This is a genomic window from Paracidovorax valerianellae, from assembly GCF_900102625.1.
GTDB lineage: Bacteria > Pseudomonadota > Gammaproteobacteria > Burkholderiales > Burkholderiaceae_C > Paracidovorax > Paracidovorax valerianellae.
In genome coordinates this window covers 1-198627 of record NZ_FMZC01000011.1, presented here as the reverse complement: position 1 = coordinate 198627, position 198627 = coordinate 1, and the positions used below count along the sequence as shown (strand labels likewise).

The following is a 198627-nucleotide window of genomic DNA, read 5'->3' as shown; positions in this document are numbered from 1 at the left end:
CGAACGTGTGCTGCAGGTACAGCAGCCCCGCCACCAAGCGTGGGGGCAAGGCTGGCCGGCCGCGGCTGGAAGTGAACGACACCCCGAACGTGCGCTCGATCTCGGCCCAATCGATCAACTCGGCCAGCTTGACCAGCGGGTGTTTCATGTTGATCTGCTCGTCCAGCCGTGGACGGAACAGCTCTGCCGTTTGCGGTTGCGAAGGGTTCGGGGCCATCGGACTCCTCGGAGGAATTTGCAAGAAAACAGGTACTGACAAAACCATACCTTGCAAATCCGGCGCCCATCAATCAGCAAAACTGCGCACCAGATCAATGACTTGCGGGTTGTTCAGGGCGGACTGCTTATTCGTAAATCTTATAAATTCAGACAAACCCCACTTCCGATCATTCGACCTCACAGCAATAAACTTTATATCATTTAGCTGGAAATTAATTAATCTCCAATCTATTACGACGCCCCAGTGTCCATTAACTTTTTCAGCATGGATTTGATAGCAATTTTTTTTCTCATTACAGAGAAAAAAATCCGCCTCCCCAGTAGAAACTCCTTCAGAAAATTTAAAAGTTCTTAGCATTGGGATTGACAATTCCGCAGAAGAAATTCCGAGTTTTTTCTCCACTTCATTTTTTGCATATTCGTAGACAGGCGATGACTCAATCATTTTTCGCCCAACAAATGAAACAAGAATTGTTATGCAAATTAGGATTAGCACAGTAATTCCAAATTTTTTAATCAAATCGGATTCTCCAATTTATCGACATGTACATTTATCTTTTGAATTAGCCCGCGTTACAGCGGTGAACTGAACACCTCCAGCAGCTTCAGCCTTGACCCCCCATTTTTTTCCAAAAGAGTAATCAAACCAACTTAGCCCCCCGTAAGGTCTACCCGTTTTTACGCCAGTGCCAGCATTTGCAGTTATGACATCAAGATTGGAGCCTACTCCGCTTACCGTGGCCTTTCCAAATAGCTCTACAAAAGTTTGGTCGTCATTACATTCGACAAGTGCAGCTTGACCCGTTGGCAAACCACCATCTGGAGACCAAGTAACGCCACCCCCAACTCCATAGCCAAATTGCATACTTAAAAAGCCTCTTTGAACGCTCGTGTCATAACCGAAACTGAAATTCATACCTGCACCCCAGAATCCACCGATGTCAACTGCCCAGAGGCCCGTTGGATCAGCAAGCGATATTGGATTTCCCCCAACATACCCAAACCGGTTCCATCCGCCCTCCAGCCCAATCGGATCTGCTTGGATGTACCGCCCCGACACTTGGTCGTAGTACCGATTCAGGTTGTACGCCAGTTGGGTCTCCTCATCCCACACCTGCCCCGGATACCGCAGGTCGAACTTCACGGCCTCTGCATAGGCGGCACTGCCTTGCCCGCTCTGCGCATAGCCGGTCGCACCGGTCGTCGGGTTGGCCTCTCCAAACCCCGTGATCAGCCATTGCCAGGCCACCTGCCCCTGCGTGTTGGTGAGGCGCCTTGGCGTGTTCAGGTGGTCCGCATCGATGGCGTACAGCCGTCCGTCGATCTGCGCCGCAACGGGCATCGGTCCTGCTGCCGTGGGCAGGTAGATGATCTCGGTGCTGTCCATCTCGCCCGCCGGTGCTGCACTGTCTGCGCTCCTTCGGCTGCCGTATTGGCCCAGCACGGTGCTGCCGATGCCGTCTTCGGCATAGACGGTCTGTTGCGTGATCGCCGGGTTGTTCGACCCCGACAGCCTTGCGTCGCTCTTGAACACCCGCTGGCCCAGGGCGTTGTAGGTGTAGCTCACCGCCAGCGGGTTCGCTGCGTCGGGGTTGGGCCCTGCCTTGGCGATGCGCCCATCCACGCCGTAGTGCAGGTAGCTGTCGCCCTTCCTGGTGATCGATCCGGTGGCGTCGTGGTTGTAGCTGACGTTGGTCGTCTGCGCGCTGCCGCCCGCGGACGTGAAGGTCTGCGTGTAGCCGCCCAGCCGGTTGCTGCCGCTGGTGGCGCTGTAGTCGCGCTGCAGCGTGGCGGTGCCCGCTGCCGTGCTGCTGCTGTAGTAGCTCTGGCTGCGGTTGCCGTTGGCATCCCACGCGTAGCCGCTGGCGTTGGCTCCGATGGTGTCGCTCAAGGCGCTACCGCTGGGCAGCGTGAGGCCAGCCGGGGCGCTGTGCGCGCTGGCGGTGAGCCGCCCGCTGGCGTCGTAGCTGTACGCGCTGGTGAGCGGCACCTGCTGGGCCACGGTGCCGCTTTGCGTGGGCAGCATGTGCTGCTGGGTGATCTGCGCGATGCGCCCGGCGCTGTCCCAGGTGAGCTGCAGCAGGGCGCTGGCGGCCAGTTGGCCTGCGCTGGTGTAGCTGCGCTGCTCGGCCAGGGGCACAGGATTGCCGGGGGTCTGCGCAAAGCCCGGCCATTGCCAGCCGGTGGCCTGGCCCAGCGGGCTCCAGGTGATGGCGCTGACCAGCGGCTGGCCGTTCCACTGCAGCCCGTTGAGCTGGCCGGTGGCGTCGTACTGGTGCACCAGCTGGCGACCGCTGGCGTAGGTGATGCGGGCGATCTGCCCGGCGCCTGCGCTGCCGGCGGGCACGTACTCGTAGCCCACGGTAGTGCTGGTGCTGCTGCCCCCGTTTGCATTGGACAGGACCTGGGTGCGCGCGGTGATGCGCCCTTGCGCGTCGCGCTGGTAGCGCGTGGTGACATCCGCGTCCTGGATCTCGCTCAAGGACCCCACGCTGGCGCTCGCGCTGCCGCTGGCGTTGTACTGGGGCCCGGGCAGGTCGTAGCGCAGCACGGTGGTGCGGTTGGGTGCTTTAAAAGAATTTCTTAAGATTCAGATGGATATGGCAGCGCAACCTGCTTTTCCTCACATATTTTTTCAAAATAATCTAGAACTTCTTTCAAGTGATCCCGCATATCATTTAACTCTACCATTGCATTTTCAACCTGTCCTGATTGCAAAATTTCAGAAGTCTCCTTAATTTGAATAAATAATGAATGAAGACTATCACCTTGAAAAACAACTCCAGGGAATTTTCTATCCGGCAGCTGTACCACAGCATAATTAATTGGCGCTCCAAGGAGCTCTACATGCTTATTCATAATTCACCTATTTGGGAAAAAATTAATATAGGGCAAATTTACATCCACCCCGCCTCTATGAAAATCCTGATTTCTAGGCTCACCAATTCCCCTGGGACCTTCTGGCAAAGAACCACTTAGACTATGCACAGTACGTCTTGTAGTGGAAGCGGGCACAACGTAATCCCAGTCAGACAAAGCCCCAGCATTGCCGCTAGCACGACTACCAACAACAGAAATGCCGACCCCGGTTCTATTCGCAGCATTTTGTATTCTTAATATTTCTTGAGGCGTTAAGTTAGAAATACTTGCGCCCCCTCCTGCTATAGGAGAGTAGCTTGAGGAACAGGCGCCTGCATTTTGCAAGCGCTGCAAAGTTCCCTGCAACTGACCAACATTCGCAGCGGTAAACCCCTGTCCCGGCATCGACGCATAGCTATAGGAATAGTTGGGCTGATACTGCCGTATTTGGCTGGTGAGGCTTGCTCCTTGAAAATTCAATTGCGCTTGCCCCCAACTCACGGCTGGAGTGCTTGAGCGCCTTTGAAGGCCCTCATCATCCGCAAAGTTCAGTGGATCGCCACCCACATACCCGAAGCGATTCCACCCCCCATCCAGCCCGATCGGGTCGGCCTGGATGTACCGCCCCGACACTTGGTCGTAGTACCGGTTCAGGTTGTACGCCAGTTGGGTTTCCTCATCGAACACCTGCCCCGGATACCGCAGGTCGAACTTCACGGCCTCTGCATAGGCAGCATTGCCCTGCCCGCTTTGTGAGTAATTGGTAGCTCCCGTCGTCGGGTTGGCCTCCCCGAACCCCGTGATCAGCCACTGCCACGCCACTTGGCCCTGCGTGTTCGTCAGGCGCCTTGGCGTGTTCAGGTGGTCCGCGTCAATGGCGTACAGCCGTCCGTTGATCTGCGCCGCAACGGGCATCGGTCCTGCTGCCGTGGGCAGGTAGATGATCTCGGTGCTGTCCATCTCGCCCGCCGGTGCCGCACTGTCCGCACTCCTTCGGCTGCCGTACTGGCCCAGCACAGTGCTGCCGATGCCGTCTTCCGCATAGACGGTCTGTTGCGTGATCGCCGGGTTGTTCGACCCCGACAGCCTTGCGTCGCTCTTGAACACGCGCTGGCCCAGGGCGTTGTAGGTGTAGCTCACGGCCAGCGGGTTCGCTGCGTCGGGGTTGGGCCCGGCCTTGGCGATGCGCCCATCCACGCCGTAGTGCAGGTAGCTGTCACCCTTTCTTGTGATCGAGCCGCTGGCGTCGTAGTTGTAGGCCACCGTGCTGGTGTGTGCGCTGGCGCCCGCTGGGGTGAAGGTCTGCGTGTAGCCGCTCAACCGGTTACTGCCGCTGGTGGCGCTGTAGTCGCGCTGCAGCGTGGCGGTGCCCGCTGCCGTGCTGCTGCTGTAGTAGCTCTGGCTGCGGTTGCCGTTGGCATCCCACGCGTAGCCGCTGGCGTTGGCTCCGATGGTGTCGCTCAAGGCGCTACCGCTGGGCAGCGTGAGGCCAGCCGGGGCGCTGTGCGCGCTGGCGGTGAGCCGCCCGCTGGCGTCGTAGCTGTAGGCGCTGGTGAGCGGCACTTGCTGGGCCACGGTGGCGCTTGGCGTGGGCAGCATGTGCTGCTGGGTGATCTGCGCGATGCGCCCGGCGCTGTCCCAGGTGAGCTGCAGCAGGGCGCTGGCGGCCAGCTGGCCTGCGCTGGTGTAGCTGCGCTGCTCGGCCAGGGGCACGGGGTTGCCGGGGGTTTGCGCAAAGCCCGGCCATTGCCAGCCGGTGGCCTGGCCCAGCGGGCTCCAGGTGATGGCGCTGACCAGCGGCTGGCCGTTCCACTGCAGCCCGGTGAGCTGGCCGGTGGCGTCGTACTGGTGCACCAGCTGGCGACCGCTGGCGTAGGTGATGCGGGCGATCTGCCCGGCGCCTGCGCTTGCGGCGGGCACGTACTCGTAGCCCACGGTAGTGCTGGTGCTGCTGCCCCCGTTTGCATTGGACAGGACCTGGGTGCGCGCGGTGATGCGCCCTTGCGCGTCGCGCTGGTAGCGCGTGGTGACATCCGCGTCCTGGATCTCGCTCAAGGACCCCACGCTGGCGCTCGCGCTGCCGCTGGCGTTGTACTGGGGCCCGGGCAGGTCGTAGCGCAGCACGGTGGTGCGGCTCACCCCGCCCAGGCTGCTCACGATCTGCGTGGGCCGGCCCAGCGCGTCGCGCGTGATGCCGGTGGCTCGCCCCAGCGCGTCGGTGATGCTTTGCGGCAGGCCCAGGCTGTCGTAGGTGCTGCTGGCCGTGCCGCTGTCGGCGCTGGCTTCCTGCCGGGCGTTGCCCAGCGCATCCCGCGTGTAGCTGGTGGCCACGCCTTTGAAGTCGCTGGCCTGCGTGATGGCGTCCTGGGCGTTGTAGACCAGCGCAGCACTGGCGTTCTGGGCGTTGGTGATGGTCTTCACGCGCCGCAGGGCGTCCAGCGCGAGCGTGGTGCTGCGGCTGGCGCCGCCCACGGTCTCGGTGCTGCGGATGAGGTCGCCGTTGGCATCGTAGCCATAGCCGGTGGTGCTGAGCGTGCCCGTGGCGGCCGAGCCGATGGTGATGCTTTCCACGCGATTGAGGCTGTTGATGGTGCGCGCCACCGTCCAGGCGGCCTGGCCTTGCGCATCGGTGATGCTCTCGGCCACGCGGTTGCCCATGCCGTCCAGGGTGTAGCTGGCGCTCGCTCCCCGGTTGTCGCTCCACCCGGTCAGGCGCTGGGCGGCGTCGTAGGTGTAGCTGGTGGCGTAGCCGCTGGCCAGGCTGGCACTGGCCAGTTGGCCGCTGGCGGTGTAGGTGAACGTGGTGGCTTCGCCGCCGCGCTGGGCACGGGTCAGCCGCCCGCGCGGGTCGTATTGGTAGGTGTTGACCAGGCCCGTGGGCTCGGTGTGGGTGAGCACCCGGCCATCCTTGTCATAGGCATTGAAAATTGCGGTTTGGCCTAATGCATTGGTAATGGACTTTAAATCACCTGACGTACGACTATCACTGGACTCCGAATAATACGCATAGGTGGTAATAGCCCCACCCGGTGAAGTTTCAGTGAGAATCTGCCCGAATTGGTTATAGGTATAACTCCACTCTCGAGCAATCGAATCCAAAACAATGGAGGCATTGAAACCAGAAACACCATTACCGTCGGACGTTTCACGTTCAGTGCGTTTGCAAAGCACAGCAATCGGTTTTCCACCTGGCAAAGTGGCAGAACCAGGTGCGCATGAAACCACGCCTCCAGAAATCGGATCTGGCTGTCCATTAAAAGATAGATACGTAATACGCAGAGGCTCAGCAACGGCGATTGGCAAGGCCCAGTCTGGGTGCCAGCGAACCGATGTTTTTGCAACATTAGCAGGAAGGTAATCTTGAGAATTTAGAAAATAATAGCAATTGCTGCCTGAAGTCAGTCCACGAATGCTAACGGTTCTTAACTTTCTAGAATTCTCATATGCGAAGCAGCTTCTATTACCAGAATAATCGGTTTCACTAACAATATTTGCCGCGCCATCATATTGAACTTCAGAAGTCGCTGAAGTGTTTGGTGATGCCGGATTAGGTTGCGAGGTTGCAGCCGGCCAAGGCGTTGCCCCGACAGTTTGATAATAAATTGAGCGCTTCGTCCCTAGAGGATCTTTTACCTCCCTACGATCGCCGTCATAACTAATGTCGTACCTCAGTACATTGCCTGCGTGCGACGTACTGAGAGCCTTGCCAGAACAATCGTAAGAATAACTAGCAAATTGCTGTCCAGATTCATCTATAACCGCTGTCAACAAATTGGTCACGGGGTTCCCCGGAGCGCCCGCAGCGCAATTACCCCCTGAGTTTACAGAAGCTAAATCATATTTATATTGCTTGGCATGACCATCAGGAAACTCGACACGCTCCAAATTTCCAAGAGTATCGTAGAAGTATTTAAGCGACTTTCCCCCAGGCGTTTCAATTGCGGAAAGCCGCCCTTCGGCATAGGTAAAACTAAGCTTTCTCCCAAAAGCATCGGAGACAACAGATGGGCCAGGAACGCTGGCAGACTGAGATCCGTAGGAAAAACTTTGACTTTGTGTGCCATCAATATTTACGGTGCGAACGAGGCGTCCATCCGCATCGAAAACGCTGATTTTGCTGCCACCTGAATAAACAGACAGTTGCTGATCGGGGATTAAAACAACCCTCTCCGGCATGTCTGTGCTAGAGGGCGCAATACCGCTACCCGATTTATCGAATGTTTTAACTCTTCCCTCGGCGGTTTTCCATATACTCGCTTGGCGATTGCCTATATCAGGATTCTTGGTTATATTAAAACACTTTTCGCGAAGAGCCCCCAACGCGTCATAGGCATACCCAACAAAACACCTGGTAGATTCCGGCTTAATAGAGCTATCAATCCAGCGCTCATTGATTACAGACGAAAAATAACCAACGTCGCTTCTGTAGGTCCGCTGGAAAGCAAGACCAGATGGTCCTCCCACATAGTCCGATTCAACTTGGAACTTCTGACCAGTTCCGGGGTGTATGGGGTTTCCAACGGAATGGCAATCCGAACACGACTGAGTGTCGGGAACAATAACTTCACAATAGCTAATTGGCCCTTCACTTGAGGAAGAACTTCTCAACAATGCCTCTCCAAAACCTTGTGCCGGCCCCCTATAGATAATAGGACACCTCATTCCTACTTCAGCAATCGCTGCAAAGGTGTTTTCTCGTTGTGGCTCATTTATCGCCAAACTATAATACCGCTGGAAAAATCCATTAATCTTATAACCGTCCGCCTGAACAGGACCAGCTGAATAACACTCGGTGGACCCGTCATCTTTCACTCTGCAGGCGCTGGCTTGATATCGAGTGATTGCAGCGCTCATCGCAGGCCCAGGAGTTTTAAACTCGCCATCAATCTTTGTGAGGCCAATTCCCCATCGCGCTACCCAGAAAATTTCAGGTTCGATTGCCAAGGTGTAGGACCTGACCATTGGAGAAGTAACCACGGAAAAAAACATAACCAATGCTTTAATCCATCGATCAAACCTGAATCTCTTCATTTCAATTCCTGTATAAGTACTACGCTATTAGTACAGAAGAAACCATTACCGGGCACCGACGACCTTGCTGAATGCCTATTCCACCTAGGTCCGCGCGCTGGCGAATTAGTTTGCCAACGCTTTGAGTGAGCCACTGCCGCGTTAACAATGGCGATAGTAACTGAAAATCAATGAGAATAGTAACTGGGTTCGAGTATCAAAACTCCGCATGCACCCGCACCGAAACCACATCCACCGGCCCCCGATCCCGGTTGTACCCAGGGTGCACGATGTGCTGCGCCCCCAGCGACACCGCTGACTGCAGCGGCCCGCCCGGCATCGGCACCGGTACGAAAGTCAGCCGGTAATACGCTTCCCACACGCGCTCGCTGCCGTAGCGCAGGGCGCCGTCGCCCAGGAACGCCCCAAGCCCGCCGGCTGCCAGATAGTTGCGGTGGTCGGCAGACAACCCGTTGACCGCCACAGCGGCGCCCACGCGGTCGGCAGCACGGCCCCAGGCGCCACCGCCGATCTGACCGCCGAAGGACAGCTGGCGGTCGATTTCGGCGAAGGCATACGTTTCCTGGCGGCCGCTGCTGCGGCTGGCGCGCACGAAGACGCCGGCGTCTTCGGCCAGCGGGGCTTCCAGCGTCAGGGCCCAGCCGGTCTTGGTCTGCAGGCGGCGCACTGCGCCGACGTCGGGCGTGCCGCCGCTGATCTGCGACGCGCCCAGCGCATCGGCAAATGTCCCCATGACGGCGCGGTTGCGGAACAGCAAGGCCCGGCCACGCAGCGGGCCGGCGGGCAGGGCCACGGGCAGGTCGGTTTCGGCCTCGATCTGGTCGCCGTAGTGCTTGGTCCACGAGCGGTCGAGCGGCTGGCCGTTGGATTCGCGCGGCTGCAGGGCGCGGCCACCGCGCACGGCCCATTGCGGCGTGCGGTATTCGAGGATGCCGGCCCAGGTGTAGCCGCGGGCATCGGCCGCATAGTCCCACGCGCCAGGGGTCAGGAACGACCAGTTGAAGAACTGCTCACGCGGATCTTTGGCGTAGGGGTTGTTGTCGAAATAGTCCAGCAGCGAGATGTTGCCGGCCACCAGGGTCCAGCGGCGCGCGCTGGCGGTGCCGCCCAGTTCGTTGAAATCGGACTCGATGCGCTCGGTCTCGCCGCCCGCGTCCCAGCGCTGCAGCAAGAACAGTCGCGCGCGATAGGCCTTGATCCGCGCGCCCGAAGTGCGGGCCAGCTCACCGTTGGACAGGCCGCCCGCGCCCGACAGGTGCGACAGCGGAACGCCCTGCCCGGCCTCGGGGTTGAAGTGGATCTGCCCACCGGCCCAGGGCCGCAGCCCGAGGTCGGCGGTGGCGGTGAAGGAATACGAGCGCTCGGCCGTGGGCACCAGGCTGTTGGGGCCGGTATAGGGGGCGTCGAACGAGGGCTTGTGCTGCCACACGTAGGTGGTCTGTGCGTGCAGGGCCCAGCGCGGCGGATCGTCATCGGGCCGTTCGTCGGCCGCCGCAGAACCGGCGGGCGCGGGCGCAGCGCAGGCTGGGCCGGCAAAGAACAACAACACCATGGCGGCACTGCCGAGCGCGGCGTGCAGCACGCGCGTCGGGGCCGGGCCACGGACGAGAAGAGGGAAGAAGGACGTCAGCATGCGGCGGCATTCTGGCAGTCCAACATGGCCGTCGCGTGTACGCGCGGCCGACGCACGAATCAGCGTGGTTTTTTGCGCACAGGCAGGGTGGCGGCGGCGCTGCCGGAGACCTTGCCGCCCAGAGAGGGAGGCAGATGGGGCAGCGGACTGGGGGCGGAGTCGACCACGGGCGCCGCGTCTTGATTGTTGTCGTGCGAACCGACGGAGGGATCGGCAGGCCCGGAAGTGGGGGCCGCCGCATCTGAGGACCCCGAGGGCGACACCGGTGCGACAGCAGCCACTGGCGTCTGCGCTCTGCCCAGTGCCGAAGGCATCGAGCGGCGCCAGGCCTGGATCACCACTTCATTGACGAACTGCCGGTCCAGCCACAGCCACAGCACCATCGGGGCGAGCGTGGGCAGCACCAGCACGCCCACCTGGTAGCCGTACACCAGAGCCTCCAGCTGCCACTGGGCGACCCGGAGCACCCGCACGTCGAGCTGCGCCGTGAGAACGACCTGCATGAGCAGGTGCATCACCAGGCTGAAGGCTTGCAGAGGCACAAGCAGCGCAAAACCCGCCAGCGCGCGCCAGGTGCGGCCCGGACCACGCGCGGACAGCAACAGGGCCAGAAAGATAGGCAGGCCATAGGCATAGCGGCCAGGATCGGATTCGACGGTGATCTCGACCAGGCGGTTGCCGGTCTGCGGTGTGGCGACGGCCACCGAGGTATCGACCTCGATCGCGCCGGGACGCAGCCGCACCTCGCGCACCCAGCCCGGCGCGCCGTGCTCCAGCGCCGCCGAGGCGACCATGCCCACGGGGTACGAGGTCCAGGGCGACACCCGGATCCACAGCAGCGTGAGCAGCACGACCCCGGCGAACAGGCCGAGGATGAAGATTTTCAGGCTGGCGGCGCGGCGCATGCGGGGCCGCGGATCAGGCTGGAACGGCAGCGGAGGAGGACGGTGCAACGGCCGGCGGCGCGGACGGCGGCTCGTTGGGCGGCGAACCCGCCGAACCCTGGCGGCTGCCCGCACGCACCCACAGCAGCCAGACGATGAGCACGTCCACCATGATGAGCGCCTGCCAGAGGTATTCGTGGGCGAAGTTGAAGACGGCGGTGTTCCATTGCCCCAGGTAGAACAGGCTGATCACGCGCACGATGTTCATCGCCTGCACGGCCACGAACCCGGCGACCAGCCCCATCAGCTTGTGGCGCCAAGTGGCCGGAAACGCCAGCACGGCCGCAAAGAGCACGATGCACGCCTCGATGCCGTTGCAGCCCGCTTCGATCGACACGCCGAAACCCGTGGACTGGTTCCAGAGCACCTTGCCCGACGCAGCGGCAGAGCTGTCGAACCATGTCACCAGCGTGGCACAGATGCGCGCCAGCAGCGCCGTCCACGGCAGCACCAGGTGCTGCTGCACCCAGCCCAGCATGTTGATGCCGAACATCGAAAGCTGCAGGGTCAGGAAGATCAGGAAAAAGCGCAACATGCCGGGAAGGCTCCGCAGAGTGGGAAAAGGATCGGACGGTGACCGGGACCGCCGCACATTATCCAGGCAGCCCGCCCTGGGATGCCAGTGGAAAAGCCTGTGGATGTGCCGCTACCTCCGGTAGCCCAGCGGCTTTTGTGCTGCCGCATGAGCAGAGGCAGCGCTGCACGCCCATCAGCGAGTTACCGCGCTCACAACAATTAGTCACCAACTCTGTGATATTCCCAGTTGATTAATGACTATGCTGCGTTGCTTCTGGCGCGGGGAGGCCACATGCCAGAGCACCTTCAAATCACACAAATTAATAATGCTTCAAATTGATCCACAGGGAATGGTTGCCGCATCTCGAGTACAGCCACGGAGGTTCACCATCATCGAACGCTCACCAATGAGTTCTATTACCGGGATTGTTGTTCATCAAACTGGCTCTTCAAACGAAGAAAGCGTTTTCGCGAGCTACAAGCTGGGCGGAAATGGTGCCCATTTCCTAATAGCCAAGAATGGCACTCTCTACCAGACGGCATCTGTTAATTACCGGACGAACCATGTCGGTCCGCTGAAAGCCCGATGCCTTGTAGAGCACCGTTGCACAGCTGCTGCATTTAAAAAATCCAACACATTTCCGCAAAATAGTGCCGTGGAACGCATGAACAAAATTGAAATGTCAAAATCCGTGCCAATACGGTATCCCAGCAATACCGACTCCATCGGCATAGAAATAGTTGGAATTTCTTCCCTACCCCCTGGGGTCAAAATGCCTTCGGGGTTAAGCAAGGTTCAGCAGGATGCCTTCATGGGAGAAAAAGCCGTTTATGAACCAATTACCACAGCACAAAACAATTCTCTGCGGTGGCTCGTTGACGAACTGATCAGCACGCTCCAATTGAACGCCGAAGAGGTTCATCGACATCCAGACGTGAGCCGAAAAAACGCGACGGAAGCGAGTACCGCAATATGGCGCTGAAAACCCCTGCCATCGCGGCGTTGTGCATCGCTGCACATCTTTGCCCGTCCCATGCCCAGCAGCCGCAGCCTCACGCAGCTGCGCGCAAGCCTTCGTCCATCGCCGCGGTCGCATCCGTCGAAATCACGCGGGCCACGGCACAAAGCGCGGCGGGGGAAACCGCCCCGTGCACAGGCACCCGGCCGCTGGCGGAGCACGACGTCCGCCGATTCCTCGCCCATGCGCGGCCCATCGACCGGCGGGCCTATCTGCACGACCATTTCCTCACGGGCGATTGCTACACGGAAGCCCGGGTCCGCTTCAAGGACGGCCGCATGGCCACGCTGGGCATCGCCAACGATGCGGGCACCGCCCTGCTCACGCCGGTTCTGCGGGGCAAGGAACAGGAGCACGGGCGCACTCTGCGCTGTGAGGAGTGCATCGGCCTGCTGGACCTGCCGGACCGCGAGCTACCGAAGTAACGAAGTAACGAAGAACCTGCTGCACCGGCGCTGCAGCGGCCCGCATCGTTGCCGCCGGACGAAAAAAAGCCCGGCTTTTCAAAAAAGCCGGGCTTTCGCTGGCGATCTGATCCCGTTCGATTGCTATTTATTTAATAGCAATACACCCTAGTGAATCATGCGCTGGAGGCCTCTCAGACCAACAGTGCATTCACCCGCTTCACATACGCTGCCGGGTCTTCCGGCAGGCCGCCTTCGGCCAGCAGGGCCTGGTCGAAGAGGATGTGCGCCAGGTCGTGGAAATGCACGCTGCCGTCCAGCTTCTTGACCAGCGCGTGCTCGGGGTTCACTTCCAGCACGGGCTTGGATTCAGGCGCCTGCTGGCCGGCCTGCTTGAGCATGCGCGCCAGTTGGGTGCTCATGCCGTCGTCCTGCACGACCAGGCAGGCGGGCGAATCCACCAGGCGGGTCGTGGCGCGCACGTCGTCGGCCTTGTCCTTCAAGGCTTCCTTGAGCTTGGCCAGCAGCGGCTTGAAGGCTTCGGCGGCTTCCTCGGCGGCTTTCTTCTCGGCCTCGTCCTGCAGCTTGCCGAGATCGACCGCACCCTTGGCCACGGACTGCAGCGGCGTGCCGTCGAAGTCCTGCAGGTAGTTCAGCGCCCACTCGTCCACGCGGTCGGTCATCAAGAGCACTTCGATGCCCTTTTTCTTGAAGACTTCGAGCTGCGGGCTGTTCTTGGCGGCGGCCAGCGTGTCGGCGGTGATGTAGTAGATGGCGTCCTGGCCTTCTTTCATGCGCGCCTTGTAGTCGGCGAACGAGACGGTGACGGCATCGCTTTGCGTGGAGGCGAAGCGCAGCAGCTTGGCCAGGCGCTCGCGGTTGCCGAAGTCCTCGCCCAAACCTTCCTTGAGCACGGCGCCGAACTCGGCGTAGAAAGCGGTGTACTTGCCCTCCTTGGCCTTGTCTTCGTCGCTGACCACATCGGTCACGCCGTCAGCGCCTTCGCCGGCGGTGTGCTTGTCGTGCTTGGCCAGGTCTTCCAGCATGGAGAGCACGCGCTTGGTGGAGCCTTCGCGGATCGCGCGCACGTCGCGGCTTTCCTGCAGCAGCTCGCGGCTTACGTTGAGCGGCAGGTCGCTGGAGTCGATCACGCCCTTCACGAAGCGCAGGTAGGTGGGCATGAGCGCCTCGGCGTCGTCCATGATGAAGACGCGCTTGACGTACAGCTTCACGCCGGCCTTCTTGTCGCGGTTCCACAGGTCGAACGGCGCCTTGGCGGGCACGTACAGCAACTGGGTGTACTCGGTGTTGCCCTCCACGCGGTTGTGGCTCCAGGTGAGCGGGTTCTCGTGGTCGTGGCTGATCGCCTTGTAGAAGTCCTGGTACTGCTCTTCGGTGATGTCCTTCTTGGGGCGGGTCCACAGGGCGCTGGCCTTGTTGACGGTTTCCCATTCGCCGGTCTTGACCATGCCGCCGGGCTGGCGGCCGCCGTTTTCATCGCCCGGGGTGATCAGCTCGCCCTCTTTCCACTCTTCCTTTTCCATCAGGATGGGCAGGCTGATGTGGTCTGAATACTTGCCGATGATCGACTTGATCTTCCAGGCGTTCAGGAACTCTTCGGCATCGTCGCGCAGGTGCAGGATGATGCTGGTGCCGCGCTGGGGGCGGGTGATGGCCTCGACCTCGAACGCGCCCGTGCCGCCGCTGATCCAGCGCACGCCTTCTTCGGCCGGCAGGCCGGCGCGGCGCGATTCCACGGTGATCTTGTCGGCCACGATGAAGCCGGAATAAAAGCCCACGCCGAACTGCCCGATCAGCTGGCCCTGCTCGGACGCGGTGGCCTTCTGGTCGCCCGAGAGCTTGCCCATGAAGTCCTTGGTGCCGCTCTTGGCGATGGTGCCCAGATGGTCGATGGCCTCTTGCTGGCTCATGCCGATGCCGTTGTCGGTGATGGTCAGCGTCTTGGCGTCCTTGTCGAAGGCCACGCGCACTTCGAGGTTGGGCGCGTCCTCGTACAGCGCATTGTTGTTGAGGGCCTCGAAACGCAGCTTGTCGCAGGCGTCGGACGCATTGGAGATCAGCTCGCGCAGGAAGATTTCCTGGTTGGAGTACAGCGAATGCGTGACCAGGTGCAGCAGCTGCGCCACTTCGGCCTGAAAGGAATGGGTCTGTTTGCTCATGGTGTGGATTCGGAGGTCTGGGTCATTCACAAAAAGAGGGATGCCCCGCCAATTAGGGGCAGGCGCCGCATTATCAAGGCTCAGGGATTCGCCCCGGACAGGCGCCGGGACCATGGCAGTGAACTCAAGCGTTGCGCTGCGTTCCAACCGGCAACTCCCCGTCAACCGCCGGCCAACCGCCGGTCACACGGAACTGGACCCATGCGCAAATTCCGAAGGCTTCTGCTCCGCCCCCTGCTCAGGCTCCTGCTCCCTGCGGTGCTGGGCGTGCTGCTCTGGCCCGCCTCGCCCTCCTGGGCACAAGTCGCCGGCCGTCCCGAAGGGTTCGCGGCGCAGGTCACGGGCGGCGGCCAGGCCGAGGCCGTCCGGCCCCCATCGCTGCAAGCGTTGGAACGCGCCTTGTGCGATCGCTTCGAGGGCGGCCGATGCATCGACCAGGCCCCGCGCGTGATCGTGCTGGACCATCTCTTCGACTTCAGGGGCTCCATGCCCGCCAACGGCGCGCCGCGCACCACCGAGACGGGTTGTATGGCCTTCGCCTGCAAGGACGGCGCGCCGAGCCAGGGCCAGCAGGCCTTGAACGTGGCCCACTTCTGCGACGGCCGCCCGGCAGCGCAGGTGAGCTATGACAACGCGGGCCGGGTGCCGCTGCAGGTGGGCTCCAACAAGACCATCGTCGGCGTGGGCGGCAACGCGGGCATCGCAGGCCGCGGCCTGCGCATCGGCGATGGCAACCACAACGTGATCGTCCAGAACCTGCGCATCACCGACATCAACCCGGACGTGATCTGGGGCGGCGATGCGCTGACCCTGGACGGCGCCGACGGTGTCTGGGTGGACCACAACCTGTTCGCCCGCATCGGGCGCCAGATGGTGGTGACGGGATTCGGCAGCGCCACGCACATCATGCTGTCCCGCAACGAGTTCGACGGGCGCACCGCCCATTCGGCCACCTGCGATGGGCGCCACTACTGGCTGTGGCTGTTTTTGGGCGCGCAGGACACGATCACCGTGGCCCGCAACTACGTTCACGACACGTCGGGCCGCGGCCCGCATGCGGGGGGCATGAAGAACGCCACCGTGGCCGCGCACCTGGTCAACAACTATTTCGAAAACATCGGCGGCGAAGGCGCGGCCATGCCCCTGACCGCCACGGCCCGCCTGCTGATGGAGGGCAACTATTTCGACCATGTGAGCCAGCCCGTGTACCGCTACCCGCGCGCGCCGGGCCCGGGGCTGGCCTTCGCCCCGTTCGCCGCCGGACCAGGCGATGCGGATGGCGGCCTGTGCCGGCGGACCATCGGGCGGGACTGCGTGCCCAACGGTCAAACCGCCAGCGGCACGGCCTATCAACCGCTGGATGCCCAGGCGATCGACGCCTTCAGCGCCTGGCGCGAGTCGCTCGTGGTGCCGGACTCGTTCGCCGAGACCGCCCGGACGGTGCGCAGCCAAGCGGGCGTGGGCGTGGTGGGAGCCGCCCCCGGCACCCGTCCGGCGCCAGCGCTGCGTTGAGGCATGGCGCCGATCATGGGAGCGGACGAGAGATGCTATCAATTACATAGCATCCACCGCATGATTCCCTAGGGCGCAAGGGCAAAAACGCTCAAACCCCGCGCGCTTTTTTAGAACTTCTCGTTCGCGCCCAGATAGCGCCACTGCCCCACGGGCAGGTTGCCCAGCGTCACCCGGCCGATGCGGATGCGCTTCAAGCCCACCACCTTCAGGCCGACCAGTTCGCACATGCGGCGGATCTGGCGCTTCTTGCCTTCGTTGAGCACGAAACGCAGTTGCTCGGGGTTCTGCCAGTCCACGCGGGCGGGCTTGAGCGGCTGGCCGTCCAGCGACAGGCCGTGGCACAGGCGGGCCAGTTGCTCGGCGGGGAAGGCCTCCTGCACGTTCAGCGCCACGTCGCCGTACTGCACGCGCACCAGGTATTCCTTGTCCACCTCGGAGTCTTCGCCGATCAGGTGGCGCGCCACGCGGCCGTCCTGCGTGAGCACGAGCAGGCCGACCGAGTCGATGTCCAGCCGCCCGCAAGGCGCCAGGCCGCGCAGTTGCGGCGGCGAAAAGCGCATGCGGCTCGGGTCCTCGCGCCAATGGGTGCGCGGGTTGATGAGGGCGACGGCGGGCGTGTGGCCGTCTTCGGCCTGGCCGCTCACGTAGCCCATGGGTTTGTGCATGAGGATGGTGACCTTCTGCTCCTGAAAACCCTGCGCCACGCGCTCGACCTCGATGCGGTCGGTGGGCAGCACTTGCAAGCCCATGGGCGCCACTTCGCCGTTGACCTTGACCCAGCCCTGCGCGATCCAGTCGTCGGCCTCGCGGCGCGAGCACAGGCCCAGTTCGGCCATGCGCTTGTTCAGGCGCGAGGTGCCGCCCTCCCCTGCGCGCCCTGGTCCGGATCTCGGTGGCGCGCCTGTTCCCGTGCGGCTGGCGGCAGGCCGGCCCGGTGCCGACGCCGCGCGCTGCGGACCTGCGGCGGGCAATGGCGGGCGCGACCACTCGGGTGACCGTGGCGTGGACGGGGGTGCGGAACGGGGAGCGGAGCGGGAGCCCGGCGGCGAGCCGGGTTGGTACGCAGGCGACGATCCGGCAGGCCGTGCCCCGGCAGCCGGCTTGCCGCGGTAACCCTGCTGCGCGGGTGCGCCGCGTGGGGCAGGCGCTGCCCCTGGCCGGGCGGCGGGCGGGGCGGCTGCAGAGGGTGCGGCGGGGGGAAGGGAGAGGCGTCGGCGGGGCGGCAATTCGGGCATGGGCGCTATTTTCCCTCGGCGGCGGCCGCATGCCACGCGAGAAAGTCGTCCATGGGCAACGGCCGGCTGATGTAGTAGCCCTGCGCGTCGTCGCAATGCAGCGCGCGCAGGCGCTCCAGGATGGCCACGGTTTCCACGCCCTCGGCCACCACGCTCAGGCCCAGGTTGTGGGCCAGGTCGATGGTGGAGCGCACGATCTGCTCGTCCCCGTCGTCGGCGGCCATGCCGATGACGAAGGACTTGTCGATCTTCAGCTCGTCCACCGGCAGCCGCTTGAGGTAGGCCAGCGACGAATAGCCGGTGCCGAAGTCGTCGATGGACAGCTTGAAGCCCTGCTCCGACAGCCGGTTGAGCATGGCCTCGGCGCGCAGGGGCTCGTCCATGATCGCGCTCTCGGTGATCTCCAGGCAGAAGGCCGAGGCGCTCACGCCATGGCGCTCCAGCAGGGCGCCGAAGCGATTGCTGAGCTCCGGGTCGAGCAGGTCGCGCGTGGACAGGTTGATCGAGATCTGCAGCGACATCGCCCGCACCTGCGGCTGCGCGAGAAAGACCACGGCCTGCTCGAACATCCACAGCGTGAGCTGCCGCACGAAGCCGGTCTGTTCGGCGAACGGAATGAACTGCAGCGGCGGCACCATGCCGCGCTCGGGGTGCTGCCAGCGCACCAGGGCTTCGGCGGCATTGCCGGGCTGGCCGGTCAGCGTCACCTTGGGCTGCAGGAACAGCCGCAGTTCGTTGCGGTCCACCGCGCGGCGCAGCTCGGTCAGCAGCGAGAGCGATCCCGCGCTGGACGAATCCATGGACGGCTCGTACACCAGCGCGCCGCTGAGCCGCTGCTTGGCTGCGTACATGGCGATTTCTGCGTGGCTGAGCAAGGTGTCGGCGTCCTGCGCGGTGCCGGGCCAACAGGCGATGCCCATGCCTGCGCTGAGGTCCACCGTCTGGTCGCCGAAGGCCACCGGCATCTCGAAGGCGCGAATGATGCGCTGGGCCATTTCGCGCGCCGAGGTGGCGTCGCCGCCGGGCAGCATCATGGCGAACTGGTTGCCGCCCAGGCGCGCGATCATGTCCTGCGAGGAGCGGGCCTGCATGCCCAGGCGCTCGGCCACGGCCTGCAGCAGGCGGTCGCCCAAGGCATAGCCGAGCACGCCGTTCACGTGCTTGAAGCGGTCCAGGTCCAGCGCGATCACGGCCACCGGGCGCCCGCCGCCGCCGGGCCCGATGGCGTCCATCAGCGCGCTGCGAAAGCGCTCCCGGTTGGGCACGCCGGTCAGCCGGTCGATGTCGGCCAGGCGCCGAATCTGGTCCTGCTGGCCGGCGATGTCCAACCGCATGCGGTCGAACGACCGGGCGAGGTTGCCGATCTCGTCGTGGCGCGTGGTGTGCTCGATGGGCGCACCGTAGTCGCCCTGCGACAGGCGGTGGGTCGCATCGACCAGCGAGCGCAGCGGCATGGTCACGCGGCGCGCCATGAAGGCGCTGCCGAGCGCGAACAGCACCAGGCCGACGACGGTGATCACGCCCAGCAGAATCTGCAATTGGCGGTAGGGCTCCACCACGTCGTCGAGCGAGCGCAGCAGCAGCGCGCGAGCACTCGTGGCGCCGCTGTCCAGCCGCACGGCGCGCACCAGCAGCGTCTCGCCGCCGATCTCGCGCTCGCCCCCCATGCGGAAATCGCGCAGGTCGGCGAAAGCCCGGGGGGGCAGCGAACTCACCGGCACCGAGACGGCCCCGGCAGCGTCGCGGATCTGGATGGCCACGTCCACCGACAGCAACTGCTGCATTTCGGACACCAGCGTCTCGTTGACCGGAAAACCCATCAGCACCCAGCCGATCAGCAGTGGCGCGCGCAGGGGCACCATCACGAACTGATAGGGAATGCCATTCACCACGGCGATCTGGCTGCCCTGCGGCTGCGCCACCAGCGCGGGCACGGCCTGATCGACCGCACTCTGGTATTCCGCAGCGGTGCGCGAAGGGCTGGCCGCCTGCAGTTGCATGCGGGGGTCCAGCAGCGCGGTCATGGCCGCGCCGATGCGCGCGCCGTGGTTTTCCAGCACCGACTGGATCGTGTCGGCATCGCCCGAGTTCACGGCGGAGCGAAAGCCGTAATCGGACGCCAGCAGGGTCGAGGCCTCTTTCAGCCGCACGGCGTTCTGGTCGAGCAGCCAGCGCCAGACACGTTCGTCCACGTCCAGGCTGCGCTCGATCTGCGCGCGGGCATTGCGCACGATGAAGGTCTGCACCACGACGAAGCCCGCCGCCTGCACGATGAGCAGCAACAGCAGCGAAATGCCGACAAGCCGCAGGATCAGGCTGCGGCGCAGCGCGCGCAGGTTCAAGGGGTCACTCCCGCCAGCCGCACGACCACGGGCGCGGCGCCCTCGGCCACTGTGAGCGGCTGCGAATAGGCCGGCGCGCCCACCGGCAGGCCGGCGTGCCATACGCGCAGGGTGTAGGCCCCGGCCGGCACCTTGTCGATGCGGGCATTGCCGAACGGCGAACCGCCTTGCGCGAAGAAAGGGGTTTCCAGCACCAGGATCCAGGCCACCATCTGGTCGTGGATGTTGCAGCCCAGCACCACGACGCCGGGCCGGTCGAAGAGGACCGGGTTGGCGGGGGTTCCTGAATAGAGCTGCAACTCGAACTTCTTGGCGGGCGAAAACGAATACACATGGTGGCGCACTGTGTCGCGGTTGGGAAACTGCACTTCGGTGCCCGCCGTCACCACTAGCACTTCAGGCACGAAACGGCGTTTTTGCTGCGCCATGTCCTGCAGCGTCATGGGGCGCGCCAGCTTGCGCGCCTCGGCCGAATCGAGGAACACGACCGCGCCGGGCAACGGTTTGCCGGCGCCGTCCTGCACGGTCACCTGGACCTCCACGGCGGCCGCCTGCACAGCCCATGCCCAGAGCATGGCGGTCATGCCCCAGCACATTGGCGAGCGAAGTCGGTTCATGGTGGCGGTTCCTTCCAAAAATGTAACAACGCGCCGGTATCTCGGGCCGGTGCGCACTGGAATGCGCAAAAATAGACCAGCCTCGACGCTACCAAATAAATAGCAGGAGATCGATGCATTTAATAAGACATTGGCCATTAGATCAATTTATTCCTGCATGGCCACTGTTTGGACCTTTAGGGAGAGACAATCAATAATGCCTCGTTAATATGTAACATCAGCGGCGTTACCGGACACCGCAGGGGCGATCCGCTTACCGATCATTGGCATTCCTTTTGCTGTGCAGTTCGTCAAGGGCCATCGGCCACGGAAAACACCATGCAGACCCCTTCGTTCTTCAAGACCCTCTCCATCTCCCACCGGCTCTTCCTGGGATTCGGTTGCATGCTGGCCCTGCTGATCGCGGTCGCCGCCGTAGCGCATGCCTCGCTGGGCGAAGTGAACCGCCAGATGCAGCAGATGACCGGCGCCAGCGCCACCAAGATGCGGCTGGTGAACGCCATGCTGGAGAACGTGAGCGCCATCGGCATCCAGGGCCGGTCGGCTGCCATGCTCGGCGAGATCGACCCCAAGAGCGCCGAGGAACAGATCCGCCGGGTCGGCCAGGCCCTGCAGCGCTACGCAGCGCAAGAATCCGAACTCGCCACGCTGCTGGACGCCGGTGCCACGCCGGCCGAACGCCAGCTGCAGACCGATATCCAGGCGCTGGCCCGCAAGAACCGGCCCGAGCTGGACACTGCGCTCAAAGCCATTGCCGATGGCGACACCGTGAGCGCCACCCTTTCGCTCATGACCCGTGTGGCCCCCGTCGAATCGGCCTGGCGCGAAAAGCTGGCCGAGCTGGTGCAGCTGCAAAACACCCTCAATACCGAAGCGGCCGCTGAAACCACGCGCATGGAGAACCGGGCCCGCGCCATCGGCGGCAGCCTGGTGGTGCTGGCCATCGTGCTCGGTGCGCTGATCGCCTGGCGCACCACGGCCAGCATCACCCAGCCGATCGGGCGGGCCGTGGTGGTGGCCGAGCGCATCGCCAACGGCGACCTCACCTCGCGCGTGGAAGTGCGCATCCAGGACGAAACCGGCCGGCTGCTGGACGCCATCGCCGCCATGCAGGAGCAACTGCGCTCGCTGGTGGGCAACATCGGCACCACGGCGGATTCCATCCTGCTGGCCAGCTCGGAGGTCGCCTCGGGCAACCTCGACCTGAGCCAGCGCACCGAGCAGACCTCGGGCAACCTGCAGCAGGCCGCCTCGGCCCTGGAAGACCTGACCCACACCGTGCAGCAAAGCGCCGACGCCGCGCGCCAGGCCAACCAGATGACGGCGGCGGCCTCGCAAGTGGCCGAACGCGGCGGCGAAGTCGTCTCGCAGGTGGTGCGCACCATGGACGTGATCAGCGCCAGTTCGCGCAAGATCGCCGACATCATCAGCGTGATCGACGGCATTGCGTTCCAGACCAACATCCTCGCGCTGAATGCCGCGGTGGAAGCGGCCCGCGCGGGCGAACAGGGCCGCGGCTTCGCCGTGGTGGCCGGCGAGGTGCGTGCGCTGGCCGGGCGATCGGCCGATGCCGCGCGCGAGATCAAGGCGCTGATCCTGGCCAGCGCCAATCAGGTGCAGGAAGGCACCACGCTGGTGGGCCACGCGGGCGCCACCATCGGCGAACTGGTGCAGTCGGTGCAGCAGGTGTCGGGCATCATGGCCGAGATCACCGCCGCCGCGCGCGAGCAGAGCGACCGCATCGGCGAAGTGAGCCAGTCGGTGGGTGCGCTGGAAACCATGACGCAGCAGAACGCCGCGCTGGTGGAAGAAAGCAGTGCCGCCGCCGGCAGCCTGAAAGACCAGGCCGGCCGCCTGACGCACATGGTGGGCGCCTTCCGCCTCACCCGCACGCCGGAGCTGGCGGCGCCCGTCAACCGCGCATGACGGCCTGCGCACCGGGGGCTTCCGCCGCCGCGGGCCGGGAGCGCCTGGGGGGCGCTTCGGCCTGGGCGATAAACACGCTCTCGCGCAGCGCGGTCAGGTCCAGCACCCGTAGCCCGCCGTATTCCACGCAGATCGCGCCCTGGGCCTGCAATTCGGCCAGCGCCTCGTTCACGCGCTGGCGCGACAGCCCCACGAGGTAGGCCAGTTCCTGCTGCGTGATGCGCAGCACCTCGCCCACGCCGGGGTAGAGCACCGGGTTGAACAGCGACGCCAGGCTGCGCGCCACGCGCACATCGGGGTTGCCCAGCCGATCGATCTCGCGCGCGGCGATGAATTGGCCCAGCCGCTCGTTGAGCTGGTTCATCACGAACCGGTTGAAGCCGATGGAGTGGTCCAGCAGCCAGTGGAAGGTGTCGATCGGCAGGCCGGCCACCACGCTCCTGCGCAGCGCCTGGATGTTGTAGCGGTAGGGCTCGCGCTTGACCGCCGTGCCCTCGCCGAACCAGCCGCCCGGGGGCACGCCGGTGAAAGTCATCGTCTGGCCCTGGGCGTTGTCGGTGCTCATCTTGAGCAGCCCTTCGACCACGCCGAACCAGTAGGTCACCGGCCGGCCCACCCGGCACACGTAGTCGCCCACCTTGGCATCGCCCACCAGCAGGGCGGCCACGGCGCGCTCGCGCTCGGGCGGCGACAGCAGCGGCAGCCAGGGAATGCCGTCCAGCTCCACCTGGGACGGCAGGCGGCGGCGCTGGTGCAGCGAAAGATCGTCGTTCATGGCCCGAGCATGGCGCAGGACGGCGGTGTCTCAATTGCGGGAATACCACGATGCGGATTGCTGCCCGGGCGACAAAGAATCGGCCCGCGCACATCCATGATCCGCACCACCAGGCCACGGAGACACCATGCCTCAGACATTCCCAACGGCCCCCCTCGCGCACGAACGCGCCCTCGCCCTTTCGCCGGATCGCGCTTTACTCCCGTTATCGCTGCGGCGCCGCGGCCTGCTGGCAGGCGCTGCCGCCCTGGCCCTGCCGTGGGCCGCCACACGCTCGGCCCGGGCGCAGGGCACGGTGCTGCGCATCGCCCAGTCCACCGCGCTCACCGGCCCGCTGGGCGATCTCGGCTCGGCGATGAATATGGGCGCGAAAGCCGCTTTCGCGTCCATCAATGCGCAGGGCGGCGTCCAGGGCCAGACGATCGAGCTGACGACGGTGGACGACGGCTACGACATCGCCCGCGCCGTCGCCAACGTGGACAAGTTCCTGGCCGACCGGGAGCAATTCGCGCTCTTCAACTGCATGGGCACGCCGATGGTGGAAGCCATGCTGCCCAAGGTGCTGCCGTCGGGCATGCCGTTCTTCGCCCCGTTCACCGGCGCCATGCTGAGCCGGGTGAAAGGTGCGCGCAGCGTGTTCAACGTGCGCGCCACCTATGCGGACGAGGCCGAAAAGCTGGTCCAGCATTTCTCGACGCTGGGCATTCGCCGCATCGGCGTGATCTACCAGAACAACACCTTCGGCAAGGAGGTGTTCACCGCCGCCCGCGACGCCATGGCCCGGCTCAAATTGGGCGACCCACTGTCCGGTACGGTGGAGAGCGACGCGTCGGACGCCGGCACCGCAGCGCGCAAGCTGGCCGATGCCAATCCCGAAGCAGTGCTGATCGGCCTGGCGGGCAAACCTGCGCTGGAGTTCGTCAAAGCGTTCCGGCCGCTGCGGCGCGGCGTCACGCTGTACGCCACCTCCGTCATGGGCACCTCGGCCGCGGTCAAGGCGCTGGGGCCGGACGGGGTCGGCATCACGATTTCGCAAGTGGTGCCGCTGCCCACCAATGCCGTCGTGCCGATCGTGCGCGAGTTCCAGGCCGCCTGGAAAGCCGTGGGCGCCACGGCCGAGCCCTCGCACCTGGCGCTGGAGGGCTACATCAATGCCCGCGTGTTCGCGCAGGCGCTGCAGCGCGCCGGCCGCAATCCGTCGCGCGCCGCGTTCGTGGACGCGACCTGGAGCCTGAAGAACGTGGACCTGGGCGGTTTCGAAGTGAACGCCACCGGGCCGGAGCGCAGTGCGTCACGGTTCGTCGAGCTGACGCTGGTGGGGCGGGACGGGCGGTTCATCCGCTGAGCCGACGCCGAGGGCGGAGCACCGTCATTCGCAGCCCTATCGCGAGCTGCCATCGCCGCCATCAAACGCCATCAATAGCTATCAAAACAATAGCAACGGAACCATTAAACACTCCGGCAGTGGCCTGTTTCATTCAAAACCGCTTATCGACCCCCGTCCTGCTGACACTGGCCAGCCTTCACTGCGAAGGCACGGCGTAGCGGTAGCCCCGGAACGCCCACACGGTGCGGCTCGGCTCGATCTTCTCCAGCACCACGCCCGGCGCGGCCTGGTCGCCCTCGTGCAGAACCTGTCCGTTGACGATGGCCATGCGGTAGGCCGGGTTGGCCGAATACGTCGCGCCGCTGAACTGCATGCCCGGCAACTGCTCGCGCACGCTCGGCGGCAGATCACGCTGGGCCACGACAGGCTGCTGCGCTGCGGCCTCGGCAGGCGCGGCCGCCGCAGGGTTGGCCGCAGCACCATTGGTTGAAGGCAGCAGGCGCGCCGTCGCGGCGGCCGCGGCCGAAGCGCGTGACTGCGGCGTGGCGGCGGCCCGCTCGGCCGGCTTTTCCACCACCGTTGCCGAAGGCGGGGCAACCTGCGCTGCCGGGGCGGACGGCGCAGGCGCCGCAGCCGGAGAGGAACTGGCCCGCGGCACCGCGACCGGGGCCACACGCTCCGGCCGCACGGCAGGCGCCGGGGCTGGTGCCGGCAAAGGGGCCAGTGCGCTTCGGGGCGCCTCGGTCACTGCGGGTGCAGGTGCGGGCGTTGGGACCGGTGCAGGAACAGGGGCAGGCGTCATGGCCGCAGCGGGCGCCGTGGCGGGAGCGCTGGCCGGGGCCGCCGCCAGGCGCACGGACTCGGCAGGCACGGCCGTCCGGTGTGCCAACCACCAGGCCGCCCCGGCCGCAGCGCCAGCCACGGCCACGCCGGCCACCAGCACGGGCAACCACGGCACCGCGCCGAAACGAGCCGGCTCTGCGGGCAAGGCCGCACCCGGCGCGGGCACGGCTGGCGTATGCAGGCCGGGCACGGCGCCACGGCCCCGTTCGGCTTCGGCGCGCCGCAAGGCGTCAAGGATGTAAGACATAGGATGGAAAAATGGGCGTGGAACCTGCGCAGGCACCACGGCAGGAACAGAAGGCACCGGACGAACCGCTGTGCAGGCGCTTGAGAAGATCGGGCATGGGCTGCATTCAGGCCCCGGTGCGCAGGCGCGGCTCGTTCACGCCCGCAGCGCGGTTGAGCAGCATGAGGGTCAGTGGCCCGGCACGCCCGTCGGGCGCCAGACCCTGGGCCAACTGAAAGCGATGAATGCGGGCGCGAAGCTGCGCAGCCGCCGCGGGCCGTTGGTTGGCAGTGCGCGCGGCGCCAGCCGCTTCGGGGGCGGCGGGCAACTGCGCATCGAGCCATGCCAGCGTGGCGGGCTGGTCGGCCAGATCGCTGCCCTCCTGCAAACCCGGCGGCGCGCGCCACAGCGTGGCGAACTCACCGCGCCAAGCCTGGCCCAGGTCGGCGACGGGCACTTTCAGCGTGCGGCCGCCGCCCTCCAGCGTGGCCACGCCGCCCTCCAGCCGCGACAGCACCACGGGCACCGGGCGCTCGTCGGCGGTGAACAGCGTCATCACACCGGGGCGGTCGAGCTGGCGCAGCAGGCTCAGGCCCGCGCGCCGCTGCCGAAAGCAGCGCAACCCCTGGCGAACCAGTGCCGCGCAGGCATCGCCATCGCCAGGCGGCGTGGCGCCCCAGGCGGTGGCCAGCGTGCGCCACGCGGCCTCGTCGCCCTCGGGCTGGGCGGCCAGAAAACTTTGCAGTGTCGTGACGGCTGCGGGGACTGAAGCGGCGGCGGAAGCAGGCGCCGCCGCGGCCGATGCCCCCTGGGCTGGCGCCGAAGCGGATGCCGATGCGGGCGCAGCAGAGAGCCCTGTGCCGGCAACGGCCCCGGCTGGCGGCCACCAGCCCAGCGCCCACCCCGCGCACGCCACGGCGGCGGCACCGGCGAGCGCACCCGCGCCAGCAACAGCCCAGCGCGGTGCGCGGCCGCTGCCGGGGTTGGCAGACGCGGATGGCGCGGCATCGAACACCTCGCGCGCGGCCTGGTCCACGATGGCTTCGGTCACCTCGCGCACGCCGCCCGCATAGGCGCCCAGCAGGGCCCGGTCGCACAACAGGTTGATGCGCCGCGGCACGCCGCGCGCCAGCGCATGCACGCGCTGCAGCGCGCGCGCCGTGAACGGCAAGGCACCCTGCAGACCGGCCACGGCCATGCGATGGGCGATGTATTGGCGGGTTTCCTCGGCGCTCAGGGCATCGAGGTGAAAGCGGGCGATCACGCGCTGGGCCAGTTGCTCCAGCGATGGGCCGGCGATCATCCCGCGCAGTTCGGGCTGCCCGATCAGGATGATCTGCAGCAGCTTGCGCTCGCTGGTTTCCAGGTTGGTGAGCAGGCGCAATTGCTCCAGCACGTCGGCCGAAAGGTTTTGCGCCTCGTCGATGATCAGCACGTTGTTGCGCCCTGCCGCATGGGCCTGCAGCAAAAAGGCGTTGAGCGGGTCGAGGCAGTCCTTGACCGTCTCGGAGCCCGGCACGGCCGGCGTGTGCGCCACGCCGAACTCGTCGCAGATGGATCGCAGCAGCTCGCCCACCGTGAGCCGCGGATTGAAGATATAGGCCACGTTGCAGTGCGCGGGAATCTGCTCCAGAAAGCAGCGGCACACCGTGGTCTTGCCGGTGCCGATCTCGCCGGTCAGCAGCACGAAGCCGCCGCCGGCATCCAGGCCATACAGCAGATGCGCCAGCGCCTCGCGGTGGCGGTCGCTCATGAACAGATAGCGGGGATCAGGGGCAATGGAAAACGGCGCGTGCTCCAGGCCGAAAAACGGGGCGTACATGGCGGCAAGGATACCGCCCTGCCGTGGCGTCTTAGCGGCGGCGCCCTTTAGCACTTCGCGCGCATCAGGCAGGGTTACACCCGTCAGGAGTTTCCCGCAAATTGTCGTCGGCAAGACAAGATGGCGTCAAAGCGGTTCCTACCATTCGTTGCATCTCCATTGCATGGCTGCGCGCCCCGCCAGCAGCCTCGGCGGAAACCACCGGTAGGAACAGGCATGACGACCACCTTCCCCCAACTGCTGCTGCGGCACGCCGCCGAACGGCCCACCGCCGCGGCGCTGCGCGAAAAGGAATACGGCATCTGGCAGACCCACACGTGGGCGGGCCTGGCCGCGCTGGTGGAGACGCTGTGCGCCGGCCTGCACCAGGCCGGTCTGCAAGCGGGAGAGCACTTGGTGGTGGTGGGCGCCAACCGCCCGCGGCTTTACGCCACGATGCTGGCCGCGCAGTCGCTGGGCGCCATTCCCGTGCCGCTGTACCAGGATGCGGTGGCCGCCGAATGCGTGTACCCGCTCAACAACGCCGAGGTGCGCTTTTGCGTGGTGGAAGACCAGGAGCAGGTCGACAAGCTGCTGGAGATCCGCACTCAGTGCCCCGCCCTTTCGCACCTGTACTTCGACGATCCGCGTGGCCTGCGCAACTACAGCGAGCCGGGCCTGGCGTCGCTCGATGCGCTGGCCGAGGCTGGCGCCGCCTTCCTGGCGCAGAACGCAGGATGGTTCCGCGCGCAGGTCGCCAAGGTGCAGCCGGGCGACGTGGCCGCCATGTTCTTCACCTCGGGCACCACGGGCAACCCCAAGGGCGTGGTGCACACGCACGCCACCTTGCTCGACCGCGCGCAGGCCGGCGCAGAGTTCGACCGTCTCACCCATTCCGAGGAAGTGCTGGCCTACCTGCCACCCGCATGGATCGGCCAGAACATCTTCAGCTATTCGCAGTGGCTGGCCTGCGGCTACGTGGTGAACTGCCCCGAGTCGGCGAGCACCGTGTCGATCGATTTGAAGGAAGTGGGGCCGACCTATTACTTCGCACCGCCGCGCATCTTCGAAGGCCTGCTCACCAGCGTGATGATCCGCATGGAAGACGCGGGCGCGCTCAAGCGCAAGATGTTCCACGCCTGCATGGCCGTGGCCCGCCGCGTGGGCCCGGCGCGCATGGACGGGCAGCCCGTGGGGCTGCTGGACCGCATCAAGTACGCGCTCGGTGACCTGCTGGTGTACGGCCCGCTGCGCAACAACCTGGGCTTTTCGCGCGTGCGGGTGGCCTACACGGCCGGCGAGGCGATCGGGCCCGACCTGTTCACGTTCTACCGCTCGATCGGCATCAACCTGAAGCAGCTGTACGGCTCCACCGAGACCGCCGTGTTCGTGTGCCTGCAACCCGACCACCAGGCCCGCGCCGACACGGTGGGCGTGCCGATCCGGGGCGTGCAGATCCAGGTGGCCGACAACGGCGAGATTTTGGTCAAGTCGGCCGGCCTGCTCAAGGAGTACTACAAGAACCCCACCGCCACGGCCGAGGTGCTGACGGCCGACGGCTGGTACCGCACGAGCGATGCCGGCTTTCTGGATGCGCAAGGGCACCTCAAGATCATCGACCGCGTGAAGGACGTGGGCCGCATCCAGGGCGGCGCCAACGACGGCGCCATGTTCGCGCCCAAGTACGTGGAGAACAAGCTCAAGTTCTTTCCGTACATCAAGGAGGCCGTGGCCCTGGGCGACCGGCGCGAGAAGGTGTGCGCCATGGTCAACATCGACTTCGACGCGGTGGGCAACTGGGCCGAGCGGCGCAATCTGCCCTACGCGGGCTACACCGATCTGGCGCAAAAGCCCGAGGTGTACGAGCTGATCCGCGACTGCGTGGAAAAGGTCAACGCCGACCTGGCAAGCGATGCCCTGCTGGCCGGCAGCCAGGTCAGCCGCTTCCTCGTGCTGCACAAGGAACTCGATGCCGACGACGGCGAGCTCACGCGCACCAACAAGGTCCGCCGCGGCTTCATCGCCGACAAGTACGGTGCGCTGGTGGAGGCGCTGTACACCGGCCGCACCGAGCAATACATCGAGACGCAGGTCAAGTTCGAGGACGGCCGCACCGGCAGCGTGAGCGCCACCCTGAAGCTGGCCGACGCCAAGACGTTCGCCCCGACGAAGCAGGCCGCCTGAGCGCGCTGCCGGAAGACCCCCAATGACCACCAAGAAGATCGGCGACGTCATCCTGGACGTCCAGAACATCAGCCTGCGGTTCGGCGGCGTGAAGGCGCTCACCGACATCTCGTTCAATGTGCGCGAGCACGAGATCCGCTCCATCATCGGCCCCAACGGCGCGGGCAAGAGCTCCATGCTCAACTGCATCAACGGCGTGTATGCGCCGCAGGACGGCTCCATCACGTTCCGGGGCAAGACGTTCTCGCACATGAACTCGCGCCAGGTGGCCGAGATGGGCGTGGCGCGCACCTTCCAGAACCTGGCGCTCTTCAAGGGCATGAGCGTGATCGACAACATCATGTCGGGGCGCAACCTGAAGATCAAAAGCAACCTCTTCCTGCAGGCGCTGCGCATCGGCCCGGCCGAGCGCGAGGAGATGCGCCACCGCGCATTCGTCGAACGCATCATCGACTTCCTGGAGATCCAGGCCTACCGCAAGACACCCGTGGGCCAGCTGCCCTACGGCCTGCAAAAGCGCGTGGACCTGGGCCGCGCCCTGGCAATGGAGCCGCAGGTGCTGCTGCTGGACGAGCCCATGGCCGGCATGAACGTGGAGGAAAAGCAGGACATGTGCCGCTTCATCCTCGACGTGAACGACGAGTTCGGCACCACCATCGTGCTCATCGAGCACGACATGGGCGTGGTGATGGACATCTCCGACCGCGTGGTCGTGCTCGACTACGGCAAGAAGATCGGGGACGGCACGCCTGACGAAGTGCGCAACAACGACGACGTGATCAGTGCCTATCTCGGCACATCGCACTGAGGACCCACCCATGGCATTCTTTCTGGAAACCCTCATCGGCGGCCTCATGGCCGGCATGCTGTATTCGCTGGTGGCGCTGGGCTTCGTGCTGATCTACAAGGCCTCGGGTGTCTTCAATTTTGCGCAGGGCGCGATGGTGCTGTTCGCGGCGCTCGCGATGGCGCGGCTGTCCGAATGGATTCCGAAGTGGACGGGCATCGAGAGCGCGCTGTTCGCCGGCGTCGTGGCCTTCATCCTGGCAGGCGCGCTGATGTTCGTGGTGGCCTGGTGCATCGAGCGCCTGGTGCTGCGCCACCTGGTGAATCAGGAAGGCGCCACGCTGCTGATGGCCACGCTGGGCATCACGTACTTCCTCGAAGGCCTGGGCCAGACGATGTTCGGCAGCGACATCTACAAGATAGACATCGGCATGCCGAAGGAGCCCATCTTCGCGTTCGAATCGATGTTCGAGGGCGGCGTGCTGATCAACAAGGAAGACGTCATCGCCGCCGCCATCGCCGCGGGCCTGGTGATCCTGCTGAGCGTTTTCTTTCAGAAGACTTCCACGGGGCGCGCGCTGCGCGCCGTGGCCGACGACCACCAAGCCGCGCAGTCCATTGGCATTCCACTGAACCGCATCTGGGTGATCGTGTGGTGCGTGGCGGGCGTGGTGGCGCTGGTGGCCGGAATGATCTGGGGCAGCAAGCTGGGCGTGCAGTTCTCCCTCACCACGGTGGCGCTGCGCGCGCTGCCGGTGGTGATTCTGGGTGGCCTCACCTCGGTGCCGGGCGCCATCCTGGGCGGGCTGATCATTGGCGTGGGCGAGAAGCTCTCCGAGGTGTACCTGGGCCCGTTCGTGGGCGGGGGCATCGAGATCTGGTTCGCGTATGTGCTGGCCTTGGTGTTTCTTCTGTTCCGGCCGCAAGGTCTGTTCGGCGAAAAGATCATCGATCGCGTATGAAACACGCGATCAACCCGGAGGGTTCTTCGCCGCAGGCGAAGGATGAGCTTTCAGCGACGACTGACTTTGCAAAGCAAAGTTAAGCGAAGCGTGTCGTAGCTAAAAAATCATTGAGAGACCACACCCATGCTCTACCGCGAAAACGGCCAGTTCAAGACCACTTACCGCGCCGACCAGCAGATCTTTCCGATCGCGCAGGACCGCATCGCCATTGCGCTGCTGCTGGCCGTGGCCTTCATCGCGGTGCCGATGCTGGCGAGCGACTACTTTTTTCGGGCCATCCTGATTCCTCTCGTCATCATGTCGATGGCCGCTCTGGGCGTGAACATCCTCGTGGGCTACTGCGGGCAGATCTCGCTGGGCTCGGGGGCGTTCATGGCGGTGGGCGCCTACGGGGCCTACAACTTCTTCGTGCGGCTGCCGGGCCTGCCGCTGATTCCGGCCATCGTGCTGGGCGGGCTGTGCGCCACGTTCTTCGGCATCCTCTTCGGGCTGCCCAGCCTGCGCGTGAAGGGGCTGTACCTGGCGGTGGCCACGCTGGCCGCGCAGTTCTTCAGCGACTGGATGTTCCTGCGCATCAAGTGGTTCACCAACAACTCCGACTCGGGCTCGGTGTCGGTCAACGGGCTGCAAGTGTTCGGCATGCCCATCGAAAGCGCGCAGTCCAAATACCTGTTCTGCCTGGGCCTGCTGGTGGTGGTCGCGCTCCTGGCCAAGAACCTGGTGCGTGGGGCCATCGGCCGCGAATGGATGGCCATCCGCGACATGGACGTGGCTGCCGCCGTGATCGGCATCCGGCCCATGTACGCAAAACTCAGCGCGTTCGCCGTCAGCTCGTTCATCGTGGGCATGGCCGGCGCGCTGTGGGCCTTCGTGCACCTGGGTGCGTGGGAGCCAGCCGCGTTCTCGGTGGAGGTGTCGTTCCGGCTGCTGTTCATGGTGATCATCGGCGGGCTGGGCTCGATCATGGGCGGCTTCTTCGGCGCGGCCTTCATCGTGGTGCTGCCCATCGTGCTCAACCAGTTCCTGCCCGCTCTGCTGGGGCTGTTCGGCATCGGCATCTCCACGGCCGGCGTGTCGCATGCCGAGCTGATGATCTTCGGCGCGCTCATCGTGTGGTTCCTCATCGTCGAGCCGCACGGGCTGGCCAAGCTGTGGTCCACCGCCAAGCAAAAGCTGCGGCTGTGGCCCTTCCCTCACTAGGGCGCGCGCACCGCTTCGCCCCGTCCTTTTTCCGGTTTCCCCCCGCGCTTCAATCCATTCAATTTCCAAGGAGAGACAAATGAAGCTTTCGAAACTCGTGATCGCTGCCCTCGTGGCGGCAGGCAGTGCGTCCGTGGCGACCAGCGCCTTCGCGCAGGCCAAGGAGCAGTTCTTTCCGCTGCTGTCGTACCGCACGGGCCCGTATGCGCCCAACGGCGTGCCGTGGGCCAACGGCAAGCAGGACTACATCAAGATGATCAACGCGCGCGACGGCGGCGTGAACGGCGTCAAGCTCACCTTCGAGGAATGCGAAACCGGCTACGCCACCGACCGCGGCGTGGAGTGCTATGAACGCCTGAAGGGCCGCCCCGGCGTGGCGCTGTTCGATCCGCAGGCCACCGGCATCACGTTCGCGCTGACCGAAAAAGCCCCTGTGGACAAGATCCCGCTGATGACGCTGGGCTACGGCCTGTCGGTCGCGCAGGACGGCATGGCCTTCAAGTGGAACTTCCCCTTCATGGGCAGCTACTGGACGGGTGCCGACATCCTGATCCAGCACATCGGCAAGCAGGCCGGCGGGCTGGACAAGCTCAAGGGCAAGAAGATCGCCCTGGTCTACCACGACAGCCCGTTCGGCAAGGAGCCCATTCCCGTGCTGCAGGAGCGCGCCAAGATGCACGGCTTCGAGCTGCAGATGCTGCCCGTGACCGCCCCCGGCGTGGAGCAGAAGGCCACCTGGCTGCAGGTGCGCCAGAGCCGGCCCGACTACGTGCTGCTGTGGGGCTGGGGCGTGATGAACTCCACCGCGCTGAAAGAAGCGCAGGCCACGGGCTTCCCGCGCGACAAGCTCTATGGCGTGTGGTGGGCCGGCGCCGAGCCGGACGTGCGCGACGTGGGCGAAGGCGCGAAGGGCTACCACGCACTGGCGCTGAACGGCTACGGCACGCAGTCCAAGGTGATCCAGGACATCCTGAAGAACGTGCACGAAAAGGGCCAGGGCACGGGACCGAAGGAAGAAGTGGGCTCGGTGCTGTACACGCGCGGCGTGATCATCCAGATGCTCGCCGTCGAGGCCGTGCGCCGCGCGCAGGAGCGCTTCGGCAAGGGCAAGGTCATGACCGGCGAGCAGGTGCGCTGGGGCATGGAGAACCTGGCGCTCGACCAGAAGAAGCTCGACGCGCTGGGCTTCAACGGCATCATGCGGCCGCTGTCCACGAGCTGCTCCGACCACATGGGATCGACCTGGTCGCGAGTGCACACGTGGGACGGCAAGAAGTGGGACTTCTCCTCCGACTGGTACCAGGCCGACGAGCAGATCCTGAAGCCCATGATCAAGGCCGGCTCGGACAAGTACCTGGCCGACAAGAAGATGACCCGGCGCGAGGCTGCGGACTGCCAGTCTTGAGGACATCCCCCTGAGGCGCTGCGCGCCTTCCCCCTTCTCTCCCGGCGCTGCGCGCCGCGGGAAGGGGGACGACACCAGTGGCCGGGCAAAGCCCGTTCCACGGTGTCCCTGGCGATGTCGCGGCGCCAGTATCAACGGCTGTTTTGCAGCCGCCATCCGAGAGGGCTGCACCCGCAGCCCTGCCGATTGGCACAGCGAAGGCAACACCATGGAACCCAAGAACATCGTCCTGAACGTCAACGGCATCGAGGTGATCTACAACCACGTGATCCTCGTGCTCAAGGGCGTTTCGCTGCAGGTGCCCGAGGGCGGCATCGTCGCCATTCTGGGCGGCAACGGCGCGGGCAAGACCACCACGCTGCGGGCCATCTCCAACCTGCTGCAGGGCGAGCGGGGCGAGGTCACCAAGGGAAGCATCGAGCTGCGCGGGGAGCGCATCGAGAACCTCTCGCCCGCCGATCTGGTGCAGCGCGGCGTGGTGCAGGTGATGGAGGGGCGGCATTGCTTCGCCCACCTGACCATCGAGGAAAACCTGATGACGGGCTCGTACACGCGCACCAGCCGCGCCGAGATCGCGGCCAACCTGGAGAAGGTGTACGCGTACTTTCCGCGCCTGAAGACGCGCCGCACCTCGCAGGCGGCCTACACCTCGGGCGGCGAGCAGCAGATGTGCGCCATCGGCCGCGCGCTGATGGCCAACCCCAGCATGGTGCTGCTGGACGAGCCCTCGATGGGCCTGGCGCCGCAGATCGTGGAGGAGGTCTTCAACATCGTGAAAGACCTCAACACCAAGGAAAAGGTCACCTTCCTGCTGGCCGAGCAGAACACCAACATGGCCCTGAAGTATTCGGACTACGGCTACATCATGGAAAGCGGCCGCGTGGTGATGGACGGCGCCGCGAGCGACCTGGCCAACAACGAAGACGTGAAGGAGTTCTACCTCGGCGTCGGCGGCGGCGAGCGCAAAAGCTTCAAGGACGTGAAGAGCTACAAGCGCCGCAAGCGCTGGCTCGCATGACGGATATGGCCTCCACGCTCCGCCACTGCGTGTGGTCGCCGCCCTCCAAGGAGGCGCAGCCCGCCTTGGGGCGGCCCGGCGTCGGGCTGATCATGGCCCCCACGCTCCGCCACTGCGTTGGCCCGGCACACCTCGAACACGACCGGTCTTCTCACATCAACAGCACGCCCAGAACGTGCACCCCGGAGGCATTGGCATGAGTCTTTTCTACGACGACCTCGAAACCCGCCCGGCCGATTCGCGCGAGAGCGCGCTGATGGCGGCGCTGCCCGCGCAGGTGGCGCATGCGCAGCGCGCCTCGCCAGCGTTCGCCGGCATCCTGCAGGGCATCGATGCCGCCGGCATTACCTCGCGCCAGGCGCTGGCCACGCTGCCGGTCACGCGCAAGCACGAGTTGCTGGCGCGCCAGCAGGCCGGCCGCGCCACCAATGTGTTCGGCGGATTCAGCGCACTGTCGTTCGGCGCGGCCATGCCGCGGGTGTTCGCCAGCCCCGGCACGCTGTACGAGCCCGAGGGCACGCGGCGCGACTACTGGCGCATGGCCCGGGCGATCCACGCTGCGGGCTTTCGGCCGGGCGAGCTGATCCACAACAGCTTCAGCTACCACTTCGTGCCGGCGGGCTCGATGATGGAATCGGGCGCGCATGCGCTGGGCTGCACCGTGTTCCCGGGCGGCACCGGCCAGACCGAGCAGCAGGTGCAGGCCATGGCGGAGCTCAAGCCCGCGGGCTACATCGGCACGCCAAGCTTTCTCAAGATCGTGCTGGACAAGGCGGCCGAGCTGGGCACGCCGCTGCCCAGCGTGACCAAGGCGCTCGTCTCGGGCGAAGCGTTTCCACCCTCGCTGCGCGACTGGCTGGCCGAGCGCGGCGTGGCCGGATACCAGTGCTACGCCACGGCCGACCTCGGCCTGATCGCTTATGAAACCACCGCGCGCGAAGGCCTGGTGCTGGACGAAGGCGTGATCGTGGAGATCGTGCGGCCCGGCACCGGCGATCCGGTGCCCGACGGCGAAGTGGGCGAACTGGTGGTGACCACGCTCAACCCCGACTACCCGCTGGTGCGCTTCGGCACGGGCGACCTCTCGGCCGTGCTGCCCGGCGACTGCCCCACCGGCCGCACCAACACCCGCATCAAGGGCTGGATGGGCCGGGCCGACCAGACCACCAAGGTGCGCGGCATGTTCGTGCACCCCGGCCAGGTGGCCGACATCGTGCGGCGCTTTCCGCAGGTGCTGCGCGCGCGCCTGGTGGTGAGCGGCGAGATGGCCAACGACCAGATGCTGCTGCGCGTGGAGACCACCGAAACCGCCGCCGGCCTGGCCATGCAACTGGCCGAGGCGATGCGCGACCAGACCAAGCTGCGCGGCGAGGTCGAAATGGTGGCCCCCGGCACACTGCCCAACGACGGCCGCGTGATCGAAGACGCCCGCAGCTACCGATGAGCAGCGCTTGGCGGCGCTGGCTGGGCTGCCGGTGAGCAGCCGCTCAGCAGGTGCCCGGCGCACGTCGCTACTTAATTAATAGCAAACAAACCAATGCAGATAAGCGCTGCAGGCCCATAAACCTTTAAGCCCCTACACGTTACTGCTAAGTAATTACCTTGATGCTGGTGTAAAAGCCCGTGGCTATCATGGCGCGTCTTTTCAAAGGAACCTCATGAAAACCATATTCAAGACCGCATTGGTGGCCGCTGCCGTGGCTGTTGCTTTCGGCGCGCAGGCGCAGGGCTATCCCTCCAAGGACAAGACGGTCACGATCGTCGTGCCGTTCGCGGCCGGCGGCCCGACCGACCGCGTGGCGCGCGATCTGGCCGAGGCGCTGCGCAAGCCCCTGGGCGGGGTGAGCGTGGTGATCGATAACGCCGCGGGTGCGGGGAGCACCATCGGCACCGCCAAGGTGGCGCGCGCCAACCCCGACGGCTACACCCTGCTGCTCAACCACATCGGCATGGCCACCATGCCAGCGCTGTACCGCAAGCTGCCGTTCAGCGTGCCCAACGACTTCGAATACCTGGGCATGGTGAACGACGTTCCGATGACGCTCATCGCACGCCCCACGATGCCCGCCAACAACTACAAAGAACTGGCGACCTGGATCGACCAGAACAAGGGCAAGATCAACCTCGGCCACGCCGGCCTGGGCGCGGCATCGCACCTGTGCGGCCTGCTGTTCCAGAGCGCGCTGAAGGTCGAGATGACCCCCGTGCCTTACAAGGGCACGGCGCCCGCCATCACCGACCTGATCGGCGGCCAGATCGATCTGCTGTGCGACCAGACGACCAACACCACCTCGCAGATCGAGGCCAAGAAGGTCAAGGCCTACGCCGTCACCACCGACAAGCGCCTGACGACGCCATCGCTGAAAGACCTGCCCACCCTGGCCGAATCCGGCCTGAAGGACTTCCAGGTCACGATCTGGCACGGCCTGTACGCGCCCAAGGGTACGCCGGCCGACGTGCTCAAGAAGATCAACGACGCCCTCAAGGTCGCGCTGAAAGACCCCGACTTCATCAAGAAGCAGGAAGGCCTGGGCGCCGTGGTCGCCGCCGACCAGCGCATCGAACCCGCCGAACACAAGAAGTTCGTGCAGGCCGAGATCGACAAGTGGGGCCCGATCATCAAGGCCGCCGGCACCTACGCCGACTGAGCCTGCGCCCCCAACGCAGCGCACCGCGCTGCTCCGACCGCCCCGTGGCCCACTGGCCGCCGGGCGGTTTTTTCTTGCGCGCCTTCTTTGCGCGGCGTGGAACTCGCAGCGGCCTACGGGTCATCCCTCTGCCCTGCCGGCGCTGCGCGGCCTAAAACGGGGGATTGACCGCAAGTTCCAAGGACCGACCCCCATGCGCTTTTCCGCTTCCTCGCCCGCCCGCTCCACCGGCTCCATAGCCTCCACCGCATTCACGCCGCGCCGCCGCGCACTGGCCTTGGCCTCCGTGCTGCTGGCCGCAGGCCTGTGGAACGCGCTGCCCAGCGCCCATGCCCAGTCCGGCGCGTGGCCGAACAAGCCGGTGCGCATCGTGGTGCCGTTCGCTCCCGGCGGCACCACCGACATCCTGGCGCGCGCCGTGGCGCCCGAACTGGGCCGCGTGTTCGGACAGCAGTTCATCGTGGACAACCGGGGCGGCGCGGGCGGCAACATCGGCGCCGAGATCGTCGCCAAATCGCCGGCCGACGGCTACACGCTGCTCATGGGCACCGTGGGCACGCACGGCATCAACCGCGCGCTGTACAACAAGCTGCCGTACGACCCCATCAAGGACTTCGTGCCGATCACGCTCGTGGCGGCCGTGCCCAACGTGATGGAGATCAACGCCGACAAGGCCCGCTCGCTGGGCATCAATTCGGTGACCGACTTCATCCGCTACGCCAAGGCCCACCCGGGCCAGCTCAACATGGCGTCGAGCGGCAACGGCACCTCGATCCACCTGGCGGGCGAACTCTTCAAGAGCATGACCGGCACCTTCATGCTGCACATGCCCTACCGCGGCTCCGGACCGGCGCTGCTGGACATGGTGGGCGGCAACATGGACGTGATGTTCGACAACCTGCCGTCGTCCATGGCGCAGATCAAGGCCGGCAAGCTCAAGGCACTGGCCGTGACCAGTGCCCACCGCTCGCCCGCCCTGCCCGACGTGCCCACGGTGGAAGAGGTCGGCGGCCCCGAGTTGAAGGGCTACGAGGCCAGTTCGTGGTTCGGGCTGCTGGCACCCGCCGGCACCCCGCCCGACATCGTGGCCCGCATCCAGCAGGAAACCGCCAAGGCCCTGGCCACCCCCGCCGTGAAGGAGCGCATGCTCGCGCAGGGTGCGATTCCCGGTGGCAACTCCCCCGCCGACTTCGCCAAGCACATCGACAGCGAACACAAGAAGTGGGCGCAGGTGGTGAAGGCGTCGGGCGCCAAGGTCGATTGAATCGCCGCTGGGGGCGTGGCAACCACAGGGCGCGCGGGCGTCAGAACACGCTCACGGCGCGGGTGATCAGCGCATCGGGATACGGCTGCATGCCGTTTTCCCGGCCCACGATCGTGCGCATGACCTGCGGCAGGGTCACGGCGTCAAGGCAGACGAATGCGTGCTGGCTGATGCCCAGGCCATCGGCCACTTCCCGCACGTAGTCGCACGCATCGCCTTCGCGGGACTCCGCCCAGCGGCGGATGATGCCGTCGATGGTGCACAGCTGGTGTTTGGCCTGGTAATTGCGCAGCAGCAATGCCATGGCCCGCAAGCCCCAGTACGGCTCGGTGAACACCACGAAATGCGGGTCGGCCGACTGGTCGTCGGCCATGCCGCGCCAGCCGATGTGGCTGCGAACGATGTTGCCAGGGTTGTGGTTTCGGATTCCCCGGGGGACGAGTGTCAGCATGGAGGGCGGTTAAGACGCAGGGAGGATGGGCGGGGCCAGCGGCGGGACGGGCGATGTTCCTGGGTCGATCGTCATGCCGTGCTCGCCCTGCCGCTTGGAGACCGTGAACTTTAGGGGCGCTGGCGCTTGAAATCACGGTTTCACCGGCGTTTTGAAGCAGGATTCAGAACTTTTAAGGCGGGTGGCTCCACGGCTCGCCACCCCATCTCCGCGCGTTCATTCAAGAAAACCCGGGCATGCGTTGCCGGACCTTGGCCATGGCCTGCGCCACCACGCTGGCCGCAGCAACCACAGCAGCAGCCCTGCTGGCCCTGCCCTCCGCAACCAGCGCGCCGACCCCGCCAATGCTTGCAGCGCCTCGGGGCTCCGACCGAGACGGCGTTGCGCGATGCATGCAGCCTGGCCGGCGCGCAGGCCGGCAGGCGCGCCGGCCTGCAGCGCCAGCACAGGCGGTGTTCAGTAGCGCCTGCGCACCATGAACATGCCCAAACCTGCCGCCATCAGAGACAGCAGGATCACACCCCACTCGCTGAGCGTAGGAATGGATGCCACGCCGCCAGGCCCAGGCACTGCTGCGGCCAATACCAGTGCGAAGGGGTCTTTGATTTGCCCTGCGACCGGATCGCTGTCACCCACACCGTTGTCCTGCACCGTATAGGTCACCGAGTTACCGGTGACCGTGCCGTGCGCGAACCAGGTGGGCGCAGCGTTGGCCGCGCTGGGGCCGTACTTGCGCGGCTGCAAGCCGTCGAGCGAGCCTGCCGGGAAATCGATCTTCACCGTCAGCATGCCGCCACTGCATCCCGCGCCGCTGGCCGTGAAACTGAACACGCCCATGGGAAAGCTCACGTTCTGCGGTGTCGGTGTGCCAGTCGGTGGCGTTGCGCTGAACGCGGGCGTCTGGACCAGGCACCCTGCCGGGCCTTGCACGTCCACCGTAGCCTGGCCTGCTGTGCCGGGCAAGGGCAAAGACGCTGCTGACACCACCAACGTGGCGCTGCCATTGGCTGCAGCATGGCTCGCATCACCAACGTAACTAGCCATCACAGTGTACGAACCCACGGCCAGGCCGCTGGCCTCGCAAGTCGCAGTGTTGGCAGGGCTGGCCGCCACCGCTGCCGTGCACAGCGTCGTGCCGCCCGAGGAGAACACCACATTGCCCGTGGCGTTCACCGCACCGGTCAACGCAACCATCAGCGCTACCGGCATGCCAAAGGCTGCCGGGCTTGCCGGGCTGGTGGTGACTGCCAAGTTCGGGGTCGCCTTGGCAATGGCCAGTGGGGCGGTGCCATTGGCCGCAGCATTGTTCGCATCGCCAACGTAACTTGCCGTCACGGTGTACGAACCCGCACCAAGACCGCTGGTCTGGCAGGTTGCCGTGTTGGCAGGGCTCGCCACCACCGCTGCCGTGCACAGCGTTGTGCCGCCCGAGGAGAACACCACATTGCCTGTGGCGCTTGCCGCCCCGGTCAAAGTAGCCGTCAGGGTCACCGGTACGCCAAAGTTTGCCGGGCTTGCCGGGCTGGTGGTGACTGCCAAGGTGGGCACAGCTTTGGCCAGCAGCAGCACACGGGCTTGCGCGGGGGCGGCTGCCAGGCTGGCAGCACTGCTGTGCTCACCCGCGCGCGATGCGACCACCCCGCACAGATGGCCGGCTTGGGCGGTAGGCGTTGGGGTGACTGTGGTGCCGCTCACGGTGCAGGTGCCGGGCGTCCAACTGGTGTAGGTCACAGGCTGGCTGCCGCTGCTGGCCGAAGACGTGGCTGCCAAGTTGAGATTGCCGCCCAGCGCCCATCCCCGAAGCGGGGCACCACCGGCAGTCGTGCCCGGCGCAAAGGACAAGGCCTGCGTGGCGCGTGCCACGCTGGGTGCCTGGGCGCTGGTGTTGAGACCCCAGCACTGGACGGCGCCGCCATTGGTCACCGCGCAGGTGTGGTAGTGGCCCGCAGCCACCAACACCGCCCCGCCGCTTTGCAGCGCCACCGGTACGTTGGTCTGCCCGCTACCGTTAGAGCCCCAGCACTGGACGGCACCGACCGTGGTCACCGCGCACGTGTACGAGCCGCCTGGAGCCACAGACACCGGACCGGCGCTTTGCAGCGCTGCAGGTACGTTGGTCTGCCCACTGTCGCTATCGCCCCAGCACTGGACGGTACTGACCGCAGTCATCGCGCAGGTGTGTCGGCGGCCTGCAGCCACGGACACCGCCCCGCCGCTTTGCAGCGCCGCCGGTACATTGATCTGCCCGTCGATGTTGTTGCCCCAGCACTGGACGGCACCGACCGTGGTCACCGCGCAGGTGTGAAAGTCTCCTGCAGCCACAGACACCGCCCCACCGCTTTGCAGCGCGGCCGGTACGTCAATCTGCCCGTAATTTTTGTAGCCCCAGCACTGGACGGCACCGACCGTGGTCAACGCGCAGGTGTGATATGAGCTTGAAGCCAAAGACACCGCCCCGCCGCTTTGCAGCGCCACAGGTACAGTGGTCGCCTCGTAGCCGTTGCTGCCCCAGCACTGGACGGCACCGACCGTTGTCACCACGCAGGTGTAATCCAGGCCTGCAGCGACAGATACTGCCCCCCCGTTTTGCAGCGCCATCGGTACGGCGGTCTGCCCGTGACCATTGCCGCCCCAGCACTGGACGGCGCCGCCCTTGGTCACTGCGCAGGTGTGATTGGCGCCTGCAGCCACGGACACCGCCGCGCCGCTCAGCGCCGTCGGTACGGTGGTCTGCTCGAAACCGTTGCTGCCCCAGCACTGGACGGCACCGCCCGTGGTCACGGCGCAGGTGTGAGTGAAACCCGCAGCCACAGACATCGCCCCGCCGCTTTGCAGCGCTGCCGGTACGTTGCTCTCCCCGCCACCGATATCGCCCCAGCACTGGACGGCACCTCCCGTAGTCACCACGCAGGTGTGATAGCCGCCTGCAGCCAGGGACACCGCTCCGCCGGTTTGCAACGCCACCGGTACGTTGGTCTGCCCGTGAACGGTGTCGCCCCAGCACTGGACGGCACCGTCCGTGGTCAACGCGCAGGTGTGTAACTCGGCTGCAGCCACGGACACCACCCCGCCGCTTTGCAGCGCCACAGGTACGTTGGTCTGCCCGCGACTGTTTCTCCCCCAGCATTGGACGGCGCCGCCCGTGGTCACCGCGCAGGTGTGAGATTCGCCAGCAGCCACAGACACCGCCCCGCCGCTTTGCAGCGCTGCCGGTACGTTGGTCTGCTCGTCGCTGTTTTTGCCCCAGCACTGGACGGCGCCGCCCGTGGTCACCGCGCAGGTGTGAGCGTTGCCAGCAGCCACAGACACTACCCCGCCGCTTTGCAGCGCCACAGGTACGTTGGTCTGCCCATTTCCGTTCCAGCCCCAGCACTGGACGGCACCGCCCGTAGTCACCGCGCAGGTGTGAGAGTTGCCGGCTGAGACCTGGCTGGCAATGGCACCGAGCGATGCGCCGGGCAAAAGGGAGTTGCCTTGCGCATGGGCCCCAGAGGCTGCCAGGGCCATCCACAGAAGGGTGGCCAGGGCCCACCATCCGCTGCGCATGCACCTTTGCCAAACGGCACGCGAGTATCTGAGGCCGTCGGTCAGGCGGTGTTGGGTCATGTTCGATGGCATCGGGACGGTTGCCCCGGGGGTGGTTTTACCCATGCTCCAGGAACGCATGAGTGGGTGGTGGCTGCAGGCAAGGGGGCGATGCTAGCCCGCAAGGCGCACGCCGTCTGTACCTGAAATCAGTGAATTTGCAGCCCGATCACCCGTTAAGCAACACGCACACCACGCGCGGCCGGGCGCGGACCGTCGATGATGCAATGGCGCGGGTGCTTGGCCCGGTAGTTGCGCGGCAGCCATGCCATGGCCTGCAGCCCCAGTACGGCTCGGTGAACACAACGAAGCACAATTCAGAACTTTCAAGGCGGGGCTGCTTCTCGCTCGCCGGCCCATCCCAGTTCGTTCATCAAGAAAGACCCCGCATGCGTTCCTTGACCTGTGCCATGGCAGCAGCCGCCACCCTGACCGCCGCAGCCCTGCTGGCACTGCCCTCAGCCGCCAGCGCAGCCGGCGGCCCGGCCAGGGCCCCCCACGCGCCGACCGAGACGGCGTTGCGCGACGAATGCAGCCTGGAAGGCTCGCAGGCCGACATGCGTGCGTGCCTGCAGCGAAAGAACCGCGAGAGCGAAAAAGACCTGAAATTGGCCCAGGCCGCAGTCCTGCGCGCAGTTGCCGGCTGGGATGAAGACGCCCGGTACACGCAGCTCACCAAGGACCGGCTGGCGGCCGCCAGCCGGTCGTTCGTGCACTACCGGGCGGCGGAGTGCGCCTTCATGAAGTCGATCGGCGGCGGCGCGATCGGTGCCGCGCTGGACCTGCGGCACCTGGCCTGCACGGCAGCATTGAACTGGCAGCGCACCCGGTCGCTGCACAGCAGCGCGCAAGATCTGGCGCAGCGCGCAAGGTAGCTCGGCGCAGCCGCTGCGCCAAAGCAGGAACAGGAATGGGAACAGGCCAGCGCCGCAGAGCGCCCCCGCGTTACCAGACCACGTCGTGGCCTTCGGCCGCGCTGCGCTTGAGCATGTCGATGATCGGGGCCGCGCGCTGGCGAAGGCGCACGGTGTCGGGGCGCTCGCCCGCGCTGTCGTCCTCACCGGCCGCGTCATCGTCGGCCGCATCGGGCCGGCCCTTGGCTTCGTCGGCTGCGATGGCCGCTTCCAGCGCCTGCAGCGCCGCCGGGATCTGCGCGACGGTGACGATGCCGTGCGGGTCGGTGGATTTGCCCATGATCTGCAGCAACTGCCGGCCATTGGGCTCCAGCATGATGACGTCGGCCGTGGCGCGGGATTTGAATTTGTAGAGCATGGGCAGTCAGGGTTTCCGTAAGAGGGTGGCCGCAGTCAAGTGGCGGCCGGGTCGGTGCGGCCATACATGTAGCCGCGGGTGAAAGGATAGTCCGACTGCGCGCCGGTGAGGGCGCCGGTGGCGAGATCGCCGTCGGGGCGTGTGGCGAGCATCTGGTGCAGCGCCATCCAGCCGCGCTCGAAACCCATGGCGCTGCCCGCCAGGTAGAGCCGATACGCCCGCAGCGCCCGCTCGCCCTGCTCCGCGCCCGCGCCGGCCGAGAGCACGCGCAGCGCTTCGTCCAGGCGCGACTCCAGCGCATCGGACCAGGCCCACAGCGTGCGCGCGTAGTGCGGCCGCAGGTTTTCGGTGTCCACCATTTCGAGGCCGCTGGCGGCCAGGTCGTGCAGCACGGCGCTCACGTGCAGCAGTTCGCCCCCCGGAAAGATGTACCTTTCGATGAAGTCGCCCAGGCCCGCGCCCAGTTGCGCGTTGTCCACGCCGCCCGCGGTGATGCCGTGGTTGAGCAGCAGGCCGCCCGGGCGCAGCAGACGGCGCACGGTGGTGAAGTAGTCGGGCATGTGCGCGCGGCCCACGTGCTCGAACATGCCGACGGAGGCAATGCGGTCGAACGGCTGGGCCTCGGGGTGCGGCAGCTCGCGGTAGTCGCGCAGCTCCATGCGCACGCGGCCCGCCAGGCCCCGCTCCGCGATCAGGCGCGACACATGCGCGTGCTGGTTGCGCGACAGGGTGACGCCGGTGGCGTCCACGCCGTAATGCTCGGCCGCCCACAGCAGCAGCCCGCCCCAGCCCGCGCCGATGTCCAGAAAGCGCTGCCCGGGCGCAAGGAGCAGCTTGCGGCAGATGTGGTCGAGCTTGGCCTCCTGCGCCTGGGCCAGGTCCATGCCACGCTCGCGGTAATAGGCACACGAATACACGCGGCGCGGGTCGAGCCACAGCGCGTAGAAGTCGTCGGACAGGTCGTAGTGGAACTGCACCTGCTGCGCGTCGCGCGCGATGGTGTGCACAGCGCGCGACCGGGCGCGGGCCATCATGCGCGTCCACCAGCCGGCCTGCTCGCGTGCCGGGTCGCCGTGCAGCAGCGCGGCGGCGGCCGCCACCAGGTCGCGCATGCGGCCCTCGAAGCGCACGCGCCCTTCCACGATGGCCGCGCCCACGTCGCCGACCTCGCCCGCCACCAGCGCCGCCAGCGAGCGGCTGTCGCGAAACTGCAGCGCCACGGGCGCCTGCGCATGGCCCAGCCGCTGTCCGCCGGGCAGCTCGAGCGAAAGATCCACCGGCAGGCTCTCCAGCCGGGCTTGCAGGGCGTGCAGCAGCGATTTCATGGTTTTGATTCTTCGGCCGGTCTTTGGCAGCGTCAATGGGCTGTTGTCTGACACGGCGGCAAAACCCCGTTGACAGCATTTTGTTTAAGCCTAAACTGTTCTCGCATGAACATCCTGTGCATCGGTGGCGGTCCCGCCGGCCTTTATTTCGCCCTGCTGATGAAACGGCAGAACCCGGCGCACCGCATCGTGGTGGTGGAGCGCAACCGCCCGTTCGACACCTTCGGGTGGGGCGTGGTGCTGTCGGACCAGACGCTGGCCAACCTGCAGGCGGCAGACCCGGACACCGCCGCGCAGATCGGCGATGCGTTCAACCACTGGGACGACGTGGAGGTGTTCTTGCGCGGTCGCAGCGTGCGCTCCAGCGGCCACGGCTTTTGCGGCATCGGGCGCAAGCGGCTGCTGAACATCCTGCAAGAGCGCTGCCTCGCGCTGGGCGTGGAGCTGCAGTTCGAAACCGACGTGGCCGACGATCAAGCTCTGGCCGCCCGCTACGGCGCCGATCTGGTGATCGCCAGCGATGGCCTGAACAGCCGCATCCGCACGCGCTACGCCGAAGTCTTTCAGCCCGACATCGATCTGCGCCTGTGCCGCTTCGTGTGGCTGGGCACGCACCAGAAGTTCGACGCTTTCACCTTCGCCTTCGAAGAAACCGAGCACGGCTGGTTCCAGGCCCATGCCTACCAGTTCGATGCCGACACCTCCACCTTCATCGTCGAGACGCCCGAGGCCGTGTGGCAGGCCCATGGCCTGGACCGCATGGAGCAGCCCGAGGCGATTGCTTTCTGCGAAAAGCTCTTCGCGCCGTACCTGGGCGGGCACACGCTGATCAGCAACGCCACGCACCTGCGGGGCTCGGCCAACTGGATTCGTTTTCCGCGCGTGATCTGCCGCACCTGGGTGCACCGCGAAACCATCGCCGGCAAGGCCGTGCCCATCGTGCTGATGGGCGACGCCGCGCACACGGCGCATTTCTCGATCGGCAGCGGCACCAAGCTGGCGCTGGAAGACGCCATCGACCTGGCGCAGGCGCTGGCCACCGGCGCAACGCTGGATGACGCGCTGCACGACTACGAGGCACGCCGCAGCGTCGAGGTGCTCAAGATCCAGAACGCCGCGCGCAACTCCACCGAGTGGTTCGAGAACGTGGCGCGCTACAGCCGCCTGCCGCTCGAACAGTTCGCGTATTCGCTGCTCACGCGCAGCCAGCGCATCAGCCACGAAAACCTGCGCCTGCGCGATGCGCCGTGGCTGGAGGGCTACGAGGCCTGGCTGGCCGAGGCGCGCCCCACCGTGGGCGGCGCCGCTGGCGAATCCCTCCGCACGCCAGCCGCTGGCAACAAAGCTGGCAAGGGCGACAAGGGCAACAGGGTCGGCGCTGTGCCGCCCATGCTCACGCCGTTCACGCTGCGCGGGCTCACGTTGGACAACCGCATCGTGGTCTCGCCCATGGCCACCTACAGCGCGGTCGATGGCATGCCGCAGGACTTTCACCTGGTGCACCTGGGCGCGCGCGCGCTCGGCGGCGCAGCGCTGGTGATGGTGGAAATGACCAGCCCCACGTCCGATGGCCGCATCACCCCCGCGTGCACGGGCCTGTGGAACGATGCCCAGCAAGCCGCCTTCGCACGCATCGCCGACTTCGTGCACGGCAGCAGCCGCGCGAAGATCGGCATGCAGCTCGGCCACAGCGGCCCCAAGGGCTCCACGCGCGTGGGCTGGGAGGGCACGGACGAGCCCCTGCCCGACGACGATCCGCACGGCAACTGGCCGCTGCGCGCCGCCAGCGCGTTGCCCTACGGCCCGCAGAACCAGACGCCCGCCGCCCTGACGCGCGCCGACATGGAAGCGCTCACCGCCGCCTTCGTGGCCAGCACCGAACGCGCTGCGGCCTGCGGTTTCGACTGGCTGGAACTGCACTGCGCGCACGGCTACCTGCTGGCGAGCTTCATCAGCCCGCTCACCAACCAGCGCACCGACGAATACGGCGGCAGCCTGGAAAACCGCTGCCGCTACCCGCTGGAAGTGTTCGCCGCCGTGCGCGCCGCGTGGCCGGCGGACCGGCCCATGAGCGTGCGCATCTCGGCCCACGACTGGGCGCCCGGCGGCACCACGCCCGACGATGCGGTGGCCATCGCGCGGTGGTTCAAGGCCGCAGGCTGCGACCTGATCGACGTGTCGTCCGGCCAGACCACGCGCGCGGCCCGGCCCGTGTACGGCCGCATGTACCAGACGCCGTTCGCCGACCGCATCCGCAACGAGGTGGAGATCGCCACCATGGCCGTGGGCGCCATCAGCGAGGCCGACCATGCCAACAGCATCATCGCCGCCGGCCGCGCCGACCTGTGCGCCATCGCCCGCCCGCACCTGGCCGACCCCGCCTGGACGCTGCACGCCGCCGCGCAACTGGGCGAGGCGGCCAGCCGGCAGGTGCACTGGCCGCGCCCCTACTGGGCCGGCCGCGACCAGATGCTGCGCGAGGCATCCAAGCAAAAACAGGCCCTGGCGCAATCACCACTAGGGAGCATAGCTATCAAAAAAATAGCAAACGAAGCGGCGGACTGACAGCAATGGACCTCGAAGCCCGCCTGCACGACGCCGCGCCCAGCGAGCACCCTGAGGCCCTGCGCCTGTGGCTGCGCCTGCTCACCTGCACGCAACTGGTGGAAAAGCAGGTGCGCACCCGGCTGCGCGACCAGTTCGGCACCACGCTGCCGCGATTCGACCTGATGGCGCAGCTGGAGCGCGCGCCCGAGGGCCTGAAGATGAAAGACCTCTCGCGCCGCATGATGGTCACGAGCGGCAACGTCACCGGCATCACCGATCAGCTCGTCGCCGAAGGCCTGGTCGAGCGCGTGGACGTGGCGGGCGACCGCCGCGTGTTCCTCGTGCGGCTCACGCCCCACGGGCGCGAACAGTTCGACGCGATGGCCCACGCGCACGCGCAGTGGATCGTCGATGCGTTCGGCCCGCTGGGCGAGCGCGACATCGCCACCCTGCACCGGCTGCTCGGCAAAGTGAAAGCGCACGCGCAGCCCGCCCAACCCCTCCAGGAAACCACTGCATGAAGCACTACATCTCCGCAGGCAACCCCATGCGCCCGCAGTTCGAGCCCCGGGAGCCCTACACGGCGCAGCATTTTGCGTGGCACTTCGACCGCGGAGTGGGCACCATCACGCTGGACCGGCCCGAGCGCAAGAACCCGCTCACCTTCCAAAGCTATGCCGAGCTGCGCGACTTCTTCGGCGCGCTGCGCACCGCCACCGACGTGAAGGCCGTGGTGGTGACCGGCGCGGGCGGCAACTTCTGCTCGGGCGGCGACGTGCATGAAATCATCGGCCCGCTCACCGGCATGTCCATGCCCGAGCTGCTGGAGTTCACGCGCATGACGGGCGACCTGGTGAAGGCCATCCGCGCCTGCCCGCAGCCTGTGCTGGGCGCCATCGACGGCATCTGCGCCGGCGCGGGCGCCATGGTGGCGCTGGCCTGCGACCTGCGCTACGGCACGCCTGCCGCGCGCACCGCGTTCCTGTTCACCCGCGTGGGGCTGGCCGGCGCCGACATGGGCGCCTGCGCGCTGCTGCCGCGCATGATCGGCCAGGGCCGCGCGTCCGAACTGCTGTTCACCGGCCGCGCGATGACCGCGCAGGAAGGGCTGGCCTGGGGCTTTTTCAACGGCCTGCACGAATCGGCCGATCTGCTGGCGCAGGTGCAGGGCCTGGCCCGCACGCTGGCCGAAGGCCCCACGTTCGCGCACGGCATGACCAAGACGATGCTGGGCCAGGAGTGGAGCATGACGATCGACCAGGCCATCGAGGCCGAGGCCCAGGCCCAGGCGATCTGCATGCAGACGCAGGATTTCCGCCGCGCCTACGAAGCGTTCGCGGCCAAGCAAAAACCCGTCTTCGCAGGGGATTGAGGCCATGCACATCGCCACGCCCCCCGCACCCAGCGCCCCCTCCACGGCGCACCTGGCGCTGCCGTTCTTCGGCGAAGAGCACCGCGCGCTGATCGATGGCCTCGTCGCCTGGGCCGCCGCGCAGGCGGTGGACGAAACGGACGACCGCGCCGCCTGCCGCGAGTGGGTGCGCCGCCTGGGCGACGGCGGCTGGCTGCGCTACTGCGTGCCGGCCGCGCACGGCGGCGTGCTCGGCGAACTGGATTCGCGCGCGCTGGTACTGCTGCGCGAAACGCTGGCCTACCACTCGCCCCTGGCCGACTTCGCTTTTGCCATGCAGGGCCTGGGCAGCGGCGCCATCACGCTGGCCGGCAGCGCGGCCCAGCAGGCGCGCTACCTGCCCGCCGTGGCGCGCGGCGAGAAGATCGCCGCCTTCGCGCTCAGCGAGCCCGAAGCCGGCTCCGACGTGGGTGCTATGCAAACCATAGCAACACAGGCAAGCAATGCGGCGGCAGGAGGCCAATATGGCTCCAACACGGCGGGCGAGGCCCTGGGCCCCTACGCACTGAACGGCACCAAGACCTGGATCAGCAACGGCGGCATCGCCGACTTCTATTGCGTGTTCGCCAAGACCGATCCGGCCGGCGGCACGCGCGGCATCAGCGCCTTCATCGTCGATGCGCCCACGCCCGGCCTGGACGATTCGCAGCACATCCACGTGATGGCGCCGCACCCTCTGGCCACGCTCGCGTTCGACGGCTGCACCGTGCCGGCCGATGCCCTGCTGGGCGAGCTGCACGGCGGCTTCAAGCTGGCCATGCGCACGCTGGACATCTTTCGCGCTTCGGTGGCCGGCGCCGCGCTGGGCATGGCGCGCCGCGCGCTCGCCGAGGCCGTGCACCACGCGCGCACGCGCCGCATGTTCGGGCAGACGCTGGGCGACTTCCAGCTCACGCAGGCCCGGTTGGGCGAGATGGCGGCGCTGGTCGATGGCGCGGCGCTGCTCACGTACCGGGCCGCCTGGATGCGTGACGAATCGCTGTCCGCAGGCAACACATCCAGCCCCGCCGAGGCCCGGAATCGCAGCGTCGCCGCCGAGGCACGAAATCGCAGCGTCGCCGCTGCGATGGCCAAGATGACCGCCACCGAGAACGCCCAGCGCGTGATCGACATGGCGCTGCAGATGCACGGCGGGCGCGGCGTGGAAGTCGGCGCCAAGGTCGAGGCGCTGTACCGCGACATTCGCTCGCTGCGCATCTACGAAGGTGCCACCGAAGTACAGCAACTCATCATCGGCAAAGCCGTCTTGCAGGAGTAGCAGGCCATGACCCCCAGCGCACAGACCGACACGTTCGTCCACGACCGCCTGCCGCCGCGCGAGCAGTGGCCCACGCTGCTCTACGACCTGCCCCCGCTGCAGGTGCCGCCGCAGGCCAACCTGGTGCAGGTGCTGTTCGAGCGTGCCGCGCAGGCTGGCCACAGCGGCCGCCCGCTGCTGCGCTCGCCCGCCCGCACCTGGACCTATGCCCAGGCGCAGGACGAGGTGGCGCGCATCGCCAGCGTGCTGGTGAACGACCTGGGCCTGGTGCCCGGTAACCGCGTGCTGCTGCGCGGCGGCAACACGCCCGAGATGTCGCTCGCCTGGCTGGCCGTGGTGCACGCCGGCTTGATCGCCGTGGCCACCATGCCGCTGCTGCGCGCGCGGGAGCTGTCCGACGTGATCGAACGCGCCCAACCCGCTGCCGCGCTGTGCGACGGCCGCCTGCTGGAGGAACTCCAGGCCGCGCAGGCCCAGCACCCGGTGCTGCGCACCATCGTGCCCTTTCACACCGCGCCCGCGGCCGACGACCTGCTGGTGCGGGCAGCGGCCTGCGCACCGCTGCCCGCCTGCCCCACCGCGGCGGACGACATCGCGCTCATGGCCTTCACCTCGGGCACCACGGGGCACCCGAAAGCGCCCGTGCACAGCCACCGCGACGTGCTCGCCGCCTGCGGGGCCTGGCCGCACCACGTGCTGCGCTCCACGCCCGAGGACATCGTGGTCGGTTCGCCGCCGCTGGCCTTCACCTTCGGGCTGGGCGGGCTGCTGCTCTTTCCGATGGCCGCGTGCGCGAGCGTGTACTTTCCCGACGTGCCCTACACCCCCGAGGTGATGGTGCGGCTGATGCGCGAGGTGGGCGCCACCGTCTGCTACACCGCGCCCACGTTCTACCGGCAGATGGCGCCCTTCGCCAAGGCCCTGGGCCTGCCGGCGCTGCGTACCTGCGTGAGCGCGGGCGAGGCCCTGCCGGACGCCACGCGCCAGTTGTGGAAGGACGCCACCGGCATCGAAATGACCGACGGCATTGGCGCCACCGAGATGTTCCACATCTTCATTTCATCGGCCGGCAGCGACGTGCGGCGCGGCGCCATCGGGCGCGTGGTGCCGGGCTACCAGGCCAAGGTGGTGGACGGGCGCGGGCGCGAACTGCCGCGCGGCACGGTGGGCAAGCTCGCCGTGATCGGGCCTACGGGCTGCCGCTACCTGGACGATGCACGCCAGGCCAACTACGTGAAGAACGGCTGGAACCACCCGGGCGATGCCTTCGTGCAGGACGCCGACGGCTACTTCTTCTACCAGGCGCGCGACGACGACATGATCATCACGGCCGGCTACAACGTGGGCGGCCCCGAGGTGGAAGACGCCCTGCTGCGCCACCCCGCCGTGGCCGAATGCGCCGTGATCGGCGTGCCCGACGAAGAGCGCGGCATGGTCGTGAAGGCCATCTGCGTGCTGCGCGCCGGCCACACCGGCGACGACGCCATGGCCAAGGCCCTGCAGGACCACGTGAAGGCCAGCATCGCCCCATTCAAATACCCGCGCCTCGTGGAGTTCGCCACCGCTTTGCCGCGCACCGAAACCGGCAAGCTGCAGCGCTTCAAGCTGCGCCAGGCCGCCGCGCTGGCCCGCGACAGCGCTGCCGCAGCGGCAGCGGCAGCCACCACCGCACCCACCGAATCCTCCACCAAGCCATGACCCTGCACACCCGACTCCAACCGCCCGACTGGGCGCCTCCCAAGGGCTACGCCAACGGCGTGGCTGCCCGCGGCACGCTGCTTTTCGTGGGCGGCCAGATCGGCTGGAACGCCCGCCAGGAATTCGAGAGCGACGACTTCATCGCCCAGGCGCGCCAGACCTTCCTGAACGTGCGCGCCGTGCTCGAAGCCGGCGGCGCCGGCCCCGAGCACCTGGTGCGCATGACGTGGTACGTGGTGGACCGCGAGGAATACAACGCGCGCCTGAAAGAGTTGGGCGCGGCCTACCGCGAGGTGCTGGGCAAGCACTTTCCGGCCATGGCCTGCGTGCAGGTCGCCGGGCTGATGGAAGCGCGCGCGCGCATCGAGATCGAAGCCACCGCCGTGCTGCCCGACTAGGCCCCGCGAGCCGCCCTCGCAAGCCCCCGGCACCGGCCGGGACAAAGGGCGGCCGCACTATGGCCTAATAGCGTGTTTTTCACTTTTCTCTCCAGGAGCCTCCCAAATGGGCAACAAGATCGTTACCGAAGCCGACCGCAAGCGCACCCCCCGTCCCCAGCCACTGCCCGGCGTGAGCCTGGCCACTCCTGGCCGCGGCCAGCGCGTGAGCCTGGAGCGTGGCGTCGCCACCCGCAGCAAGAAGAACCCCGGCAAGCGCTCCAAGAAGGGCGGCTGAAACGCCCCCTTCGCGCCCAGCGCGATGCCAAAGCCCTCTCCGGAGGGCTTTTTTCATGGGGATGCCACTTCGGCAAGACATGGCGGCGGGCACAATCCGGCTCATCCCTTCCAACCCGCCTGGACTGCACCATGCCTTCCAACCTTTCACCGAACGATGCCGGCACCCTGTACCAGGCGTTGCAAGCAGGCCCGCTGGCCGGAAGCCCGATCACGGCACTGCGCATCGGGGCGGGCCACTCGTCCATTGCCAGCGGTACGCAACCGCAAGCCCGGGTGCTGCGCACGCTGGATGTCGGCTATTACGCCACGGCGGCCGCGTGTTTCCGGCACGATCCACCGGCCGAGAGCGAACTGGAGCATGCCATCCAGGTGGTGGAAGACGCGGTGATGCCCGTGCATGCCGTGCTGCTGCCCGGCACCACGCTCTACACGGCCGATTCGGGAATCCGGCAGGTGGCCCTGGCCGCGGGCATCGAAGCCCAACCCGAAATGGCCCTGCCGCTCGATGCCGTGGAGCGCACGTTCCAGCGGCTGGCCGCCGTGTCCCTGGGCCGCCCACCGGCGCAGGAAGGGCTGCCCGAGGGCACGGCCTTCGCCGCGACGCTGCTCATCCTGCGCGAATGCATGCAGCACCTGGGTTTCGACCGCATCGTGATCCGGTCCGATACGGTGGTGTAGCCCCGGTCCCCGGAGCGATCAGCCCGGCCCGGGCACGGTGAATGCCTCGCGCGCCGCCTGCGCCGGGCCGCGCGCGCTGCAGCCCTCGAAATGGTCGTTGACCAGCCCCATGGCCTGCATGAAGGCATACATGGTGGTGGGGCCGACGAAGCTGAAGCCACGCTTTTTCAGGTCTTTCGACAGCGCGACCGAGGCCGGCGTGGTGGGCATGGCCCGCACGGTCTCCAGCGTGATGTGCTCGGGCCGTCCCTCGGCAGCGGCCGGGGCGAAGCGCCACACATAGTGCGCCAGCGACCCGAATTCGCGCCGCAACTCCAGCACGCGCTGCGCGTTGTGAATGGCCGATTCGATCTTGCCGCGATGGCGCACGATGCCGGCATCGGCCAGCAGGCGCTGCACATCGGCCGCATCGAACCGCGCGACCCGTTCGGCATCGAAGTTGGCGAATCCCGCGCGGAATGCCTCGCGTTTGTTCAGGATGGTGAGCCAGCTGAGGCCGGCCTGAAAGCCCTCCAGGCACAGCTTTTCGAACAGGCGCCGGTCATCCGCCACCGGAAAGCCCCATTCGTTGTCGTGGTAGTGGCGGTACAGCGGCGTCGCGCTGCACCACTGGCAGCGGGGGCAGCCGGCCTCGTCGGTGAACAGGCCGGTGCCGGCGTGCAGCGGTGTCGGGACAGGCGCCGGGACGGACGCCGCAATGGGCTGGGGAGCCGCAGGAACGGGGGCTTTGGCAGGCATGGCGGGATTCTGCCCGCTGCTGGGCCGGCGGTAGCCCGAGAACGGGCGCGTCGATGCGCGGCCCATCACCGCAAGGGGCTGCTGCGGCTTCGCTATCCTCGGGGAACCCACTGCCGGACCGCGACCGCATGCCTCTGACCCCCTCTTCGACGCCGCTTGCCCGGCTGCCACAACGCCTGCTGCTGGCCTGCTCGCTGCTGCTCTCCGGCTGCGCGAGCACCGGGCAATCGCTGGCCTACTACTGGCAATCGGTGCGCGGGCACCTGCAGCTCATGCATGCGGCCGAGCCCATCGATGCGTGGCTGGCGCGCGGCGATACCTCGCAGGCGCTGCGCGACCGCCTCGCGCTGGCGCAGGAAGCCCGCCGCTTCGCCGTGGCCGAACTGGGCCTGCCCGACAACGCCAGCTACCGCCGCTATGCCGACCTGGGCCGCCGCGCTGCGGTGTGGAACGTGGTCGCCGCCAAGCCCTATTCGCTCACGCTGCACCGCTGGTGCTTTCCGATCACGGGGTGCATCGGCTACCGCGGCTATTTCAACGAGGCCGATGCCCGGGCCGAAGCCGCCCGACTGGCGGCCGAAGGGCTGGAGGTGGGCGTATACGGCGTGCCCGCCTATTCCACGCTCGGCTACATGAACTGGGCGGGTGGCGACCCGCTGCTCAACACCTTCATCGGCTGGCCCGAAGGCGAATTCGTGCGGCTGCTGTTCCATGAACTGGCGCACCAGGTGGTGTATGCGAACGGCGACACGCTGTTCAACGAGTCGTTCGCCACCGCCGTCGAGCGCCTGGGGGTGGAGCGCTGGCTGGCCGAGCGCGCCACGCCGCAGGCCCGCGCCGACTATGCGCACGGCGACGACCGCCGCAACGCGTTCCGGGCGCTCACGCGGGCCGCCCGCGAACGGCTGGCGGCCCTCTATGCCGCGCATGGGTCCGATGCGCCCGAAGGCACGGCGTCCGCCCCGCCAGATGCACAGGTCGAAACCCTGAAAAAAGACGCCATGCAGGCGTTTCGTGCCGATTACGCCGCGCTGCGCGCCCGCTGGATCGCCGAAGACGGCGCAACGCCCGCACAACTGGCCGGCTACGACCGCTGGGTGGCCGAGGCCAACAATGCCGCTTTCGGCGCGCAGGCAGCCTATGACGAATGGGTGCCGGCCTTCGAAGCCCTGTTCCAGCGCGAAGGCCGTGACTGGCCGCGCTTTTATGATGCGGTCAAACATCTCGCGGCACAGCTGCCAGAGCAACGCCAGGCCGCCATGCGCGCCCTGCTGCCCGCCAAGACTCCGGAGAAACCCATTGCCTGACATCCACATCCAACGTCCCCACCAGCTGGGTCTGCCAGAAGCCCGCAAGATCGCCGGCCTGTGGGCCCAGAAAGCCCAGGCCAAGTTCGAAATGGAATGCGCCTACGAAGAGGGCGCGGCCCAGGACACGCTGCGCTTTCAGCGCCCCGGCATCGAAGGCACACTGCAGGTGCATGCCGACCGGTTCGAACTGCAGGCGGAACTGGGCTTTCTGTTCGGCGCCTTCAAGGACCGCATCGCCGCCGAGATCGATGCGCAGTTCGACAAGCTGCTGAGCCGCCCGTCACCCACGGCGGCCTGAGCCTTTCAGAGCCGCCTGCGGCGTGGCCGCAGGGGTATTGGCCCGACGATGGCCTTGAGCATCGCTGCGCACAGCGGTGCGGGTGCACAGCACCTCGAAGGGGAATGCGGGAAGAACCAGCGATCAGAAACCGCAGGCCGCCGGGTGCACTGGCCCGTGTGGAGCCGATCAGCTCAGCGATTCGATGAGATCGATGTACTGCTGCTTGGCCGCGTCCGCCTGCGTGCCCTTGACCTTTTCCCACGCATCCCACTTGGCACGGCCGACCACGTCGGAAAAACTGGGCTTTTTCTCGGCGTTGTCACCGGCCGTGGCCTGCTTGTACAGCGCGTAGATCTTGAGCAGCGTCGGGTTGTCGGGGCGCTCGCTGAGGTTCTTGGACTGGGCGACGGCGGCTTCGAAGGCCGTGTTCAGATCGGACATGGAAAGGGTCTCCGTTGATGGTCGATCTGCCATCTTAGGGCCTCCCGCGTAGGCCGTGCCGTGGCGTCGCCTGCACGGTTCAAGCGGCTGGTATTGGTAAACGGGCGGGGTGGCGCAATAGTGCGCCGTCTCCTTTTAAGCCCCGCGCAAGAATCTCCGTGAGCGTTCAAAACGTTTCCCAGTCGTCATCCGCACTGGACTTGCGGGCAGGCTGTTGCGCTGGCTGGGCCGCTGCCACCGTGGGCTTGCCTTGCGGAGCAGGCTTGGCCTTCTCGGCCTGATGCGATGACGAGGATGCGGCGGACGCAGGCACGGCCGCGGCTTTTGGCACCGAGCCCATTCCCACCCGCTTTGCCGCCACGGCCGGCTTGGCTGGCGACGGGGAGGCGAAGCGTGGCGCAGGTGGTGCTGGCACTGGCTTGGGGCGGTCCAGGGCCGCAGCCCGCCCTGCTTGCAACATGCCGTCATCCTTCAGGTGAAACACTGCAGTGGCACGCACCAGTTCGTTGGCCTGGGCGCTCAGGCTGCTGGCGGCGGCGGCCATCTCTTCGACCAAGGCAGCGTTCTGTTGCGTGGACTGGTCCACGTGGGTGATGGCTTCACTGATCTGATCGACCCCACTGCTTTGCTCGGCGCTGGCGGCGCTGATCTCGCCCATCAGGTCGGTGGCGCGGCGAATCGATGCCACCACTTCGGCCATGGTGTGGCCGGCCTTGTCCACCAATGCACTGCCGCGTTCCACGCGGTCCACGCTGGCAGTGATGAGGCCCTTGATTTCCTTGGCGGCGTCTGCACTGCGCTGCGCCAAGCTGCGCACCTCGCTGGCGACCACGGCGAAGCCCCGGCCTTGCTCGCCCGCGCGCGCCGCTTCCACGGCGGCATTCAGCGCCAGGATGTTGGTCTGAAAGGCAATGCCGTCGATCACGCCGATGATCTCGCCGATCTTGCTGCTGCTGTCCTGAATGCCGCGCATGGTGTCGACCACCTCGGCCACGACCGCACCGCCTTGTTCGGCCACGGACGATGCCGTTTGCGCGAGTTCGTTGGCCATGCGTGCACTGTCGGCGTTTTGGCGCACGGTGGAACCGAGTTGCTCGGTCGACGCAGCCGTCTGCTGCAGCGCCGAGGCTTGGCGCTCGGTGCGAGCGGACAGGTCGTGATTGCCCGCATCGATCTCGCTGCTGGCGCCGGACACGCTCTCCGCGCTGGTTCGCACGGTCTGGACGACAGCGGCCAGCCGATCACTCATGCTGGCCATGGCGGCCATGATGCTGCTCGTATCGCCCGCTCGCACCGGAATGTGGGACGCGAGATCGCCCCCCGCCACGGCGTCCGCAACCCGCTTGAGTTCGGACGGATCGGCGCCGAGCTGCCGGACCACCGACCGCAGATAAAAGCTCAAGCCGGCCAGGCAGCCCACCACGATCAGCACGGCCAGCACGGCAACGTCTCGGGCGGTGGTGGCGTATTCCTTCACTTCATTGATGCGAAAAGAGAGCCGATCACCCTGGCGGTCCTTTTCCTGGCCGAGGGGCGCCAGCAGGCGATTGCGGGCAGGAATGGTCTGGTCCACCAGAAACGCGAAGGCTTCTTCCTTGCGCCCCGCCTGGATCAGCGCGAGATTCTGCTCGCCCACGGTCCAGAAGGCCGCCATGAGCGCGGGCAAGGGTGCATAGGCCTTGCGCCCCTCATCGGAGGTCATGCTGATGCCGAGTTCGTCGAGGGTCTTTTGCAGCAGGACGCGCTTTTCCGAGATGTCTGCCAGCGTTGTGCGCAGCTCTTCGGGGGAGCGGGCCAGAATCGAATGCCGCAGTTGCAGCGACACCCGCGTCACGTTCAGTTCGAGGGCTGCGATCCGCTGCAGTTGCGACACGTTGCTGGATCGCACCGCCTCCGCATCGGTGCTGAGCTGCCCCATCATGGTCCAGATCGCCACCGCCAGCGCAACGAGCAGTACCAAGATGCTCCCGTTGATGAGCATCAGCCGGCGTGCAAGCGCACCCCGTCCTTGTACAACCTCCATAGCGATCCCCTCTGCATTGGTTTTTCAACGGGTCCGCCGGACAGCAGGCCCTGCATGGCGCTGTGGATTGGCGCTCTGGGGAACCATTGTTCGCGTTATTGGCCAAAAATGCCAGCCCGGGTTGTCACGGACCGGGCCAGAGGGTGCGTGGACGCTTCAGGACGTGCCGGAAAGCCCGTCCACCGCCTGGAACATCGACTGCCGCGCCTGGCTCACCACCTGGCCCTTCCAGACATCGGTGTCGGTGTAGAACGCGGCCAGCATCTGCGTGCGGATCTGGGCCGCCAGTTCAGCGGGCGCCTCGGGGTGCAGGTTGAGCCAGTGCTCGGCACGCAGGGCCTGCATGACCTGCAGCACGGGCACGGTGCCGTATTCCATCGCAATGCCGGTGATCTCGGCCTGCGGGCATTCCTCGTACACGCTGTTCCACATCAGGCCCGTGAGAAAAGCGGAGGTCGACGAACCATCGTAGATCGACGTGACCGGCGTCGCGCCGCCACCCGCCCACCAGTCGCGCGCGCGCTGCACCGAGGCCGCATCGTCCCGCCCGGCATAGATGCGCTCGCCATGGCCGCTAGGCCCCAGGCCCGTGTGCAGGTCGATCCAGGCGATGCGCTGCGCGTGCTCGCCTTGCTCGCGCAGTACCTGGCGCAGCGTGCGGTTGCTCCAGGTGGGCGCCGTGCCGCCGAAGAACAGGCCGCCCGGAAATTCATGCTGGCCCCTGGTGATGGCAGCCTGCCAGGCAGCTTCGCCGCGGGTTTCGATGAAGCGCTGCACGGCCTCGCGGTTGTCGGCGGTGGGCGGCCACTGGTCGGGCAGGAGCAGCGGCTGGATCTCGCGGTAGGCCTCGTTCACCGGCAGGGGTCGGGTGAAATCATGGAAGTTGCGGTTCAGGTCGACGTTCTCGTGCGTGGCCCGGCGGATGTGCGAGAAGCCATACGGGTTGAGCCCGTGCACGTACAGCACCGCCACGCCCTGCTCGCGCGCCTTGGCTCGCCACGCCGCGTCATGCAGCGCGTAGACCTGCACGCCGCTGCCGCAGTAGCCTTCCACGCCATGACAGGCACTGGTCAGCAACAGCAGGTGCTTAGCGTTGGCAGGGCCATCACGCACCACGTCCATCGCGAGCGTCTCTCCGTCCCGCCCCTTGAGGGGATGCGTGTGCGACTCCACCAGCAGCCCGGCCTGCGCTGCGGCCTCCAGAAACTGGGTGCGGGCGCGCGCATAGCTGGGGGAAAACGCCGGGACGATATCGATCATGAAGATCTCCGTTCGAGAGGGGGGCCGATGGGCTGGAGGCAAAAAGGAAAGCGAAAACGCCCCGCCGTCGCCGGCAGGGCCAAGGGGTGCGCCAGGCACCGGATGCGGGAAAGAAACTCACGGCCTGCGCGCCAAAGCGCTGCAGGCGTGCATCGCCAGAAAAATCGGCCTGCCGGATCAGCCCGCCGGCCGCGACAGCCAGGTCTGCGCCAGCTGCACCCAGTAGGTCGCGCCGAGCGGAATCAGGTCGTCGTTGAAGTCATAGCTCGGGTTGTGCAGCGTGCAGGGCCCGCCGCCGTGGCCCATGGCGCGGTGGTCGCCGTCGCCGTTGGCGATGAAGCAGTAGGCGCCCGGCTTGGCCTGCAGCATGAAGGCGAAATCTTCGGCGCCCATGGTGGGCTCCTGCCGCACCACGTTGGCCTCGCCCACGATGCCGGCCATGACCTTGCGCGCGAACTCGGCTTCGTCCGGCGAATTGACGGTGGGCGGGTAATTGCGCACGAACTCGAACTCGCACGTGGCCTCGTGCGCGGCGCAGGTGTGCTCGGCCACCTGCCGCATGCGGCGCTCGATCATGTCGAGCACTTCGATGCTGAAGGTGCGCACCGTGCCCTGCAGCTCGCAGCTGTCGGGCACCACGTTGGTGGCCTCGCCGGTGTGGATCATGGTGACCGAGATCACGCCTGCGTCCACCGGCTTCTTGTTGCGGCTGATGATGTTCTGGAAGGCCTGCACCATCAGGCACGCCACCGGCACGGGATCGGTGCCCATGTGCGGCATGGCGGCGTGGCTGCCCTTGCCGCGAATGACGATCTTGAACTCGTTGCTGGAGGCCATCACCGGGCCGGGGCTCACGGCGAACTGGCCAGCCTTCATGCCGGGCCAGTTGTGCATGCCGAACACGGCCTGCATGGGGAACTGCTCGAAGAGGCCGTCTTCGATCATCACGCGGGCACCGCCGCCGCCTTCTTCGGCCGGCTGGAAGATCAGGTACACGGTGCCGTCGAAGTCGCGGTGCTTGGCGAAGTGCTGGGCCGCGGCCAGCAGCATGGCCGTGTGCCCGTCATGGCCGCAGGCGTGCATCTTGCCGGGGTGCGTGCTGGCATGCGCGAAGGTGTTGAACTCGGTGATCGGCAGCGCGTCGATGTCGGCGCGCAGCCCGATGGCACGGCCAGAGGCCCCGCCGTCGCGCCCGTGCACGATGCCGACCACGCCGGTCTTGCCCAGGCCGCGGTGGATGGGGATGCCCCATTCGGTGAGTTTGCCGGCCACCACGTCAGCGGTGCGCACTTCTTCGAAGCACAGTTCGGGATGGGCATGGATGTCGCGGCGCACGGAGGCGATCGAGGCCGCTTCGGTCACGATGGAATCGATGAGTTTCATAATGTCTGTCTGTTCCTTGCGATCTCACAGTCTAGCCCCGGTGCACAAAGCCCGACAACCGGGATTGGAAACTCCACCCATGATCTCCGACCACGCCCTCTCGCTCGCCCAAACCCTGGTCCGCATGAACACGGTCAGCCACAACCCCAACCTGGCGCTGATCGACTTCGTCCAGCAGGAGCTGGTCCGCCTCGGGGTGAAGTGCCGGGTGACCCACAACGCAAGCAAGACCAAGGCCAACCTGTTCGCGACGCTGGGCGAAGGCAAGCCTGCCGGCGTCATCCTGTCTGGCCACACCGACACCGTGCCGTGGGACGGGCAGGACTGGACCTTCGATCCGCTGGGCGCCACCGTGCAGGACGGGCGCCTGTACGGGCGGGGCAGCGCTGACATGAAGGCGTTCATCGCCATCGCGCTGGCCCACGCCGAAGCCTTCCTCAATAGCGATGCCCCCTTCGCCATTCACTATGCCTTCAGCTATGACGAAGAGGTGGGCTGCTTCGGCGTGAAAGAACTCATCGCCGACATGAAGGACGCCGGCATCCGCCCGCTGGCCTGCATCGTGGGCGAACCCACCAGCATGGTGCCCGCCATCGCGCACAAGGGCGTGTACCGCTACAAGTGCTGCGTCCGCGGCAAGGAGGCGCACTCCTCGCTCACACCGCATTCGGTGAACGCCATCGAGATGGCGGCCCGCGTGGTGGGTCGCGTGCGCGACATGGCCGAGGGCTTCGAGCGGGACGAGCCCCGCTTCGAAGGCTTCGACGTGCCGTTTTCGACCGCGAGCGTGGGCCAGTTCCACGGCGGCATCGCCGACAACGTGGTGCCGCGCGACGCCGAGTTCCGCTACGAATTCCGCGACCTGCCCACGGCCGACGCCGCGCGCATGCAGGCCGAGGTGCGCGACTATGCCAAGTCGCTTGAACCCGCCATGCAGAAGGTCGCGCCGAACACCGGCATCACGTTCGAGACGATCTGCGAAATCCCGAGCTTTCTCGGCAACCAGGACGACCCCGTCACGCGGCTCGCGCAGCGCCTGGCGGGCGAGCAGGGCACCACGCTGGTGGCCTTCGGTACCGAAGCAGGGCTGTTCAAGAACGCCGGCATTCCCACCGTCGTGTGCGGGCCGGGCAGCATCCAGCAGGCGCACCAGCCGGATGAATATGTCTCGCTGGACCAGCTGGCCCGCTGCGAGGCCTTCATGCAGGGGCTGGCGGCGACGCGCCAGCTTTAAGCAGCAGCAGCGCGCCGGGTCAGACGCGCACGCGGCCGTCGCCGGTCAACATCGACATTTCCACGAACCGCGAAGCGGCATGGTTGCCGGGGCCGAACGCCACCTGGAAACCCGAGATCTGGTGCGAGCCAAGGCCCTCCAATGCCGACACCAGCGATTCGCGCGTGGGCCGGGCGCCGGCCTGGCGCAGCCCCTCGGCGAACACGCGCGCGGCCACGTAGCCTTCCAGGCTGGAATAGTTGGCCTGCACCTTGTTGCCGCTCTTCTTGATGGCTTCCTGGAACTCCCGCGTGAGCGGGCGTGCGGACTGGTAGGGCGAAGGCATCACCTGCGACACCACCACGCCCGCGCCATCAGCCTTCAGCTCGTCCATGAGCGCCTGCGTTCCCACGAACGACAGGTTGTAGAACGTGCCGCCGTAGCCGGCCTTGCGCGCGGCGCGCACGAAAGCGGCGCTGGCGGCATAGGTGCCAACCTGCACGATTGCTTCGGGCTTGGCCGCGATCAGCGTGCGCACGGCCGCAGTCACATCCACCGAATTGCGTTCCACCGTGGCCTGGGCCACCGGCGCAAGCTTGTGGGTGCCCAGGGCCAGCACGGTGCCTTCCAGGCCCGCCTTGCCGAAGGCATCGTTTTGGTAGAACACGCCGATCCTGCTCAACCCCAGAAGGGCGAGCTTGTTCACGATGGCGGCCGTCTCGTCGTTGTACGAGGCCCGCACGTGGAACACCAGCTTGTTCACGGGCTGGCGCAGCGCCTCGGCACCCGTGAACGGAGCGAAGAACGGCACTTTCGCCTGCGTCAGCAGCGGCAGCGCCGCCAGGCTGGTGGGCGTGCCCACGTAGCCGAAAAGCGCGAACACATCGTCGGCGATGAACTTGCGTGTGTTGGCGGCGCAACGGTCGGGCTCGTAGCCATCGTCCATCGTGCGCAATTCCACGGTGCGCCGGCCCGAGCCGGCCTGGGCATTCCATTGCTCGAAATACAGCTGCGCACCCTGGTGGAATTGCACCCCGAGTTGCGCGGAGGGCCCGCTGAACGGTGCGGATTGGCCCAGAACCAGGGGAGTGTCTGCCTGCGCGCGCGCCAGCCCGAAACCGCCGAGCGCTACAGCGCCCAGCCCGATGGAAAAACGTCGGCGCCCCAACGCAAGTTGCTTCATGGTGAAATCCCCTCTTCGATCCAAAAACGTCGATGTCTCGCGGGATTACCACCCCCGCCATCGCGGCTGCGGCGAGTGTAAGTTAGTAGAAACCCTATGTCCACGACTGAAAACATCCCCCATTCCGAGCCGGTCCAGCAAGTTCGGGGGGCTTGTCCCCACGATTGCCCGGACACTTGCGCCCTGCTGACCACCGTGGACAAGGGCGTCGCCACGCGGGTGCAGGGCAATCCCGCGCATGGACACACCGGCGGCGTGCTGTGCGCCAAGGTGTCGCGCTACGCCGAACGCACCAACCACCCGGAGCGCCTGCTCCAGCCGCTCAAGCGGGTCGGGCCCAAGGGCCCAGGGGCGCAGTTCGTGCCCGTGGGCTGGGACGAAGCGCTGGCCGACATCGCTGCGCGCCTGGGCGGTATCGCAGCACGCGATCCGCAGGCCATCCTCCCCTACAGCTACGCAGGCACCATGGGCCTGGTGCAGGGCGAAAGCATGGACCGGCGCTTTTTCAACCGCCTGGGCGCATCGCACCTGGGCCGCACGATCTGCTCCACGGCCGGCGGCGAGGGCCTCAACTACACGCTGGGCGGCAAGCTGGGCATGAAGGTGGAGTTCTTCACCGAGTCGCGCCTCATCATCATCTGGGGCAGCAACTCCATCGGCAGCAACCTGCACTTCTGGCGCTATGCGCAGCAGGCCAAGCGCGACGGCGCCCGGCTGGTGTGCATCGACCCGCGCAAGACCGAGACCGCTGAAAAGTGCCACGAGCACCTGCAGCTGCGCCCCGGCACCGATGCGGCGCTGGCCCTGGCGCTCATGCACGAACTGATCGCGAACGACTGGCTCGACCACGACTACATCGCGCAATACACCGTGGGCTGGGACGCGCTGCGCGAAAGCGCCCTGCAGTGGCCTCCCGAGCGCGCGGCCGAGGTGTGCGGCCTGCCCGTGGAGCAGATCCGCCAGCTGGCGCGCGAGTACGGCACCACGCGGCCTGCCGCCATCCGGCTGAACTACGGCATGCAGCGCGTGCGCGGCGGCGGCAACGCCACGCGCGCCGTGGCGTGCCTGCCTGCGCTCACCGGCGCTTGGCGGCACCGCGCGGGCGGGCTGCTGCTGTCCAGCTCCGGCCACTACCCCGTGCAGCGCGCCGTGCTGCAGCGCCCCGACCTGCACACCGGCCCGGCGCCGCGCACCATCAACATGGTGACCATCGGCGACGACCTGCTGCGTGAATCCTCGGCCGCTTTCGGCCCGAAGGTCGAAGCGCTCGTGGTCTACAACAGCAACCCGGTGGCCGTGGCGCCCGACTCCGCGCAAGTGGCCAAGGGCTTCGCACGGGATGATCTTTTCACCGTGGTGCTGGAGCACTTTCGCACCGACACGGCCGACTACGCCGACTATCTGCTGCCCGCCACCACCCAGCTAGAACACTGGGACGTGCACCTGTCCTACGGCCACACCGACGTGCTGCTCAATCGCCCAGCCATCGAACCGATGGGCGAAGCGCGCTCCAACACACGCATCTTTCGCGACCTGGCCGCGCACATGGGCTACACCGACGCCTGCTTTGCCGACAGCGACGAAGCCCTGTGCCGGCAGGCCTTCGGCGACCGGATCGACTTCGCCCAGCTGTTGGAAATCGGCTTCGCCCCCCTGCCCCTGCCCGACGCGCCGTTTGCCGAAGGCGGCTTTCACACGCCGTCGGGCAAGTGCGAGTTCTACAGCGAACGCCTGGCGGCGCAAGGGCTCGCGCCCGTGCCCGAGCACGTGCCCAACCATGAACTGCCGCAGCCCGGCGGCCGCTACCCGCTGGCCATGATCTCGCCGCCCGCGCGCAACTTCCTCAACTCCACCTTCGTGAACGTGCAGAGCCTGCGCAACATCGAAACGCAGCCGGTTCTGGAGATCCACCCCGACGACGCCGCTCCGCGCGGCATCGCAGACGGCAGCCTGGTGCGCGTGTTCAACGACCGCGGCAGCTACGAATGCCACGCCGCCGTGAACGACCGCGCCCGCCCCGGCGTGGTCAACGGCCTGGGCATCTGGTGGCGCAAGTTCGGCGTCAACGGCACCAACGTGAACGAGCTGACCAGCCAGGCGCTGACCGACATCGGCGGTGCGCCGACGTTCTATGACTGCGTGGTGGAAGTGGCGGCACTGCCCGCGCAGGCAACGGCAGCCAGCGCTGTGCCCGAGGCCTGATGGCCCGCGCAGATTTTCTGCGCCACCCCCCTCTTGAAAACCCGAAGCCCGCTGCTAGTTCATGAACCGGAAGCGCCGGAGCTTCGCCGGCGTTCCGTTCTTTCCATCAACGACACGTCATCCATGGAGGTTTCGCCATGTACCGATCCCTGTTTCCGCGCGACATGTTCGCCGAGATGGATCGCCTGCAGCGCGAGATGCAGCAGGCCTTCGATCTGTCGCCCACCATTCGCGGTTTCGCCCGCAACGGGTTTCCTGCCCTGAACGTCGGCGGGACGCCCCAGTCCATCGAGGTCTATGCGTTCGCCCCGGGCGTCGATCCGGCCACGCTGGAAGTACACCTGGAGCGCGGCCTGCTGAGCATTGCCGGCGAGCGCAAGAGCGCTATCGGCGAGGCCGATGCCAAGGCCACGGCGCACATCAACGAGCGCTTCGATGGCAAGTTCCGCCGCGTGATCACGCTGCCCGACGATGCCGATCCGGACGCCGTCAACGCCCAGTTGCGGGACGGCGTGCTGCGCATCACCGTGCAGCGCCGGGCCTCGGCACAGCCGCGGCGCATCACGATCCAGTAACCCGGAGGTTTCCGAAGACGACAGGAGAGACAGCCATGCGCAACGATATCCAGACTTCGAACAACAACACCAACAGCAGCAACCCCACTGGCAGTGCCCAGCCCGATACCACCCGCCGCAACGGCTCCGCGGCGCAGGACCGCTCGCGCTATGCCGACGCCGCGCTCACGCCGCCGGTCGATGTGATCGAGGACTCGGGCGGCATCACGCTATATGCGGACCTGCCGGGCGTGAGCCGCGACAAGCTCAATCTGCAGGTCGAGTCGGAGACGCTGACGATCGAGGCCGAATCCGACCTGGCCGTGCCCGAGGGCCTGACCTCCAGCCACACGGAAGTGGGCCTGGGGCGGTTCCGCCGGGTGTTCACCCTGAGCAAGGAACTGGACACCGAACGGGTGTCGGCCGAGCTGGCGAACGGGGTGCTGAAGCTGCGCATTCCGAAGGCGCAGCACGCACAGCCGCGGCGCATCGAGGTGCAGATGGCGTAACGGCTTGCGGAGCCGCCAGGGATCAGCGCACCGGCATTGCTATTATTTATATAGCAGCACTCCCTAGTGAATATTGCGCTGGAGCCCTTTTTTACTCAAAGTCGGCTCGCACAAAAGGATTGCCCCCGCCTCAGCATCGCGGCCCCTGCAGCTAATACGACTGCAGGGGCCGCGATGCGCTGAGCCCAGTTGAGCGCTGTCGGGCTCACCCTGCGGCAGAGGGCGATGCGGCGACGCTCTGCGCATCCAGCGCCAGGTAGTGGTGCACCACGGGACGGCCCGGGCCGACGTGGTAGCGCAGCGCCTCGGCCTGCAGATCGGCATCGGCCTTGGAAACACGGCCGTGCTGGCGCAGGTGCTCGGCCCACGATTCGACCAGGAACCACTCGATCACGCGGCCCGGCTCGGCCGTGTGCTCGGCCACGCCCCAGGCGTAGGCGCCGTCGCGGCGGCGTTCGCGCGCCACGTGCTGCATGGCCTGCAGGAAGGCGGGCAGGTCGGGCTGGCGGATCTGGTATTCGATCTGCACCATGACCGGGCCGCGATCGTGCGCGACGGGCTCGGCCAGCAAAGGCTCGGGCCAGTGGTTGGAGGGCTGCAGGTCGGCTTCGCCGGTGGGCAGCTTCACGCGGTGAAAGAGCACGGCCGCCAGCACCAGCCCGCCCGCACCGACCAGCAGCGTGAGCGGCAGGCCCGCCTGCCCTGCCACCAGGCCCCACCCCAGGCTGCCGGCGGCCATGGCGCCGTTGAACACCATGAGGTAGATCGCCAGGCCGCGGCCACGCACCCAGTTGGGCAGCACGGCCTGGGCCACGCCGTTGAGCGTGGTGAGCGCAATGATCCACCCCAGGCCCAGCACCAGCATGAGCGCCACGGCGGCCTCGCGCGGTGGCGCCAGGGTGAGCACGGCCATCACGCCGGCAGTGAGCAGCGAGGCCAGCAGCACCAGCCCGTCGGCATCGAGCCGCTTGCGCAGGCGGGGCAGCAGCACGGCACCCAGGATGGCACCGGCCCCGACGGCCCCCAGCAGCACGCCGTAAAAGCCTGCCGTGCCGCCCAGCATGCGCCGCGCCACCAGCGGCAGCAGCGCCCAGACCGAACTGGCGAAGAGAAAGAACACCGCCGCGCGCAGCAGCACCACATGAAGTTCGTGGCTGGCGCGGGCGTAGCGCAGGCCGGCGCGGAAGGCGCCGAAGAACTGCTCGTTCAGTCCCGTCGATTCGGCCTTGGGGCGCTTCCACCACAGCAGCGCGGCGATCACGAAGACATAGCTCAGCACGTCCAGGCCATAGGCCGCCGCCGCGCCGAAGCTGGCCAGCAGCAGGCCGCCGGCCGCGGGGCCGATGGCGCGGGCGATGTTGATGCCCAGCGAGTTGAGCGCCACGGCGCTCTTCAGCTCGCTGCGGGGCACCAGCTCGGGCACGATGGACTGCCACGTGGGGCCCATGAGCGCCGCGCCGATGCCGCCCACGAACGTGAGCGCGATGAGCGATTCGACGGTGAGCGTGTTCGTGCGGGCCATTACCAGCAGCGTGCCGCTCACGCCGGCCAGCAGGATCTGCACGGCGATCAGAAAGCGCCGGCGATCGAGGATGTCCGACAGCACGCCCGCCGGAATCGCGAGCAGAAAGATCGGCAGCGTCGCCGCCGTCTGCACCAGCGCCACGGCGGTGGGGCTGGTGGACAGCTCGGTCACCATCCACGAGCTGGCCACGTCGCGCATGAAGCTGCCGATGTTGCCCATCACGGTGGCGGCCCACAGCACGGCGAACAGCGGCAGGCGCAGCGGCGCGAAGCTGCCCGAGGGCGTGGCGGGTGTGGAGGCCGTGGCTACGGCCGCGCCGGGAGTGGCCGGCGCCGAAGAAGAATGTGGGTGATCGTCATGCGCCATGGTGGCCTCCCAGGTCGTGCCAGGCGACGAGCAGCATGCCGCCCACCAGGCCCCAATGTTCGAAGAATGCGTTGGCGCTGCGCTGCCGCTCGGCGGGCGCCGCCTGCCAGAAACGGTCGGCCAGGAACGCCGCCAGCACGGTGAAGCCCGCGAGCGCCAAGGCGCCCAGCCAGCGGTACCAGCCCGAGACGATCAGCAGCGAGGCGCCCAGTTGCAGCGCGATGATTGCGGCCGCCACGGGCGCGGCGGGCGCCAGGCCGAAGCCCCGCATCTCGGCCACCGCGCCGGCGAAGTTCCGCGCCTTGTCGAAGCCGCCTTGCAGGTAAGCGGCGCACAGGCACAGCAGCGCGAGCGACTGCACCCAGGGCGCCGTGAAGGCGGTGCGCAGCGCGTTCATGGAGTCCGCCACAGTCACACCGCCCAGCAGGCGCAGCCCAGAGCGCCCCAGAAGCCCTTCAGGTCGGCGATGGGCAATTGGCTGCTCCAGGCCGTGGCGTGCTGGTGGCCGTGCACGTTGCAGTCGTTGGCGCAGGCGCACGCCGCGGCGGCGCGGCGCATAACGGCCTGCAGCGGCGCACCCTCCTGCGCGCCCCAGCCGGCATAGCCGCCGAACGTGCGCACGGGCGACCAGTCGGGCATGGCGGGCGGTGGCGCCGCATCGTCGAAACGGGCGAATTCGCCCACGCCGTAGACCACCTTGCCGCCCACCACCGTCAGCAGCGCCGTGGTGTCGGCGATGTCGGATTCAGGGCAGCCGAAGAAGTCGCGGTCGGGCACGGTCAGGTCGGCCAGTTGCCCGGCCTGGATGCGGCCCTTCTTGCCTTCTTCGTTGCTGAACCAGGTGACGTTCTCGGTCCACAGGCGCAGCGCGGCCTCGCGGGTCAGGCAGTTGCGCTGCGGCGTGATCTGCAGGCCGCCCACGGTCTTGCCGGTGATGAGCCACGACAGCGACACCCACGGGTTGTAGCTGGCGACGCGGGTGGCATCGGTGCCGGCGGAAACCTTCACGCCCTTTTCCAGCATGCGCTTGACGGGGGGCGTGGCCTCGGCCGCGCCGGCGCCGTAGCGCTCGACGAAATACTCGCCCTGGTAGGCCATGCGGTGCTGCACGGCCACGCCGCCGCCCAAAGCGGCGATGCGGTCGATGGATTTTTCGGAGATGGTTTCAGCGTGGTCGAAGAACCAGTTCAGGCCGGCCAGGGGCGTGTCGCGGTTAACCTTCTCGAACACGTCGAGCGCACGGTCGATGGTCTCGTCGTACGTGGCATGCATGCGCCAGGGCCAGCGGTTCTGCGCCAGGATGCGGACCACGCCTTCCAGGTCGTCTTCCATCTCGGGCGCCATGTCGGGGCGCGGCTGGCGGAAATCTTCGAAGTCGGCCGCCGAGAACACCAGCATCTCGCCCGCGCCGTTGTGGCGGAAGTAATCGGTGCCCTGCTTGTATTGCGACGTGGCCGTCCAGTTCAGGAAGTCTTCCTTTTCCTGCTTGGGCTTTTGCGTGAACAGGTTGTAGGCCAAGCGAATGGTGAGCTGGTCGGCATCGGCCAGTTCCTGGATCACCTGGTAGTCGTCGGGGTAGCTTTGAAAGCCGCCGCCCGCGTCGATGGCGCCCGTCACGCCCAGGCGGTTCAGCTCGCGCATGAAGTGGCGCGTGGAGTTGACCTGGTACTCGTGCGGCAGCTTGGGCCCCTTTGCCAGCGTGGCGTAGAGGATGGCGGCATTGGGCTTGGCCAGCAGCAGGCCGGTGGGATTGCCGACGCTGTCGCGCACGATCTCACCGCCGGGCGGCGCGGGCGTGTCGCGGCCGTAGCCCACGGCGCGCAGCGCGGCGGCGTTGAGCAGCGCCCGGTCGTACAGGTGCAGGATGAACACCGGCGTGTCGGGCGCCACGGCGTTCAGCTCGGCGATGGTGGGCAGGCGCTTTTCAGCGAACTGGTGCTCGGTGAAGCCGCCCACCACGCGCACCCACTGCGGCGCGGGCGTGATGGCGACCTGGCGCTTGAGCATGCCCATCGCATCGGCCAGGCTCTTCACGCCGTCCCAGCGCAGTTCCATGTTGAAGTTGAGCCCGCCGCGAATGATGTGCAGGTGGTTGTCGATCAGCCCTGGCAGCGCAGCGCGGCCGCCCAGGTCGATCACCCGCGTGCCCGGCCCTGCCAGCGCCAGCACCTCGCGGTCGGTGCCGACCTGGGTGAAGCGCCCGTTGGCGACGGCCACGGCGCTGGCCGTGGGGTTGGCACGGTCCAGCGTGGTGAAGCGGCCGTTGTGCAGGATCAGGTCGGGGGTGGTGGGCTGGGTCATGGAAGAGGCCTTCGGGTCAGGGGTTCCGCCGGAACGAAGAAAAAGGGAATGTTTTACAACGCAAGAAAGGTGCAAGGGCCTGCCGCGCCGCCCTGCACCCCTTCTTTTTCTACTTACCCTTCATGGGCGTTGAACATGCTTTTCGCGTAGGTGATGCCCAGGCCGTAGCCGCCGCCGAACTTCTTGGCGATGCCGGTCGTCATGTCGTAGGTGTCACCGCGGGCCCAGTCGCGCTGCAGCTCCAGCAGGTATTGCAGCGACGTGATGGGGCGGGCGCCGGCCTGCACCATGCGCTCCATGGCGCGGTTGTGCGCTTCGGCGGAAATGTCGCCACTGGCGTCGGCGATCACGTACACCTCGAAGCCCTGGTCGATGGCCGACAGCGCTGGCCCGACGATGCAAACGCTGGTCCACAGGCCCGCCAGCACGATGCGCGGCTTGCCGATCTCGTTGATGCGGCGGATCACGGCCTCGTCTTCCCAGGTGTTCATCGACGTGCGGTCCAGCAGCGCCTGGCCGGGAAACGGTGCGGTCACCTCGTCGAACATCGGACCGCTGAAGCTCTTTTCCGCCACCGTGGTCAGGATGGTCGAGACCCCGAAGCCGGCCGCCGCGCTGGCCACCAGGCCGGCGTTGGAGCGCAGCGTGATCGCATCGATGGAGTGCGTGGCGAAGGCCATCTGCGACTGAAAGTCGATCATCACCAGCGTGTGGTCCTGCGGGTTGAGCAGCGTGGCGCCAGGGGTGGCGGTGGCGACAGGCTTGGCGGCGGCGTTGGTGCTGGTGTGGATGGCGGTCATGGCAAAACTCCTGGATGAATGAAGAGGAAGAGACAACAAAAAATGGGAAGCGGAATCGGAAGACGAAGGGCCGTGCGGAGGCTGCGGCGGGGCGGCGGTGTTGCCGCCCCTCACCGATCAATGCGGCATCACGGGCAGTTCGTTGGGGCGCAGGTCGAACACCAGCACTTCGGCGTCGTCGCCGTTGGCAAAGCGCAGAGCGCCAGCGTCGCGGATGCGGGCGCCGTCGCCTTCGTCCAGCAGTTCGCCGTTCACTTCCACGCTGCCGCGGGCCACGTGCACATACACGTTGCGGCCGGGGCCCACGTCGAGTTCGGCGGTTTCGTTGCCGTCGAACAGGCCGGCATAGACCCGGGCGTCCTGGTGCACGGCCAAAGAGCCGTCGGTGCCTTCTGGCGAGATGATCTGGCGCAGCCGGCCGCGCTTTTCAGCCTCGCTGAAATGCACCTGCTGGTAGCGGGGCGCGGCGCCGATCACGCCGGGCACGATCCAGATCTGCAGGAAGTGCACGGGCTCGTCGGCCGAGTGGTTGAACTCGCTGTGGCGCACGCCGGTGCCGGCGCTCATCATCTGCACGTCGCCAGGGCGGATGACCGAGCCGGTGCCCATCGAGTCCTTGTGCTCCAGCGCGCCTTCCAGCACGTAGGAGAAGATTTCCATGTCGCGGTGGGGGTGAGCGCCGAAGCCCTTGCCCGGAGCCACACGGTCGTCGTTGATGACCAGCAGGTCCGAGAAACCCTGCTGCTTGGCATCGCGGTAGTGACCGAACGAGAAGGTGTGGTGCGAATGCAGCCAGCCGTGGTTGGCGTTGCCGCGTTGGTGGGCTTTGCGAATGTCGAGCATGGTGCGTTTCCTTTCGGTGTCTTCGATGAAATTCACACTGTGGGCATCTCGCCGAAATCGCCTTGATTTCATTGGGCTTCAGTGCTGCGGTGAAGAAAGTATCTCGCGGCAGGCAGGGTCGCAGGTTGAAAGGTTTCACCATTCATCATCGATAATTTCGATGATTCAATTCCTCGCCTGCAAGCCATGCTGAAACTCACCCTTGAAGCCATCGAATTGGTGGACGCCATCGCCCGCCACGGCTCCTTCGCCGGCGCCTCCGAGCGGCTGCACAAGGTGCCCTCCACCATCTCGTACGCCATCGGCAAGCTGGAAGAGCAACTGGGCATCGCCCTCTTCACGCGCAACGGCCCGCGCGTGGCGCTCACGCCCGCGGGGCAGGAAATGCTGAAGGAAGGCCGCTGGCTGCTCACCGCCGCGCACCAGCTGGAATCGCGCATGCGGCAGATCGCCACGGGGTTCGAATCGGAGTTGCGGCTGGTGCACGACTCGCTCATCCCCACGAGCGCGTTCAACCAGGACATCTGCGCCTTCGAAGACCTGCACTGCGGCACGCGCCTGCGTATCGGCTGCGAGGCGCTCACCGGAACGTGGGAAGCACTGCGGGACGGCCGCGCCGACATCGTGGTGGCGGCGGGCGAAGGGCCGGCCGGCGGCGGCTACAAGGCAGTGGCCGTGGGGAGCCTGGCCTTCGTGTTCTGCGTGACCGCCACGCACCCGCTGGCGCAGCTGCAGCGCCCGCTGACCCGGGCCGACCTGCTGGACCACACGGCCGTGGTCGTGGGCGACGGCGCGCGGTCGCTCACCGACCGCACGGTGGGGCTGCAATCGGGCCAGCGCCGCATCACCGTGCCCTCCATGCAGGCCAAGATCGCCTGCCAGGCCGCGGGCCTGGGCCACGGCTTTCTGCCGCGCGCGTGCATTCGCGTGGAACTGGAGACAGGGGTGCTGGTGGAGCTGCCGGTGGAGGAACCGCGCCCCGACGAAACCTTCTGGCTCGCCTGGAAGCCCGAGCACATGGGCGAGGCGCTCAAGTGGTGGCGCCAGCGGCTGGACCGGCCGCTGTTGCCGGGCATCCTGCCGCAGTGAGGGAGGGGGGATAGCCCCGGTCGGCGCGGCAATTGCTATTTAATCAATAGCAATACACCCTAGAAGAATATGCGCTGGAGGCCGTTTTGACCTAAAACCCCTCCAGCATCCAAACGTTCGAGCGCCCGTTCAGTCCAGCAGCTTCAGCAGCGCATGCGCCGCAGGCTCGGACGACGCGGGGTTCTGCCCCGTCACCAGCAGGCCGTCGGTCAGCACGAACGGCGCCCAGTCGGGGCCCTTGGCGTATTGGCCGCCGCGCTCCTTGAGCATGTCTTCCACCAGGAAAGGCACGATCTTGGTGAGCTGCACGCCCTCTTCCTCGGTGTTGGTGAAGCCGGTCACCTTGCGGCCCTGCACCAGCGGCAGGCCGCCCACCGTCTTGGTGTGGCGCAGCACGCCGGGGGCGTGGCACACCAGCGCCAGGGGCTTGCGGTCGGCGAAGGTGTTTTCGATCAGCGCGATCGATTGGGCATCTTCCGCCAGGTCCCACAGCGGGCCGTGGCCGCCGGGGTAGAACACGGCGTCGAAGTCATCCGGGTTCATGCCGGACAGCGGCAGCGTGCTGGCCAGGTGCTTTTGCGCATCGGTATCGGCCTTGAAGCGGCGCGTGGCATCGGTCTGCGCATCGGGCTCGTCGCTCTTGGGGTCCAGGGGCGGCTGGCCGCCCTTGGGCGAAGCCAGCGTGATCTCGGCGCCCGCATCCTTGAACACGTAGTAGGGCGCGGCGAACTCTTCGAGCCAGAAGCCCGTCTTCTTGCCGGTGTCGCCCAGCTGGTCGTGGGAGGTGAGGACCATCAGGATTTTCTTTGCCATGGCTGTGCTTTCGTAAAGGGGTCGGACGACGAATGGGAATGGGAGGGGTAGCGCTGACACGATCGCCAGCCCGCAGTGGAGGCAGTTGGGGACGGCGCGCGCAAAAGGAAGAGACGCACCCTGCGAAAGAGGTGACGGAACGTCTCCGCCCCCAACTCACAGCGCGCCGCGCCGCGCCGGGCCACGCGGCCTTACAGCGCGGCTTCCAGCACGCGGCGGCTGACCTCGGGCGTGATGTCGCGGTGCTCGCCCAGCTTCACCATGCCGTGCGCCTCCAGCTGCGCCACCAGCGTGTTCACGCTCTCCGCTCCCACGCCGTAGGCCGACAGGCGGGTAGGAATGCCCATGCGCTCGAAGAAATCGCGGGTTGCGGCAATGGTGGCGTCGATGCGCTCGTCCTCAGAGCCAGTGCGAATGCCCCACACCCGCTCGCCGTACTGCAGCAGCTTGGCACGCTTGGGGCCGCGCTGTGCATCGAGCAGCGAAGGCAGCACCACGGCCAGCGTGCGCGCATGGTCGATGCCATGCAGCGCGGTGAGTTCGTGGCCGATCATGTGAGTGGCCCAGTCCTGCGGCACGCCGGCGCCGATCAGGCCGTTGAGCGCGAGTGTGGCCGTCCACATCAGGTTGGCGCGGTCTTCATACACCGGCTCGGGTGCGGCCAGGATGCGCGGGCCCACTTCGATCAGCGTCTGCAGAATGCCTTCGGCGAAGCGGTCCTGCACTGCGCCGTCCACGGGGTAGGTCAGGTACTGCTCTACCGTGTGCACGAAGGCGTCGACCACGCCGTTGGCCAGCTGCTGCGTCGGCAAGGTGTAGGTCTTGGTGGGGTCGAGCACCGAGAACACCGGATAGGTGTGCGCGCTGCCGAATGCCAGCTTGGCGCCCTTGGCGCGGTGCGTGATCACGCCGCCGTTGTTCATCTCGGAACCCGTGGCGGGCAAGGTGAGCACGGAGCCGAACGGCAGCGCGCGGGCGATGTTGGCGCCGCGCTTTTCCAGAATGGCCCACGGGTCGCCCGCTTCGAACGGCACGGCCGCGGCGATGAACTTGACCGCATCGATCACCGAACCGCCACCCACCGCGAGCAGAAAGTCGAAACCGCCTTCACGGATCTGCGCCACGGCATTCATCGACGTCTCGTAGCTCGGATTGGGCTCGATGCCCGCGAACGTCGCATGCTGGCGATCGCCCAGCGCCGCCCGCACCTCGGCCAGCGTGCCGGTCTTTTCGGCGCTGGCGCCACCGACCAGGATCAGCACCTTGGCCTGCGCCGGCACCAGCCGGTCCAGGTCGGCGATGCGGCCTTTGCCGAAGGCGATGTGGGTGGGGTTGTGGAAGTCGAAGTTCAGCATGGGGCTTTCCTTGAAGGTTTTATGAGGCAGCGCTGCGCGGTTGCCTGAACGCAGGCATACGGCTGAGTTGGGGACGAGTGCCAGTTTCTAAAGGCTCGCCCCGAATACAGGGTCCGGCAGACGCCCGGCCGGCAGCGACCCGACGCTAGGGAGCCGCTCGCTTGAAGGGAGCCACCCGAACGGAAATGCCCGCGCGCTGGCACTGATGGATGATCCGGTCCACCCAGGCCCGGTGCACGAGGAAAGTGCTCCCGCCCACTTGGTCCTGCGTGGCGACCACGTCGGTCTTCAAATTGACCGGGTTGGAATGGACAAGCCCTGCACCTTCGCTGGCGGGATCGTCCCGTGGCCCGCCGGGCAAGTTGGTGTAGGTGTAGATCCGGGCGCCCGTGGTCCACACCATCCAGATCGTGTCCTGCTCCTGCGGTTGTACCGCGTCGGCGGGCATTCGCTCCTGCACGAAGCAAAACCGGTTGGCGCGCTGGTTCTTGTGCTGCTTTCCCAGAAACGCCTTGAGGGTGTCCGTAGACGCGATGTGGTCGGCCTCAGGCTTTGAAAAAGCCGGGTCAACAGTGGCCGGCGAAGGACGCGGGGCCGAAACCTGGACCTGGGCGGTAGCGCCCAGGCTGACCAGGAGCAGCGCGATGGCGAAAACCTGTCGTCTTGCGCTGGGTCGGGCCATGCACGACACGGCGCCGGGAGCCCACTGCGATGGAGATTGCATGGGAATCTGTCGAGGAAATCAGGCTTTTCAGTTTAAAGCCGACAGCCGCCACACAGCCGGCCGCGAAAAAAGGGCTGCCGACGCCGATCTCCGGCGGTGACAGCCCTTTGCGGCGGATGCGGGGCCATCGGAGCCCCGGCAAAGAAAGGTCAATCCAGCTTTACGCCCGCCGTCTTGATGATCTCGCCCCACCGTTTGGCCTCAGAGCGAGCCATGGCGCGGAACTGCTCGGGCGTGCCGGCCAGGGGTTCCATGCCGAAATCCTGCATGCGCTTGACGACCGGGGGGCTGGCCAGGGCCTTGTTGACCTCGGCGTTCAGCCGGGCGACCAGCGCGGGGGGCAGGCCGGCGGGGCCGAGCACACCCTGGAAGGCATAGACCTCCGTGTTGGGCACGCCCGCTTCGGCCAGCGTGGGCACGTCGGGCAGGCCGGGAACGCGCTTGGCGGAGCCGATGGCCAGCGCGCGGACCTTGCCGGCCTGGATCACCGGCAGGCCGGCGGCCAGGTCGAGGAACATGCAGGGCACCTGCCCGCCCATCACGTCCTGCAGCGCGGGCGCGGCGCCGCGGTAGGGGATGTGCGTGAGGAAGGTCTGCGTGCGGTTCTTGAACATCTCCATCGCCAGGTGGTGCGGCGAGCCGTTGCCGGGCGAGGCGTAGTTGAGCTTGCCGGGGTTGGCGCGGGCGTAGGCGAGCAGGTCCTTGACGGTCTTGGCCTCGAAGGCCGGGTGCACCACCAGGGCGAGCGGGAACCGGCTCAGGCCGCCGATGTAGGTGAAGTCTTTTTCCGGGCTGAACGGCAGCTTGCTGAACAGGTGCTCGTTGTAGGCCAGCAGGGCGTTGTCGGCCGACATGAGCGTGTAGCCGTCGGGCTTGGCGGTGGCGACCAGTTGCGCGCCGATGTTGGTGGACGCGCCGGGGCGGTTGTCCACCACGATCTGCTGGCCCAGCGGGCCGCGCAGGGCCTCGGCCACGGTGCGGGCCAGCACGTCGGTGCCGCCACCGGCCGGGTACGGCACGACCCAGCGGATGGGCTGGCTGGGGTAGTCGGACTGGGCATAGGCAGCAGCCCAGGGCATGGCGGCGCCGGCGGTGGCGCCCGCTGCGGCAAGGGCGTTCTTGAGCAGGGTTCTGCGGTGCATGGTTTGTCTCCTCTTTGGGATGGGTCGGGAATCGTGTGGAAGTGGTGAACGAGGAAAAAAGAAAAGGGCCGCAAAGTGCCCAGACCTTTTTCAGAGATGCTATTAAATATATAGCGCAATACCGTGGATTTCATTGCGCTGGAGCCTCTTTTGGCTTGGAATCGTTGGCAGCCGGCCGAGTGCGGCGCGCATCGTCCGGGGGCGCGGCGAACTCCACGCGCTGCACCCGAAAGCCCTGCTTTGCCATCAATGCCGGCAGCCCCTGCGGGCCGACCAGGTGCAGCGCGCCCACGGCAGCGAACACCGTGTGCCCGGCGGCATGCTCGGCGGCGATGCCACGCGCCATGGCGGGGTTGCGGGCGTCCACCAGTTGCCGGTATTCGGCCTGCTCGGCCTCGGTGGCAAGGCATTCGCACCACTGCGGATAGGTCTGCAGGGTGTTCAGCCGCCCATCGGCCCAGGCACGGGTGAGCGTGGCGATGGAGCGCTGGGCTTGTCCGCCATCGAGCTGGTCGAGCGCGGATTCCACGGCGGCGGCAGTGCGGGCCGGGTCGTCGGAGGTCAGCAGGCGGATCTGCTGCTCGGGCGTTTCCAGCGCCACGATGGGTTTGCCGCCAGCCTTGGCCATGCCGGCGATGACGGCGTCGATGCCGTAAGCCATGTCCACGCCCGAGGTGCGCGCCGACTGCCCCACCAGCGTGGCCACCTGCAGTTCAGGCCGCAGCCGCGCCAGCGTGGGCGCCATGCAGGCCGCCTCGGCATGCGCGGCCAGCCGCTGGGCCAGCGCGGGCGGCAGCGGTGCCGCACCGGGCGGCGCCACCATGGCGGCCTGCAGCGCTTGCATGACTTTCGGGTCGAGCAGGTCGAGCTCCAGCGCCACGCGGTCGGAGGCCATCACGGCTTCGCGCACCTTGGTGCCGGGGAACATCCAGCCACGTTCGGCCGCGTGCACGGTGCCGTAGAGCCAGCTGGTGCGCCCATTTTTTTCGATGCGCCACAGCAGGCCGCGGTCGCGCGCATTGCGCGCCGCCTGGTGCAGCTCGGCCGGATCGAACGGGGCCGCCTCCGGCGGACAGGATCGAACGGCCGAAACTGCAGGCGATGCGGCAGAAGGCGCAGGCGCGGAAGCGGGCTGCGCCAACCCCTGCGCCGTCACCGCCAGGGGCAGCGCCAGCCATGCCGCCAACGCCAGCCGGGCCAGCCCTGCACGGGTCGTCATTGCGGGGCCGCGATGTTCTGGTCGATGGCACCGAACAGGCTCTGGCCCGCCTTGTTCTTCATTTCGATGCGGATGGTGTCGCCGAACTTCATGAACTCGGTGGAAGGCTTGCCGTCCTGAATGGTTTCGATGCAGCGCTTTTCGGCGATGCAGCTGTAGCCCTTGGGCCATTCGGTGCGGCCGTTCTGTTCCACACCGCGGTTGCTGACCGTGCCGCTGCCGATGATCGAACCCGCCCGCACGTTGCGCGTCTTGGCCACGTGGGCGATGAGCTGGCCGAAGTGGAAGGTCATCTCCGGGCCGGCATCGCACATGCCGACCTTGCGGCCGTTCCAGGTCGATTGCAGCGTGAGGTGCACGCGGCCCTGGTCCCAGGCGTCGCCCAGTTCGTCGAGCGTGATGGCGACCGGGCTGAACGCGGTGGCGGGCTTGGACTGGAAGAACCCGAAGCCCTTCGCCAACTCGGCTGGAATGAGGTTGCGCAGCGAGACGTCGTTGGCCAGCATGACCAGACGGATGCCTTCCAGCGCCTGATCGGGCGTGGCGCCCATCTTCACGTCGCCGGTGACGACCGCGATCTCGGCCTCGAAGTCGATGCCCATGGCCTCGCTGGGCACGATCACGTCTTCGCGCGGGCCGATGAAGTCGTCGCTGCCGCCCTGGTACATGAGCGGGTCGCTATAGAAGCTGTCCGGCACCTCGGAGTTGCGCGCTTTTCGCACCAGTTCGACGTGGTTGATGTATGCGGAGCCATCCGCCCACTGGTAAGCGCGCGGCAGCGGGGCCATGCACTGGGCCGGATCGAAGGGAAAGGCGTGGGGGGCGCGGCCGGCGTTCAACTGGTCGTACAGGTCTTGCAGTTGGGGCGACAGGAAGCCCCAATCGTCCAGGACCTGCTGCAGGTGGCTCGCGATGCCGGTCGCATAATGGGCCGTGCCCAGGTCGCGGGAGACGACGACCAGCTGGCCGTCGCGGGAGCCATCTTTGTAGGTGGCGAGTTTCATAGGGCTCAGACCTCTTGTCTTCCACCGCGCACCGCGCCATTGCCCGGCACGAATTACGAATGGTTAAATTGATTTAACTAAACAAAACTCTGGAAATTCTAGTGCAGATGGACAAGGAACGGGCAGGCATACAGTCGGTGGAAGTCGGCTTCGCCCTGCTGGAGGGGCTGACCCGCTCGCGCGGGCCGCTCATGCTCAAAGACCTCGCCGCCACGGCCGGCATGAGCGCCGCCAAGGCGCACCGCTACCTCGTGAGCTTCCAGCGCCTGGGCCTGGTGGCGCAAGACCCTGGCACGGCGCGCTACGACCTGGGGCCGGCGGCCCTCAAACTGGGACTGGCCTCGCTCGCACGGCTCGACGCGATGCGCCTGGCGCGCGAACGCATGCCCGCGCTGATGGACACCATCGGCCACACCCTGGCCCTGGCCGTGTGGGGCAACCGGGGACCGACCATCGTCCACTGGGAAGAATCGCCCCAGGCCGTGACCGCCAACCTGCGCCTGGGCGACGTGATGCCGCTGCTGGCCTCCGCCACGGGGCGCTGCTTTTGCGCCCATCTGCCCCGCGAGACCACAGCCGCGCTGCTGAAGGAAGAGCTGGCCCATGCCGCCAAGCTCGGCCGCACCGACCTGCCCGCCGATGCAGCAGCCGTCGATGCCCTGCTGCACGAAGTGCGCGAGCGCGGCTCGGCCCGCGTGGTGGACACGCTGCTGCCGGGCATCGTCGCGTTCTGCGCGCCGGTGTTCGACGCCGACGGCCACCTGGCGCTGGGCATCACCACGCTGGGCTCGATCGCCACCTTCGATCCCGCCTGGGGCGGCGCCATCGATGCGCCGCTGCGCGCCGCAGCCCGGGCCCTGTCGAGCGACCTGGGCCACGGCTGCGCATGACCGGCACCGGACTCCAGCCACTCTGTCCTCGAGAGCCGGCGCTGCCGGCCACCCACTGCGGGCGCCGCTGAAGCCATGCCGCGCCGCGTTCTCGCCCTGTTGACCCTGGTGGTGCTGGCCGTGCACGCCTGGGTGCTGCAAGGCCTGCCCCTGGGCGGCGGTCGGGAGCGCGGGGCGCCGGTGCGCATGGCGTTCCACACCCGCACCCTGCCTCCACCGCCCACGCCGGTACCCGCACCCGAAGCGCCGGCAGACGCTGCGGCGGCCCCAGCGCAGCCGCCGGCTGCCGCTGCCAAACCGAAGCCCCGGCCAGTCCCTGCGCGCAAGCCGGCCGCCCCTAAAACCCAGACGCCGCCCCAGACACCCGAACCGTCGCCGGCCGCCGACGACACCGCCCCCGCCGACACGTCCCAGACCGCGCCCACCGCCATGGCGCAGGCGGCAACGCCGGGGCCGGAGGGCACCGATTCGGGGTCACCTGACACGCCCATCGCAGCGGCCGCACCTCCGGCGGTGGCAGCCTCTGCCGCTTCCGCCCCCCAGGAAGCGCCCGCGGCCCCGCTCGCCAGCGCCTCGGCATCCGCCGATCCCGCGCAGGACAGCAGCGCCGGCGTGGATATCCGGCCTCCCGGCGCCGGCAGCAACACCGCCAGCACCACGCCACCGCCCGCGCGCCTGCCCGACCCGGTCCGCCTGGAGTTCGAAGTGAACGGCCAGGCCAAGAAGTTCAACTACCGCGCCAGCGCCGAATTGCTGTGGCGCCACGACGATACGCGCTACGAGGCGCGACAGGAGATCAAGGCGTTCCTGATCGGCGCACGCTCGCAGACCAGCACAGGCCAGGTAACGGCTTCGGGGCTGCAGCCCGAGCGCTTCGGCGACAAGGCCCGCAGCGAGCAGGCGGCGCACTTCAACTTCGGCCAGGGGCGCGTCACCTTCAGCGCCAACACGCCCCAGGCCGCCATCGGCGCGGGCGCGCAAGACCGGCTCAGCGTATTCATCCAGCTGGGCGCCCTGCTGGCGGCGGCCCCGGAGCGCTATCCCGATGGCACCCAGATCACCCTGACCACGGTGGGCGCGCGCTACGCCGACCGCTGGACCTTCACCGTGGAAGGCACCGAGATGCTGGACCTGCCCCGCGGCGCCACCCCGGCACTCAAGCTCCAGCGACTGCCGCGCAAGGAATACGATCAGAAGGCCGAACTGTGGCTCGCGCCCTCCCTGGGCTTTCTGCCGGCGCGCATCCGCATCACCCAATCCAACGGCGACTTCGCCGATCTGCGCCTGAGTGCCAACTCACCGCCCTGATCGATTCCCTCACCGCGCGCGGCGCAGGGCGCGAAAGCCTGTGCGGTTTCGCCCACATGTGCGTGGGACAGTGCGGTCACTTCGTACTCAGGGCCGTCTGAAGCAGGGTTTCATGAAATACTGTTCTCACGCACCCAGCGGGTTTTTACCGACCCACGGATGCGCCAGGGCTTGAACTTCCCGACCTGGGTGGCCATCTGACAGAAACGAACCGACAGAGGAACACCATGCACATGCTCTATGACTCCGAAACCTTTGTGGTGGTCCACATGCAGCCGGATGCCAACGCAAACGGCGCCCCCAAAGGCTGGCCCACCCCGCCCCAGCTCTCGCGCCACGGATTCGAAATCGTGGACAAGCGCTCCGGCAAAGAGGTGTACCTGGACGGCTCCTGGGCTGAAATGTTCCAGCAGCAGATCCTGGCCTGGCAGCGCGACACCCCGACGCAGGAAGAAGTGGAAGACACGCTCGATGGCTATGTCGGGTTGGCGCAGAACCCGGTCGTGGTGCACTGACCGAGCCACCCATCGAAACGCACCGACACCGCGTGCGCTATTTACGGGCGCCTGGGATCGCTGCGCTGAACCCAGTCGGCACCCGAGCGAGTGAGCCGATATCGCTGGTTTCTGCTGTTCGGTTTGTCCGGCATCGTCATTTCCACCAGGCCACCAGCCAGCGCAGGCGACAGATACGCCTTGCGAAAATGCTCCGCATGCTTGAGGCCCACGGCCTCCATCAACGAGGCGCGGGGCATTTCCCCTTCGAGCACACCAAGGAGCCGCGCGACTTCCGCGGTGACTTCCGCGGTGACTTCCGCGGCCCGGGATTTGGCCGAAGGATGAATGGGCAGCCTCACCACGAATGACAACCGCTCTTCGTCGGTTTCGAAGACTGGCAGCGGCGACCCGTTGGTGCGCATCGCCTTGAGAATTTTCGGGATGCCCGTCGCGCGCCCCTCCGTGAGTCGGAGCTCCTTCAGAAACTCACCGATGCGCCGGTTGCGGTAGCGGCGACTGACGGCGCGTACCGCCTGCAAATCCTCCATGCGCACCGAACGATCGGGTCCGGGATAACTCAGGATCACCAACTCCTGCGGACTGATACGGACCTCCACCGGATCGCGGCTCTCGTAGGTGCGGTGATATACCGCGTTCACCAGGGCTTCCTCTACCGCCGCGAATGGAAAATTCCAGGCCCTCGTTGCCTCGGCGCGCTGTGAGTGCTTGGTCACCGTTTCATACAGGTAATTGCGCCGCAGGTATTCGAGCGCCTCCCGGGTCATTTGCGACAACGGGCCTTTGAAAGACTTTTCGACGATGACATCACCATCGGAACCTTGGGGGAACGCCACCACATCCACCTGCGCTCCGGGAACGAAGTGAGTGGGCTGATCGCTGAAGAAAAGCAATCCCACGTTCCTGGGCCACGGCGATTCATCGGGCCCACCCACCACATTCATCTGCCGCCCGAGCGCTTCGACCGACAAGTCTGCCGCATCGGCAGCCAAGGCACTGTCCACCTCCTGCAAAAAGGCCTGCATCAGCGGTTTGGACAGCACACTGACCGAAGCGGCCTGATGAAACCGATCATCCCAAGGCACCTTTGCCGCCAGGCTCAACAACTCCTGCTCCACCTCGCCCTTGGCTTGCACGGTGCTGCTGTAGCGGCGAATGTAGTGGTGCCAGACCTTGTGCCTGGACGTCACAGCCTCTGGCGCTTTGTAGGGCCGATTCTGTCCGCCAGGGGCCCAGAGCACGATGAGATGGCGGTCCTGCACCACCTCAACGCTCAACACCGGAAAGTACAGCGGCTGTATCAACTGGCATGCGGCCAGCAGTTCCTGCTGGATCTTGTCGAGCTGATTTTCAGCCAACCCTTTGGGCGGAAAGACGGGCTGGCCGTTGGCATCGCAGTCCTGCCCGATCACCACATAGCCGCCGCCCAGGTTCTCGAAATCATTGGCAAAGGCGCACAGCGTGCGAACGATGGCATCCGGGTTCCAGCCCTCTTTGTATTCAATGCGTTCGCCCTCCACCGTGCGCTGCAGCAGCAGATCGTTCAGGTTGATGGGCGTGGGCTGGAGCATGGTCCGGTCAATCTAGCATGCCGTCTGCAGCGCCTCGGCACCGCCCTATCCGGCCGGTGAATGCCTTGCATAAATCCACCGGTACAGCGGCGCTACCAGCAGCAGCACGGCGATCAGCCGGCACACCTGGAAGGCCGTCACCACCGGCACGCCCAGTTGCAGCACCTTCGCGGTGATCGACATCTCGGCGATGCCGCCCGGTGCCGACGCCAGCACCATCGTCACCCAGTGCAGCCCGGTGGTCCACGAAAGGCCCACGGCGAACAAGGCACACACGCCCAGCAGCACCAGCGTGCCGATCGCGACCGAGCCCAGCCAGCGCGGCGCGGTCTGCAGGAAGCCGGGACGAAACCGCACGCCCAGGCTGACGCCGATCACCAGTTGCGCCGCGTTGACCAGCGCCTGCGGTACGGCCGACAGCACGATGCCCGCCATGGCCAGGCCCATCGACACCACCAGAGCGCCCATGAACCAGGGATTGGCACGGCCCAGCCGCTCCATGACCAGTGCACCCACGCCGGTAAGCCCGGCGAACAGCGCCAGGCCCTGCACATCGACTGCACGCACGGAAGGCGGCAGCGTATCCAGCCCCTGCAATCCGCTGAACTGCAGCGCGAACGGAATGGTCACCGTCACGATTACCAGCCGCAGGCTGTGGCTGGCAGCGACGAGGTCGGTGCGCGCGTGTTCGCGCTCGGCCAGGAGCGTCATCTCCGACGCCGCGCCGATGGCGCCCGAAAAATAGCTGGTGGCGCGCAGCAGCGGCGTCGGCACGCCCTGCAAATGCGGTGCGTGCACGCGATACAGCCATGCGCCGAACAGCCATCCGCAAAACAGTGCCCAGGCCACTCCCAACACAATCGCCCACCACAGCCCCGCGACGAGTGCCGTCACCTGCGGCGTGAAATACAGCCCCAGCGCCGCGCCGAGCGTCCACTGCCCCGCATTGCGCAGCCGACGCGAACTGTCCGTGGGTGCGCCCGCGATGGACAGCAAGGCGGTGGCGATCAGCGGGCCAAGCATCCAGGGCAATGGCGTCTTGAGGGCCAGGCACAGCGCAGCGGCGGTGGTGGCGAGAGCGAGAGTAAAAAGGATGCGGACGGGCGAAGAAAAAAGCATCGACGATGAAGAGTGCGAAGGCGGGAAAACCTGGGAGCGGACAGTATCGCCCCGCAAGGCGCCATCGGTTAAGACACTTGCAGCCACAAGGGTGGAATGACCAATGCCACCGTCTTTATTGCCTCTTATGCTATTTATTTAATAGCAAATGATTCATGGCAGCACCTCCACCCCCTGCTCAGGGGCGAGGCGCATTGGGCCGGAGAAGCCCTCCATAGGTGCCAGGTCTCGCTCCCGCCAGAGCCTCCAAGGCGCTTTCCAGAGAAGCATGCAGGAACACGTACCCCTCAGAAACCGCACGCCGGGGCACAGCATGCTGCCCGCACAGCAAAAGCTCGGACATTTCACCCAATGCCGAGCGCAAGGGCCCAGCGGGCACTCGCAGAAACACCCGCCTTCCGAAAGACGCAGAAATGGCCTCGGTGAATCGCCGTTGACAAGGCACATCCGGCGCCACGGCATTGACAGGGCCAGACACGCCAGGATGCGTCATGGCGTGATGGATCATGCCCACCGCATCGGCCCGATGGATCCATGGCACGCTTTGCTGGCCATCGCCGAGCACAGCCCCCAGCCCCATCCGGGCCGCCCAGGCCAGCGGCGGATACGCCCCACCCTGCTGCCCCAAGACAATGCCGAACCGCAGGCACACCGTTCGGATGCCCAAGGCCTGGGCATAGCCTGCTTCGCTTTCAACCTGGGCGCACAAGTCCGACTGAAACCGCCCTGGCTGCGGTGGGCTGCGTTCATCCAAGGGGGAGCTATCGGCCGGCACGCCATAGAAGCCCACCGCAGACGCGCTGACCAGTACTTCGGGCCGATGGTGCAGGCGCTGCACCAAGGCGAGCACCTGCCGTGCAGTTGCCACACGGCTCATCACCAGTTGCCTGCGCCGTCCATTGGCCCATGGCATGCCCAGCACCGGGGTTCCGGCCAGGTGAACCACTGCACCGATGCAGGTTTCGCTCGGAATGTCGTCCAAGCGATCCAGGGCCCATACCTGGGGGCCGAAGGTCGCGCGGGCCTGAAGAGGATCCCGGGTATAGACGATCACCCGACGCCCCTGCGCTTGCAGGCGGCGCACCAGAGCCGTCCCGATGAATCCCGTTCCCCCGGTCACCAGGACCGCAGGACCGTGTGCCGCAGGCAAAGGCCCGTCCGATTGCACGGCAGCCCTGAGCCGGGCCACTGCGATCACGTTGCGCAGGCTCCAGACCAGCACGACCGCACCCGCCACGGTGAAAAGCCAGGACCACATTCCATGCTCGACGCCCACCACGGCACTGGGCAGGGCGGCATGCGCCGCAAAAAGCGGAGCGATCACGCCCACCAACACCCCATAGCTCACTGCGAGCAGCGTATGGAGCACGCGCTCGACGGGGGGCAGGCGGCGACTGCGGTCTTCTTCCAGAAAATCTGCCGCCGTGATCACGATCTCCACAGCCAGCAACACCGTTGGCAGCAGCACCCACCAACCCTGCCACTGCACCCATGCGAATCCCAGGAAAAGAAAACCATAGATGGCCTCGCGTGCGGCATGCAAGGCCAGTTCGTGGCGCGCCGAAGTGCGCTGGGGAAGGCGTGCGGCCAACTCGTGGTGCCAGAAGTTGTCGAACGCGCCCATCAGGGCCTGCACAGTCAATACGATGAAAACGACAGTCATGAAAGCGACTCCTCGGGATCGGTGAACACACCGGTTTGAAAGAAGGTGCAACCCCAGAACGGATGGACCATTTCCAGGGTGAAGCGGAAAGTCCCCCGCCCTTCGTCGCGGTGCTCGACACGGCACCGGCCAGGGGTGAGCCATGCGGGAATGGGGCAGCAGAAGGGACCCAGCGCCAAGAAATAGCGCCGGCTGTAGAACACCAGAGCTCCCTCTTCCACGGCCACATCGAGGTCCATGGAAAGGCCGCTGCTCGTACGCTCTTGCAACCCGCCCTGGGGGCCGCGCATCTTGGTGGACCGCACGACACTGCTGTCGCGATCGCCGGGCAAGCACAAATGCCGCTCCCACACCACGCCGCCTTGTGCGTTGCAGAACACGCGCACTTGTGCGGGCACGCTGTCCTCATCGACATTCAACAGCGGTCCGCCGAAGCGTTGCGACGCCCACGCAAACCACCGGCCCATGCCGGATCGCCGCAGCGCCAAAGTGCCGTGATAGCACGCGTCGGCATGGTTCGCCGCGAAGCGGCGCCGAATGGCAGGAGACAGCTGGAGCCATTGCGATGGGCTAACGAAGCTCGCCAGATCCAGAGGTTCTGCGGTGTCTTTGGCAAGCGGTAGCGGGAGGTGAGCGACAGTCTTCATGCGTACTAAACCGCACGTTGCATGCCAACCTGTAAGTCATTGATTTAAAAAGCTTTTAAAGCCAACCTGTCAACGCCGTATACAGCCTTTTCAGCCGTACTGTCGACAGCGTTTACAGTCCCGCATGGCCATCCACATCGCACTCGCCCTGGCACTCGTCCAGACCTTGGCACTGTCCGGCGTCCTGTGGCGTTGGGCCCAGCACGTGGCGGGAGCAAAGCTGCTGATCGTGTTCCTGCTGGGCGTCGGTGTGTGGATCGTGGGCAATGAATTACCGAACTGGGCAGGGATCGGCACCGCGTCCCTGGCAATGGCCTTGCTGGCGACAGTGCCCGTCACATCGGCCGCGTTCTTCCACTTCTGCGCCATCTTCACCGGGCAGCGGCTAAAGGCCTGGGTGTTCCGGCTGGCCTATGGCGCGGCAGGGCTTGCCACGGCACTGTCTCTGTGGATCTCGCCAGGGGCGTTCGAGCATTTCGAGCCCTTCACCGGCGTTCAGTGGGTGGTCGTGCCGAATGCCGCGGGATGGACCACCAGCCTGGTGTGGACCGCTTGCGCGGGCGCGGGGCTGATCGTGCTGGCGAAGGCCTTCTGGCAAACGCAGGTGCCCACCGAGCGACGGCAGATTGCCGCGGTGGCCATCTCCTGCGGCTGGGGTTTGATGTGCATCTCGGGATACGCCTTCGCTGCCTTGCGCATTCCTCAGTATCCGTGGCAGGTTCTGGCTTTTCCTGCCTACCCGCTGATTCTGGTCTACGGCATCTTGCGCTATCGGGTCTTCATGGCCAACGCCTGGGCTCGACGCGCCTTGGCATGGGCGATCTTGCTGTTCCTGGGCTTGCTGGCGGTGCCCCTGACATTGCTGCTGCCGGTGGAATCCCGGTGGCTGACGTCCGCCGTGGTGGCGGCTACTTGCCTGGCATGGAGCGGCCCCGTGCGCCGGTTGGCGGAGCGGCTGGTCTATCCGGGGGGTACCCCCACCGCCCAGGACTTGGGCTCCTGGCGCAGCACGTTGTGTACCGCGCAGTCGCTGGACCATCTCTCGTCCATCGCTGCGTCACTCCTTTCCCAACGCATGGGCGTCACCGTGCGGGTGGTGGTCGGCCCCCTTCTGTCCGACGATCCGCACACGCCCTCGGTCCACTGCCGCAAAGAAGGCGCGCATTGGCAAGTGCAACTGCAGGGCTTCGAGCAAGCCCCACCCGGTCAGCGGCACCTTGCCGAGCTGTTCGGCACCGTCCTCGTCCACGCTGCGGAGCAGGTTGAAACCGCCGCCGCAGCGGAGCAGCGCGAGCGGGAGCGGCAACTTCAGGCCCGGCTGGCGGAACTGGGCTCGCTGGCGGCCACCGTGGCGCATGACCTTCGCAATCCCTTGAACGTGATCGCCATGGCAACCGCCTTTTCTCCGGTCGAGGTTCGCAAGGACGTTCAAGAGCAGATCGCCCGCATCTCCCGCTTGGCCGAAGACCTGCTGGACTACGCCAAGCCCTGGCAGATCCAGCCAAAGGAAATCGATCTTTCACAGCACATATGGCAAGCCGTGCGCCATGCTCCTTACATCGAGTTAGGGCCGGGGCTGAACGCGCCGTGCACCTTGTATGCCGACCCAGCGCGCCTGGACCAGGTGCTGACCAACCTCATCACCAATGCCCACGCCGCTGCAGGGCAGCGACGCGTGCAGGTAGATACCGAGCCGGGACAGGATGGCCGGCTACGGATTCATGTCTGCGACGACGGACCGGGCATTCCAGCCGATCTTCGCGAGCGGCTTTTTCAACCTTTTGCGTCTCGAAGCCCGGGCGGTACGGGCTTGGGCCTCGCCATCGCCGCACGCATCATGGCCGCGCACGGGGGCAAGGTCGAATTGACAGAGCGCCCGCCCTGGCGCACCTGCTTTACCCTGACCTTTCCTTCCGGACCAAGACCATGACGCCTTCTTCCCCCCTGGGCCACATTCTTCTGGTGGACGACGAGCCCGCCTATCAGCGGCTGGGCAGCTCTTTCCTGCGCGAACTGGGACACCGGGTGACCGTGGCGGGCAGCGGCGAAGAAGCCGCCGCGGCGTTTGCCGAAGACCGGGCCCATGTGGTGCTGTTGGACCTTGCCATGCCCCCCAGCATGGACCCCGAAGCAGGACTGGATTTCATCGAACGTTTTGCGGGCTCGGTCGTCGTGGTTCTGAGCGGTCATGGCGACCGGGAGTTCGCCTTGCGTGCTGCGGAAAAGGGAGCCTGGGATTTTTTGACGAAGCCCATCGACCCCGACATGCTTCGCTTCGTCGTCTCGCGCGCCATGCACAAGGCTCGGCTGGATGCCGAACTGCGCGAGCTGCGCTCACGTGACGAGGGCGAAGACCTGGGCATCGTCGGCCAGTCCACCGCTGCGCAGCAACTGCGCGCCATGGTCCGTCGCGTGGCAGGCACCTCGGTCAACGTCATGGTTCTGGGGCCGACCGGCACCGGCAAGGAACTGGTGGCCCGCGCACTTCACCACTGCAGCGCGCGAAAACACGGGCCTTTCGCGGTCATCCACTGCGGCGCCCTGTCCAGCGAACTGCTGGAGAGCGAGCTGTTCGGGCACCTCAAAGGCAGCTTCACTGGAGCCCATCGCGACCAGCAAGGCCTGGTGGAGACCGCGCACGGAGGCACGCTCTTTCTCGACGAAGTGGGTGAAATGCCGCCTGCGATGCAGGTCAAGCTGTTGCGCTTTCTCCAGGAAGGCACCTTCCTTCCGGTCGGGGGACGAACCATGAAAAAGGCCGATGTACGGGTGGTGTCGGCAACCCACCGCAACCTGGAAGCCATGATTCAGGAAGGCAGCTTTCGAGAGGATCTCTTTTATCGGCTTAAGGGCGTGGTGATGCGCATCCCGCCGCTCACGGAGAGGGGTACGGACGTCCCGCTGCTGGCCGCTCACTTCCTGCGCCGCGTGGCGCCGGATGCCGTGTTTGCACAAGATGCACAGGTTTGGTTGGCCGCGCAGAACTGGCCGGGCAATGTGCGCCAACTCCGAGCCCTGGTGGAATCGGCCGGAGCACTCATCGCCCCCGGTAGCCACCGTGTCGATATGGATGTCCTGCGGTTCGCCAGCGGCGATGTAGCCCATCTGCCCGAGCCCGGCAATTCCGAGGCCATGCCGGTGCCGCCCGCAGGTGCGCTGGATTCAGCCATCGCCGAACTGGAAAACCGCATGATCCGTGAAGCGATGGACACGGCCGGGGGCAACCAGTCCGAAGCCGCACGCCGGCTGGGAATCTCGCGCGCAGGACTGATCAAAAAACTCACCCGGCTGGGCCTTCGATAAAAACGCACTCATGCCACTCAGGCCAGCTTTCCGCCAATCATCCGCACTTCCCAAAGTGCCCTACTGCGTGCGAGGCGCCATTGGACGCCGTGAGGTTCAAAATCAGCAATCAGCCACGCGGCAGTGCTGCATAGATGCAGCGAAAACCGACATAAACCACGGAGAAATCCGCGGGCTTCCATTGCATGGACTCCGCCCGCATCTGGTGAGCGCCATACCACCAGGAGCCGCCAGCGGTGAGTGCCGTGTCGCCTTGCCTGTCTGCCAGCCATTCCCAGGCATTGCCGCCCATGTCATGCAAACCGTTGACGCCACGGCGGGTGGCCCCGGCAGGCGCCAGCTGCGGCTATGGATCGGAGGCGTTGGTATTGGCACCGTCCTCGCTGCGCCCCGTTGGATAGGGATAGGTCTGGCCCTTGACGAAGCCTGAACGCACCCCCTCGCCTTGCTCCGTATAAGCGGCGCGAGTCCACTCGACGCGGCTGGGAAGACGACCACCGGCCCATGCGCAGAAGTCGCGGGCTTCGTACCAGTTGACATGCACGGCAGGCCATTGCAGGCTCTGTGGCGGCACGCCGAACGGGCGGTGGACATTCCAGCCAGCGCGGCGCTCCCAGCCATTTCCCCATTCATGTCCGCCACCGTCGAGTTCGGCCGCGGTGGTGCGGCCCGTCGCCAACGCGAAATCGGCGAAGCGGGCAATGCTGATTTCGTACCGCTCCATGAAAGAACCGTCGATGGAGACCCTGTCCTGGCCGTGGGCAGTCAGTGGACCACCGGCCAGCACCATGGCCAAGGCCAAGGCTTTCGAACCGATCCGCTGTGTTTTCATCCGTCCGTCCGTTTCCTGGAATGGGTCGTCAGCCTGGAACAGGCGCCTCGGCCGAGATGAGTCTTTCGCGGCGCAGCGATTCCCAGAACGATGCTGGGATGGCCACCCGCATCGATGCTGCGTTGGCCTGCACCTGACCGGGTACGCGGGCGCCGGGGATGATCGCAGCAACGACCGCCGGCGCAGCGGCGAATTGCAGCGCGGCGGTACGAATGTCGATGCCATGCTGATCGGCGATGGCGGCCAGGCGTGCACGCTTGTCCGTGGCGCCGGGGGGAATCTGGTCGCTGAAGTGATACCGGTTGCGCCCACCCAGGAACCCGTCGTTCAGCGGCGTGCCGACCACGACGGAAATGCCTTTTCGCTGCAATGCGGGAAAGGTGCGGGCCAGCGCGTTCGCGTGGTCCAGGATGGAGTACTGGCAGGCCAGCAGCACGATGTCCGGCGTCGGCACTTCGGACTCGGCCGCCAGCACGGCGGCATCAGGGGTGTTGATGCCGAAGCCCCATCCGCCGATCAGCCCCTGATCGCGCATGTGCGCCAGCTCTGCCATCGCCCCGCCCTTTCCAGCAGCAATGCCGAAGTGATCGCGCCAATCGCCAGAGAGTTCGGCATTGTCAGGCGACAGATCATGGATGTAGACGATATCGATCTTCGGCAAACCCAGCCGCTGCAGGCTGTCTTCCACCGACCGGCGAGCACCGGCCGCCGTGAAGTCGTAGCGGTACCCCATCGGTGCGGGCTGCACCCACAGCGCGGGGTTGGGCAGCGCACCGCGCCGAGCTTCCAGAACGCGCCCCACCTTAGTGGACACGACATAGTCGTCCGGGTTCTTGTCCCGCAGGAAGTGCCCCAGCCGGTATTCGCTGAGCCCGTAACCGTAGAAAGGCGAGGTATCGAAATGCCGCACGCCCGCATCCCACGCGGCCTGCAATACCGCCTGGGCCTGCGCATCGCTGATGGTGGCAAAGATGTTTCCCATCTGTGTTCCGCCCATGCCGAATCGGAACGCCGGCCGGTAACGTGCGCCCGACGGGGGATTGCGGGGCAATGCCCGATCGCTGAGCACGCCGCGCGTGGGGAGGATGCTGCCGCGCTCCCTGAGCGCCGGCGAGAGGCCGGGCGCCTGTGCGAACGCCAGGGGCGCAACGGCGAAACCGGCCAGCGTGCTGGCAGTGGCGGTGGCGGTATGCAGGAAAGATCGGCGGTCCATGGTGGTTAAAAGCCTCGGTGGGTCAACGGAAGGCCGTTCGCAAGCAGGTGCGAACCGGCCGAGAAAGGAAGGAACGAAAAGGGTCATCTGGCTACGGTTGCTGCGCGCACATTGCCATCCGGGCGCGGCGGATCAGGCCTTGATCCGTTGACCCATCTTGCGCATCCACCTGACCGAATCCGCTCGGCCGGATTACGGATTCGTAATCCAGCGCTCATGCCGGCCATGCACAATCCAACGGGAGGTGCAGCCAATGCACAAAGTGCTGGTGATTGAAGATGACCGCGGTGTGGCCGATTACCTTTGTCAGGGGCTTTCCGAGTGCGGCTACCGGGTGGACATCGCGCACGACGGACCGAGCGGACGCGCCATGGCGCTCGCCGGCGACCACGCGCTGGTGCTGCTGGACGTCATGCTCCCTGGGTGCGATGGCTTCGAAGTCCTGCGCGCTATCCGTGGCAAGGGCAACTTGCCCGTTCTGATGCTGACCGCGCGCGATCGCCTCGACGACAAAGTGCACGGTCTGAATGCGGGCGCAGACGACTACCTCGTCAAACCATTCGCTTTCTCGGAATTGCAAGCGCGGGTCGAAGCGCTGATCCGGCGTGGGCAGGCCAGTTTCCAGGAACATACGCAGTTGCGCATCGCGGACCTGGAGCTCGACCTGGGGGCGCACAAGGTGAGCAGGGCTGGCCGCCGGATTGAATTGTCGACCAAGGAATTCCAGTTGCTGTCGCTCCTGATGCGCCGCAAGGGCCAGGTTCTGACCCGCACCACGCTCGCCGAACGCGTCTGGAACATCCACTTCGACTCCGATACCAACATGGTGGAGGTAGCGGTGCGGCGCCTGCGCGCGAAGGTGGATGACGCATTCCGCCACAAACTGATCCATACGGTGCGAGGCGTCGGCTACATCATGGAGCACCGCGGTGGCAACGACGGCGACGCGTAACGGCGGCGTGATCGCATGTTGATGGCGACGCATTCGGTCGTCCGCCGGATCGCGCTGCAACTGGGCGCGGGCGTGGCACTGCTGCTTGGCGCGATCTCAATCATCGTGTACCTGGGAGTTCAGACGCTGCACGAGCGGGCCCAGTCGCAACTGCTCGCCATCAAGGTACAAAAGCTGGTGGAGACTTCCAGCGCATTGCTACGCCCGGGGACCCAGGATTTTCTGGACCTGTTGCAGACCAACGCGGTCAAACGCCAAGGCTCGCGGCTGGAGCTGCGCCGTGCGGACGGCACCGCCTTCTATCAGGATTCGAACGACGAGGCTCATACGCTGTCGGCGCAGGTACGCTCGCGCCGGTTCGAGTTGCGATCGGCAGATGGGCAGATCGCCCTGACCGGCCGCTTCGATATCGACATCGCGCAGGACGAGCAGCGCCAGCAGGCACTTGCACACCTGCTGGCATTGGCGACGGCCATCGGCGCGCTGCTGAGTGCAGGCCTCGCCATCGTGGTCGTGCGGCGTGACCTGCATCCGTTGCGCCATCTGGCAGCGCAAACCCAGGCGATGTCAGCCAGTGGACAACTCACGCACCTGCAGCTGTCTCGACACAGCACCGAGTTGGCGCCCCTGGTCGAACAGTTCAATGAGTTGATCGACCGGCTCGAAACGGGTCGAACCCAGCTGGAGGCGTTCAATGCCGACGTTGCGCACGAGCTGCGAACGCCACTGACCGCCCTCATCGGGAAAACCGAACTGGCGCTGTCGCGGCCCCGCGCGGCGCCCGAACTGGCAAGAACGCTGGAGTCCAATCTGGAGGAGCTGGGGCGCATGGCCTCTGTGGTGAACGACATGCTGTTCCTGGCGCGTGCCGACGGTGGCCAGCGTGCCCGGGTGGACGCCCCGCACAGCCTGGGCAGGCTGATCTCCGAACTTTTCGAGTACCACGAAGCGCACGCTGCGCAAAGCGGTCTCCGGCTGGCGCTGGAGGGCGAACTCTTCTTGCCGGTCGATGACCGGCTGGTACAGCGGGGGGTATCCAACCTGCTCAGCAATGCATGCCGTTACGCAAAGCCCGGCACCACCGTTCGGGTGGTGCTGACCGCGCAGGGCGCGGCCGGCCCGAGCGTTTCCGTGGTCAACCAGGGGACACCGATTCCCGAGGCAGTGCTGCCGCGCCTGTTCGATCGGTTCTACCGCGCCGACTCGGCACGGCAACGCGAAGGCATGCACGCCGGACTGGGCCTTGCCATCGTGGCCGCCATCGCGCGCATGCACGGTGGCGGCGTCTGGGCGCACTCCACGTCAGAGGGAACCGAAGTAGGAATTCGCTTTGGCAGCTGGACGGGCGCTGGCGCAGTGGCTCAACCACAGCTCCCCAGGTGACCGCACTGCGTGCAGTAATCGCACCCATCCTTGCGGATCACCGCATGCGCGCCGCACTCGGGGCACTTCTTGCCGGCCATGGCCGGGGGCATGCCCATGGGTGCCTCGGGCTCGTCCAGCGGCAGCACCTGCTGCACGGGGTCGGGCACGCGGCTGGCGAGGATGTTCTGGATGGCGTAGGCCATGGCGGCGACTTCGGAGTCGTGCCACAGCGGCACGCGGGTGCCGTCCTCGCGCTGGCGCGTGCCCAGGCGGACGGGGCCTCGGTCCCACGCCACCTTGCGCATGTCGCTCAGGGCGCGCTCCAGGAAGCCGCCGCGCGCGGCCAGCGAGAGCATGCGCATGCTGGAGGTGATCCATTGCTGCGATTCACCGCTCTGGCCCACGGGCATGAAGAACTCGATGGCGCGGTCCACCGTGCCGGTGCCGTTGGCATTGGGCATGGGCAAGAAGGACACGACCAGGTACAGCGTCTTGTGGCCCTCCTGCGTCCAGTACTCCACCTTTTCCGCCACGGCGGGCAGCGCGCCTTTGGGGCGGCTTTCGATCACGGTGCGCATCGGGTCATGGACCACCGCAGCCGCCGATGAAGCGGCGGGCATGGCGGCAGGCGCAGCGGAAGGCGCAGCTTCGGGCGCATGGGTCTCCAGCACAGCACCCAGGATGGTGTTGGGCCGATAGGTCGCCAGCCCTTTCAGGCGCGCGCGCCAGGCCTTGAGGTACAGGTCCTTGAAGTCTTCGTAGGGGTAGTCGGCCGGCACGTTCACCGTCTTGGAGATGGCCGTGTCGACGAAGGGCTGCACCGCTTCCATCATCGCGATATGGTCCGCGGCGGGCATGGACAGCGCGCTCACGAAGTACTCGGGCAGCGCGTTCACATCGCCGCCCAGTTCGCGGTACAGGCGCCAGGCATGGTCTTCCACGGCGTATTCGCTCATGCGGCCGTCGCCCTCGCGCTTCCTGCGCTTGTAGGTCCACGAGAACGGCGGCTCGATGCCGTTGGAGGCGTTGTCAGCAAAGGCCAGGCTCACCGTGCCCGTGGGCGCGATCGACAGCAGATGGCTGTTGCGGATGCCGTGCTCGCGGATCTGCGCCTGCAGGTCCTGCGGCAGCCGGCTGGCGAAGGTGCCGGGCGCCAAGTACCCCGCGGCGTCGAACTTCGGAAACGCGCCCTTCTCGCGCGCCAGCGCCACCGAAGCGGCATAAGCCGCATCGCGCAGCCGCTCGGCGATGCGCGCAGCCATGGCGCGGCCCTCGGCACGGTCGTAGCGCAGGCACAGCATGGCCAGCGTGTTGCCCATGCCCGTGAAGCCCACGCCGATGCGGCGCTTGGCGGCCGATTCGGCGCGCTGCGCTTCCAGCGGCCAGAAGGTCACGTCCAGCACGTTGTCGAGCGCGCGCACTTGCGTCACAACGCTCTGCTCGAAGGCCTCGAAATCGAAGGCTGGCGCGCCAGCCAGGCCGAACGGGTTGCGCACGAAGCGCGTGAGGATGATGGGCCCCAGGTCGCAGCAGCCGTAGGGCGGCAATGGCTGCTCGCCGCAGTTGTGCACGTACAGGCCATTCGCATCGAAGGCATGGCAGTCCGCTACGGTGACGTCGTACACGTCCTCGGTGCCAACCGGCGCGATGGACTCCACGGTGGCGGTGAAGCGCTCGCGGTTCAGGCGGCGCTGGTAGCCCGCCAGGGCTGCCTCCAGCCGCCCGGCCTTGGCGGTGTCGGCAAAACCGATGCGATCGGCATACACCGGCAGGTTGTCGCCCGCCACCACCAACTCGTGCTGGACCCGCGTGGAATACGCTTGTTGGCCGCCGCGGCCATCGGGCAGCAGACGCTGCTGCGCGGGGCGCCGACCGGTGTACAGCGTGGAAGCGATGCCGAAGCGCAGCAGCATGCGCTGCACGATGCGCAGCAGCGTTGCATCGCTTTGCGACAGGCGCACGCTCACGCCCTTGTCCTGCGCGCCCTGCACCGAGCCATTGGCGTCGAACAGTCCGCGTAGCAGGCCTGCGGCGAAGTGCGAGGAGCACCGTTCCATGGCGGGCGTGATCGTCTTGTGGCCCGGCCGCATGCCCAGGGCATGCGCCAGGCGCCACAGCGCGCCGCTGGCCATGCGGGCCTCGCCCCGCGCGCCGATGGGGCGTTGGAAACCGCCGAAATCCGCACGGTGGGGCAGCGTGGCAGCAGCGGCCTCCGCCGCCTGGACAATGCCGGCCGCGCCGGTGGCGGCATAGGCGACGGTGCCGTTGCCCACCTGCCGCAGCTCGGGCGCCCACACCGAAATCACGGCCTTGTCGGCCTTCAAGATGCCGTCGGCCACGAGCAGCCCAAGCAGGTAGCCCTCGGCCTCGGTCCCTGCGCCGTCCCAGCCGCCCAGCGCGCGGTGGTCGTGCAGCACGATCTGGTCGCCGGGCTGCAGTTCTGCGGCCGGCGTCCATTCCAGGGCCTGGGCGTAGCGGGTCTGGCGCGCCACGCGCCGCACGCGGTGGTCAGCCGTAAGGCGCAGTGCGTGCCCTTCGCGCGTGCGCAGCTCCACCACCGGCTTGTGGCCGGTCTTGAAGAAGCCATCGCTCTCCGTCGCGAAGATCTTGCCGTCCACCACCGCGCCGAACTGCCGGCCGACGAGGTCGGCTACCTGCGCGGGGCCGTCCGCCGTCATGACCCAGGTGTCGGCCGTGACGCAGGGATTGGTCGCCGCGATCGCTTCGCAGTAATGCAGGTTGTTGTCGCGGTTGATTGCATCCAGGAACAGAATGCCCGGCTCGGCGAAGTCGTAGGCCGACCGCATGATGGTGTCCCACAGGTCGCGGGCCTGCACGGTGCGGTACACCCACTGGCCGTCGGTGCGCTGCACCGCGCCTTGCTCCAGCAGCGCGGCGCCGGGGCGGGCCGCGTGCACCAGGTCCCACGGCTGGCCATCGACCACGGCCTTGACGAAGGCGTCGGGCACGCCCACCGACACGTTGAAGTTGTTCCACCGCCCGGGCGTGCGCTTGGCGGTGATGAATTCGAGGACGTCGGGATGGTCGATGCGCAGCACGCCCATCTGCGCGCCGCGCCGCGCGCCCGCGCTCTCGACCGTGGAGCACGACTGGTCGAACACGTTGATGTAGCTGCACGGCCCCGACGCGAGCGAGGCCGTGCCCTTGACCTGCGCGCCCTTGGGCCGGATGCGCGAGAAGTCGTAGCCCACGCCGCCACCGCGCCGCATGGTCTCGGCGGCCTCGCGCAGAGCTTCGTAGATGCCGGGGTAGCCACCGTCGTCCACGCCCTGGATGCAGTCGCCCACGGGCTGCACGAAGCAATTGATGAGCGTGGCCTGGATGTCGGTGCCGGCGGCGCTCATGATGCGCCCGGCGCCGATCGCCCCCGCTCGCAGGTTGGCGAGAAAGCGTGCCTCGTGCGCCGCGCGCTCGGCAGCGGGCTCCACCGAGGCGAGGGCCCGGGCCACGCGGCGGTAGAGGTCCTCCACGTCCGTCTCGCCGGGCTTGAGGTACTTCTCGCGCAGCACGTCCAGGCTGATGGGCTGCACGGGGGTGGCGTCGGACGCCATGGGGGTGAAGGGGTCGCGTTGCATGTCGCTGGCGCTTTCCAAAAACACTGCCAAACCGCTGTTTTACTCCTGCGCGCGCCCCTGCGGGTTGCCCAATGTCAACGCGAACGGCGAGGATTTGCCGATGGCGCCGAAGGGGTGTCAGAGGCACGGCGGTGGCGGCCAATGTTGCGTTTTGTTTCCTGGATCGAAACGCTGCGATTCCCCGGCAGGGGGTTATTCCCCCCGGCCGGAAGCCCCATAGTCCAGGCGACGCGCCTGGTTCGCGCCCGACCACCCCATCGCTCTTGCCCCTCAAGGAAAAATCCCATGTCCCCCACTGCCGAACTGGCCGCCGAACTCGAAACCGTGACTTCCGGCCCCGATGCGACCCCGCTGATCGAACGCCTGCAATGGCGCTATGCGGCCAAGAAGATGGACCCCGCCCGTGCCGTGCCGGCCGAGAAGGTCGAGCGCATCCTCGAAGCGGCGCGGCTGGCGCCCACCTCCAGCGGGCTGCAGCCGTTTCAGATCATCGTGGTCACCAACACCGAGGTGCGCCAGCGCATCCAGGCCATCGCGTGGAACCAGGCCCAGATCACGGACGGATCGCACCTGCTGGTGTTCGCCGCCTGGGACGACTACACCCCCGAGCGCATCAACGCCATGTTCGACTACACCAACGCGGTGCGCGGCTTCAAGAACGAGGGCTGGGAGAACTACCGCAACATGCTGCTGAACACCTACCCGCAGCGCGGCGCCGAGGTGAACTTCCAGCACGCGGCGCGGCAGGCCTACATCGCCCTGTCCGCAGCCCTGATGGCCGCTGCGTACGAAGCGGTGGACAGCACGCCCATGGAAGGGTTCGATCCCGAGGCGCTCGACGGCATCCTGGACCTGCGCGCCCGCGGCCTGCGCAGCGTCGCGATTCTGCCCCTGGGCTACCGGCAGGCCGAGCAGGACTGGCTGGCCCCGCTGGCCAAGGTGCGGCGCCCGCGCGAGCAGTTCGTCACCGAGGTGTGAGTCCGGCGCGCGTTCGCCTGAGCGGCAACGACTTCGCGCGCATTCGGCGTTTCCACGCGGGAGAGCGGCAGGATCACTCCGTTTAAGGGAGTGAAAAATGATTTCATCGGACGCAGGGCGCAGCCGCGCAACTCGACCAGGCAGCGCGGCACCCACACCGCAGCCCCCCCGAGGTCCCTCGCCTGCCAGCCAATCATCCAGCCTGGAATCCGCTGAAGGCATGCCCCTGGCCCGCCAAAGGTCGACGGGCACTTCGGCGGCCGGCAGGAACGCGCGGCTTTCCTCCCACCCTTCGCGCTCGCCAGCGCAGGGCGCGCAGCCTGCGGATTCGCAGCGCAATGCGCCAGCGTCCCGCGTGGCGGCCCCGTTCATCGCTCCGACCGAGGGGGCCGCCGGCCCGGACACGGGCGAGACCCACCACCCGCGGCCGGCAGTGGGCGCGCCGCCGGGCCAGTTCACAGACGGCCTTCATGCGGAACTGATCGCCGCCGGGAAAGCGGCCTACTGCCATCGGGACGACCACGCGTTCGTGCTGACCCTGGCCCCGACCAGCGAAGACCGGCAAAAGAAGCTCATCCGGATGACCATCGACTCGGCCGAGAAGTTCGCCATCATCACGTCGTTCAACGTCAATCCGGCCAAGGACCACGACCCCGAAAAGATCTCCGGGACGATGTTCGCGATCCTGGAATCGCTCGCCAGGAAGCAGCACGACAAGGACTTTTCGTTCGTCCTTTTCTACAACGACAACAAGCTGCAGACCAACGCGGCCATCTCCGCGGTCGTGGGCCAGAACGTCACGACCAACATGAGCCTGCGCTCGAGCAGCCGAACGAATGCCACCACCACGTGGCCCGCGGTCGTCAAGGCCTACAACCGGCAGCAGACCGACGCGAGCCTGAAGATCACCCGGCCCCTGTGCAACCTCTACTTCGTCGCCGCCAAGGCCAAGGGCGTGGCCGGATCGCACCACAACAAGTTCTGCATCAATGACAGGGGGGTCGCAGCCACCCTCGGAGCGAGCCTGGCCAACAAGACCAAGGACAGCTGGATGGACGGCGGATGCGTCACGCTGAGCCAGCCTTTGGCAGCACGGCAGCGGGACTATTTCCTCGACGAACTGATCGGCAGGCACACCGTGCACGGCGGGCAGCTCCAGGTGAACGGCGAAGGCGAACTGGTCATGGAGAAGATGAAGGACCTGTCACGCATCCACGCCCTGGGAGCGGTCGACATCGAATCGCCACTCGATCAGGCCGGACCGCACAAGGAACAGGCCGTCGCGCGCCTGCGCGACTCCCTGGCCCAGGCAGGGGTGGAATTCGATGGCGCAGCGCACAAGGTGCTCTGGGTGCAGAACACGTCGAGCGGCTACAAGAACATGTTCTCCACGCGCGGCCACATCGAAGGCAAGCCCATCGGACAGGTCATGTCCCGGTTCTTTTCCGGAGCCCAGCCAGGGGAAACGATCAACATCGTGAACAAGACCATCGGCAGCGAAGGCATGGCGCTCATCACCGACGCGCTCGCCAGGGGCTGCAACGTCAATGTGCTGATCAACGAGGACAACCGGACGGCGCTGGAACGGGCGGCACGCAAGTTCTTCGCCCATCCGGCGTCTTCCTCCGTGGGCACCCTCAACCTGCGGCATTTCGCGCCGAGCGAAACCCTGGCAGCAGCGCAGAACTTCAACACCGCGGAACAAGCCGTGGGCCATGCCAAGAACTACATCCTGGAGCGCCAGGACGGCTCCAGCATCGTCATGACGGGCTCCTACAACCTGGACGGCCAGTCCCACTACCGCTCGAACGAGAACCTCATGCTGTTCGAGACCCAGGGCCACGCGGTGAAAGAGGCGCTGTTCGACGACCTCTACAACGGCTGCACCAGCCCGATCAGCACGTTCTCGGCCACGGCCCCCCGCCACCGCTGACGGCGGCCTCGCCCACGGGCCGCGCTGCGGGAGGGCGCGGGTCGGCAGGGCATGGCCTTAGCATGCGCCCATGCACGGCACCCTGCTTCCCTCCCGATCGCCCTCCCGGCATGCAGCCCATCGACTCGGCCCCGCGCCGTGGCCGAGAGGCCCCCGCCTCGCTGCCGCCCTGCTGCTGGCCCTGCTCACCGGCTGCGCGCATGCGCCCCCGGACCCTGCTGCCCCCACCCCCTGGCTCGCCCAGGTCCAATCCCTGCTGCCCGCCGATGTGCTGCTGATCGGCGAGCAGCACGACGCCCCCGAACACCAGGCGCTGGAGCGCGAGGCCGTGCAGTGGCTGGCCGCGCGCGGGCAGTTGGCGGCGCTGGTGATGGAGATGGCCGACAGCGGCCGCGCCACCGACGGCCTGCCCCGCGATGCGACGGAAGGCCAGGTGCAGCAGGCGCTCGGCTGGAACGCGGCGGCCTGGCCGTGGGCGCAGTACGGCCCGGTGGCGATGGCGGCGGTGCGTGCGGGCGTGCCCGTGCGCGGCGGCAACCTGCCGCGCAGCGAAATGGGCGAGGCGATGCGGGACGAGCGCTGGGACCGCCACCTTGGCCCCGCCGCGCTGGAGCGCCAGTACACGGCCCTGCGCGACGGGCACTGCGGCCTGCTGCCCGAGGCGCAGATTCCCGGCATGGCCCGCATTCAGATTGCCCGCGATGCGCGCATGGCGGCCGTGGCCGCTGCGGCGCGGCGGCCTGGGCAGGCGGTGGTGCTGGTGGCCGGCGGCGGCCACGTGCTGCGCAGCGTGGGCGTTCCGACGCACTGGTTTCCCGGCCTCGTTGCCAAGGTGGCGCTGGCGCAGGCCGAGGGCGCGCCGGCGGCTCTGCCGGGCGAGGCGGACGCGGTACACGCCACCCCGGCCCTGCCGCAGCGCGACCATTGCGCCGAGCTGCGAGGCTCACAAGCTGGGCAAGGTGCACGGGGTACGAAGGGCGCCGCACCATGAGTTGACGGCCTAGCATCAAAAAAGCCTCCAGCGCAATAAACACTAGGGAGTACAGCTATGATTTTCATAGCAAAAAGTTCACTGACCCCACGGCGCTCCAGCCCCGAGCGCGCCCGTTTCGCTACGCGCCCGCCGGCCCAGGCACCTGCGCACGCAGCAGCGCCGTGAACTCGGCCGCCGGCAGCGGGCGCTGGCACAGGTAGCCCTGGTAGCGGTCGCACCCGCGCTCGCGCAGGAAGGCCAGTTGCTCGGGCGTCTCCACGCCTTCGGCCAGCACGGCCAGCCCCAGGCTGTGGCCCATGGCGATGATGGCCGTGCAGATGGCCATGTCGTCGGTGTTCTGCGGCAGGTCGCGGATGAAGCCCTGGTCGATCTTGAGCACGTCGATCGGAAAGCGCTTGAGGTGCGCCAGCGATGAATAGCCCGTGCCGAAGTCGTCGATCGCCATGCGCAGGCCCAGGCCGCGCAGGCGCAGCAGCACCTGGCGGGCCTCTTCGGGGCGCTCGGCCAGGGCGCCTTCGGTGATCTCCAGCTCCAGCAGGGTCGGCGGGTAGCCCGAGGCGGACAGGGCGGAGGCCGCGCAGCCGGCCAGGTCGGTCAGGTGGAACTGGCGCGGCGACACGTTCACCGCCAGGGTGAGGCCGGGCAGCCCGGCCTCGCGCCACGCCTGGCCCTGGCGGCAGGCCTCGTGCATGACCCATTCGCCCAGCGGGCCGATGATGCCGGAGCGCTCAGCCACGGGAATGAAGCGCGCGGGCGAAATCAGGCCCTCCTGCGGGTCCATCCAGCGTACGAGCGCCTCGGCGCCGATCACGCGGCCCGAGGCAATGTCCACCTGCGGCTGGTAGTGCAGCTGCAGATGGCCCAGCGCCAGCGCGGCGCGCAGGCGCGATTCGAGCGCCAGGCGCTCGCGCGCGGCCCGGGTCATGGCTTCGCTGAAAAAGCACCAGGCGCCGCGCCCGCGCTCCTTGGCGCCGTACACGGCCGCGTGCGCGCCCTGCAGCAACGCCTGCGCGCTGTCGCCATGGCGCGGAAACAGGCTGATGCCCACGCTCGCCCCGGCCACCACCTCAAAGCCCTCGGGCGAGCGCCAGGGCTCGGCCACAGCGGCGATCAGCGTGCGGGCGATCGCGGCGGCCTCGTCTTCGCTGTGGGCTTGGCGCACGAGCACGCCGATTTCGTCGCCCGCCAGGCGCCCGGCCAGGTCACCGGGGCGCAGGGCCGATTCCAGCCGGCGCGCGATGTGCCGCAGCACTTCGTCGCCGGCGGCGTGGCCGTAGCTATCGTTCACGTCCTTGAACCGGTCCAGGTTGAGCAGCAGCACGGCCATGGGCTCGCCGGTTTCGCGGGCCTGGGCGGTGGCCTCTTGCAGCCGCTGGGCGAACCAGGTGCGGTTGGGCAGCCCGGTCAGCGGGTCGTTGTGGGCCAGGAACGCCAGGCGCTGGCGCTGGGCGTGCTCCTGCGACACGTCGGTGAAAAGGCACACGTAGTGCGTGATCGCGCCCGCGCCGTCGCGCACGGTGCTGAGCGACATGCGCTCGGGGAACACCTCGCCGTTCTTGCGCCGGTTCCAGATCTCGCCCTGCCAGCGGCCGGTGCGCGACAGCTCGGCCCACAGGGCTTCGTAGAAGGCGCGGTCGTGCCGGCCCGACTTGAACAGGCGGGGCGTCTCGCCCAGCAGCTCCGCCTCGGTGTAGCCCATCAGCCGGGTGAAGGCCGCGTTCACCGACAGGATGCGGTTGTGCGCATCGGTCACCACCATGCCCTCGATGGCGTTGTCCACCACGGTGGTGGCCAGGCGCTGGCGCTCTTCGGCGCCGCGCGCCCTCTGCGCCATCTGCGCGAACTCGCGGCCCTGATCGGCGCTCGCGGCGGCATCGGAGGCGCGCAGCCAGCGCAACCCGACCGCCGCCAGCGCGGCGGAGCCGAACACGAAGGCGATGTCCTTGGCACTGCCGTACAGGCCGGCGCCACCCGGCAGCGACGCCAGCAGCGCATCGCCGCCCGCCAGCCAGGCCACGCCCGCCGCGACGTACCCGGCCCATGCCCAGCCGGGCACCCGCTTCGGGGCGGGCCCCTCCTCTTCTTCCATGAATGTCCTTGTCGTGCTTGCCACCGGTGGCGCCGTGCTGCCGCCCGCGCTCCGTGAGATGAGCGCGTATTTTCGCGCCCGGCCGAGGCCCCGCCGGACAAACGCCGGGTGCTGCGACAATCGCCCCGCTATGAACCAAGCCTATATCCTTACCCTGTCCTGTCCCGACAAGCTCGGGCTGGTGCATGCGGTGTCCGGCTTCCTGCTGGAGCATGGCGGCAACATCGAAGAGGCCGCCCAATACAACGACCACGCCACGGGGCTGTTTTTCATGCGCGTGCAGTTCGCCTGCGGGGAGCACGACCATGCGGCGCTGAAGACGCAGCTGGCCGCCTTCGCCAGCCCGCACGGCATGCACTGGCAGCTGCACGCCGCCTCGGAGCCGATGAAGACGGTGATCATGGTCAGCCGCGAGGGCCACTGCCTGAACGACCTGCTGTTCCGCTGGAAGTCGGGCCTGCTGCCCGTGAACATCGCCGCCATCATCAGCAACCACCGCGATTTCTACCAACTGGCGGCCAGCTACAACGTGCCGTTCCACCACATTCCGGTGACGGCCGCCACCAAGGCGCAGGCCGAGGCCCGGCAGTTCGAGATCATCGAATCCGAAGGCGCCGAACTGGTGGTACTGGCGCGCTACATGCAGGTGCTGTCGGACGATCTGTGCCGCAAGCTGCAGGGCCGGGCCATCAACATCCACCACAGCTTCCTGCCCAGCTTCAAGGGCGCCAAGCCCTACTACCAGGCGCACGACCGCGGCGTGAAGCTGATCGGCGCGACCGCCCACTACGTGACGGCGGACCTGGACGAAGGCCCCATCATCGAACAGGACGTGGCCCGCGCGGACCACAGCAAGACGGTGGAGGACCTGACCGCCATGGGCCGCGACACCGAAAGCCAGGTGCTCGCCCGCGCCGTGAAGTGGCACACCGAGCACCGCGTGCTGCTCAACGGCCACAAGACCGTCATCTTCCGCTGAAGACCGCCCGATGAGCGCCCCCCGGCCGCCCGAACCCGCGCGCAGCAACGCGCGCGCGGCCGATGCCGGCACCGCCGGCTGGGACGGGCCGGCCGGGAGCCGCCGCATCCCGCCCATCCAGTGCCTGCTGACCTTCGAGGCCCTGGCCCGCCTGCGCAGCGTGACGCAGACCGCCGACGAGCTGTGCGTGACCCCCAGCGCCGTGAGCCACCGCGTGCGGCAGCTGGAGCAGACCCTGGGCGTGCGGCTGTTCGGTCGCGCCGATTTTTCGCTCACCACCGAAGGCAGCGCCTACCTGGCCCATGTGCGCGAGGGCCTGAGCGCGCTGCAGCGCTTTCCAGGCGCGGCTGCGGCGCCGGGCAAACGGCGGCTCAAGCTGGCCGTGACGCCCACCTTCGCCCGGGCCATCCTGATCCCGCGACTGCGCCAGTTCACCGAGGCCTATCCAGAAATCGACCTGGCGCTGCAGGTGTCCATTCCCCTCCTGGACGTGGTGGCCGAAGATGCCGACTTGGTGGTGCGCTTCGGCCCCGGCCATTACGCCGACCTGGAACACGTGGAGCTGGCCCGCGACCGGGTCACCCCGCTGGCCTCGCCCGCTTTCGTGCGCGAGCACGGCCCCTTCGAGCGCCCGGAAGACCTGGAAAGCGTGCCGCTGCTGCGCAGCCCGCTGGAACCCTGGCGCACCTGGTTCGGCGCCAGCGGCCTCGATTGGGCCGAGCCCACCGAAGGCTCGCAGTTCAACGACATCGGCCTGATGTGCGACGCCGCCGCGGCCGGCATGGGCGTGGCGCTGGTGCGGCTCAAGCTGGGCGCGCCCTGGCTCGAAAACGGCACGCTGGTGCGCCTGTACCCGGGCGAGGCCCCCAGCCCCCACGCGCACTACCTGTGCTGGCGTACCGGCACCATGGACCGCTGGGAGTGCGCTGCCTTCACGGACTGGCTGCGCCGCACCATGGGCTGAGCGGCGGCAAGGCGACCTGCCCTGCCTTGTTCCCTATCCGTTCCAAGGGTCTTTGCGGCGGCAAACCGATGGCTTCTGCCCGGCAAGCCGCGCGGGGCCACGAAATGTCGCTTTTTGTAAAAAACACGCTTGCGCAGCAGGCCGAGCCCCGTCAAGATTCCCAAAGCCCTGCGTTGGCACAGGTTGATTTCAAAAGGGAGGCGTGGGCGGCCCATAGCACGGACAGTACGCGCCTTGTCGGTCCTCCTGCAGGCGCTGCATTCAAGCCGGCCGCAGCAATGGCCGATAACGCATTGACCCCGCCCACCAGGACCTCGCCGCCATGAACGCTTCCCTCGTCCCCCTTGCCGCCTCCGAGTTCGAGCGCGCCCGCACCACCGGGCTGCTGGCTGCACTGGAACGCGTCCAATGCACCATCGAATTCGACCTGGACGGCCGGGTCCAGCATGCCAACCCGCTGTTCCTGGACCGCATGGGCTACACGCTGGAGGAGATCGTTGGGCAGCACCACCGCATCTTCTGCCCGCCGGAGCTGGCCGCCAGCGCGGCCTACCGCACGATGTGGGAGCGCCTGGCCGCCGGCGAAGTCGTCGAGGATGTCTTCCTGCGGCTCACCAAGCAGGCCGAGCCGGTGTGGCTGCAGGCCTCGTACAACCCGATCTTCGACAGCGCCGGGCGCCCGGTGGGCGTGGTCAAGCTGGCCACCGACGTGACCCATGCGCGCAACAGCCAGGCCGATTTCGAAGGCAAGATCGCCGCGGTGAACCGGGTGCAGGCGTTGATCGAGTTCGATCTGAGCGGCAAGGTGCTGCACGCCAACGGCAATTTCCTGAAAGTCTTCGGCTACACCGAGGACGAGATCGTGGGCCAGCACCACAGCCTTTTCTGCGCGCCCGAAGTGGTGCGCTCGGCCGAATACGCGCGCCTGTGGGAGCGGCTGGGCCGGGGCGAAGTCGACGCCGGGCGCTACCGCCGCGTGGCCAAGGACGGTGCGGACGTCTGGATTCAGGCGTCGTACAACCCGGTGCTCGACTCCTCGGGCAAGCCGTACAAGGTGGTCAAGTTCGCCACCGACATCACCGAAGAGACGCGCCAGGCGGCGGAAACCAAGGGCAAGCTCGACGCCATCGGCCTGTCGCAGGCGGTGGTCGAATTCAGCGTGGACGGCAGCATCCTGACCGCCAACCCGAACTTCCTGCGCACCATGGGCTACACGCTGGACGAAATCCGCGGCAAGCACCACAGCATGTTCTGCGACCCCGCCTTCGTCAAAACGCAGGTCTACCGCGATTTCTGGGCCGACCTGGGCGAGGGCAAGTTCCAGAGCGCCCGCTACCGCCGCATCGGCAAGCACGACGCCGGCATCTGGATCCAGGCCACCTACAACCCGATCCTCGACCCGGACGGCCGCGTCTACAAGGTGGTGAAGTTCGCCGTGAACGTGACCGAGCAGGTCGAGCGCGAAGAGGCCGTGGCGCAGAAGGTGAAGGACATCGGTGCCGTGCTGCATGAAATCTCGGCGTCGATCGAGCACGTGGCGCGCAGCTCCGAGCGGTCGGCCGCTCTGGCCACCCAGACGCAGCGCGAAGCCGGCGAAGGCAACCAGTTGCTGGCCCGCTCGCGCGAAGCCATCGCAGCCATCGAGCAATCGTCCACCGACATCCGCGACATCGTGGCCACCATCGGCGAAATCTCCGGGCAGACGCACCTGCTGGCGTTCAACGCCGCCATCGAGGCCGCGCGCGCCGGGCCGCACGGCATCGGGTTTTCCGTCGTGGCCGACGAGGTGCGCAAGCTGGCGGAAAAGTCGGCGCTCGCCGCGCAGGAAATCTCCAAACTGGTGGGCAGCAGTGTTTCGCGCGTGGCCGAAGGCGGCCGGCTGTCCGAAGACGTGAGCGCGGCCTTCAACCGCATCCTGAGCGCGGTCGACAGCACCACGCAGTCCATCAGCGACATCCGCAACGCCATGCTCGAACAGGAAACCTCCACGCAGAACGTCGTGGCGCTGCTGGACAAGCTGCAGGACGCCAGTTCCGGGCGCAAAACCGCATGAGCCTGCCTGCCAGCGCCGTGCCCCATGCGGCCGCGCCCGCCCTGGCCGAGGTGCCGGAGGCGACTGCGCAGTCCCTCGAAGCGCCGCAGCCGGCCGCGCACGTTCGGGTACGCGTGGGCGACTGCCACATCGCGATCGCGGCCACGCAGGTCGAGCGGGCGTTGGCGATGCCTGCACAAGGCCTGTCCCCCCTGCCCCGCCGGCAAGGCGCGCTGGCCGGGTTGATCGACCTGGCTGGCCGGCCGGTGCCGGTCGTTTCGCTGGAGCGCTGGCTGCCCATGGGCGAGGCGTCCATGCCGGCTGCGCAGCAGCGGGTGCTGGTGCTGCACACGCCGCAGGCCCGGATCGGGCTGCGGGTCGATGAGGTCATGGGCGTGAAAGCCGTCGCCCCACAAGACATCGTGCGCGTGCACCACGATGGCGGCAGCGATGAAGAATTGTTCGAATCGGTCGTGCCGGCCTCCGCCGGCGCGCCCATCCTGTCGGTGCTGGAGGTCGATCGCCTCATGGCGCTGTGCCAGGTCTGGTGCGAAGACGCGGCCTGGGCCGGCGGAGCCGCCGCGACTGCGGCCACTTTGCCGACTGCCGCCGGCAACGCAGTGGCTGCCATCCGGCATGCCGTCTTCGCGGTGGGCGACGAGCTGTGGGCCGTGCCCGCCAGCGGTATCAACACCGTGGTGCCCACGCCGTCCGTGGAACTGAGCCTGCCCGGCGGCGGCCTGACGGTGGCGATCAGCGAACTGCGCGGCCGCAAGCTGCCGCTGGTGGGCATTGCCGCCCCGCCGGCCCAGGCCGGCACAGCCCTGCCGCCCTGGGTGGCCGTGCTGGAGCGACAGGGCCAGTGGATCGGCCTGCTCGCGGACACCTGCCGGCAACTGGCCGACCTGGTGGAGGACGACCTGGCGCGCACCCCGGGCGAACCCTTCCTGAAGGGCATCGTCTCGGTGCCGGACGTAGGCACGCTGCGGGTGCTGGACATCGACCAACTCTTCGATGCCGTGCCCGAGGCCGCCATGAGCCAGGTGCGGCCGGGCGCGGCCGGCGATGAGAATTCGGACGATGACGATGACGATGACGATGGCGATGGCGATGGCGGTGGCGGTGGCAATAACCCGGCCGACTCGCACTTTCTGGTGTTCGAAGCCGGCGCGCTGTATGCCTCGCCGGTGGACAGCGTGGTCGGCGTCGTCGAGCTGCCGCAGCCGACCATCGACGAGCTGGTGCTCGGCCGTCCAGCCGTGATGCCGTGGCGCGGCAAGACGCTCAAGGTGGTGTCGCTGCCCTCGTTCGACGGGCAGCCGAGCCCCATGGTGCCGCGCATGGCGATCCTGCTGGAGCCCCACCCCCGGGGCCACGCGACGGTGGGCATCGCGATTTCACGGCTGTGCAACTGGCTGCCGGCCCACCGTGCCGACCACCGCGAAATGCGGCTGGGCTCGCTGGGCGATTTCCGCATGATCACGCACGAGCACGAGGGCAACAGCGCCAGCATGGTCGTGGTCGACCTGGGCGAAATGGCCTACCTGCTCGGCTGATCCGGGCGCTGCCTCCCACCTACCTTCCAGGACCTCTTCCAAAATGATCCCAGCCAGGCTCCCCGACAACGAAACGCAGCGGCTGCGCGCGCTGCAAGACCTGATGCTGCTCGACACGGCGCCGGAAGAGCGGTTCGACCGGTTCGTGCGCTTCGCGGCCGAGCAGCTGGACGCCCCCATCGCACTGATGAGCCTGATCGACGACGAGCGGCAGTGGTTCAAGTCGCGCGTGGGCCTGGCCCTGCCGCAGACCGGCCGCGACGTTTCGTTTTGCGCGCACGCCATCCTGCAGCCGGAACTCTTCGTGGTGGAGGACGCCAACCTCGATGCGCGCTTTGCGGGCAACCCGCTGGTGACGCAGGCGCCGCACATCCGTTTCTATGCCGGCGCCCCTTTGAGCGCACCGACCGGCGAGCGCCTTGGCACACTCTGCATCATCGACACCAAGCCCCGCAGCCTGAACCCGACCGAAAGGGCGGTGCTGCGGGCGCTGGGCCAGCTGGCCAATGAAACCATTGCCGGAAAAAAAGAAACCGAAGCATGACCCGCTTGCCGCATTTGCCCCTCCTTTTGCTGGTGGAGCCCCAATTCGTATTGCGCCGCACGATCGTCTCGGTGGCGCGAGACCTCGGCCTCGTGGAGTTCCATGAGGCCACCAGCGTGGCGCGCGCGCTGCCCGTGCTGGCCGCCCGGCCGTTTTTCGGCCTGGTGCTCGACTGCGACGATGTCTCGGCCTCGACCGACCTGCTCTCGCGCCTGCGCAGCGGCGCCTTCGCCTGCCCGGCCGACATGCCGGTGCTGGCGCTGTCCTCGCAAGTGGACCCGGAGCGCGACGCATGGCGCGAGGCCATCGGCGTGCAGGACACGCTGCGCAAGCCGTTCAAGATCCGCACGCTGCTCGAATCGGTGCAGGCGATGGCGGAGCACAAACGATGACCCGGCCACAACGCGCGGCGGCCAACCGCCGCCCCATGAACCATTCCACCGACGCCTTGGGAGAAAGCAGGCCGTGCAAGCGCTGACACCGACGACGACACCGCATTCCGATCCCGCCTCCGCCCGCGAAGCTGCCCTGGAACAAGAAGCGCACCACCAGAAGGAACAGCAGCGCCTGTTCGCCCTGCGGGCGAGCGGCCTGATGGACACGCCGCCCAGCGATGGTTTCGACCGCATCACCCGCCTGGCGAGCACGCTGTTCGACACCCCCATTGCACTGGTGACCCTGCTGGAGGCCGACCGCCAATGGCACAAGTCGCGCATTGGCCTGGCCGCCTGCGAACTGCCGCGGTCGATCGCTTTCTGCCACCACACCATCGAAGGGGCCGACCTGCTGGTCGTGAACGACACGCTGCTGGACGACCGCTTTGCCCGCAATCCGCTGGTGACGGGGGACGTGGGCGTGCGCTTTTACGCCGGTGCTCCGCTGGTGCTGCCCGGTGGCCACGCGCTCGGCGCGCTGTGCATCCTGGACCAGCGGCCACGCACTTTCGATGCCACGCAGCGCCAGCAGTTGAAGGACCTGGCCGCGCTGGTGATGAATGAGATCGCGCTGCTGCGCACGGCCGGGCGCATCAACGAGATCACGGGCCTGTACAACCGGGCCCAGCTCGTGCACGACCTGATGGACCGCTGCGCGCAAACGCCCGGCGAGCCCCGCACGCTCGTGCTGCTGGACGTGATCCGCGACCGCGACCTGCAGCAGGCCGTGCGCGCCATCGGCATCGCGCCGCTGGAGGCGGGCCTGCGCGACGTGGCACGGCACCTGAGCCAGGCGCTGGGGCCCGAGGTCCAGCTCTACCACGCCTCTGAAACGCGCTTCGCGTACCTGCTGCCGGAAGACAGCCCCGCGGCGCAGGAGCAGGCCGTGCAGGCCGTGCAGCGCCACCTGCAGGAAGCCTTTCGCAGCAGCCGCGTGGTGCTGGAGCTGCACCTGGTGGCCGGGCTGTCGCGGTTCACGCTCGATGAAGAGTCCGCCAACGACGTGCTGCGCCGCGCGACCTCGGCCCTGCACCAGGCCGACGAACTGCAACGCCCCTTCGTCTGGTACGCCCCCGAATCCGACACCGCCCACCGCCGCGCCTTCGCGCTGCTGCGCGGCTTGCCGCAGGGCCTGGCGGAAGGCGATTTCCGGCTCGTGTACCAGCCGCAGTTCGAGGTGCGCCAGAACCGCTTTTCCGGCGTCGAGGCGCTGATCCGATGGCGCCACCCGCGCCACGGCAACGTGTCGCCCGCCGAGTTCATTCCCCAGGTGGAGCAGACCGCGCTGATCCACCTGCTCACCGAATGGGTGCTGCACACGGCGCTGGCCCAGCTGGCGGAGTGGAACCTGCAGGGCTTGTCGCTGACGATGGCGATCAACGTCTCGGCCCGCAATCTGGAGCACCCGGATTTCGTCACCATCCTGCGCAACGCGCTGGCGCTGCACGGCGTGGCCGCGCGGCAGTTGCACATCGAGTGCACCGAGAACGTGGCCCTCAACGGACGCGCCACGCAAGGCGTGCTGGAGGAAATCCGGGCCATGGGCCTGAAGGTGTCGCTGGACGACTTCGGCATCGGGTACTGCAACCTGTCGTGCCTGCGCGCGCTGCCAGCGGAAATGCTCAAGCTCGACCAGTCGCTCGTCAAGCCGATCGCCCACGACATGCAGGCGTGGACGTTGCTGCGCACCATCATTGCGCTCGGGCAACGCCTGGGCTACCAGCTGGTGGCCGAGGGCGTGGAGAGCCGGGAGATCCTGGAGATGGTGTCCGACGCCGGCTGCGACCTCGCGCAGGGCTACTTCCTGGCCTATCCGATGGAAGCGGAAGCCGTGGCGCCCTTCTTTGCGGCGCAGCATGAAAAGCTTTTCACGGCCGGCGCGAAAGAACTTCACGCCCCGATGGTCTCGGCCGGTAGCGGTTTCGGCAGCGGAATGGCTTAGAGTGCCCACAGCGCGGCCCGCACCGGGCCGCGGCCGTGCCCGCACACCATGACGCCTGCCACCGCCCCCGATACGCCTTTCACGCCCCAGGCCATCCAGGCCATCAAGGCCCGCCTGATCCCTGCGCTGCAGGCCGTGCTGCCCGCGCACGCGCTGCTCTGGCACGCCGAGGACACCACACCGTACGAATGCGACGGGCTCACCGCCTACCGCCAGCGCCCGCTGGCCGTGGCGCTGCCCGAAACCTATGCACAGGTGCAGGCCGTGCTGCGCGCCTGCCATGCGCTGTCGGTGCCGGTGGTGGCGCGCGGCGCGGGCACGGGCCTGTCCGGCGGGGCCATGCCGCATGCGCTGGGCGTGACGCTGTCGCTGGCCAAGTTCAACCGCATCCTGCGCATGGACCCAATCTCCCGCACGGCGGTCGTGCAGTGCGGCGTGCGCAACCTGGCCATCAGCGAGGCCGCGGCGCCCCACGGGCTGTACTACGCACCCGACCCGAGCAGCCAGATCGCCTGCACCATCGGCGGCAACATCGCCGAGAACTCGGGCGGCGTGCACTGCCTGAAATACGGCCTCACGGTGCACAACGTGCTGCGCATCGAAGGCTTCACGATGGAGGGCGAGCCCGTCACCTTCGGCAGCGAAGCGCTGGACGCCCCCGGCTACGACCTGCTGGCCGCCGTGATCGGCAGCGAGGGCATGCTGGCGGTGGCCACCGAAGTGACCGTGCGCCTCATCCCCAAGCCGCAACTGGCGCGCTGCATCATGGCCAGCTTCGACGACGTGCGGCGCGCGGGCGATGCGGTGGCGGCGATCATCGCGGCCGGCATCATCCCCGCGGGCCTGGAAATGATGGACAAGCCCATGACCGCCGCGGTGGAGGATTTCGTCTGCGCTGGCTACGACCTCACCGCCGAAGCCATCCTGCTGTGCGAGTCGGACGGCACGCCCGAAGAGGTGCAGGAGGAGATCGGCCGCATGAGCGAGGTGCTGCGCGCCGCCGGCGCCACGGCCATCACGGTGAGCCAGGACGAGGCCGAGCGCCTGCGCTTTTGGAGCGGCCGCAAGAACGCCTTTCCGGCCAGCGGGCGCATCAGCCCCGACTACATGTGCATGGATTCGACCATTCCACGCAAGCGCCTGGCCGACATCCTGCTCGCCATCCAGGAGATGGAAAAGAAATACGCGCTGCGCTGCGCCAACGTGTTCCATGCCGGCGACGGCAACCTGCACCCGCTGATCCTGTTCGATGCCAACGACCCCGACCAGCTGCACCGCTGCGAACTCTTCGGCGCCGACATTCTGGAAACCAGCGTGGCCATGGGCGGCACGGTGACTGGCGAGCACGGCGTGGGGGTGGAAAAGCTCAACTCGATGTGCACGCAGTTCACCACCGAAGAGAACGCGCAGATGTTCGCGCTCAAGGCCGCGTTCGACCCTGCCGGCCTGCTCAACCCGGGCAAGGTGATTCCGACCCTCAACCGCTGCGCCGAATACGGAAAGATGCTGGTGCGCGGCGGACAGATCGCTCACCCCGACCTGCCGCGGTTCTAGGGCGGCGGCTCGGCCGCCAGGCATGGCCCCGGCAGCCTCACGCTGCAGCGGTCGGCCTCAGAGCATCAGCACCACCAGCAGGCAGGCCACCCAGGCCGCCAGCGGCCCCAGGTTCTGGCCCAGCCGCCGGGCGCGCCGGTACAGGTACACGGGCGCGAGCCACACCCAGCCGCGAAAGCCTGCGGTGTCGTGCCCGGCGCGCCACAGCCAGCGTTCGTCCACGAAGGCGATCAGCACGTTGAACGCCACGGTCAGAAAGAAGAACGCGCCCGACTGCACCGCGCGCTGCGACACATAGGGGTCGCGGTACACCAGGTAGGCGACGAACCCCTCCAGCGACACGCCCATGACCGGGGCGCAGGCCAGCAGCCACGCCAGCGTGTTGTCCGCACGGGCATCGGCGGCGGCGGCGGCAGCGCAGGCGCTCATCGCCTCCAGCGCATCGCGGTCCAGATGGGCCCGGAATTCCGAATGCTCCACCGGCACCCAGCACGGCAGGCCGGGCCGCCAGATGCGCTGGCCCGGCGGCAGGCGCTGCAGGCCGATCAACCGCACGATCTCGTCGTCCGGCACGGGGCCCCGGCACTGGCCCGGGGTCTCGTAATACCAGCGGGGGCCTTCGGCCAATGGGAGGTCCATGTCAATCCCCACGTCCACGTCCCTCCCGCTCATCGCACGCCCTCCAGGCGGCGCAGCACCGTGGCGGAAGTGCCTGCGGGCGCAGGCGCAGCGCCAGGGGGCTGGCGCCCCTGCGTGGAAGGCGGTGCGGCCCGGAGCGATTCGCCCGGTGGGGCCGGCCAGAGGGGCGAGGAGTTTGCGCCTGCCCCGGGCACTGCCAGCACGGGCGGCGCGGCGGCCAGCTTGCGGTGCACCACGCCAGAGGCCGGCAGCGGCCGGTAGCCGCGCCAGGCGCGCTCCAGCAGGCGCTGGTAGTTGGCGGACAGCGCCGGGCCGTCGTGCGCCGCCTCGCCGAACACGAAGTCGGCCGAGACCGATTCGCGCGCCGTGTGGCTGGCGTATTCGGTGTCCACCCGCGAGCCGATCCACACCGGCGCGGCCCCATCCATGCGCCATTCGGTCACCTCGCGCACGCGGCGGAAATCCACCGAGCGCTGGTGCAGCAGGTACACCACCTCGGCCCCGCCCGGCTCGCGCGACTGCCCCGGCACCAGGGCCGCCAGCGCATCGCGGGTGAGCCGCGCATAGTGCGCCGTGGCCTGCCGGTGTTCGCACGCGTATTCGACGAGGCGGCGCCCCTGCGCGTCCTGAAACGACCGCCACTGCACGGCGGCGCAGGCTTGACGCTGGTCGAGCGCCGCCCCCACTGCCCGGCCCGGCACATCGCCGCGCTCCAGGTGCTTGACCTGCCGCACGGCACCATCCCCGCAGCCCGCCACCAGCGCCGCCACGGCGCAGCCGAGCCCCATCCATCCCTTGTGCATTCACGCTCCCTGCCGAGCTTCGCAGCGGCGGCCGGCAAGGGGCTGCGCTCGAATTCGGAAAGTTGATTTTTAATTAATTCTGCGGCGTGACTTTAGCTGAAAATCAATGCTTCGTCATCTCTGCTGCCTACGGTGCCGCCATGAATGATCCCAAGCAGCGGTTTGCCGAGAAATTACGAGAAGCCATGACAGCTGCGGGCTACGCGCCCAAGCCTTCCGTCCTGGAGCGGGAGTTCAACACCCGGCACTGGGGCAAGCCCATGACCCTGCACGGCGTGCGCCGCTGGCTGCTGGGCGAGACCATGCCCGATGCGCGCAAGCTCATCGTCCTGGCCGAGTGGCTGCGCATGCCGGTGCAGGAACTGGCCTTCGGCGTGTCCGACGCCGTCGAGGTGCGCGAAGAGGCCGCCCGCTGGCACGTCGCGCTGGGCTACGAAGACCGCGAGTTGTTCGACACCTACCTGAAGCTCCCCATGCCCAAGCGGCGACTGGCGCGCGACGTCATCCTGGCCATCGCGAAAGCCCATGCGCCCGCCCCCGCCGAGCCGCCGGACGGGCCGGCCGATTGACCCCACCGCCACGGCCTTCACCCGCAATCACGGGTCCTGCGTAACTCAACGACAGAGTCAATCCGAGGTCGGTGGGCATCCCTAGCGTGCCGGCCATGCACGATCCCAAGCAACTGTTTGCAGAAAAATTACGCCAAGCCATGGTGGCCGCTGGCTACGAGCCCAAGCCCTCGGTGCTGGAACGGGAGTTCAACACCCGCCACTGGGGCAAGCCCATGACACTGCACGGCGTGCGCCGCTGGCTGCTCGGCGAAACCATGCCCGATGCACGCAAACTCATCACCCTTGCCGAATGGCTGCGCATGCCGGTGCAGGAACTGGCCTTCGGCACGCCGGACAGCACGCCCCAGGCGCGCGAAGAGGCCGCGCGCTGGCACGTGGGCCTGGGCTACGAAGACCGCGAACTGTTCGAAACCTATCTGCGCCTGCCCGTGCCACAGCGCCGCCTGGCGCGCGAGGTGATCCTGGCCATCGCCAAGGCGCAGGCCGTGGATCAGACGCCGCGAAAGCGCTGAAGCAACACCCGCGCAGGGCGTCAGTCGGCCACCAGGGTCGCAGGCCGTGCGCCAGATCGTCGGCGTGCGGCAGCACGGACTCGCGAAAGCCCATGCGCCGACCCCACCGAGCCACTGGACGGGCCGGCCGATTGAGGCCTGACATTGCCTTCACCCGCAATCACGGATCCGACGTAACTCGACAACGGAGTCAATCCGGGGCCGGCGGGCATCCCTAGCGTGCCGCCCATGCACGATCCCAAGCAACTGTTTGCAGAAAAATTACGCCAAGCCATGGTGGCCGCTGGCTACGAACCCAAGCCCTCGGTTCTGGAACGGGAGTTCAACACCCGCCACTGGGGCAAGCCCATGACCCTGCACGGTGTGCGCCGCTGGCTGCTCGGCGAAACCATGCCCGATGCACGCAAGCTCATCACCCTCGCCGAATGGCTGCGCATGCCGGTGCAGGAGCTGGCCTTCGGCACGCCGGACAGCACGCCCCAGGCGCGTGAAGAGGCCGCGCGCTGGCACGTGGGCCTGGGCTACGAAGACCGCGAACTGTTCGAAACCTATCTGCGCCTGCCCGTGCCGCAGCGCCGCCTGGCGCGCGAGGTGATCCTGGCCATCGCCAAGGCGCAGGCCGTGGACCAGACGCCGCGCAAGCGCTGAAGCCCCAACCCTTGCACGCCTTCGTCCTGCCGCCCCGCGCGCAGGGCGTCCTCAGTCGGCCATCAAGGTGCGCAGGCCCTGCGCCAGATCGTCCGCGTGCGACAGCACGAACAGCAGCAGCCCGATGAAGCCGCCCACCACGGTGCCGTTGATGCGGATGTACTGCAGGTCGCTGCCGATGTGCAGCTCCACCAAGCGCGCGAGTTCCTTGGCGTCCCAGCGGTCCACCGTGTTGCGGATGTGCTCGGCCACGAACTGAGACAGGTCGGGCGCCCACTGCGCCGCCCACAGCTCCAGCCGCACGTTCAGCCGCAGCCGCAGCGCCGGATCGCCGGCCAGCGACAGCCCCAGCCACTGGCCCATCGCCGCCACCTTGCGCGAAACCTCCGACTCTTCGTCGGCCAGGTCGCGCTGCAGGCGCTCGCGCAGGCTGGTCCACAGCGTCTGCACGTAGCGCCCCAGCGTCGCGTCGTTCTGCAGGTAGTTGCGGATCGCCATGCCGCGCTCGGCCCATTCGGGATCGGACTGCAGACGCTCCACCAGCCGCTCGACCGCGCCGTCCAGCGTGCCGCGCAACTGGTGCGCGGGGTTGCCGGCCACCTCGGCCAGCAGGTTCTCGATGGCCTGGGCGATGGCGCTAGCGCCCTTGTCGCTCAGCCAGTCGGTGGGCAGCACCTTCTCCTTGAGCGGGTGCTCGCGCTTGATCCACTGCACGATGGTTTCGGCGATGAAGGTGCGCGTCTGCGGCTCGCGCACCATCGCGGCCAGGCGGTTGAGCAGGTCGTCCAGCAGCGCCTGGTGGCGGCCGTTGTGGGTCAGCGCCTCCAGTGCCATGGCCATGGTGCGGGACAGGTCGATCTGCCCGATGAGCGTGCGCGCGGCGTCGTTCATGAAGCGCTGGATGCGCTCGTCTTCCACCGTATCGAGCGCCGACAGCGCCAGCCGCGACATCTGCCGCGCCAGCAGCTGCGCGTTGCCCGGCGAAGTGAGCCACTGGCCCAGCAGGTGGGCCGGGTCGTGCCGGCGGATCATGGTGACGAGCGAGGGCGCATCCAGGAATTCGTCGCGCACGAACGAGGCCAGGTTGCCGCCGATGCGCACTTTGTTGCGCGCGATGATGTCCGTGTGCCGCTGCACGAACGGCAGCGGAATGCGGCGAAACAGCGCCGATACGGCGAACCAGTCGGCCAGCGCGCCGACCATGGCCGCCTCGGCCACGGCGCGCACGCATTCCACGGCCAGGCTGCGGGGCACCGCGTACGTCGCGGCGAACACGGCGGCCACCGCCAGCAACAGGCCGGTGGCCAGCCACTTGGCCCGTGTCAGCGCGCGGGCCTGGTCTTCGTGGTTGCTATCCATCGTGCAAGGATAGCCCGAGACGCCTGTCGGACAGGGCCGCTAGCGTGGCGCGACCCGGTCCAGGGCGGCCTCCAGGTGGCCCACGGTGCGGTCCACGTTGTGCCACTTTTCCAGGCCGAACAGGCCGATGCGGAAGGTCTGGAAGTCCGGGCCCTCGCCGCATTGCAGCGGCACGCCGGCCGCGGTCTGCAGGCCGGCCTCGATGAACTTCTTGCCGTTCTGGATGCCGGGGTCGGTCGTGTAGCTCACCACCACGCCGGGGGCCTGGTAGCCCTCGGCCGCCACGCTCGGAAAGCCCCGCGACTGCAGCAGCGCCCGCACCCGGGCGCCCAGCGCGATCTGCTCGGCGCGCACCTTCTCGAAGCCGTAGTCGCGCGTTTCGGCCATCACGTCGCGCAACTGCACCAGCGCATCGGTGGGCAGCGTCGTGTGATAGGCGTGCTGGCCTTTTTCGTAGCCCTCGGCGATCTGCATCCACTTCTTGAGGTCGCACGCGAAACTGCTGCTCGTGGTGCCGTCGATGGCCTGGCGCGCCCGCTCGCTGAGCATCACCATGGCGCAGCAGGGCGAGCCGCTCCAGCCCTTTTGCGGCGCCGAGATCAGCACGTCCACGCCCGTGGCTTGCATGTCCACCCACATCGCGCCCGAAGCCACGCAGTCGAGCACGAAGAGCGCGCCCACGGCGTGCGCCGCCTCGCTCAGGGTGCGCAGGTAATCGTCGGGCAGCAGGATGCCGCTGGCAGTCTCGACATGGGGCGCGAACACCACCTTCGGCGATTCGGCGCGAATGGCGGCGGCCACCTCATCGGCCGGGCACGGCGCCCAGGGCGCCTGCGGGCCCTCTCCCTGGCGGCGGGCCTGGCACACCACGGCGCCACCGCCCAGTCCGCCCGCATCGAAGATCTGGCTCCAGCGGTAGCTGAACCAGCCGTTGCGCACGATGAGCACCTTCTCGCGGTTGGCGAACTGGCGCGCCACGGCCTCCATGCCGAAAGTGCCGCTTCCGGGCACCAGCACCGCCGTGTGGGCGTGATAAACGCTCTTGAGCGTGGCCAGGATGTCCTGCATCACGCCGGTGAAACGCAGGGACATGTGATTGAGCGCGCGGTCGGTGTAGACCACCGAAAACTCGAGCAGACCGTCGGGATCGATATCGGGCAGAAGGCCGGGCATGGGGTGTCTCCGTGAAGGCGGGGCCCGCGCGCCGCCGAGGGCCGCCTTCACGCACGCGGCCGGCAAACACGGCGTCATGGGCCTCTATAAAAGGCCGAAAAAACTGAGCGGGCCAGCTTAGCACGCGCACTTTCCGCAGGCCGGCCACCCCGGCCGCCCACGCAATGGACGCAGCGCGCCCAACGCCGCTAGGATGCCGGACCGACCCGTTTTTTGACTTCACCGCCCCCACCAGGAGCCCCGATGCCCGACTTTCGCAGCGACACCGTCACCCAACCCACGCCGGCCATGCGCGACGCCATGTTCCAGGCCCCCCTTGGCGACGACGTGTTCGGCGACGACCCCACCGTGAACGCGCTGCAGGACCATGCGGCGCAACTGCTCGGCTTCGAAGCCGCCCTGTTCGCCTGCTCCGGCACGCAGACCAACCTGATCGCGCTCATGGGCCACTGCCAGCGCGGCGACGAAGCCATCGTGGGCCAGAGCTGGCACACCTACCGCTGGGAAGCCGGCGGCATGGCCGTGCTGGGCTCGATCCAGCCGCAGCCGGTCGAAACCCAGCACGACGGCACGCTGCGGGTGGCCGACATCGCCGCCGCCATCAAGCCCGACGACCCGCATTTCGCCCGCACCCGCCTCGTGGTGCTGGAAAACACCACCGGCGGCCAGCCGCTGCCCGCCGGGTACCTGGGCGAAGTGGCCGAACTCGCCCGCTCGCGCGGCCTGGCGATGCACCTGGACGGCGCGCGCATGTTCAACGCCGCCACGGCCTACGCCGAGAACAGCGGCACCGACGTGTACGACGAAGCCCGCGCGATCTGCTCGCACTTCGACTCGGTGTCGCTGTGCCTGAGCAAGGGGCTGGGCGCGCCCGTGGGCTCGCTGCTGCTGGGCTCGCACGACTTCATCCGCAACGCGCGGCGCACCCGCAAGATCCTGGGCGGCGGCATGCGCCAGGCCGGCTTCCTGGCAGCCGCCGGGTTGCACGCGCTGCAGCACCACGTGCGCCGCCTGGCGGACGACCATGCCCTCGCCCGCCAACTGGCCGAGGGCCTGGCCGAAGCCGGCCGCAGCCATCCCGTGCTGCAAGGGCGCCTGACGGTGGCCTCCGCCCACACGAACATCCTCTTCACCGACGTCGACGCCGAAGTGGCCCCGGCCTTCACCGCCTGGCTGGCGCAGCACGGCGTGCGCGTGACGAGCGGGCTCTACGGCCGCGGCGCGCGTTTACGCTGGGTGGCGCACCTGAACGTGGGCCCCGAGGACGTGGCGAACACGCTGGACTGCGTGCGGCGGTTCACCGGACAGCCGGCCTGATCCTTCGGTCCCCTGGCGTCTGCTGTGCCGCCAGGGCATCGCGCAGTGGTTTGCTATTTAATTTATAGCAACACACCCTAGTGATACCTGCGCTGGAGCCGTTTTTCATGCCCAATGCCGAATGCTGCACTGGAAGCGGCACAGGCCGGCGAGCAAGCAGCCAGCGGTGGACAGAGCAGGCGCGCGGGGGGCGGCACCTGCCGGCCTCGACCGCTCAGGCCGCTACCTGCCGCCCGCCGAAGATGCCGGTGCCGACGCGCACCAGCGTGCTGCCGGCGTGGATGGCGGCCTCCAGGTCGGCGGTCATGCCCAGGGAGAGCGTGTCGAACGCTTCGAAACCCTCACCGCCCTCGCGCCGTATCTGATCGAACAACGCCTTCGCCGCCGAGTGAACCGCGTGCTGGGCGGCGAAATCCGGGGCGACATCCGGAATGCTCATGAGGCCCCGCAGGCGCAACCGTGGCAGGCGCGCAACAGCCTGGGCCAGCGCCAGCGCTTCGCCGGGCGGCACGCCTGCCTTGGTCGCGCCGCCGTCCACGTTGACCTGAATGCAGATGTCGAGCGGTGCCAGCGCAGCGGGGCGCTGGTCGGACAGGCGCTGTGCCGTTTTTTCCCGGTCCACGGTGTGGACCCAGTCGAAGTGCTCGGCCACCTGCCGCGTCTTGTTGCTCTGCACCGGGCCGATGCAATGCCACTGCAGGGGCGGTGCCCACGGCGGCGCGTCGTCTTGCAGCGCGGCGATCTTCGCCACGCCTTCCTGGATGTAGTTCTCGCCGAAAGCCCGGTGCCCGGCGTGGGCGGCCTGCCGCACGGCGTCGGCATCGAAGGTCTTGGAAACGGCCAGAAGCTGCACGCTGGCAGGGTCGCGCCCGGCTGCGTCGCAGGCCTGCGCGATGCGTCCAAGAACCTGTTGGAGGTTGTTACCAATCGTCGTCATAATGATTCCTCTGAGCGTACCAAACGACCGAGGGACTCCGTGGACATCACCCAATTGCTGGCTTTCAGCGTGAAGAACAAGGCTTCCGACCTGCACCTGTCGGCCGGCCTTCCACCCATGATCCGGGTCCACGGCGATGTGCGGCGCATCAACGTCGATGCGCTGGATCACAAGACCGTGCACGCCATGGTCTACGACATCATGAGCGACGCCCAGCGCAAGGCGTACGAAGAATTCCTGGAAGTCGACTTTTCCTTCGAGATCGAAGGCCTGGCGCGCTTTCGGGTCAATGCCTTCAACCAGAACCGCGGCGCGGCCGCCGTGTTCCGGACCATTCCCAGCAAGATCCTGACCCTGGAGCAGCTCAACGCGCCCAAGATCTTCGGCGAACTGGCCCTCAAGCCGCGCGGCCTGGTGCTGGTCACCGGCCCCACCGGCTCGGGCAAATCGACCACGCTGGCGGCGATGGTCAACTTCCTGAACGAAAGCGAATACGGGCACATCCTCACGGTGGAAGACCCGATCGAATTCGTGCACGAATCCAAGAAGTGCCTGATCAACCAGCGCGAAGTCGGACCGATGACGCTGTCGTTCGCGGCCGCTCTCAAGTCGGCGCTGCGCGAAGATCCGGACGCCATCCTGGTGGGCGAAATGCGCGACCTGGAAACCATCCGCCTGGCCATGACGGCCGCGGAAACGGGCCACCTGGTGTTCGGCACGCTGCACACTTCGAGCGCCGCCAAGACCATCGACCGGATCATCGACGTGTTCCCCGCCGAAGAAAAGGAAATGGTCCGGGCCATGCTGTCCGAATCGCTCCAGGCGGTGATCTCGCAGACGCTGTGCAAGACCAAGGACGGCCAGGGCCGGGTCGCGGCGCACGAGATCATGCTGGGCACCAGCGCCATCCGCAACCTGATCCGCGAGGCCAAGGTGGCGCAGATGTACTCCACCATCCAGACCAGCAGCAGCGCAGGCATGCAGACCCTGGACCAGAACCTGACCGACCTCGTGCGGCGCAACGTCATCAGCCCCGCGGAAGCGCGCGGCAAGGCGAAGATCCCCGACAACTTCCCGGGCTGAGTCGCAGCGCGCGCACTCCGCCCACCCACCCAGAGATTCGCGGCCTTTTCAGGCGGCACACCGGAGCATTCCCTATGAAAGGCATCCTCGGCCTGTTGAAGGCCAAGACCCGCGGCGGCAAAGCGGCGGAAGAAGGCGGCGACTCCGTCTTTTTCACGACCGCTTTCGCCGGACAAGGCGTGGACGACGCGATGCTGGTGCCCTGGGAGGCCCGCGCCGTCGAGGTGGGCGCCAAGCGGATGGCCGCGAGCCGCGGCGGCAAGCTGCTGCAGGCGCTGTGGGCCAAGGACAAGTACATGGCGCACCTGGACAAGGACGCTGTGGAGCGCATGGAGCGCTTCTTCGAATTCGCCGCCGTGGCGCCGAACCGCGACGTGATCCGCCAGGACGAATATGGCAACTTCATGGTGGTGCTGCTCACCGGCACGATCGCCGTGGACCGCGTGCAGCCCTGGGGCGAGCATCTGCGCTTGGCGGAAACCCGCCCGGGGGATATCCTGGGTGAAATGTCGCTGCTGGACAGCGGTATCCGCTTCTCGGCCTGCACCACGCTGACCGACTGCGAGATCGCGGTGCTCAGCGCAGAGGCCATGGACGACATGATGACCAAGGACCCGCAGCTCGCCGCCAGCCTGGTGGCCCTTTTGGCGCGCAAGCTCTCGCTGCGCCTTCGCGTGGTGAGCGCACGACTGTCCGACAGCCAGAAATGACGCACCGCACTGCAACCACCCCAGGGAGAGCTTGCTGATGGAACGCGATCAGGCCAGTAAATTCATCAACGACCTGCTCAAGCTCATGGTGAGCCGCGGCGGCAGCGATCTGTTCATCACCGCCGAATTTCCGCCCGCGATCAAGGTGGACGGCAAGGTGACCAAGGTGTCGCCCCAGCCGCTGACGCCGGCCCACACGCTGACGCTGGCGCGCGCCATCATGAGCGACAAGCAGGTGGCCGACTTCGAACGCACGAAGGAGTGCAACTTCGCCATCTCGCCCGCAGGCATCGGGCGCTTTCGTGTGAACGCCTTCATCCAGCAAAGCCGTGTCGGCATGGTGCTGCGGACCATTCCGCTCACGCTGCCCACCATCGACGGACTGGGCGTGCCGCAGGTGCTCAAGGAAGTCACGATGACCAAGCGGGGCCTGTGCATCCTGGTGGGCGCCACGGGCTCGGGCAAATCGACCACGCTGGCTGCGATGGTGGACTGGCGCAACGAGAATTCGTTCGGCCACATCATCACGGTGGAAGACCCGATCGAGTTCGTGCACCCGCACAAGAACTGCGTCGTCACCCAGCGCGAAGTCGGCCTCGATACCGACAGCTGGGAGGCCGCCCTCAAGAACACGCTGCGGCAGGCGCCGGACGTCATCCTGATGGGCGAAATCCGCGACCGCGAAACCATGGAACATGCGGTGGCCTTCGCTGAAACCGGCCACCTGTGCCTGGCCACGCTGCATGCCAACAGTGCCAACCAGGCGCTGGACCGCATCATCAACTTCTTCCCCGAAGAGCGGCGCACGCAACTGCTCATGGACCTGTCGCTCAACCTGCGCGGCATGATCTCGCAACGCCTCATTCCCAAGCAGGATGGCAAGGGCCGCGCGGCCGCGGTGGAAGTGATGCTGAACACCCCTTTGATTGCCGACCTGATCTTCAAGGGCGAGGTAGCCGAGATCAAGGAGATCATGAAAAAGAGCCGCAACCTCGGCATGCAGACGTTCGACCAATCGCTGTTCGACCTGTTCGAAGCCAACGTCATCACCTACGAAGACGCGCTGCGCAACGCCGACTCGCTCAACGACCTGCGCCTGCAGATCAAGCTGGGCAGCCAGCGCGCCAAGACCACCGATCTGGCCTCGGGCACCGAGCACTTCGCCATCGTCTGACGCCTGCCGCCCCGTCACCCGCCCTGGTCCGGCGGGTTTTCTTTTTTCTGAAATGGAGACACGTCCCATGCCCAGCACGAACCCCCGCAGCTACGACGCCGCCCCCGCCCGCAAGGTCGCCTTCATCGGCCTGGGCGTCATGGGCTACCCCATGGCCGGCCACCTCGCTCTCGCGGGCCACGCCGTGACCGTCTACAACCGCACCGCCGCCAAATCGGCGGCCTGGTGCGAAGAGTTCGCTGGCACGTCAGCACCACGCCATGCACCCACGCCCCGCGAAGCCGCCCAGGGCGCGGACATCGTCTTTTGCTGCGTGGGCAACGACGACGATCTGCGCTCGGTCACGCTGGGGGCCGACGGGGCATTCGCCGGCATGCAACCCGGCGCGGTGTTCGTCGACCACACGACGGCATCGGCGGAAGTCGCGCGCGAGCTGTACGGCGCGGCGCGCACGCTGGGCCTTCAGTTCATCGATGCGCCCGTGTCGGGCGGCCAGGCAGGCGCGCAAAACGGCCAGCTCACGGTGATGTGCGGCGGCGATGCGGCCACCTTCGACAGCGTCAAACCCACGGCGCTGGCGTTCTCGCGGGCGTTTACGCGCGTGGGCGAGAGCGGATCGGGCCAACTGGCCAAGATGGTCAACCAGATCTGCATCGCCGGCATCGTCCAGGGCCTGTCGGAGGCCATTGCGTTCGGCCAGCATGCCGGGCTGGACATGCCTTTGGTGCTGGACGTGATCGGCAAGGGCGCCGCACAAAGCTGGCAAATGGACAACCGGGGCAAGACGATGGTCGAAGGCCGCTTCGATTTCGGCTTCGCGGTCGACTGGATGCGCAAAGACCTGGGCCTGGTGCTGGACGAATCGCGTCGCAACGGCGCGCGGGTGCCGGTCACCGCGCTGGTGGACCAGTTCTATGCGGACGTGCAGCAGCACGGTGGCAGCCGCTGGGACACCTCCAGCCTGATCACCCGCCTGGGCCGCAAGAAGTCGGGTTAACGCGCGCCGGGGGAGCCGTCAGGAAGCAGCGCGGCAGCCCTCGGGGCGTCTGGGTCCTGGAAGGCTCTTGGAAGACCATGGGCCGCGCCGAGCGCGCCCCATGTTCCCAGTGCCTCGTCAGGTCTATCGGACCGGCTTATCGGGCGATGCGTCAGTCGTGACCGGTGCCGGCCGCTGCTGGGCAAAGCCCCGCTCCAGTTCCTGCTGCGTGATGATTTCGAACACGCGCACCACCTTGCGCACACCGTTCACACCGCGGGCAATGTCGGAGGCGCGGTCCGCCTCGCGCTGCGTGACGCGGCCCATGAGGTACACCGTCTCGCGCTCGGTGACCACTTTGTAGGCACTGGCGAACAGGTCCTTGGCATCGACGAAACTCGCGCGCACCTTGCCGGTGATGAGTGTGTCGTTGGACCGCTGCGTGAGCGAGCTGGAGGCCATCACGCCCAGATCGTTGACGACCGAGCGCACGTTCTCGACCGCCAGAACGGCCTGCTCGATCTTCTCCTTGTCCTGCGCGCTGGGCACTTCGCCAGTGAGCAGCACCTGGCGGTTATAGCTGGTGACGTTGACGTGAACGCGGTCTCCAAACGTATCGCGGATGCGGTTGGCGGCGCGCAGTTCGATGCCTTCATCTTCCACCTGGATACCGGTCGTGCGGCGGTCCGAAGCCATCATGCTGCCCATGACGGCAGCGCCCCCCACCACGAGCGGCGCGCACGCGGACAGGCCTGCGCTCAAGGCCCCGAGGGCCAGCAAAGTGCACGTCAGGCGCGTTAGGCGCGTCAATCGCGTCATCGGGAATGTCATAGTGGTATCTCCTGTTCACCAAGTAATTGGGCATCCACGCCGTCGCACAGGCAGTGCAGGATGAGCGAATGCACCTCCCGCACGCGTGCCGCGCGGTCATGGGGCACGGCGATCAAGACGTCGGTTTCGCGCAGCATGCCCGCCAGCCGGCCACCGCTGCGCCCTGTCAGCGCCACCACGGTCATGTCCCGCTCATGGGCCGCGTCGCAAGCAGCCAGCAGCGGCAGATCGTTGCCGGTTTCGGTCAATGCCAGCAGGACATCGCCGGCCTGCCCCAGCGCGCGGATCTGGCGCGCCAGCCCGTCGATGTCGGGACCGTCGAGACCACCCGGGGTCCAGATCGCGTCGGGGGCCAGCGCCATGGCGGCCAGTTCGGGGCGCTCGCGCTCGAAACCGGCCACGCACAGCGCGGCGAACTGCTGCGCCTGGGCCGCCGCCGGGCCGCTGCCGCAGGCGAGTACCTTGCCACCGCTGGTGACGCAAGCCAGGACGGCCTGCACAGCGGAAGCGATGGGATGGCTCAGGGTCTGCGCGGACTGGTATTTGAGGTCGGCGCTGTCGATGAAATGCTGTTGGATGCGTTGCTCGAGCATGAGGCGCCGATGATAACTGCGGGGTCGTCGTCCTTTCGCTCAAGCATTGAAGGCATGCGTAAAACACTGCATCCTCATCGACGCCATTGCTGACTACTGAGCGTCGAAGGCGCCGCGCAACCATTGCACGGAATCGCCCTCGACAAGGACGGCATCGAAGCGGCACGGTGGCGGCGCCGGCAGACGCATCAGGTAGCTGCGCGCCGCGAAAACGATCCTTTGCTGCTTGGTCCGTCCGATGCTGGCGCCCGCGCCGCCGAAGGCTTTGCTCCCCCGGCTGCGCACCTCCACGAACACCAGCGTGCCGTCGCGATCCCGGACGATCAGGTCGATCTCCCCGCCCCCACGCCCCGGCGTTCGATAATTGCGCTCGATCAGCCGCAGTCCAGCGGCTTGCAAGTGGGCCAGGGCACGGTCTTCGGCGGCATTGCCGACCGCGAGCGTCGTGGCCGCCGCCGGTTTTTTTCCAAGGAATCCCATTGAGCGCCTCTTTCGCATCAGCCCTGAACGCCGCACGCGACGCGGCGGCTGCGCAGCATTATCCGCAAGGGGCCCTGTACATCGTGGCGACCCCCATCGGCAACCTGGCCGACATCACGCTGCGGGCGCTGCATGTGCTGCAGCTCGCGGACACGATAGCTTGCGAAGACACCCGTCACACCCAATCGCTGCTGCGCGCCTACGGTGTGGAGAAAGCCGGCAGCCAGTTGCTGGCGGTCCATCAGCACAACGAGGCTGAAGCTTCGCAAACGGTCATCGAGCGATTGCGAGCGGGGCAGCGCGTGGCCTATGCCAGCGATGCGGGGACGCCCGGCGTGAGCGATCCTGGGGCCCGCCTCGTGGCGGCCGTGCACGCAGCCGGATTGCGCGCCGTGCCGCTGCCCGGCGCCAGCAGCGTGACCGCGGCTTTGAGCGCAGCAGGCGCGGTATCCATCGACGTTGATGGCTTTTTGTTTGCCGGATTTCTCCCGACGAAAAGCGGGGAGCGTTCTGTGGCGGTGCAGAAACTGGCGGCAGAAAACCGCTGCGTCATTTTGCTGGAGGCACCGCATCGCATCGCTGAATTGGCCCAGGCCCTCGCTGTGCTCGGGGATCGCCCAGTCACTCTCGCCCGTGAAATCACAAAGCAGTTCGAGGAAATCGCCACCGTTGCCGCGCATGCACTGCCTGCTTGGCTGGCCGAAGGACCACAGCGAAGCCGTGGCGAGTTTGTCGTTCTGCTGCACCCTCAGGCCAACAAGCAGGATGACGGCGACAGCCTTCGGATCTTGAAACTGCTGATGCAGGAACTGCCGCTCAAAACGGCTGTGAAGTTGGCAGCAGAGATCACCGGCGCATCCCGCAATACTCTGTACGAATCTGCGCTGGCGTTGAAAGAACAAAGCGACTCGGCGAATTAGCGCTGATGGACCAAAAAGCGTCAGTCAATCGAAAGCGAAACCCTTCGGTTTCTCATCCGCCAACGGTGTAGGCCAATCCGGAGGCCACACCACCGAACAGATCTCCCTCGATTTGGGGCACGTCGGGAAAAGCGCTTTTCAGCGCTGCGCGCAGTGGACGCAGCGCGGAAGAACCACCCGTGAGATAGATGGCATCCACCCCACTCGACTTCAGCCCGGCAGTGGCCAAGCATTCGCGGGCGCAATCCACGATCTGCTGCAGCGGTCCGTCCAGCTGCACCTCCAGCACATCCGGAGACAGAGAAGCTTGCAGATCCGACTCGATCCAATTCAGCACGATGGGCTCCGCCACATCATTTTGAGAGACGGCAATCTTCGCCTGCTCGACCGCATTCGCCAGGCGGTGGCCCCAGCGCTCGTTGAGAACCTCCATCAAGCGGTCATGCAGCCTCACATCCACGTAGTCGTTGCGCAAAGCTTGGGCCTCGCGCAACGCTTTAGCGCTGTAAAGCCACTGAATCAAATGCCACGTCGACAGATCGAAGAACACGCGGCTGGGCACTTCGCGTCCGCTCGGACCGATGTGCCGCAATCCCAGGAGAGGCATCACCTGGGCTCGGCTCAGCCTTTGATCAAAGTCGGTGCCTCCGAGGTGCACCCCTGACGTCGCCAGAATGTCCGAACTTCGATCGGCGTTTAGAGCACGCTCCGGGCTCAGGCGCACGACGGTGAAGTCCGAAGTTCCCCCGCCAATGTCCACCACGAGCACCAACGACTCACGCGTGATCCGTTGCTCATGGTCGAGTGCTGCTGCGATGGGTTCCAGTTGAAAAGAGATGTTGGTGAAGCCGGCATCCAAGGCCGCTTGGCGCAAAGCATCTTCCGCTTGGGCATCGCGGGCCTCGTCGCCATCCACAAAATGCACCGGCCGACCCAGGACGACCCGGTCAGGCATGGCACCAAGCGCATGCCTGGCCTGCCCCGCCAAGGTCCGCAAGAACAACGCAATGATGTCCTGGTAGCTCACCATGCTCTGATGAACAGCCGTCTTGTCCTGAAGCAATGCGCTGCCCAGCAAACTTTTCAAAGAGCGCATCAAACGGCCCTCTGTTCCTGAAAGGTACTGGGCTATGGCATCTCGGCCGATATGGGTTCGATGGTCTTCTGCATTGAAGAACAGAGCCGTCGGCAATGTGGTCGCATCCCCTTCCAGCGGCAACAGGTCAACAGCATCACGGCCTCGCCGCAGCGCCATCGCAGAATTGGACGTACCAAAATCAATGCCTAAAGTGGTCTCGGCGGAGGATGCCATCATGTACAGAAGTAGGGACGCATCCAGTCACCCGTGTCAGGTGAAAAGCAAGCGTGAATTGAACAAATGTGCGGTCAATGAGCCGATGAGGCCTGTTCAGCAATGGACTGATCTGCGGGTCAAAGTCAAAGGACTCACTCAATAAATGCCTGACGACAGAACATTCGCCACAACAGCAAGAACCTAGCAATTAACCCGCGCCGCAAAAACAAAAAAGCCCACTGTTCAGTGGGCTTTTTCGACGGCGTAAACGCCATGTTGGTTGCGCGAGGAGGATTTGAACCTCCGACCTTTGGGTTATGAGCCCAACGAGCTACCAGACTGCTCCATCGCGCGGCAAGAGATGAATTATAAACTACTTTTAAGCTTCTGCGGAAACATTTGCGGTTTCTGCAGATTCTTCTGCACGCTCCACCAGCTCGACAAACGCCATAGGAGCGTTGTCGCCCACGCGGAAGCCCATCTTCAGAATACGGGTGTAACCACCTGGACGTGCCTTGAAACGGGGGCCGAGCACGTTGAAGAGCTTGGTAACGCTATCGCGGTCACGCAAACGATCGAAGGCCAGACGGCGGTTCGCCAGGGTATCTTCCTTGGCCAACGTGATCATCGGTTCCACCACACGGCGCAGTTCTTTGGCCTTGGGCAAAGTGGTCTTGATGGCCTCGTGCTCGATGAGCGAGTTCATCATGTTCTGCAGCATCGCAAGACGGTGCGAGCTGGTGCGATTGAGTTTACGAAGTCCGTGTCCGTGACGCATGGTGCTTTCCTTATGAGTAATTAAATCGGGCAGCCGTATCAGGTACTGCCCAAGGCACTGTTCCCCCAGGGAACCGAAAATTATAACTTAACGCTTGTCGAGGCCGGCTGGCGGCCAGTTCTCAAGCTTCATTCCCAGAGTCAGACCGCGAGACGCCAGAACTTCCTTGATCTCGTTGAGCGACTTGCGACCGAGGTTCGGAGTCTTTAGCAACTCGTTTTCCGTCCGCTGGATCAGATCACCGATGTAATAGATGTTCTCAGCCTTCAAGCAATTGGCAGAGCGTACCGTCAATTCCAGTTCGTCCACAGGACGCAACAAGATTGGATCAAAAGTAGCATTACCACGTGGCCCCGCTGGCGCATCGAACGCGGCAAGCTCGCCACCTTCCAACTGCGCAAACACAGCCAATTGCTCAACCAAGATCTTGGCCGAGGCGCGAACTGCATCTTCCGCCGTGATGGCACCGTTGGTCTCGATTTCGACCACCAACTTATCCAGATCGGTACGCTGCTCAACGCGAGCGCTTTCAACCGTATAGCTCACACGCTTCACAGGAGAAAACGATGCATCCAAAACGATACGGCCGATGGATTTCGTCGACTCGTCCGCATAACGGCGGAGATTGCCTGGCACATAGCCGCGACCTTTTTCGACCTTGATCTGCATGTCCAGCTTGCCGCCTTGCGACAGGTGCGCAATAACGTGGTCCGGATTGACGATCTCCACATCATGTGGCGTCTGGATGTCGCGGGCAGTCACTACGCCTTCGCCATCTTTGCGCAGACTCAGTGTGACTTCATCCCGGTTGTGGAGCTTGAACACCACACCCTTGAGATTCAACAGAATATTGACGACGTCCTCTTGCACGCCATCAATCGACGAGTACTCGTGCAACACGCCTGCGATCGTGACTTCCGTTGCTGCGTAACCCACCATGGACGAAAGCAGAACACGGCGAATGGCGTTGCCAAGCGTATGGCCGTAGCCCCGCTCAAACGGCTCCAACGCCACCTTGGCACGATTGTGTCCAAGCTGTTCGACATTGATTGCCTTGGGTTTCAGCAAATTGGTTTGCATTCAGACTTCCTCTCAATACCCCCAGCTCGTTACACCGGTAAGGCTGGTGAAGCGCCTATACCGCGATGCCTCGCGGTATAGGAACAATTTTCTCGAACGTGCGCTAAGAATTAGCGCGAATAGAGTTCAACGATCAGGGATTCGTTGATGTCAGCACCGAATTCGTCACGGTCCGGCACCTTCTTGAACACGCCTTCTGCCTTGTCGGCATTGACTTCAACCCAAGCTGGCATACCAACTTGTTGAGCCAATTGCAGCGCTTCAACCACACGGCCTTGCTTTTTGGACTTTTCACGCACAGCAACCACATCACCCGTCTTGACGAGGTACGAAGCGATGTTGACCGAATGGCCGTTCACCGTGATTGCCTTGTGCGAAACCAGCTGGCGCGCTTCTGCCCGGGTAGAGCCGAAGCCCATGCGGTACACCACATTGTCCAGACGAGATTCCAGCAGAAACAGCAGATTGGCGCCGGTGTTGCCCTTGCGGCGGTCGGCAGCTTCAAAGTAACGGCGGAATTGCTTTTCCAACACGCCGTACATGCGTTTGACCTTCTGCTTTTCGCGCAGTTGCAGGCCGTAGTCGGACGTGCGGGCACCGGAGGTGCGGCCGTGCTGACCAGGCTTGGAATCGAACTTGGACTTGTCAGCTATAGAACGACGTGCGCTCTTCAGGAACAGGTCAGTGCCTTCACGGCGGGAAAGTTTGGCCTTGGGGCCTAGGTAACGTGCCACTTGAGTTTCCTTATGTCATCTGCCGCAACAAAAATTGCGGGAGCCATCAATGCGCAAGGCTATCGATGGCGGTGGGCTTCAACAAAAAATTAGATACGACGGCGCTTTTGAGGGCGGCAACCGTTGTGGGGAACCGGAGTCACATCGGAGATCGACGTAATACGAATGCCCAGTGCGCCCAAAGCGCGCACCGAAGATTCGCGGCCAGGACCAGGGCCCTTGATTTCCACATCCAGGTTCTTGATGCCTTGTTCGATGGCAGCACGGCCAGCGACTTCGGAAGCCACCTGTGCGGCAAAGGGGGTCGACTTGCGCGAACCCTTGAAGCCTTGACCACCCGAAGAAGCCCATGACAACGCATTGCCTTGGCGGTCCGTGATGGTAATGATCGTGTTATTGAAGGATGCATGCACGTGTGCAATGCCATCCGACACATTCTTACGAACCTTTTTGCGAACACGCTGCGAGGCGTTATTGGCAGGAGATTTAGCCATAGTGATCTCTCAATCTCTTTATTTCTTCAGAGCCGCTGCGCCCTTGCGCGGACCCTTGCGGGTGCGGGCATTGGTGCGCGTACGCTGACCGCGCATAGGCAACCCACGACGGTGACGGAAACCGCGATAGCACCCGATGTCCATCAATCGCTTGATGTTCATCGTGGTTTCGCGACGCAGGTCACCCTCGATGGTGAACTGTGCGATTTGATCGCGAATCTTTTCCAGATCGGCGTCCGTCAGATCCTTGATCTTCTTGGAATACTCGATACCGGTTGCTTCGCAGATCTTGCGAGCGCGAGTGCGACCAATGCCAAAAATGGCGGTCAAGCCGATTTCAGCATGCTGATGCGGCGGAATGTTGATGCCAGCGATACGTGCCATATGCGTCCTCTAATACTTTCAATCAACCTTGGCGCTGCTTATGGCGCATGTCCGTGCAGATCACGCGCACCACACCCTTGCGGCGGATGATCTTGCAGTTGCGGCAGATTTTTTTGACCGAAGCCGAAACTCTCATTTCATTCTCCTAAAACTCGTCTGTTCGTCCCGGCCACTGCGCGGAACACAAATTGCGCCCGCGATAAATCGAAGGGCATCAATAAACCGTCTTCACCCAGGCCAACCCGCAACTATAGCGCATTCGCCAGGATTCCACTTATCGAAGTTCAGCTTCCAGGTGTTGCCTTGAAGTTGGCCTTCTTGAGCAACGACTCATACTGTTGTGACATCATGTAGTTCTGCACTTGGGCCATGAAGTCCATGGTGACCACCACGATGATCAACAAAGAGGTACCGCCAAAATAAAATGGCACGTTGTACTTCAAGATCATGAACTCTGGCAGCAAACACACAAAAGTGATGTACACAGCTCCCGCAAGCGTCAAGCGAACCAAGATCTTGTCGATGTAGCGAGCCGTTTGCTCTCCAGGACGAATCCCGGGGATGAAGGCACCGCTTTTCTTCAGATTGTCTGCAGTCTCCCGGCTGTTAAACACGAGAGCTGTGTAGAAAAAACAGAAGAAAACGATCGCAGCCGCATAGAACATCACATAGATAGGCTGTCCTGGCGTCAAAGCACCGGAGATGTCTCGCAACCACCGCATCGACTCGCCTGCACTGAACCAGTTCACTACCGTTGCAGGCAGCAAAATGATCGATGAGGCAAAAATTGGCGGGATGACACCTGCCATGTTGAGCTTCAAAGGCAGATGGGACGACTGACCACCATATACCTTGTTGCCAACTTGGCGCCTCGCGTAATTCACAAGGATCTTGCGCTGCCCACGTTCGACGAACACCACAAAGTAGGTCACTGCGGCCACGACCAGCACGATAAAAATCGCTGCCAGAATGCTCATCGCACCTGTACGAACCAACTCAAGCAATCCACCGATCGAACTGGGCAGACCTGCAGCGATGCCGGCAAAGATCAGAATGGAAATCCCATTGCCCAAGCCACGTTCAGTGATCTGCTCACCCAGCCACATCAGGAACATCGTGCCAGCAGTGAGACTCACCACAGCTGTCATTCGAAAGCCAAAACCTGGACTCAGCACCAGACCTGCAGAACTCTCCAATGCCACGGCAATGCCCAACGATTGGAAAAGTGCCAGTCCAAGCGTTCCATAACGTGTGTATTGCGTGATCTTGCGCCGCCCTGCTTCGCCTTCCTTCTTCAACTGCTCGAACGTCGGGATGACATACGTCATCAGCTGCATGATGATCGATGCCGAAATGTACGGCATGATCCCCAACGCAAAGACCGTGAAACGCGACAGCGCTCCACCCGAGAACATATTGAACAGATTCAGAATGCCGCCTTGCTGGCCACTGAACAACTGTTGCAGTTGCGCTGGGTCGATGCCCGGCACGGGAATGTGCGCTCCAATGCGGTACACGACCAACGCAAGCAGCAGAAAAACCAGCCGGCGACGCAAATCGCCGAACTTCCCGGTCTTTGCAATTTGAGCTGCGTTAGTAGCCACGAATGCGTTCCTTCAGAACCGAATCAGGCCAGACTACCGCCGGCAGCTTCGATGGCCGCCTTAGCGCCCGCCGTTGCACCGATGCCGGTCAATTTGACCGACTTGCTCAGCTCTCCGCTCTTGATGATCTTCACGACCTTCACGAGTTGGCCCACCAGGCCGGCGCTCTTCAGCGTCAGCAGGTCGACTTCAGCGAGATCCAGCTGGTTCAGCGCCGTCAACGTCACCTCTGCATTGAACTTCAGCAGATGGGACTTGAAGCCACGCTTAGGCAGACGACGTTGCAGAGGCATTTGACCGCCTTCGAAGCCCACCTTGTGGTAGCCACCCGAACGCGATTTTTGACCCTTGTGACCGCGGCCTGCGGTCTTGCCCAAGCCAGAACCAATGCCGCGACCGACACGGCGCTTGGCGTGCTTGGCTCCGTCTGCGGGCTTGATGCTATTGAGTTCCATCATCAATCTCTCAGAGGACTTTGACCAGATAACTGATCTTGTTAATCATGCCGCGCACTTCGGGGCTGTCCTGCAGTTCGCTGATGCTGTTCAGCTTGCGCAGGCCCAGACCGCGAACGGTCGCGCGATGCGATTCCTTGGTGCCGATAGGGCTGCGCACCAGTTGAATCTTGACGGTTTGTTGCGTAGTCATTTGATCAACTCCGTTCAGGCGAAGATGTCTTCGACCGACTTGCCGCGCTTGGCCGCCACGTCCGAAGGGGTCGTGGAATGAACCAATGCGTCGAAGGTGGCGCGAACCATGTTGTAGGGGTTCGAAGAACCATGGCTCTTAGCCACGATGTCCGTGATTCCCAACACTTCGAACACAGCGCGCATCGGACCGCCGGCGATGATGCCGGTACCCTTGGGGGCGGGCGCCATCATCACGTGGGCTGCACCATGGTGACCCGTCACTTGATGGTGGATGGTGCCGTTCTTGAGCGACACCTTCACCAGATTGCGACGAGCTTCTTCCATGGCCTTCTGCACGGCTGCTGGCACTTCTTTCGACTTGCCTTTGCCCATGCCGACGCGGCCATCACCATCGCCGACCACAGTCAGTGCAGCGAAACCGAGAATACGGCCACCCTTCACGACTTTGGTCACGCGGTTCACCGCGATCATTTTTTCGCGCAGACCGTCGTCTTGACCTTCGCTCTGCACTTTGGGTTGAAATTTAGCCATTTTGTATTTCGCTCCGCTTAGAACTGCAGACCTGCTTCACGTGCAGCGTCGGCCAAAGCCTTGACGCGGCCGTGATAGGCAAAGCCTGCACGATCGAATGCAACCTTTTCAACGCCAGCAGCCTTCGCCTTTTCAGCGATGCGCTTGCCGATGGCTTGAGCGGCGGCAGCATTGCCACCCTTGCCCGAACCGCCGAGCGTCTTGCGCACTTCGGCTTCTGCCGTGGATGCACTGGCCAGCACCTTGCTGCCGTCGCCGGAAATCACGCTGGCATAGATATGAAGGTTCGTGCGATTCACCGTCAAACGTGCCACGCCTTGCTGCGCAATGCGAATGCGGGTTTGGCGCGAACGACGAAGACGCTGCTCTTTCTTGGTCAACATGTTGCAGCTCCTTATTTCTTCTTGGTCTCTTTGATCGTGACTTTTTCGTCCGAATAACGGATGCCCTTGCCCTTGTAGGGCTCTGGCGGACGAACGGCACGGATCTCAGCGGCCAATTGGCCGACGCGCTGGCGGTCGGCACCCTTGATCACGATTTCGGTCGGGGTCGGAGTTGCAACCGTGATGCCTGCAGGCATTTCGAAATTCACGGGGTGCGAGTAACCGACGTTCAGGTTGAGCTTGGCACCTGCAGCCTGGGCCTTGTAACCCACGCCAATCAGGTTCAGCTTCTTCTCGAAGCCCTTGCTAACGCCCACCACCATGTTGTTGACCAACTGGCGGATCGTGCCACTCATGGCGTTCGCTTCGCGGGACTCGTTGACAGGCTCAAAACTGAGCTTGCCATCCTTGTTGGTAACCTTCACCAGTGCGCTTTGGGTCAAGAACAGCGTGCCGCCCGTACCCTTTACACTGATTTGGTCGTCCTTGATGGACACATCCACACCTGCGGGGATGGTCACCGGCATTTTTCCTACGCGGGACATTCAGTTTCTCCTCAATGCCACGTTTAAGCGACGTAGCAAAGCACTTCGCCGCCGACACCGGTAGCGCGCGCTTTGCGATCGGTCATCACGCCCTTGGGAGTCGTGACAATTGCCACACCCAGACCGTTCATGACTTGCGGGATGGAATCACGGCCCTTGTACACGCGCAGGCCTGGACGGCTGACACGCTCGATACGCTCGATCACCGGACGGCCGGCGTAGTACTTCAGTGCGATTTCAAGTTCGGACTTGCCGGCTTCGGTCTTGACCTGGAAGCCGTCGATATAACCCTCGTCCTTCAGCACTTGTGCGATGGCGATCTTCACTTTGGAAGATGGAACCAGCACGGTAGCCTTGGACACCATTTGCGCGTTGCGAATGCGGGTCAGCAAGTCAGCGATGGGATCACTCATGCTCATGTTGTATCTCTCCTGCCTGCTTACCAGCTGGCCTTGGTGACACCGGGGATGTCGCCAGCGAAAGCCAGTTCACGGATCTTTGCGCGAGCCAGACCGAATTGACGGAACGTGCCACGTGGGCGGCCGGTGATTTCGCAACGGTTGCGCTGACGCGTCGGGTTGGCATTGCGCGGGAGCTTCTGCAGACCCAGGCGGGCTGCTTCACGCTCTTCATCGCTGCGCTTCATGTCGCTGGCGATCGCCTTAAATTCCGCATACTTCGCTGCGTACTTGGCGGCCAATTTTTCGCGCTTCAGTTCGCGCTGGATCAAAGCTACTTTAGCCATACGCTGCCTCAGTTCTTGAACGGGAAACGGAAACCAGCGAGAAGCGCCTTGGCCTCTTCGTCGCTCTTTGCCGTCGTGGTGATGCTGATGTTGAGACCGCGCAAGGCATCCACCTTGTCGTACTCGATTTCAGGGAAAATGATCTGTTCCTTGACACCGATGTTGTAGTTGCCACGGCCGTCGAAGGCGCGGCCAGAAATACCACGGAAGTCACGAACGCGAGGCAGAGCCACGGTCACGAAACGGTCCAGGAATTCATACATTTGAACGCCGCGCAGCGTGACCATGCAGCCGATGGCCTGGCCTTCGCGGATCTTGAAACCGGCGATTGCCTTCTTGGCTTTCGTTACCACTGGCTTCTGGCCGGCGATCTTGGTCAGGTCAGCGACGGCGTTGTCCATCACTTTCTTGTCCGACACAGCTTCGCTCACGCCCATGTTCAGGGTGATCTTCGTCAGACGCGGAACTTGCATCGGCGAGGTGTAGCCGAACTGCTTGGCGAGTTCGGGTGCGATTTTTTCGCGGTAGTGTTGTTGCAGTCGTGCCATGTTGACTCCTTAGGCCGCCTTGATTTCCGAGCCGCTGGACTTGAACACGCGAACGCGCGAACCATCCGCTTGCACCTTGATGCCTACGCGATCAGCCTTGCCGGTAGCGGCATTGAAGATGGCTACGTTGGACTGATGGATCGGCATGGCCTTCTCAACGATGCCGCCCGTCGTACCCTTCATTGGGTTCGGCTTGACGTGCTTCTTGACGAGGTTGATACCGTCGATGACGAGATAGGAGTCATCCTTGCGCAGCGACACCGTGCCGCGCTTGCCCTTGTCGCGCCCGGTGAGCACAACGATTTCATCGCCCTTGCGAATCTTGTTCATGGCGCGTCCTCAGAGAACTTCAGGAGCCAGGGACACGATCTTCATGAACTTCTCGGTACGCAGTTCACGCGTCACGGGTCCAAAGATGCGAGTGCCGATAGGCTCCAGCTTTGCATTGAGCAACACTGCTGCGTTGCCATCGAATTTGACGAGCGAACCGTCGCCACGGCGAATACCCTTCGCCGTACGAACGACCACTGCGCTATAGACCTCGCCTTTTTTGACGCGGCCACGCGGAGCGGCTTCTTTGATGCTCACCTTGATGATGTCGCCGACACTGGCGTAGCGACGCTTGGAACCACCCAGCACCTTGATGCACAGGACGGACTTCGCGCCGGTGTTGTCGGCAACGTCTAACCGAGATTCTGTCTGGATCATTTCAATATTCCCAACTTGCACCAGCAGGATTGACAGCCCCAGAGAACTTCTCAAGGGCTGAAGATCAGCCAGTCAGTCTTGGGCCCGTCGTCCATGCCGCAAACCATTTGCAGCACTTCCCGTTGGGCAGAAACCTCGCGCTTGAAACGCGAAGCCCTCGATTTTGTCAAAAAAGGAAACGTGCGTCAAGCGCCTCACAACGGGACAGCCAAATACTGTGCTGCGAGCGCTTGAAATACCGCGAGTTGGGGATCGATGCCCAACTCTTCCTGAAGGATCTCGGCCACGCGGGGTGCCAGACGAGCTGCCAGTGCGGCGTCGAGGAAAAGCAACCGGCTGCGTCGGGCCAGCACATCTTCGACGGTGCGCGCGTACTCGTAGCGGGCCGCGAATCGCACCATCCCCTCTGTGAGCCCCTCTGCGAGGAACACATCGCTACCCGGCAGGCTGCCAATGAAAGAGGCTTCGCTGCCATAAGAATGAACCCCCTGGGCAGCACTGATGCGATGCTTTACTGCCGCCGCCTCTGGCGACCCGACCAACGGGAGCCGGCGCGTCACTCCGCTCGGACGCTCTGGCAACAGCCCGGCGGTGAAGCATTTTTGCAACACATCCTCGGCCATGGCCCGGTAAGTCGTCCATTTTCCGCCGGTGACCGTGACCAGTCCGCTCGCGCTGGCGATCACGGTGTGCTCGCGGCTGATGCTCTTCGTGTTGTCGCCGTCGTCGTCCTGCGGCTTGACCAGCGGGCGAAGCCCCACCCAGATGCTACGCACGTCCGATGGACCCGGGGCACGGGTGAGGTACCGGGCAGATTCGCTGAGGATGAACGCCACCTCTTCCTTGAAGGGAAGCGGCTCGCGCGCCAGGTCCTGGCGGGGGCTGTCGGTCGTGCCGAGGATGACTTTGCCCAGCCACGGCACGGCAAACAGCACCCGTCCATCCGCGGTCTTGGGCACCATCAGGGCGTGGTCGGAGGGCAGAAACTCCCGGTCGACCACGATGTGCACGCCCTGGCTCGGGGCCACGATGGCTTTCGCGGGGCGGCCGAGCGCCGCAGCGTCCTGCTGGCGGAAAGTGTCGACCCAGACACCTGTGGCATTGACCACGCATTTCGCCTGCACGGTGTAAGTGTTGCCGGTTTCGCGGTCCTCGCAGACGAGGCCGGAGACCTTGCCCGCCGCGTGCACCAGTTCACGGGCGGAGCAGTAGTTGACGAGCAAAGCGCCGCGCTGCGCGGCCGTGCGGGCCAGGGCAAGCGCCAGCCGGGCATCGTCGAACTGCCCGTCCCAATACTTGACCCCGCCTTTGAGCCCTTCCTTGCGGGCCGTGGGCAGCAACCGCAAGGTGCTTTCGCGGCCCAGGAATTCGGTGGCGCCCAGGCCGGCTTTGCCAGCCAGGACGTCGTAGGCCTTCAGCCCCATGCCGTAGAACGGTGTCTCCCAGTAGCGGTAAGACGGCATGACGAACGGCAGCGGCTGCGCCAGGTGGGGCGCGTTGTTCAGCAGCGTGGTGCGCTCGTGCAGTGCTTCGCGCACCAGGGAAATGTTGCCTTGGGCCAGATAGCGCACGCCGCCATGCACGAGCTTGGTCGCGCGGGAAGACGTGCCCTTTGCAAAATCGTGTGACTCCACCAGGACCACGTTGAATCCCCGTGCGGCAGCATCCAGCGCCACGCCCAGGCCCGTTGCGCCGCCCCCGATGACCGCGAGGTCGTAGAGGCGGGGTTCGGCCAGCCGTGCCAGCAGTTCGGAGCGCTTGGTGTACAGGGGAGGGGTCACGGTATTCATGGGATCGATTGTCCATGCGTCGCGGAAGAAACCGAGGGTTAACCCTTGATTGACCGCAAAAAACAAATCCGCCCAAGCCCTTGCAGGCAAGGACGAGGGCGGGAGGTGGGCGAATCAGGCCGGCGGTGCGTGGGCGCCGGCCCGTTTTGCCGCTTTAGCGGACCTTGCCGTCCTTCCAGGCCTGCAGCAGGCGGTCGTAGGCGATGGTTTCACCCTTCGGCTTTTCGTTGGCCAGCTTGGCCCACGGGGCGGCCTTGTCGCTCAGCCACTTGGCAGGATCGCCCTTGGGGTTGAGCTTCGGAGCGCAATGGGCCATGCCGGCACGCTCCAGGCGGGCCATGACCTGGTCCATCTCGTCGGCCAGCGTGTCCATGGCGCCCTGCGGGGTCTTTTCGCCCGTGACGGCCTGGGCCACGTTCTTCCACCACAGCTGCGCGAGCTTGGGGTAGTCGGGCACATTGGTGCCGGTGGGCGACCAGGCCACGCGGGCCGGGCTGCGGTAGAACTCGACCAGGCCGCCCAGCTTGGGCGCCATGTCGGTCATGGCCTTGGACTGGATGTCGCTCTCGCGGATCGGGGTCAGGCCCACGATGGTCTTCTTGAGCGAGACGGTCTTGGCGGTCACGAACTGGGCATAGAGCCAGGCAGCGGCCGTCTTGTTGGCGTCATGGCCGCTGAAGAACGACCACGAGCCCACGTCCTGGTAGCCGTTCTGCATGCCGGGCTTCCAGTAAGGGCCGTTGGGGCCGGGCGCCATGCGCCACTTGGGCGTGCCGTCGGCGTTCACCACGGGCAGGCCGGGCTTGACCATGTCGGCCGTGAAGGCGGTGTACCAGAAGATCTGCTGGGCGATCTGGCCTTGGGCGGGCACGGGGCCGGATTCGCCGAAGGTCATGCCCATGGCTTCCTTGGGCGCGTACTTCTTCATCCAGTCGACGTACTTGGTCAGAGCATAGACCGCAGCGGGCGAGTTGGTCGCGCCGCCACGGGAGACCGATGCGCCCACGGGCGTGCACTTGTCGGCCGCCACGCGGATGCCCCATTCGTCGATCGGCAGGCCGTTGGGCGTGCCGATGTCGGCGGAGCCGGCCATGGACAGCCATGCGTCGGTGAAGCGCCAGCCCAGCGATGGGTCCTTCTTGCCGTAGTCCATGTGGCCGTAGATGGCCTTGCCGTCGATGGTCTTCACGTCGTTGCTGAAGAACTCGGCGATGTCTTCATAGGCGCTCCAGTTGAGCGGCACGCCCAGGTCGTAGCCGTACTTGGCTTTGAACTTGTCTTTCAGGTCCTTGCGCTCGAACAGGTCGGCGCGGAACCAGTACAGGTTGGCGAACTGCTGGTCGGGCAGTTGGTAGAGCTTGCCGTCGGGCGCCGTGGTGAACTTGGTGCCGATGAAGTCCTTGAGGTCCAGCCCAGGGTTGGTGAACTCTTTGCCTGCGCCCGACATGTAGTCGGTCAGGTTCATCATCTTGCCGTAGCGGTAGTGGGTGCCGATCAGGTCGGAGTCGCTGATCCAGCCGTCATAGATCGACTTGCCGGACTGCATCGAGGTCTGCAGCTTCTCGACCACGTCGCCTTCCTGGATGAGGTCGTGCTTGACCTTGATGCCCGTGATTTCCTCGAAAGCCTTGGCCAGGGTCTTGGATTCGTACTCGTGGGTGGTCAGCGTTTCCGACACCACCGAGATTTCCTTCACGCCCTTGCCCTGGAGCTTCTTGGCTGCTTCGATGAACCACTTCATCTCTTCCAGCTGCTTGTCCTTTGCCAGAGTGGACGGCTGGAATTCGCTGTCCACCCACTTCTTGGCTTCCGCCTCGCCGGCCATGGCGTTGCCCGCCAGAACCGCAACGGCCAACGCCAGCGCCGAATACCGCATCTTCATAGTGCTTGTCTCCTGATAGTCAGTTGAATCGACTCCCCTATGCATTCCAGCGACTGCCGGGCCCGGGGGATGAGTCGGGCCGGCAGCAGAGAAAAACCGTGGGCTGGCGCGTCGCCCTTTTCGGGCGCCGTCAGCCCTTGCGCAGGATCAGAACCAGCAGCGCCATCGACAGCACGAAGCTGATCCAGACGGAGGGCTCGGCTGCCAGCGAGAACCATTGCACCAGGTGCCCGCTGATGCCCACGAAGATCAGGTTCACGTAGGCGGCGGTCAGCAGCCCGATGAAAAGGCGGTCGCCGCGCGTCGTGGCCAGCGGCAGAAAACCCTTGCGCATGACCGTGGGGGACTTCACCTCCCACACGGCCATGCCGGCCAGCATCAGCACGATGCAGACGAAAAACACGGCCACCGGCGTGGTCCAGGCCATCCACTCAAACATGGCCCCCCCCCTGAGCGCCTGCGGCGCCTTTCCCCAGGCCTCGGAAGATCTGCGCACTCTGCAGCGAATGGTGGTAGTTCATGGTTCTTTCCCTCTTCACGCTAGACGCGCCCCATGGCAAAGCCTTTGGCGATGTAGTGCCGCACGAACCAGATCACGATGGCGCCCGGCACGATGGTGAGCACGCCGGCCGCGGCCAGCGTCGCCCAGTCCATGCCCGAGGCGCTCACCGTACGCGTCATCGTCGCCACGATGGGCTTGGCGTTCACGCTGGTCAGCGTGCGCGCCAGCAGCAGCTCGACCCAGCTGAACATGAAGCAGAAGAACGCCGCCACGCCCACGCCGGCCTTGATCAGCGGCAGGAAGATGGTGAGGAAGAACCGCGGAAAGCTGTAGCCGTCGATGTACGCCGTCTCGTCGATCTCGCGCGGGATGCCGCTCATGAAGCCTTCCAGAATCCACACCGCCAGCGGCACGTTGAACAGCAGGTGGGCCAGCGCCACGGCGATGTGCGTGTCCATCAGCCCCACGGTGGTGTAGAGCTGGAAGAACGGCAGCAGGAACACCGCGGGCGGCGTCATGCGGTTGGTCAGCAGCCAGAAGAACACGTGCTTGTCGCCCATGAACTGGTAGCGCGAGAACGCATAGGCCGCCGGCAGCGCCACGGTGAGCGAGATCACCGTGTTCATCGCGACGTAGATCAGGCTGTTGATGTAGCCCGAGTACCAGGACTCGTCGGTGAAGATCGTGCGGTAGTTGGCCCAGGTGAATTCCTGCGGCCAGAAGGTGAACGTGGACAGGATCTCGGCGTTGGTCTTGAAGCTCATGTTGACCATCCAGTAGATGGGCAACAGCGCGAAAACCAGATAGGCCAGCAGGAAGATCGTCCGCTTGCGGAAACGGCGCTCATGCATGATTGCTATCCTTTTTATAGCTATCCACCCTAGTGATACCTGCGCTGGAGGCAGATTTGATCATCAATGCTTTCATGGTCAATGCTCCACCTCGGGCTGCTGGGTGCCCACGCGCTGCATCCAGTTGTAGAGGATGAAGCACAGCAGCAGGATGATGAAGAAGTAGATCAGCGAGAACGCCGCCGCCGGCCCCAGGTCGAACTGGCCCACGGCCTTGGTCGTGAGGTACTGGCTCAGGAACGTGGTCGCATTGCCGGGGCCGCCGCCGGTCAGCACGAAGGGTTCCGTGTAGATCATGAAGCTGTCCATGAAGCGCAGCAGCACGGCGATCATCAGCACGCCGCGCATCTTGGGCAGCTGGATGTAGCGGAACACGGCGAACTTGCTCGCGCCGTCGATGCGCGCGGCCTGGTAGTACGCATCGGGAATGGAGCGCAGCCCCGCGAAGGCCAGCAGCGCGACCAGCGGCGTCCAGTGCCACACGTCCATCAGCAGCACGGTGAGCCAGGCATGCGTGGCGTTGCCGGTGTAGCTGTATTCGATGCCCAGCTGCTGCAGCACGCGGCCCATCAGCCCGATGTCCGCCCGGCCGTAGATCTGCCAGATCGTGCCGACCACGTTCCACGGGATCAGCAGCGACAGCGCTACCACCACCAGCACGGCGGACGACCGCCAGCCCTGCGCGGGCATGGACAGCGCCAGCGCGATGCCAAGCGGAATCTCCACCAGCAGCACGGCCAGCGAGAAGGTGATCTGCCGCAGCAGCGCCGCGTGCAGCTCTTCGTCGCGCATCACGGCCGCGAACCATTCGGTGCCGACGAACACGCGCCGCTCGGGCGAGATGATGTCTTGCACCGAGTAGTTCACTACCGTCATCAGCGGCAGGATGGCCGAGAAGGCCACGCACAGGATCACCGGGAGGATGAGGAACCAGGCTTTCTGGTTCACTGGTTTGGTGGTGGTACTCATTGAAAACCTTCGTGCTGCGCACTGCGGTGCTGAACGCCTTCGGGCGGCCGTACGCCGCTCATGGCAGCAATGCCTCGTTTTGGTAATAGCAGGTGTGGTCGCCCACCACCTGCAGCCACACGGTGTCGCCCGGCGCGGGCAGTTGCGCTTCGGGCACGAACCGCGCCTTCAGCGTGTGGTCGCCCACGCGGGCGGTGAGCATCTGGTAGGTGCCGATGTCCTGCACCTGTGTGACGGCGACCGGCACGGCGCCGGGCTGGCCGGCCGGGGCCAGGCCCAGGTATTCGGGGCGGATGCCGATCTGCAGCGCGCCTTCGGGCAGGGGCCGGGGCAGTGCGCCGAGCGCATGGCCCGCCACCTGCAACTGCCCGCCGGCGGCTTGCGCGGGCAGAAAGTTCATGCCGGGCGAGCCGATGAAGTGGCCGACGAAGACATGCTCGGGCCGCTCGAACAGCGCATCGGCCGAGCCGACCTGCACGGCGCGGCCGCGCGTCATGACCACCACCTGCTCCGCGAAGGTCAGTGCCTCCACCTGGTCGTGCGTGACGTAGATCAGCGTGAGCTTCAGCTCGTGGTGGATCTGCTTGAGCTTGCGCCGCAGCTGCCATTTCAGGTGCGGATCGATCACGGTCAACGGCTCGTCGAACAGCACGGCCGCCACGTCGGAGCGCACCAGCCCGCGGCCGAGCGAGATCTTCTGCTTGGCATCGGCCGACAGGCCGGCGGCGCGCTGGTCGAGCTGGCCGCTCATTTCCAGCATTTCGGCGATCACGCCCACGCGCTGCTTGATCTGCGCTGCGGGCACCTTGCGGTTCTTGAGCGGAAACGCCAGGTTCTCGGCGACGGTCATGGTGTCGTAGATCACCGGGAACTGGAACACCTGGGCGATGTTGCGTTCCTGCGGCGTGGCGCGCGTCACGTCGCGGCCGTCGAACAGCACAGTGCCGTGCGACGGCACGAGCAGGCCCGACATGATGTTGAGCATGGTGGTCTTGCCGCAGCCCGAGGGGCCGAGCAGCGCATAGGCGCCGCCGTCCTCGAACTCCATCTTCAGCGGCAGCAGCGCGTAGTCGCTGTCCTGCTGCGGATGGGGCTTGTACGAATGCGCGAGGTCCAGGCTGATGCGTGCCATCTCAACGCCCTCCCTGGCGCACGGGCGCGCGGGCCAGCAGGCTGTCGGCACCGAAAACATAGATCTGCTGCGGGTCCAGGTGCAGCGTGATCGGCGTGCCCAACTCGAAGTGGTGCACACCGGTGAGCTGCGCCACCAGGCTGCCGACCGGCGTGGCGGCATGCACAAAGGTGTCGGAGCCCGAAATTTCGGCCAGCTCCACCGTGCCGGCCAGCGCCAGGTCGCCCGGCCGCGCTTGCACGCGCAGGGCGCTGGCGCGCACGCCCACGGTCAGCCCGGCAGCAGGAAGGCCCGGCGGCAGCGGCACAGCCAGCAACGGGCCGCCCGGCACCTGTACGCCCTGCACACCGCCGGCCGACGCCGCACTGGCGGGCAGCAGATTCATCGGCGGGTCGCTGAACGCACGGGCGACCTCCAGCGAGCACGGCGCATGGAACACCTGTGCGGTCGGGCCGTACTGCAGCAGCCGCCCTTCGGACAGCACGGCGGTGTAGCCGCCCAGCAGCAGCGCCTCGGCCGGCTCGGTCGTGGCGTACACCACGGTGGACTGGCCGGCGGCGAAGAGCTGGGTCAGCTCGTCGCGCAGTTCTTCGCGCAGCTTGTAGTCGAGGTTGACCAGGGGTTCGTCCAGCAGCATCAGCGGCGCGCCTTTGGCCAGCGCCCGGGCCAGCGCCACGCGCTGCTGCTGGCCGCCCGACAGCTCTGCCGGGTAGCGGTCCAGGAACATCTCGATGTGCAGCCGCGTCGCCAGTTCGCGCACGCGGGTATCGACGTTCTTTTCGCCCCGCAGCTTGAGCGGCGAGGCGATGTTGGCGGCCACGCGCATCGACGGGTAGTTGATGAACTGCTGGTACACCATCGCCACGTTGCGGTCGCGCACGGGCATGCCGGTCACGTCCACGCCATCCACCCGCACGCGGCCGGACGTGGGCTTGTCCAGCCCGGCCATGATGCGCATCAGGCTGGTCTTGCCGGCCTGGGTGGCGCCCAGCAGCACGGTGACCGCGCCGCTTTGCAGCGCCAAGTCCATGTCATGCAGCCAGGTCTGAGCCCCTACCCGCTTGTTGATGCTCTCAAGTGCCAGCTGCATGCAGCTACCCCATTTCTGCGACCCAAGCTGCGGCGCAGAGCGCGCGCGGCCAGATCTTCGTTGTTCGATTGCGATCATTCTTGTTGTTTTGTGATCGTTTTGAATCAAGGTTTACCCTCGATTGATTCGTTTTCGTTCGCTTGGGAACGCCGGTGGCCTCCATCGCGCCGCGACATCTCCGTCGAACGAAAGACCGGAAGCCGCAGGGGTGATTGCTGAAAAAAGAGCGCTGCCGCCCCAGCCCGCCGCTCTGCGGTTCGGGGTTTTCCCCTGTGTCGCAAACGCCCTGCTCGGTATTCACACCCTTTACCGCTTGAAACATTGCCCCTAGTCTCGGCCTTCATTCACGGGCGTCGGCGGTGTCGGCGGCGCTCCTATCCAACTTCGCAAATGGGAGATGTCATGAAGAAAATGCGTGTGCTGTCGGTGGCGGTTCTTGCCTGTATCTCGTCGGTCGCCATGGCACAAAGCGCGTCCGGCACGTCGGGCATGGCTGGCAGCAGCAGCCTCAACATGTACGGCATCGTGGACCTGGGCGTGAGCCACGTGACCGGCGGCCCCGGCGGCAACCAGACCCGGCTGATCAGCGGCAACATGGAAGGCTCGCGCCTGGGCTTCAAGGGCAACGAAGACCTGGGCGGCGGCTACCGCGCGATCTTCACGATGGAAGCGCGGATCGAAGCCGACACCGGCGACACCAGCAACCGCCCCGTGTCGCTGGGCCAGTTGCCCGACCGGCTGAGCACGGCGACCTCGCTGGGCCTGCCCGCCGCCCTGCAGCCCGCAGTGACCGCCGTGGCCAACCAGATCGGCTCCAACATCGGCGTCAACCTGAACAAAACCTTCTTCGACCGCCAGATCTTCAGCGGCCTGGTGACCCCGTTCGGCGCCTTCACGTTCGGCCGCCAGTACACGCCCGGTTACCTGGCCACCGGCAACTTCGACGTGATGAAGACCGAGTCCAGCCTGTCCCTGGGCCAGCTGGTGGCGATCCCGAATTCGTTCGACATCCGCGTCAGCAACTCGATCCAGTACGCCCTGCAAAAGGACGGCCTCACCGCTACCGCCATGTACGCCGCCGGCGAAGTGGCCGGCAAGCCGAGCGCACGGCGCCTGCTGGGCATCATGGCCATCTACAAGGGCAACGGCTACTCGTTCGGTGGCGGCTACAACACCCGCAACAACGAGCTCGGCGAAAAGTCGCTCACGACCGGCATCGTGGGTGCGACGGTGGACATCGGCCCCGGCACGCTGTCCGGCCAGTACGCCGTCATCAAGGACGACCACCCGAGCGACCTGTCGACCATCGCCGCGAGCCTGTCGGCCAACCCGGCCACGGCGCCGGTGGCGGGCCTGGTGCAGAACGCCTTCATCCAGGGCTTCAAGCAGGACGCCCGGCTGTTCCAGGTCGGCTACCGCATCACCAGCGGCGTGCACACCATGACCGTGGCCTACAACAGCATGAACGACAAGCGTCCGTTCAATGCCGACCGCTACTCCTACGGTGCGGCCTACACCTATGCGCTGTCCAAGCGCACCGACGTCAGCGCCGTGCTGACGCACCTGGAAAACAAGAACACCTCGCAGGACCTGCTGGGTGGCAACGGCTTCCTCGGTGGCGTGTCTGCCGCTCCGGGCAAGGACGTGAACAGCATCGCCGTGTCGATCCGCCACCGGTTCTGACGCGCTGCGCAGTCTTCCGAGACTGCGCGCCCCGAACCCGAATCCCCCGCCAGGGGGATTTTTTTCGCCTGGGCTTTGTCCGCACACACGAGGCACTCAGCCGCCCAGCATCTGCGGTCGCCCGCGACGAACCCAGGGACGCAGCTCTACCGCGCCGCACACCGGAATGGTTCGATCCAGATCGAGCTTGTTGCTTTCTGATCGTTTCCCATCAAGGTTTACCCTGGAACCGTTCGTTTTGGTTCGCTTTAAAGTGGGGCCAGTCCCGACGCACGCCTTGCGCTGCCATTTCCTTTCGCTTCGCTTCTCCGCCAGACCCCTCCGTGAACACCAACCCCCGCCAACTGCGCCTGCTCGAAGAGGTGCGCGCCCGCCAGTCCGCCACGGTCGAACAACTGGCCGACACGCTGGGCGTGACGCTGCAGACCGTGCGGCGGGACGTGCAGCGGCTGGCCGAACTGGGGCTGGTGCGGCGGTTCCACGGCGGCGTGCGCGTGCCGACCTCCACCGTCGAGAACCTGGGGCACACGCAGCGCGAAACGCTGAATGCCGACGGCAAGGCCCGCATCGCGCGGGCCGTGGCCGCCCAGGTGCCCAACGACTGCTCGCTGATCCTGAACATCGGCACCACGACGGAAGCCATCGCCCGCGCGCTGATGCACCACAGCGGCCTGCGCGTCATCACCAACAACCTGAACGTGGCCGCCATCCTGAGCGGCAAGCCCGACTTCGAAGTCATCGTGGCCGGCGGCGTGGTGCGCTCGCGCGACCGCGGCATCGTGGGCGAGGCGGCGGTGGACTTCATCCGCCAGTTCCGCGTGGACATCGCCCTCATCGGCATTTCGGGCATCGAGTCGGACGGCACGCTGCGCGACTTCGACTACCGCGAGGTGAAGGTGGCGCAGACCATCGTTGCCCAGGCCCGCGAGGTCTGGCTGGCCGCCGACCACAGCAAGTTCAGCCGCGCGGCGATGGTGCAGGCGGCCACGCTGTCGCAGATCGGCCGGCTGTTCACCGACGCGCCGCCGCCCGAGCCCTTTCCCGCGCTGCTGCGCGATGCCGGCGTGGAATGCACCGTGGCCGCCTGACGCGTCCAAGACGCCTCATACGCCTGACTTATCCTCGTTTCCTATGACCTATCTGCTCGCCCTCGACCAAGGCACCTCCAGTTCCCGCAGCATCGTGTTCGACGAGCGCGGCCACATCGTCGCCCAGGCGCAGCTGGAGCTGCCGCAGATCTACCCGCAGCCCGGCTGGGTGGAGCACGATCCGCGCGAAATCTGGCGCACCCAGCTGGCCACCGCCCGGCAGGCGCTGACCCAGGCGAACCTGAAGGCCAGCGACGTGCGGGCGCTGGGCATCACCAACCAGCGCGAAACCACGGTGCTGTGGAACCGGCGCACCGGCGAGCCCGTGCACCACGCCATCGTCTGGCAGGACCGACGGGCCGAGCCGCTGTGCGCCGAGCTGCGCGAGCGCGGCCTGGCCGACACCATCCAGGCCAAGACCGGGCTGCTGATCGACGCCTATTTCTCGGGCACCAAGCTGCGCTGGCTGCTGGACAACGTGCCCGGCGCGCGCGCCCAGGCCGAGCGCGGAGAACTGGCCTTCGGCACGGTGGACAGCTGGCTCATCTGGCAGCTCACGCAAGGCAAGGTGCACGTGACCGACGTCAGCAACGCCGCGCGCACCATGCTCTTCAATGTGCGCACCAACCTGTGGGACGATGACCTGCTGGAGCTGCTGCAGATTCCGCGCGCGCTCATGCCCGAAGTGCGCCCGTCCAGCGCCCACTTCGGCGACACGCATCCCGACCTGCTGGGCAGCGCGCTGCCCATCGGCGGCGTGGCCGGCGACCAGCAGAGCGCGCTGTTCGGCCAGGCCTGCTTCAAGGCCGGCATGGCCAAGAACACCTATGGCACGGGCTGCTTCATGCTCATGCACACGGGGCAGAAGTTCCAGACCTCCACCAACGGCCTGCTCACCACCAGCGCGGCCCAGATCGGCGCCGCGGCGGCCCACGGCGCACCCGGCGGCTTCGCCGACAAACCTCCCGAGTTCGCCATGGAAGGCAGCGTGTTCGTCGGCGGTGCCGTGGTGCAGTGGCTGCGCGACGGACTGCGCGCCATCTCGGCCAGCAACGAAGTGCAGTCGCTCGCCGAAAGCGTGCCCGATTCGGGCGGCGTGATGATGGTGCCGGCCTTCACCGGCCTGGGTGCGCCCTATTGGAAGCCCGATGCGCGCGGCACCATCACCGGCCTGACCCGCGGCACCACGCTCGCCCACATCGCGCGGGCGGCGCTGGAAAGCATCGCCTACCAGAGCGCCGCGCTGCTGCAGGCCATGAGCCGCGACGCCGTGGCGGCCGGCGGTGCGCCGGTGAGCGAGCTGCGCGTGGACGGCGGCGCCTGCGTGAACGACCTGCTCATGCAGTTCCAGGCCGATCTGCTGGGCATTCCCGTGGTGCGGCCCGCGGTGATCGAAACCACCGCCCTGGGCGCCGCCTACCTGGCCGGCCTGTCGAGCGGCGTGTACCGCAGCACCGACGAACTCTCCGACCTGTGGCGGGCCGAGCGCCGCTTCATGCCCACCCTGGGCGCACCGCGCGCCCGCGAACTCATGGCGCGCTGGGAACACGCCGTGCGCCAGGCGTCGCTCGACTGAAGGCTGCGCGGCACCTGCCGACCAGCCACGCTAGCCGCGCTCTCAGCGACTGCCGCGTTCGCGGCATGCCGCCGGTGTGTTGCCCCCTGCGTGCACCCGGCTGAAGGCACCGCGCCAGCCGGCACAGGCCGTCCGCGTCAATTTCGGCCAGGGCTCCAATGCTTCGCATGCGCCCGGATGCCCGGCCACCCCTCTTCCTAGGATCGAGTCCGATAGCGAAGGCTATCCATGCTCGCGCCGCGTTATCCGATGCGGCTCGTTTCTCTACGCCGGGCTCATCCGGCACAACACCCTCTCGGGCTAGGAGCCACCAATGGGCGCCATCAAACACCTGCAAGCCAAACCCACCAACCTGACGGGCGGAGTCAGCTCCCTGCCCGCGAACCGCAGCCAGGCCGGGCGCGAAGCCAGCGCCACGCTGGTCGGCCACATGCGCTCCAGCGGTCAGGACACGGTGAACATGAACGACCTGATGAAGCTGGCCCGCAACGAGGACGGCAAGACGCCTACCAATGTCTCGGATGCCGCCAGCTTCATGGTGTCGAACCCCAAGCTGTTCTCTGCGCTGGAGTCGCGCGACGACGCGGCGGGCACGCGCGACGGCATCGCCAGCGTGGACAGCTTCGATCGCGCCGCCAACGGCGCCTTCGACGACATGCTGAACGCGCAACCCTCGATGTCTCCCCTGCTGGCGAAGCTCGGCCACCCCACCATGCCGGACCACGAGGTCAAGGACGTCTTGAACACGTTCCGCGCCGGCAGCCCCGACAAGCAACTCACTGCGCAGAACTTGTACGAGCTGTCGCAAAGCCCCGCGCCCGACGCGCCGCCCGCTCTGGCGCAGGCAGCCCAACGCGCACTGAAGGACCCCAAACTGCTGCAGGAACTGGGCTTGAACGATGGCCCCGGCGCCCCGCGCAAAACGCCGGAGGTCTCCTCGGCCGCGTTCGACATCAGCAAGGCCGCAGCCAACGTGGCCACCGCCGCCTGAGCCAGGCCGCGAGGCCACGGCACGCTAACATCCTGGTGACCCAGGCCGCGAAGCTCCCACAGGGAGCTTTCTTCGTTGTGCGGCCGGCTTTCCAACCAACGCACGCCATGACCTCAGACACCTACGCCGTCACCCCTTCCGAGCAGTCCGCCATCGCCTTCATCGGCGGAGGCAACATGGCCAGCGCCATCATCGGCGGGCTGATCCGCCAGGGCATGCAGCCCGGGCAGATCGAAGTGGTCGAACCCTGGGCCGAGGCGCGCGCCGCGCTGCTGTCGGACCACGGAATCACCGCGCACGAAGCGGCAGGCCCGGCGCTTTCGCGCGCCGGCATCGTCGTGTGGGCCGTCAAGCCCCAGACCTTCAAGCAGGCCGCCGAGCCCGTGCGCGCCCACACCGGCAACGCCTTGCACCTGAGCGTGGCGGCCGGCATCCGGTCGGACAGCATCGCGCAGTGGCTGGGCAGCGAACGCATCGTGCGCGCCATGCCCAATACGCCCGCGCTGATCGGCAAGGGCATGACGGCGCTCTACGCCCGCCCGCAGGTGACCGAGGCCGAGCGCGCCGAGGTCGAGCGGGTGATCGCAACGACCGGTGAATTCCTCTGGGTGCAGGAGGAGCCGCAGCTCGATGCCGTCACCGCCCTGTCGGGCTCGGGCCCGGCCTATGTGTTTCGGTTCCTGGAGGCGATGACCGAAGCCGGCGCCACCATGGGCCTGAGCCGCGCCCAGGCGCACCAGTTGGCCGTGGCCACCTTTGCCGGCGCCTCCGAACTGGCCCGCCGCTCGGACGAGCCGCCCGAAGTGCTGCGCCAGCGCGTGACCTCCAAGGGCGGCACCACCTACGCCGCGCTGCAGTCGATGGAGCAGGACGAGGTGCCCCAGCGCTTCATGCGCGCCCTGGAAGCGGCGCGTTCGCGGGCGCGGGAGCTCGGTGACGAGTTCGGCGCCTGAGCGGCGGAAGAAAAAGCAGGGGTCTGGAAGCGCTGGAGAGGTTTTAAGCCAAAAAGGCCTCCAGCGCAATAAACACTAGGGAGTATTGCTATTTAATTGATAGCAACACCCCTGTTTTAGTCAACGCAGCGCATAGCTCGCGGCGATGCCCGCGAACAGCGTGAACCCGATCCAGTGGTTCTCGCGGAAGGCGCGAAAGCACCCTTCGCGCGTGCGGTGGCGGATCAGCGCGAAGTGCCAGGCCACCTGGGCCAGCACCGCTCCGATCGCGAGGTAGAACGGCGCGCCCAGCCCCAGCGGCGCCAGCGCCACGCCCCAGAAGGCCACCAGCAGCAGATAGAACGCGAGGATGGCCGCCACGTCGAAACGGCCCAGGGTGATGGCCGAGGTCTTCATGCCGATCTTCAGGTCGTCGTCGCGGTCCACCATGGCGTATTCGGTGTCGTAGGCCAGCACCCAGAACAGGTTGCCCAGCACCAGCCACAGCGTCAGCCAGGACACCTCGCCGCGCACGGCGGTGAACGCCATCGGAATGCCCATGCTGAACGCCACGCCCAGCACCGCCTGCGGCATGGAAAGGAACCGCTTGGTGAACGGATACAGCACCGTCACCGCCAGCGCGGGCACCGACCACGCGATGGTGACGGCGTTGGTGGTGAGCACCAGCGCGAAGGACACGAGCGCCAGCACCGCGCCCACGGCCAGCGCTTCGCGCGGGGACACGGCGCCGCTCGTCACCGGCCGCTGCGCCGTGCGCTTGACGTGCCGGTCGAACCGGCGGTCGGCCACGTCGTTCACGCAGCAGCCCGCGCTGCGCATGAGGACCGTGCCCAGCGTGAAAACAATCAGCAGGTGCCAGCCGGGAAACCCGCCCGCCGCAACCCACAGCGCCGACAGCGTGGGCCACAGCAGCAGCAGCCAGCCGGCCGGCCGGCTCCAGCGGATCAGATCGAGGTAGAGCGACAGGCGCGACGGCGTCGGGGCGGAGAGCTGCATGGCGCTGAAAAATTGAAGGAAGAACAGGGAAAGAAGGCCAGGGAAACGAAAACGCCCGCACGGGTGGGCGGGCGCTGGGCGGACCGGGCCGTGCGGGGCCCGTCCGGCTTACTCTTCCAGGAGCGAGCGCAGCATCCAGGCGGTCTGCTCGTGCACCGTGAGGCGCTGGGTCAGCAGGTCGGCCGTGGGCTCGTCGCTGGCCTTGTCGGCCACCGGGAACAGTTCGCGTGCCGTGCGGGCGACGGCCTCGTGGCCTTCGACCAGGATGCGCACCATTTCGAGCGCTGGCGGCGGCTCGGTGGGCGCGTCGGGCAGCGAGGTGAGCTTGCCGAACTGGGCATACGAGCCCGGTGCCGAATGGCCCAGCGAACGGATGCGCTCGGCCACCGGATCCACGGCGTTCCACAGTTCGGTGTACTGCCCCATGAACATGGTGTGCAGCGTGTTGAACATCGGGCCCGTCACGTTCCAGTGGAAGTTGTGGGTGGTGAGGTACAGCGTGTAGGTGTCGGCCAGCAGTCGCGACAGGCCTTGCGCGATGGCCGCGCGGTCCTTGTCGCTGATGCCGATGTTGATGCGCGGTGCGCCACCGGCGCTGGCGCGGGCGAGAGGGGTCTTGGGGGTTTTGGCCATGGAGAACTCCTTCGGGTGCTGAACTGAACAATGCGTTGCCGCTGTGTTTGCCGGCCCGGGCGCCGCCCCGCTGCGAGAGCGGAGCGTGGCGTCCGGGCGCCCGAAACACTTTAGCGCATGCGCTGCGGCTGGGCGCCGCTCGGGGTCACTGCATCTGCGGCAGGTTGCCGATGCGCACCAGCATCTCGGTGAACATCTGCATGTCGGCGTCCAGGTCGGCCACTTCCTTGAATTCCTTCGCGTTGTGGGCCGTGTACTTCTTGCCGGGCATGGCGGGGCCGAAGTTGATGGCGTTGGGCATCAGCTTGGCCGTGGTGCTGCCGGCCGTGGGCACGGGCTTGGCTTCGAGGCCGGTGGTGTCGCCGAAGGTGTTGAGCAGCGTGGAGAGCCAGGCGCCCTTGGGATCGCGCGCCATCCACTCACCTTGGCTGTGATCCACCTCGACCGCCACGCCTGCCTGCGCGCCCCAGGACTGGATGCGTGCCGCCGTGGCCTTGGAGAGCACATCGGCCGTGCTGCCGCGCGGCATGCGCACGTTCACCAGCACATCGACCTTGCCGTCCTTCTCGCGCACCAGGTTGGGCGACATCGTGAGCGGGCCCATGAAGTCGTCGCTGTACGCCAGGCCCATCGTGCGGCCCAGGTAGTCGGTGCCGTACAGGTCGGCGATGTAGCGCACGGCGCTGGCGTAGCCGTTGGCGGCCAGCGGCACGCCCGATTCCTGCAGGAACAGCGCCAGGCGCGGCAGCGGGTTCACGCCCTCTTCGGGGCGCGAGCCGTGGGCCGACGTGCCGGTCACCTTCACGTTCACCGCAGCGGTGTCCTGCACGATGTCGATGGTGAACGGGCCGCCCTGGGCCGCGTACTTGGCGATGAAGGCCTCACGGGCCGCGCCCAGGCGCTGCGCTGCAGCCGCCAGATCGCCGCCTTGCAGGCGCGCGGTGGCGGTCTGCGGCACGGCGTTGGCCGAGGCGGCACCCGTCATCGCGGCGATGGTCACGGCACCGGCCGGCGCAGCGGCGGTGGCGGCCAGTGGGAACGAAGCGCGCAGCGCGCCGGAGCCCTTTTCGGCGACCACGGCGGGGTACTTGCTGTCCAGCACGATGTTGTAGTCGGGCAGCTTCGTCTTGGCGCGGTAGTACTTCATCGCGTCGCCACCCGTTTCCTCGGTCGTCTCGACCATCAGGCGAATCGTGCGGGCCATCGGCAGGCCGCTGTCCTTGACCGCCTTCATGGCGTACAGCACGGCGGCGATGGAACCCTTGTCGTCGATGGAGCCGCGGCCGTACAGGTTGCCGCCCACGCGCGTCAGCTTGAACGGGTCCAGGCGCGTGCCATCGTCCAGCACCCATTCGTCGGCCACCACGGGCACCACGTCGGCATGCGTGAGGATGCCGAATTCTTCGGTGCCCGTGCCGGGCAGCTTCACTTCGAAGATGCGGTTGTCCACGTTGCGGTATTGCAGGCCGAAGTCCTTGGCCATGCCTTCGACCAGCGTGCCGAAGGCGATGATGGCCTTGTCCTCGTGCGGCGGCACCTTGTCCGAGCGCACCGTGGGAATCGCCACCATCTTCGCCGTCGTGTCGATCACCGCCGTGTGGTGGTGCAGGCGGTTGTACAGGCCCAGCAGCCGGCTGATGTTCACCAGGTCGTCGCCCGCCAGCGCGGCCTTGGATTCGTACGCCTTCACGCTGGGCTCCAGCGACGGGTAGATGCGCACGGCGCGCTCCAGGAACGCGCTGAAATCACCGCTGGGCGCACCCGTCTCGGCGACCACCAGGCGGTCCAGGTCGGGTTTCTTGAGCGTGCCGGCCAGCGGCGCGGCGTCGGGCGGCGCCATCACGGTGGAACAGGCCGACAGGCCCAGGGCCAAGCCGGCCGCCATCAAAAGCTTCTTCATGGAATGTCCTTGGATTGTGGAGAGCGCGGCGCCGCGCACGGGCAGCATGTGGCGCAGCCTGGGCACGGAACGGGTGGAGGATGCCCACCGGCCGCGCGCGGGGCGAGTGTAGCCCTGCGCCGGGGCATTTTGGTGAAGGCGGGCGCAGCAGTCCGCTGGCCGGCCCCCGGCGGCTTTCTTTAGGAAAGCCGCTGCGTCAGGACAGACGCGTCACGCCCGGCAGTTCGCAGGCATAGATCGCGTTGCGCAGCGCGGCGATGGCTTCGTAGCGCGTGAAGCTGCGGCGCCAGGCGAGCACCACACGGCGCATCGGTGGCGGGCTGCCGTCGTCTTCCTGGATGGGCAGGTAGCGGATGTGCGTGTCGTCGCTCTTCCTGCGGCGCGAGCCGGTGTGCAGCGCATCGCGCGGCACCGACAGGCGGGGCACCAGCGTCACGCCCATGCCGGCCGACACCATGTGCTTGATCGTCTCCAGCGACGAACCTTCGAACGTGCGCCGGATGCCCTCGGCATTGCTCGCATAGCGCGCGAACTCGGGGCAGACCTCCAGCACGTGGTCGCGAAAGCAGTGGCCCGCGCCCAGCAACAGCATGGTTTCGCTCTTGAGCTGCGCGGCGGAGATGGATTTCTGTTCGGCCAGCGGGTGGCTGCTGGGCACGGCGGCCATGAAGGGCTCGTCGTACAGCGGGGCCATCGCCAGGCCCGTGTCGGGAAACGGCTCGGCCATGATCGCGCAATCGATCTCGCCGGTGCGCAGCATCTCCAGCAGCTTGACGGTGAAGTTCTCCTGCAGCATCAGCGGCATCTGCGGCGTGCGCGCGATGGCATGGCGCACCAGCTCGGGCAGCAGGTAAGGCCCGATCGTGTAGATCACCCCCAGCGTGAGGGCGCCGGCCAGCGGGTCCTTGCCGCGCTTGGCGATCTCCTTGATGGCGGCGGCCTGCTCCAGCACGCTCTGCGCCTGGCGCACGATCTCGTCGCCCAGCGAGGTCACCGACACCTCGCCCGCGCTGCGCTCGAAGAGCTTGACCTCCAGCTCGTCTTCCAGCTTCTTGATGGCCACCGACAGCGTGGGCTGCGATACGTAGCAAGCATCGGCCGCCCGGCCGAAGTGCTTTTCGCGGGCCACAGCGACGATGTATTTGAGTTCCGTGAGGGTCATTTTTGGGTGCGGATTGGCGAACGCGACATTGTGCGCCGAGATGAAACCCCTAATGGCGGCCCGCGGCCGACGAGTTCCATCGGGTGGAAGAAACTTTACGCAGGGTTCACATTGGCCAGTGACGTTGGCGCGCAGTCATTTCGTCATCCTGGTGTCTACGCTTTTGGCTGACTGATGCTGTGGCTTATAGGTTGTTGATGGGGACGCTCAGTCAGCGTCACCCGCCACCTCTTCGATGGCATACAGCCGACCATTGATCTGCGCCGCCACCGGCATGGGGCCACTGGCCGGGGGCAGGTAGATGACATCGTGCTGTCCATCTCCCCAGCCGGCGCGGCGCTGTTGCTACGGCTGCCGTACTGGTCCAGCACGGTGCTGCAGATGACATTAATTGACGACTGAACGCCAATCTTTAAGGTTGCGAACAAAGATCAAGCCTTGACTCATATCTTGCATCCCCACCAATTTAAAAAAGCTTGCCACCTCCGATTTTGATTCATCATTATGGTACGTGGTACTTACATTTAAAAAACCACAATCCTCCACTACCTTATCGATTAAATCATGAACGATTTCTGAACTTTCACCATAGCAAACAAAGTAATTGCAGCCAGCATTCAAAAAATCGCGCACCGTTTGTTTCAACCAAAAAACATTTTGCCACTCTAAATCTCCAGCATCTAGAAGTGTGGCAAATTCCCCCGTCATCTCACCAAAGGACAAGGGTTGACAAGTATCTTTAAAATAAATATTAGTAGAGCTCATCAAAAACCTCCATTTCGCAACTTCTCGATATTGTTCCTGAAGGTATCAATCTCAGTTCGCAAGTGCTCTATGCGTATCATTTGCTGCCTTCTATTACCTCAAGAGGCTGATTCTCCATCCCTGGACGAACGGTTGGATTATTCATAAATTCCAGCAACTTCTTTTCATGTTGCGCAATTTGTTTTTCCAAAGAACCGATACCCTTTAAGACCTCTTTACTCAAATTCCCCACTGACTTTATAGACCCTGGGCCAATGCAAATACCAGGCCCGCCATTCGTAGAAATACAACCACTATCGTCCACACGCGGCTGCTGAAACATCGGTGAGCAGCTTGACCCGTTGTCCACCAACATGTAATTAAAAATATCCATGAAAAGAGTGACTCATCCAATCTGATCTGAAGGCGTCAAATCATTACCGTTCGATTTCAAATTAATTACACATCCTTCGTAGCCATAAACAATCAGCCCACCTTCAACCTGCTCAAACTCCAGAACTCCTTCTGTCGCCTCATCGGGCGTGTACACAAGAATTTCAATGCCTTCGCCAGGAGCAATTTGGAATTGCTCCGCCCACGGCTCCAAAAATATACGAATACATTTACCAGAGCTATTTAAATAGATTAATTTTTGCACCAACCTCATAAAGTCGCCTCATTAGCTCAACGATTCTATCCATGAGCTGCACTCTATTTTGGGCAGCAACATTATTTGCATTGCGAGAAAATTCATTAGCATAAAAATTACGCCATTGAATAGCCATATCCTTGGTCAATCCTTGTATCTGCATTTTATTAACAACTCCGCCATTAAGAGATTCGATTCGAGCTAAGGCGCCCTGTGGACTGCTCTCCCATCCAATCAATGCGCTGCCAAACTGTGACTTGGTTATACCACTCGGCATTGCAGGCACGATTGTCCAGCTAATCAATTTGCCGCTATCAATTCTTATTGTTAGCCATTTCCGCATTCGCGTGAATTGGGCATAAAACTTTCCCCTTACGATCAGAGCCCCAACCGGCAGCACGAGCCAAGCCGGACATCTTTGCAGACCACTTTTCCACAGGATCGGTTGCTGGTTCCTCCAAGCTTTTCTGAAATATATTCAAACACCCATCCATTTGGCAAGATATTATTAATTCGGCAAATGCCAAATTTTCAATTGGATCATTTAATTCACTCATGGCCTGAATGCCCCATTGATAATTTCTCGAAGTTGCTGCCTAGCAGCCGGTGTAAGCGCATCAAATCTATCCAACCGATCGATAGCACCCAGACCTACATCCCTAATATGAGTTGCCTGCGCAGCTGTACCGGCATTACGTATTTTCCCAGCAAAAGACTCCGCGACCGCTCGAAGTTGAGCGCCAGCTTCGAGCGGAAACGCAGAACCTCCTGATCTCACAATTTGTTCAATTTCTCGAATTACGACTGGGTCAATTTTTGCAGCTGATCTAGGCAATACTCCCCTAATACTTCCAGGGCCAATACAAATGTTGGTCCCTCCACCCGTAGAAATACAACCTCCATCATCCACTCGCGGCTGCTGAAAAATCGGTGAGCAGCTTGACCCGTTGTCCACCAACGGAGAATCGCCAAATCCTCCGCCCGGCATAAAGCTCGCCAATCCAGAAGGATCGATCAGATTCGTCGGCGTGCCGTCCGCATAGAGGTACCGGTTCCACCCCCCATCCAGCCCAATCGGATCAGCCTGGATGTACCGCCCTCCCTCCCGGTCGTAGTACCTATTCAGGTTGTAGGCCAGTTGGGTTTCCTCATCCCACACCTGCCCGGGATACCGCAGATCGAATTTGATGGCTTCGCTGTAGTTGGCGCTGCCTTGCCCGCTTTGGGAATAGCCCGTCGCCCCCGTCGTCGGATTGGCTTCTCCGAACCCCGTGATGAGCCATTGCCACGCGACCTGGCCCTGCGTGTTGGTAAGGCGCCGTGGCGTGTTCAGGTGGTCCGCATCGATGGCATACAGCCGGCCATTAATCTGCGCCGCCACCGGCATCGGCCCGCTGGCCGTGGGCAGGTAGATCACCTCCGTGCTGTCCATCTCCCCAGCCGGCGCCGCGCTGTTGCTGCTCCTGCGGTTGCCGTATTGGCCCAGCACGGTGCTGTCGATGCCGTCTTCCGCGTACACCGTCTGCGTGGTGATGGCGGGATTGCTCGACCCGGACAGCCGTGCATCGCTCTTGAACACGCGCTGGCTCAGCGCGTTGTAGGTGCAGCTCACCGCCAGGGCGTTCTTGGGGTCGGCGTTCAGGCCTGCCTTGGCGATGCGGCCGTCGCTGCCGTAGTGCAGGTAGTTGTCGCCCTTCCTGGTGAGCGAGCCAGTGGCGTCGTGGCTTTCGCGCGGTTAATTAGCGATTTATTATCCGATGACCATTTTGCCGCACAATAATAAATTTCCTTTAATACTCACCAATCACCCTACCAGCCTCTCTCAATATACCATCTTCAAATAATTTTTTATCCTCAGGTCGATCATCCATTTCACTAGCAGCATATATAAACCCATCTAATTCGTGAAAATCTTCTATCTTTGAATTTATTTGCGCACGCCATAATATATTTGCCCCATCGCGAGGGGATAGCCCTCCAGACAGAATCAAACCCGAAACTTCTTTTGAATAAAAACGAAGAGCATCAACAACAGTCATCGCGGTCAACCCACACTGCTTTTCGATTTCATCCAATTGATAATTTATCTCATCCTCACTAGACTCACACATTGAGAGCCGAATAATCAAAGGATTATCACAACCTTGAGCAACAGCAACTTCCGCCATATTGAAAAGCTCATCACTCGACAAAACCCCTAATTTTTTCAGCGCCACAGCACGTTTTGAATCGAAAAATTTGATCATTTGAACTTAAAGCCTTCTCGAGCACCGGTAACTAAATTTTGCCAATAGTGAACAACGACATTTTTCCCGTTGGCAGAGTAGTTCACAACCTCCATTTTCGCCCAAACGTTTTCTGGATATTTAGGATCATTGATCAAGCCCTGCATAATTCTGCGACCTAATCCTTCTTTGGCTGCCTGTATCGCTATCTGTTCAGCGAGATTTGTTGCCACCGACCGAATCGCGCCTGGCCCGAGACAGAGGCTTGGCCCTCCACCTGTAGAAATACAGCCCCCATCATCCACCCGTGGCTGCTGAAACATCGGTGAGCAGCTTGACCCGTTGTCCACCAACGGAGAATCGCCAAATCCTCCGCCCGGCATAAAGCTCGCCAATCCAGAAGGATCGATCAGATTCGTCGGCGTGCCGTCCGCATAGAGGTACCGGTTCCACCCCCCATCCAGCCCAATCGGATCAGCCTGGATGTACCGCCCTCCCTCCCGGTCGTAGTACCTATTCAGGTTGTAGGCCAGTTGGGTTTCCTCATCCCACACCTGCCCGGGATACCGCAGATCGAATTTGATGGCTTCGCTGTAGTTGGCGCTGCCTTGCCCGCTTTGGGAATAGCCCGTCGCCCCCGTCGTCGGATTGGCTTCTCCGAACCCCGTGATGAGCCATTGCCAAGCGACCTGGCCCTGCGTGTTGGTCAAGCGCCGTGGCGTGTTCAGGTGGTCCGCATCGATGGCATACAGCCTGCCGTTGATCTGCGCCGCCACCGGCATGGGCCCGCTGGCCGTGGGCAGGTAGATGACCTCTGTGCTGTCCATCTCCCCAGCCGGCGCCGCGCTGTTGCTGCTCCTGCGGTTGCCGTACTGGCCCAGCACGGTGCTGTCGATGCCGTCTTCCGCGTACACCGTCTGCGTGGTGATGGCGGGGTTGCTCGACCCGGACAGCCGTGCATCGCTCTTGAACACGCGTTGGCCTAGGGCGTTGTACGTGTAGCTCACGCCCAGGGCGTTCGCCGGGTCGGCATTCAGGCCTGCCTTGGCGATGCGGCCGTCGCTGCCGTAGTGCAGGTAGTTGTCGCCCTTCCTGGTGAGCGAGCCAGTGGCGTCGTGGCTATAGGCAACGGTGCTGGTTTGTGCACTGCCGCTGGTGGGCTGGAACGTCTGCGTATAGGTCTGCAGACGGTTGCTGCCGCTGACGGCGACGTAGTTGCGCTTGAGCGTGGCCGTGCCCGCCGCCGTGACGCTGCTGTAGTAGCTTTGGCTGCGGTTGCCGTTGGCGTCCCACGCGTAGCCGCTGGTGTTGGCGCCCAGGGTGTCGCTCAACGCCGCACCGCTGGGCAATACCAGGGTGTTGGGCGCGCTGTGCGCGCTGGCGGTGAGCCGGCCCGTGGCGTCGTAAGTGTGTGCGCTGGTGATGACGGCCTGCTGCGCCCCTGTGGCGCCCCGCAGGGCGTGCCGCTGCTGCACCTGGGCCAGGCGCCCGGCGCTGTCCCAGGCCAGTTGCGGCAGCAGCCGGCTGGTGGCCAACTGGCCCGCGAGGGTGTAGCTGCGCTGCTCGGCCAGGCCTGGCGCGGGCCCGAATGCCGGCCACTTCCAACCGGTGGGCTGGCCCAGCGGGTTCCAGGTGATGGCGGTGAGCAGCGGCTGGCCGTTCCATTGCAGGCCGGTGAGCTGGCCCGTGGCGTCGTACTGGTATTGCAGCTTTTTGCCGCTGGGGTACGTGAGCGTGGCGATCTGCCCGGCGCCTGCGTTGCCTGCGGACACATAGGCCTGCGCCAGGGTGCGGCTGTCGCCGTTGGCCAGCACCTGGGTGCGGGCGGTGACCCGGCCCAGCGGGTCGCGCTGCCAGCGCGTGGTGACGCCAGCGTCCTGGATTTCGCTCAAGGACCCGATGCTGGCCTGCGGCGTGCCGGGGGCGTTGTAGCTGGCACCGGTGAGGTCGTACCGCCACACGCTTTGCTTGCCGTCCTTGAAGAGGATGCGCGTCAAGCGCCCCGCCGCGTCCCGCGTGAGCCCGGTGGTGCGGCCCAGCGCATCGCTCACCTGCGTGGGGCGGCCCAGTGCGTCGTATTGCACGTTGGCCGCGCCGCTGTCGCCCGAGGTCTCCCGCGTGGCGTTGCCCCGGATGTCGTTGGCATACGTGGTGGCCACGCCCGCGAAGTCCTTGGCGCCCTGCACGGCGCCCAGGGCGTCATAGGACAGCGAGGCCACCTTGCCCAGGGGGTCGGTGATTTCCGCGAGTCGGCCCAGGGGGTCGGTGGCGTAGCGGTAGCGCTGGCCCAGGGCGTTCTCGGCGGTAAGGCGCTCACCGTTGGGGCCGTAGGCGTAGCGGTCCACCTGGTTGCCTGCCTTGACGCTCTCAAGCTGGTTGGCGGCGTTGATGCCCCGCTCCTGGCGCCACACGGTCTGGCCCGCGGCGTCTTTGACTTCCTGCAGGACGACGTTGTTGAACAGGTCGTACCCATAACTGCCCGAGGCGCCCCGGTTGTCCTTCCATGAGGCCAGCCGGTGCGCGCTGTCGTAGGCGTAGTCGATCTGGTAGCCGTCCGGCTGCGTCGTGCGCGACCGCTTGCCGATGGCGTTGTACTGGTAGGACCATTCGAGCCCCAGCACCCAGGCATAGTTGAGCAGGCCCCGGGGGTCGCCATGGGCGTACTCGGTGAGCAGGCCGTTGGGCAGGAGCTTGGCCACCAGGCGGCCATCGCTGTAGGCGTGGCTGGTGCGCCGCCCGAACGGGTCGGTGGATTCGAACAACAGCGGCGTGTTGCTGTGGTACGTGTTTTCGCGCCGCACGCCCAGGGCATCGATTTCTGCGCTGACCAGGCCGCCCTGGTATTCCCATCGGCGGACGGCGGCTTTGGCTGCGCCGTCGGGCAGGCTGGCGTCGTACACCCGCTCGGTGAGGACGTTGCCGTCCGCATCGTAGGTGTATTCGGTGACGCGGTTGCCATCGGTGACCTTGACGGGCAATCGGTAGGTGGGGTGCCACTGCGTGGCGACCCGGCGCTCCTGCGCGGTGCCCTTGGCGTGGATGGCCAGCAAGGGCAGCTGGCGGTCGTTGTCCCATTCGTAGGTGGTCTGGCGGCCCAGGAAGTCAGTTTCCGCCGTGACGAGGCCGGCGGCGTTCTGCACCCGGCGGTTGACCGGACGGTAAGCCAGCCCCGGCGCCGACGAGGCACTGGTGACGGCCAGCGCCTTGTTCTGCACGGTGTAGCCGTACTGGCGGCTCTGGCCGAGCGGGTCCTTCACGCCGACCTGGCCCGAGGCGATGTCGGTGTAGTCGAACTGGTGCGCCAGGGCGTCGCCCGCATGCGCGGCCTTGAGCGTGCGGCCCAGCGCGTCGTAGCTGAACTGGGCGAAACGGCTGCCGTTCTCATCGACGATGGCGGTCAGCAGGAACGGGTTGCCGGTGTCTTCGTACAGGTAGGTCTTCTGGTACTGATCTCGCAGGCTGGAGGACACCAGCCGGTCGCCCACGCCGTCCTGGTAGCTGTACCGGTAGGTGGTGGTTTTGTAGTCCGGCGTGGTGATCTTCTCGATCAGCCGCTCGCCCCAGACGAGGGTGAGGGTCTGGCCGAAGGCGTTGGTGATGGTGGTCAGGCGCCCGTAGGTGTAGCCGTAGGTGGTGACCCAGCCGTTGCGCGCCCTGCGGCTCAGGAGCTTGCCCGCGCTGTCGAACGTGAGCACGGAGTCGTCGTTGGCATTCCGGAAGCGCCACAGGCCATCGGCCTGGGCCAGGGTGTCGCTGCGGTGTTCGCCCACCCAATCCTGCTGCGCGCCGGTGCGCTGAAAGCCCCGCTCCTCGCCATTGCCGAAGGTGACGGTCGCAACGCCCTCGGACACCCGCAGGGTGATGGCGTGGTTGTGGCCCCACTGGCGGCCAAAGCCCCGGCTGGTGCGAGCGGAGTCCAGCGCCCAGTGGCTGCGGTAGATGCGCACGAAGTCCAGGCTGCCGCCCCATGGGTCCTGATGGTCCACGATCTCCTGGAAGTTCTCGCCGGTGGCAGGAATGACGGGGTCGCCCACGCACATGCCGTCCTGCCCGCCCGGGAACATGGAGACGCCACGGTAGCCGTCGCCGGGCGGCGGCACCGGGGGCGGCGGCGGCGGCAGGGGCGGAGGGGGTGGGGGAGGAGGAGGTGGCGGCGGTGGTGGGGGCGGCGGCGGTGGTGGATCGGGGTCGATCAGTTGCTTGGGGCCGCACCAGCCGCTGGTTTCCGAGTCGCGGACATCCCCGCGGTATGCGGTCAGGCAGACACAGGAGAATTTGTCGGTGGCGTAATCGTATTTGGGCCGGCTTTCGGTCCAGCCCGCCGGGTTGTAGAGGTATTCGGGGTGCTCGTTGGTGGGCCGGTTGCAGATGGGCGCGATGTCCTCGCCCAGTCCATCCGAACCCTCGCACGGGGTGCCCAGCGAAGGCAGTAGCTGGCACCGGTTGTACCCCCAGATGGACTGCGCGCAGAACCGATGCGGCCCATTGGGCAACGCACCGCACACGCCTGCCACCGTGCCGGACAGCACCGTGTAGCGCATGTCGGGCCCTCCCGTGGACTCGACTCCATAGCCAAACGGCTTGCTTCTGTCGATTTCCCCTGCCTCCGCCACGCCCCAATAACCCATGGCCTGCAATGCGATGCAGGCTGCCCATACGACCTTCATGAATCCCCCTCCCATTTGATCTTGAGTTACGGATTCTATCGACGCCGCAGCAACTCCAACATCAAGATACGGAGGGTTACATCATCCAAAGTGGTAGCGAAGTCAAGAAAACTGCAGCCATCACGCCTTCAAATAATCCGACTTCCCCCCCAGCCACCGCATCACATGCCGCTCGGCCAGGGCCGGGAACCGGTCCAGCATCTGCGGCGCCAGTTCCCGCGCCCAATCGAGCAGCACCGTATCGGTCGCCAGGTCGGCAAAGCGCAGCAACGGTGCGCCGGACTGGCGGGCGCCCAGGAATTCGCCGGGGCCGCGGATGTCCAGGTCGCGGCGGGCGATCTCGAAGCCGTCATTGGTCTCGGCCATGGCCTTGAGGCGTTCGCGGGCGGTTTCGCCCAGGCGGCCGCTGTCGTTGGTGGAGTACAGCAGCACGCACGCCGAAGCGGCGGCGCCGCGGCCCACGCGACCGCGCAACTGGTGTAGTTGCGAAAGGCCGAACCGCTCGGAATGTTCGATGACCATGAGCGACGCGTTGGGCACGTCCACGCCCACTTCGATCACGGTGGTGCTCACCAGCACGCCCATCTCGCCGCTGGTGAACTGGGCCATGACGGCCTTCTTTTCGGCGCTGGGCATGCGCGAATGCAGCAGGCCGACCTTGACCGGCGCCTGGCCCGTGCCGCCACCGCCCTGCAGCGCTTCGCTGAGGTCGGCATGGGTGGCGGTGGCGTTGGAGAGGTCCAGCGCCTCGCTCTCTTCGATCAGCGGGCACACCCAGTACACCTGCCGGCCCGAGGCGACCTGGGCCGCGATGCGCTCGATGACTTCGTCCTTGCGGCTGTCGGCGATGAGCTTGGTGACGATGGGCGTGCGCCCCGGGGGCAGTTCGTCGATGGTGGAGACGTCCAGGTCGGCGTAGTAGCTCATGGCCAGGGTGCGGGGGATGGGCGTGGCGCTCATCATCAGCATGTGCGGCTCCATGCCCTGCCCTTCGAGCTTTTGCCGCAGCGCCAGGCGCTGCGCGACGCCGAAGCGGTGCTGCTCGTCGATCACGGCCAGGGCCAGGCACTGAAAGCGCACTTGCTCCTGAATCACCGCATGGGTGCCCACCACCAGCGCGGCCTCGCCGCTTTCCACCAGGGCGAGCATGGCGGCGCGCTCTTTCTTCTTTTGCCCGCCGACGAGCCAGGCCACGCGCTTGCCGAGCGCGGCCAGCAGCGGCTCCAGCCAGCCGACGAGCTTGGCGAAGTGCTGCTCGGCCAGGATTTCGGTGGGCGCCATGAGCGCGCACTGCCAGCCGGCATCGATGCACACGGCAGCGGCCAGGGCCGCCACCACGGTCTTGCCCGAGCCCACATCGCCCTGCAGCAGCCGGTGCATGGGCACGGGCCGGCCCAGGTCGCGCGCGATTTCCTCGCCCACGCGGCGCTGGGCGCCCGTGAGCCCGAAAGGCAGCACGGCCAGCAGCTGCTCGGCCAGGGTGAGCCCGCCGCCCTCGGGCGCCGGCGCCCGCAGCACCGGCGCGCGCAGCCGGGCCCGCTCGCGCTTGGACTGCTGCTGCGACAGTTGCTGGGCCAGCAACTCCTCGGCCTTGAGCCGCTGCCAGGCGGGGTGGCTGTGGTCTTCCAGCGTGGCGATGGCGACGTCGGGCGTGGGATGGTGCAAAAAAGTGAGCGCCTGCCGCAGATTCCACAACGGTTCCAGGCCGTTTTGACCATAAACGCGGCCCACGGGCGGCTCCACGCCGGGCGGCAGCGTCTCGGACAGTTCCACGCGCTGCAGGGCGCTCACGACGGCACGGCGCAGGTAGGCCTGGGGCAGTTGCGCCACGGTCGGGTACACCGGGGTGAGTGCAGCCGGCAGGTCGCCAGTGGCGGTGCGAAAGGCCGGGTGCAGCATCTGCCGGCCCCAGAAGCCGCCCTTGATCTCGCCGCGAATGCGCAGCCGTGCGCCCACGGCCAGGGTTTTCTGGTGCGAGGGGTAAAAGCTGAAGAACCGCAGCTCACACGTGCCCGTGCCGTCGTCCACCTGCACCAGCAACTGGCGGCGGGGCCGCAGCTGGACTTCGCTGGTGACGACGGTGGCCTCGATCTGCACGGTGTCGCCGTCCCGGGCGTTGCGCAGGGGGGTGATGCGGGTTTCGTCCTCGTAGCGCAGCGGCAGGTGCAGGGCCAGGTCGATGTCTCGCACCAGTCCCATTTTCTGCAGGGCCTTTTGCGCGGGGCTGGGGGCCGGGCGCGTGGCCGGCGCGCCGGCACCGCCGCGTGCGGGCGCAGGCGCGCCAGCGGAAGCGGCGCGGGCAGTGGCGGCGGCGCTACGGTCGGTCATGGCGAAGGGGAGCGGGCGCGAACATTGCGCAACAAGGAGGGACCGGCATGGGCAGAAAAGGCTAACATGCCAGCGCCACCGTTCGGCGGTTTTTGCGGACGCCCCAGCGTTACCCACCGGTCCCATGCTCAAGCGAATCAGCGTCCAACATCTTGCCCTGGGCATGTACCTGCACCAGTTCTGCGGTTCCTGGATGGATCACCCGTTCTGGCGCACCGGCTTCGTGCTGCAGGACCCTGCCGACCTGGCGCGCATCCACAGCACCACCATCGCCGAGGTCTGGATCGACGTTTCCAAGGGGCTGGACGTGGCCTCCGACGTGGCCACCACGTCGCCCGAAGAGGCGCAGGCCCGCCTCGATACCGACTTCAGCGAACTGCAGGAGATGCCGGACCTGAAGATTCCGTCCGCGCCCTCGCCCGCACCATCTCCCCGCATCCGCTCGCTGGCCCCCGCCACCATGGCCGAAGAGCTGGGCCACGCGGCATCGATCTGCGACCACGCCCGCCAGGCCGTGTCCTCGATGTTCCACGAGGCGCGCATGGGCCGCGCGGTGGATTCGAGCGATGCGCGCAGCCTGGTGCAGGAGATTTCCGATTCGATCACGCGCCACCCGTCGGCGCTCATCAGCCTGGCGCGGCTCAAAACGGCGGACGACTACACCTACATGCACTCGGTGGCGGTGTGCGCGCTCATGGTGGCCCTGGCGCGCCAGATCGGCCTCGACAGCGCGCGCATCCGCACCTCGGGCATGGCCGGGCTGATGCACGACATCGGCAAGGCAGCGATCCCGCTGGCCGTGCTGAACAAGCCGGGCAAGCTCACCGACGAAGAGTTCGACATCGTGCGCGGCCATTCCGAGCACGGTTACCGCATGCTGCTGGAGTGCGGCGGCGGGGTGGAGGACGAGGTGCTCGACGCCTGCCTGCACCACCACGAAAAGATGGATGGCTCGGGCTACCCGCACCGCCTGCCGGCCGAGCAGATCAGCCTGACCGCCCGCATGACATCGATCTGCGACGTGTACGACGCCGTCACGTCCGACCGGCCGTACAAGCGGGGCTGGGACCCGGCCGAGTCGCTGCGGCGCATGGCCGAGTGGACCAACGGGCACTTCGACCCCCGGCTGTTCCAGGCTTTCGTGAAAAGCATCGGCATCTACCCGGTGGGCTCGCTCGTGCGGCTCACCTCGGGGCGCATCGGCGTGGTGATGGAGCAGGCCGCCTCGCTCGTGTCGCCGCGCGTGAAGGTGTTCTTCTCCACCAAATCGGACCTGCGCATCCCGCCCGAGATCGTCGATCTGGCCCAGCCCGGCTGCCCGGAGAAGATCGTGGGCCGCGAAGACCCCGACAAGTGGCGCTTTCCGGACCTGAACGAGCTGTGGACCGGCATGGCGTCGCTGCCGCGCTGACGCCGCATCGCCCATGCCGAAGAAGCACCCGGCCAGCAACGACGCTGCCGGCGCCGTGCGCACCTACGCGATGGTGGAGCGCTCCAGCCACCTTGACTTCGACATCCGCGACCAAAGCGGCCGCGCCCCGCTCACGCAGCCGCACAAGCATGAGTATTTCCAGATCCAGGTGAACTTGGAAGGCCACACCCAGCACCAGATCGGCGGCGTGGCCCGGCCCTTCACGGCGCGCACGCTGAGCTTCGTGCTGCCGCACCGCATGCACTGGGTGCCGCACCCGCCGGGCACGCAATGGCTGGTGGTGAACTTCAGCCAGCGCTTCCTGTGGCCCGGGCTGGCCGTGGACCCGCTCGACCTCGAAGACGTGCCGCTGGCGCTGGCGCCCGAGCTGGCGCCGTTCCAGTTCCAGGAGCACCTGGATTTCACCTTCGACGTGGCCGGCTTCGCCGAGGTGCGGGCGCTGCTGGACACGCTGCAGCGCGAGAACGCGGCGCGCCGCCTGGCCTCGTTGGCATGCATTCGCGGCTGCCTGCTGCAATTGCTGGCCCTGACCTGCCAGCGCTGGGAGGGCGAACTGCGCGCGCTGGCCGCAGCCCAGGCGCAGCGGGGCAGCCGCCGCGCGGCCATGGCCCGGCTGCTGCGCTACCTGCGCGGCGAGCTGGCCGGCGACCCGACGCTGGCCGACGCGGCCGACGCCGCCTGCCTATCGCCCAATTACCTGGCCCACCTCATCAAGAAGGAAACGGGCAAGACCTTCACCGAACTGCTGACCGAGCGGCGCCTGGCCCTGGCGCAGGAACTGCTGCTGGCCACCGGCGACCGCATCGGCGAGATCGCACGCCGCTGCGGCTTTGCCGACGAGGCGTATTTCGCGCGGCGCTTTCGGCAGTGGCACGGCCAGAGCCCGAGCGCATGGCGCGCGCAGCGGCTGCAGGAACTGCAGGGCACGGCGGCGGTGCCCGGTTCCGTCCAAGTCTTGCGCTGAATCGTCCGGGTGCGCCGTGGCGGCGGCGCCTAAGCTCGAAGGCCACCAGAACAACGGAGACGCTTTCATGGACCTGAACCGCCGAGACCTCTTGATGACCTCTACCGCCACCGTGGGCGGCGCCCTGGCCGCAGGCTGCGCCAGCGTGACCGCCAGCCCCTCGCGCCCCGCGCCGTTTTCCCTGACCGTGCCCGCAGTGCCGATTGCCGGCAGCAACGAAGTCTTTCCCGTGCACCGCATCTATTGCATCGGCCGCAACTACGCAGCCCATGCGCGCGAGATGGGGTCCGACCCCACGCGCGAGCCGCCCTTCTTCTTCCAGAAACCGAACGACGCCATGCAGTTCGTGCCGCCGGGAACCACGGTGGACCACCCCTACCCTGCCCTCACCCGCAATTACCACTACGAGGTGGAACTGGTGGCGGCCCTGCACAGCGGCGGACGCAACCTGTCGCCGGAGCAGGCCCTGCAGCACGTGTACGGCTACGCCGTGGGGCTGGACATGACACGCCGCGACCTGCAAAGCGACATGAAGGACCAGAAGAAACCCTGGGAGATCGGCAAGAGCTTCGACCTGTCGGCGCCCATCGGCCCGATCCACCGCGTGGCGCAGACGGGCCATTTCCCGAAAGGCGCCATCACGCTGTCGGTGAACGGCACGGTCAAGCAGCGCGCCGACCTGGCGCAGATGATCTGGAGCGTGGCCGAGCAGATCAGCAACCTGTCGCAGGCGTTCGAGTTGAAAGCCGGCGACCTGATCTACAGCGGCACGCCAGAGAACGTGGGCCCGGTGGTGCGCGGCGACCTCATGGTGGCGCACATCGACGGGCTGCCGGACCTCTCGCTGCGCGTGGTGTAGCGCAGGGCGCGGGGGCGCCGCAGCGTGGGACAATCGCCCCCTTTTCCCAGCCTTGCGGGCTTGCGGCCTTCAGGCCTTTCAGCCATCCAGCGCGGACTGAACCGCGCTTTTTCTTTTCTTGGAACGGGCCTGTCCGGCCCTCAAGCACATGTCTCCCAGCCCCCGCGCTTTCACGCTCAGCGATTTCGACTTCACGCTGCCCCCGCAGCTCATCGCCCAACACCCCGCCCCGGAACGCAGCGCCTCGCGCCTGCTCGACGGCCGCAGCACCGAGCCGGCCGACCGCGTCTTCCGCGACCTGCCCGGCCTGCTGCGTGCGGGCGACCTGCTGGTGTTCAACGACACCCGCGTGGTGAAAGCCCGCGTGTTCGGCGAGAAGGCCAGCGGCGGCAAGCTGGAACTGCTGATCGAGCGCGTGCTGACCGGCAACGAAGTGGTGGCCCACATGAAGGTGAGCAAGAAGCCCCTGCCTGGCGCCGTGGTGCACTTGGCCGGCGGATTGACCGGCGGCGGCTTCGACGCCACGCTGCTGTCGCGCTGGCCCGAGGACGGCGGCCCGCTGTTCCGCTTCGCGCTGCGCGGCCCCGCGGGCGAGACGCCCTACGACCTGATGGAGCGCCACGGCCACCTGCCGCTGCCGCCCTACATCGAACGCCAGCAGCAAGAGGGCAACGACCCCGACGCCGCAGAGGACGCACAGCGCTACCAGACCGTCTTCGCCCGAGCGCCCGGCGCCGTGGCCGCGCCCACGGCCGCGCTGCACTTCGATGCAGGGGTGTTGGCCGACCTGGAGGCGCGCGGCGTGGAGCGCGCGAGCGTCACGCTGCACGTAGGCGCAGGCACCTTCCAGCCCGTCAAGACCGAAAACCTGGCCGAGCACCAGATGCACAGCGAGTGGTACGAGGTGCCGCTGGCCACGCTGGCGGCCCTGGAGCGCTGCCGCCAGCGCGGCGGCCGCGTGGTGGCCGTGGGCACGACCACCGTGCGCACGCTCGAGTCGTGGGCGCTGAGCGGCCAGGCCACGGGCGACACGCAGATCTTCATCACGCCGGGGTTCGGCTTTCGTGTGGTGGACGTGCTGGTCACCAACTTCCACCTGCCCAAGAGCACGCTGATGATGCTGGTGAGCGCCTTCGCGGGCTACGAGCACGTGATGGGCCTGTACCGCCATGCCATCGCGCAGGGCTACCGCTTCTTCAGCTACGGCGACGCCATGCTGCTGCAGCGGCCGCAGCCCGTGCAGTGAGCACGCGCGGTCTCTTCTAGTCCTTCTCTTCACCCTGCGCTGGTGGTCCCTGAACGCGCCGGGAATGAAGCCCCAGCGCAACCCCCACGGCCCCCGACGCGATGAACGACGCTCCACCCGACGCGAACGCCCCCAGCCTGCACGCCCTGCGCAGCCGACGCGCCGCGCTGGCGGGCATCGGGCTGACGGTGGCAGCATGCGCATGTTTCGCGGTGCTCGACGCCACCACCAAATGGGTCAGCACCGCGGTGCCGCTTTTCATGGCGCTGTGGCTGCGCTACCTGTTCCAGGCCGTGCTGACGACGGCTTTCGTGCTGCAGCGAGAGGGTGTGGCGGTGCTGCGCACCCGGCAGCCGCGCTTTCAGGCGCTGCGGGCGGTGCTGTTCGCGGCCACGAGCCTGTTCGGCTTCATCAGCATCCAGCACTTTCCGCTGGCGGAGTTCACGGCCATCGTGGCGACCACGCCGCTGTGCGTCACCCTCGTGGCCGCGCTGTGGCTGCACCAGCGGGTGAGCGCGCCGCGCTGGGTGCTGGTGGCGCTGGGGTTGACGGGTACGCTGGCCATCATCCGCCCGGGCGGCGAGGCCTTCACCTGGGCCATGCTGTGGCCGCTGTGCCTGCTGGCCACCGGCACGGGCTACCAGGTCATCAGCAGCAAGATGGCCGGGCAGGAAAGTCCCGCCACCACGCAGCTCTACACCGGTTGGCTGGCCGCGGCGCTGGTGTCCGCGGGCGTGCCGTTCGTGTGGACCTCCATCTCGGACCCATGGCTGTGGGCCGGCATGTTCGCCATGGGCCTGTCCAGCGCGGTGGGGCACATGCTGTTGCTGCAGGCGTATGCCCGCACCACGCCCGTCACCATCGCGCCGTTTCTCTACAGCCAGATCGGCTTCGCCATGCTGGCGGGATGGCTGGTGTACCGGCACGTGCCGGACCTGTGGTCGCTGGCCGGCATCGCGGCCATCGTGCTCAGCGGGGCGGCGAGCGCGTGGCTCACCGTGCGCGAAACCCGCTGAACCGGGTCAAAGCGCATTGAATCGGCGGTTTAAAGCCTGTCGTGCCACTGCCGCCGTATTCATTGCCTCCATTGCTATTAATTAAATAGCAAATCAGAAGGCGACCGCGTGCCCGTCCTTGCGCGAGTCCGAGCCGGCGACATAAATGCCGCCTTCGCGCAGCACGAGCTGCGCGCCACCGAAGGCGAACACGCCCTGGCCCGTTTCCACGGTGACCTCGTGCCCGCGTGCGCGCAGCTCGGCCAGCACGGCGGGATCGAACCCCGGCTCCACGGCCACCCCCTTGCCGCCCGTGACGCGCCAGCGCGGCGCATCGGCGGCGGCCTGGGGGTTCTGGCCGTAGCGCAGCACGCGCAGCGCCATCTGCACGTGGCCCTGCGACTGCATGGGGCCGCCCATCACGCCAAAGGCCATGCGCGGCGTGCCGTCGGCATGCATGGCAAAGGCCGGAATGATGGTGTGCGACGGGCGCTTGCGCGGAGCCACTTCGTTGGCATGGCCCGGCACGATGCTGAAGCCGTGTCCCCGGTTCTGCAGGCTGATCCCGGTGCCCGGCACCACCACGCCCGAGCCGAAGCCCATGTAGTTGGACTGGATGAACGAGACCATCATTCCCGAGGCGTCGGCCGCAGCCAGGTACACCGTGCCCCCGCGCCGCGGCGCGCCATGGCCGGGGTCGCCCGCGCGCGCGGGGTCGATGCTGCGGGCGCGTTCATGCAGGTAGGCCGGGTCCAGCAGATCCTTGGGCGCCATGCGCATGGCGTCGATGTCGGCGTTGTGCTCGTACAGGTCGGCCAGCGCCAGCTTCATGGCCTCGATGCTGGCGTGCACCGTCTCCACGTCGTCCACGGGCCGCGCGCCGATGTTCACGGCGTCGAGCATGCCGAGCGCGATCAGCGCGGCAATGCCCTGGCCGTTGGGCGGAATTTCATGGATGACCGCGTCGCCGAACGGCTGGCTCACCGTGCCCACCCAGTCGGCCTGGTGCGCGGCCAGGTCGTCTTCGGTCATGGCGCCGCCGTGGGCTTTCGAATGGGCGGCCATCTGCTGGGCCAGCGTGCCGCGGTAGAAGGCTTCGCCTTCGGTCTCGGCGATCAGCTCCAGGGTGTTGGCATGCGCGTCGCTGCGAAAGATCTCGCCCGCCCGCGGCGCCTGGCCGCCGGGCATGAAGCACTCGGCGAAGCCGGGCTGCGCGCCCAGCTTGGCCGCGCCCAGGCCCCACAGCCTGGCGATGATGGGCGAGACGGGAAACCCGCCCCGCGCGTACTCGATGGCAGGCTGGGCCAACTGCGCGAACGGCAGCTTGCCCAGGCGCCGCGACAGCGCGACCCAGGCCGACACCGCGCCGGGCACGGTCACGGCGTTCCAGCCCATTTCGGGAATGCCGCCGCGCTGGGCGAAATAGTCCGGCGTCCACGCGGCGGGCGAGCGGCCCGAGGCATTGAGGCCATGCAGTTCCTTGCCGTCCCACACGATGGCGAAGCCGTCGCTGCCGATGCCGCAGCCGGTGGGCTCGACCACCGTCAGCGCCATGGCCGTGGCGATGGCAGCATCGACCGCGTTGCCGCCGGCCATCAGCATGCGCAGGCCGGCCTGGGCGGCCAGCGGCTGCGAGGCCGAGACCATGTTGCGGCCCATGACCGGGCTGCGCTGGGAAGCATACGGCTGGCCCCAGTCGAGGGTGCGGGCGTTCGGTGGGGTGGCGGTGGTGCTAGGGCCGGTCATGGTGTGTCTCCTTGTGGCTTGATCGTTCAAAAGGCTTGAAAGCGAAGGCCGCTCATTGTTCCAGGGTGATCTTGCGCTGGCGGATCACGGCGGCCCAGCGGGCGCTGTCGGCCTGCACCATGGCGGCGAACTGCGCGGGCGTGCTGGGCGCAGCGGGCTCCACGCCCAGCTTGGCCAGGCTGGCGATCACGTCCGGGGCCTGCATGGCCTTCGCGAAAGCCTGGTGGATGCGTTCCACCAGCGCGGCCGGCGCGCCGGCAGGCGCGTACACACCGAACCAGGTCACCGACGAATAGCCTGGCAGGCCCGATTCCGCCAGCGTGGGCAGCTCGGGCGCAAGCGCGCTGCGCTGCTCGCTGGTCACGGCCAGGGCCCGCAGGCGGCCGCTCTTCACGTGGGGCATGCCGGTGGGAATCGAATCGAACAGCACATGCACCTGCCCCGTCGCCAGGTCGGCGATCGACTGCGCCGTGCCCTTGTAGGGCACGTGCGTCATCTCGATGCCGGCCTGCGAACTGAAGGCCGCGGCGTTCAAATGCACGATGGTGCCGTTGCCGCTGCTGGCGTAGTTGAGCTGGCCCGGGTGGGCCTTGGCGTAGGCGATCAGATCCGCCACCGACTTCACCGGCAGCGAGGGCGTGACCAGCAGCACGCTGGCCGCGTCCGCCACATGGGCGACGGGCGTGAAGTCCTTGCGCGCGTCATAGGCCAGGCGCGGCATCAGGTGGGGCGAGATCGCGTGGGTGCTGCTCGTGGTCAGCAGCAGCGTGTAGCCGTCGGCCGGGGCCTTGGCGGCTTCGGCCGCTCCGATGGTGCCGCCGGCGCCCGGGCGGTTGTCCACCACCATCTGCTGGCCGAGGTCCTGCGACACCCGCTGGGTGACCACCCGCGCCACCAGATCGGTGGCCCCGCTGGCCGGAAACGGCACGATCACGCGCACCGGGTGGTTGGGCCAGGCCTGCGCCCTCGCCCCTGCGGCCAGGGCCACCAACGACAAGCCCACGAGCAGGCAGCGGCTGAAATTCACCAATCGCATGGAAACCCTCCGGTTCAGTGGCGCAAACCGCCATAAAACGGTCATCTTAGAAACGCACGCCCCGGCTGACCACCAGCAAATTGGCAAACCCCTTTGCCATGACGGCAAAGCAGACCATACTTTGCAGCCCGTCCGGCAAACCGCCTTACGTCACCAACCCCGTCATTCCATCCCATCGCCCATGCGCGCACACCTGCTGCAAGACACCGCGCTGCGCTACTTTCTCGAAGTGGCCCAGTGCGGATCGCTGACCGAAGCCTCCGCGCGGCTGCACGTGGCCGCCTCGGCCTTGAGCCGGCAGATCGCCGGGCTGGAGGCACAACTGGGCACACCGCTGTTCGAGCGCCACCCACGCGGCATGGTGCCGACAGCGGCGGGCGAGATTCTGGCCACGCACGCGCGGCGCACCGGGCTGGACGCGGAGCGCGCCCTGGGTGAGATCGGCGCGCTGCTCGGGCTGCGCGCCGGCCAGGTGCGGCTCGCCACCTCGGACGCCTTCGCCAACGAACTCGTTCCCCGGCTGTGCGTGGCGTTCCAGAAGGAGCACGCGGGCATCCGGTTCAGTGTGACGGCCCTGCCCACCGCCCAGGTGCCCGAAGCGGTTCGCACGGGCGTGGCGGACATCGGCCTGTGCTTCAGCCGCGCGCCGCAACCGGGCATTCAGGTCGCGTACCGCCAGAGCGCGCCGGTGCTGGCGCTGCTGCCACAAGGCCACCCGCTGGCCAGCAGCGCCCGCGTGAGCCTGGCGCACATGGCCCAGTACCCGCTCGCCCTGCCCCCGCCCGAAACCATCGTGCGGCAGATGATCGACATCGTGTGCAGCCGCCAGGGCCTGCAGCTGGAGCCCGTGCTGGTCAGCAACCATGCCTGCACGGTGCTGGAGTTCGTGGCGCACGGCGGCGGCCTCTCGGTATCGAGCGAGATCGCCATGCGCCACAGCGCAGCCGCAGGCGCCATCGTGGCCCGGCCCCTGGGCGACCCGGGCATGGATCTGCGCGACATCGAAGTGCAGACCCTCGCCGGCCGCGCGCTGCCCGTGGCCGCGCAGGCTTTTTTGGAGCGGCTGAAGCAAGAGTTGCCCGGGCTGTGACGGCCGCAGCGCAGGCCCAAGGCTCAGCCGCGGGCCATGCGGTGCTGCAGCGCTTTCAGCACCTCGGTGTCCAGCACGCCCCGGTGCACGCTGTGCAGGGCGTCGTTGAGCAGTTCCCAGGTGGCGCCCTTGCCTCGCTGATCGGCGGTCTTCACATGAAAAGCGTCCAGGGCTTCGAAAGGCACAGTGCGGCACGCCTCGGCCGTGATCGGCGACTTGGCGTGCAAATGCACGTACAGCGCAGGCGCAGGCCGGCCATCCGCCAGCTTGCCGGTATCGAGCTTCACTTCGAACAGCGTGCCATGGCGGTCGTCGGGATCGCCCGGCGAAGGCAGCTTGCGGGGCGCGCCGACCCGCACGCCAGGTCCGGATGCTTTCGCATCCGTCGCCGTGGCCAACAGGTGAGAGACATGCTTGAGATCCGGGTACGGAAAGGTCTTGACCCGATCGGCCCCGATGGCATCCACAGACCGGTGCAGGCCATCGATCGCCGCAATGCGCTCATCCAGCGCCACGAGCGCCTGCGCCACTGATGGCGTTCCCACGATGCCTGCCGCCTCCAATTGCTCGCGCCGGGCACGCCACTGGCCTGGCGCGCCGAACCATCCATCGAGCGTCCGCCGCATCTGCCGCGCGGCACTCAGCGGCTCGCTGCGCTGCTCCATCGCGGCGCTGATCACGGAAATGTCCTTTTGCAGCGACTCGCCCAGCGTCAGCAGGTCGCCGGGCCCGCGCAGCCTGGCAAGCTTTGGTGCGGGGAATGCCTTCAGCCGCTCTTGCGCCAGTTCCAGCACGGCGGCCTGCCGCAGGGACAGCGCCGGGGCGGAAGGAACCGAACCTGCGTCCTGCGCCGCCTGGCGCCCAGCGGTTTTGCGGGCCTTGCCAGCACTGGAGCGCCTGGGCGACGGCGCAGAGGCCGAAGCCTCCGGCGCCTGCGGGACCAGGGAGTCTTCCACGTCGTCCAGGGACAGGGCCGGGACGTCGTGCCCTGTCGGCTGCCCCAGCAAAGTGGTGCCTTCCAGCAGCTTGGCGTTAGCGCGGGAGAGCTTGGGGGCTTCAAGCACCGCATCGCACTGCTGGGCCAGCGCGCCGATGGCCACTGCCAGTTGCCTGGCGAATTCGAGAATGTCGGGCTGTGCAGCACCGGCTTCGGCATCGAAGTGGCGGCTCGCAAGCCCGATGAAGGCTTCGGCGTGCTCCCGCAAAAGCAGAGCGCCGTTTTCCATGCGGCTCGCCAACGTCTGCTGCCGGGGGATGCGGGCATCCTGCAGCAGGTCGATCGCAACGCTGTCCGACAGGTTGACCGCGCAGGTCAGCATCGCGACGGTCTCCCGCAGAATCTCGGTGCCGCGCATCCCCTCGGCCACCACCATGCGATTGCCCAGCGTGCAGATCTGCTCCTTGTGCAGATCGAAGGCCCGCATCCGCAGCTTTGTGAGCGTGAGCACCGCGCTCTTCAAGACCTCGATCAGACCCGCGTAGGCCTTGAGATGCGCCGTATTGCCCAGCTTCTCCATCACCTCGGACGAGGCTCGGATGTAGGGCTCGATCGCCTTGGCTGCCAGGTCCACTTGGCCGAGGTAGGCATGCAGGTCGCTATCCAGGGCCGGCAGGTCCACCGGCTCTGATCGCGCCTTCAGCATGCGCGCCGACAACGCGTAGGCCTCCTCGGCCGGCAATGGGGGAAGGCTGCGCGCCAAGGCGGTGGCGATCGCAGCGCGCTTTTGGTAGAGGGTCACGAAGGACTTCTGGCCATCGTCGCCGTTCCGTTGCAATTCGGTGAGAGACCCGAAGGCCGCAATGCCACGCTCCGCCCATCGAAACGCCGTGGACAACGTGCGCTGCTCGTTCTCGGCGGTGATGAGTCCGCGCGCGCACAACGCGTCGAACCCCTCGAAGTACGCCATGGCATCGTCCACGGTCTGGCCCGCGGCAATGGCTGCCTGCTTTTTCGCGCGTTTTTCGATCTGCTGCTGTTGCGCCGGTGTCGGTGGTCGCGGCACAGGCAGCGATGCACGGGGCGCAGGCAGCGCCGTGCCCACGGCGGTACTGCGGGACCGCGGCACCAGATGCTCCGCCAATCGGCTGGAGGCACCCGCCGAAACGCTGCCGCGCCGCGCTGCACCGGCAGACGCGTCGCCGACGGGCACGGCGACCTGGTCCTGCGGCTCTGCCGCGCGGTGAGCGCCAGGGTTGCGATACGCCCTTGCGGACGGCACACGTTCGCCGGACATGGGCCTACCCCTCCAATGCGGTGGGAACGGGCGGCAACGATCAGCCCTTCAGGCGCTTTTGCAGATCCATCAGCACTTGGTCCGTCAGTGCGCCACGGTGCACCGGCCCCAGCAGTGCGGCATTGAGCGCTTCCCATTTGGGCCCGAGCGCGCGCTGATCCGCGGTTTTGACATGCACCGCCGCCAATTGGTCGGGAGAGATGCTGGCGATGGCGTCGGTCCCCACCACGCTCTGGGTGTGAAAGTGCACGTAGAGCGGCGCCGCAGGCTGTCCGTTCGACAAAGGCTTCACGGCAAGGCGCACCTCGAACAGGGTGCCGTGGTCCCCATCCGGATCGCCGCTGGACGGCAGCTTGCGGACCGTACCGTCCGGCATGGCCTCGCCAGAGTTCAGCAGCATCGACACATGGTTCGCCTTCGGCAGCGTGTATTGCTTCACGAGATCGATCTCGAACGTGCTGACCTGGTCGTGCAAGGCCTGCACCTGTTCGGCGCGCTGGGCCACCTCTTTTTTCAACTCGACCGTTTTCGGATCCAGATCGACGCCGGTCAAACCCTCAAGTTGTTGGCTTCGCTGGGCCCATATGCCGGGCTGGCCGAACCATTGCGCCAATGCGCGACGCATCATCTGGCCGGCATTGACGGGATCGGTGCCAGCGTCGAGCGCGGCCCGGATGTCCTTCGTGTCCTGCTTCATCGACGCCGCCAGGGCGAAGAAGTCGAAGCGAGCTCCAGAAGGCGTCGGGGGCGGTTTGCGAAATTGACTGACGCGTGCTTGCGCCAGTTCGATGTGGACCTGCTGCTGCACCGACAAGCCGGGCTTGGAAGCCGCGGCAGCCGATGACCCCGGCGCGGAGTGCGTGGCTTTTGCATTGCGGCGGGATCTGCGGCCGGGCCTGGACGACTGCGCCTGGGCAGCCTGCTCGGAGGCAGCGGCTTCCTGCGCTGCGGCAGCGGGCTCTTCCGACTCGACCGAAGCCTCGCGTGCAGTCGTTGACTGCCCCTCCGTAGTGAGGTCATGAACACGCTCTGCGATCTGTGGCGAAAGCTTGTAGGCGTTGAGCACCTCGCCGATCTCGGTGGTCAGCAGCCGGATGCTCGCCGCCATTTCCAGCGCGGCCCGGCCGACCAGCGATGAGGAAAGGTCCTGGTGCGGCGGCAGATCCCGGGTCGCGGCCCTGAGGTGATCATGCGCATGGCGCTCCAGCACCTTCACGTAGTTTTGAAGCCACGCCTCCTTGGCAGGCTGGGGCCCGACGCGCGCGTCCTGCAGCAAATCCACCATGCTGCGCATGCGCACGACGTCGCCGACGAGTTCCTTCTGCATTTCCCGCGTCTTCTCGCTCACGCTTTCCGCCTCGTCGGCCAGGGTGAGCATCATGACGCTCACCAGCACCCGATCGACGTGCGAGTTGATGGCGATGAGCCGGCTCTTGGCAACGCCCATGACCGCAGCCTTGAGCGTTGTGGCGGAGTCAGGGGTCGATTCGAACGCTTCCCGCTTTCCCAGCGACTTCACGGTTTCCGCCAAGGCGGCAGCACAGGGCTCCAGCTCTTTGAGTTGCGCATCCGCCCGCTCGACATAGCCGGCCCACAAGGCCTGGGTGCTTGCCGCGTCCGGAGAGAGCATCATCTTCGGCGCCAGCGAGCTGGCATCGATTTTGGACGTGGTCATGACCATGCGGTAGGCCGCCATCGTCCGCTGCTGCTCGAAGAACATCGGGATGCGCGGGCCTACGTCATGCGCCTGCGCCATCGTCAGTTTCCCCAGCGCCTCCATGGCGCCCTTGGCTTTTACGAATGCGATGGATGATGTCTTGCGCATCGCCGGCGCATGCGTTTCCAGCGACATGATGTTTGCGAGACCGTGATATTGCCCGAGATCGTGAACCGCCCCATTCACGGTCGCAAGCGCAGCCTGGGCCGCGGGCGACGGGCTCGACAGCGCCGTCGCCGCGACACCGGGCCGCCCAGGCGCATTGGCACGAGGGGGCCGCGCTGCGGCGCTTGAAGAGCTACCGGCCGCAGCCCCGCCACGCGGGCGCAACGTCTCCGACGGCCCGCCTTGATGGGCTGCGGAGCCGCGCTGCCGCCCTGTCGATGCGGTGGAGGAGGAAGACGCGCCTTGTGAAGGTGGCGTGGAGGCAGGACCGGACGGTGCCCTGGCGGCCGGGCCGCGACGGTTCACATTTCCTGAGGACATGGAAAACCTTGACGAAGTAAATCTACAGCCTGAAGAATGGCTGCGTTACTGCGGAAAGGCGCTCAAGACCCGAAGCGGCTCAAGGGCTGGCGAAGCCCCCGTTTGCAAAGCGTGGGCGCCAGCCGCCCGGCCCTCATGCTGCAGCTACTTCTCGGCGTGCTGCTGCCGAAACTCCCGCGCCTTGCCGAAGTGCCCGCACCCGATGAAAGGCACCGGCGGGCGCAGCGCGGACAGCGGCGAAGGGTGGTTGGCCGTGAGCACCAGATGGCCTCGGTCGCCCGGAATCCACACCCGCTTGGATTGGGCGTGCGAGCCCCACAACATGAAGACCACGGGCCGGTCGCCCTCGGCCACATGGCGGATCACGGCGTCGGTCAGTTCCTCCCAGCCTTTGCCGGAGTGGCTGGCGGCCTGGCCTTCTTCGACGGTCAGGCAGGTGTTGAGCAGCAGCACGCCGCTCTTGGCCCACTTGACCAGGCTGCCGCCCGGCTCCGGCCAGGCTGGAAACGGCGTATCCAGGTCGCGCTGCATCTCCTTGAAGATGTTGCGCAGCGACGGCGGCAGCTGCACGCCGGGCGCCACGGAAAACGCCAGCCCCTCGGCCTGCCCCCGGCCGTGGTACGGGTCCTGCCCGAGGATGACCACGCGCACCTGGTCGGGCGGGGTCAGCTCCAGCGCGCGCAGCGGCCGGGGCGGGAAGATGGCCGCGCCCGCATCGAGCCGTGCCTGCAGAAAGGCCAGCAGTGCCTGCCCGCGTGCGCCGGCGAAGAAGGCATCCACCAGCGGCTGCCAGCCGGCGGCCACGGGCCAGTCGGCAGGGTCTGCGCTCTGCAGCTGGGTGGGTTGCGTTGCGGAATCATTCATGGTCAAAACAGCCTCCAGCGCAATATTATCTAGGGCACATAGCTATTAATTTAATAGCAAACCAACCAATCAACCAAACAGCTTGGCCAGTGCCTCGCCCGGTTCCGGCGCGCGCATGAAGGCTTCGCCGACGAGAAAGGCATTCACGCCCGCCTCGCGCATCTGCTGCACATCGGCGGGCGACAAAATGCCCGACTCGGTGACCAGCAAGCGATCGGCCGGCACGTTCTTTTGCAGCGCGAGCGTGGTGGACAGTGACACCTCGAAGGTGCGCAGGTTGCGGTTGTTGATGCCCACCAGCGGCGTCTTCAGGCGCAGCGCCCGGTCCAGCTCGGCACCGTCGTGCACTTCCACCAGCACGGCCATGTCCAGGCTGTGCGCGATGGCCTCGAACTCGGCCATCTGCGCGTCGTCCAGGCAGGCGGCGATCAGCAGGATGGCGTCGGCGCCCATGGCCCGCGATTCGTAGATCTGGTAGGCATCCACCATGAAGTCCTTGCGCAGCACCGGCAACTGGCAGCTGGCACGCGCCTGCTTGAGGTAGTCGGGCTGGCCCTGGAAGAACTGCCGGTCGGTCAGCACCGACAGGCACGCGGCGCTGACCTTGCCGTCGCCTTCGGCATAGCTTTGCGCGATGTCGGCGGGAATGAAGTCCTCCCGCAGCACGCCCTTGGACGGGCTGGCCTTCTTGACCTCGGCGATCACGGCCGCATGGCCCTTGGCGATCTTGCCGCGCAAGGCCGCTTCGAAATCACGCGTCAGCACACGGCTTTCCGCGTCTGTGCGCATGGCGGCCAGCGGCGTCTTCTTTTGCGCCGCGGCGATTTCCTCGCGCTTGACGGCAATGATCTTGTTCAGGATGTCGGACATGGATGGGAGCCTTTTTTCCAGGGGCTGTCGGAGCCCTGTTTTCTGACGTTAACTTAACAAATGGGGGGCAGCTACCGCCTCTGGCAACGCAGTGCCCGCGGCGACTGCACGGCTTTGCCTTCAACCGCCCGCCGCCAGCGCATGCGTGCGCGCGACCAATTGCTCCAGCTTGGCCAGTGCTGCGCCGCTGGCAATCGCGGCCCGCGCTCGGACAATGCCGTCGGCGATGGAGTCGGCCACGTTGGCCGCATAAAGGGCTGCGCCGGCGTTCAGGCAGACGATGTCCTGCGCGGGGCCCGGCTGGCCGCGCAGCACGCCGAGCAGCACGTCGCGCGACTGTTCGGGGGTTTCGACCTTCAAGGTGCGGTTGCTGGCCATGGCCAGGCCGAAGTCTTCGGGGTGGATTTCGTACTCGGTGATCTCGCCGCGCTTGAGCTCGCCCACCAGTGTGGCGGCACCCAGGCTGACTTCGTCCATGCCGTCGCGCCCGTAGACGACCACCGCATGCTCGGCGCCCAGGCGCTGCAGCGCGCGCACCTGGATGCCCACCAGGTCCGGATGGAACACGCCCATGAGGATGTTGGGCGCGCCCGCCGGATTGGTGAGCGGGCCGAGGATGTTGAAGATCGTGCGCACGCCCATTTCCTTGCGCACCGGCGCCACGTTCTTCATGGCGGGGTGGTGGTTGGGCGCGAACATGAAGCCAATGCCCACGTCGGCGATGCAGCGCGCGATGGCCTCGGGCGGCAGGTTGATGTGCACGCCCAGCGACTCCATCACGTCGGCGCTGCCGCTCTTGCTGGAAACGCCGCGCCCGCCGTGCTTGGCCGTCTTGGCGCCGGCCGCAGCGGCCACGAACATGGCACAGGTGGAGATGTTGAAGGTGTTGGCGCCGTCGCCGCCGGTGCCCACGATGTCCACCATGTGCGTGGTGTCCGGCACATGGACCTTGTTGGAGAACTCGCGCATGACCTGCGCGGCGGCGGCGATCTCGCCAATGGTTTCTTTCTTGACGCGCAAGCCGGTCACGATGGCGGCGGTCATCACGGGCGAGAGTTCGCCGCGCATGATGAGGCGCATCAGGTGCAGCATCTCGTCATGGAAGATTTCGCGGTGCTCGATGGTGCGCTGCAGCGCTTCCTGGGGGGTGATGGTCATGCCGTGGTCTCGAATGAAGGGCTCGAAGAATTAGGTGCGAGTGCAGGAGCGAGGCGCTTTCGCGCCGCCTCAGGCGCCGGGCCGCTCGGAGAGCGCGAGGCGGATGCCGAAGCCGATGAACATGGCACCCGCCACACGGTCGAGCCAGTGCATGCTTTTGTGGACCATGCCGCCGCGGCGCGCCATCCAGCCGGCCGCCAGCGCCCAGCCGGCGTTGACGGGAATGGCATTGACGTTGAACAGCACGCCCAGCAGCACGAAGGCCAGCGCCTTGTTCTGCAGGTCCGGCGCGATGAACTGGGGCACGAACGCCAGAAAGAAGATCGCGACCTTGGGGTTGAGCACGTTGGTCCAGAAACCGCCGAGGAAAACCTTCTTCAGCGACGCCTGCACTGCCGGCGCGGCGCGTGCGGCCGCCAGGGCGGCACCGCTGCTGGTGTCGCCGGACGCCTTGGCGAACAGCATGCGCACGCCCATCCACACCAGGTAAGCCGCGCCCAGCCCCTTGAGTGCGGTGAACGCCGTGGCCGATGCAGCCAGCAACGCGCCCACGCCCACGGCCGTCGCGGCGATGTGTACGAAGCACCCCGCCGTGATCCCCAAGCCCGCCACGATGCCGGCGCGCACGCCGGACTTCAGGGCGTTCGTGACGATGTAGAGCACATCCGGCCCGGGCGTGAGGTTGAGCAGCCAGCCGGCCGCGACGAACACGAGGAGCTGGTGCGTATCCATCATGGCCGTGCCTGCAGGAAGTTGCGCAGCATGGCGTGGCCGTGCTCGGTGAGGATGCTTTCGGGGTGAAACTGCACGCCCTCGATGTCCAGCGTCTTGTGGCGCACGCCCATGATTTCGCCGTCGTCGGTCCAGGCCGTCACCTCCAGCACGTCGGGGCAGGTGGCCCGCTCGATCGACAGCGAGTGGTAGCGGTTCACGGTGAACTGCTCGGGCAGGCCGGCGAACACGCCCTTTTGTGTGGTGGTGATGACGCTGGTCTTGCCGTGCATCAGTTCCTGCGCCCGCACGATGGTGCCGCCGAACGCCGCGCCGATGGCCTGGTGGCCCAGGCACACGCCCAGGATGGGCAGCTTGCCGGCGAAATGGCGGATGGCCGCCACAGAGATGCCGGCTTCGGCCGGCGAACACGGGCCGGGCGAAATCACGAGCCGGTCGGGGGCACGCTCGGCAATGCCCTCCAGCGTGATCTCGTCGTTGCGGAACACCTCGACCTCGGCGCCCAGCTCTCCGAAGTACTGGACGATGTTGTAGGTGAAGCTGTCGTAGTTGTCGACCATCAGCAGCATGGCTTGAACCTCTTGAATGCATGGGGTGCCGGCCCGGCCCCCGTTGGGGAATGTCCGCCTCGTTGCGCGGTCCGCCTGTCCGGGCGGTCTCGCGGCTGCCGGGGGCAGCGAGGAAAAACTGGGTGGGATGCGCGCCCGCCAGGGCGCAGCAGGGGTGTCAGTTCGCAGGCTTGCGCCAACGAAGGTCGAGGAGTGCCGCCAGGCAGGGACGCGGATGAGGCATGGCGGCGATTATCACCTGACCGCATCCCCTGCCCGACCATGGCGTGTGCGCGCCGGAATTGCCCCTGCACATCACCGGCATGCCGGGCCATGGCGCCGGCCGAAGCGGCATCAAGAGCGCTTCGGCCCGAGCGACCTGCGCCACTTCGCATGGCCGCAATCCGCATCGCATGACAAACCTTTACACGGGGTTCACACGCGGAAAGTCGGAATCTCCGCGTTGGGTCCTGCAACCGCCCCCTTTTTCCGAGAAGGCCGTTTGCCGCCCAGTGCTTTTTTTCATCAACTGCAAAGGGGTCAATCCATGGGTGCGATCAAAAATGCCTTCAAGTCAATCGCGAAGGGCATCGAAAAGGCGGTCCAGGGCGTCGGACAGTTGGCCAAGGGCCTTGTCACGCTCGATCTGAAAGGGGCCGCGGCAGGCCTCAAGAAAATCGGGGAGGCGGGCGGCGACCTTGCCCGCGGGGTCATCAACCTCACGCCGGCGGCGTTGGCGGCCAACACGCTACTGGACGGGGCGCTCGACAAAGTGCTCAAGAAAGCGCAGAGCGTCGTTCAGAAGGTGGTGGACACCGCGGTGGACAGCGTGGAGGGCGGCCTCACCAACATCAAGAAGGGCGCCATCGGCTTTGCCAAGGGCATCGCCAAGGGCAACCTGACGCAAGCGCTCAACGGCATCAAGGACCTGGCCCTCGGCGCGATGGAAACCGCATCGAATTTCGGGCCAGGCGGCATCGCCAAGAACGTGGCGCGGCTGGCGGTGGACGCCACCATCGATCTGGCCACGCAGGAAGTCACCAAGGTGGCCTCCAAGGCACTGGACCCCAATGGCACGTCCCTGCTGGGCGGCCTTGCGGTGGACACCATCGGCGCCGCAACCAGCGGCGGCCTGGGCGCTTCGCGAGCCGGTCGCTTTGCAGACGGCGAAAGCTTTCGCAAGATCCCCAGCGACATGCCGAACGCTCCCCGAGGCGCAACGCGCCAGAACGGCGACGACCTGTTAGGCCCGCAATCGACGACCACGCGCCAAGGCTCCGACGGTGTGTCCGACACGGGCCTGACAGGCACGCGCCGGGATGTGGACGATCTGGCAGAAAACCGGCCAACCGGCTTCCGCCAGGGCGCGCGTGATGCGGCCGAATCTGCGGCCCGCGATGCCGTGGACACGGTCATTCAGAGCGCCATCGACAAGCTGATCCAGAGCATCCAGCAAGCACTGGATCCCAACGGCAACTCGGCCCTGGTGGGCACCGGCACGAACCTGCTCGGCGACGCCGCGAGCGACGCCGCCAGCACCGCCGTGCACACCCGCGGACGCCGCGGCTCGGAGGTTACCGGCCCGACCACCCATGGCCCGCAAGGCAGCAACGGCCCGCAGGAAGTGCAGCCGGTGCAATCGCGCCGCGAAGCCGTCAAGGAATCGGTGCAGAACTCGGTGCACAACGCCATCGACATGGCGATCCAGGCAGCGGTGCAGGCCGCTCTGTTCACACTGATCCCCAAGCTGGGGCTCGACCAGAACAACGCGCTGGCGGCACTCGGCCAAGGCGTGCTGGAAGACACGCTGTCCAACGTGAGCAGCCCGCGCAACGCGACCGGCGTGCGCTCGGGCAGCAAGCAGATCGCCATGGACCTCAAGCAGGGCCTGCAAAGCTCGATCCAGGACAAGCTGATGGGCGTGGCCGACCAGGCCATCCAGAACATCGTCGGCCAGGTGCTGGGCAAGGCGCTGCAGCCATTGGGCAGCTCGCCCCTGACACAAGGCCAGGGCGGCAACGGCTTCGGGTCTGGCTCAGGCTCCGGCAACTCGCTGGGCGGCCTGCGCGAGGGCATCCAGAACACCATGCAATCGGTCGTCAATGACGTGATCAGCGGAGTGATGCAGTCGGTCGTGGACACCGCCACCAAGGGCGCTGCGGCGGGCCTGAGCCTGGACAAGAGCGCGATCAAGCTGCCATCGCTGCAAAACAGCCTGCCGATCGATGCATCGGGCCTCGGCCTGGACAAGGTCGCGGGCAAGTTGCCGACGACCGCCGGCGGCGGCAGCGTGTCGATCGACATGCACATGCACATCCGCGCCTGACGCGGTTTCTCCACCTCTCACTCTTATGAAAAGGCAATGACCATGGACGACTCCAATGTTCACGAAGATCCCATCGCAGCCTTGGCCGTCTCCCTGGTCAACGCCATTCGCGAGAACCAGCTGGACGAGGCGGAAACGATGCTGGAAGAGCTGAACGCGCTGAGCCCGGACACCGAGGAGTACCTGATCTTTCCGGTGCTCATCGCGATCCAGCGCGGCTACACGCAAGAAGCCCTGCAGTACCTCAACTCGCTGGGGGAGGACGCCGCCCCGGAGCTGAAGGCCCTGTGCCTGAACATCATGGGCGACCCCACCTGGCACTACCACGCGCAAAGCTGCCTGGAAAGCGAGGACGAGCATGTGCGCAAGTCCATGCGGGAACTGCTGCAGCTGGAGCCCGAGCTGGCTGGCGAGCACGCCTGAAAGCCCACGCCATGCTGAGGCTCTCCCCACAAGCCGACCTGGGCGTTTTCTACGACGCGGATTCGGACCGCTACCGGTCCGGATCCGCCCAGGATTACACGCAGACGGTCACGCGCGATGCCTTCGTCGCGTTCTATGCCGACTGCCCCTCCATCGGTTTCGAAGCCGATGGCGCGCCGATCGGCGGCATCCTGTTCGACGGCGAACAGGCCCACATCGCGGTGCTGCCGCGCTACCACGGCCTCTGGGCGCTGCTGCTCAAACCGGCGCTGCAGTGGCTGTTTTCGCTGAAACCCGAGATTCTGGTCGCGGTCGAAAGCGACAACCACCGCTGCCTGCGCTTCATGGAGCGGCACGGCTGGCCCCGCGTCGAAGAGCAGGGCGACGACATCATCTACCGGATCACGGCGCAGGGTGGCCTGCGCAAGACCGCCTACCCGATCCCGGGCCATCGCAGCGCGCCGGTCGCGGGACTGAACGGCCCATCCTTCAACGGAGCATCGCCATGCCTTCACCCTCACTGAGAGTCGCCACACCGCCACCCCAGGCGTGGGGTGCCGGCGCGCACCGGATCGTGCCTCACGGCGGCGTGGGCGTCCGCCTTCGCCTCGTGTCCATGGTGCAGCCGCCCATTTTTCTGGACGACGGATTTCCCCGGTCCTCCGGCCTGTGGGTTTCGAGCAACCTGCTGTTGCCCGGCTGCGAAAGCGCATTGACCCAGCGCCACATGGCGTTGCAGGGCCTGCTGGTGCGGCTGGAGACCCTGGCGGGCGAGGAGGGCCGCTCGCTGAACCGTGCGCTGCGCCTGCTGTCGGACAACCAACTTTCGCAGGTGCATGCCAACAGCGCCGACTTCGAACGCCTGCGGCTGCCGTGTGCCACCGCAGGCGGTGGCGCCGGCGATGCCGCCCACGCCGACGCGGCGATTGCCTGTATCGACGAGGAGCGTGAATGGCTGCTGGTCGATGCGCAGCAGGGCTTTCAGCCCGGCAGCGTCGCCCCTTCGCCGGCTTTGATCGCCTCGCTGGTGCGGCTGGCCGAAGTGCCTGCGCATGCCCGCCGCAAACTGGTGGACGCGGGCGACCCGGCCGGAAACATCGAGTCCGCCAAGCCCCTGGTGCTCGAAGCCGCACGCGCCTTGGCGCAGCAAGGGTTGGGCGATACGAAGGTGCAGCTCTCAGCGCAAGCCATCGCGCTGGCGGACCAGTTGAGCCCGGCCCACCTGATCCAGTGGCTGCTCACCGACGCGGCGCTGCCGTTTCGCGACAAGGCATTGCCGATTTGACGCCATCGTCAGTGGCTGCATATTGCGCTGGCAGACAAAAGGGCGCTGGAGGAAAGGGCACGGAAATGATTCCGGTGCCCTTTTTTCATGTCTGAGCAGGGCCTGCTTTCGCGCCGTTGAGCGCATAAAAAAAAGGGCCGGCAGGCATTGCACGGCCCTTGAGGAAAATACAGTGGATCAGCGGACGGCGGGGTAGCGGTCGAGTACCTTGCGCACGTAGTCCTGCGTTTCCCGGTAGGGCGGAATCTTGTACCCATGCTTCACGACGGCGCCCTCCCCTGCGTTGTAGGCGGCCAGGACCAGATCGGTCTGGCCGCTGAACTTGTCGGCCAGGAATCGCAGGTAGCGCACACCGGTCTCGACATTCACGGCGGGCGTGTAGAGGTCTGCGCTGGACGGCGCGCCGAAGCGGGCGGCGGTGGCAGGCATCAACTGCATGAGGCCCAGCGCCCCCTTGGGAGACCGCGCATTGGGCGAGTAGGCCGACTCCACCTCGATCACGGCCTGCACCAGGTGCGGGTCGATGGCATGGCGCGTGGCCGCTGACTCGATCACCGGCCACAGCGCTTCGTGGCGCCACCGCGGCGTCACCATGGCCGTGGGCCACAGGGCGCCTGAAGCGCGTGAGGAACCCGCGACGGCAGCGCGTGGCGCGCGGATCACCCGCACGCCAGAGACCGCAGCCACGTCGCCTGCAGAATCGTCCGGGTCGGCCAGGTCGGCTGGGGGATCGGGCAGCTCCACGGCCCGGCACTGGCCGACGATCGCCGGATAGCGCTTGGCGATGTCGAACGCCACGCGCACCGGATCGGCATCGTTACCCTTCACCCAGCAGTCGTAGGCGATGAGCGCCTGCGCACCGCACGCGTGCAGGGCCGCGGCCGCCACCAAAGCGTGGCGCTGCCAGCGGGCCATCACAGCAAGCCCAGGTTGCGCAGTACCGGGCCGCGGCCTGCGAAGAAGCAGCGGGCGCTGTGCTCCAGCCGTTCGGCCGGCATCTGCCCTTCGCCATCGCCCTGGAAGCGTGCACGCATGGCATCGGCCATCTCCAGCGGCGTCTGGGCGCCCTGGCAGGCGCTGCGGATCTGCGCCATGGCCATCGCCGACCAGCCCATGGCCTGGCCGCTGGCGCTGCAGGACAGGTAATGCAGACCGTCGTCTTCCGGGCGTTGCATGATCGCCGCGTTGAATCGCAGCACCGATTCCCGCGCGCTTTCCCGCAGGGCCGCTGGCAACGCAGGGTGCACCTGCGCCTCGTTTTCCAGCAGCATCAACGCTTCGACGATGAACTCCGCGCCCAGCGAAGCCAGTTCTGGCCGCTCCGCCAGTTCGCGAGCGGTGGCCGGGCCCTGGGCCAGCGCATCGAGCAAGCGCGCCACGGTCGCACCGTCCACATGTTCGGCGGCGCTGTCGGACAAGGGGCTTTCCTTGGTTTCGCTGCGCGCCGTGGCCAGTATCCAGGCGCGGTCCAGACGGAACTGCTCTTGTTGCGCCGCGCTGGCACGGGGCGCGCCACGGGTATAGAGGTCCCACCGGAAGGAAGTGTTCAGCGCGAAGTCGCGCAGGGTCTCGCGCATCAACGGGTCATCGACACCGCTCAGCAGCTCCCGCGTGGCGTCGGAAAGGATGGCTGCGTCGACCTGCTGGGCCAGCACGGCCGGCGCGGCAAATTCAAGCCCTGCCTCGGCCATCTCGCTGGCCACCTGGTGAAAGTGCATGGGGTGCCAGTCGGGGTTGAAATACTCGTGCGCGGCGTAATGCGGGTCGAGGCGGCGCAGGCTGTACAAGCGTGCCTGCACCGATACGTCCCCCCCGAAATAGGCCGGATTCACCTTGGCGAAATCGTCAAGGAAATCCAGCGTTTGCGACAGCCGCTCGATGGGCGTGGCGCTGACGGGAACCTGGCGCAGCCCATGCAGGTTCACGAGCTCCCGCAGTGGCATTTGCGCAGCCCAGCCAGGCAGCGCGTTGTGGCTGACGAACACCACGCCGCCGGGGCGCAGCCGCTCGGCGATGAAGCGCATGACCACCTTGCGCAGTGCCGGTGAGATCCAAGAGTAAACGCCGTGCATGGAGATGATGTCCATGGGCGGCAGATCGCGTTCCAGCAGGGTTTCGAAGGCGTCTTCGAACACCTCCACATTCGTGAGGCCCGCGTCACGCGCCAATTGGTCGGCATAAGCTACATGGTGCGGGTTGAAGTCGTTGCCATAAAACCGCATGTGCGGAAAGCACGCCGCATGCGCCACGAGCGGCAGGCCGAAACCCATTCCTAGCTCGAAGCAGTTCAAGGGCGCCGACAGGTCCGGTCCGCAAACGCCGCGGGATTCCAGGGCCACGCTCATCTGCGCCGGCGACAGGGCTCGGTAGTAGCCGCGCGTATAGGGTTCGCTGCGCACGTCGAGCACTGCAGGCTGGGGTGATTTCATCGGTCTTCCTTCAAGCGTTGGGACAGTGATGGGCAGGTGCGCCTGCGCTTTCGCGAGGGGCACGAACGGCTTTCCCCATTGCAGCCGCAATGCGCCCGAGCGCATGCCCCGCAGTCGAAACGATGGCCGGAAAGGCGAAGCAGAGGCATCGCTGCACTGGGCGCAAGGGCCGGCCGGGAGCCCCTTTTCTCCGCGACGCTGGCGGCCTTCGCGCCGCCATCCGCGGCTTCGCCTGCCATACCGCTGCGGCAGAGGTCGCGCCCTACTCTTCGTTTGCCAGCCCAACGAACCGGAGTCCGCGTTGAAGTCCACCGCCCCCATCCCACGCAAGCCATCCGCCTTCCCGGCCTGCGGCATGGGAGCCGTTCACCGCGACTCCCTCGCCGCGGTGCTGCTCGCGCTGTCCCTGACCGGCCCTGCATTGGCGCAATCCTCTGCGGGCTATATGCAGATGTCGCAACGGCTGGGCAGCCTGTCCGGCCTGCCCGCCGCAGCCAGCCCCTTCATCCCCACCGCGGTCGCAGAAACTGACAAGGCCGCAGCATCCGCCGCCACGCGGCCGGTGGCAACGCCCTCGGCCCGGGCCACATCGCTGTCGGCCGGCAAAGCACTGCCCCTGCCGATGACCACCACCGAGCAGGCGCCTTGGGAAAAGGGGCGCTTCGTCTACCGGGCCGAGAACAAACGCATCTCGGACGTGCTGCAGGATTTCGCCGCCAGCCGGGGTACCCCTGCCATCGTGGCGGACGGGGTCGAGGGCGTGGTGAACGCGAACTTCGACCTGAAGCCCCGCGAGTTCCTCGACAGCATCTCGCGCGCCTACAACCTGCTGTGGTACCACGACGGCACCGCCCTGTATTTCTATCCGGGCCGCGCGATGCAAAGCCGCATGTTCCGGCTCAAGGGGTTCGACCGGGACCAGGTGGCCGAGCTGCTGCAGTCGTTCGACCTGGGCGACAAGCGCTATCCGATCCGGTTTAACGAAACGAGCAGCACGCTGTACGCGTCCGGCCCGCCACGGCATCTGGAGCTGGTCAGCTCCGCCCTGGAAGCCCTCGACGCCGGCGTGAGCGAAAACAATTCCAGAACGGTGCGCGTGTTCACGCTGCAGTTCGCCTCGGCGGGCGACCGCCCCGTCGGCAACACGACGGCGCCAGGCGTCACCACCATGCTGCGCAAGCTGTATGGCGAGCAGGAGAAGGAGAGCTCCAGCAACGCCTCTTTGCTCAAGATGATGGACAAGGACAGCGACATCAAGCGCAAGAAGCTGGGCGGATATGTCCCGCTGCCTGCAGCCAACCAGTTTTTGCCCCCCCTGCCCCGCGCCACCAACCAGGATGCCAGCACGCCCGCTTCAGACCTTCGGCCACTGACCGCACCCGAGAAGAACGGCGACGACGAAGCGAAGCCCCCCCGTTTCGAGGCTGATGAGGGAACCAATTCCGTCGTGGTCTACGGAAAAGCGGACTTGATGCCCGAGATCGAGAAACTGATCCGGCGGCTCGACCAAAAGCCCCAGCTGGTGGAACTGGAAGCCACCATCATCGAGGTGAACTCCGACAGCGTGGATGCGCTGGGCGTGAACTGGACGCTGCGGGGCAGCGACACGAACGTCAGCATGAACCTGTCCAACAGCCTCATGCCGGCTGCGGCCCTGGGCACCATCGTGGCCGACGCCGGCCGGCATCTGCTGGCCCGGGTCAACGCGCTGCAGGGCGAGGGCAAGGCCCGCATCCTGTCCAAGCCTTCCGTGATGGGGGTGGCGAACCGCACCGCCGTCATGCGCGAAAAGCGCGTGGCTACCGTGCGTGTGGCTGGCAATCTGGAAGCGAACCTCTTTCAGATCGAGGCCGGAACGCTGCTGGAGATGACTCCGCAGGTCACGCGCATCGATGGCGGCAACAGCGTGAAGCTGACCCTTTATATCGAAGACGGCGCCTTCGAGACCAATCTGGTGGACCAGGTACCCATCGTCAAGAAGACCGAGATCCGTACCGAAGCCCATGTCCGTGAAGGCGAAAGCCTGCTCATCGGTGGCATCACGGTGGAGTCGGAGCAGTCCCAGATCAACGCCGTGCCTGGCCTCTCCAAGCTGCCGCTGGTGGGTGGAGCCTTTCGCAACACCGACCGCCAGACGCAGCGCACCGAACGGCTTTTTCTCATCACGCCTCGGCTTCTTTCCGGCGCTTCTCCCTCGCCCGTCGCTCTTTTGAATGAGGTTCGCAAGCCATGAAGCAGCTTCGCATACTGACCGGCCAGCATGCCGGCGCACAGATAAATTTGACTTCAACGCGCTACCTGGTCAGCGCGGAAGACGCAGCAGATATCCAGCTCACGGACTGGACTTCGGAAGCGATGTTGATCGAAGCGGGAGAGGACGGAATGATTCAGTTCGCGTTGTCACCACACGGCGAGGCCAAAGCCTCCCTGCCCATGGAGGACTTCGTTCCCCATCGCATGGGCGACATCGTGCTGTGCACCGGCCCCGGCGATGCCGCCTGGCCCGCCAGCGTCGATCTGATCGCACGCCTGGGCCAAGTCACCATGGCCGCCGCGCCCAAAGGCCGCAAGGTCTCGCCGATGGTGCTCTCTGCCGTCGTCGGAACCGCCCTCATGACCGCAGCCCTGAGTGCCGCCGTCGCGCCGCTGAGCCCACCGAGCCGCGACCGCGCTGCGACCGGTGCCGCGAACCAGGAACAACCACCGCAGGAACCGCTTCTGGTGCGGGTACAGCGTGCGCTGGCCGCCGCACCGATCTCGGGACTGGAAGTCATTCCGCAGGCCGACGGCGTGACGGTGCGCGGCCTGCTGGCCGACTCTTCGGATGCGGACACGGTGCGCCAGTTGCTGGCTCCCTTCAAACGAGAACGCGTCGTGCACGCCTATGCCACCGCCACGGAAGTGGAGCAGAGCATTGCCGACGCCATCGCCCGCCCCGGCGTTCGTATCCACCACCTGGGCGAAGGCCGCTTCAACGTCACGGGCGATACGCAGAACCTAGCGGCGCTCAAGGACAGCGCCACCCGCATCGCCGCCGACCTGGCTCCGCTGGTCAAACGGATCGAAGTGAGCGCATCGGAACTGCCACCGGCAGGCGTGAAGCGCATGAGCGCGCTGATGAACACCGGAGACCTGCAGTACGTGCAGACGCGCGACGGTGTGAAGCACCTGTCGCCACCGAATGCCGAGGCACTGGCTGCCAATGACTGGTCGATTTCCCGTTAACCCTCACCCAACGAACGCCAACACCATGACTGCTTCCAACGAAACCATCATCTTCAGCGACCTCGCCAACCTGGATCAGGCGCTCACCGAGGACAAGAGCGGCGACCGTGCGCGGGCAATGATCCGCTACTTCGCCGAGATCGCGGATGAAAGCAGCGCGATGCTGAAGTCCACCCAGGTCGACGCCGAGCGCCAGTTGGTGACCCAGCTGATCCAGGCGTTCTATGCATCGCAGCGGGTGATCCAGCGGATCTGGGAAACCCTGCACGGCACCACCCTCGTCGTTTGAGACACAAGGAGCCCGCCATGCTGGTCCCCGAAGCAAAAACTGCGGCCAAGAGCGCATATCCGGTGATCTACCGCAACCTCATGACCGTGGGTTTGCTGGGAACGATCTACCGGGTGGGCGACGACGCGCAAACCATTCATTCCACCGTCGAGATGACGCTGGAGGACTCCCACAGCTACTCGCTGTACCGGACCGTTGCATTGGCGATGGCCGGCCAGGTGGGCGATGCACGGGAAGCCCTTGCATCGCGCATCGAGGAAGACCCGCAGAACGGCGAAAACAAAGTGGCCATGGCCATCGCCATGCTGTTCGGCGGCGACCGGGGGTGGCGCTACTGGATCGACAACGTGCTGGCCACACACGCAGACCAGGAAGTGCGCGAAGCCGCCTTCGGGGTGCTGAAGTATGTGGGCCAGCAAAGCCGAAGGGTTTCCCTTCACTGAACCGAATCGGCATGGCGGCACCAGCCGACATGCCTCACCGAATGGGGGCCGCGCGGTGCGGCTTTCAGCAACGCGGAATGTTCCGCACTTCACAAAGGAAATCAACATGTCTACGACCAGGCCGGACGGCGATACGCGAGCACTGATGAATCGCATGCAGCAACAGCAAAACAACCAGAA

Annotated in this window: 177 protein-coding genes, 1 tRNA gene and 1 pseudogene; 77 read left to right on the top strand and 102 right to left on the bottom strand. The window is 66.2% G+C overall.

Annotated features, from left to right (window positions below; genetic code table 11):
* From BLT03_RS16970 to xrtH, 8 genes are all read right to left on the bottom strand, one after another.
* The coding region (locus BLT03_RS16970; protein ID WP_491907768.1) for a transposase at positions 1–217 on the bottom strand (217 nt) is incomplete at its 3' end.
* Between the two features lie 69 nt (positions 218–286).
* On the bottom strand, positions 287–739 hold the full coding sequence (locus tag BLT03_RS24040) for a hypothetical protein (RefSeq protein WP_139160431.1): 453 nt from the start codon (positions 737–739) through the stop codon (positions 287–289).
* A 15-nt stretch (positions 740–754) separates the two neighbouring features.
* Positions 755–2770 (bottom strand): RHS repeat-associated core domain-containing protein, encoded by a 2016-nt coding sequence (locus BLT03_RS16965; RefSeq protein WP_092744939.1) that lies wholly within the window; start codon positions 2768–2770, stop codon positions 755–757.
* A 32-nt stretch (positions 2771–2802) separates the two neighbouring features.
* On the bottom strand, positions 2803–3078 hold the full coding sequence (locus BLT03_RS16960) for a DUF6959 family protein (RefSeq protein WP_092744938.1): 276 nt from the start codon (positions 3076–3078) through the stop codon (positions 2803–2805).
* Between the two features lie 3 nt (positions 3079–3081).
* The gene (locus BLT03_RS25025) at positions 3082–7254 is read right to left on the bottom strand and encodes an RHS repeat-associated core domain-containing protein (RefSeq protein WP_281243308.1); all 4173 of its coding nucleotides are present in this window, start codon (positions 7252–7254) and stop codon (positions 3082–3084) included.
* Positions 7255–8305: 1051 nt separating this feature from the next.
* On the bottom strand, positions 8306–9742 hold the full coding sequence (locus BLT03_RS16950; RefSeq protein ID WP_092744936.1) for a carbohydrate porin: 1437 nt from the start codon (positions 9740–9742) through the stop codon (positions 8306–8308).
* Between the two features lie 59 nt (positions 9743–9801).
* Positions 9802–10647 (bottom strand): exosortase H-associated membrane protein, encoded by an 846-nt coding sequence (locus BLT03_RS16945; RefSeq protein ID WP_092744935.1) that lies wholly within the window; start codon positions 10645–10647, stop codon positions 9802–9804.
* A 13-nt stretch (positions 10648–10660) separates the two neighbouring features.
* Positions 10661–11221: an exosortase H gene (xrtH, locus tag BLT03_RS16940; RefSeq protein ID WP_092744934.1), complete on the bottom strand. Its 561-nt coding sequence runs from the start codon at positions 11219–11221 to the stop codon at positions 10661–10663.
* A gap of 388 nt (positions 11222–11609) precedes the next feature.
* On the opposite strand from xrtH, the gene BLT03_RS16935 reads away from it, so the two are divergent.
* Positions 11610–12185 (top strand): peptidoglycan recognition protein family protein, encoded by a 576-nt coding sequence (locus BLT03_RS16935; protein WP_245711433.1) that lies wholly within the window; start codon positions 11610–11612, stop codon positions 12183–12185.
* Positions 12176–12646: a hypothetical protein gene (locus tag BLT03_RS16930; RefSeq protein WP_092744932.1), complete on the top strand. Its 471-nt coding sequence runs from the start codon at positions 12176–12178 to the stop codon at positions 12644–12646. The genes BLT03_RS16935 and BLT03_RS16930 overlap by 10 nt, the downstream gene beginning before the upstream one ends.
* A gap of 173 nt (positions 12647–12819) precedes the next feature.
* Here the strand turns inward: BLT03_RS16930 and htpG are convergent, their stop codons facing one another.
* Positions 12820–14805, bottom strand: coding sequence for a molecular chaperone HtpG (gene htpG, locus BLT03_RS16925; protein WP_092744931.1), 1986 nt, complete (start codon positions 14803–14805; stop codon positions 12820–12822).
* Between the two features lie 201 nt (positions 14806–15006).
* On the opposite strand from htpG, the gene BLT03_RS16920 reads away from it, so the two are divergent.
* Positions 15007–16317: a polysaccharide lyase family 1 protein gene (locus BLT03_RS16920; protein WP_092744930.1), complete on the top strand. Its 1311-nt coding sequence runs from the start codon at positions 15007–15009 to the stop codon at positions 16315–16317.
* 110 nt (positions 16318–16427) lie between these two features.
* On the opposite strand, the gene BLT03_RS16915 is transcribed toward BLT03_RS16920, so the two are convergent.
* On the bottom strand, positions 16428–17156 hold the full coding sequence (locus BLT03_RS16915; RefSeq protein WP_092744929.1) for a pseudouridine synthase: 729 nt from the start codon (positions 17154–17156) through the stop codon (positions 16428–16430).
* Here BLT03_RS16915 and BLT03_RS24035 point away from each other — a divergent pair.
* Positions 17155–17433, top strand: a complete 279-nt coding sequence (locus BLT03_RS24035) for a hypothetical protein (protein WP_139160430.1) — start codon at positions 17155–17157, stop codon at positions 17431–17433. The genes BLT03_RS16915 and BLT03_RS24035 overlap by 2 nt on opposite strands.
* 127 nt (positions 17434–17560) lie before the next feature.
* On the opposite strand, the gene BLT03_RS16910 is transcribed toward BLT03_RS24035, so the two are convergent.
* Positions 17561–19897, bottom strand: coding sequence for a putative bifunctional diguanylate cyclase/phosphodiesterase (locus BLT03_RS16910; protein WP_092744928.1), 2337 nt, complete (start codon positions 19895–19897; stop codon positions 17561–17563).
* Positions 19894–20493: a methylamine utilization protein gene (locus BLT03_RS16905; protein ID WP_245711436.1), complete on the bottom strand. Its 600-nt coding sequence runs from the start codon at positions 20491–20493 to the stop codon at positions 19894–19896. The genes BLT03_RS16910 and BLT03_RS16905 overlap by 4 nt, the downstream gene beginning before the upstream one ends.
* A gap of 339 nt (positions 20494–20832) precedes the next feature.
* Between BLT03_RS16905 and BLT03_RS16900 the strand changes: the two genes are divergently transcribed.
* A complete protein-coding gene (locus tag BLT03_RS16900) occupies positions 20833–22440 on the top strand; it encodes a methyl-accepting chemotaxis protein (protein WP_092744926.1) in 1608 nt (535 codons plus the stop codon).
* On the opposite strand, the gene BLT03_RS16895 is transcribed toward BLT03_RS16900, so the two are convergent.
* Positions 22427–23215: a Crp/Fnr family transcriptional regulator gene (locus BLT03_RS16895; protein ID WP_092744925.1), complete on the bottom strand. Its 789-nt coding sequence runs from the start codon at positions 23213–23215 to the stop codon at positions 22427–22429. The genes BLT03_RS16900 and BLT03_RS16895 overlap by 14 nt on opposite strands.
* 127 nt (positions 23216–23342) lie before the next feature.
* Here BLT03_RS16895 and BLT03_RS16890 point away from each other — a divergent pair, with 127 nt between their 5' ends.
* On the top strand, positions 23343–24560 hold the full coding sequence (locus BLT03_RS16890) for an ABC transporter substrate-binding protein (RefSeq protein WP_092744924.1): 1218 nt from the start codon (positions 23343–23345) through the stop codon (positions 24558–24560).
* Between the two features lie 178 nt (positions 24561–24738).
* On the opposite strand, the gene BLT03_RS16885 is transcribed toward BLT03_RS16890, so the two are convergent.
* Positions 24739–25632: a general secretion pathway protein GspB gene (locus BLT03_RS16885; protein WP_092744923.1), complete on the bottom strand. Its 894-nt coding sequence runs from the start codon at positions 25630–25632 to the stop codon at positions 24739–24741.
* 106 nt (positions 25633–25738) lie between these two features.
* Complete coding sequence (locus BLT03_RS16880; protein WP_092744922.1) at positions 25739–27433, bottom strand: ExeA family protein; 1695 nt, start codon at positions 27431–27433, stop codon at positions 25739–25741.
* A 216-nt stretch (positions 27434–27649) separates the two neighbouring features.
* Here BLT03_RS16880 and BLT03_RS16875 point away from each other — a divergent pair, with 216 nt between their 5' ends.
* The 9 genes from BLT03_RS16875 to BLT03_RS16835 all read left to right on the top strand — a co-directional run bounded on the left by BLT03_RS16875 (position 27650) and on the right by BLT03_RS16835 (position 38882).
* Positions 27650–29596: an AMP-dependent synthetase/ligase gene (locus BLT03_RS16875; protein WP_092744921.1), complete on the top strand. Its 1947-nt coding sequence runs from the start codon at positions 27650–27652 to the stop codon at positions 29594–29596.
* A 22-nt stretch (positions 29597–29618) separates the two neighbouring features.
* On the top strand, positions 29619–30404 hold the full coding sequence (locus tag BLT03_RS16870) for an ABC transporter ATP-binding protein (RefSeq protein ID WP_092744920.1): 786 nt from the start codon (positions 29619–29621) through the stop codon (positions 30402–30404).
* Between the two features lie 10 nt (positions 30405–30414).
* Complete coding sequence (locus tag BLT03_RS16865; protein WP_092744919.1) at positions 30415–31344, top strand: branched-chain amino acid ABC transporter permease; 930 nt, start codon at positions 30415–30417, stop codon at positions 31342–31344.
* 126 nt (positions 31345–31470) lie between these two features.
* The gene (locus tag BLT03_RS16860) at positions 31471–32547 is read left to right on the top strand and encodes a branched-chain amino acid ABC transporter permease (protein ID WP_092744918.1); all 1077 of its coding nucleotides are present in this window, start codon (positions 31471–31473) and stop codon (positions 32545–32547) included.
* A gap of 79 nt (positions 32548–32626) precedes the next feature.
* Positions 32627–33952: an ABC transporter substrate-binding protein gene (locus tag BLT03_RS16855; protein WP_092744917.1), complete on the top strand. Its 1326-nt coding sequence runs from the start codon at positions 32627–32629 to the stop codon at positions 33950–33952.
* Positions 33953–34160: 208 nt separating this feature from the next.
* A complete protein-coding gene (locus tag BLT03_RS16850; RefSeq protein ID WP_092744916.1) occupies positions 34161–34970 on the top strand; it encodes an ABC transporter ATP-binding protein in 810 nt (269 codons plus the stop codon).
* A 196-nt stretch (positions 34971–35166) separates the two neighbouring features.
* Positions 35167–36414 (top strand): phenylacetate--CoA ligase family protein, encoded by a 1248-nt coding sequence (locus BLT03_RS16845; RefSeq protein WP_092744915.1) that lies wholly within the window; start codon positions 35167–35169, stop codon positions 36412–36414.
* Positions 36415–36628: 214 nt separating this feature from the next.
* Entirely contained in the window at positions 36629–37618 is a 990-nt protein-coding gene (locus BLT03_RS16840) for a tripartite tricarboxylate transporter substrate-binding protein (RefSeq protein ID WP_092744914.1), read from the top strand.
* Positions 37619–37811: 193 nt separating this feature from the next.
* A complete protein-coding gene (locus BLT03_RS16835; RefSeq protein WP_245711432.1) occupies positions 37812–38882 on the top strand; it encodes a Bug family tripartite tricarboxylate transporter substrate binding protein in 1071 nt (356 codons plus the stop codon).
* 40 nt (positions 38883–38922) lie between these two features.
* Here BLT03_RS16835 and BLT03_RS16830 read toward each other — a convergent pair whose 3' ends face one another.
* A complete protein-coding gene (locus BLT03_RS16830) occupies positions 38923–39333 on the bottom strand; it encodes a hypothetical protein (protein ID WP_092744913.1) in 411 nt (136 codons plus the stop codon).
* Between the two features lie 456 nt (positions 39334–39789).
* Positions 39790–42879 carry an IPTL-CTERM sorting domain-containing protein gene (locus BLT03_RS16825; RefSeq protein WP_175537784.1) on the bottom strand — a complete coding sequence of 1030 codons (3090 nt, stop codon included), beginning with the start codon at positions 42877–42879 and terminating at the stop codon, positions 39790–39792.
* 428 nt (positions 42880–43307) lie between these two features.
* Between BLT03_RS16825 and BLT03_RS16820 the strand changes: the two genes are divergently transcribed.
* Positions 43308–43793: a lysozyme inhibitor LprI family protein gene (locus tag BLT03_RS16820; RefSeq protein WP_175537783.1), complete on the top strand. Its 486-nt coding sequence runs from the start codon at positions 43308–43310 to the stop codon at positions 43791–43793.
* A gap of 70 nt (positions 43794–43863) precedes the next feature.
* On the opposite strand, the gene BLT03_RS16815 is transcribed toward BLT03_RS16820, so the two are convergent.
* On the bottom strand, positions 43864–44190 hold the full coding sequence (locus tag BLT03_RS16815; RefSeq protein WP_092744910.1) for a DUF1840 domain-containing protein: 327 nt from the start codon (positions 44188–44190) through the stop codon (positions 43864–43866).
* Positions 44191–44225: 35 nt separating this feature from the next.
* Positions 44226–45515: an SAM-dependent methyltransferase gene (locus tag BLT03_RS16810; protein ID WP_092744909.1), complete on the bottom strand. Its 1290-nt coding sequence runs from the start codon at positions 45513–45515 to the stop codon at positions 44226–44228.
* Between the two features lie 105 nt (positions 45516–45620).
* On the opposite strand from BLT03_RS16810, the gene BLT03_RS16805 reads away from it, so the two are divergent.
* The 8 genes from BLT03_RS16805 to BLT03_RS16775 all read left to right on the top strand — a co-directional run bounded on the left by BLT03_RS16805 (position 45621) and on the right by BLT03_RS16775 (position 53784).
* On the top strand, positions 45621–48080 hold the full coding sequence (locus BLT03_RS16805; RefSeq protein ID WP_092744908.1) for a bifunctional salicylyl-CoA 5-hydroxylase/oxidoreductase: 2460 nt from the start codon (positions 45621–45623) through the stop codon (positions 48078–48080).
* A 5-nt stretch (positions 48081–48085) separates the two neighbouring features.
* The gene (locus BLT03_RS16800) at positions 48086–48583 is read left to right on the top strand and encodes a MarR family winged helix-turn-helix transcriptional regulator (RefSeq protein ID WP_092744907.1); all 498 of its coding nucleotides are present in this window, start codon (positions 48086–48088) and stop codon (positions 48581–48583) included.
* Positions 48580–49434: an enoyl-CoA hydratase family protein gene (locus BLT03_RS16795; RefSeq protein ID WP_092744906.1), complete on the top strand. Its 855-nt coding sequence runs from the start codon at positions 48580–48582 to the stop codon at positions 49432–49434. The genes BLT03_RS16800 and BLT03_RS16795 overlap by 4 nt, the downstream gene beginning before the upstream one ends.
* 4 nt (positions 49435–49438) lie before the next feature.
* The gene (locus BLT03_RS16790; RefSeq protein ID WP_092744905.1) at positions 49439–50731 is read left to right on the top strand and encodes an acyl-CoA dehydrogenase family protein; all 1293 of its coding nucleotides are present in this window, start codon (positions 49439–49441) and stop codon (positions 50729–50731) included.
* A gap of 6 nt (positions 50732–50737) precedes the next feature.
* On the top strand, positions 50738–52429 hold the full coding sequence (locus BLT03_RS16785) for an AMP-binding protein (RefSeq protein WP_092744904.1): 1692 nt from the start codon (positions 50738–50740) through the stop codon (positions 52427–52429).
* Between the two features lie 2 nt (positions 52430–52431).
* Entirely contained in the window at positions 52432–52827 is a 396-nt protein-coding gene (locus tag BLT03_RS16780) for a RidA family protein (protein WP_434802409.1), read from the top strand.
* 106 nt (positions 52828–52933) lie between these two features.
* Complete coding sequence (locus BLT03_RS24525; RefSeq protein ID WP_175537782.1) at positions 52934–53104, top strand: hypothetical protein; 171 nt, start codon at positions 52934–52936, stop codon at positions 53102–53104.
* A gap of 131 nt (positions 53105–53235) precedes the next feature.
* Positions 53236–53784 (top strand): hypothetical protein, encoded by a 549-nt coding sequence (locus tag BLT03_RS16775; RefSeq protein WP_092744902.1) that lies wholly within the window; start codon positions 53236–53238, stop codon positions 53782–53784.
* Between the two features lie 18 nt (positions 53785–53802).
* On the opposite strand, the gene BLT03_RS16770 is transcribed toward BLT03_RS16775, so the two are convergent.
* Positions 53803–54522, bottom strand: a complete 720-nt coding sequence (locus tag BLT03_RS16770; protein ID WP_092744949.1) for a DNA-3-methyladenine glycosylase I — start codon at positions 54520–54522, stop codon at positions 53803–53805.
* A 128-nt stretch (positions 54523–54650) separates the two neighbouring features.
* Between BLT03_RS16770 and BLT03_RS16765 the strand changes: the two genes are divergently transcribed.
* Complete coding sequence (locus BLT03_RS16765) at positions 54651–55829, top strand: aminopeptidase (protein WP_092744901.1); 1179 nt, start codon at positions 54651–54653, stop codon at positions 55827–55829.
* Positions 55822–56130, top strand: coding sequence for a polyhydroxyalkanoic acid system family protein (locus BLT03_RS16760; RefSeq protein WP_092744900.1), 309 nt, complete (start codon positions 55822–55824; stop codon positions 56128–56130). The genes BLT03_RS16765 and BLT03_RS16760 overlap by 8 nt, the downstream gene beginning before the upstream one ends.
* Positions 56131–56298: 168 nt before the next feature.
* Here BLT03_RS16760 and BLT03_RS16755 read toward each other — a convergent pair whose 3' ends face one another.
* The 4 genes from BLT03_RS16755 to BLT03_RS16740 form a co-directional block, all read right to left on the bottom strand.
* Entirely contained in the window at positions 56299–56553 is a 255-nt protein-coding gene (locus BLT03_RS16755) for an acyl-CoA-binding protein (RefSeq protein ID WP_092744899.1), read from the bottom strand.
* Positions 56554–56719: 166 nt separating this feature from the next.
* Positions 56720–58576: a methyl-accepting chemotaxis protein gene (locus BLT03_RS16750; RefSeq protein ID WP_092744898.1), complete on the bottom strand. Its 1857-nt coding sequence runs from the start codon at positions 58574–58576 to the stop codon at positions 56720–56722.
* Positions 58577–58732: 156 nt separating this feature from the next.
* The gene (locus tag BLT03_RS16745; protein ID WP_092744897.1) at positions 58733–59836 is read right to left on the bottom strand and encodes a M14 family metallopeptidase; all 1104 of its coding nucleotides are present in this window, start codon (positions 59834–59836) and stop codon (positions 58733–58735) included.
* 177 nt (positions 59837–60013) lie between these two features.
* Entirely contained in the window at positions 60014–61219 is a 1206-nt protein-coding gene (locus BLT03_RS16740) for a M20 aminoacylase family protein (RefSeq protein WP_092744896.1), read from the bottom strand.
* A 79-nt stretch (positions 61220–61298) separates the two neighbouring features.
* Between BLT03_RS16740 and argE the strand changes: the two genes are divergently transcribed.
* Entirely contained in the window at positions 61299–62453 is a 1155-nt protein-coding gene (argE, locus tag BLT03_RS16735; protein WP_092744895.1) for an acetylornithine deacetylase, read from the top strand.
* A 19-nt stretch (positions 62454–62472) separates the two neighbouring features.
* Here the strand turns inward: argE and BLT03_RS16730 are convergent, their stop codons facing one another.
* Positions 62473–63615: an ABC transporter substrate-binding protein gene (locus BLT03_RS16730; protein WP_092744894.1), complete on the bottom strand. Its 1143-nt coding sequence runs from the start codon at positions 63613–63615 to the stop codon at positions 62473–62475.
* A 96-nt stretch (positions 63616–63711) separates the two neighbouring features.
* On the opposite strand from BLT03_RS16730, the gene BLT03_RS16725 reads away from it, so the two are divergent.
* From BLT03_RS16725 to BLT03_RS16715, 3 genes are all read left to right on the top strand, one after another.
* A complete protein-coding gene (locus BLT03_RS16725) occupies positions 63712–65817 on the top strand; it encodes a molybdopterin-containing oxidoreductase family protein (protein WP_092744893.1) in 2106 nt (701 codons plus the stop codon).
* 137 nt (positions 65818–65954) lie between these two features.
* A complete protein-coding gene (locus BLT03_RS16720) occupies positions 65955–66392 on the top strand; it encodes an Hsp20/alpha crystallin family protein (protein ID WP_092744892.1) in 438 nt (145 codons plus the stop codon).
* Between the two features lie 35 nt (positions 66393–66427).
* A complete protein-coding gene (locus BLT03_RS16715) occupies positions 66428–66880 on the top strand; it encodes an Hsp20/alpha crystallin family protein (RefSeq protein WP_092744891.1) in 453 nt (150 codons plus the stop codon).
* A gap of 205 nt (positions 66881–67085) precedes the next feature.
* On the opposite strand, the gene BLT03_RS16710 is transcribed toward BLT03_RS16715, so the two are convergent.
* The 5 genes from BLT03_RS16710 to BLT03_RS16690 all read right to left on the bottom strand — a co-directional run bounded on the left by BLT03_RS16710 (position 67086) and on the right by BLT03_RS16690 (position 72715).
* Positions 67086–68771 carry an MFS transporter gene (locus BLT03_RS16710; RefSeq protein ID WP_092744890.1) on the bottom strand — a complete coding sequence of 562 codons (1686 nt, stop codon included), beginning with the start codon at positions 68769–68771 and terminating at the stop codon, positions 67086–67088.
* Complete coding sequence (locus BLT03_RS16705) at positions 68761–69168, bottom strand: DoxX family protein (RefSeq protein WP_092744948.1); 408 nt, start codon at positions 69166–69168, stop codon at positions 68761–68763. The genes BLT03_RS16710 and BLT03_RS16705 overlap by 11 nt, the downstream gene beginning before the upstream one ends.
* A 14-nt stretch (positions 69169–69182) precedes the next feature.
* Positions 69183–71072, bottom strand: coding sequence for an amidohydrolase (locus tag BLT03_RS16700; RefSeq protein WP_092744889.1), 1890 nt, complete (start codon positions 71070–71072; stop codon positions 69183–69185).
* Between the two features lie 113 nt (positions 71073–71185).
* Entirely contained in the window at positions 71186–71872 is a 687-nt protein-coding gene (locus BLT03_RS16695) for a hydrolase (protein ID WP_092744888.1), read from the bottom strand.
* A gap of 117 nt (positions 71873–71989) precedes the next feature.
* Entirely contained in the window at positions 71990–72715 is a 726-nt protein-coding gene (locus BLT03_RS16690; protein WP_092744947.1) for a pirin family protein, read from the bottom strand.
* 186 nt (positions 72716–72901) lie between these two features.
* On the opposite strand from BLT03_RS16690, the gene BLT03_RS16685 reads away from it, so the two are divergent.
* Positions 72902–73804: a LysR family transcriptional regulator gene (locus tag BLT03_RS16685; protein ID WP_092744887.1), complete on the top strand. Its 903-nt coding sequence runs from the start codon at positions 72902–72904 to the stop codon at positions 73802–73804.
* Between the two features lie 129 nt (positions 73805–73933).
* Here BLT03_RS16685 and BLT03_RS16680 read toward each other — a convergent pair whose 3' ends face one another.
* From BLT03_RS16680 to BLT03_RS16655, 6 genes are all read right to left on the bottom strand, one after another.
* Positions 73934–74617, bottom strand: a complete 684-nt coding sequence (locus BLT03_RS16680) for a type 1 glutamine amidotransferase domain-containing protein (protein WP_092744886.1) — start codon at positions 74615–74617, stop codon at positions 73934–73936.
* A 191-nt stretch (positions 74618–74808) separates the two neighbouring features.
* Positions 74809–75972, bottom strand: a complete 1164-nt coding sequence (locus BLT03_RS16675) for an iron-containing alcohol dehydrogenase (protein ID WP_092744885.1) — start codon at positions 75970–75972, stop codon at positions 74809–74811.
* Between the two features lie 145 nt (positions 75973–76117).
* On the bottom strand, positions 76118–76696 hold the full coding sequence (locus BLT03_RS16670; protein WP_139160428.1) for a hypothetical protein: 579 nt from the start codon (positions 76694–76696) through the stop codon (positions 76118–76120).
* A 149-nt stretch (positions 76697–76845) separates the two neighbouring features.
* Complete coding sequence (locus BLT03_RS16665; protein WP_092744883.1) at positions 76846–77838, bottom strand: Bug family tripartite tricarboxylate transporter substrate binding protein; 993 nt, start codon at positions 77836–77838, stop codon at positions 76846–76848.
* Between the two features lie 130 nt (positions 77839–77968).
* Positions 77969–79057, bottom strand: coding sequence for a TraB/GumN family protein (locus BLT03_RS16660; RefSeq protein WP_092744882.1), 1089 nt, complete (start codon positions 79055–79057; stop codon positions 77969–77971).
* Complete coding sequence (locus BLT03_RS16655; RefSeq protein ID WP_092744881.1) at positions 79054–80061, bottom strand: fumarylacetoacetate hydrolase family protein; 1008 nt, start codon at positions 80059–80061, stop codon at positions 79054–79056. Before BLT03_RS16655 ends, BLT03_RS16660 begins: the two co-directional genes overlap by 4 nt.
* Positions 80062–80168: 107 nt before the next feature.
* Between BLT03_RS16655 and BLT03_RS16650 the strand changes: the two genes are divergently transcribed.
* From BLT03_RS16650 to BLT03_RS16640, 3 genes are all read left to right on the top strand, one after another.
* Positions 80169–80951 (top strand): IclR family transcriptional regulator, encoded by a 783-nt coding sequence (locus tag BLT03_RS16650; RefSeq protein ID WP_092744880.1) that lies wholly within the window; start codon positions 80169–80171, stop codon positions 80949–80951.
* Between the two features lie 75 nt (positions 80952–81026).
* A complete protein-coding gene (locus BLT03_RS16645) occupies positions 81027–82259 on the top strand; it encodes a DUF3108 domain-containing protein (protein ID WP_092744879.1) in 1233 nt (410 codons plus the stop codon).
* 227 nt (positions 82260–82486) lie between these two features.
* Positions 82487–82774 (top strand): BTH_I0359 family protein, encoded by a 288-nt coding sequence (locus BLT03_RS16640; protein ID WP_092744878.1) that lies wholly within the window; start codon positions 82487–82489, stop codon positions 82772–82774.
* Positions 82775–82815: 41 nt separating this feature from the next.
* Here BLT03_RS16640 and BLT03_RS16635 read toward each other — a convergent pair whose 3' ends face one another.
* From BLT03_RS16635 to BLT03_RS16620, 4 genes are all read right to left on the bottom strand, one after another.
* The gene (locus BLT03_RS16635; RefSeq protein WP_092744877.1) at positions 82816–84345 is read right to left on the bottom strand and encodes an RNA/DNA-binding domain-containing protein; all 1530 of its coding nucleotides are present in this window, start codon (positions 84343–84345) and stop codon (positions 82816–82818) included.
* 45 nt (positions 84346–84390) lie between these two features.
* Entirely contained in the window at positions 84391–85464 is a 1074-nt protein-coding gene (locus BLT03_RS16630) for an AbrB family transcriptional regulator (protein WP_092744876.1), read from the bottom strand.
* Positions 85465–85642: 178 nt separating this feature from the next.
* The gene (locus BLT03_RS16625) at positions 85643–87127 is read right to left on the bottom strand and encodes a TIGR01777 family oxidoreductase (RefSeq protein ID WP_092744875.1); all 1485 of its coding nucleotides are present in this window, start codon (positions 87125–87127) and stop codon (positions 85643–85645) included.
* Positions 87124–87774 (bottom strand): DUF4166 domain-containing protein, encoded by a 651-nt coding sequence (locus BLT03_RS16620; protein WP_092744874.1) that lies wholly within the window; start codon positions 87772–87774, stop codon positions 87124–87126. Before BLT03_RS16620 ends, BLT03_RS16625 begins: the two co-directional genes overlap by 4 nt.
* Before the next feature lie 124 nt (positions 87775–87898).
* Between BLT03_RS16620 and BLT03_RS16615 the strand changes: the two genes are divergently transcribed.
* Both BLT03_RS16615 and BLT03_RS16610 read left to right on the top strand, forming a co-directional pair.
* Positions 87899–89704, top strand: coding sequence for a sensor histidine kinase (locus BLT03_RS16615; RefSeq protein WP_092744873.1), 1806 nt, complete (start codon positions 87899–87901; stop codon positions 89702–89704).
* Entirely contained in the window at positions 89701–91077 is a 1377-nt protein-coding gene (locus tag BLT03_RS16610) for a sigma-54-dependent transcriptional regulator (RefSeq protein WP_092744872.1), read from the top strand. The genes BLT03_RS16615 and BLT03_RS16610 overlap by 4 nt, the downstream gene beginning before the upstream one ends.
* Before the next feature lie 109 nt (positions 91078–91186).
* Here the strand turns inward: BLT03_RS16610 and BLT03_RS24880 are convergent.
* Positions 91187–91867: pseudogene (locus BLT03_RS24880) on the bottom strand (formylglycine-generating enzyme family protein).
* Between the two features lie 70 nt (positions 91868–91937).
* Positions 91938–93122 carry an aldo/keto reductase gene (locus tag BLT03_RS16600; RefSeq protein ID WP_092744871.1) on the bottom strand — a complete coding sequence of 395 codons (1185 nt, stop codon included), beginning with the start codon at positions 93120–93122 and terminating at the stop codon, positions 91938–91940.
* A gap of 253 nt (positions 93123–93375) precedes the next feature.
* On the opposite strand from BLT03_RS16600, the gene BLT03_RS16595 reads away from it, so the two are divergent.
* Positions 93376–94074: a heavy metal response regulator transcription factor gene (locus BLT03_RS16595; RefSeq protein ID WP_092744870.1), complete on the top strand. Its 699-nt coding sequence runs from the start codon at positions 93376–93378 to the stop codon at positions 94072–94074.
* 15 nt (positions 94075–94089) lie between these two features.
* Entirely contained in the window at positions 94090–95457 is a 1368-nt protein-coding gene (locus BLT03_RS16590; protein ID WP_092744869.1) for a heavy metal sensor histidine kinase, read from the top strand.
* Here BLT03_RS16590 and BLT03_RS16585 read toward each other — a convergent pair.
* Positions 95436–99035, bottom strand: a complete 3600-nt coding sequence (locus tag BLT03_RS16585; protein ID WP_092744946.1) for a ribonucleotide reductase barrel domain-containing protein — start codon at positions 99033–99035, stop codon at positions 95436–95438. The two genes, BLT03_RS16590 and BLT03_RS16585, sit on opposite strands and share 22 nt — an antisense overlap.
* Positions 99036–99320: 285 nt before the next feature.
* On the opposite strand from BLT03_RS16585, the gene BLT03_RS16580 reads away from it, so the two are divergent.
* The 3 genes from BLT03_RS16580 to BLT03_RS16570 all read left to right on the top strand — a co-directional run bounded on the left by BLT03_RS16580 (position 99321) and on the right by BLT03_RS16570 (position 102937).
* On the top strand, positions 99321–100013 hold the full coding sequence (locus tag BLT03_RS16580) for a nitroreductase family protein (protein ID WP_092744868.1): 693 nt from the start codon (positions 99321–99323) through the stop codon (positions 100011–100013).
* A 220-nt stretch (positions 100014–100233) separates the two neighbouring features.
* A complete protein-coding gene (locus BLT03_RS16575; protein ID WP_245711431.1) occupies positions 100234–101946 on the top strand; it encodes a phospholipase D-like domain-containing protein in 1713 nt (570 codons plus the stop codon).
* Positions 101947–102016: 70 nt separating this feature from the next.
* Entirely contained in the window at positions 102017–102937 is a 921-nt protein-coding gene (locus tag BLT03_RS16570) for a ChaN family lipoprotein (RefSeq protein WP_092744867.1), read from the top strand.
* Between the two features lie 121 nt (positions 102938–103058).
* Here the strand turns inward: BLT03_RS16570 and BLT03_RS16565 are convergent, their stop codons facing one another.
* Entirely contained in the window at positions 103059–105029 is a 1971-nt protein-coding gene (locus BLT03_RS16565) for a putative bifunctional diguanylate cyclase/phosphodiesterase (protein WP_092744866.1), read from the bottom strand.
* 130 nt (positions 105030–105159) lie between these two features.
* Here BLT03_RS16565 and purU point away from each other — a divergent pair, with 130 nt between their 5' ends.
* The 8 genes from purU to BLT03_RS16525 all read left to right on the top strand — a co-directional run bounded on the left by purU (position 105160) and on the right by BLT03_RS16525 (position 115034).
* The gene (purU, locus tag BLT03_RS16560; protein WP_092744865.1) at positions 105160–106008 is read left to right on the top strand and encodes a formyltetrahydrofolate deformylase; all 849 of its coding nucleotides are present in this window, start codon (positions 105160–105162) and stop codon (positions 106006–106008) included.
* A 10-nt stretch (positions 106009–106018) separates the two neighbouring features.
* Positions 106019–106972 (top strand): LysR substrate-binding domain-containing protein, encoded by a 954-nt coding sequence (locus BLT03_RS16555; RefSeq protein WP_245711430.1) that lies wholly within the window; start codon positions 106019–106021, stop codon positions 106970–106972.
* Between the two features lie 322 nt (positions 106973–107294).
* Positions 107295–109025, top strand: a complete 1731-nt coding sequence (locus BLT03_RS16550) for a methyl-accepting chemotaxis protein (RefSeq protein ID WP_092744864.1) — start codon at positions 107295–107297, stop codon at positions 109023–109025.
* The gene (locus BLT03_RS16545; RefSeq protein ID WP_092744863.1) at positions 109022–110560 is read left to right on the top strand and encodes a chemotaxis protein CheW; all 1539 of its coding nucleotides are present in this window, start codon (positions 109022–109024) and stop codon (positions 110558–110560) included. Before BLT03_RS16550 ends, BLT03_RS16545 begins: the two co-directional genes overlap by 4 nt.
* A 43-nt stretch (positions 110561–110603) precedes the next feature.
* Positions 110604–111104 (top strand): GAF domain-containing protein, encoded by a 501-nt coding sequence (locus BLT03_RS16540; protein WP_092744862.1) that lies wholly within the window; start codon positions 110604–110606, stop codon positions 111102–111104.
* Positions 111101–111496 (top strand): response regulator, encoded by a 396-nt coding sequence (locus BLT03_RS16535; RefSeq protein WP_092744861.1) that lies wholly within the window; start codon positions 111101–111103, stop codon positions 111494–111496. The genes BLT03_RS16540 and BLT03_RS16535 overlap by 4 nt, the downstream gene beginning before the upstream one ends.
* A gap of 73 nt (positions 111497–111569) precedes the next feature.
* On the top strand, positions 111570–113480 hold the full coding sequence (locus BLT03_RS16530) for a sensor domain-containing phosphodiesterase (RefSeq protein ID WP_245711429.1): 1911 nt from the start codon (positions 111570–111572) through the stop codon (positions 113478–113480).
* 48 nt (positions 113481–113528) lie between these two features.
* Positions 113529–115034, top strand: a complete 1506-nt coding sequence (locus tag BLT03_RS16525) for an FAD-linked oxidase C-terminal domain-containing protein (protein WP_092744860.1) — start codon at positions 113529–113531, stop codon at positions 115032–115034.
* A 57-nt stretch (positions 115035–115091) separates the two neighbouring features.
* On the opposite strand, the gene BLT03_RS24520 is transcribed toward BLT03_RS16525, so the two are convergent.
* Both BLT03_RS24520 and BLT03_RS24515 read right to left on the bottom strand, forming a co-directional pair.
* Positions 115092–115673 carry a GYF domain-containing protein gene (locus tag BLT03_RS24520; RefSeq protein WP_092744859.1) on the bottom strand — a complete coding sequence of 194 codons (582 nt, stop codon included), beginning with the start codon at positions 115671–115673 and terminating at the stop codon, positions 115092–115094.
* Positions 115674–115702: 29 nt separating this feature from the next.
* A complete protein-coding gene (locus BLT03_RS24515) occupies positions 115703–116476 on the bottom strand; it encodes a hypothetical protein (RefSeq protein ID WP_092744858.1) in 774 nt (257 codons plus the stop codon).
* A 140-nt stretch (positions 116477–116616) separates the two neighbouring features.
* Between BLT03_RS24515 and BLT03_RS16510 the strand changes: the two genes are divergently transcribed.
* The 3 genes from BLT03_RS16510 (at position 116617) to BLT03_RS16500 (ending at position 118208) form a co-directional block, all read left to right on the top strand.
* Positions 116617–117045: a DNA-binding protein gene (locus BLT03_RS16510; RefSeq protein WP_092744857.1), complete on the top strand. Its 429-nt coding sequence runs from the start codon at positions 116617–116619 to the stop codon at positions 117043–117045.
* Positions 117046–117140: 95 nt separating this feature from the next.
* Positions 117141–117560, top strand: coding sequence for a DNA-binding protein (locus tag BLT03_RS16505; RefSeq protein ID WP_092744856.1), 420 nt, complete (start codon positions 117141–117143; stop codon positions 117558–117560).
* A 228-nt stretch (positions 117561–117788) separates the two neighbouring features.
* Positions 117789–118208 carry a DNA-binding protein gene (locus BLT03_RS16500; protein ID WP_092744856.1) on the top strand — a complete coding sequence of 140 codons (420 nt, stop codon included), beginning with the start codon at positions 117789–117791 and terminating at the stop codon, positions 118206–118208.
* A 51-nt stretch (positions 118209–118259) separates the two neighbouring features.
* On the opposite strand, the gene BLT03_RS16495 is transcribed toward BLT03_RS16500, so the two are convergent.
* Together BLT03_RS16495 and BLT03_RS16490 are read right to left on the bottom strand one after the other, a co-directional pair.
* Complete coding sequence (locus BLT03_RS16495; RefSeq protein WP_092744855.1) at positions 118260–119567, bottom strand: DUF445 domain-containing protein; 1308 nt, start codon at positions 119565–119567, stop codon at positions 118260–118262.
* 39 nt (positions 119568–119606) lie between these two features.
* Positions 119607–120740, bottom strand: coding sequence for an aminotransferase class V-fold PLP-dependent enzyme (locus BLT03_RS16490; protein ID WP_092744854.1), 1134 nt, complete (start codon positions 120738–120740; stop codon positions 119607–119609).
* A 243-nt stretch (positions 120741–120983) separates the two neighbouring features.
* Between BLT03_RS16490 and ltaE the strand changes: the two genes are divergently transcribed.
* Positions 120984–122057 carry a low-specificity L-threonine aldolase gene (gene ltaE / locus BLT03_RS16485; RefSeq protein ID WP_092744853.1) on the top strand — a complete coding sequence of 358 codons (1074 nt, stop codon included), beginning with the start codon at positions 120984–120986 and terminating at the stop codon, positions 122055–122057.
* Between the two features lie 214 nt (positions 122058–122271).
* Here the strand turns inward: ltaE and BLT03_RS16480 are convergent, their stop codons facing one another.
* Positions 122272–122994: a YggS family pyridoxal phosphate-dependent enzyme gene (locus BLT03_RS16480; protein WP_092744852.1), complete on the bottom strand. Its 723-nt coding sequence runs from the start codon at positions 122992–122994 to the stop codon at positions 122272–122274.
* 39 nt (positions 122995–123033) lie between these two features.
* Here BLT03_RS16480 and BLT03_RS16475 point away from each other — a divergent pair, with 39 nt between their 5' ends.
* The 4 genes from BLT03_RS16475 to BLT03_RS16460 all read left to right on the top strand — a co-directional run bounded on the left by BLT03_RS16475 (position 123034) and on the right by BLT03_RS16460 (position 126958).
* A complete protein-coding gene (locus BLT03_RS16475; RefSeq protein ID WP_092744851.1) occupies positions 123034–124077 on the top strand; it encodes a type IV pilus twitching motility protein PilT in 1044 nt (347 codons plus the stop codon).
* Between the two features lie 74 nt (positions 124078–124151).
* On the top strand, positions 124152–124787 hold the full coding sequence (locus BLT03_RS16470; RefSeq protein WP_092744850.1) for a cyclic nucleotide-binding domain-containing protein: 636 nt from the start codon (positions 124152–124154) through the stop codon (positions 124785–124787).
* 37 nt (positions 124788–124824) lie between these two features.
* The gene (locus tag BLT03_RS16465; protein WP_092744849.1) at positions 124825–125961 is read left to right on the top strand and encodes a PilT/PilU family type 4a pilus ATPase; all 1137 of its coding nucleotides are present in this window, start codon (positions 124825–124827) and stop codon (positions 125959–125961) included.
* 67 nt (positions 125962–126028) lie between these two features.
* Positions 126029–126958 (top strand): NAD(P)-dependent oxidoreductase, encoded by a 930-nt coding sequence (locus BLT03_RS16460; protein ID WP_092744848.1) that lies wholly within the window; start codon positions 126029–126031, stop codon positions 126956–126958.
* A 123-nt stretch (positions 126959–127081) separates the two neighbouring features.
* On the opposite strand, the gene BLT03_RS16455 is transcribed toward BLT03_RS16460, so the two are convergent.
* The 3 genes from BLT03_RS16455 to BLT03_RS16445 form a co-directional block, all read right to left on the bottom strand.
* On the bottom strand, positions 127082–127768 hold the full coding sequence (locus BLT03_RS16455) for a BON domain-containing protein (protein WP_434802407.1): 687 nt from the start codon (positions 127766–127768) through the stop codon (positions 127082–127084).
* Complete coding sequence (locus BLT03_RS16450; RefSeq protein WP_092744846.1) at positions 127765–128361, bottom strand: SIS domain-containing protein; 597 nt, start codon at positions 128359–128361, stop codon at positions 127765–127767. The genes BLT03_RS16455 and BLT03_RS16450 overlap by 4 nt, the downstream gene beginning before the upstream one ends.
* A gap of 93 nt (positions 128362–128454) precedes the next feature.
* Entirely contained in the window at positions 128455–128841 is a 387-nt protein-coding gene (locus tag BLT03_RS16445) for a YraN family protein (protein WP_092744845.1), read from the bottom strand.
* Here BLT03_RS16445 and rsmI point away from each other — a divergent pair.
* Positions 128841–129761, top strand: a complete 921-nt coding sequence (gene rsmI / locus BLT03_RS16440; protein ID WP_092744844.1) for a 16S rRNA (cytidine(1402)-2'-O)-methyltransferase — start codon at positions 128841–128843, stop codon at positions 129759–129761. The two genes, BLT03_RS16445 and rsmI, sit on opposite strands and share 1 nt — an antisense overlap.
* Positions 129762–129813: 52 nt before the next feature.
* On the opposite strand, the gene BLT03_RS16435 is transcribed toward rsmI, so the two are convergent.
* The 26 genes from BLT03_RS16435 to BLT03_RS16310 all read right to left on the bottom strand — a co-directional run bounded on the left by BLT03_RS16435 (position 129814) and on the right by BLT03_RS16310 (position 148455).
* Complete coding sequence (locus BLT03_RS16435; RefSeq protein ID WP_092744843.1) at positions 129814–131076, bottom strand: Hsp70 family protein; 1263 nt, start codon at positions 131074–131076, stop codon at positions 129814–129816.
* A gap of 256 nt (positions 131077–131332) precedes the next feature.
* Positions 131333–131409: transfer RNA gene (locus BLT03_RS16430), tRNA-Met, on the bottom strand.
* A 25-nt stretch (positions 131410–131434) separates the two neighbouring features.
* Complete coding sequence (gene rplQ, locus BLT03_RS16425) at positions 131435–131833, bottom strand: 50S ribosomal protein L17 (RefSeq protein ID WP_092744842.1); 399 nt, start codon at positions 131831–131833, stop codon at positions 131435–131437.
* 87 nt (positions 131834–131920) lie between these two features.
* Complete coding sequence (locus tag BLT03_RS16420; RefSeq protein WP_092744841.1) at positions 131921–132913, bottom strand: DNA-directed RNA polymerase subunit alpha; 993 nt, start codon at positions 132911–132913, stop codon at positions 131921–131923.
* 110 nt (positions 132914–133023) lie between these two features.
* Positions 133024–133647 (bottom strand): 30S ribosomal protein S4, encoded by a 624-nt coding sequence (gene rpsD / locus BLT03_RS16415; RefSeq protein WP_092744840.1) that lies wholly within the window; start codon positions 133645–133647, stop codon positions 133024–133026.
* A gap of 89 nt (positions 133648–133736) precedes the next feature.
* Positions 133737–134141 (bottom strand): 30S ribosomal protein S11, encoded by a 405-nt coding sequence (gene rpsK / locus BLT03_RS16410; RefSeq protein WP_092744839.1) that lies wholly within the window; start codon positions 134139–134141, stop codon positions 133737–133739.
* 18 nt (positions 134142–134159) lie between these two features.
* The gene (gene rpsM / locus BLT03_RS16405; RefSeq protein WP_092744838.1) at positions 134160–134525 is read right to left on the bottom strand and encodes a 30S ribosomal protein S13; all 366 of its coding nucleotides are present in this window, start codon (positions 134523–134525) and stop codon (positions 134160–134162) included.
* A gap of 22 nt (positions 134526–134547) precedes the next feature.
* Positions 134548–134661 carry a 50S ribosomal protein L36 gene (gene rpmJ, locus BLT03_RS16400; RefSeq protein ID WP_011793797.1) on the bottom strand — a complete coding sequence of 38 codons (114 nt, stop codon included), beginning with the start codon at positions 134659–134661 and terminating at the stop codon, positions 134548–134550.
* A 148-nt stretch (positions 134662–134809) separates the two neighbouring features.
* Positions 134810–136129 carry a preprotein translocase subunit SecY gene (secY, locus tag BLT03_RS16395; RefSeq protein WP_092744837.1) on the bottom strand — a complete coding sequence of 440 codons (1320 nt, stop codon included), beginning with the start codon at positions 136127–136129 and terminating at the stop codon, positions 134810–134812.
* Between the two features lie 23 nt (positions 136130–136152).
* Complete coding sequence (rplO, locus tag BLT03_RS16390) at positions 136153–136584, bottom strand: 50S ribosomal protein L15 (protein WP_092744942.1); 432 nt, start codon at positions 136582–136584, stop codon at positions 136153–136155.
* A 10-nt stretch (positions 136585–136594) separates the two neighbouring features.
* The gene (gene rpmD, locus BLT03_RS16385; RefSeq protein ID WP_056670941.1) at positions 136595–136777 is read right to left on the bottom strand and encodes a 50S ribosomal protein L30; all 183 of its coding nucleotides are present in this window, start codon (positions 136775–136777) and stop codon (positions 136595–136597) included.
* Positions 136778–136791: 14 nt separating this feature from the next.
* On the bottom strand, positions 136792–137310 hold the full coding sequence (rpsE, locus tag BLT03_RS16380) for a 30S ribosomal protein S5 (RefSeq protein WP_092744836.1): 519 nt from the start codon (positions 137308–137310) through the stop codon (positions 136792–136794).
* Positions 137311–137327: 17 nt separating this feature from the next.
* Positions 137328–137693 carry a 50S ribosomal protein L18 gene (gene rplR / locus BLT03_RS16375; RefSeq protein WP_092744835.1) on the bottom strand — a complete coding sequence of 122 codons (366 nt, stop codon included), beginning with the start codon at positions 137691–137693 and terminating at the stop codon, positions 137328–137330.
* 11 nt (positions 137694–137704) lie between these two features.
* The gene (gene rplF / locus BLT03_RS16370) at positions 137705–138238 is read right to left on the bottom strand and encodes a 50S ribosomal protein L6 (protein WP_092744834.1); all 534 of its coding nucleotides are present in this window, start codon (positions 138236–138238) and stop codon (positions 137705–137707) included.
* 23 nt (positions 138239–138261) lie between these two features.
* Positions 138262–138657 (bottom strand): 30S ribosomal protein S8, encoded by a 396-nt coding sequence (gene rpsH / locus BLT03_RS16365; protein ID WP_005793636.1) that lies wholly within the window; start codon positions 138655–138657, stop codon positions 138262–138264.
* Positions 138658–138677: 20 nt separating this feature from the next.
* Positions 138678–138983: a 30S ribosomal protein S14 gene (gene rpsN / locus BLT03_RS16360; protein WP_092744833.1), complete on the bottom strand. Its 306-nt coding sequence runs from the start codon at positions 138981–138983 to the stop codon at positions 138678–138680.
* Positions 138984–138991: 8 nt separating this feature from the next.
* A complete protein-coding gene (gene rplE, locus BLT03_RS16355; protein ID WP_092744832.1) occupies positions 138992–139531 on the bottom strand; it encodes a 50S ribosomal protein L5 in 540 nt (179 codons plus the stop codon).
* A 9-nt stretch (positions 139532–139540) separates the two neighbouring features.
* The gene (gene rplX, locus BLT03_RS16350) at positions 139541–139861 is read right to left on the bottom strand and encodes a 50S ribosomal protein L24 (RefSeq protein WP_092744831.1); all 321 of its coding nucleotides are present in this window, start codon (positions 139859–139861) and stop codon (positions 139541–139543) included.
* A gap of 9 nt (positions 139862–139870) precedes the next feature.
* Complete coding sequence (gene rplN / locus BLT03_RS16345) at positions 139871–140239, bottom strand: 50S ribosomal protein L14 (protein WP_025596343.1); 369 nt, start codon at positions 140237–140239, stop codon at positions 139871–139873.
* Positions 140240–140433: 194 nt separating this feature from the next.
* Positions 140434–142029: a glycerol-3-phosphate dehydrogenase/oxidase gene (locus BLT03_RS16340; RefSeq protein WP_092744830.1), complete on the bottom strand. Its 1596-nt coding sequence runs from the start codon at positions 142027–142029 to the stop codon at positions 140434–140436.
* Positions 142030–142183: 154 nt separating this feature from the next.
* On the bottom strand, positions 142184–143911 hold the full coding sequence (locus BLT03_RS16335; protein WP_092744829.1) for an ABC transporter substrate-binding protein: 1728 nt from the start codon (positions 143909–143911) through the stop codon (positions 142184–142186).
* 130 nt (positions 143912–144041) lie between these two features.
* On the bottom strand, positions 144042–144350 hold the full coding sequence (locus BLT03_RS16330; RefSeq protein WP_092744828.1) for a DUF2160 domain-containing protein: 309 nt from the start codon (positions 144348–144350) through the stop codon (positions 144042–144044).
* Positions 144351–144451: 101 nt separating this feature from the next.
* A complete protein-coding gene (locus BLT03_RS16325; protein WP_092744827.1) occupies positions 144452–145264 on the bottom strand; it encodes a carbohydrate ABC transporter permease in 813 nt (270 codons plus the stop codon).
* A 78-nt stretch (positions 145265–145342) separates the two neighbouring features.
* A complete protein-coding gene (locus BLT03_RS16320) occupies positions 145343–146233 on the bottom strand; it encodes a carbohydrate ABC transporter permease (protein WP_092744826.1) in 891 nt (296 codons plus the stop codon).
* Positions 146234–146291: 58 nt separating this feature from the next.
* Positions 146292–147365, bottom strand: coding sequence for an ABC transporter ATP-binding protein (locus BLT03_RS16315; protein WP_092744825.1), 1074 nt, complete (start codon positions 147363–147365; stop codon positions 146292–146294).
* A 1-nt stretch (position 147366) separates the two neighbouring features.
* Complete coding sequence (locus tag BLT03_RS16310; protein ID WP_092744824.1) at positions 147367–148455, bottom strand: ABC transporter ATP-binding protein; 1089 nt, start codon at positions 148453–148455, stop codon at positions 147367–147369.
* A gap of 402 nt (positions 148456–148857) precedes the next feature.
* Here BLT03_RS16310 and BLT03_RS16305 point away from each other — a divergent pair, with 402 nt between their 5' ends.
* The 5 genes from BLT03_RS16305 (at position 148858) to proC (ending at position 154746) form a co-directional block, all read left to right on the top strand.
* On the top strand, positions 148858–150138 hold the full coding sequence (locus BLT03_RS16305) for a porin (RefSeq protein ID WP_092744823.1): 1281 nt from the start codon (positions 148858–148860) through the stop codon (positions 150136–150138).
* 323 nt (positions 150139–150461) lie between these two features.
* Positions 150462–151226, top strand: a complete 765-nt coding sequence (locus tag BLT03_RS16300; RefSeq protein ID WP_092744822.1) for a DeoR/GlpR family DNA-binding transcription regulator — start codon at positions 150462–150464, stop codon at positions 151224–151226.
* Between the two features lie 43 nt (positions 151227–151269).
* On the top strand, positions 151270–152802 hold the full coding sequence (gene glpK / locus BLT03_RS16295) for a glycerol kinase GlpK (RefSeq protein WP_092744821.1): 1533 nt from the start codon (positions 151270–151272) through the stop codon (positions 152800–152802).
* A 313-nt stretch (positions 152803–153115) separates the two neighbouring features.
* Positions 153116–153793, top strand: a complete 678-nt coding sequence (locus BLT03_RS16290; protein WP_092744820.1) for a hypothetical protein — start codon at positions 153116–153118, stop codon at positions 153791–153793.
* A gap of 107 nt (positions 153794–153900) precedes the next feature.
* On the top strand, positions 153901–154746 hold the full coding sequence (gene proC, locus BLT03_RS16285) for a pyrroline-5-carboxylate reductase (RefSeq protein ID WP_092744819.1): 846 nt from the start codon (positions 153901–153903) through the stop codon (positions 154744–154746).
* Positions 154747–154866: 120 nt separating this feature from the next.
* Here proC and ubiA read toward each other — a convergent pair whose 3' ends face one another.
* The 13 genes from ubiA to recG form a co-directional block, all read right to left on the bottom strand.
* The gene (gene ubiA, locus BLT03_RS16280) at positions 154867–155742 is read right to left on the bottom strand and encodes a 4-hydroxybenzoate octaprenyltransferase (protein WP_092744818.1); all 876 of its coding nucleotides are present in this window, start codon (positions 155740–155742) and stop codon (positions 154867–154869) included.
* Between the two features lie 108 nt (positions 155743–155850).
* Positions 155851–156375: a Dps family protein gene (locus BLT03_RS16275; RefSeq protein ID WP_092744817.1), complete on the bottom strand. Its 525-nt coding sequence runs from the start codon at positions 156373–156375 to the stop codon at positions 155851–155853.
* A 145-nt stretch (positions 156376–156520) separates the two neighbouring features.
* Positions 156521–158275, bottom strand: coding sequence for a dipeptidase (locus tag BLT03_RS16270; protein WP_092744816.1), 1755 nt, complete (start codon positions 158273–158275; stop codon positions 156521–156523).
* Positions 158276–158471: 196 nt separating this feature from the next.
* On the bottom strand, positions 158472–159437 hold the full coding sequence (locus BLT03_RS16265) for a LysR substrate-binding domain-containing protein (protein WP_092744815.1): 966 nt from the start codon (positions 159435–159437) through the stop codon (positions 158472–158474).
* Between the two features lie 387 nt (positions 159438–159824).
* Entirely contained in the window at positions 159825–160202 is a 378-nt protein-coding gene (locus BLT03_RS24025; protein WP_139160426.1) for a DUF7684 family protein, read from the bottom strand.
* A gap of 76 nt (positions 160203–160278) precedes the next feature.
* Positions 160279–160575 carry a hypothetical protein gene (locus BLT03_RS24020; protein ID WP_139160425.1) on the bottom strand — a complete coding sequence of 99 codons (297 nt, stop codon included), beginning with the start codon at positions 160573–160575 and terminating at the stop codon, positions 160279–160281.
* Between the two features lie 12 nt (positions 160576–160587).
* Entirely contained in the window at positions 160588–160848 is a 261-nt protein-coding gene (locus BLT03_RS24015) for a hypothetical protein (RefSeq protein WP_139160424.1), read from the bottom strand.
* The gene (locus BLT03_RS25110) at positions 160814–161107 is read right to left on the bottom strand and encodes a DUF4951 domain-containing protein (RefSeq protein ID WP_353615283.1); all 294 of its coding nucleotides are present in this window, start codon (positions 161105–161107) and stop codon (positions 160814–160816) included. Before BLT03_RS25110 ends, BLT03_RS24015 begins: the two co-directional genes overlap by 35 nt.
* Positions 161108–161144: 37 nt before the next feature.
* On the bottom strand, positions 161145–161387 hold the full coding sequence (locus tag BLT03_RS24010; RefSeq protein ID WP_139160423.1) for a hypothetical protein: 243 nt from the start codon (positions 161385–161387) through the stop codon (positions 161145–161147).
* Entirely contained in the window at positions 161384–162442 is a 1059-nt protein-coding gene (locus BLT03_RS16260) for an RHS repeat-associated core domain-containing protein (protein ID WP_092744814.1), read from the bottom strand. Before BLT03_RS16260 ends, BLT03_RS24010 begins: the two co-directional genes overlap by 4 nt.
* Before the next feature lie 178 nt (positions 162443–162620).
* Entirely contained in the window at positions 162621–163076 is a 456-nt protein-coding gene (locus tag BLT03_RS24005) for a hypothetical protein (RefSeq protein ID WP_139160422.1), read from the bottom strand.
* Positions 163073–167722 (bottom strand): RHS repeat-associated core domain-containing protein, encoded by a 4650-nt coding sequence (locus BLT03_RS16255; protein WP_092744813.1) that lies wholly within the window; start codon positions 167720–167722, stop codon positions 163073–163075. The genes BLT03_RS24005 and BLT03_RS16255 overlap by 4 nt, the downstream gene beginning before the upstream one ends.
* Before the next feature lie 120 nt (positions 167723–167842).
* On the bottom strand, positions 167843–169921 hold the full coding sequence (gene recG, locus BLT03_RS16250) for an ATP-dependent DNA helicase RecG (protein WP_245711434.1): 2079 nt from the start codon (positions 169919–169921) through the stop codon (positions 167843–167845).
* Between the two features lie 253 nt (positions 169922–170174).
* Here recG and BLT03_RS16245 point away from each other — a divergent pair, with 253 nt between their 5' ends.
* The 5 genes from BLT03_RS16245 to BLT03_RS16225 all read left to right on the top strand — a co-directional run bounded on the left by BLT03_RS16245 (position 170175) and on the right by BLT03_RS16225 (position 175567).
* Positions 170175–171461 carry a cyclic di-GMP phosphodiesterase gene (locus tag BLT03_RS16245; RefSeq protein ID WP_092744811.1) on the top strand — a complete coding sequence of 429 codons (1287 nt, stop codon included), beginning with the start codon at positions 170175–170177 and terminating at the stop codon, positions 171459–171461.
* A gap of 13 nt (positions 171462–171474) precedes the next feature.
* Positions 171475–172446, top strand: coding sequence for a helix-turn-helix transcriptional regulator (locus BLT03_RS16240; RefSeq protein WP_092744810.1), 972 nt, complete (start codon positions 171475–171477; stop codon positions 172444–172446).
* 67 nt (positions 172447–172513) lie between these two features.
* A complete protein-coding gene (locus BLT03_RS16235) occupies positions 172514–173305 on the top strand; it encodes a fumarylacetoacetate hydrolase family protein (RefSeq protein ID WP_092744941.1) in 792 nt (263 codons plus the stop codon).
* A gap of 148 nt (positions 173306–173453) precedes the next feature.
* Positions 173454–174551: a tRNA preQ1(34) S-adenosylmethionine ribosyltransferase-isomerase QueA gene (queA, locus tag BLT03_RS16230; protein ID WP_092744809.1), complete on the top strand. Its 1098-nt coding sequence runs from the start codon at positions 173454–173456 to the stop codon at positions 174549–174551.
* Positions 174552–174652: 101 nt separating this feature from the next.
* A complete protein-coding gene (locus BLT03_RS16225) occupies positions 174653–175567 on the top strand; it encodes a DMT family transporter (protein WP_092744808.1) in 915 nt (304 codons plus the stop codon).
* Between the two features lie 93 nt (positions 175568–175660).
* On the opposite strand, the gene BLT03_RS16220 is transcribed toward BLT03_RS16225, so the two are convergent.
* Both BLT03_RS16220 and BLT03_RS16215 read right to left on the bottom strand, forming a co-directional pair.
* On the bottom strand, positions 175661–177292 hold the full coding sequence (locus tag BLT03_RS16220) for a gamma-glutamyltransferase family protein (protein WP_092744807.1): 1632 nt from the start codon (positions 177290–177292) through the stop codon (positions 175661–175663).
* Positions 177293–177344: 52 nt separating this feature from the next.
* Entirely contained in the window at positions 177345–178328 is a 984-nt protein-coding gene (locus BLT03_RS16215) for a Bug family tripartite tricarboxylate transporter substrate binding protein (RefSeq protein ID WP_092744806.1), read from the bottom strand.
* 181 nt (positions 178329–178509) lie between these two features.
* Between BLT03_RS16215 and BLT03_RS16210 the strand changes: the two genes are divergently transcribed.
* Positions 178510–179418 carry a LysR family transcriptional regulator gene (locus tag BLT03_RS16210; protein WP_092744805.1) on the top strand — a complete coding sequence of 303 codons (909 nt, stop codon included), beginning with the start codon at positions 178510–178512 and terminating at the stop codon, positions 179416–179418.
* Positions 179419–179441: 23 nt separating this feature from the next.
* Here BLT03_RS16210 and BLT03_RS16205 read toward each other — a convergent pair whose 3' ends face one another.
* From BLT03_RS16205 to BLT03_RS16175, 7 genes are all read right to left on the bottom strand, one after another.
* A complete protein-coding gene (locus BLT03_RS16205; protein ID WP_139160421.1) occupies positions 179442–181652 on the bottom strand; it encodes a T3SS effector XopP-like protein in 2211 nt (736 codons plus the stop codon).
* A 40-nt stretch (positions 181653–181692) separates the two neighbouring features.
* Positions 181693–183855, bottom strand: a complete 2163-nt coding sequence (locus BLT03_RS16200; protein WP_491899761.1) for a T3SS effector XopP-like protein — start codon at positions 183853–183855, stop codon at positions 181693–181695.
* Between the two features lie 144 nt (positions 183856–183999).
* Positions 184000–184719 carry a uracil-DNA glycosylase gene (locus BLT03_RS16195; protein WP_092744802.1) on the bottom strand — a complete coding sequence of 240 codons (720 nt, stop codon included), beginning with the start codon at positions 184717–184719 and terminating at the stop codon, positions 184000–184002.
* Between the two features lie 69 nt (positions 184720–184788).
* On the bottom strand, positions 184789–185589 hold the full coding sequence (trpC, locus tag BLT03_RS16190) for an indole-3-glycerol phosphate synthase TrpC (protein WP_092744801.1): 801 nt from the start codon (positions 185587–185589) through the stop codon (positions 184789–184791).
* 120 nt (positions 185590–185709) lie between these two features.
* Positions 185710–186747, bottom strand: a complete 1038-nt coding sequence (gene trpD, locus BLT03_RS16185) for an anthranilate phosphoribosyltransferase (RefSeq protein WP_092744800.1) — start codon at positions 186745–186747, stop codon at positions 185710–185712.
* 69 nt (positions 186748–186816) lie between these two features.
* Positions 186817–187482, bottom strand: a complete 666-nt coding sequence (locus BLT03_RS16180; RefSeq protein WP_092744799.1) for a LysE family translocator — start codon at positions 187480–187482, stop codon at positions 186817–186819.
* Positions 187479–188048: an aminodeoxychorismate/anthranilate synthase component II gene (locus BLT03_RS16175; RefSeq protein WP_092744798.1), complete on the bottom strand. Its 570-nt coding sequence runs from the start codon at positions 188046–188048 to the stop codon at positions 187479–187481. Before BLT03_RS16175 ends, BLT03_RS16180 begins: the two co-directional genes overlap by 4 nt.
* Positions 188049–188574: 526 nt before the next feature.
* On the opposite strand from BLT03_RS16175, the gene BLT03_RS16170 reads away from it, so the two are divergent.
* From BLT03_RS16170 to BLT03_RS16155, 4 genes are read left to right on the top strand one after another with little or no spacing between them, the layout of a single operon-like run.
* Positions 188575–190353: a hypothetical protein gene (locus tag BLT03_RS16170; RefSeq protein ID WP_092744797.1), complete on the top strand. Its 1779-nt coding sequence runs from the start codon at positions 188575–188577 to the stop codon at positions 190351–190353.
* 42 nt (positions 190354–190395) lie between these two features.
* Positions 190396–190776, top strand: coding sequence for an HrpB1 family type III secretion system apparatus protein (locus BLT03_RS16165; RefSeq protein ID WP_092744940.1), 381 nt, complete (start codon positions 190396–190398; stop codon positions 190774–190776).
* A gap of 11 nt (positions 190777–190787) precedes the next feature.
* Positions 190788–191300, top strand: coding sequence for a GNAT family N-acetyltransferase (locus BLT03_RS16160; protein WP_245711428.1), 513 nt, complete (start codon positions 190788–190790; stop codon positions 191298–191300).
* Positions 191282–192061, top strand: a complete 780-nt coding sequence (locus tag BLT03_RS16155; protein ID WP_139160419.1) for a hypothetical protein — start codon at positions 191282–191284, stop codon at positions 192059–192061. The genes BLT03_RS16160 and BLT03_RS16155 overlap by 19 nt, the downstream gene beginning before the upstream one ends.
* A gap of 177 nt (positions 192062–192238) precedes the next feature.
* Here the strand turns inward: BLT03_RS16155 and BLT03_RS16150 are convergent, their stop codons facing one another.
* Positions 192239–192976, bottom strand: coding sequence for a lytic transglycosylase domain-containing protein (locus BLT03_RS16150; protein ID WP_092744795.1), 738 nt, complete (start codon positions 192974–192976; stop codon positions 192239–192241).
* The gene (locus tag BLT03_RS16145) at positions 192976–194490 is read right to left on the bottom strand and encodes a class I SAM-dependent methyltransferase (protein WP_175537781.1); all 1515 of its coding nucleotides are present in this window, start codon (positions 194488–194490) and stop codon (positions 192976–192978) included. The genes BLT03_RS16150 and BLT03_RS16145 overlap by 1 nt, the downstream gene beginning before the upstream one ends.
* A 355-nt stretch (positions 194491–194845) precedes the next feature.
* On the opposite strand from BLT03_RS16145, the gene sctC reads away from it, so the two are divergent.
* Genes sctC through BLT03_RS16125 form a run of 4 tightly spaced genes read left to right on the top strand, consistent with a single transcriptional unit; the run spans position 194846 to position 198447 of the window.
* Positions 194846–196723, top strand: coding sequence for a type III secretion system outer membrane ring subunit SctC (gene sctC, locus BLT03_RS16140; protein ID WP_092744793.1), 1878 nt, complete (start codon positions 194846–194848; stop codon positions 196721–196723).
* Positions 196720–197715, top strand: coding sequence for an HrpD5 family protein (gene hrpD5, locus BLT03_RS16135; RefSeq protein WP_092744792.1), 996 nt, complete (start codon positions 196720–196722; stop codon positions 197713–197715). Before sctC ends, hrpD5 begins: the two co-directional genes overlap by 4 nt.
* A gap of 25 nt (positions 197716–197740) precedes the next feature.
* The gene (locus tag BLT03_RS16130) at positions 197741–198004 is read left to right on the top strand and encodes a hypothetical protein (RefSeq protein ID WP_092744791.1); all 264 of its coding nucleotides are present in this window, start codon (positions 197741–197743) and stop codon (positions 198002–198004) included.
* A gap of 17 nt (positions 198005–198021) precedes the next feature.
* A complete protein-coding gene (locus tag BLT03_RS16125; RefSeq protein WP_092744790.1) occupies positions 198022–198447 on the top strand; it encodes a hypothetical protein in 426 nt (141 codons plus the stop codon).
* Positions 198448–198627: the final 180 nt, after the last annotated feature.

Excerpts from the sequence above, each read along its gene's own strand:
- BLT03_RS16960 (WP_092744938.1), bottom strand. The coding sequence starts at position 3,078 with ATGAATAAGCATGTAGAGCTCCTTGGAGCGCCAATTAATTATGCTGTG.
- BLT03_RS25025 (WP_281243308.1), bottom strand. The coding sequence starts at position 7,254 with ATGCCGGAGAGGGTTGTTTTAATCCCCGATCAGCAACTGTCTGTTTAT.
- BLT03_RS16950 (WP_092744936.1), bottom strand. The coding sequence starts at position 9,742 with ATGCTGACGTCCTTCTTCCCTCTTCTCGTCCGTGGCCCGGCCCCGACG.
- BLT03_RS16945 (WP_092744935.1), bottom strand. The coding sequence starts at position 10,647 with ATGCGCCGCGCCGCCAGCCTGAAAATCTTCATCCTCGGCCTGTTCGCC.
- xrtH (WP_092744934.1), bottom strand. The coding sequence starts at position 11,221 with ATGTTGCGCTTTTTCCTGATCTTCCTGACCCTGCAGCTTTCGATGTTC.
- BLT03_RS16935 (WP_245711433.1), top strand. The coding sequence starts at position 11,610 with ATGAGTTCTATTACCGGGATTGTTGTTCATCAAACTGGCTCTTCAAAC.
- BLT03_RS16930 (WP_092744932.1), top strand. The coding sequence starts at position 12,176 with ATGGCGCTGAAAACCCCTGCCATCGCGGCGTTGTGCATCGCTGCACAT.
- htpG (WP_092744931.1), bottom strand. The coding sequence starts at position 14,805 with ATGAGCAAACAGACCCATTCCTTTCAGGCCGAAGTGGCGCAGCTGCTG.
- BLT03_RS16920 (WP_092744930.1), top strand. The coding sequence starts at position 15,007 with ATGCGCAAATTCCGAAGGCTTCTGCTCCGCCCCCTGCTCAGGCTCCTG.
- BLT03_RS24035 (WP_139160430.1), top strand. The coding sequence starts at position 17,155 with ATGCGCTTGTTCAGGCGCGAGGTGCCGCCCTCCCCTGCGCGCCCTGGT.
- BLT03_RS16915 (WP_092744929.1), bottom strand. The coding sequence starts at position 17,156 with ATGGCCGAACTGGGCCTGTGCTCGCGCCGCGAGGCCGACGACTGGATC.
- BLT03_RS16905 (WP_245711436.1), bottom strand. The coding sequence starts at position 20,493 with ATGTGCTGGGGCATGACCGCCATGCTCTGGGCATGGGCTGTGCAGGCG.
- BLT03_RS16900 (WP_092744926.1), top strand. The coding sequence starts at position 20,833 with ATGCAGACCCCTTCGTTCTTCAAGACCCTCTCCATCTCCCACCGGCTC.
- BLT03_RS16895 (WP_092744925.1), bottom strand. The coding sequence starts at position 23,215 with ATGAACGACGATCTTTCGCTGCACCAGCGCCGCCGCCTGCCGTCCCAG.
- BLT03_RS16890 (WP_092744924.1), top strand. The coding sequence starts at position 23,343 with ATGCCTCAGACATTCCCAACGGCCCCCCTCGCGCACGAACGCGCCCTC.
- BLT03_RS16885 (WP_092744923.1), bottom strand. The coding sequence starts at position 25,632 with ATGTCTTACATCCTTGACGCCTTGCGGCGCGCCGAAGCCGAACGGGGC.
- BLT03_RS16880 (WP_092744922.1), bottom strand. The coding sequence starts at position 27,433 with ATGTACGCCCCGTTTTTCGGCCTGGAGCACGCGCCGTTTTCCATTGCC.
- BLT03_RS16875 (WP_092744921.1), top strand. The coding sequence starts at position 27,650 with ATGACGACCACCTTCCCCCAACTGCTGCTGCGGCACGCCGCCGAACGG.
- BLT03_RS16870 (WP_092744920.1), top strand. The coding sequence starts at position 29,619 with ATGACCACCAAGAAGATCGGCGACGTCATCCTGGACGTCCAGAACATC.
- BLT03_RS16865 (WP_092744919.1), top strand. The coding sequence starts at position 30,415 with ATGGCATTCTTTCTGGAAACCCTCATCGGCGGCCTCATGGCCGGCATG.
- BLT03_RS16860 (WP_092744918.1), top strand. The coding sequence starts at position 31,471 with ATGCTCTACCGCGAAAACGGCCAGTTCAAGACCACTTACCGCGCCGAC.
- BLT03_RS16855 (WP_092744917.1), top strand. The coding sequence starts at position 32,627 with ATGAAGCTTTCGAAACTCGTGATCGCTGCCCTCGTGGCGGCAGGCAGT.
- BLT03_RS16850 (WP_092744916.1), top strand. The coding sequence starts at position 34,161 with ATGGAACCCAAGAACATCGTCCTGAACGTCAACGGCATCGAGGTGATC.
- BLT03_RS16845 (WP_092744915.1), top strand. The coding sequence starts at position 35,167 with ATGAGTCTTTTCTACGACGACCTCGAAACCCGCCCGGCCGATTCGCGC.
- BLT03_RS16840 (WP_092744914.1), top strand. The coding sequence starts at position 36,629 with ATGAAAACCATATTCAAGACCGCATTGGTGGCCGCTGCCGTGGCTGTT.
- BLT03_RS16835 (WP_245711432.1), top strand. The coding sequence starts at position 37,812 with ATGCGCTTTTCCGCTTCCTCGCCCGCCCGCTCCACCGGCTCCATAGCC.
- BLT03_RS16830 (WP_092744913.1), bottom strand. The coding sequence starts at position 39,333 with ATGCTGACACTCGTCCCCCGGGGAATCCGAAACCACAACCCTGGCAAC.
- BLT03_RS16825 (WP_175537784.1), bottom strand. The coding sequence starts at position 42,879 with ATGCGCAGCGGATGGTGGGCCCTGGCCACCCTTCTGTGGATGGCCCTG.
- BLT03_RS16820 (WP_175537783.1), top strand. The coding sequence starts at position 43,308 with ATGCGTTCCTTGACCTGTGCCATGGCAGCAGCCGCCACCCTGACCGCC.
- BLT03_RS16815 (WP_092744910.1), bottom strand. The coding sequence starts at position 44,190 with ATGCTCTACAAATTCAAATCCCGCGCCACGGCCGACGTCATCATGCTG.
- BLT03_RS16810 (WP_092744909.1), bottom strand. The coding sequence starts at position 45,515 with ATGAAATCGCTGCTGCACGCCCTGCAAGCCCGGCTGGAGAGCCTGCCG.
- BLT03_RS16805 (WP_092744908.1), top strand. The coding sequence starts at position 45,621 with ATGAACATCCTGTGCATCGGTGGCGGTCCCGCCGGCCTTTATTTCGCC.
- BLT03_RS16800 (WP_092744907.1), top strand. The coding sequence starts at position 48,086 with ATGGACCTCGAAGCCCGCCTGCACGACGCCGCGCCCAGCGAGCACCCT.
- BLT03_RS16795 (WP_092744906.1), top strand. The coding sequence starts at position 48,580 with ATGAAGCACTACATCTCCGCAGGCAACCCCATGCGCCCGCAGTTCGAG.
- BLT03_RS16790 (WP_092744905.1), top strand. The coding sequence starts at position 49,439 with ATGCACATCGCCACGCCCCCCGCACCCAGCGCCCCCTCCACGGCGCAC.
- BLT03_RS16785 (WP_092744904.1), top strand. The coding sequence starts at position 50,738 with ATGACCCCCAGCGCACAGACCGACACGTTCGTCCACGACCGCCTGCCG.
- BLT03_RS24525 (WP_175537782.1), top strand. The coding sequence starts at position 52,934 with ATGGGCAACAAGATCGTTACCGAAGCCGACCGCAAGCGCACCCCCCGT.
- BLT03_RS16775 (WP_092744902.1), top strand. The coding sequence starts at position 53,236 with ATGCCTTCCAACCTTTCACCGAACGATGCCGGCACCCTGTACCAGGCG.
- BLT03_RS16770 (WP_092744949.1), bottom strand. The coding sequence starts at position 54,522 with ATGCCTGCCAAAGCCCCCGTTCCTGCGGCTCCCCAGCCCATTGCGGCG.
- BLT03_RS16765 (WP_092744901.1), top strand. The coding sequence starts at position 54,651 with ATGCCTCTGACCCCCTCTTCGACGCCGCTTGCCCGGCTGCCACAACGC.
- BLT03_RS16755 (WP_092744899.1), bottom strand. The coding sequence starts at position 56,553 with ATGTCCGATCTGAACACGGCCTTCGAAGCCGCCGTCGCCCAGTCCAAG.
- BLT03_RS16750 (WP_092744898.1), bottom strand. The coding sequence starts at position 58,576 with ATGGAGGTTGTACAAGGACGGGGTGCGCTTGCACGCCGGCTGATGCTC.
- BLT03_RS16745 (WP_092744897.1), bottom strand. The coding sequence starts at position 59,836 with ATGATCGATATCGTCCCGGCGTTTTCCCCCAGCTATGCGCGCGCCCGC.
- BLT03_RS16740 (WP_092744896.1), bottom strand. The coding sequence starts at position 61,219 with ATGAAACTCATCGATTCCATCGTGACCGAAGCGGCCTCGATCGCCTCC.
- argE (WP_092744895.1), top strand. The coding sequence starts at position 61,299 with ATGATCTCCGACCACGCCCTCTCGCTCGCCCAAACCCTGGTCCGCATG.
- BLT03_RS16730 (WP_092744894.1), bottom strand. The coding sequence starts at position 63,615 with ATGAAGCAACTTGCGTTGGGGCGCCGACGTTTTTCCATCGGGCTGGGC.
- BLT03_RS16725 (WP_092744893.1), top strand. The coding sequence starts at position 63,712 with ATGTCCACGACTGAAAACATCCCCCATTCCGAGCCGGTCCAGCAAGTT.
- BLT03_RS16720 (WP_092744892.1), top strand. The coding sequence starts at position 65,955 with ATGTACCGATCCCTGTTTCCGCGCGACATGTTCGCCGAGATGGATCGC.
- BLT03_RS16715 (WP_092744891.1), top strand. The coding sequence starts at position 66,428 with ATGCGCAACGATATCCAGACTTCGAACAACAACACCAACAGCAGCAAC.
- BLT03_RS16710 (WP_092744890.1), bottom strand. The coding sequence starts at position 68,771 with ATGGCGCATGACGATCACCCACATTCTTCTTCGGCGCCGGCCACTCCC.
- BLT03_RS16705 (WP_092744948.1), bottom strand. The coding sequence starts at position 69,168 with ATGAACGCGCTGCGCACCGCCTTCACGGCGCCCTGGGTGCAGTCGCTC.
- BLT03_RS16700 (WP_092744889.1), bottom strand. The coding sequence starts at position 71,072 with ATGACCCAGCCCACCACCCCCGACCTGATCCTGCACAACGGCCGCTTC.
- BLT03_RS16695 (WP_092744888.1), bottom strand. The coding sequence starts at position 71,872 with ATGACCGCCATCCACACCAGCACCAACGCCGCCGCCAAGCCTGTCGCC.
- BLT03_RS16690 (WP_092744947.1), bottom strand. The coding sequence starts at position 72,715 with ATGCTCGACATTCGCAAAGCCCACCAACGCGGCAACGCCAACCACGGC.
- BLT03_RS16685 (WP_092744887.1), top strand. The coding sequence starts at position 72,902 with ATGCTGAAACTCACCCTTGAAGCCATCGAATTGGTGGACGCCATCGCC.
- BLT03_RS16680 (WP_092744886.1), bottom strand. The coding sequence starts at position 74,617 with ATGGCAAAGAAAATCCTGATGGTCCTCACCTCCCACGACCAGCTGGGC.
- BLT03_RS16675 (WP_092744885.1), bottom strand. The coding sequence starts at position 75,972 with ATGCTGAACTTCGACTTCCACAACCCCACCCACATCGCCTTCGGCAAA.
- BLT03_RS16670 (WP_139160428.1), bottom strand. The coding sequence starts at position 76,696 with ATGCAATCTCCATCGCAGTGGGCTCCCGGCGCCGTGTCGTGCATGGCC.
- BLT03_RS16665 (WP_092744883.1), bottom strand. The coding sequence starts at position 77,838 with ATGCACCGCAGAACCCTGCTCAAGAACGCCCTTGCCGCAGCGGGCGCC.
- BLT03_RS16660 (WP_092744882.1), bottom strand. The coding sequence starts at position 79,057 with ATGACGACCCGTGCAGGGCTGGCCCGGCTGGCGTTGGCGGCATGGCTG.
- BLT03_RS16655 (WP_092744881.1), bottom strand. The coding sequence starts at position 80,061 with ATGAAACTCGCCACCTACAAAGATGGCTCCCGCGACGGCCAGCTGGTC.
- BLT03_RS16650 (WP_092744880.1), top strand. The coding sequence starts at position 80,169 with ATGGACAAGGAACGGGCAGGCATACAGTCGGTGGAAGTCGGCTTCGCC.
- BLT03_RS16645 (WP_092744879.1), top strand. The coding sequence starts at position 81,027 with ATGCCGCGCCGCGTTCTCGCCCTGTTGACCCTGGTGGTGCTGGCCGTG.
- BLT03_RS16640 (WP_092744878.1), top strand. The coding sequence starts at position 82,487 with ATGCACATGCTCTATGACTCCGAAACCTTTGTGGTGGTCCACATGCAG.
- BLT03_RS16635 (WP_092744877.1), bottom strand. The coding sequence starts at position 84,345 with ATGCTCCAGCCCACGCCCATCAACCTGAACGATCTGCTGCTGCAGCGC.
- BLT03_RS16630 (WP_092744876.1), bottom strand. The coding sequence starts at position 85,464 with ATGCTTTTTTCTTCGCCCGTCCGCATCCTTTTTACTCTCGCTCTCGCC.
- BLT03_RS16625 (WP_092744875.1), bottom strand. The coding sequence starts at position 87,127 with ATGACTGTCGTTTTCATCGTATTGACTGTGCAGGCCCTGATGGGCGCG.
- BLT03_RS16620 (WP_092744874.1), bottom strand. The coding sequence starts at position 87,774 with ATGAAGACTGTCGCTCACCTCCCGCTACCGCTTGCCAAAGACACCGCA.
- BLT03_RS16615 (WP_092744873.1), top strand. The coding sequence starts at position 87,899 with ATGGCCATCCACATCGCACTCGCCCTGGCACTCGTCCAGACCTTGGCA.
- BLT03_RS16610 (WP_092744872.1), top strand. The coding sequence starts at position 89,701 with ATGACGCCTTCTTCCCCCCTGGGCCACATTCTTCTGGTGGACGACGAG.
- BLT03_RS16600 (WP_092744871.1), bottom strand. The coding sequence starts at position 93,122 with ATGGACCGCCGATCTTTCCTGCATACCGCCACCGCCACTGCCAGCACG.
- BLT03_RS16595 (WP_092744870.1), top strand. The coding sequence starts at position 93,376 with ATGCACAAAGTGCTGGTGATTGAAGATGACCGCGGTGTGGCCGATTAC.
- BLT03_RS16590 (WP_092744869.1), top strand. The coding sequence starts at position 94,090 with ATGTTGATGGCGACGCATTCGGTCGTCCGCCGGATCGCGCTGCAACTG.
- BLT03_RS16585 (WP_092744946.1), bottom strand. The coding sequence starts at position 99,035 with ATGCAACGCGACCCCTTCACCCCCATGGCGTCCGACGCCACCCCCGTG.
- BLT03_RS16580 (WP_092744868.1), top strand. The coding sequence starts at position 99,321 with ATGTCCCCCACTGCCGAACTGGCCGCCGAACTCGAAACCGTGACTTCC.
- BLT03_RS16575 (WP_245711431.1), top strand. The coding sequence starts at position 100,234 with ATGCCCCTGGCCCGCCAAAGGTCGACGGGCACTTCGGCGGCCGGCAGG.
- BLT03_RS16570 (WP_092744867.1), top strand. The coding sequence starts at position 102,017 with ATGCACGGCACCCTGCTTCCCTCCCGATCGCCCTCCCGGCATGCAGCC.
- BLT03_RS16565 (WP_092744866.1), bottom strand. The coding sequence starts at position 105,029 with ATGGAAGAAGAGGAGGGGCCCGCCCCGAAGCGGGTGCCCGGCTGGGCA.
- purU (WP_092744865.1), top strand. The coding sequence starts at position 105,160 with ATGAACCAAGCCTATATCCTTACCCTGTCCTGTCCCGACAAGCTCGGG.
- BLT03_RS16555 (WP_245711430.1), top strand. The coding sequence starts at position 106,019 with ATGAGCGCCCCCCGGCCGCCCGAACCCGCGCGCAGCAACGCGCGCGCG.
- BLT03_RS16550 (WP_092744864.1), top strand. The coding sequence starts at position 107,295 with ATGAACGCTTCCCTCGTCCCCCTTGCCGCCTCCGAGTTCGAGCGCGCC.
- BLT03_RS16545 (WP_092744863.1), top strand. The coding sequence starts at position 109,022 with ATGAGCCTGCCTGCCAGCGCCGTGCCCCATGCGGCCGCGCCCGCCCTG.
- BLT03_RS16540 (WP_092744862.1), top strand. The coding sequence starts at position 110,604 with ATGATCCCAGCCAGGCTCCCCGACAACGAAACGCAGCGGCTGCGCGCG.
- BLT03_RS16535 (WP_092744861.1), top strand. The coding sequence starts at position 111,101 with ATGACCCGCTTGCCGCATTTGCCCCTCCTTTTGCTGGTGGAGCCCCAA.
- BLT03_RS16525 (WP_092744860.1), top strand. The coding sequence starts at position 113,529 with ATGACGCCTGCCACCGCCCCCGATACGCCTTTCACGCCCCAGGCCATC.
- BLT03_RS24520 (WP_092744859.1), bottom strand. The coding sequence starts at position 115,673 with ATGGACCTCCCATTGGCCGAAGGCCCCCGCTGGTATTACGAGACCCCG.
- BLT03_RS24515 (WP_092744858.1), bottom strand. The coding sequence starts at position 116,476 with ATGCACAAGGGATGGATGGGGCTCGGCTGCGCCGTGGCGGCGCTGGTG.
- BLT03_RS16510 (WP_092744857.1), top strand. The coding sequence starts at position 116,617 with ATGAATGATCCCAAGCAGCGGTTTGCCGAGAAATTACGAGAAGCCATG.
- BLT03_RS16505 (WP_092744856.1), top strand. The coding sequence starts at position 117,141 with ATGCACGATCCCAAGCAACTGTTTGCAGAAAAATTACGCCAAGCCATG.
- BLT03_RS16500 (WP_092744856.1), top strand. The coding sequence starts at position 117,789 with ATGCACGATCCCAAGCAACTGTTTGCAGAAAAATTACGCCAAGCCATG.
- BLT03_RS16495 (WP_092744855.1), bottom strand. The coding sequence starts at position 119,567 with ATGGATAGCAACCACGAAGACCAGGCCCGCGCGCTGACACGGGCCAAG.
- BLT03_RS16490 (WP_092744854.1), bottom strand. The coding sequence starts at position 120,740 with ATGCCCGGCCTTCTGCCCGATATCGATCCCGACGGTCTGCTCGAGTTT.
- ltaE (WP_092744853.1), top strand. The coding sequence starts at position 120,984 with ATGCCCGACTTTCGCAGCGACACCGTCACCCAACCCACGCCGGCCATG.
- BLT03_RS16480 (WP_092744852.1), bottom strand. The coding sequence starts at position 122,994 with ATGACGACGATTGGTAACAACCTCCAACAGGTTCTTGGACGCATCGCG.
- BLT03_RS16470 (WP_092744850.1), top strand. The coding sequence starts at position 124,152 with ATGAAAGGCATCCTCGGCCTGTTGAAGGCCAAGACCCGCGGCGGCAAA.
- BLT03_RS16465 (WP_092744849.1), top strand. The coding sequence starts at position 124,825 with ATGGAACGCGATCAGGCCAGTAAATTCATCAACGACCTGCTCAAGCTC.
- BLT03_RS16460 (WP_092744848.1), top strand. The coding sequence starts at position 126,029 with ATGCCCAGCACGAACCCCCGCAGCTACGACGCCGCCCCCGCCCGCAAG.
- BLT03_RS16455 (WP_434802407.1), bottom strand. The coding sequence starts at position 127,768 with ATGACATTCCCGATGACGCGATTGACGCGCCTAACGCGCCTGACGTGC.
- BLT03_RS16450 (WP_092744846.1), bottom strand. The coding sequence starts at position 128,361 with ATGCTCGAGCAACGCATCCAACAGCATTTCATCGACAGCGCCGACCTC.
- BLT03_RS16445 (WP_092744845.1), bottom strand. The coding sequence starts at position 128,841 with ATGGGATTCCTTGGAAAAAAACCGGCGGCGGCCACGACGCTCGCGGTC.
- BLT03_RS16435 (WP_092744843.1), bottom strand. The coding sequence starts at position 131,076 with ATGATGGCATCCTCCGCCGAGACCACTTTAGGCATTGATTTTGGTACG.
- rplQ (WP_092744842.1), bottom strand. The coding sequence starts at position 131,833 with ATGCGTCACGGACACGGACTTCGTAAACTCAATCGCACCAGCTCGCAC.
- BLT03_RS16420 (WP_092744841.1), bottom strand. The coding sequence starts at position 132,913 with ATGCAAACCAATTTGCTGAAACCCAAGGCAATCAATGTCGAACAGCTT.
- rpsK (WP_092744839.1), bottom strand. The coding sequence starts at position 134,141 with ATGGCTAAATCTCCTGCCAATAACGCCTCGCAGCGTGTTCGCAAAAAG.
- rpsM (WP_092744838.1), bottom strand. The coding sequence starts at position 134,525 with ATGGCACGTATCGCTGGCATCAACATTCCGCCGCATCAGCATGCTGAA.
- rpmJ (WP_011793797.1), bottom strand. The coding sequence starts at position 134,661 with ATGAGAGTTTCGGCTTCGGTCAAAAAAATCTGCCGCAACTGCAAGATC.
- rplO (WP_092744942.1), bottom strand. The coding sequence starts at position 136,584 with ATGGAACTCAATAGCATCAAGCCCGCAGACGGAGCCAAGCACGCCAAG.
- rpmD (WP_056670941.1), bottom strand. The coding sequence starts at position 136,777 with ATGACTACGCAACAAACCGTCAAGATTCAACTGGTGCGCAGCCCTATC.
- rpsE (WP_092744836.1), bottom strand. The coding sequence starts at position 137,310 with ATGGCTAAATTTCAACCCAAAGTGCAGAGCGAAGGTCAAGACGACGGT.
- rplR (WP_092744835.1), bottom strand. The coding sequence starts at position 137,693 with ATGTTGACCAAGAAAGAGCAGCGTCTTCGTCGTTCGCGCCAAACCCGC.
- rplF (WP_092744834.1), bottom strand. The coding sequence starts at position 138,238 with ATGTCCCGCGTAGGAAAAATGCCGGTGACCATCCCCGCAGGTGTGGAT.
- rpsH (WP_005793636.1), bottom strand. The coding sequence starts at position 138,657 with ATGAGCATGAGTGATCCCATCGCTGACTTGCTGACCCGCATTCGCAAC.
- rpsN (WP_092744833.1), bottom strand. The coding sequence starts at position 138,983 with ATGGCTAAAGTAGCTTTGATCCAGCGCGAACTGAAGCGCGAAAAATTG.
- rplE (WP_092744832.1), bottom strand. The coding sequence starts at position 139,531 with ATGGCACGACTGCAACAACACTACCGCGAAAAAATCGCACCCGAACTC.
- rplX (WP_092744831.1), bottom strand. The coding sequence starts at position 139,861 with ATGAACAAGATTCGCAAGGGCGATGAAATCGTTGTGCTCACCGGGCGC.
- rplN (WP_025596343.1), bottom strand. The coding sequence starts at position 140,239 with ATGATCCAGACAGAATCTCGGTTAGACGTTGCCGACAACACCGGCGCG.
- BLT03_RS16340 (WP_092744830.1), bottom strand. The coding sequence starts at position 142,029 with ATGAATACCGTGACCCCTCCCCTGTACACCAAGCGCTCCGAACTGCTG.
- BLT03_RS16335 (WP_092744829.1), bottom strand. The coding sequence starts at position 143,911 with ATGAAGATGCGGTATTCGGCGCTGGCGTTGGCCGTTGCGGTTCTGGCG.
- BLT03_RS16330 (WP_092744828.1), bottom strand. The coding sequence starts at position 144,350 with ATGTTTGAGTGGATGGCCTGGACCACGCCGGTGGCCGTGTTTTTCGTC.
- BLT03_RS16325 (WP_092744827.1), bottom strand. The coding sequence starts at position 145,264 with ATGCATGAGCGCCGTTTCCGCAAGCGGACGATCTTCCTGCTGGCCTAT.
- BLT03_RS16320 (WP_092744826.1), bottom strand. The coding sequence starts at position 146,233 with ATGAGTACCACCACCAAACCAGTGAACCAGAAAGCCTGGTTCCTCATC.
- BLT03_RS16315 (WP_092744825.1), bottom strand. The coding sequence starts at position 147,365 with ATGGCACGCATCAGCCTGGACCTCGCGCATTCGTACAAGCCCCATCCG.
- BLT03_RS16310 (WP_092744824.1), bottom strand. The coding sequence starts at position 148,455 with ATGCAGCTGGCACTTGAGAGCATCAACAAGCGGGTAGGGGCTCAGACC.
- BLT03_RS16305 (WP_092744823.1), top strand. The coding sequence starts at position 148,858 with ATGAAGAAAATGCGTGTGCTGTCGGTGGCGGTTCTTGCCTGTATCTCG.
- glpK (WP_092744821.1), top strand. The coding sequence starts at position 151,270 with ATGACCTATCTGCTCGCCCTCGACCAAGGCACCTCCAGTTCCCGCAGC.
- BLT03_RS16290 (WP_092744820.1), top strand. The coding sequence starts at position 153,116 with ATGGGCGCCATCAAACACCTGCAAGCCAAACCCACCAACCTGACGGGC.
- proC (WP_092744819.1), top strand. The coding sequence starts at position 153,901 with ATGACCTCAGACACCTACGCCGTCACCCCTTCCGAGCAGTCCGCCATC.
- ubiA (WP_092744818.1), bottom strand. The coding sequence starts at position 155,742 with ATGCAGCTCTCCGCCCCGACGCCGTCGCGCCTGTCGCTCTACCTCGAT.
- BLT03_RS16275 (WP_092744817.1), bottom strand. The coding sequence starts at position 156,375 with ATGGCCAAAACCCCCAAGACCCCTCTCGCCCGCGCCAGCGCCGGTGGC.
- BLT03_RS16270 (WP_092744816.1), bottom strand. The coding sequence starts at position 158,275 with ATGAAGAAGCTTTTGATGGCGGCCGGCTTGGCCCTGGGCCTGTCGGCC.
- BLT03_RS16265 (WP_092744815.1), bottom strand. The coding sequence starts at position 159,437 with ATGACCCTCACGGAACTCAAATACATCGTCGCTGTGGCCCGCGAAAAG.
- BLT03_RS24025 (WP_139160426.1), bottom strand. The coding sequence starts at position 160,202 with ATGAGCTCTACTAATATTTATTTTAAAGATACTTGTCAACCCTTGTCC.
- BLT03_RS24020 (WP_139160425.1), bottom strand. The coding sequence starts at position 160,575 with ATGGATATTTTTAATTACATGTTGGTGGACAACGGGTCAAGCTGCTCA.
- BLT03_RS24015 (WP_139160424.1), bottom strand. The coding sequence starts at position 160,848 with ATGAGGTTGGTGCAAAAATTAATCTATTTAAATAGCTCTGGTAAATGT.
- BLT03_RS25110 (WP_353615283.1), bottom strand. The coding sequence starts at position 161,107 with ATGCCGAGTGGTATAACCAAGTCACAGTTTGGCAGCGCATTGATTGGA.
- BLT03_RS24010 (WP_139160423.1), bottom strand. The coding sequence starts at position 161,387 with ATGAGTGAATTAAATGATCCAATTGAAAATTTGGCATTTGCCGAATTA.
- BLT03_RS24005 (WP_139160422.1), bottom strand. The coding sequence starts at position 163,076 with ATGATCAAATTTTTCGATTCAAAACGTGCTGTGGCGCTGAAAAAATTA.
- BLT03_RS16255 (WP_092744813.1), bottom strand. The coding sequence starts at position 167,722 with ATGAAGGTCGTATGGGCAGCCTGCATCGCATTGCAGGCCATGGGTTAT.
- recG (WP_245711434.1), bottom strand. The coding sequence starts at position 169,921 with ATGGGACTGGTGCGAGACATCGACCTGGCCCTGCACCTGCCGCTGCGC.
- BLT03_RS16245 (WP_092744811.1), top strand. The coding sequence starts at position 170,175 with ATGCTCAAGCGAATCAGCGTCCAACATCTTGCCCTGGGCATGTACCTG.
- BLT03_RS16240 (WP_092744810.1), top strand. The coding sequence starts at position 171,475 with ATGCCGAAGAAGCACCCGGCCAGCAACGACGCTGCCGGCGCCGTGCGC.
- BLT03_RS16235 (WP_092744941.1), top strand. The coding sequence starts at position 172,514 with ATGGACCTGAACCGCCGAGACCTCTTGATGACCTCTACCGCCACCGTG.
- queA (WP_092744809.1), top strand. The coding sequence starts at position 173,454 with ATGTCTCCCAGCCCCCGCGCTTTCACGCTCAGCGATTTCGACTTCACG.
- BLT03_RS16225 (WP_092744808.1), top strand. The coding sequence starts at position 174,653 with ATGAACGACGCTCCACCCGACGCGAACGCCCCCAGCCTGCACGCCCTG.
- BLT03_RS16220 (WP_092744807.1), bottom strand. The coding sequence starts at position 177,292 with ATGACCGGCCCTAGCACCACCGCCACCCCACCGAACGCCCGCACCCTC.
- BLT03_RS16215 (WP_092744806.1), bottom strand. The coding sequence starts at position 178,328 with ATGCGATTGGTGAATTTCAGCCGCTGCCTGCTCGTGGGCTTGTCGTTG.
- BLT03_RS16210 (WP_092744805.1), top strand. The coding sequence starts at position 178,510 with ATGCGCGCACACCTGCTGCAAGACACCGCGCTGCGCTACTTTCTCGAA.
- BLT03_RS16205 (WP_139160421.1), bottom strand. The coding sequence starts at position 181,652 with ATGTCCGGCGAACGTGTGCCGTCCGCAAGGGCGTATCGCAACCCTGGC.
- BLT03_RS16200 (WP_491899761.1), bottom strand. The coding sequence starts at position 183,855 with ATGTCCTCAGGAAATGTGAACCGTCGCGGCCCGGCCGCCAGGGCACCG.
- BLT03_RS16195 (WP_092744802.1), bottom strand. The coding sequence starts at position 184,719 with ATGAATGATTCCGCAACGCAACCCACCCAGCTGCAGAGCGCAGACCCT.
- trpC (WP_092744801.1), bottom strand. The coding sequence starts at position 185,589 with ATGTCCGACATCCTGAACAAGATCATTGCCGTCAAGCGCGAGGAAATC.
- trpD (WP_092744800.1), bottom strand. The coding sequence starts at position 186,747 with ATGACCATCACCCCCCAGGAAGCGCTGCAGCGCACCATCGAGCACCGC.
- BLT03_RS16180 (WP_092744799.1), bottom strand. The coding sequence starts at position 187,482 with ATGATGGATACGCACCAGCTCCTCGTGTTCGTCGCGGCCGGCTGGCTG.
- BLT03_RS16175 (WP_092744798.1), bottom strand. The coding sequence starts at position 188,048 with ATGCTGCTGATGGTCGACAACTACGACAGCTTCACCTACAACATCGTC.
- BLT03_RS16170 (WP_092744797.1), top strand. The coding sequence starts at position 188,575 with ATGGGTGCGATCAAAAATGCCTTCAAGTCAATCGCGAAGGGCATCGAA.
- BLT03_RS16165 (WP_092744940.1), top strand. The coding sequence starts at position 190,396 with ATGGACGACTCCAATGTTCACGAAGATCCCATCGCAGCCTTGGCCGTC.
- BLT03_RS16160 (WP_245711428.1), top strand. The coding sequence starts at position 190,788 with ATGCTGAGGCTCTCCCCACAAGCCGACCTGGGCGTTTTCTACGACGCG.
- BLT03_RS16155 (WP_139160419.1), top strand. The coding sequence starts at position 191,282 with ATGCCTTCACCCTCACTGAGAGTCGCCACACCGCCACCCCAGGCGTGG.
- BLT03_RS16150 (WP_092744795.1), bottom strand. The coding sequence starts at position 192,976 with ATGGCCCGCTGGCAGCGCCACGCTTTGGTGGCGGCCGCGGCCCTGCAC.
- BLT03_RS16145 (WP_175537781.1), bottom strand. The coding sequence starts at position 194,490 with ATGAAATCACCCCAGCCTGCAGTGCTCGACGTGCGCAGCGAACCCTAT.
- sctC (WP_092744793.1), top strand. The coding sequence starts at position 194,846 with ATGGGAGCCGTTCACCGCGACTCCCTCGCCGCGGTGCTGCTCGCGCTG.
- hrpD5 (WP_092744792.1), top strand. The coding sequence starts at position 196,720 with ATGAAGCAGCTTCGCATACTGACCGGCCAGCATGCCGGCGCACAGATA.
- BLT03_RS16130 (WP_092744791.1), top strand. The coding sequence starts at position 197,741 with ATGACTGCTTCCAACGAAACCATCATCTTCAGCGACCTCGCCAACCTG.
- BLT03_RS16125 (WP_092744790.1), top strand. The coding sequence starts at position 198,022 with ATGCTGGTCCCCGAAGCAAAAACTGCGGCCAAGAGCGCATATCCGGTG.